The following is a 220399-nucleotide window of genomic DNA, read 5'->3' as shown; positions in this document are numbered from 1 at the left end:
TCGCGGGCCTCGCTCGAGGTCAATTGGTCAAGCGCCGGCAAGGGTCATCCCTTCGATCAGGAGCGTCGGCGCCGCGGTGCCGAAGTTGCGGTCGAGATCGTTCGCCGGAACCATGTTGAGGAACATGGCCTTCAGGTTCGAGGCGATCGTCACCTCGGCGACCGGATAGGCCAATGCGCCGTTCTCGATCCAGTAGCCGGAAGCGCCGCGGCTGTATTCGCCGGTCACCATGTCGACGCCCTGGCCGAATACCTCGGTGACATAGAAGCCGCTCTTCAACGACGCGATCAGATCTTCCGGCGAGCGCTCGCCGGGCTCGATGGCAAGGTTGGTCGAGGACGGCGAAACCGACGAGCCGCTGCGCGAGCCGCGCCCGTTGGTGACAAGGCCGAGCTCGCGCGCGGCCGAGGTGGACAGGAACCAGTGATTCAAGATGCCCTTCTCGACCATCAGCAGCTTCTCGCCCTCGATGCCCTCGCCATCGAAGGGGCGCGAGGCCTGGCCGCGCCGCCGCAAAGGCTCGTCGGTGACGGTGATCGCGGCCGACGCCACTTGCTTACCCATCATGTCGCGCAGGAAGCTGGTCTTGCGGGCGACCGCGGCGCCGTTGATGGCGCCGGCGAGATGGCCGGCAATGCCGCGCGCGACGCGCGGATCGAACACTACGTCGACCGGGCCGGTCTTCGCCTTGCGGGCGCCGAGGCGGCGAACGGTACGTTCGCCCGCCTTGCGGCCGATCTCTTCCGGCGTGTCGAGGTCGGCGAAATGCTGGCGCGACGAGAATTCGTAGTCGCGTTCCATCGCCGTTCCCTCACCCGCAATGACGCTGGTCGAGCGCGAGAAACGCGAGGCGACGTACTGGCCGACAAAGCCATGCGATGTGGCGAGAACCATACCGCCCAGGCCGGCGCCGGCGCTGCTGCCCGAGGAATTGGTGACGCCCTTGACGGCCAACGCGGCCGCTTCGGCGGCAAGTGCAGCTTCCTTCAGCTCGTCTGCCGATACCTCTGTCGGGTCAAAGAGGTCGAGATCGCGCAAATTGCGCGCGAGCAGCGCGGGATCGGCGAGGCCCTGGAACGGGTCTTCGGGCGAAACCCTGGCCATCGCCACGGCACGCTCGGCGAGCGCCTTCGGGTCGGATGCGGCGGCGGTGGCCGAGACGCTCGCCACACGCTGGCCGATGAAGACGCGCAGCGACACGTCCTCGCTCTCCGACGATTCGGTGCCTTCGACCTTGCCTAGCCGAACCGACACGCCGGCCGAACGGCCGCGCACCGCCACCGCGTCGGCCGCATCGGCGCCGGCGCGCCTGGCGGCCTCGACGAGCGCCGCGACGCGATCGGTCAATTTCGCTGCGTCGAGCTTATCGGTCATGCGGTTGTTCCTGTCTGTTCACGCAGTCTGTCAGGTCGGGATCACGCCCGCACCCATCCATTGATGCTCACGCACCGTCTGCGGATGCTCACGCACTATCTGCTGGATGCTCATGCACCATCTATTGTTCCATTGCCGCTTGTGCAATGGGCTCAGGACAATCAGGATACCGCGGCCAAACCGTCCAAAGCGACCGGAAGGGGTTCCGATCGCTGGAACAGTGTCTCGTTCTGACGAAATGGGCTTGGCCGCGCGCGCTTCAGCGCCGGGCTAATGGGGGAAGGATGGATTATTTTGTCGACGGAGAGTTTACCCATGACTGGACCTCCCATCACCTGAAGCTTTGGGAGGAGCTTCTCGGCGACAAGGCCGGCACGGCGACGGCTGTGCTCGAAATCGGCTCGTTCGAGGGGCGTTCCGCGCTTTTTTTCCTGCAATTCCTGCCAAAATCCCGCATTACCTGCGTGGATAGCTTCCAGGGCAGCGAAGAGCATCTCGAGCCTGGCTCGAAGCATGAATCTGATATGGCCGAGGTCGAACGACGCTTCGACCGCAACCTCAAGCGCTTCGCCGGCCGGGTCGAGAAACGCAAAGGCCATTCGTTGACGATCCTGCCAGGCCTTGCCGGCGAAGGACGGCTGTATGACGTGGTCTATGTCGATGGCGACCATTCCGCCACCTCCGTTTACAGCGATGCCCGACTGGCCTGGGACCTGCTCGACAATGACGGTGTCATGATCCTGGACGATTACCGGTGGAGGCCGGATCTGCCGATGGCCAGGCGTCCGCAGGCAGGGATAGAAGCCTTCCTGAGCCAGGTCGCCGGGGAATACGAGCGGTTGCACCGGGGCCAGCAGATCGTCATTCGCAAGAGCGAGATCGTCGCGGCCAAGTCATTCACGATCGCCGGCCGCGACATTGACGGGCTCGCCGGCGGCGCGCTGTCGCCGCCGCTGGTCAGCTTCGTCGTCATCAACTGGAATTACGGCGGCTATGTCGGCGCGACGATCGATTCCATACGCAGACAGGACTATCCGCATTTCGAGTGCATCGTCATCAACAACGGCTCGACCGACGACAGCGCGCAGGTGATTGCCCGGCATGTCGAAGGCGATCCGCGTTTCCGGGTGGAGACGCTGGCGCAGAACCACGGCCAGCTCGGCGCCGCGCTGTGGGCTCTGGACAAGGTGAACGGCGGATTCGTCACCTTCGTGGACGCGGACGACGTGCTGTTCGACAACTACGCTTCAACGCACATCCAGGTGCATATGGCATTGCAACGCAGCGTCGGCTTCACTTCGGCCAACGTCGCAGAGATGGACTCGACAGGCACAGCCCTGACGGCCTCGTACCAGCAACTCCGGCTGAACAGACCGGGCGCGCAGCGAGGCCTGCGAGGTGAGCGGACCGTGCTGCGACTGCCGACCGTCTCCCCGTCGCAATACCGGCTCCTCGACGCCAGCACGGCGACCATACCGCGTGCGCACGTCGGCTGGTTCTGGGCGCCGGGCAGCGCCAACATGTTCCGCACCTCGGTCCTGCATCTGCTGCGGTTGGACGATGGCAGCAAACCCTTGATGACGTCGGCCGACGGCTATTTCAATACAATATGCCATGCGGTTGCCGGCAGCGCGTTGATCGACATGCCCTTGTCCGGCTATCGCCTGCATTCAAGCAATTATTTCGCCACCGGCGAAAGCGTGGAGGGCATTCGCACCGGGACCAGGGAATACGCGGCCAAATTGCGGAAATTCACATATGAAAGCGTCAAGTATCTGATCGAAGGAAGCGAAAGGTTCGACTGGCTTTTAGGGGGCGAGTTCTGGCCGGTCGTGGACCGGGTCACACGAGAAAACCCCGACAGGTTGCGCGACTATTTCAGCGACGAGATCGCGGTCGAGATATTCAAGCGCAACGCGCTGCAATTGAGGTCTGTTTTCGGTGCCAGGAGGTTCAGCAGAGAGGTGCTGGCCCGGTTTTCTGGAGCCCAGGCAAGATCCATCCTCAGAGCCGGTTTCGGAGGCCGAATTCCAATGCGCGTCCTCTCGAAATCGCTGTTGCGCGATGTCCGCATCTTTCTGAGGATCGGACGGAAGCGATAATGACCGCGCCGACGATCAGCTTCGTCATCATCAACCACAATTACGGCCAGTATGTCGGCCAGGCGATATCGAGCGTTCTGTCGCAGGATTACGCCGAGCTCGAATGCGCTGTCCTCGACAACGCCTCGACCGACGACAGCCGCGATGTCATCGCGCGATTCGAGAATACCGACCCCAGGCTGGCGTTTGAATATCTGGATGACAACCTGCACCAGATGGGCGCGTTCCTTCACGTTCTGGATCGCCTGGCGGGCGAATTGGTCTGTATCGTTGACGCCGACGATTTCCTGTTCGCGAACTTCGCGGCCTTTCACGCCCAGCTTCATTGCGATTGCCCGATGATCGGCGCCACGTCGGGCGGCGTTCTTGAAACCGATCATGCCGGGCGGCCGCTGTCTTCTGGTTTCGCATGGTTGCTGCATCGCAGAGTGGGCAGCCCCCTTGATCCCGACCGTTCACACTCAGATCACATGATTCTGGGACGACGGGAGCGCGAGCTGCTCGGGCAACAGTCCACGGTGATAGAGCCTCACGAAGCCGGCTGGCACTGGTCGCCTGGTACGGCGAACGTGTACAAGCGGCATTATCTCGTCCGATGCAAGCCATCCCTGGCTGTGGTCGGCAATGCCGCGACCGACAATTATTTCATGCCGTTCGTGCATGCCTTGGCTGGCTCGGCCTGCATAGACCTTCCACTTTCGGCCTACCGAATTCACGGGAGCAACGTGCATGGCGCGCAGCCCTCCTTGCCGAACTTGAGGACATTCAGCAAAGCCGCCCATCAGCGTTCGCGCGTGCGGCGAAGTGCTATGGTGCGCGAACTGGCCTCACGTGCCCGGGATTTTGTGTCGAGCCACGGACGTGCTTTCTGGACCCTGATGGATGCACCCAGCGTGCCGGACGGGATTTCGTTGAAAGCATATTTCAACGACCCTGCAATTCAGGATATTTTGGCCGATCACTTCGACGAGATCCTGGCGGCGTGCGGGGAAGCCGAGACGCGCGAGGCTTTACGCGCTCGCATGGGGCGCAAAGGCTACAAGCAATTCCTGGCCTTGCAAGGTCAGAGAAAATCCCGACCTGACTCAAGGGCCGACGGCGGCTAAGATCACGCCACCGGCGCCCAGATCACATCGTCGACCCTTGCGGCTCCCGTCGCCAGCATCACCAGCCGATCGAAGCCGAGGGCCGAGCCGCTGGCTTGCGGCATGATGGCCAAAGCGGCGAGGAAATCCTCGTCCAGCGGATAGCGCTCGCCATAGACGCGCTCTTTCTCGTCCATCTCGGCGGCGAAGCGGCGGCGCTGCTCGGCTGCGTCGGTGAGCTCGCCGAAGGCGTTGGCAAGCTCGACGCCGCAGCAATAGAGCTCGAAGCGCTCGGCGACGCGCGGATCTTCAGCGCTCGGCCGGGCGAGCGCCGCTTCCGAAATCGGATAGCCGTATAAGATGGTGGCCCGCCCCTGCCCAAGCACCGGCTCGACTTTTTCGACCATCACCCGGCTGAACAGGTCGGCCCAGTTGTCGTCGGGCGCAGTGCGCAGGCCGGCGCGGACCAGTGCCTCGTGAAGGGCGTCGCGGTCGGTGCTGCCGTCGGCCGATACGGTCGCGAGCAGGTCGATGCCGGCATGGCGCAGGAAAGCCTCCGCCACGCTCAGCCGCTCCGGCTCGGCGAACGGATCGGCCTCGCGGCCGCGAAAACGGAAACTCTTGGCGCCGGCTTTTTCCGCGGCGAGCGCCAGGAATTCGGCGCAGTCGGCCATCAGACGCTCAACTGTATCGCCGACGCGGTACCATTCAAGCATGGTGAACTCGGGGTGATGCAGCGGCCCGCGCTCGCGGTTGCGCCAGACCGGGCCGAGGCTGAAGATGCGTTCCTCGCCGGCGGCGAGCAGCTTCTTGCAGGCGAATTCCGGCGAGGTGTGGAGATAGAGCTGCCGGCGCGATGCGTCGGGCCCGATCGCCTCGGTGGCGAAGGCGGCGAGATGCGCCTCGTTCCCCGGCGAAACCTGCAGGGCCGAGGTCGTCACCTCGACGAAATCGCGCTGCGCGAACCAGCCGCGCAGGGCGGCGGCGATGGCATTGCGCGCCATCAGCCGGGGCCGGCGGTCGGCATGAATATGCGGCGTCCACCAGGGCGAAGCGGCGGTCATGGGCAGGAAAATCGCCCGACAGGCTGGCGGTTCGGCGCAAGATGCGCTAGGGCGCACGCGATGGCCGCCGTCGCCGCTTCGCGGAAATCGACGCTTGCAGGCCGAAAAACTCGAACGGGATCGAATATCGTGGTCAAGGTCATCGCCAGTTCCTTACGCAAAGGCAACGTCGTCGATAAGGACGGCAAGCTGTATGTCATCCTCTTTGCCGAAAACATCCACCCTGGCAAGGGCACGCCGGTGACCCAGCTCGACATGCGCCGCATCGGCGACGGCGTGAAGGTCTCGGAGCGCTACCGTACGACCGAAATGGTCGAGCGCGCCTATGTCGAGGAGCGCGAGCACACCTTCCTCTATTCCGACGGCGAAGGTTTTCACTTCATGAACCCGGAAAGCTACGACCAGGTCGTGGCCTCGGAAGCCGTGGTCGGCGACATGGCGCCCTATCTGCAGGAAGGCATGGCCGTGCAGCTCGCGCAGTTCAACGGCGTGCCGATCTCACTGGTGCTGCCGCAGCGCGCCACCTTCGAGGTGGTCGACACCGAGCCGGTCACCAAGGGCCAGACGGCGTCTTCGTCCTATAAGCCGGCGATACTCTCCAACGGCGTGCGCACGGCCGTGCCGCCACATATCTCGGCCGGCACGCGCGTGGTGGTGATGACCGCCGACGGTTCTTACGTCGAGCGCGCCAAGGACTGAGATTTTAGGGCGATTGAAGTGGCTCGCCTGAGCACAGGCGGGCCTGCAATTACACATAGTTGGCTTTTTTGACCCGTATCCGCCAGTTTCGCCTGCGGACGATCGCTTACGCCTCACTTCAGTCCGCGCGAACCACGAATGCCGACACCCGAAAGCTGAAATAGTGTTGGCACCAAAGGCCCGCGCCACCGCATGTGCATCTGCTGATTGCCCAAATACCCAGCGCACGCTGCGTTTTATCAAAGGCAGTTACCCTCCGAACGTTTAGCGAAAGGCGAGGCACGCTTGTATCGCCGCATCATTCCTTTGATGGATTTCAGAGGCCAAAAAGCAAGATAGCGTGCGGCGCGCGGAACGGGCGCGGTCGCCGTCATGCAAATAACCAACAAACAGGCTCCTGCTCTGCAGGCAGTGATGAAAGAGGCCAAACGCGCCATAACGCCGCTCATCTGGTTCAGCGGCGGCATCAATATATTGATGCTCACCAGCTCGTTCTACATGCTTCAAGTCTACCACCGGGTGCTATCCAGCCACAGCGTGGAAACTTTAGCAGCGCTGTCGTTGATGGCCTGCGCGGCGATCCTGACAATGGCAGGGCTCGAAATGGTACGCGCCCGCCTGCTGTCAACCGTAGGCGCCTGGATGAACTCGAGGCTGGCCCCAGTCCTGTTGACCGCGTCAGTAGAGCAGTCGGCCGCCACGCCGGGTCAAGGCAGCACGCGGTCTCTGCGCGATCTCGACCAAGTGCGGAATTTCTTCACCAGCCCGAGCATCTACCCAATCCTCGACGCACCGTGGGCGCCAATCTTCTTCATCGCCATCTTCTTCATGCATCCGTGGCTCGGCTGGTTGGCGCTGGCCGGCGGGTGCGTGTTGTTTGCGCTGGCATTGCTCAACGAACTCACCACCCGCAAACCGCTGACAGAGGCCGGCAACGCGCAGGCACGGGCTTTCACCCAAGCCGAGTCGGCAGTCCGCAACGCCGAGGTCGTCCAGGCCATGGGCATGCTGCGGCCGTTGCTCGACAGTTGGCAAGATCAGCAGGATGAAGCGAGCGCCGGACAAGTCGCCGCCGGTAACCGCGCCAGCGCCATCGCGTCTGTCGCACGTTTCTGGCGGATGGCCTTGCAAATGGCGGTGCTCGGCCTCGGCTCTTACCTGGTGCTGCAAAACGAGGCCTCTCCCGGCATCATGATCTTATCCTCAATCTTGATGGGTCGCGCGCTGGCCCCCGTAGAGCAAGCGATCAGCACGTGGAAGGCGACGCTCGGGGCACGCGCCGCTTACAAGCGTCTTACCGCGTTTGTCGGCCAACGCCCTGAGGCCAAAGCAGTGTGGTCTTTGCCACGCCCACAAGGAAAGGTTGAGGCAGAGAGTATTGTCCTCGCCCGGCAGGGTGGCGGCGAGCCTGTCTTGAAAGGCGTGAGTTTCCAACTCAAGCCCGGTGAAGTGATGGCGCTCATCGGCCCGAGCGCATCCGGCAAGACAAGCCTGGCCCGCGTTCTCGCCGGCGCTTGGCGCCCATCAGCCGGTCGCGCTTTGCTCGACGGCATGGACGTCGCCGAGTGGCCCGCCGAGGACCGTGGTCGGCACGTCGGGTATTTGCCGCAGGACATCGAGTTGTTCGCCGGCACGATCACCGAGAACATCGCCCGCTTCGCGAAGCTCAGTCCCGCGGTCTTCAACAGCGTGATCAAGGCCGCGCAACTGGCGGGCGTTCACGAATTGATCAAGGGCTTGCCGAAAGGCTACGAAACTCAAGTAGGGGATTCAGGCGCATCGCTGTCAGGCGGACAGCGCCAACGAATCGGGCTGGCGCGGGCACTCTACGGCGATCCGACACTCATCATCCTGGACGAGCCGAATTCCAACCTCGATCGCGAGGGCGAAGACGCCCTGATGGCCGTGATCGGCGCGGTCAAGGCGACGGGCACTACGATGATCCTAATCGCGCACCGCCCAAGCATCATGGAGAAAGTCGACAAGGTGCTGGTGCTCAATCAGGGCAGACAAGAATTATTCGGGGCGCGTGACACGGTCTTCAACGAACTCGCCGCCCGCGCCAGGAGAGTGGCCCAGCTGCCCAACACCACTCACGTCACGGCGGTCACGTCATGACCCGCGCAAACCCAGCAGACAACGATATGAACATAGTCGCTCTCCCCCAGCCACTGCCACCCCCGCCGACGTTGCAACCGCTCCGTCTCAGAGCCGTCACGAACGCCGGTTTCTCAATCATGTTCCTGTTCTTCGGCGTGGCCGGCGGCTGGGCGGCCTTGGCACCGCTCGACAGCGCGGCGGTGACGACCGGAGTGGTCAAGGTCGACGGCGACCGCAAACTCATCCAGCATCTCGAGGGCGGTATTATCGCCGAACTGGACGCCGTCAACGGCGATGTCGTCAAGAAAGGCAAAGTCCTCGTCCGCCTCGACCGCACGCAAGCCAAGGCTCAACTGGACTCGATTCAAAACAAGATCGCCACACGCGAGGCGCTCGTCGCCCGTCTCCGGGCCGAACGCGACGGCAAGGACACGATCGAGTTCGACCAGGCATTGCTCGACAACCCGGACCCTGCCGTCAAGGACGCGGTGGCCACCCAACGTGACGTCTTCAACGCGAAGCACCGCAACCTGAAGGACGAGAAGGCAATCCTCGACGAACGCCGCCAGCAGACCGCCGAGCAAATTACCGGACTGCAACAGCTTATCGCGACCGAGGACAAGCGGATCGCGGCATTCGCGAATGAGAACAAAGACCTCGAGACTTTGCTCAGCAAGGGGCTCACCACCCGCGAACGCAACCTGACGCTCACCCAGCAACAACGCCAGACCGAGGGAGAACGCGCCACGAATGTCGCATCGATCGCCCGCGCCCGCAGCTCTATCGCCGAGATCGACATGCAAATCCTCAACCTTACAACTCAACAGTTGAACGAGTCAGTTGACGAATTGAGCAAGGTCGAAGCGGAGCTGTTCGACTTCCGGCAGCAAGCGCGCGCGGCCGAGGATGTCCTCAAGCGCACCGACATCACCGCGCCCGTCGACGGAATCGTAATGGACGTGAAAGTCCACACGGCGGGCGGAGTGGTGAAACCCGGCGACACGCTGATGACGGTCGTGCCGCTCGGCGAGAAGCTGGTTGTCGAGACAATGGTCAAGCCCGAGGACGTCGAGACGATCGCCCCTGGCCAGACAGCCTATGTCAGCTTCCCGGCCTTCGCCAAATACAACCTGCCGCAGCTCAGCGGAGTTGTGGAAACGGTGTCGGCCGATCGATTGGTGGATGAGCGCACGAACGCTCCTTACTTCGCCGCAACGGTGGTGATCGACAAGAGCGAATTGGCCAAGCTTGACGGTCGCAGGCTGCTGCCCGGCATGTCGAGCGAGGCCATGATCAAGACCGGCACCCGCACGGTGCTGGCTTATCTCGCCGAACCGCTCACACAAAACATCCGTCGCTCTTTGCGTGAGAAATAATGCAAACATCAGTGGCTCACGTGCGTATCCATGTCACAACAAGGGAGGGTCCAGATTAAAGACACAAGTCTACACCTCACTCGTTATGTCCATACCCACACTACAGAGTTATAAATCGCACAATTGTGTGTGCAGTAGGGAGGAAATACCGTGGCGAAAAATCAAGTAATTATAACAATCGGCCCCGATTTCTCACTGTCAGCGGCCAGCGTCGACCTGAGCTTGCATAACCACACAGTGCAGCTCGAAGAGAACCCCCCGAGTGCGACAGTCGTCAACGAGTCCGCTTACTTCGCCGGCAGTAACGGCATCGCCTACACCACCGACTTCACCAACCCCACCGGGGATTATCTCCGTGTTTACACCGGCTCGGAATTCTCAGACCGAATGATCGGCGACGATCTCCTCAACCATCTTCTCGGCGGCGGCGGCAACGATTTCATGTACGGCGGCGGCGGTGACGATTGGATTGAAGGCGGTGACGGTAGCGATTCTATTGCCGGTGACGCCGGCGACGATTCCCTCTACGGCAACGCCGGCGACGACACCATCAAAGGTGGTGACGGTAACGACTTTATCAGAGCCGGTGACGGTAACGATATTATCAACGGCGGGGCCGGTGATGACGCCATCTATACCAGTGACGACAGCCAAGCCCACTACTCCCCCGGTGTCGACATAGTCAATGGCGGTGGCGGCAACGATTTTATCAGGGCCGGCCGTGACGGCGGCATATTCAATGGCGACGCTGGCAACGACACCATCACCGGCAGCGAGGGCCAGGACACTATCAACGGCGGGGCCGGCAACGACACCCTCTACGGCGACAACGGCGCTATGAATCACAACAGCACCGACACCATCCACGGCGGTGCCGGTGATGATTATATCGAAGGTGACGTCATGTTTCTCCCGTCCGGCAGAGCTAACTTCCTGTACGGTGACGGGGGCAACGACACCATCGTCGGGTTTATCGGTGACGACACCATCAACGGTGGGGCCGGCAACGACACTATCGAAGGGGGTAGGGCAAATTTCTCGATCAATTCCGGCAGCGACACCCTGACGGGCGGCGGGGGTAACGACACCTTCGTCTTCCACAGCCACACCTTCGTCGCCGGCCAACATGATGTCATCACCGACTTCAAACACGGTGACGATAAGTTCGACCTGAGGGACACTCACGACACCGCGTTCCTGCAAGGCCCCAACTTTGACTCGGCACAGTCGGCTATCGATTATCTCCACGCGCACAATCTCTCTGTCGAGAGTACAGTAGTAAAGGTCATCGACGGTTCTGCCGTCGACCTCGTCAGTTTTAGCGACGACGCCGGCACTCTCGACCTCAACGTGTCGGTAAGCGCGTCGGCGGCGGCGCATATCACACAGGCGGACTTCCTCTTCGGCGCTCTGGTGTAACCTACAGTGAGGGGCGGCGCACAAGTCGCCCCCCAACACCTGATAGTGAGACACACGTATGCGGACAGAGGTAGGGAGTGCGCGGTTTAGAGGGTGCCCGAAGCGGTATCAGAGCCGACCTGGCCGCCTCCATACACCTCGGCCTCGGGCGGCGATAATACAGACGGCTTCCAAATCTCCGACGGGCTCGGCGGCGTGGACAAAGTCTGCTGCCGGGTATGTCGAGCGAGGCCATGATCAAGACCGGCACCCGCACCGTGCTGGCATATCTTGCCGAACCGCTCACGCAAAACACCCGCCGCTCATTGCGCGAGAAATGAAATCTTCGACAGCTCCATACGCATCCGTCTCACAACAAAAGAGAACCCAGACCAAGGACTCATGGTTGTATCCGCAGTGTAGCATCACAACGCGCACAATTTTGTGCGCAACAGGGAGATGAATACCATGACTAAAAAGCCAGTCTTAGTATCAGTCGGCCCGGATTTCTCGCAGTCGACGGCGAGTGTCGATCTGAACCTGCACACCCACACAGTCCAACTCGAAGAGAACATCCCGCCGAGCGCGACAGTCACCAACGAGGCCGCTTATTTCGCCGGCGGGACCGCATACACCACCGACTTCACATACACCGGCACCTGGTTCGGTTCGGCTTTCTCCGACCGAATGATCGGTGACGATCTCACCAACCTATTTTCCGGTGGCCCCGGCAACGATTTCCTCCACGGCGGCGCCAGTGCCGACGCTCTCAACGGCGATGACGGCAACGACTTTATCACCGGCGGGGCCGGGGATGATCTTCTCGACGGCGGTGCCGGCAACGACACGATCAATGGCGGCGCTGACAACGACACACTCCGAGGCGGGATCGACAGCGACGTGATTTACGGCGGCACCGGGGACGACACTATCTACGGCGGCAGCGGGATTCGCCCGAGCGACGGTCAGGATCACACTCCCGGCGACACGAACGACACACTCTACGGCGGTGCCGGCAACGACACGATCTTCGGCAACGCCGGGGACGACTATATCGAGGGCGGTGCCGGCAACGATACCCTCTACGGCGACGACACCGCCACCTCCCCCACCAGCGGTAACGACACCATCCACGGCGGTGCCGGCGATGACGTGGTAGAAGATAGTCGCGGTACCAACACCCTGTACGGCGATGCCGGGAATGACTTGATATTGGGTGGAGACCAGAACGACACCATCTATGGCGGCAGGGGCGCCGACATCATCCTCGGCGGCGCAGGCGCGGACTGGATGTCGGCGAATAACGGCATCACCACCGGGGACGGCGCCCGGGACACCTTCGTCTTCTTCTCGGGCGAATCATCGGCGACCGTTCAGGACACCATCCAGGGATTCAAGCATGGCGAGGATAAAATCGATCTTCATGAATCGCGGCACGTCGCTTTGATCCTTAACGACGCTCCCGGTACTAGCGGAACTTTCGCCTCGTCTCAGGCAGCTCTCGACTATCTTCACGCACACAACATATCCGCCGAAGGAGCAGTGGTGAAAGTCGACACCGGAAGCAGCGGGCTCATTGTCGGTTTCAGCGACGACGCCGGTACAATCGACCTAAACGTGGCGGTGGGCGAGACGGCGGCAGCTCACATCACCGAATCAGACTTCCTCTTCGCGTAGAAAAGTTGCGCCTGTAAAACTTGCAGTGGAGTACGAGCGCCAATTCTCGGTTACTGAGGTCAGCCCTTTTGGAGCGCGGCGCTCCGGCGGGGCGGCTGCGTAATGCCGATAACAGAGAGCCTCCCGACGCCAATCGAGAAGGCGGCTGGTTGCGTGATTGTCCCGCCCTTGAACCGAACCCAAAGGCGGGCATCGGCAGCGCCGGCGCCATGAGCAGAGTTGCGCCATACCAAATTGATGACGCACTTTCCCGGAAAGTTCGCCCTTGGATTTGCGCGGCGCCGGAACTGTTCTGAAATTTCCGAAACGTCTACTATGCCTGCATGCACGGGACTCGCATCGCTTTTGGTCCGTTCGTACTCGACCCCGACATCGGGACGCTCCTTAGAGAGGAGATCCCGGTCGCTGTTGGGCATCGTGGACTGACGCTGCTTGCTGCGCTTGCGGCACGGCCCGGCGAGATCCTGACCAAGGCCGAACTGCTGGACGCTGCCTGGCCGGGAACCGCCGTCGAGGAAGGCAACCTTACCGTTCAAATCGCGACACTAAGAAAGGCTCTCGGTCCGGGTGATAATGGCGGTGAGTGGATCGCCACGGTGCCTCGCGTCGGCTACCGCTTCACCGGGACTGTCAAGCCGGTAGCGAGCGCATCCAGCAAACCGATACCGCCGTCCGGCAAGCCTTCGATCGCGGTGCTGCCTTTTGCCAATCTGGGCGGCGATCAGGACCAGCAGTATCTCAGCGACGGCATAACCGAGGACATAATCACGGAGCTGGCCAGGTTTCGCTCCCTCCTCGTCATCGCGCGCAATTCGTCTTTTCAATTTCGCCATCCGGCAATGGACATTGCCGAAGTACATCGCAAACTCGGAGTTCGCTATCTCGTCGAAGGCAGCATAAGAAAACTCGGTGATCGCATTCGGATCACCACACAGCTGATCGACGCCGCCACCGGCACCCATCTATGGGCCCAACGCTACGATCGGGCCCTTAACGACATCTTCGCGTTGCAAGACGAGGTTGCAGCGCTTATCGCCTCGATGGTCGAAGGGCAAGCGGAGGCGGAATCGGCGACCCGTACCAGACGCAAGCCACCCGCCGATTGGGATGCATACGACTACTACCTGCAGGGGCGCGCGCACTTTTACCGATATGAACTGGAAAAGTCCGAGCCCCTCTTCGTTCGGTCCGTGGATCTCGATTCGTCGTTCGCTCAAGCCCACGCCTTCCTCGCGCAGGCCCTCGTCGGCAGATTTTGGTACGACAATGATCCGCGGACGCTAAAGAAGGCCTGGGACTCGGCACGGACGGCGCTCTCTCTCGACAGAAGCGATGGCGTCTGTCACCAGAGCATGGGGCTGGTGCTTACACACATGCGCCAGCATAGCGATGCAGGAGTGCATTTTGAGCTCGCGCGCTCGTTGAACCCGCTAGACGTGAATATAGCGGGGGATTACGCAAGCTGGCTCAACTACGGCGGACGGGCCGAGACGGCACTCAACGTGCTCGAAACCGCGCTCCTGCGCGAGCCGTTACCTCCGGTGTGGTTCTGGGAGGTGAAGGGCAGCTCTCTGTTCCTGCTTGGAAGGTACTCGGAAGCTGTCGCTTCGTATCGGAAGGCCGGTGACCAATTCTTCATCCATGCCTTCCTCGCAGCGTCATACGCACATTTGGGCGAGATGGAGAAGGCGCGCGCTGAGGTTGAGGAAGCACTGACAAGGAAACACGAGCTGACCATCCGGCTGATTTCAGGTCTCCCGTTCACCGATCAAGTCGCCCTTGAGCTTTTCACGTCAGGCTTCAGAAAGGCCGGTTTTCCCGTGTGAACGTATCTACGATCCCAGCCTATCTCGATTTTTGGTAAATACGCGGACGATCCTGATGCCCCGCAGGACAGCAGGTCCGCCTGCAACCAAGCGAGCCACGGTCAGCACGGTTGCCCGCCGTCTGGATGTTAGGCTCTCACCCGAAGCGATAAGGAGATCCTGCCCGCGATGACAGATACAAAGTGGGTGACCTTGGCTCCAAAGCCCGGCTTGGCTAGACTTCGAAAGATGCTGGACGCCATTCACCACGTCGCGCTTATCTGCACCGACTACGATCGATCGCGACGGTTCTATGTCGAGCTTCTCGGCCTGGACCTGATCCGCGAGGTCTATCGGGAGGAGCGGCAGTCCTGGAAGGCCGACCTGCGGATCGGGTCCGCCCAGCTGGAATTGTTTTCCTTCCCTGCCCCAGCGCCGCGGCCGTCTTATCCAGAGGCGACAGGGCTGCGGCACTTGGCATTTGCTGTGGGGAACCTCGACCTCGTAGTTGCGCGCCTGGAGGCCGCCGGCGTTGCCGTAGAGCCAATCCGGATCGACCCATATACGGATCGGCGCTTCACCTTCTTTAGCGACCCGGATGGATTGCCTTTGGAACTCTACGAAGCGCAATAAAGTGCCGTTTATACGACAATCTGGGTATCGCACGACGGAACCATTCGGCACTTCGGGGGCGGAGCTGGGTTTCGAGTCAGCCGATCCAGGCAAAGACCCGACAACCGAGCCGGACCTGATGATGCTGTGGAACGTCCTGGACTTGACGCCGGAAGGTTGCGGGACCGACTGGTACCCGAAGGTCACCTACTAAGCGGTCGAGATGGTTGGCCAGGAGTCTGGCGTTGCGGAAAAGGGTGGAGACCTGCCAATCCGCTCACGGCTCCGCTTAAGGCATCGCGATGCTGCCATCAAGGGTCTGCAACTGGCGCTCAGTGGCACGTCGGCGGGCCATCATCAGGCCGCCCCTTCCACCGGCAGGCCGGCCGCCTTCCATTCCGGCATGCCGTCCTCCAGCCGGCGCGCCGCATGCCCGACCGAACGCAGCGCGGCCACCGCTTCGAAGGACATCACGCACCACGGGCCGCGGCAATAGGCGACGATTTCGCGGCCGATAGCGGCGTCGGCTGACCAGGCCCTGACTTTCCCCAGCGGGACATTGATGGCGCCCGGCACATGGCCGAGCGCGAACTCGTCCGCCGGACGGACGTCGATCAGTGTCACCAGACCGTCGCGCATCAGCCTCTGAAGCTCGTCGCGTGTGACCGGCTGCATGTCGTCACGCGCATCGAAATAGCCGCGCACGATGCGGTCGACCTCGGCGAGCTGCCGCTCGGCGACGCCGCGCACAGCGGCGAAGGCGGAAAGCACGCTGTCATCGGCCAGCGAATAATGCACGAACTTGCCGTCGCGCTCGGCCGAGACGATGCCGGCGCGGCGCAGCGCCTGCAGATGCTGCGAGATGTTGGCGACGGGCCGGCCGAGCTTCGCCGCGAGCGCCTCGACGCTGCGCGCGCCTTGCGCCAGATGCTCGATCATTTCCAGGCGCAGTGGATGCCCGAGCGCCTTGGCGACGATCGCGAACTGCTCGTACAGCGCCTGTTTCGGATTGCGGATTGACATCGACCTTTCTGCCGTCATTCAATGGAATAATTGAATGACGGTTTCGACCATTGCTGTCAAGCAGAGCGGCTCCCCGGGGCGCAGCCGCTCGTTCGGAGGAAAAAGCGATGATTCTCAGGCAGTTCCTGCACAACGATCCGGTTGCCGCCTCCTATCTGTTCGGCTGCGGCGGCAAGGCTTCCGCGGCCGTGGTCGACCCGGTCGGCGACATCGCGCCGTATGTCGATGCGGCGCGCGCGACCGGCATGCGCATCCTCTATGTCGTCGACACGCATATCCATGCCGACCACATCTCGGCCGGACGCTCGCTGGCCGAGGCGACGGGCGCGGAATACGTGCTGTTCGAAGGGGCCGAAGCAGGATTCCCGTTCCGGCGTGTCAAGGATGGCGAGGTGCTCGAGCTCGGCAATGTCACGGTGACGGTCTTGCATACACCGGGCCATACGCCGGAGCATCTGAGCCTGTTGGTCACCGACCGGACGCGGTCGGCCGAGCCTTGGTTCGTGCTCACCGGGCACACGCTGATGGTCGGCGATCTCGGCCGCACCGAGCTTGCTTCAAGCGTCGAGGACGGGGCGCGTGCGCTTTATGCCAGCGTGCGCCGCCTGAAGGAGTTGCCCGATCATATCGAGGTGCTGCCCGGCGCCTATTCGGGCTCGGTCTGCGGCCGCTCGCTGAGCGGTAAGCCTACGTCGACCATCGGCTTCGAGCGGCGCTTCAACAAGGCGTTCCGCATCGAGGACGAGGGTGAGTTCGTCGCAGCCATGACCGCCGACATCCCTCCCCCGCCGCCGCAGGCCGCCCGGACCCGGGCCGTCAACGCCGGAGCGAAATCTTGAACATAGCGGCATCCGCCGTCGCGCTCGGTCTCAAGGCCAACTGGAAGCAGTTTTCGCTCCTGGTGCTGATCAATGCCTTTGTCGGCGGCATGGTCGGCATCGAGCGGACCGTGGTGCCGCTGATCGGCGCGGAGGAGTTTGGCGTGGCGTCGACCACGCTGGTCGTCTCCTTCATTGTCAGCTTCGGCGTGGTCAAGGCTTGCGCCAACCTTGTCTCCGGCCAGCTTGCCGACAGATGGGGCCGCAAGCGCGTCCTGATCCTCGGCTGGCTGTTCGGGCTGCCGGTGCCCTTCATCATCATCTGGGCGCCGAGCTGGGGCTGGATCGTCGCCGCCAACGCGCTGCTCGGCATCAACCAGGGCTTCGCCTGGTCGATGACCGTGATCATGAAGGTCGACCTGGTCGGACCGAAGTCGCGCGGGCTCGCCGTAGGCCTCAACGAGTTCGCCGGCTACCTCGCCGTCGGCGTCACCGCTTTCCTGACCGGCTATCTGGCGAGCCGCTACGGCTTTCGTCCCGTGCCGATCTATCTCGGCGTCGGCTACGCGATCCTGGGTGCGGCGCTGTCGATCCTGCTCGTGCGCGACACGCGCGAGCATCTGCGGCTGGAACTGGCCAACCATCCAAGACAAGCTTCCCCGCTCAGCTTCCGCGAGATCTTCATGCTGACCACGTTCGGGGATCGCAATCTGTTCGCCGCATCGCAGGCCGGCCTGGTGAACAATCTGAACGACGGCATGAGCTGGGGGCTGTTTCCGCTCTTCTTCGTTGCCAATGGGCTCGGCATCGAGCGCATCGGCATTCTCAAGGCGGTCTATCCGGCGGTGTGGGGCATCCTCCAGGTCGCGACCGGGCCGTTGAGCGACCGCTGGGGCCGCAAGGGGCTGATCGTCGCCGGCATGTGGGTGCAGGCGGCGGGGCTTCTCACCACCGCCATGACGCGCGAATTCGGCTGGTGGCTGCTGGCCAGCCTTTTGCTCGGCCTCGGCACGGCAATGGTCTATCCGTGCCTGATCGCGGCGGTGTCGGACGCATCGCACCCTTCCTGGCGGGCGCGCTCGCTCAGCGTCTATCGCTTCTGGCGCGACCTCGGCTATGCGATCGGGGCGCTGTCCGCCGGCCTGATCGCCGACTTCTTCGGCTTCGTTGCGGCGATCGCGGCCATTGCCGCATTGACCTTCCTGTCGGGCGCGATCGTCGCGGTGACGATGCGCGAGCCGCGTTCTGCCACCGTGGTTCCGACATCGGGCGATCGTTGAGACCGCCTCGGAAACGAAGGCCGTGTTTACGTTAATGGAAGCTTGATGCTGCGCGGGATGTGCCTGTCCGCTACAATCTGAACAGGTACATTTCCTCGAGATCGATCATGAGCAACCCGAACCGCATGCCGTGGGTGGATACGGCAAAAGGTCTTTCCATCATCCTGGTGGTGATGATGTATGCCGCCTACAACACCGGTGAATACACCGGCGGCGTCGGCTTCCTGCATTATGTCATCAGCTTCGCGACACCGTTCCGCATGCCGGAATTCTTCCTGATCTCGGGCCTGTTCCTGTCGCAGGTGATCGACCGGCCATGGCGGCGCTATATCGACCGCCGCGTCGTCCACTACCTCTATTTCTACGTGCTTTGGGCGATCATCTCGATCGGGCTGAAGATCGGCATCTTCAGCCGCGACCCCGCCGCCATGCTGCATGATCTCGCAATGGCCGCCGTCCAGCCATACGGCGTGTTGTGGTTCATCTACATGCTGGCGGTGTTCGGGATCGTCATCCGCGTGCTGCGCGAGCTTCGCGTGCCGCACTGGGTCGTCATCTTGGCTGCCGCTGCGCTGCAGATGTGGGCGCCGAAGCCGGACAGCTACGCGCTTGAGCAGTTCGCGGCCTATTTCGTGTTCTTCTACCTCGGCTTCGTGCTCGCGCCGCTGATATTCCGGCTGGTGGAGTGGACGCAGGCACGGCCGGCGATCGCCGTTCTCGGCCTGCTCGCCTGGGCGATCGTCAACGGCCTGCTCGTCTATTCGCCGGGCTATGCGATGCAGCCGGTCGGCATGCAGATGGGACTGGCGGCATGGCCGCCGCTGCATCTGTCGCTTGCCGTCGCCGGCGCCGTGGCGCTCTGCGTTGCCGGCGGTTTCCTGTCGAAATTCGCTTCCATGGAATGGCTGCGCTGGCTCGGCGAGCATTCGCTGGTCGTCTATGTCGCCTTCACCATCCCGATGTCGATCTTCCGGGGCGTCATGCTGGCGAGCGGCCTCCTCACCGATACCGGCATGCTCAGCCTGACGGTGCTGCTGGTCTCGGTCATAAGCCCGGTGGTGCTCTACTTCATCGTCCAGCGCGTCGGCTTCGGCACCTTCCTGTTCGAGCGGCCGGCCTGGGCGCATTTCGACAGGCCGACAGCCGCCAAGGCCTCCAGCAAGCCCATGACCCGGCCGGCACGCGAGGCGGCCTGACCGGGCCGCCCGTTCCGGCCATCCGTTATTTGCTAGCGTCGTATCCCGGCCGGCGCACGGCCGTGATCTTGCCGCTGCTGCCGCCGCCGCAGAAGAAGCAGCCGTCGCCATCGGATTCCAGTCCCGACACACCTGAGGGCATCGCTACTTCCTGCAGCACGTCACCCGTCTCGGGATCGATGCGCAGCAGATCGCCCTCCTCACCTTCCCAAGTGGCATGCCAGAGTTCGCCGTCGATCCAGGTGACGCCGGTGACGACGCGTTTCGACTCGATGCTACGGATCACCTCACCCGTTTCAGGATTGATCTGGTGGATCTTATGGGCCCTGTATTCGCCGACCCAGAGCGAACCTTCGGCCCAGGCCATACCTGAATCGCCGCCATTGCCCGGTGCGGGAATGGTGGCGACGACCTCGCCGGTCTTGGGGTCGACCTTGTGAATGCGGTCCTCGGCGATCTGGTAGAGGTGCTCGCCGTCGAAAGCGGTTCCGGCATGCGAGGCGACGTCGATCGATTGCACGATGGTGCCACTCTCCGGGTCGAGGGCCTTCAACTTGTCGCCGGTGGCAAACCAGACATTCTTGCCATCGTAGGTGACGCCATTGACGCGCTCGGCGTCCGGAAAGGGTCCATATTCGCGCAGGATCTCGGCAGCGGCTCTTTTCATCTTCCAATCCTCATCGGTCTCTTGTGTCAGCTTCGACTTTAGCCGCTCTGCTGCAAACCTGGGAGCAACAACACAGTCGGGAATTTATGAACCGCCTCAAAGCTCGATGCAGACCTTGCCGAAATGCTTCTGGCTCTCATACGCCCGGAAAGCCGAGGCAATATCGCGCAGCGGAAAGCTGCGGCCGATAACAGGCCTCAGGCCGTTAGCCGTTATCGCCCGGATCATATCTTCCTGGTCAGCTCTGCTGCCGATGGAAATTCCATTGATGCGGATCTGATTGGAAAACAGCGCCGGGATCGACACTTCTGCGGCAAAGCCGGTCAACACGCCGATCAGCGCGATGTGGCCGCCCATCCTGCAGGCCGTTATCGACTGCGCCAGCGTGCCGGGGCCGCCGACCTCGACCACGTGATCGACACCGCGTCCATCGGTCAGGTCCCTGGCCTTCCGGCCCCAGTCCGGCACGGCCTTGTAATTGATAAGATGATCGGCGCCGAGCCGCCTGAGCTTTTCGAGCTTTTCATCGGAGGAAGATGTCGCGATGACACGGGCGCCCGCCATCTTGGCGAACTGCAGCGCGAACAACGACACGCTGCCCGCGCCGAGGACCAGCACCGTATCGCCAGCCCTCACCTGACCGCACACCACCAGTGCCCTCCAGGCGGTTACCCCGGCGCAACTGAGTGTAGCCGCCTCCACATGGGTGTAACCCGCCGGCGCCTTCGTGAAAGCATGCCACGGCATTGAGGCATATTCCCTTGCATAGCCATCGACATCATCGCCCAGTTCGCCCTGCTTGGTGGCGGGCGTAGCCTCGCCACCCAGCCAATTGGGCCAATAGCAGCTGACAACGGCATCGCCGGTCTCAAATGCGTCCACGCCCTCTCCGACGGCAATCACCTCGCCAGCACCATCGGACAGCGGAATGCCGTCAGCACAGGGCTTCTTGCCCGTTGCAACCATGCTGTCGTGGAAGTTCAGCGAGCATGCCCGGATTCGGACCAGCAACTCGCCCGGTCCGGGCTCGGGCCGATCCTCCTCGACCAACGAGAGTTGTTCCAGGCCGCCGGGCGCTCTTAATCTGATCAGTTTCATGACGTCTCTCCCTCGATGCCGAGTACCGGCAAACTAGTCGCTCGGCAGCGGACCGGGGAGTAACAAGACAGTCGGGAATCCGGTGACCGGCGGCATCATCCAGCGGCGCGCCCGGCCGCGGCCCACCGCCTGCACCTTGTGCTCGGCCGACAACTGCTCCAGCGCCCGCTGCACGGTGCGCGCGCTGGCGCCAAGCGCGATCGCCAGCGCCGAGCTCGACCAGGCCTCGCCATCGGTCAGGAAGGCAAGCACCGCGCCATGCTCATCCTCGACAGGCGGCGCCAGCACGACGATCTCGGCGGCGTTCAGCGGCGTCAACGCAAAGCCGCCGGCGGTCGCATTGATCTCGGCCAAGCCGGCGAGCTCGGCGCGCAGCCGTCCCAACTCGACCCTCAGCCGTGCGCGATGCGATTCATCGGCATGCCTCGCCCGGAAGGCGCGCCTCAGCAATGTCTCACGCGAGGCATCCGCCGGCCAGGTTTCGGCGAGCGTGCGCGCCAGCGCAAACAGTACCGGCCGGGTCGCCAGCGAGACCACGGCGCCGCCTTCGCGCACGACGTTGCGGCAAGCATCGATGACCAGCGCGCCGGACCCCAACAGCGCCTCGACCTCGTCGAGCAGCAACTCTTTCTCCGCGCCGCGCGCGATCAGCCGGCCCACCGGCGTGTTCAGCACCAGGGACGCCGCTTCGATTTCGGCCTTCAATGCCGGGATGTTGGCTTGATAGGCGGCAAGCGATGCGCGGCCGAATGCCGAGCGCGCCGCCTTTGTCCTCAGGCGCCGGACGGCGATGCCGGCCGCGGCCAGTTCATGCGCGACGCGCGCCACCGGCGGCAGCGGCGTCGGATCGAAGTCCGCAAGCAGGCGCTCGGCCTCGTCGAGGCGGCCGACCAGGATGAGGCGGCGCGCCTCGAGGCTGCCGGCATAGGCGGCGTTCAGCCGGTCGCCATGCGCGGCGAGCGTCGCGCGGGCGGACCGCAGCGCCTTCTCTGGCCAGCCGAGGTCGCGCGAGACCAGCGCGATCTCGGCCTCGGCGACGACGCAGCGGGCGCGCGCCACCGCTTCCCTCGGACTGAAGGCGCGGGCGGCGTCCTTCAGCAGCGCCTTGGCCTTGGCGAAATCGCCGAGCTGCGCCATCGCGATGCCGCGCAGGGCCAGCGCCGGCGCGTCGTCGCGCAGCGCGACGCGCTTCAAGGCGCCGAGCGGATCGCCCGCGGCGAGCGCGCGGCCGGCGGCATTGATCAGCGAATCCATGCCACCGTCTCAGCGCCCGCCGCAGCAAATCGCGTCACACTTGTAACTCTCACCATCGCAGTGCGCTGTCCTATGTCTGTCCTCGTCACCCCAACCAAACCCAAGAACGGGACAAGAGCAATGACCCAACATATGAAGACACCGCCGGTCGTTTCGCAGGAAGCGTGGGAAGGCGCCTATGAAGAGATGCTCGTGAAGGAAAAGGCGCTCACCCGCGCCCGCGACGCTTTGGCCGCCGAACGCCGCCGCATGCCGTGGATGGAAGTCAAGAAGGACTATGTGTTCGAAGGTCCGAACGGCAAGATGAGCCTGCTCGACCTCTTCGAAGGCCGCCGCCAGCTCGTCGTCTACCGCGCCTTCTTCGAGCCCGGCGTCTATGGCTGGCCAGAACATGCGTGCCGCGGCTGCTCGCTCGGTGCCGACCAGGTCGGCAACCTCGCCCATCTCAACGCCCGCGACACCACGCTTGTCTATGCCTCGCGCGCGCCGCAGGCCGACATCCAGCGGCTGAAGCAGCGGATGGACTGGAAGATGCCCTGGTACACCATCACCGACAGCTGGGATAAGGATTTCGGCGTCGACGAATGGCACGGCCACAACGTCTTCATCCATGACGGCAAGCGCATCTTCCGCACTTATTTCGTCAACAACCGCGGCGACGAAGCCTTTGGCACCGTCTGGAGCTATCTCGACGTCACCCCGCTCGGCCGCCAGGAGGTATGGGAGGATTCGCCCGAGGGCTATCCGCAGACCCAGACCTACAAATGGTGGAACTGGCACGACAATTACGGGGAAGGCGCCGCCCCCGACCAGAGATGGGTCGAGGTCTCGGATGCCGGCGAAGCGGCGTTCCGCAACAAGAACGCCTGAGCGTGAAGCGGTTCCGGCGACGCAAACCGCGCCGCCGGAGCCGATCGCCTCGCGCTTGTTCCAACGGGCTCGAACCCTGCCCGCATCAGAAGGTGGATATCATGAGCATCGACAATCCTGCCCCTCGCCCAAACGGCCTGATCGGCTTGGGCCTCGCCGACTGGCTTTGCCTCGCCGCGACGCCGACCTTCGCCACGATGGCGCTGCTCACGGCGGCCCATGGCGGCGAGGACATGATGTGCATGTCGGGCGCCTCGGCGCTCGGCGGCATGGTGCCGATGTATCTGTTGATGGCAGCGTTCCATCTGGCGCCGTGGCTGCGGCTGGCGGCGCGGCGGGGGTGATGGCCGCTCAGCAATCTAAGGTCCGACCCTGCCCCTCCAGGTCTTGACGAAAATAGGCGCGCCTGAGACACGGGAGCAGACATTTGCTCCATGGGAGACGGGCAGGCGGTGGGCAAGCTGTGAAGCGCGTTTTTCGATTGCTTGCCGCGGCGATCCTGGCGTCCGGCGTGACTGGATGCACCAGCATTTCCTACTATGCGCAGTCGTTGGAGGGCCATGTCGAGATCATGGCCGCGCGCAAGAACGTTGGAAGACTTATCCGCGATCCGTCGACGCCACAGGCGTTGCGCGCCAAATTGACCTCCGCCAGCGCCATACGCCGCTTTGCCACGGAAGAGCTGGCGCTGCCCGATAACAACAGCTACCGCAGTTATGTCGACGTCGGTCGAAACAATGTGACCTTGGCCGTGTTTGCTGCGCCGCAATTCTCGCTTGCGCCGATAACTTGGTGCTTTCCAGTCTTCGGCTGCGTTCCCTACAAGGGATATTTTTCGCGCAAAGACGCGCTCGAAAGTGCCGCTGAACTGCAGCGGCAGGGGCTGGACGTCTATGTGTCGGGCGTCACCGCATATTCCACGCTGGGCTGGTTCAGCGATCCGCTGCTCAGCACCATGCTGCGTCAGGAGGACACCTACCTCGCAAGCCTTATTTTCCATGAGCTGGCGCATCAGAAAGTCTATGTGAACGGCGACTCCGCATTCAACGAGGCTTTCGCGGTTTCCGTCGAAACCACCGGTACGAGGAAATGGCTCCGCGCCACCGGCAATCGCGCCGGATTGCGCAGCTACGAAATCGATCGCAAGCGCAAGGCCGGTTTTCTCGGACTGATATCGAAAACCCGGGATGAGCTGAGGCAGGTCTATGGAAGTCCCCGCAGCCCGCAGCAGATGGCGGCCGCCAAAGCAGCCGCCATCGACAGGCTGCGGATGCGCTACCGGCAAATGCGCGACAGGCGATGGGCTGGATACCGGGGATATGATGCCTGGTTTGATAGCCCTATCAACAACGCAAAGCTCGCCGCGACCGCTGTCTACGGCGAACAGGTCCCGGCGTTTCTTCGCTTGTTTGACTTGTGCTCCGGCGACTACCCGAGGTTCTACGCTTCTGTTCGACGGATCGGAAAGTTGCCCGCACCTTCCCGAGCCGAAGCGCTTAGAACCGTGGCTGCGTGCAATTGACCTTGTAAGGAATTCGGCACCCGGAGGCCGCGCGGACAATGTTGGACAATTATGAGGTGGACAGGTTCGGCGTGATCCACCAGATCGACTTCACACCGATCAAATACGACAAGAAATACATCTCCTATTATGAAGACCTGAGCGACCGGACCATCAAGCTCGGTTATCAGCGGCTTGGCTGGGTGCTTGGTATCACCGGCGAGATTCCTCGTTCCGTGCTGGAAATCGGATATGGCACGGGCACGTTCATCGAAGCCGCGAAGATAACCGGCGTCGCCGATTGCGCCGGCTGCGATATCGCCGAATTCCCACTGCCCAAGGGTGTCCGCTTCGTCGATTGGGATGAGGCGCTCGCCGGCGCCTGGGACCTCGTCGCCATGTTCGACGTGCTGGAGCACATCCCCGATCTCGGCTTCCTTTCCCGGCTTCAGGCCCGCCACCTGGCTGTCGCCGTCCCCTATTGCCGCTGGCGCGAGCTCGGCGCCGAGGGCGACGCGTGGTTCGCCAAATGGCGCATGCGTCTGCCCAACGAGCACCTGCATCATTTCGACCGCGGCTCGCTGGTGGCGCTCCTCGCGGCCAACGGTTTCGAGTGTGTGACGCTGAACTGCTTCGAGGACGGGATCAGGCTGCGGCCAGGAGAAGCAGGTCCGAACATTCTGTCGGGTTTTTTCAGGAAGCTTTAGGCGGGCGGCCTCGCCGATCGGCTCTAGCTCGTCGCGACACTGTTTCCGATCCATAACCCGCTGAGCGGCAATAGCGGACTATTCTTCCGGGGCGAGCTCGCCCAGATGGCGACGGACCCAGCTCATCTCCTCAGAAGCCGTGCGTCCAAAATGCCGCTTGAAGTCGCGGCTGAACTGAGCCGCGCTCGCATATCCGACCGAAGCCGCGACCTGAGCGATCGTTCCCTTGCGTGCGATCATCAGTCTTGCCTCGTGCAGCCGCATGGCTTTCACGTACTGCATCGGGCTGCTTCCGGTCATTTCCTTGAAATGAACGTGGTAAGAAGGCACGCTCATGCCTGCTTGTCCCGCGAGATCGGCGACCGAGATTTCGGCGCTGTAGTTTTCCCGCAGCCATGCGAGGCTCCGCACGATCCTTCCCGACCTGCCTCTTTGCCGCAAGGCAGCGATCATCGCGCCGCCCTGCGGGCCAATCAGGACCCGGTAATGGAGCTCGCGCAGAAGGCTCGATCCAAGAATGGCGGTCTCGGCGGGATTGCGAAGCGCCGTCAGCAGGCGCAGCAGGACATCCTCTATGTCGGACCCCATCCTGCTCGATACGAGACTTCGCGGCCGGTCGCTTCCTACAGCCGAATGCATCTCCAGCTGCGCGGCAATCTCGGCCGCAATCCGCATGTCGAACTCGACATAGACCGCAAGCAGCGGGCGATCGGGGCTGGCCGTGGACTCCATTCGAAACGGAACAGGAACCGACACCGCCAGATAATGGTCTTCATCGTACAGGTAGACCTCCCGTTCGAGGACGCCTCGCTTGCTTCCCTGCAGGACGAACACCGCGCCCGGTTCATAAAGTACCGGAACGTCGTGAAGCACCGCCTCGGTACAGAGCACGCGCACACCCTCGAGCGCGGTCGCATTATATCCAACGCGCTCGGCGATAGCTCCGGCCAACTCGACCAGCTTTCGTCTTAGCCCAACGTCCTCTCTGATAGGATTTGGCAATGTATTCATAGAAACCGCAATCGTGGACGCTATCGCACCATACTATTTGTCAAGCTGCACTCCATCAATGAAGGATCGCAGGCCATGGCAACAAAGACATTCTTCATCACCGGCGCCAATTCGGGCTTCGGCCTCGCCATCGCTTCCGCCGCTGTCCAGATGGGCCATACGGTCATTGGCACCATCCGCTCCGAGACGTCTCGCGCGGCGCTTGCCGGATCCCTCCCAGCGATCCGCACCGTCATCTGCGATGTCACGGAGTTCGACCGCGTGCCGGACGTCGTCGCGCAGGCGGAGGAAGAGCACGGGCCCGTCGACGTCCTGATCAACAATGCCGGCTATGGCCATGAGGGCGTGCTTGAAGAGTCGTCACTGGAAGAGATGCGGCGTCAATTCGATGTGAACGTCTTCGGCGCCGTGGCGGTCGCCAAGGCATTTCTTCCCAAGTTCCGCGAGCGACGCCGCGGCTTCATTGTCAACGTGACGTCGATGGGCGGCATGATAACAATGCCGGGCATCGCTTACTATTGCGGCAGCAAGTTCGCGCTCCAGGGCATATCGGAAGTGATGCGTTCGGAAATGGCCCCGTTCGGCGTACGCGTTACGGCGATATGCCCCGGCTCCTTCCGGACGGACTGGGCCGGGCGCTCCATGGTTCGAACCGAAAGGTCCATCGCGGATTACGATGCGCTGTTCGATCCGATCCGGGAGGCCCGACAGGCGAAAAGTGGCAAGCAACTTGGCGATCCGGACAAGCTTGCGACGGCCGTATTGGCCCTGGTCGAAACCGAAGCCCCGCCGCCGCAGCTTCTGCTTGGCAGCGACGCCCTCAAGCTCGTCTCCGAGCGAATCCAGCGGCTGCAGCAAGAGATCGATGCCTGGAAGGCCGTAACCGTCTCGACCGATGGCTGACCGCGTGGCGGCAAGGGCAAACGCGGGCACACCTGGCAAGCCTGACCTTGCCGGGTGTGCGGCCGGCGGCGACCATCGACGCCGCGCGGCTTTAGACCAGCCTAACCTCCCGCATTGCCTTCCGCGCCGGCTCGCACAATAGTCGGGCCGATGTTCGAGGCGATTGCGAGTCACTGGTCGACGCTTATCCTGATCCTGTCGCTGGCGATGGCGGCGGTGGGCATCGTGCATGCCATCATGACGAAGGAAGACGTGCGCGCGGCCACCGGCTGGGTGGGCGTGATGCTTCTGTCGCCTTTCCTCGGCGCGATCATCTACGCCATTGCCGGCATCAACCGGATCCGCCGCGCGACGATCAGCGCCATGCGGCCGGTCTCGCCCGAGGCCGCCGCCGCCAGGCATGACCGGGACGTCGCGCTGGAAGGCTTGATCAACGCCGAATTCGGCCAGCGTTTCACCGGGCTGAAGACGCTTGGCGACAGAGTGGCGCGGCGTCCGCTCACCTCGGGAAACACTATCGCCGTGCTCAAGACAGGCGACGAAGCCTATACGGCGATGTGCCGGGCGATCGATGCGGCGCAACGAAGCGTGCTTCTGGAAACCTATATTTTCGACAATGACGCGGTCGGGGCGCTTTTCGTCCAGTCGCTCGGCAACGCCGTCAAGCGCGGCGTCACCGTGCGCGTGCTGATCGACGCCGTCGGCGTACGCTACTCGGTGCCCAGCATCCTGAAGCAGCTCAGGGAGGCCGATGTCACCGTCGATCTCTTCAACGGCAACATCGTCATGGGCCTGAGACTTCCCTATGCCAATCTCAGGACCCACAGGAAGATACTGATTATCGACGGCACGGTGGCGTTCACGGGAGGCATGAACATCCGCAAGGGATTCTCGGCCGAGCTCGCCGGTTCCGGCAGTTCGCGGGACACGCATTTCGAGGTCACCGGGCCGGTGGTGGCGGATCTGTTCTCGGTGGCCGCCGAGGACTGGCGCTTCGCCGGCAACGAAGCCCTGAAGGACGGACCCTGGCAGGTCGAGCGTGTCGTGCCGCCGCCGGGGCAGCCGATGCTGGTGCGCGCGGTCGCGACCGGGCCGGACGCGTCCAACGAAACCAATCTCAAGTTGCTGATGGGTGCGTTTTCCGTCGCCCGCAAATCGATCCGCATCATGTCGCCCTATTTCCTGCCGGACCGGGAGTTCATCAGCGCGCTGACCACGGCCGGCCGGCGCGGCGTCGAAATCGACATCGTCGTGCCGGCGGTGAACAACCTCTTTCTCGTTGACCATGCGATGACGGCGCAGTTCGACCAGGTTTTGAAGCATTACTGCCGCGTCTGGCGCCATGAAGGTGCGTTCGACCATTCGAAGCTGATGGCGATCGACGGCGTGTGGGCCTATGTCGGCTCTTCCAATCTGGACGCCCGCTCGCTGCGGCTGAATTTCGAGATCGACTTGGAAGTGCTGGATAAAAACTTCGCCGCCGAGATCGACGCCCGCATCGCGGCCGCCATCTCCACCGCCCAGCCGGTGACGCTGCAGACGCTGAGGGCAAGGCCGTTTGCAATCCGCGTCTTCGACCGTTTGCTGTGGCTGGGATCGCCCTATCTTTAGAGCAGGAAATCGAGCATCGGGATCATGGAGATAGACGACATCAAAGGACGCAGCCTGCCTGAGACCGTGCTGCTCTCGATCCGCAGCAGAAGCGCGCGCAAGGCGAAGGCGACGCCGCGCAAGCGCGTCAACGACACGGAAATCGTCGTTGCCTCCTACAACGTCCACAAATGCATCGGCACCGACCGCAGATTCGACCCCGAACGGACGGCGCGCGTCATCCGCGAAATGAGCCCCGACGTGATCGCGCTGCAGGAGGCCGACAACCGCTTCGGCGACAGGGCCGGGCTGCTCGACCTGGCCCGCCTGGAGCTGGAAACGGGGCTGGTGCCAGTGCCGGTCAGCGGCAACGGCAAGGGGCATGGCTGGCGCGGCAATGTGCTGTTGTTCAAGCGCGGCACCGTGCGCGACGTCCACCAGCTCAAGCTGCCCGGACTGGAGCCGCGCGGCGCGCTGGTCGCCGAGATCGATCTCGACGAGAAACGATCGCTGCGCGTCATTGCCGCCCATCTCGGCCTGCTGCGCCGCTCGCGTTCGGAACAGGCCCGCGTCGTGCTCGACATCATGAGCAGCGCCGACGAGAGGCCGACGCTGCTTCTGGGCGACCTCAACGAATGGCGGCTCGGCAACCGCTCGGCACTGAACACGCTGCACACGACCTTCGGCCCGACGCCGGCGGTGCCGACTTTCCCATCCGGCCTGCCGGTGCTGGCACTCGACCGCATCATGGGCAACCGGCACGACCTGGTTTCAGGCGTCGAGGCGCATGACACGCCGCTGTCGCGCGTCGCCTCCGACCACCTGCCGCTGACGGCCTTCGTGCATCTTTGAGATAGGCCGCCTTCACCCTTCCCTCAGCCAGACCAGCATCTCGCCGGGATCGCGATTGTCCCAGGCAAAATACGGGACCGCCTTGAGCTTCGTTTCCTGCGTCACCGGCGGTTCGGAGCGGTAGAGATCGGCACCCCAGTTCTCGGTCTCGGCCCGGCAGCCGATGGCCGAGAGGGTGACGACGCCGCCGAGCAGGTTCGGTTCTTTGTGCGCCTCGAGCCTTGCCTCGCGCGGCAAGGCGATGCGATGCAGCCCGCCGCCATTGTCGGTTTCCTCGACGCAGTAGATCAGCGGGCCGCGGGTGAGCGCCACGCGGCCGATGTCCTGGTGCACCTGCGGATTGGCGAAGAGGCGCGCCATCGACATTTCGAGATCGAGCTCGACCTTGTCGCCCTTTTGCCATTCGCGGCGGAGCGCTGCATAGCCGTCGACCGTCGCGGCCTCCAGATCGACGAGCTTGCCGTTGACGCGCAACGCCGCCTTGCGGCACCAGGCGGGTATGCGCAGGTGAAGCGTGAACTCTACGGGCGCCTCCGGCCCGATCTCGATCGCAATCGCGCCGTCCCAGGGATAGCTGCTGGTCTGGACGAGCGTCACCTGCCGGCCGGTGATCTCGAAGCGGGCGCTCGAATCGCCATAGAGATGCACCGCCAGCGCATCGTCGGCTAGGCCGTAGAAATAGCTGCCGATGGAGGCCACCATGCGGCCGATATTGGGCGGGCAGCACGGGCAGCGGTGCCATTTCCAGCGGTGATGGCCGCCACGGCTCTCCAGCGGATTCTCGTAGAAGAATAGCGAGCCGTCGAGCGACAGGCCCGATATCGAGCCGTTGTAGAGGGCGCGTTCCATCATGTCGGCGTAGCGGGCGTTCGGACCCATGCCGAGCATGCGGCTTGCCCAGAACACCAGGCCGACCGAAGCGCAGGTCTCGGCATAGGCGGTCTCGTTGGGCAGGTCGTAGTCGTTGGTGAAGCCCTCATTGTCGGCCGACGGGCCGAGGCCGCCGGTGACGTAGAGGCTTTTGGTGGTGAGATCGTCCCAGAGCCGCTCGAGTGCCACCTTGAGCGTATCGTCGCCATATTCGGTGGCGATATCGGCCATGCCGGAATAGAGATACATCGCCCTCACCGCATGGCCGACGACCTTGTCCTGCTCGCGCACCGGCTTGTGTGACTGGTTGTATTCATAGGTCTTGAAGTGGAAATCCTTGGGGTCGGCGCCGCGCGCCAGCGCCTCCTCGTCGAAATAATGCGGCTGCTGACCGCGCTGGTCGATGAAATATTTCGCCAGCTTCATATATTTGTCGTTGCCTGTCGCGCGCGCGAGCTTGACCAGCGCCAGCTCGATCTCCTCATGGCCGCAATAGCCCTTCCGCTTGCCGGGCTCCGGGCCAAAAGTGTCGGCGATGTGGTCGGCATAGCGGCTCATGATGTCGAGCAGCTTGCGTTTGCCGGTCGCCTGAAAGTAAGCGACGGCGCCCTCGATCAGATGCCCGGCGCAGTAGAGCTCGTGGCAGTCGCGCAGGTTGGTCCAGCGCAGCCCGGGCTGGATGCGCTGGTACCAGCTCGAGAGATAGCCGTCCTCCTGCTGCAGCTTGCCGAACATGTCGATGACGGCGTCGATCTTCTTCTCGAGCTCGGGGTTGCGGCGCCGGTAGAGCGAATAGGCCGCGGTCTCGATGGTCTTGCCCCAATCAGAATCCCAGAACATCTGAGTCGTCACGGTGCGCGCGGTAAAACCGTCGCTGACATGGAAGGGGATGACGACGCCTGGCGACGGCACGTCCGGATCGATCTGCTCCAGCATGCGCGCCTCGACGCAGCGGTCGTAGAGGATCTCGGCGGTGCGCGTCGCGACCGCTTCGACACGGTCGCCCCAGAAGCCGCGGACATCGACCTGCGGCACTGGCAACGGCCGGAAGGCGAGCTGCGGCCTGGCGGAGGGCTGCGCGGCGGGCTGGGATGCGGTCATGATTTCACTCCATTCGAATTACTTGACGGCCCCGGCCATCAGGCCGCGGATGTAGAAGCGCTGCAGCGCCAGGAACAGGATCAGGCAAGGCACCATCATCACCGTGACGCCGGCCTGCACGGCGCCCCAGTCGATGGCGCCGAAGCGGCCGGACTGAAGCGCGGTCATCATCACCGGCAGAGTGAATTTGGACTGGTCGGTCATCAGCACCAGGGCCGCCAGGAACTCGTTCCAGGCGCCGAGGAAGGCGAACAGCGCGATGGTGACGACGCCCGGCCAGACCAGCGGCAGCATGACTTTGATCAGCATGGTGACGTTGTTGGCGCCATCCATGCGCGCGGCCTCCTCGATCTCGCGCGGCACGGCATCGAAGGCGTTGCGCATCATGAAGATCGAGAACGGCAGCTGCAGTGTGACATAGACGCAGACCAGGCCCGTCAGCGTGTTGTGCAGGCCGAGCTTCGTCAGCACCAGGAAGATCGGCGTCAGGATCGACTGGAACGGGATCATGATGGTCGACAGGATGAGGATGAAGAAGAAATCCCGGAACGGAAAGCGGAAGCGCGAGAAGCCGTAGCCGGCGAGCACGCTGACCAGCACCGAGAGCAGCACCGTCATCACCGAGACATAGATGCTGTTTTGGGCCGAGACCCAGAGCCCGTCGCCGAACGAGTTCAGCGTCTCGTAGTTCTCGATGGAGAAGCCGGTGGTCGGCCAGGGCGGCAGCGGCGGCTGGCGCGCTTCCTGCGCCGGCTTGAAGGTCGACAGCACCGTCCAGACGATCGGCGCCAGGAACAACACCGAGGCGATGATGCCGGTGGAATGCCTGGCGAGGCTGAAGCCGACTCTCCGCTTTTGCGACATCGCCTCGGCCATTAATCGAGCCCCTCGGGCTTGCGCAACAGCCAGAGCTGGATAAGGCTGAGCGCCACCAGGATAACCAGCAGCACCATCGAGAGCGCGGCGCCGTAACCGAGCTTGAACGAGACGAAGGACTGGTTGAAGATCCAGTAGACCGCCGTCAGCGTCTGGTTGCGCGGGCCGCCGCGCAGGATGATGTAGAACTGGTCGAAGGCGAGGATCGAACCCGCGACCGAGAGGATCAGCGCCAGCGCCAGCGTGCGGCGCATCAAGGGCAAGGTGATCGCCCGGAACCTCGCGAACGGCCCTGCCCCGTCGATGACCGCCGCCTCCTGCAGGTCCTGCGGGATCGATTGCAGGCCGGTCATTAGGATGATCATGGTGAAGCCGGCGACCTTCCACACCACCATGGCGATGATCGACCAGAAGGCCGGCTGGAAGGTGGCGAGCAGATTGACCTTCTTTTCGGTCAGGCCGAGGTCGTAAGCGGCCGGGCTGAACAGGCCGGAATCGACGTTGAGCAGCCAGGACCAGAGCAGGCTCGCCGAGGCGAAGCCGACCACCGCCGGCATGAAGAAGGCGGTGCGGTAGAGGTTGGTCAGCGGACGCGGTTTTTCGATGAAGATCGCCAGCGGGAAGGCGACGGCGAAGATCGCGATGGTGACGATCACCGTGTAGTAGAAGGTGAATTTCAGCGCATTCCAGAAGCGCGTGTCGCGCAGGATCGCGAAATAATTGTCGAGGCCGATGAAGGCATGCTCACCCATCAGCGGCCAATTGTGCAGCGACATCCAGGCGGTCATGCCGAGCGGGATGACGAAAAAGACGGTGACCAGGGCGACGGCCGGCAGGACATAGAGCAGGCCCACCCATTGCCGGCGGCTGACGCCGATGCGTGAGCGGGCGGGAGCGGAGGTTGCGGTGATGGCGGTCATGGCCGGGCTCCCCCTTCTCCCCTTGTGGGAGAAGGTGGATCGGCGCGTAGCGCCGAGACGGATGAGGGGTGTTCCAGGGAACGCCAACGCCTCACTCCGCTGGAACACCCCTCATCCGTCGCCTTCGGCGACACCTTCTCCCACAAGGGGAGAAGGGGGAGCGAACCTCGCGGCGCCTCAGATTGGATGCTGGTGAAAGTGAGCTTTCTCAACGCGTCAGTCCCAGTCTATTCAGCGATACAGTCCCCGGCCGCCCGGCCAGGGAGACGGGACGGGCGGCCGGTCAGAGCCTTGGCGGCGAAGCGTTGCGCTATCCTCGCCGCCGGGTGGCCCTGGTGTCTACTTGTTCGGCGCTTGGTCGATAATCGACTGCATCGTCTCCTGCGCGTTCTTGATGGCGCCATCGACATCGTCGCCGAAGAACACCTCGTTGATCATCTGCGTCCACGGCCCGTTGGCGGAGTTGATCAGGTCGTTGAACACCACCGAATAGGGCGTCCTGCCCTTGGCCATCGCTTCGGCCGCCACCTGGTAGCGCGGGTCGAGATCCTTCAGCGCGTCCTTGGCGATGTCGTTTCGCACCGGCAGGCTGCCATATTTGGCGAGGATGGTCTGGCCCTCCAGCGAATAGGCGAAGTCCAGGAACTCCTTCACCACGGCGATCTTCTTGGTGCCCTTGGTGACGACGAAATTGTCGCCGCCGGCAAAGGACGACCAGCCGCCATCCTTACCCGGCAGGAAGGTGATGCCGTAGTCGACGTCCGGGTATTGCGTGTTGAGCGCGCCGATGGCGAAAGCGCCGGACGGCGAGATGCCGATCTTGCCGCCGGCGAAGGCGGCGAAGAAATTGGCGCCGGTGTCGGTCTGCGCGCCCTCGGGCACCAGCCCCTTCTTGACCATCGAGCGATAGAGGTCGATCGCGCCGCGCAGTTGCGGGCTGTCGAGCGTCGCCTTCGAGCCGTCCTCGGACAGGATGTCGCCGCCCGAGGCCCAGATCAGCGGCGTGAAGGTGAAGATGTTGCAGCCGCCGCAATTGCCGGAGAAGTAGAAGCCCTTGATGTCGCCGCCGAGCGCGTTGACCTTCTCGGCGTCCGCCTCGATCTCGGCCCAGTTGGTCGGGCCCTTCTCAGGATCGAGCCCAGCCTGCTTGAACAGCTTCTTGTTCCAGATCAGCACCGAGGCGTCGGCCGAGAACGGCAGGCCGTAGATGCGGTCCTTATAGGTGCCGGTCTTCACATGCGCCGGCGACAGGCTGGCGAAATAGGGCAAGGATTTCGCCCAGTCGGTGATGTCTTCCAATTGGCCGGCGGCGGCGAAGGACGGCGTGTAGATCAGGTCGAGCGAGAGCGCGTCCGGCGCGGTGCCGCCGGCGGCGGCGGCGCCATATTTCGGGATGATCTCGGCATTGGGAATGATGTCGAGCTTGATCTGGTCCTTATGCGCCTTGTTGAAGGCATCGACGATGCGCGGCATGAAGTTCGAGCCGTCGGCGCGCACCCAGACGTTGGCGGTCTCGGCGGACGCCGCCTGCAGGCCGCCGCCGATGACGGCCGCGGCTAAAGCCAGCTTGGCAAACATGGTCTTCATTTTACTCCTCCTCATGGTTCTCCTCCCTGTTTTGGCCACGCCGCCCGGTCTAACCGGGCGCGTAGCCTTGTTGCTTCATTGCGGCGGACTGCCGCATGACTGACGCACCACCAGCCGGCACGGCAGTTTCCTGATGCCCGGCGCGGCCGGGTGGCCGTCGACGAGCGAAAGCAGGGCAAGCCCGGCCTCGCGGCCGAGGCTCGCCAGGTTCATGTCGATGGAAGTCAGCGGCGGGCGCGTCGCCTCGGCCACGATCTCCCAATTGTCGAAGCCGATGACGCCGACATCCTCGGGCACGCGGATACCGCGCTCACGCAGCGCATCGATGACGCCGCGGGCAATCTGGTCGTTGCCGCAGAAGACGGCGTCCGGCCATCCTTCCCTGCCCGCCTTGCCGAACAGTCTTGCCACCGCATCGCGGCCCCAGGCCTCCGACCAGGCGCCGAGCAGCGGCTCGGCTGTGGGCAAGCCGTTCTCCCTCAGGACGTCGCGATAAGCCTCGGCCCGCGCGTGCACCACGGCGAAGCTCGCCGGGCCGCTGACATGGGCGATGCGGCGGCGGCCGAGCCGCAAGAACTGCTCGACCGCCAGCCGCGCGCCGCCGGCATCGGCGGAGACGAGGCCGACCGCGCCGGGATCCGGCTGGGTGAAGGCGTAGACTACCGGGATGCGCAGGTTGGAGAGATCGACCGGCAGATGGCGGTCGATGCGTTTTCCGGTGGCGACGATGCCGTCGACGCGCTTGTCGAGCATGGCCTCGACATGCAGCTGGCCGAGCCGCTGGTCATCCTCGACATTGCACAGGAACACCGACACGCCCTTGTCGACCAGCGCATCCGAAACGCCGGCCATGAGCGGCAGCGAGAAGCGGCCATAGGTATCGTTGGTGAGCAGGCCGACGGTGAAGGAGCGCTTTCGCAACAGGCTCTGCGCCAGACTGTTCGGCCGGAAGCCGAGCAGCCGCGCCGTCTCGCGGATGCGCTCGCGCGTCTCCGCCGTCATCCGCCCCTGCCCGTTCAGCGCCTTCGACGCCGTCGCGACGCTGACGCCGGCCGCGGCGGCGACCTCGCGCAGCGTGACCGGCGGCTTGGCGGAAACTGGCGCTGGCTCGGCGTCGGCGGACATGGTTGCGGCGGATTCCCTTAGCTGGGAAAAGGTTTTCTCTTGCCGCCCAGCGCGGTGATGACGGATGAGGTCGACGAGCGCGGGGTGAGTTGGGAAAAGGTTTTCTCAGAGGAGATTAGAACGAGAAGGCTGATCGATGCAAGGACAAACTACCTTGACACCTACAAGCTAAAGACGACCCCGTCTGCGCTAGGCCGTCGTCGCAGAGCTAACGAGGCAACGCGTCAGTGATCCATTGCCTTTCCATCGGTGAAAGCAATTTGCTTTCATTGTTCGCGGCCGTCCGCAATCTTAGCCCGAGCGTAGTCACGCTGTCCCCAGTCCGAAGGAAACGTTCAGAGATTTGGATTGGCACACCCTGCTCCTCAAGGATCTTGAGAGGCTCAGCACGGAACCAGCGAGGAAGCTCAGCCAAAAGCAGCGCATAGCTGGCATCCTGATCAGGCGCCCGAGCTTTGACAAAGAGCTCCACTACAGCAAAGTACTCAGGCAAACTGTATTCTGCCGCCCTGAGAAATTTAAATACGTTGTCGATCTTCTGGGGTTCTCCACGGTAGGAGCTAGAATGCCAGTGATAAAACGCTCGCATTGTCGTATATTGCCGCAACTTGCTAATATACAATGTAAGCTGGCTGGCTGAACTGCACCCAAACGTTTGCGGCTTCTCGACGCTGCAAACCAAAGAGCAAAGCGCCTTTAGCTGATTATACGAAGGGCGACCGCTCCAAATCAAATCGGCTCGCGCCCGCATTGCTGCGGCAGTAGCTGCTCGCAGCCCGACTAATGTCTCAATTCCCAGACCCGAAAATCTCCGTATGTCAGATGGGTCTAGACCAACTCGTTGGGCCATATCCTGGACTCGATCCGATACGGAGGAAGAAACATCACCCTCTTCCATGTGAACGACGAACTCATCGGGTGCCTCATCAGGATCTCCGAACAATGGCGCAGTGACCTCGACATCCTCTCTATCGGGCGGTTCGTGGAAAAGGAAAACTTGGCCCACGTGGTGCTGGCCGAGTCTGCCCGCGCGGCCTCTAATATTGGAAAATGTGAAAAAATCGTACGGCCTATTAGCTATCGTCTTGTCATATATGAGAACCGATTTGGCAGCAGTATTCACTCCTTCAATAAGAGTCGACGTGCATATTAGAATTGGCAATTTCTTCTCGTTGAATAAGAAAACAAATCTCGATGCAAGTGACCGTGGAATGCGTCCGTGATGAACTCCCACACCGGCGGCAATAGCTTCGCTAAGCTCCCATTTGCCTCCATAGTTATCAACCATCCATCGAGACAGCGCCTGCCCGCTGCCCAGCTTCACCTTTCGCTCTACCAACCCGCTTGCAAGGCCGTTTGCTTTATCCGGCGAAGATACGAATACTAGTGCTGGCCAATTTGCGGCATTCTGTATTTCATAATAAAGCCGCGCATCTTTATCCGGCACTGACTTAAGATCTATTGTGTCGACCGCGACTGTTGAGAATCTTGTTCTCAAAAACTCGAATCCCCACCGACTCCCTTCCGCCGTGAGTACGTTTTCGATGTTTGGACCTAGAAAGAAAAACTGTTTCGCTCTTCCAAGTATTCTATATACCGCTGCATTGAGAGTTACAGCTCTTTCATCTTTTCTTTTTGGATCAAGTTTGTAGAATTCATCGACGACAGCAAGATCCAATGTCCCTAGATCATCACGATTGATGAGGCGCTCCTGGGTTCCAAGAAATATAACCCGCTCTCGTTCTGCCTTTTCGGAATGATGCATCAATACGTCAAAACGATCGCCAAACCGAGTCAACAACCGCCGCCGAAACTCATCCAGCAACGCAATGGTCGGCAGCACGATCGCCACACGTCTAAATTTTTCATGAAGGAGCAGCACGTCGATAAGTATGCTCTTGCCGAAACTTGTCGGAGCACTAAGGATCAAATTCTTGCCGGCAAGAAGGGTATGAAGAGCGGAAAGTTGTTCACGATGCAGGGTAATACCTAACGCCGGTACAGTCGCTCGTTCTGCCGCTAACTCGTCACGGGCCGCGGCTCGCCTTCGATCTACATAATTCCAAAGGCCGAGCGAGCGAGCGAGCGCACTAAACACCTCTCCGAAATTTTGAAGCTCCGGCTTGTTTGTCATCAATTCCGCCAGCCGCGGAACAACGGCCAAAAGTTCAGGGTCATCCAACTGCCCGGTTTGGATGCGGAATGACGCATCCTGAAGAATTGAAAAGACCTCGCCCTTCAGCTCACCCCCGTTCAATCCGTTCAGGCTACGCCAGTCCGTGTTACCGAGGCTCATTGCAAACCTTTGAGGCGCTTGTCGAAAGCCTCGACAAAGGCTTTCTTGCTTCCAAGTGGTATGTAGATTAACACGAACTTCAGATTCGCAGGCAGGCCACCAGCCGCCAGCTTGGCCTCCAGGGCCTCCAATTCAGCCATCGCCGCCTTTACATAGACTTCGTCATGCTTCTTCGCCAAGGAGACAGCTTTGCTGTCACATAATATGCCGACAGCGAACACTGCATTCTTAATTAACGTATCCAAGCTCTCTTGTTTGTTGAAAATCTTTATTATATCGTCGTACCTATAGGTATTTTTCGGTATTTGCGGCCCTAATATTATCTTTTGATTTGAAAGGAACCCTTCCCCTATGTGCTGTTTTATTGAAGCGATGGCATCAGCAATCGCTTGAGCACCAGACTTGTATAACTTGGACTCACCAAGCCAAATCTGAATAGACCCATCCTTAGGGAATTTAACGTGAACCATATCAAACGCTTTTATGACGTCGTTCGATGTGGATTTATAGAATACCCGGGGTGAAATAGGAATCGTTCCAAAGAAATCGCGGCAGACTGCATGCAGTGCGATTTCACCAGCCTCTCCGCGAGATGCATACTTTCCGCTGGTGTATACCCGCACGGCTGCTTGATTGAGTTTCACGAGTACGTTGCCATGATCCATCCGCAACTCCTCTTCCGGCAGAGCATAGTCGGGAAGCCACTCGGCCAAATGGAATGCAAATTGCTGACAGCGCCAGACCTCCAGCTCAAACCCAGCACAATAAAGCCGTGGATTTGTACCGCCGTTCTTAGCGTGAATTCGCGTCAAAAAGCGCTTAGGCTTCTGATCGTAGGTACCCAAGTATTCCCCCTGCCTACGAAAAGAAGGCACAATCTCGCAACATTTGCTAGGGGGATTTTACGCTAGTCGTTCAGTTACCCGGTTCGGCTCGACGCCGACCTGCCTCTCCACAAGTACGTTCCCTTTATGTTCTCGTTTGTACACTGTCCAGGCGCGAGTCGCTAGTTCTTATTTGGTCGCTACAAAACGCAACGCGGCCTTCTTGAGGAATGATATAGCTCTACCCACCATTCCACCCCACACACCTTTCTGCTTAAATACTGCCTCCACCACGCCGGAGCGCCGCCCATCCCGACCGACCCCTTCGCCCCTCTTCGCCAACGCTTCCTCACCCGCTGCGCCGATCAGCTCGCCGAGCTGAAGGCCATTGCGCATCAGGCCACTCCCCTGCCCGGCAACGACCCGCTGATCCGTCTCGCTCACTCCCTCGCCGGCGCCGCCGGCACGTTCGGCTTTGCGGAGATCAGCGCGCGGGCTTCCACGCTGGAGACGCTGCTTATCGAGCAGGCGGATGGCGCGAGCATGCGCGCGGCGCTCGATGCGCTTATCGCTGAGATCGAGCGAACGCTGGCCTGAGCTCCCGACCGGGGCTCACCTCCTTGCAGCGCTGTCGCCGCCCGCCACGCCTATTTCTTCGCGCCGCCGAGGCCGGTCCTGGTCATCTCGCCCCAGCCCTGATTGCCGCGCAAAAATTGCCAACAGCCTTTCACGCGCCAGAAATTGTTGAGCTGGCGGTAGCCGAAATTCTCGATCACGGCGGCGGCCGTCAGCACGGCGAGGTCCCTGGCGCGGGGGAAGCGCTGCAGCTCGGCCTCTTCGAGGATCAGCGAGCAGACGCTGACGCAGACGCCATAGGTGAAGATGAGGGCGGTGAAGGCCAGAAGATATTCGGCCGAAAGGATGCCGAGCAGCCAGAAGGCCGGGATCAGGACATAGCCCAGCACCTCGGCAACCGGTCCCAGCACGTCGACGATCAATATGTGGCCGAAGCCGAGGAAGCCGACTCGGCCATAGCGCGGGTTGAACAGCATCGAGCGGTAGCGGAAGAAGCATTCGAGCGCGCCGCGCTGCCAGCGCGAGCGCTGGCGGGCGAGCACGCTCAGCGTTTCCGGCGCCTCGGTCCAGCACACCGGCTCGGGAATGAACTGGATGCGGTATTTGCGCTTCCTGTCGCGCATATAGCGGTGCAGCTTGATGACGAGGTCGAGGTCCTCGCCCATCGAGCCCTTGGTGAAGCCGCCCACCGCCACCACTTCGGCGCGGCGGAACATGCCGAAGGCGCCGGACACCAGCATTAGCGTGTTGATGCTGCTCCAGGCCAGCCGCGCCATGAGGAAGGCGCGCAGATATTCGACCACCTGGAACAAAGGCAGTAGGCGGCGCGGAAGGTGGATCTCGCGCACCCTGCCCGCCTCGATCCTCGAGCCGTTGGCGATGCGGATCGTGCCGCCCACGGCGATGGTGCGCTCGGGGTCGTCGATGAAGGGCTGGGCGGCGCGCATCAGTGCGTCGGGCTCGAGGATGGAATCGCCATCGATGACGCAGAAGAGCGGCGCGCGGCAGACATTGATGCCGGCGTTCTGGGCATCGGCCTTGCCGCCATTTTCCTTGTCGACGACGAACAGCCGCTCGGTCATCGGCGAGGAATAGAGGCCGCGGATCGGCTGGTGCGCCAGCGCCTCCTCATAAGGGCGGTGGAACTTCACCAGCTTGAAAGCCTCGATCAGTCGCTGCAGCGTGTCGTCCTTCGAGCCGTCATTGATGACGACCACCTCGAAATTCGGATATTCGAGCGCCAGCATCGAATGGACGCTCTCGACCACGTTCAACGCCTCGTTATAGGCGGGCACCAAGAGCGCGATCGGCGGCGCGACGTCGCCATAGCGCTGCCACAGCAGCGCCGAGCGCGCCACCGGCGGGCGCTGGGACAGTGCGTAGCCGGCGACGACGAGCTGCAAAAGATAGATCGTCGTCTGCGCCAGCCCCGCCCCGATGATGAACCAGGACAGGATGGTGGCGGCAAGAACGACCTCGTGGCTCCAGTCGGCGATCATAGGGCCGGCCCCTCGGCAAGAATGAGCGAGGCGGTGCGCTGGCTGCGCGACACCTCGGCGGAAGCGATCTCGCGCAGCAGCCGCTCTCCCGGCTGCCCGAAGGAGCGCAGCGCGTTGGCGGCGGCATAGCGCACGGTCCAGACCTCGTCGTCCAACAGCGTGGACAGCGGCGCGGCAAGCTCGGGCAGGCCGAGACGGCCCGCGGATTCGGCGGCGGCGGCGCGCACGTCCCAGTCGTCGTTGGCCATGCCGCGCTTGAGGATGGCCGAGGCCTCGGCGTGCCCCGTCAGGCCCAGCGCCCGCAGCGCGGCGGCGGCAACCTCGGGCGCGCCATCGCCGGTCAGCCCGGCGAAGAAATCGGCGAAGCCGAAACCGCCGGCCCGCGCCAGCGCGTCGATCGCGGCCGCCCGGATGAAGGGCGAGGCGTCGACCCGCGACGCGTGTACCGCAAGCTCGTTGAAGCGCGAGCGCGGAAAGCGCCGGAACAGCTCGATCAGCCGCCGCGAGCGCTGCCCCGCCACGCCGATGAAGTCCAGCGCGGTGCCGAGCAGAGGCAGGCTGCCGAGATCGCAAAGCGCGATGGCGGCCGCGATCCTGACTTCGCGCGCGCGATCCTGGGCGAGTGCTGAAAGCAGGTTTGCCGACGCATCGTCCGAACCCAGCGCCGCCAGCATCTCGGCGGCGTGGATGCGTTCGGCGACGTTGCCTTTCCGCAGCTGCCTTGCGACACGGGCCGGCAGGCCGCATTCGTTGAAGGCGACAAGCACATCGTCCCTTTCCTCGCCGCGCAGCAGTGAAATGAACTCGAAGCCGGCGTCGATCGCCACGCCGGCCGGCACGCCAAGCACCGTCGCCTTCAACGCCTCGCGATCGCGGTTTTCAGTGAACGCGATCAGCGCGGTCAGAATCTGGCGCCGCTGCTCGGCCGCCGCCCTGCCCCGGCGCTCCTGCAGCACGCGGCGCGCGATCAGCAGCAGCATGATCACCAGGGACATCGCGCTGAGCAGTATCGACAGGTCCCAGATGTACCACATGGTCAGAACCGCGCCGTCACGCCGAGGCCGAATATGTTGCGGTCGAATGTCGGGCGTTCTTCATGCGCGATACTGGCGCGCAGCGTCAGCGGATCGCTGACGTCGAAGGAAAGACCGCCGAACACGGTGCGCGTCGGGATCAATGCGCCGTGGTCGATCTCCGGGGCGTCGGCATAGCCGGCGAAGACGTTGAAACGCTCCGTCACCGCAAGGTCGGCGCGAAGCACATAGCCGTCGGCGCGCGTGCCGGTATCGTCCTCGGCATGCACCCAGCGGGCCGAGAGCCCCAGGCGGCCGTCGAAGACATAGCCTTGGATCCAGGGCTGGATGCTGGTGACGCCGGTATCGGCGAAATCGTCGTAGCGGGCGTCGATGTTGAGCGAGAGTGGACCGAACGCCTTTGCCGGCGCCACCACCTTCCAGGACGCGCCGGCGCCGACGGAATAGCGCGCCAGAAAATCGGCATCCGGGGTCGCCGCGGCGAGCACATAAGCGGAGAAGGCCGGCGTGAAGGCCTGGTCGATGCGGCCCTCGAGCTGGACGTCGCTGCGGCCGAAACGAGTCGCCAGCCGGGTGTGGCCGGAAATGGTCGTGCGCGGGGAAAGCCGATAGGCAAGACCGGCCGAACTGTCGGTCCAGTCGCCGAGACCATTGGTGAGATCGCTCACCTCGCTGCCGATATCGAGCCGCCATTCGCGCGGCGGCGGCACGGAGAGCCTCTGCTCGATGTCGGCGGAGCCCGGCTCGATGGCGAGCGCCTGGGTGTACGCCTGGCGCGCGGCCTCGTCGTCGCCCTCGGCGCGGCGCACATCGCCGATCCCCACCAGCGCCTCGGCATTGCGCGGTTCAAGCGCCAGTACGCGCTGGAACGACTGTTCGGCCCGCCTATAGTCGCCTTCGAGCAGGGCGATCCTGCCATCGAGGTCGAGCGCCTCGGCATTGTCCGGCGCGCTGGCCAGCGCCTCGTCGACCAGCGCACGGGCGCGCGGCGTGTCGCCCTGCCAGATCGCCAGGCCCACCTTGCCGAGACGCGCATCGAGAAGACCGGGCTTGATGGCCAGCGCCCGGTCGAAGAACTGCCCGGCTTCGTCGAAGCGCTGGCTGGAGCCGACGACAAGGCCAAGCGCGACCAGGATGTCGGTGTTCTTCGGCGCCAGCTTCAGGGCGCGGCGATAGGCCTTCTCCGCCTCGGGCAGCTTGCCTGCCTGGCGTAGGCGCCTGCCCTCTTCCATCAAGCCGGGGACGGGATCGGGCCGGTGATGCGGTGGTTTCTTCACCGCCGCCGGGGCTGCGCGAACCGGCTTCGGTTTGCTGATCACCCCCTGTTTCGCCTTGCGGATGTTTTCGACCAGCTTTGCTGCATCGGCATTGCTGGGGTCGGCCTGCGCGACCTGCTCGGCAAGCGGTAGTGCCGCGTCCAGATTGCCGGACCTGAACTCGACCTCGGCCATGCCGAAAGAGGCATCGCGATAGGTCGGAGCAATGGAAAGGGCTTTGGAGAAGGCGTCGCGCGCCGCCTGAAGGTCGTTGCGGCCAAGCTCGGCGAAGCCAAGCTGGACCAGCGCGTCGGCATTGTCGGGCTTGAGCGCCAGCGCGCGCTTGAGCAGGTCGGCAGCCTCGTCGAAATGCTGGGCCCGCCTCGCCTTCACGGCAGACGCGTAGAGTTCGTCGGCCGTCTGCGCCAGCGCTGCGTACGGAGCGGTCGCGACAGCCAGGATCAGGCAGGCGGCGAGGCTCAAGCGCCGGCCGCGCCGCATCAGCGCTTCCCGCTCTTGCGAGCGATCAGCCGCGCGAGCCTGGCCAGAAGTTCCTCGGGGATGAACGGCTTCACCAGATAGTCGTCGGCGCCCTTTTCCAAGGCCGAGACGATGTCCTTTTCGCCCTTGCGGGCAGTCAGCATGACAACTGGCGTTCCAGACAGAGCCGGGTCGCCCTTGATGCGCGCCAGCACTTCTAGGCCGTCGACCTTCGGCATCATCGCGTCGAGCACGATGATGTCGGGTTCGTCCTGCTGCGCCTTGGCCAGCGCTTCGGCGCCGTCAGCGGCCTTGATGACCTCGTATCCCTTCGCCTTCAACCTGAATTCCATCAGCTCGAGCAACAAGGGATCATCGTCGCAGATCAGAACTTTTGCCTTCTCTCCATTCACCAGTCCCGCTCCGGTTCCGTCGCCCCCCGGAGTGATCGCCCATGAACCCACATCCGCCAATGCGGTTCATGCCAAGGTCCACAAGGGCAATCCCAAGCAGGACCATTCCGCGCAAATCATAGATAAGCCGATTCGCGACGATCGCATTTCGATGCAATCAGTAGATGAATATCGGCGTATGGTATAGGAGGCGTAAACGGCAAACAGAGCTTGCCGACAACCTTCTGCCACCGACCTGTGTCGGCGCGTCAGGCCAGGCCGCCGGCCGACGAAAGCAGCTTCCTGACTTCACCGGCAAGCGCCAGCGGGTCGAAGGGCTTCGCGATGACGCCGACCGCGCCCATGTTCAGATAGCGGTCGACCTCGTGCGTCTGGGTGCGCGCCGTGATGAACACCACGGGTATCGACGCCGTCGGCTGCGATGCAGCCAGACGCCTCAGCGTCTCCGGCCCGTCCATGTCCGGCATCATCACGTCGAGCAGGATGAGGTCGGGCCGCCATTCCGCCGCATCAGCCAGCGCCTGGACGCCCGAAGCGCAGGACCGCACCTCGAATTCCGGCTCGAGCTCGAGCGACATCTGGGCGATTTCGCGGATGTCGTCCTCGTCGTCCACATAAAGGATTCTTGCCGGCATAACCGTCACTCCTTGGCTTGCGCGGAGGCTCCCGCGCCGTCGCGGGCCGAAGTCAACATGTTTCTGACCAGCCTTGCGACATCGATCTCCGACGACTTGGTCTTGGTCATGATTGCCTGGATCCGATCGCCCAGCTTGTCGTCCAGCTCCGCCGCGGAAAACACGATGACTGCTGTTTCGAGCGGCAGATCGGCAAGCAGGTCCAATCCCGATCCGTCTGGGAGCGCGATGTCCAGGATGACAAGATCGAAACCATGGTTCGCGACCGCGGCCTGGGCGTCCTTGAGCGTTTTCGCCGAGGTGATCGAGACGCCCGACCCTAGGCCCTCCGACATCACGGCGAGCACGCCCTCGTCGTCCTCGACATGCAGAATCCGCGGCTTCGGCTCGACCTTGCGACCGACGATCTTGGCGAGAGCGGCGTGAAGACGTTTCGAATCCACCGGTTTCTCCAGCCAGTCGACGATGCCGACCGCGGTGCCGTTCAGGGAGCGCCTGGCCTCGTCGGCGACCGCGGAGATGACGATCACCGAAATGTCGGAATTCACCGGCGAGGCCCTGATATCGTGAAAGAGCTTGATGCCGGATTCCCCCGCCAGCTTGATGTCGAGCGTCAGCGCCACGTAATCGCGGGAGGCCAGCAGAGCCTTGGCGGTGCCGATGTCAGGGGCGACGTCGCTGGAAAAGCCTTCGGCGTCGAGAAGTGCGGCGATCACCGCGGCGACGTCGGGCTCGTCCTCGCAAATCAGGACACGCAGGCGGCCATCGCGCTTGCGCGACCGGCGCTCGACAAAGACCGGTTTTTCCTCCTGCCTGTGCGCTTCGGCCAGGTCGACGTGAAACGACGTTCCCTTGCCTTCCTCTGTTTCGAAGGAAACGGCCCCGCCCAGCTTTTCGACAATGGTCTTGACGATGTTCAAGCCGAGGCCCGTGCCTCCCTTCCTGCGTGTGCTTGACGCGTCGGCCTGCTCGAACTTGCCGAATATGCGGCTGCGGAACGCTTCGGGAATGCCGGCGCCCTCGTCGATCACGGAGATGCGCAGCACGTCGCTGTCACGGCGCTGCAACTTCACCATCACGGTGCCGCCGTGGTCGGAGAACTTGATCGCGTTCGACAGGAGGTTCGCCATCACCTGGTGCAGGCGGTCGGGGTCGATATTGGCCTCGGCGCGCGGCGCATCATCGACCAGGACGATGCGGATCCTGCTCTCGGCCATGTAATTGGAACTGGCGGCGATGGCCTGCTCCAGGACCGGGCGCAGGGGCATCTGCTTGATCTTGAAGCTGATCATGCCCGATTCGATCTTCTCTATGTCGAGGATGTCGTTGATGAGAAGAACCAGCCTCTCGCTGTTGTTGTGGGCAATGTTGACGAGATTAGCCGCCTTGGGAGGCAATTCGCCCGCGACGCCCGCCGCGATCAGGCCGAGCGAACCGCGGATCGACGTCAGCGGTGTGCGCAGCTCGTGGCTGACCGTCGAGATGAAGTCGTTCTTGAGCTGGGCGTTTTTCTTCTGCTCGGTGATGTCGCGATTATAGGTAATGACGCCGACGATCTTGCCGGTCTCGTCGCGAAGGGGAGCCTTCAAGGTGTAAAGCCAGCCCTGGCTGCCATCTGGGAAAAGCGCGGGCTGGTCGATGCGCGATGTCAGCCCGGTCTCCAGCGCGCCCATTTCATCCTGCCTGAAACGCTCGGCCACGTCCTTCGGATAGAAATCGAAATCCGTCTTGCCGATAAGGTTCTCGGCCGAGGCGGCGCGCATCATTTCGGCGGTGGCCGGGTTTGCAACCACAAAGCGGCCGTCGGCATCCTTCACGTTGAGGCAATCCGGCAGCTCGCGGACCATGGCGCGGTAGATCATGTTGGACATGGCGAGATCGCGACGCCGTTGCTGCCGGTCGAGCAGCACGCCGATGATGAAGGTGCCGAGGAATCGGAATACCAAGGACGGCAGCGTGCTCTGCTGAACGAAGGTGGCGAGGACCTGCTGGGGAATGGCCACAAGCGTGATCAACCCGGCGAGCGCGACCGTCACGCCCAGACCGAGTATATCGAGCATAGTGCGCGAGCGGACCGCGACGACGTGGTGCCACGCCAGCCCGACGATGGCCGTGATCAGGATGCTCATGATGCCGACACTCGCGCCCTGCCCGCCAAGATAGGCGCGATAGGCAATGGAGCCTGCGGTTGCGACGAACATCGCCGGCCATCCGCCGAAGAAGGCGGCCGCGCCGATAAAGGCGGCACGCAGGTCGACCGCAAAACCGGAGACGTTCAGGGCCGTCGCCATGGAAATGATCGAACCCGCGCACATGACCGCGCCCAGAATCAGCGACTGCATCAACCGCGGCAGGCGCCCGGTGAAATCCGCCACGAGGTCCCAGGCGACGACTAGGATCGAGACGAGGGCAAGATTGCCCAGGAGTGAGCGCCAGATCTCGGTCATGACTTTCCAACTCCTTTTTGCCGATAGATACCGGCAAAACCTATCCGAGGTCTAAAGAGCCCTGCGCATCGCCCGCGCTGGAGTGATTACCGCCTCGGGCTGGCCATTTTGGGAACATCGCCTGCTTGCACCTGTCGTAACGGCAGTTTGCCCATGGGTGTGGTATTTTTGCTACCACAAATTCCCGCAACCCCTGCTAGAACCTCGTCGGGTTTTAACTTGGGGTTATGGGCTATGCTTCTTCGTATTTCTGCGAAATCCGTTTTGCTGGGCGCCGTTTCGGCCGTCGCTTTGATGTCGGCCGCGCAGGCCGCCGACGTGGTCCAAGAGCAGGCGGCTCCGGGCTTCAACTGGAGCGGCGTCTATGTCGGCTTCGGCCTCGGCGCCGGCGCCAATGTGCACAAGCTCAGCAGCGATTTTGTGCCTGTTTCGCTGAACGGCATCGGCGGCGAAGGCGTCTATGGCCAGGTGACTGCCGGCTATGATTACATGGTCTCGCAGCGCTTCCTGCTCGGCGGCCTGATCGACGCCCATGTCGGCACGATCAAGACTTCGCTCGATGCCGGCGGCTTCAATGCCGACATCAAGGAGACCTACGGTTTCGACGTCGGCGTGCGCGCTGGTTATCTGCTGACGCCGAGCACGCTGGGCTACGTTCTGGGCGGTTACGCCTGGCAGAAGTACAAGCTCGACAGCAATGCCGGTATTGGATTCGATTGGGATCAGGGCGGCTACTTTGTCGGCGCCGGTGTCGAAACGGCGATCAACAGCAACTGGACGCTGAAGGGCGAGTATCGCTACACCCGCTTCAGCACCAACGACAGCCTGCTCTCGGATGCAGGCCTGCCGGTGCCGGACGGCACGCTCAACCTCGACACCTCGCGCCATACATTCGAGGTCGCCGCCAGCTATCGCTTCAACGCCAATGACGGCGGCGGCGCCAGCTTCGAGACGCCTTCCTACAACTGGACCGGCTTTTATGTCGGCGGTGGGCTCGGCGCCGGCGCGGTCGTGCACCAGATCGAGATTCCGCCGCTCGCCGGCGCCAAGTTCAATGGCCTCGGCGGCGAAGGCGTGTTCGGCGAAGCCAGCATCGGCTACGATCAGGACATGGGCAGCTGGGTGGTCGGCGGCCTCGTCGACGCGCGTCTCTCCGGCATCAAGTCGAAGCTTGAGCTGGGCGGGTTCCTGGGTGTCGACTCGATCAGCCTCAATACCGATTATGGTTTCGACGTGCTCGGCCGCATCGGCATGAAGGTCAACGAGGCGACGCTGGCCTACGCGCTCGCTGGCTATAGCTGGCAGCACTTCAAGCTCGATGCTCCGGCACCGCTCGACGTCGATTGGGGCTCCAATGGCTTCTCGGTCGGCGCGGGCCTGGAAACTGCCCTGTCGGACAAGATGACCGTCGGCATCGAATACCGTTACTCGCAGTTAGAGAAGGAAGACTTCTCGGATGCATTGCCGATCCCGAGCGGTCTCGCGATGGCGACGCCGTCTTTCCACACCGTGCGGATCGACGCCAAGTACAAGTTCAACTAAGCCAAGGCCTCCAGCCAAAGCGAAAGCCCGCCGGTCATTCCGGCGGGCTTTTTTATTTTGTCGGGAACGCGCCGGCGTGGCCGTCCTATGGTGCGAGACCTAACCAATAGAGGATGCCATGAGAAAGCTCATCGTCACCGAATTCATCAGCATCGACGGCGTCGCCGAGCACGAGAGGCTGCCGAACGTCGCCTGGAACGACGAGATGCAGGCCTTCAAGGAGGATGAGCTTGCCGACAGCGGTGCCATGCTTCTCGGACGCGTGACCTACGAAATCTTTGCCGGCCACTGGCCTGCCGAAAAAGGCGACTTCGCCGACCGCTTCAACGCATTGCCAAAATATGTCGCCTCGACGACCTTGAAAGCGGTCGATTGGCATCCGGCCGAATTGCTCGAAGGCCCCCTTACCGATGCGATCACCCGGCTGAAGCAACGAAGCGGCGGCAACATCTATGTGCATGGCAGCGTGAATCTCGCCCGGCAACTGCTCGGCGTTGGCCTTGTCGATACCCTCAGACTGCTCGTTTATCCGGCAGCCGCAGGCCAGGGCGAACGGCTTTTTCCTTCGAACAAACCGACAGCACTCGAGCTTGTCTCGGCCGTGCCGTTCAGCAATGGCGTGGTGGCGATGGAATACAGGGCGGTCGCGAAAGCTTAGACTAGATCAGGATGACGTTTCGTTGAATCCCCATCCTGATCTAACTCTTTGTTGGAGCATGATCTTCTCCGAAATCCGGTTCCCACTTTTCGGGATCATGCTCTAGAGGAGCGGTTTTCCGTCCGGAATTGCGTCAAAACAAAGAGATAGAGCATGATGTCGTCCGAAAACCGCTCCACACTTTTCGGCATCATGCTCTAGTGGCCTACTGTCTAAATGCCCGGCTGATCTGATCCTGCAGCGGCTTGACCAGATAAGACATCACCGAGCGATCCTCGGTCCTGATGAAGGATTCTACCGGCATGCCGGGAACCAGCTTGACCTCGCCGAGCCGCGCGACCTCCGCGGCCGTCGTGGTAATGCGCACCGTGTAATAGCTGACGCCCGTGCGCTGGTCGGTGGTGATGTCGGGCGAGGTCCGCTCGACGACGCCGTTGATCTGCGGCGTGGTGCGCTGGTTGAAGGCCGAAAAGCGCAGCGAAGCGGGCTGGCCGACCCACAGCTGGTCGATGTCGCTCGGCGCGATCTTGGCTTCCACCGCAAGGCTGTCATTGTCGGGCACGATCTGCATGATCGTCTCGCCCGGCTTCACCACGCCGCCGATCGTATAGGCGATCGACTGCTGCACGACGCCGTCCTGCGGCGCGCGGATGTCGACCCGCTTCAACTGGTCCTCGGCGGCGACCTTGCGCTCCAGAAGCTCGCCCATCTGGCCGTCGACATCGCGCAGGTCCTTGTTCACTTCGGTGCTGAGGTCGAGATCGATCTGGATGATCTGCAGCTTGATCTCGGCGATCCGCCCCTGCGCCTGAGCCTGGGCCGCAATCAGCTGGCCGCGCTCGCCGTCGAGGCGCGTGGCCTCTCGCTCGGTCTGGGTCAGCCGGTCGATGGAGATGAGCTTCTTGGCCCAGAGCGTACGCACCGAGGCAAGCTCCTTCTGCACCAGCTCTATCTCCTTGCTCTTGGCCTCAGCCTGCGCCGTGTCGCCAGCGATCTCCTTCTCGAGCTGGGCGATGCGTTCCCCAAGCTGGCTCTTCTGGCCCGCGCGGGACGTGCGCCGCGTCTCGAAATGCTGCTTTTCGCCTGCCACCGCCTCGGCGACGTCAGGATCGGCAATGCGGTCCAAAAGCTCGTTCGGAAAGATGATGGCGTCGCTGCCGCGGCGCTCCGAATCGAGGCGCGCCTTGCGCGCGGCGAGCTGGTCGAGCGCCTTGCTCACCACGCCAAGGTTGGCTGCCGGCACAGTGCGGTCGAGACGGACCAGAAGATCTCCCGCTTTCACGTGGTCGCCGTCCCGGGCATCGATCTCCGCAACGATGCCGCCGGTGGAATGCTGCACGTCCTTGACGTGGGAATCGACGACGAGGGCGCCGGGGGCGATGACCGCGCCGGCGATCTCGGTGACCGATGCCCAGCCACCGACGCCGCCCGCAAGCAGGAGCACCACGCCGACGCCAAGCCGCGTGTAGAAGCGGATGGATAAATGCGAGGCGCCTGATATAGCCATGTCAGCGCCCTGCCTCGGTTCCGTCGGCAACGGCCAGATGGGGACCGTCGGAAGCCACTCTCAGTTGCGGGGCGCCGGTCGGCACCGGCCGCAGCGTCGGGAACATCTTGGCGAACACCTCGTCTTTCGGGCCGAAGGCATGGACGCGTCCCTGATTCATCGCCAGCACGAAATCGACGGCCGCCAGCACGTTCGGCCGGTGCGCGACGAGCACGACAACCCCGCCCCGTTCGCGGACGCCCAACATGGCCTTGATCAGGGCCTGCTCGCCGTCCATATCGAGGTTGGAATTCGGCTCGTCCAAGACCACGAGGAAAGGATCGCGATAGAGCGCGCGCGCCAGCGCGATGCGCTGGCGCTGACCGGCCGAGACCGCCTCGCCGTGCTCGCCAATCTCTGTTTCGTAGCCTTCGCGAAAACCGACGATGAGCTCGTGCGCGCCCGCTGCCTTCGCCGCGGCGATGATGGCGCCGGCGTCCGCGTCCGGCTCGAAGCGCGCGATGTTCTCGGCCACGGTGCCGGCGAAGAGCTCGACATCTTGCGGCAGGTATCCGATATGGCGGCCGCGCTCCGCCTGCGACCATTGATCGAGGTCGGCGCCATCCAGCTTAATGCGGCCGGCGACCGGTTGCCAGGCGCCGACAAGCGCGCGCACCAGCGTGGACTTTCCCGACCCGCTCGGTCCGATGATGCCGACGCCGTGGCCCGCCTCCAGAGCGAAGCTTGCGTCGTGGACCAGCAGTCTCTGCGTGCCCGGGGCGCCGACTGAGACGTTCTGCATGCCGACATTCGCGCTCGGCGGCGGCAGCAACATCGGCTCGGTTTCAGCCGGCAGCGCCGCCAGCACCCTGTTCAGCCGCTGCCAGCCCTGGCGCGCGGTGACGAAGCCCTTCCAGTTGGCGATCGCAAGATCGACCGGAGCCAGCGCGCGGCCGCTGAGGATCGAGGCGGTGATGATAATACCCGCCGTTGCCTGCCCCTCGATGACCAGCCAGGCGCCGAGGCCGAGCATCGACGACTGCAGCAGCATGCGCAGGACCTTCGATATCGCGCCGAAGCCGCCGGCCACGTCGCTCACCTTGCGCTGCTCGGCGATGTAATCGAGGTTGGCATCTTCCCACCGCGCGGTAAGACCGCCTGCCATGCCCATGGCGGCAACGACCTCGGCGTTGCGGCTCCCAGCCGAGATCAGACCGTTGCGCCGAATACCGGTCAAAGTCCCGGACGACACAGGCTTTCGCGTCAATCGCTCGGCAAGCACGGTCAGAGCCACCAGCACGATCGCCCCAAGCAGCGCTGTCACGCCTAGCAACCAATGGAACATGAAGATGATGACAAGGTAGAGCGGCAGCCAGGGCAAATCGAAGAGCGCCGTCGGCCCCATGCCGGACAGGAAAGCACGCACGCTGTCGAGGTCGCGCATCGGCTGCAGGCTATCGCCCGCGCGCCCGTTTTTCAGCGGCAACTGCAGCATCGACGCATAGACACGGCGGCCCAGCGCCTCATCCAAGGCTCCGCCAATGCGCACAAGCACGCGACCGCGCACGAAATCGAGAATGCCCTGGCCGCAATAGAGGATGACCAACAACACGGTGATGCCGATGAGTGTCGGCAGGCTGCGGCTCGGCAACACGCGATCATAGACCTCGAGCATGTAGAGCGAGCCCGCAAGCATCAACACGTTGAGCACGCCGCTGAACAACCCGACCGCGAGGAAAGCCGACCGGCAGGAGCGAAGCGCCTCGGCGAGTTCGGAGCGCGCGGATTGCGCTCGCCGGCCTGTCGGTTTTGCCGGCCGCTTGCCGCCTATAGGCGCATTGGTTTGCCTGGCGATATCGCCGATGCTGCTGTCCGGCGTGGGCCGGCGCGCGCGAAACAAAGCCAAGCCGCCGAAGCCCACCATTGCCGCACCAAAAAGCGTCTCCCCCATCGACCCGGGCCGTCCTGGCGAAAGCCAGCCGTTGCCGCCGAGAAGGAGCAGCACAGCGCAAGCAACTAGGACGAGGCCGACGAGCCTTACCTTTGCCTGCGCTGAACCAGATGCTGCCTTGGCTACCATTGTCGAAGCGACACTGAACAAAACACTCCGGTCATCCAACCTGCCTGTCGCACGTCATGGCTCGACAGGCCGACCGCTGCCTCAGCCGCCGTCATTGGCGTAGACATGCAGTATCGCCCCTTCGAAGGTCATGCCGGTATTGTTGTAGAAATCGAGCTCCTGGTGGATGAGGTTTCCGGCAAGCTCGGACCCGGCAGTGACGGATTCGGCATCCAGTCCCACGTTCCAGGCTGTGCTGCTTGCCTTCACTGCACTCCCACCGCCCCAGTCCTCGAAGTGAGAAGAAGAATTCCCGCCATTCGTCACCTGCAGCCAGTCGATCGCCTGGTCGAGATATTTGTGCGGGCTGTTGGGATCGGAGGCATCGCCGATCGGATTCCCGGCGAGGTAGTTGAGCCAAGTCGCGACCGCGTCGCGGGCAAGGACGAAGCGTGTATCCTGCTGATCCTTGACGGACGCATCGATCACCTTGAGCGCATCGGCGTAGGAAATGAAGAACGTATCCTCACCGGCGTCGGTCAAGCCGTTCTTGTTGTAGTCGCCGATCAAGAGGCCTGGCTTGCCCGGATCCAGCGTTCCGTTGTGATCGGCATCGACAACATAGCGCAATTCACCGGAGGCGAAGTTCGGGCCGGATTTGTCGGCGCCTGCGACGCCATCCCAGAATGATTTGCCGAGATTGGTCCAGAAGCCCGGCGTGCGCACGCCGGGACCTGCGAATGATTGGACCGTCGCGGTATCATTGGCGGAAACGTCATTGGTGGTATCGTCGTCATGGGCATGCACCACGACCGTGTTGGTTCGCGAGTCGGCATTGGGAAGCAAGTTGAACGAGCTGTTGGCCGTGAAGACCCAAGTCTCGTTGCTGTCGACCTGATAGTCGTTGTCGAGATCGCCGGACACATAGTGAGTGCCATGCGAACTGTTGGCCACGAAGCCGCTGAGCAGGTTGATGTCGTCACCGGTATTTCCCGGTGTGCCGTTGTCGTCGACGAGTGAGGTCAGCGTGAGCGGGTCGAACGCACCGGCTGCGCTCGTGTTGGTTATCTCATAGTGATAGGTGACGTTCTGTGCACCCGACTGGACCGTTTCGGACGAGTGGAAAATACCGTCATGATCGGCATCGACGGTCTTCTCAATGGCCACTGACGGCGCGACATCCTTCACCGTCACGGTCGCGTCGTCGGTAGCATACACGTCGCTGGTGCTGTCGTCGTCATGGGCGTGCACGACCACCGTGTTGGTAATGCTGCCCGCATTGTGAGCATCGACGCCGACGGTGGCGCTGAACACCCACTTCTCGTCGCTGTCGACAAGGTAGTCGCCATCGGTGTCGCCCGACACATAGTGCGTGCCATGGTCGGAGCCGGCGACAAAGCCGGTCAGCAGGTCGATGTCATCGCTGGCGTCGCCGGGTGTCGCATCGTCGTCGATCAGCGAAGTCAGCGTCAGCGGATCGAAGGCGCCGGCCGCGCTCGTGTTGGTCACCTCATAGGTGTAGGTGACATCAGCGGCCGAGCCCTCGTTGATCGAAGTCGGGTTGGCGGTCTTCTCAATGGCAATCGACGGCGCGACGTCCTTCACCGTCACGGTCGCGTCGTCAGTGGCATGCACGTCGCTGGTGCTGTCGTCGTCATGGGCGTGCACCACCACAGTGTTGGTAATGGTGCCGGCATTTTGAGCACCGACGCCGACGGTGGCGCTGAACACCCACTTCTCGTCGCTGTCGACGAGATAGTCGCCATCGGTGTCGCCTGTCACATAGTGCGTGCCATGGTCGGAGCCAGCGACAAAGCCGGTCAGCAGGTCGATGTCATCGCTGGTGTCGCCGGGTGTCGCATTGTCGTCGATCAACGAAGTCAGCATCAGCGGATCGAAGGCGCCGGCCGCGCTCGTGTTGGTCACCTCGTAGGTGTAGGTGACGTCAGCGGCCGAGCCCTCGTTGATCGAAATCGGGTCGGCGGTCTTCTCAATGGCGATCGATGGCGCGACGTCGTTGACCGTCACGGTCGCAGTGTCGTTGGCGGACACGTCATTGGTGCTGTCGTCGTCGTGAGCATGTACCACCACCGTGTTGGTGATGGTGCTGCCGGTGGCATGAGCGTCAATGTTGACGTCAGCGCTGAATATCCAGGTCTCGTTGCTGTCGACAAGGTAATCGTTGTCTGTATCGCCCGACACGTAGTGGGTGCCATGCGAGCTGTTGGCGACGAAACCGCTCAACAGGTTGATATCGTCGCTGGTGTCTCCCGGCGTCGCATTGTCGTCTACCAGCGAGGTCAGCGTCAGAGGATCACCGGCGCCATCAGCGCTCGTATTGGTCACCTTGTAGGTGTAGGTGACCGTCGTCGACTCGCCTTCATCTATTGAGGTCGGATCGACCGTCTTCTCGACCGCGACCGCGGGAGCGTGATCCACGCTGGCTTTTGCGATGACGCCCCATTCCTCAAACCCGCCATCCGAGTCACTTGGGTTCCCGAAAGCCGAATAGAGATAGACGTAGTTACCGGTTGCCCCGGCGAAGAAACTGGTCGGAATGTAGACAAACAGATCGCCCACCCCGCTGCCTGCGGGCGCGTCCTTTCCAGCGTCCAACTGAACCGTCACGTCACCGTCGGTGGCATTTCCATCAACATTATAGAGTAGTTGCTGCGCCTGAAGCGTCGCAAGGGTGGTGATATTTGGATCCGTCGCCGAATATATCTGTAATGAGTTGAGCGACAGCAGCGATCCCTTGTCGCTGTTCGGCTCATTGGCGTCGAGCTTGAAGACGTAGTAATCGTGGCCGTTCACGGACACTACCTGCATATCGCTCAGGAGAAGCGCATTGGTGTGCTCCTGCTGCTTATCATCCAGCGGCAGCGGAGAACCATCGGTGTTGAAGCCGCTCTCGGTGCCGTTCGCGCCAAGCACGAGAAAGCTATTGTAGTTGCCCGTGCCAGCACCGCTTTGCTGTTCAGCCGAAAATACGGTGCCGTCGGTCAAAGTCTGCGACGTTGTCCCGTTGGTCAGATCAACCACTGTGGCCATGTTCAACTCCCTTAGCGCCTAGGCGCGCCACTTGTTGGCCGCCTAAGGCGGCTGATTTACCCCATGCCAATAGCACCGAGATCGGCGCCCAATTCCGTGCGGGAGGAGGATCGACGTGGCATTCAGCAAGCAGCGACCACCGGCCGGCAGCAAGCGCCACATACAAGATGGCTGCTCACGACTGCTGGTGGCTCGATGTGATGGCTGTAGCGGCACAGATGCCGCGCTGCGTTCCCCTACCCCAGTAGCGCAGTATCTCGTTGTTGCCGATCTCGAGATTGTTCACGCTACTATATTAGGATATTATTAACTCTACCGCAGCGTGCGTCAACGGGCAATTCGATGAAGAGTTAATGACAGAACTCAAATCCGGGTGCGAATTCGACCATTCGGCATAAAGAATACTGTGCTCTATTCTTAGGTCTTATTTTATAAGGGACCTTTGCGCCGACCATTCAGGCTTCGGTTGTCGGACCTTCGTCGACGTCATATGCACCTGAACCGAGGCGGCTGGAGGAGGCTCTCAAACCGCCTTCTTGTTGTCCTGCCTGCCGCCATGCGCTTCCACGGCCTTCTCCACGGCGCGCTTCAGCTCATCCTTGATCTCCGCCGTCTCGGCCATCAGCGCCTCGATCTTGAGAAAATCGAGCACGCGGTACTTCGAGACTTTTGGGCGGATCAGGATGTCGGGGCTGGACTGCTGCAGCTTGTTGGCGATGATCGACTGCATCATCAGCTGCGAGGCGCCATACATCAGGTCGACCGTAGTCGGATGCTTGCGCTCGGCGTCGCTCGGCGCACCGACCACGTCGATTGCGATGATGATATCGGCATCCTTTTCGAGGAGATCGAAGGGGACGGGATTGTAGATGCCGCCGTCGATCAGCAGGCAATCATTGCGCACCACAGGGCGGAACACCGCCGGAATGGCGGCCGAGGCCGCAAGCGCCGAATGCAATTCACCCTCGGCGAACACGGCGAGCTTGTGGCCGAAATAGTCGGTCGCCGTCACCTTGAGCGGAATCTTCAGCTCTTCGAAGGTGGCGGGGATATCCTGAGGCAGGAACGCCTTCAGGATGCGCTCTATATTGAACTGGCCGACGCGGATGCCGCCCTGCATGGCTTCGGCGATCGTGCCCGGCCGCGACCGCCACATGCGCGCCGCTACTTCGGCCCGGCTGCCGAGGATCGACCGGGCATAATCGTGAATCTCGGCGCCCTTCATGCCCGACGCCATGCCGGCGCCCATGATGGCGCCGATCGACGAGCCGGCAATCGCCGCCGGCTTGATGCCAAGCTCGTCGAGAGCCTCGATGATATGGATATGCGCAAGACCGCGCGCGCCGCCGCCGCCGAAGGCCACCCCGAAGGTCGGGCTCATCCCTTGCGGCCTCCCGCCACCTGAACCAGCGGCGGCCCGATGACCATCACCGCCGGATCGGACGACAGGAGCTTCTTTGCCGCCGCCTTGACGTCGGCCAGCGTCACCGCGTTGATGAGAGCCGCGCGCCGCTTGATATAATCGATGCCGAGATGATCGATCTGCAGCTCCACCAGCGTCGCGGCAATGGAGCTGGACGAATCCAGATTGCTGATGGCGTAGGCGCCGACCATGTATTTCTTGGTCGCCGCGAGCTCCTCCTCCGAGGGGCCGTTCTCGGCCATGTCCTTCACCACCTGGCGCACGATCGCAAGCGTTTCGGCCGCGCGGTCGGAACGCGTCGCCGTCGTCACCAGCAGCGCGTTGGAATGCTCGTGATCGACGAGATCGGAGCTGACGCTATAGGCAAGGCCGCGCTTCTCGCGCACCTCTTCGTAGAGACGCGACGTGAATGTCGAGCCGCCGAGTATCTCGTTCATCAGCGCGGCGGCGTAGAAGTCGGGATCGCTTCGCTTCACGCCCGGCCAGGCAAGCTGCAGGGAGGTCTGCGGCAAGTCGTAATTCACTTCGAGCTGCTGGCCGAGCTTGGGCGTGACGTCGACAATCGGCGCCAGCGCCTGCTTGTCCGGCAGGTCGCCGAACACCTCGTCGAGCCTGCTGCTCAACGTGGCGGCGTCGATATCGCCCACCACCGCCACATGCAGGCCGCCGCGGGCGAAATTTGCTTTGTGGAAGGCCCTGAGGTCGTCCGCAGTGATGGTGGCGAGGCTGTCTTTGTTGCCCTCGTCCGGCCGCGCATAGGGATGCTGGCCATAGATCGCGCGCAGCCAGCGCTGCTGGCCGATCGTGTTGGGATCCCGTTCGTTGGCGAGGATCCCGGACAGTATCTGGGCGCGGATGCGGTCGATCGGCGCCTGGTCGAAGCGCGGACTGTTCACCGCCAGCTTCAGCAGGCCGAAAGCCTCGTCCTTCTGCTCGGACAACATGCGCATCGAACCATAGGTGCCATCGCGGGCGGCCTGAAAACTCATCTCGGCGCCGGCATCGTCGAGCTTCACCTGGAAGGCCTCGCTGTCGAGGTCGCCGGCGCCCTCGTCGAACAGCCCGGTCATCAGGTTGACCAGGCCTTCCTTGCCGGCCGGATCCTGCGCCGTGCCGCCGTCGAAGACGAAACGGATCGCAACCAGCGGGATCGAATGGTCTTCCACCAGCCAGGCGGTGACGCCCTTCTTGGACTTCACCTCCTGGATGTTCATTTCGGCGCGCGCGGCAAGCGCCGGCAAAAGCAGGAAGAACAGGGCGAAGCAAAGGATGGCGACGGCGCGATAGACGCGCCCACCTTCTCCCGTTGTGGGAGAAGGAAAGATGCTCGTGCGGCCAAGAACCATGCTCATCATCAATTCCCCGCCTGCTGCTGCGGCAAGAGATAGCCACTGGTTGAGCGATCGAGCACCAGATAGCGGGCAGCGACCGCCTTGACCTCATCGGCGGTTACCTTGCGGATGCGGTCGGGCCATTCCTGGACGTCCTTGACATTGCCGCCCGTCGCAAGCGTCGAGCCGTACATGTTGGCCATGTCGTCCTGCTTGTCGCGCGCAAAGATCATGGAGCGCACATAACGGGTCTTGGCCCGCTCCAGCTCATCGTCGCTCACGCCGTCCTTGACGATGCGGGCGATCTCGGCATCGGCCGCCGCCTCGATATCGACAAGCTTGGCGTCGCCGCGCGGGGCGCCATAGACGGTGAAGTTGGTGGCGTCGAGCATGGTGCCCTGGAAGTAGGCGCCGGCCTCGGAAGCGATACCCTGCTTGACGACGAGCTGCTGGTACAACCTGCTGCGGTTGTCGCCGCCGAGGATCTCGGCAAGCAGGTCGAGCGCCTCGGCTTCGCCGGGCTTGGCCGTATGATAGGATGGCACCACCCATTGCGTCGAAAAGCTCGGCACCGAGACGCGAGCGTCGGTGAGCGTCACCGTGCGCTTCGTGTTCTGCTCGGGCTCGACCGGACGGATGCGCGGCCGCAGGTCCGGGCCGCGGGCGACCTTGCCGTAAGTCCTTTCGGCCATCGCCTTCACCGCGTTGGGATCGACGTCGCCCACCACCACCAGCACGGCGTTGTTCGGCCGATAATAGGCGTCGTAGAAGGCTTTCGCGTCCGGACGGTTCAACTGCTCCATCTCCTGCATCCAGCCGATCACCGGAATGCGGTAAGGCTGGTTCTGCCAGAGCGTCGCGTCGACCTCCTCGTCGAGCACCGCCTGCGGGTTGCCGTCGATGCGCGAGCGGCGCTCCTCCAGGATCACGTCGCGCTCGGTCTTGATGACATCGTCGGTCAGGATGAGGTTACGCATGCGATCGGCCTCGAAGCCCATCATCTGCTCGAGCGCCGAAGGCGGCACCGTCTCGTGGAAGGCGGTGTAGTCGTAAGAGGTGAAGGCGTTGTTGGAGCCACCGATCTCGGACACGGCGCGGTCGAACTCGCCGGCGGCGTGATTTTTCGTGGCCTTGAACATCAGGTGCTCGAAGAAATGCGCGATGCCGGATTTGCCGGGCGGCTCGTCGGCGCTGCCGATCTTGTACCAGACCATGTGGGTGACGATCGGGGCGCGATGGTCCGGGATGATGACCACTTCCATGCCGTTGTCGAGCAGGAAATCCTTGACCTCGCCGTCATCGGCCGCGCGGGCCGGAGCAGCCGCGGCAAGCGCCAGCGCGCCCGCCAGAAGCGCTGCGCGCAGCCCAATCCCTGTTTGTCTCATCAAGTTCTCCGGTCGCGGTTGCGCGACGATAGGCAAGGTTCGCTGGTGAGGCAAAGTGATTTGTTCGGCATTTTCGAGGCGAGGCTAGTTGGCCTCGACGAAGCGGATGACCGTTTCGCCGTAATTGCGCTCGTCCATCACGGAAAAACCGGCGCCCGGTTCGAACGCCGCCGAGGCAGCCTCCTCGACGACGCAGAGCGCGCCAGGCAGCAGCCAGCCGCCGGCCTTGGCCGAGCGCAGCGCGCGTTCGCCGAGCCCTTTGCCATAGGGCGGATCGGCGAAGACCAGGCCGAAGGGCGAGATCGTGCCGGCTTCGCCCAAATGAGCGGCGTCGCGACGAAAAATCTTGGTGCGGCCGGTGAGGCCATAGGCCTCGACATTCTCGCGGATCAGGCCTCGCCCTTCGGTCGATTCTTCGATGAAGACGCAGTAGGAAGCGCCGCGCGACAGCGCCTCAAGTCCGAGCGCGCCGGTGCCGGCGAAAAGGTCGAGCACGCGGCCGCCCTCGAGCTTTTCCGCGTAGCGATGCGCCAGGACGTTGAACACCGCCTCGCGGGTGCGGTCGGTGGTCGGGCGGATTGCGTTGCTTTTCGGCGTCGCCAGCGGACGCCCGCGGAATTCACCGCCGACGATCCGCATCGCCGCCCCTCTTCGGACCGCGCGGCCTGTCGCCGCCATCACCTTCAGGACGCTCGCCGCGAGGCTTGCCGAACGGCTTCGCGCCTGGCTTGCCCTTGCCGCCCGGCTTGTAGGATGCCTTGCGCGCCTTCGCCTCGGCGGCCTTGGCGGCATCGGCCTCCGCCCTGCCCTTGCCGATCGGGCGGGCGCCCGGCGCCATCCAGACATTGGCCTTGCGCTGGCCCGGCGGCTCGATCGGCCGCTGCTCGCGCTCGGATTTCTTGCCCCCAAACCGCGGCTTGTCGCCGAAACCGCCGCGGTCGGATTTCGGGCCGCGCTCGCCGAACGTCCGGTCCGGCCCAAATGCCCTGTCCGGCTTTGTCGAGAGCTTGCTCAGCGCCTCGTCGCGGCTGCCTTCGCGGCGCTTGCGCGCCTTGATCAGCCCGCCCTCGCCGATCGGCCGGTGGTCGCCGTCGCGCGTGAATTTCGGCCGGTCGGCCTCTTCCCGGCGAGGCCCGCCGCCGCGCACCGGCTTGTTGGAGAACGGCTTTTGGATCTCGGCATCGAAATTGGCGCCGGACTCCTCGATCAGCCGCTCGCCAAGCTGCTCGCGCAACACGCGGCCCTTGATCTCGAGCACATGGCCCTCCGGCAGATCCTCGAGCTGGAACGGCCCGTAGGAGATGCGGATCAGCCGCGTCACGTCGAGGCCAAGCGCGCCGAGGATGTTCTTCACCTCGCGGTTCTTGCCTTCGCGCAAGCCGAGCGTCAGCCACGCATTGGTGCCCTGCTCGCGATCGAGCGAAGCTTCGATCGAGCCGTAGAAGACGCCGTCGACGGCGATGCCTTCGCGCAGGCCGGCGAGCGCGCTCTCCTCGACCTTGCCGTGGACGCGCGCACGATAGCGCCGCAGCCAGCCGGTCGCCGGCAATTCGAGCACGCGCGACAGCCCGCCGTCATTGGTCAAGAGCAGCAGGCCCTCGGTGTTGATGTCGAGCCGGCCGATCGTCATCAGCCGCGGCAGATCCGGCGGCAGCACGTCGAAGACGGTCTTGCGGCCTTCCGGATCGCGGTTGGTGGTGACGACGCCCGCCGGCTTGTGGAACAGGAAGAGGCGCGTGCGCTCGATCGGGGGAATCTCGGTGCCGTCGAGATGAATGACATCGTTGGCGCCGACATTGAAGGCCGGCGAGTCCAGCACCTTGCCGTTCACCTTGACGCGGCCGGCGGCGATCAGCTCCTCGGCGTCGCGGCGCGAAGCGATGCCGGCGCGCGCCAGCCGCTTGGCGATGCGCTCGCCGCTTTCCGGCGCGGCTTCCGGGGGACGCGGCCGCGGCTTGAAGCCGCCTTCCGGCTTTCTTGCGGTGGCGTCGCGCGGCGGGCGATCGCTGAAGTCGCGCTTCGGCCGGTCGGCGAAGTCGCGTACCGGGCGATCACCGAATTCGCGCTTGGGACGGTCGAAACGTCTTTCTTCCCACTCACCGTCGGCGGCCACCGGCCGGTCGCCACGCGGTGTGTAAGGCTTGCGTGTCTTCTCGAAGGGCTTGCCGTCGCGTGGCGGACCTTTGCGGAAAGGCCTTTCGCCGCGCTCAGCGCCCTCGCCCGCTTCGCGTGGCTTGTAGCTGCGCTGGAAATCCCGGGCTGGGCGCTCGCCGTCGGCAGCCGTCGGCCGGGCGCCGCGCGGTGCGTAGGGCTTGCGGCCCTCGCGCTTCTCAAACGGCTTGCCTTCCGGACGCGGGCCTTTGCGGAAAGGCCTTTCGCCGCGCTCAGCGCCCTCGCCCGCTTCGCGTGGCTTGTAGCTGCGCTTGAAGTCGCGGCGTCCGCCGTCGACATCGCGGCGCTCGCCTTCGGCGGCCATAGGCCGCTCGCGCTTCACGAACGGTTTCTTGGGACCGAAGCTCGGCTTGCCGCCGCGGCCTCGCTGGTCCGCCGGTTTCGAGCCGCCTTTGCGAGGCCCGCGTGGAGATTTCTTGTCGTCGTTCATTACTTTGCTCGTCTTTGCCTGCTACGACGCCGCGCGCCCTTGCGGACGCCCAACGCAGGCAGTGTCATTCTTGATTTTGCGCATATGCCAGCGCGGCAAAAACCGATTCCGGTTTTCAAGGTCTCGCGCTAGATAACAGGATCGCTGTCGGGTGGCGAGGAGTAATCGGAATGGAGACCGCTTGAAACGACCGGATTTCATGGCCCTGGCGCTTGAAGAGGCCGAAGCGGCCGCCGGCCGCGGCGAAGTGCCGGTCGGAGCCGTGATCGCGAATGGCGGCACGGTGGTCGCGAAAGCCGGCAACCGCACGCGCGAATTCTCGGACCCGACCGCGCATGCCGAGATGCTGGCGATCCGCGAGGCCTGCCGGAAGCTCGCAAGCGAGCGTCTCACCGGCCACGATCTCTATGTGACGCTGGAGCCCTGCGCGATGTGCGCCGGCGCGATCTCCTTCGCCCGGCTGCGGCGGCTCTATTTCGGCGCCGCCGACGAGAAAGGCGGCTCGGTGATCAACGGCGTGCGCTTCTTCGCTTCGCCCACCTGCCACCACACCCCGGACATCTATCCGGGAATGGGCGAGAGCGACGCCGCCCTCATACTCAAGGACTTTTTTCGCGAGAGACGGGATGGTGGGTGAAGTGGAGTGAGTAGTGAGTAGTGAGTAGTGAGTAGTGAGTAGGTGACTACTGACTATTCAGAGCCCCAGCCAGTCGAACCAGCCGCCCTTCTTGCCTTCGGCCTGCGCCTTGAGACGGCGCTCCTTCTTGTACTCGTCCTCGCCGAGCTCGTTCTGCGGCGCGGTGGCGGCCGCCTGGCGATAGGCAAGCGGCGGCTCGCTCAGATATTTGCGAGTGGTCGGATCGCCCTGCTTCTGTTCGGCCAGCCGGCGCTGAACCTCGGCGCGGCGCGTGGCGCTGGAATCATCCGGCGACCAGCGCGGCGGGTGGCTGGAACCCGAATCCGCCATCGCCTTCTTCACCGCTTCGGGATCGGTCTGGACATCCTCGGCCGCTTCAGGCTGGTAGTTCGGATCGTTCTGGTGCGCGGTGGCGTCGGCGCGGATGCGGGCGCGGCGCGCCTCCGGCGATTCGGGCCAGTCGGCGCTCGCCGTCTGGATGCTCTGCTGCGGCGCGGGCAAGCTTTCCTTCTGCCCAGGAGCTGGCTTCACCAGTTCAGGACGCGGCTTGTAGTCGATCGGATCGCGACGCTTCGGCGTGATCGCGGCAGCGCCGGAAACATCATCGAAGAGCTGCGCGGCAGCGGTCTTGCCGGTCCCGTAGGTGGGCGAGCTCACGCAGCCGGACATTGCGATGGCCGATACCACAAGCGGCACCATCAGCGCGGCGCGCGCAAACGTTCTGTCGGTCATGCCAAAAAGTCCCACTCTAACAGCCTTTCGGTCGCCACCGGCCAAGGGCACGGTCCCCTGCTTCCCCGCATTTGCGATGGAAATCCGGCGACAATTTGTCTGCCGGAGTGTCGCGTGTTTACCTCAACCGCTCGTCAAGGGCAACGCACGGGCGGGTTTCCGGCCACCCGGCGCGCTGCTTTTGCACCGGCTTATAGACGGCCAAGCGCCTTCAGCTCGTGCAGCACGGCCGCATCGCGGGCCGAAACGTCCGGGAATTCCGGGTCCTGGCCGACATCGGCGGTGTAGCGCCAGGAGCGCGCGCATTTGATCAGACCGCGATCCTCGGCTTTCTCCACCACCACCGCCACGCCCTTGACGTCGTCGAGCGTGAAGGCGCCTTCCGGGGCTTTGCCATGCTTGACGACGAGATCGCTGGTGATCGCCATCTCGGCCATGTCGACATCGGCGATCGCCGCCTCCAGCGCGGCGTCGTCGAGCGTCACCACCGGCACCGCTTCGAGCGACGAACCGATCAGCTTCTCGGCGCGCGCGATCTCCAGCGCGCCGGTGACGACACGGCGCACTTGCCTTACCTTGCGCCATTTCTCGGCTAGCGCCTCGTTGCGCCAGTTCTGCGGGATCGCCGGGAACTGATCGAGATGCACCGATACGGCTTGCGGATGGCGGTCGAGCCAGGCTTCCTCGGTGGTGAAGGGCAGCATCGGCGCCAGCCATTTCACCAGGCATTCGAAGAGGTGGCGCACCACCTGCACGGCCGCCTTGCGACGCAGGCTCGACGGCGCGTCGCAATAGAGCGCGTCCTTGCGGATGTCGAAATAGAAGGCCGAAAGCTCCACCACCATGAAGTCGAGCAGCGTGCGGGTGATGCGCTTGAACTCGAACGCGTCGTAGCCCTGGCGCACCACCTCGTCCAGCTCGGACAGCCGATGCAGCATCAGCCGTTCCAGTTCCGGCATCGCCTCGACCGGCACATCCTGGCCGTCGTCATGGGCGAGCGTGCCCAGCATCCAGCGGATGGTGTTCCTGAGCTTGCGGTAGGCGTCGATATTGGTCTGCAGCACGTTCTTGCCGAGGCGCTGGTCTTCCCAATAATCGGTCGTCACCACCCAGAGCCTCAGGATATCGGCGCCGGACTGTTTGATGACGTCCTGCGGCACGACAGTGTTGCCGAGCGACTTCGACATCTTGCGGCCTTCCTCGTCCATGGTGAAGCCATGGGTGATGACCGTGTCGTAAGGCGCCCTGCCCCTGGTGCCGCAGCTTTCGAGCAGCGAGGAATGGAACCAGCCGCGATGCTGATCCGAGCCCTCAAGATAGACGTCGGCCGGCCATTTGAGATCCGGACGGTCTTCCAGCGTGAAGACATGCGTCGAGCCGGAATCGAACCAGACGTCGAGGATGTCCATCACCTGGTGCCATTTCGAGGCATCGTGATTGCCGAGGAAGCGCGCCTTGGCGCCCTCGGCGAACCAGGCGTCGGCGCCTTCCTTCTCGAAAGCGTCCATGATGCGCCGGTTGACGGCCTCGTCCTTCAGCACATTGCCGTCCTCGTCGGCGAAGACGGCGATCGGCACGCCCCAGGCGCGCTGGCGCGACAGCACCCAATCCGGGCGCTCCTCGATCATGGCGCGGATGCGGTTCTGGCCCGCCGCCGGCACGAAGCGGGTGCCGTCGATCGCCTTCAGCGCGCGACCGCGCAGCGTCGTGCCGTCGCCAAGGTCCTTGTCCATATAGACGAACCATTGCGGCGTGTTGCGGAAGATGACCGGCTTCTTGGAGCGCCAGGAGTGCGGATAGCTGTGCTTCAGCCGGCCGCGCGCGAAGAGCGCGTTGCGCTTGATCAGCTCGTCGATGACCGCCTGATTGGCGTTGCCCTTCTTGCCGTTGTCATCGATGACGCGCGCCGCACCGCCCTCGCGCCCGGGGCCGAAGCCCGGCGCGTCCTTGGTGAAGAAGCCGGCATCGTCGACCGTGAAGGGGATCGCGGTATCGACGCCGCGCGCCCTCAGTTCGCTCGCGGCTTCCATCCAGGCGTCGAAATCCTCGCGGCCATGGCCGGGCGCGGTGTGCACGAAGCCGGTGCCGGCATCGGCGGTGACATGCTCGCCGGCAACCATCGGCACCGGGAATTCATAGCCGCCGCCGAGCCCTTTGAAAGGATGCGAAAGCGTAAGCTTCCCAAGCTGTTCGGCCGAGACGCTATGAAGCCTGTTGAACGTGACCTTGGCCTTGGCCGCACAGTCCTCGGCCAGCGCGTCGGCAAAAATCAGCTTCTCGCCGGGCTGCGGACCGAAGGCGTTCTCGGCCGCCGTCACCTCATAGAGGCCATAGGCGATGCGCGGCGAATAGCTCACGGCGCGGTTGCCGGGAATGGTCCAGGGCGTGGTCGTCCAGATGACGACATGCGCCTCGACCAGATCGAGCGCGGCCTCGTCCAGCGCCGGCGCGGCGCCGGCGACCGGCTGGGCAAGACTCGCGACGGGGAACTTCACCCAGATCGTGTCGCTCTCATAGTCCTGATACTCGACCTCGGCCTCGGCGAGCGCGGTACGCTCGACCACGCTCCACATCACCGGCTTCGAGCCACGGTAGAGCTGGCCGGACATGGCGAATTTCAGCAGTTCGCCGGCAATACGCGACTCGGCATGGTAAGCCATGGTCGTATAGGGATTGCCGAAATCGCCGATGACGCCGAGGCGCTGGAACTCGTCGCCCTGCACCTTGATCCAATGAGCGGCGAAGTCGCGGCATTCCTTGCGGAACTCGTTGACCGGCACCTCGTCCTTGTTCTTGCCCTTGGCGCGATACTGCTCCTCGATCTTCCATTCGATCGGCAGGCCGTGGCAGTCCCAACCCGGCACGTAGTTGGCGTCATAGCCGCGCATCTGGAAGGAGCGGTTGATGACGTCCTTGAGGATCTTGTTCAGCGCATGGCCGATATGGATGTTGCCGTTGGCGTAGGGCGGGCCGTCATGCAGCACGAATTTCTCGCGGCCGGCGGCCTCCTCGCGCAGCTTTCTGTAAAGGTCCATGTCCTGCCAGCGCTTGACCAGGCCAGGCTCCTTCTCGGGCAGGCCGGCGCGCATGGGGAAATCCGTCTGCGGCAAATAAAGCGTTTTGGAATAGTCGATCGTCTCAACAGTGTCGGTCATTGATCTGCCATCTCAGGGTACCCGACGACAAAAGCCGGGCGTTCAGGTCTTGCCTTGACGCATATCGTTTTCCCAAAAACGAAGCCACCTTTGGGCGATATGCGTTGATGTTCATGAAAAAACGCGAGGGGCGCGCGCGAAAACTCCCGGCGGCTCCAGCGGCGCTCAGGCCGCCCGGAACACCGGGCCCGTAATTCGTATCGCGATCGCGAAATGGCGCGAAAAGCTCGTCATGGCGTGGCTTTTAGCGGATGGCGCGGCAGGAATAAAGCGCGGATTTCAAGGCATGAGGCCGCTTTCGCGACCTACATCGTGAAATTGAAGCGGTAAGTGGTCGAGACACCGAACGTCCACTGGTTGCGGTCGCCCCGTTCTTTGACCAGGCTGGAATCGGCAGCCGGCCCCATCAGGCGCGAATATTCGGTGAAGACGCTCGCCGTCATCGGCTCGGTCACCTTCCAGGTGATCGCGCCGCCGAGGCCTGTCGACTTCACACCGCCGCCCGGATGGTACTCGCTCAAGCCCGAAGCCGCCGCCTCCTTGGCATTGACGCCGTAATAGGCGTCGAAATAGTCCGACGAGGCGAAGGAAACGCGCGGACCGCCGGAGATGCGAACGGTCGGCGTGATGTCGTAGAAGGCGTCGGCCGCGATATCGGCGACGAAGCCGTTGTGGGAGCGTATGCCATGCCGCAACTCGGCCCGCGCGCGCAGCCAGTCCAGCGGATAAAATTCGAAGAAGCCGCCCGCCTCGCCGCCGAAGCGCACCGGATCGAGCCCCTTGAGCTCATCCTTGCTCTCGCGCGAGAATATGAATTTGCCGGTCAAGCCGGCGCGAACGGAACCGTCATCGATCAGCGCCAGCGAGATGTTGTCGTTGCGCGAGGTGAAACGCGCCTCCGGACCGACCTTGCCGAGCGAAATGATCGGCTGGGCGCTGAGCATGTATTTCTTGCCGCCCTCGAAATTCGGCGCGACCAGCGCTGTGGCGCCGAGTGTCAGATACCAGTCGCCGGATATCCAGCTGCCCTCGCCAGCCTGGGCGGACGGCGCGGTGGACAGGCCCATGGCGACGGCCAGCGGAATCGTCCCGACAATACGCATCGTCACCCCTTACGCGAAACGCGCCGGCAGCACCACCTGCCAGCGCTCAAGCCATGCCGTGCGTTCGGTAAAATTTGACTTAAAGTCATGACGTCGGAACCAGCGGAATCGACGGACGAACTAGGCGACACGCCGGGTGCGGCGAGACGTCTCTATCAGATCGCAGGCCGCTTCCAGTCCGCCGGTAAGCGGATTTGATGCCCCGTAGGCAAGAGCCGCCTTGTGCCATTGCGCGGGGACCGCCGGGTTGCCGGCCTTCAGGATTGCCTGCCGCCAGATTTCAGGATCGTCGCGGTTGGCCACAACCAGCCCCGCTCCGCTGGCTTCGACATATTTTGCATATCCGCAGGCGTCCGATGCGATGACGGGCAAGCCGTTTGCGAGTGCCTCGAGGATCACCGTGCCTGTATTTTCAAGGCGAGCCGGATGCAGCATGAAATCGCTTGCAACCACAATCGCCGGAATGTCTTCCTGGATGCCCAGCAGGGTAACCCGTTCCGACATGCCGGATTTGGCAATCAGGGCGCGAAGTCGCGTTTCTTCCTCGCTGCCTTTTCGAAGACCGGCGATCAGCCAATGGATATCCGGGAACGGCTGCAGGCCCTTTACCGCCCGATCGAGACCCTTCACCTTCAATCTGTTGGCGATGGTCAAGGCAATGACGGATTTGCGGGGAAGCCCAAAACGATCGCGGATCTCATTGCGGTCGACAGTGAGCAGTTCCGGTCTGCGGCGTTTCGGATCGAGCGTCGGGCCGACGACGTGAATGCGCGATTCCTCGGTTCGCCAGAAGTCTCGGTAAAGCGCTGCCTGGTTTTCGCTGAGCGCAATGATCTGCACGGTGTTGCCAGGGGCAAAGATCATCGATTCGAGATTCTGCTGGCGCATGAAGCGGGGCGAAAACGGCCGCCACCATCCGAGCTTCGACACAAAATAGGGCGGATCGCCGGCATAGTAGATGTCCAGACCCGCCATCTTGTTGAAACCGACCACGCAGTCGAAGTCGCGCCTGGCCGTCAGCACCGACCTTCCCAGCGCATATTCGGTGCCCGGATTGGAGAGAACCCTTGCCGGCTGGATTTTTATCGTAGCCGAACTCTCGACATGACCGACCTGGCGCGTCGTCAGGATCGTCACGCTGTGGCCGCGCCCGACCAATCGGTCGCTGATATTGAGACAATCCCTCTGCAGACCCCCATTCATGAAGAGGGTAGAGATTGCGCAGCAGATTCTCATCGCGTTTTCCGGAGCGCCACCCCACCCCCAAGTCAGATCGGAGAGAGACCCCGGGTGCGCCCCAGACTTCCCCATTCAAACAAACACGCCGGGCGCTCAAATGTTGGTCGTGTTGAAAAGACGCATATGCTGTATATAGCCCGTTATCAAGAGACCTGGATGCTGTTGCATTCGAGCTTTTTCAAAAAACTCAATTGGAGCGCGCATGAAAATTCCACGGGGCGATCGTGGCTGCCAAGCCGGGTCCGACTGAAAGCCGCGGCGGCCGTGCCAAAGGCCCTGCGCGAATATGACTTGCGGCAATGGCTGAGGCTGCAGCCGCTGCTGCATGCCGTCAAGAGTGCCCGTTACCGGAAAATCGACCGAAGGTTTCTGCGTCAGCCGCTCAAGAATGGCGACATCCAAGGGATCCGTGCCGCCGCCCGCGATCGCCATGTCCTGATTACCGTCGCTTTCGGCGATGCTCAGTGCCTGGAATTGCAGTTGCGGCTGACGAGACGATTCGTTCGCCATGATCTCCACATCGTTGCCGACAACAGCATCAGCGAAGCTTCCGCACGCGACAACAGGCAGGTATGCGCAACCCACGGCGCCGCGCATGTCAGGCTGCCGACCAATCCGTGGACCGCAAGAAGCCCGAGCCGGTCCCATGGCGCGGCGCTCAACTGGATGTGGCACAATATTCTGAAGCCTGCCGCGCCGGCCGCGTTCGGATTCCTGGACCAGGATCTTTTCCCGACGCAGCCATGCGACCCTTTCGAGCCTCTTGAAGTTGCGCCGTTTCACGGCGACCTCCGCAGGGCAGGCTCGCGATGGTATTTGTGGGCTGGCTATTGCTTCTTCCGATTCGACGCCGTCGGCCGCAAGCCTCTCGATTTTGGGCTCGACTGGTTCGCCGGCCTCGACACCGGCGGAGCCAACTGGGAGGCGCTCTATCGGTATGTGGATCCGAGCACAGTTCCGCAACGGCCGATAACCGCATTCGTGGCCTTGCCTGGGGTTGAGCTCAGACGGGCCTATTGCGAATGGCGGGGAAGCTGGCTTCATGAAGTCGGCCTCGATGGCGACCTCTCGTTGAAGGCGAAAAAGCGTGAGGCGGTGCTGCGGCTGCTCGCGCCCGCACTTGAGGTTCCGCTCGGATCGGCGCGACAAGGAAATTGACGGTCGACAGACCGAGGAAACTTTGGAATTGGAATTTTGAAGCCAGGCTGCCGACATCCGAGAATTCAACGGCCATTCGGTCGCGACCAATCATCGCAAGGAAAGTTCCATTGCCGACAGTAAGCGTCATCATTCCGGTGCGAGACGGCGCGCAATATGTCGGCGAGGCCCTGCAAAGCATCCTGGACCAGGATCTGGCGGATATCGAAATCATCGTTGTCGACGACGGATCTTGCGACGACAGCGCCGCGATCGCGACATCGATCGGCAACCGTGATGGCCGCGTCAAAGTTGTCGCCAACCACGGGAAGGGGATCGTCGATGCGCTGAACATGGGGATTTCGCTCGCGCGGGCCCCTCTTGCCGCGCGCATGGATTGCGACGATATCTCGCTATCCGACAGGTTGCGCCTGCAGGTGGCGTGTTTCCAGGCCGACGCCGATTTGCAGTTGCTCGGCACGGCGGGATTGCAGATCGACCGGGACGGAAACCCGTTGGGGCCGATAGACGTTCCGGCCGGCAACGACCAGTTGCGGGACGCGCTTGCCAGGTACAATCCGATGCTTCATCCGACGGTGATGTTCCGGACCGAGGCCGTCCGGCGCGCGGGAGGGTACCGTCGGGCGTTCACCTATGCCGAGGACTACGATCTTTGGCTGCGGCTTTCCGAGACCGGAAAACTGGCCAACATGGATGCGCGGCTCGTGAAGCTGAGATCGCATCCGGGACAGGTATCGCGCATGAAGCAGGACCAGCAGAAGGCGGCAGCGGCCTTGGCCAGGCAGTCGGCGCTGCTGCGTCGCAATCGCGCCGAGCCGTTCGACGCCAACGGCCAACCCGCCCAGGCCATCGCGAGCTTTCTGGCATCGCGCGCCGCCACAGGAGCCGGCATCTCCAGCCTGGAAAGACGCGACATCGAGTTGCTGTTGCGAACCGCGGGCATACCCATGGCCGTCACTTGCAAGCTGCTGTTCCTGGCGGCTGTCGGCGCCCCTTCCTTCAGGACGCTTGCGCTGGGACCTCGACTGGCCTGGCGCAGGATGATCGCGCGCCCTGCAAGAATTCGGCCCAGCTGATGCGGCTTGTCGTCGATCTCTCCAGCATGATGCGCTGGCTCGGCCCCCCGGTCGGCCTGGTCCGCGTGCAACGCCACTACGCAGCCGCGGCGGCCGCATTCAAGGCCTCCGAGGTGGCATTCACGGTGTTCGACCCGATCGAGCGGGTGCTTAGACAGGTTTCGCCGACCATGGCGGCGGAGATCATCGCCGGCAACATTTCGTGCGACATGAGCTTTTACCCAGACCCTGCCCGCTTCAAGATACGTTTTTACGATCGCTGGCCGAACTGGGCCCGGCGGTCGCTGATGGCGATCATCAGACCGCGCCGGATCCTGATAATGGAAATCGGCGCGTTCGGCCGACGCAATCCCGGCAGCCCTTTGCTTCGTTTCCTCGAGCGGATCGAAAACCGGCTGATGAAGGAAACCGAGCGGCGGCAAGTCGCTGGCGTGGGCGGTTCACGCGCCCGGATCGTCCCGCTCAGGACCGTGGCCGGCAACAAATACGACCTTTCGCCCGGCGACCATCTGCTCTTGATGAACAACGACTGGGCGCACACCGATATCGAGGTCATTTCGCGTGAGGCGCGCTTGGCCGGCGCAAAGCTGATCGTGCTGTTGAACGACATCATTCCGATCCAGTTTCCCGAATGGTACAAGCCGCACGACGTCAAGAGATTCACGGATTATGTGGATCTGGCGATGAGGCTGGCAGACCGTTTCATCCTGACTTCGAGGCGCGTCACCACCGATGTCGTGGAATACGCCGCCAAGCGCGGCATCCACCTGCCGCAGCTGGAGCATGTCCCTCTCGGCTGCGACAGTGCCCGCAAATCGAAGGCGGACGGCCGCCTGCCGGATGGGCTCGAGACGGATCGCTACGTCGTCTTCGTTTCCACCATCGAACCGCGCAAGAACCATTCGCTGCTCATGGATGTCTGGACGCGCCTCGTCCTGGACGGAACAGTCGCGCGTAGCGGCATGAAGCTGGTTTTCGTCGGCCGCAGCGGCTGGATGGTCGATGGCATCCTGGCCAAGCTTCACGGCCACCCTGCCTACGGCAAGAGCCTCGTTCATCTCGACAACGTCGATGACGGTACGCTGTCCCTTCTTTACCGCAACAGCGCGTTCTGCGTGTACCCGTCGCTCTATGAGGGATATGGGCTGCCGCCCGTCGAGGCGCTGGCCTACGGCAAGGCGCTGATCGCCTCGACGGGCGGAGCCATTGCCGAAGTGGTCGGTTCGTCGGGACTCTGCCTTGATCCGCTCGACGTCGAAGCATGGGAAAACGCGATGCGGGAGTGGATCACTTCGCCCGCGGCCCGTGCTCCGTACGAAGCGAAGGCCATAGATTTCGTGGCGCGAAGCTGGGGGCAGGCCGGCCGGGAGACGCTGGAGGCGACGCTGGCGCCCTTCCCGGACGAAATCCAGCCGCCGCCAGGTTGACGATCTCTGCACGCCCGCCGATCGCGGTCATCCGGCCGACGCCGGCCAAGTCGGTTCGTCGGCAAATGGCGGCCTGACGAAGGCGGCGCTTCGCACGCGCCGCGCTGCTCGCTGGACGCTCAAGTTCATCGGGACTACCTTCCTTTCACCCGCAAGCGGCGCGGCGACATCGGAGGGAAAAGATCATGACCTTGCAAGGCGATGCTCTGAAAGACGCGATCGGCCAGACGCGGGACAAATGGGGATGGTTTGTGGCGCTCGGCGTGTTGCTGCTGATCTTCGGCGGCATCGCTTTCGGCAATCTGTTCATCGCCACCGTCGCTTCCGTCTATGTCGTCGGCTGGCTGATGCTGATGGCAGGTGTCATCGAGATCATCCACGCCTTCGGGGTCAAGACCTGGGGACGTTTCTTCTACTGGCTGCTGAGCGGCCTGCTCTACGCCGTTGCCGGCTTCTTCGCCTTCGACAACCCGTTGCTTGCCTCGGCGGTGCTGACGCTGCTATTGGCCATCGCGCTCGTCGCTTCGGGGCTTTTGCGGTCCTGGGTGGCCTTCCATCATCGGCCGCAGCAAGGCTGGGGATGGCTGCTGGCCGCTGGCATCATCACCATTCTGCTCGGCCTGATGATCGCCATGGGCTGGCCGGTGAACAGTCTTTGGGTGCTTGGCATCTTCCTGGCGATCGACCTGGTGTTCCAGGGATGGAGCTTCATCGCCATCGGGCTGGCGCTGAAGCGGTAGGCCGCAAGCGGCGATCCAGGGTGTGTTGAGATTCAGGTCAGGCCGAGCCGAGAACGGCGGTTTCCGAGAACCGGAGCGGAGCGTACTTCTCGTACGTGAGCACCGGAAGCATAGGAAACCGTCGTTCGGAGGCCGGCATCACCTGAATATCAACGCAGCCTAGAACGCGATTTCGGCGTCCAGTTGCGAAAGCGGGCGCACGCCCTTGAGCAGCGCTCTCGCCTCGGCCTCGTCTTGTTTCATCTGCGCCACCAGCGCGTCGAGACCATCGAATTTGAGCTCCGGGCGCAGGAAGCCGAAGAACGACACCCGGCAGGTCTCGCCATAGAGATCGCCGGAAAAATCGAAGACGTAGGTTTCGAGCAGCGGCGCGCCATTGTCGTCGACAGTGGGACGCCGGCCGAAGCTGGCGACCCCGTCATGAAGCGCGCCGTCGGCGCGACGGAAGCGGACGGCATAAATCCCTTCCTTCATGGCCGCTTCCGGCGAAAGCCGCATATTGGCGGTCGGGAAGCCAAGGGTGCGGCCAAGCCGCTGGCCGCCGATCACCTCGGTCTCGACGGTGAAACGGTAGCCGAGCAGGCCGGCGGCCTCCTCCACCTTGCCTTCGGCGAGCAGGTCCCGGATGCGGCTCGACGAAACCACCTCCGCGCCTTCATCGCGGAAGGCGTCGACCAGCGTCACGCCGAAGCCGTGCCGTTCGCCGGCCGCCATCAGAAAGGCCGGCCCGCCCTGGCGGTCCTTACCGAAATGGAAGTCGAAACCGGTGACGGCGTGGCGGATGCCGAGGTTCTTCTCCAGCACATCGGTCACGAAAGCCTCGGGCGAGAGCGAGGCAAAATCGCGCGTGAAGGGCTGCTCGACCAAAGCGGCAAAGCCAAGCCCGGCGAGCAGCCGCGCCTTCATCGGCGGCGGCGTCAACACGAAGAGCGGCACCTGTGGCCGGAACACCTTGCGCGGGTGCGGCTCGAAGGTGAGCACCAAAGCGGGCACGCCATTGCGGGTTGCTTCGCTCAGCGCGCGCTCCAGGACGGACTGATGGCCGCGATGGACACCGTCGAAATTACCGATCGCCACGACGCCGCCGCGCAGATGCGCGGGCAGCGGCGCAACCGCCGAAAGACGTTGGAAGGCTTGATTCATGTCGAGGCGCCCGTCATGGCCAGACCACCAACCTATTGCAGACGCGCAATGACGGCGACCGGCCGGTAGCCGTGCTTTTCAAGGAAGCCGGCCAGCCTTTCAGGATCGGGGCGGAGCGGATCGCCATAGTCGCGAGCGTGGATGCCGCCCGAGACATAGAGCACGTCAAAGCCGTTGTCGGCCGCGCCCTTGACGTCGGTCATCATCCCGTCGCCGATGGCGAGAACCTCGCTGCGCTCGACGGCGCGGCCAAGAAGGCCGGCGACCTCCTTCATGGCGACATCATAGATCGGCGCGAAGGGCTTGCCGGCAATCAACGTACGGCCACCCAGCTGCGCGTAATCTCGCGCGAGCGCGCCGGCGCACCAGATGGTGCGCTCGCCGCGCTCCACCAGGATATCCGGATTGGCGCAAATGAACGGCAGATTGCGGGCACGCAGCCGCTGTAGCATTTCCGCATAGTCGGCGGGCTTCTCGACCTCGTCGTCATAGAGGCCGGTGCAGACGATGCCGGAGGCCTCGAATTCCTCGACGAGATCGACGTCGAGCCCATCATAAAGGGTGAAATCGCGCTCGGGACCGATGTGAAAGATCTTCCTCGGTCCTTCAGCGATCAGGTCGCGGGTCACGTCGCCCGAAGTGACGACGTGGTCAAAGGCGTCGGCAGGCACGCCGATCACCTTCATCTGGGCGACGACGTCGGCGCTGCGACGCGGCGAATTGGTGATGAGCACGACAGGCACATTGGCCGCGCGCGCCCTTGCAAGCGCCGCGGCAGCGGCCGGAAAGTGCCATTCGCCATTGTGCACGACGCCCCATACGTCGCACAGTATGGCGGCGTAGCGCCCCGCAAGATCGTCGAGCGAAGCGATGATGTCAGGCGAATCCGCCATGCCGTGTCCCTGATTTCGATCCTGACAAGACCGCGACAGCCATTCTTCAGTTCAGAGGACGCCACGGCCGATCCCGCATAACCGAAGCGCTTCATCCTGTCACCAGCTTTCCGGCATCGGCCTCCGACGGCGCGTCGGTGCACAGGGTTAATGCCCTGTCAAATGACCGTGCGGTCTTGACGCTTCCGAGGGAGCTAAAATTTAACGATTCATGGATCATGCTAAACGAGAAACTATAGGATCCTGGCGGGGGCTAAGGGCATTGATCCGCAAATTCCTACGCGACAGACGAGGCAACTATGCCTTGATGACGGCCGTCACCATGATACCGCTGATGGGCGGAGTGGCGCTTGCGGTCGACTATACCGAGCTCATAAGGGAGCGGCAGGAGACGCTGAACGCGCTGGACGCCGCCGGCATCGCGACGGCACAGCAGATCGTCGCCGGCGCCACCGACGCCGAGGCCAAAGCCTATGCCAAGACATTTTTCGAGGCCAATCTGAGGCACGTCCTTCCGGCGAACACCACGCTGACGGTCACCTTGCCCAACAACAATGCGGGCGGCGGCACGCTGGTGCTCGAGGCGGCCTTGAAGTACCAGCCCTACTTCCTGCCGGCCGCGGTCGCATTGCTTGGCGGAACGCCGGGTGAGACGAACGTCAACTTCTCGGCCAGATCTGAAATCCGCCTCAAGAACACGCTGGAAGTGTCGCTGGTGCTCGATAATTCCGGTTCGATGACGGAGCTAGGCAAAAACACAAACAAGGTGAGATTCGACCTGCTGAAAGCGGCTTCCAAACAACTGGTCGACCAACTCGCCGGCCAGGCGCAGATGATGAGGCAGATCGCCAATCCAGTGCAGTTTAGCCTCGTGCCGTTCGCCGCTTCGGTTAATGTCGGCCCCGCCTACCAGGGCGCGGCATGGCTTGATCCGTCTGGTATTTCACCCATCCAGCATGAGAATTTCAACTGGGCTACAATGACCAAGGCACTCAATGCCAACAGGTGGGCGGAGCAGGTTGGCGGCGTTTGGTATGCGCGCGGTTCGCAATGGGGGACACAGCAAGACCTGCCGCTAACGCGCTTTTCAGTGTTCGATCAGATGACGCGCGTTACCGCATGCAGTCCAAAGGATTTGAGCGGCAACTGCATGGCTAACGCGACAATGACCTATGGCAAAGTCGCGAGTTGGGGAGGGTGTGTCGAGGCGCGACCTTATCCCTACAACATCAACGATGCCCCCGCCACGTCGGCAACACCGGCCACGATGTTCGTGCCGATGTTCGCACCGGATGAGCCTGGCAACCAGTGGACGCTTTCAAACGGTTACGTCAAAACCTTCGGCATGATCAACAGCTGGTGGGATGACAAGGATGCGACCACCTCCACCGGCCAGGCCGCACAATTGGCCAGGCAGAAGAACATGACGAAGTACTTCGCCCCGGCCCCGCTTAACAAAGCTCCCTTGCCTGCGCCAATCGACGGCGGACCGAACTATAGCTGCACCACAACGGCGATCACCCCGCTCACGGACGTCTCGAACGCAACCGGCTTGACCACTGTCAAAAACGCCATCGACGCCATGGTCGCAGTCGGCGCTACCAATGTAACCGAAGGCATGGCCTGGGGCTGGAGAACCCTGTCCAGCACAGCTCCCTTTACCGGGGGCCGACCCGAAACGGAAAAGGGCAACGATAAGGTCGTGATCGTCCTCACCGACGGAGCCAACACCTATTACACACCGGGTTTTTTCCGCGCCAACGACTATCCCCTGAACAGGTCGAGCTATTCCGCGTATGGCTACACGGGCGTCGGCTACAACGGCACCAGCACCACCCGCATGTACATGAACACCGATGCAAACTTTGATAGGACGACATACACGGAAGCGAACTACACCAAGGCGATGAGCGAGCATCTGGCAACGCTGTGCGACAACGCCAAGGCGGCCAACATCACCGTCATGACCATCGCGCTCGACCTCGATTCCGCCAACACGGCCGAGGCGGCGCAGATGGCAGCGCTGAAGACCTGCTCGTCGGATTCGCGCTATGCCAAGGATCCAGACGACCCGACCGGCAAGACGCCGAAGAAACTGTTCTGGAATTCGACCGGCGACTCGCTCTCGAAAGACTTCCGGGAAATCGGCAACGAATTGTCGAATCTGCGCATCGTCAGCTAATCGGCACGACAATCGATCGACGACGCCCGCCCTCCAGGCGGGCGTTTCCATCGTGCGGCGCACCATCGGAAATGATTTGGTTAGCGGCTGGTGAAGCCGCCGTTAAGCAATCGAGCGGTTTGCCAAACCGGTCCTTCAGCGTTTTGTGGAAATGTGGCCCGACAGAGAATCCGCCGGCGGGGGGCCGCTCGAGAAAAATGCGCAAATTCTGGCATCAATTCTGCCGTGACCGCCGCGGCAACTATGCGCTCATGACCGCAATCGCCATGGTACCGCTGATGGGAGCAGTGGCGATGGCCGTCGATTTCAGCGAGCTCAACCGCCAGAAGCAGATGGTGCTCAACGCGCTCGATGCCGCCAATTTCGCCGCGGCGCGGCGGCTTGCCGAAGGCGCCACGGACGACCAGATCAGAGCCTATGCGGTCGACTTCTTCAACGCCAATCTGAACAACATCGACCCCGCCGACATCTCGCTCAACATCACGCTGCCCACCAGCCAGGCCGGCGGCGGTCTGCTCACGATGAGCGCGACGCTGAACTACCACCCTTACTTCTACCCGTCCTCCTCGCTGCTCGTCGGCGCATCCACTGTCGATGCGAACAAGTCGATCAACCTCGCCATGGACTCCCAGGTGCGGCTGAAGAACACGCTGGAAGTGGCGATGGTGCTCGACAATTCGGGCTCCATGACAACACCGGGCACAGGCACGGGACAAAAGCGCATCGACCTGCTCAAGCAGGCGGCCAAGCAGCTCGTCGACACGCTGGGGCAGCAGGCGGCGCAGATCAAGCAGATCGACAAGCCGGTCCAGTTCAGCCTCGTGCCGTTCGCGGCGTCGGTCAATGTCGGGCCGAACAACGACAACGCCTCCTGGATGGACACCTACGGGCTGTCGCCGATCGCCAACGAGAATTTCGATTGGTCGACGCTGAACGCTCCCGCCAAATACGCTCAGAAAATCAACGGCATTTGGTATAAAAAAGGTACCGGTTGGGGCTCGGAGGAAGGGCAGATACTGACCCGTTTCGAGCTCTATCGGGATATGAAGGTCGTCACCAGCCACGAACGCATCGCCGGCAGCAAGCGCGTCGTCTGCGACGAATATCGCGACAACCATACCTGCGAGCGCAGCCACAACGAATATGATTACAACGACACCTATGGCCCGTTCGCCAGTTGGCAGGGTTGCGTGGAAGTGCGGCCCTATCCCTACAATGTCAACGACACGCCGGCCTCCGGCGGGCCCAACAACACGGGCATCGGCGTCGGCGATCCGGCGACCATGTTCGTGCCGATGTTCGCGCCCGACGAGCCCGGCAACCATTGGTATGTCACACAGGATCCTGACGAACCGAGGCCGGTGACCTATGGCGCCGCCAACAGCTGGTGGAACGACGATCCGTCGAGCACCACCGGCAAGACCAGGCAGTCCAATATGGCCAAATACTTCATGCCACGGCCGATCAATGCTCCGGTATTGAGCTCGGGCGCCGGGCCGAATTACAGCTGCACCACCACACCGATCACGCCGCTCACCGATGTCACCCAAACAGATGGGCTTGCCGCCATCAAGGCGGCGATCGACCTGATGCAGCCCAACGGCAACACCAATGTGCCCGAAGGCATGGCCTGGGGCTGGCGCACGGTTTCGAGCGCCGAACCCTTCACCGAAGGCCGTCCGGAATCCGAGCGCGGCAACGACAAGGTCGTCATCGTGCTCACCGACGGCGAGAACACCTATTCGACGGTCAGTTCCGATCCGGCCGGCAACAAGTCGACCTATGCCGCCTACGGCTACACCGGCGTCGGCTATAACGGCACATCGGTCACCCGCCTGTTCGGCGGCACGTCGAGCGCCATCGGCCAGTTCAACTATTCGTCGAGCAACTACACCGCGGCGATGAACGAGCAGATGGCGAAGCTGTGCGACAATGCCAAGGCGGCCAACATCATGGTGATGACGGTGGCGCTCGACATGTCGTCTATCAGTTCAAGCGACCAGAAGGCGATGGCCGCGCTGAAGGCCTGCTCTTCCGATTCCCGCTTCCGCAAGGATCCGACCGATCCCAGCAAACCGGCCAAGCTGTTCTGGAACGCCACCGGCGCAACGCTCTCCGACAACTTCAAGGAGATTGCCAACGAGTTGTCGAATTTGCGCGTGGTTGGGTAAGGGGGGCCGGCGCTGAAGCTGCCAATCTCCCCCTTTGCGGGGGAGATGCCTGGCAAGGCAGAGGGGGGTGCTGTCCCGCCGGCCTCTCCAGCCAGCCTATACATCGTCTATGCCTTGGCCCAGTTGGCAAGGGGTAGGCGTTCCTTCGCACCCCCTCTGTCCTGCCGGACATCTCCCCCGCAAGGGGGGAGATCAGCAGCTGCGGCGCTTTCGCCGATTTTCGAGCACTGGCGCAAAAGCCCGGGCGATCATGCTCTTGCCGTTGGCGGACGTCAGTGGTCAGTGTCTTCGCTCTTGGAGACTCCGATGCCCGACGCCGCCAATCATCTCACTTTCGCGCTGATCTGCCTCGGCATGGTGCTCACGCCTGGGCCAAACATGATCTACCTGATCTCGCGCTCGCTGTCGCAAGGGCCGAAAGCCGGGCTGATCTCGCTCGGCGGCGTGGCGCTGGGCTTCCTGTTTTATGTGGTCTCGGCAGCCTTCGGCATCACGGCGCTCATCTTCGCCGTGCCATACGCTTACGACGCGCTTCGCTTCGCCGGCGCGCTCTATCTATTGTGGCTCGCCTGGCAGGCGCTGAAGCCCGGCGGGCGCTCGCCCTTCCAGGTCCGCGAGTTGCCGAGGGACAGGCCGCGCAAGCTCTTCGTCATGGGGCTGATGACCAACCTGCTCAATCCGAAAGTGGCCGTGCTCTACCTGTCGCTGCTGCCGCAGTTCATCAATCCGGCCAACGGTCATGTTCTATCGCAGCTTCTGGTGCTCGGCGTGACGCAGATCTCGATCAGCCTCACCGTCAACGCCATCATTGCGGTGACGGCCGGCTCGATCGCGAATTTCCTCGCCGGACGGCCGTTCTGGCTGGTCGTGCAGCGCTGGATAATGGGCACGGTGCTGACCGTCCTGGCCTTGAAGATGGCGACCGAGGCGCAGCGCTAGGGCACATTGATATTCAGGTGAGACCGGCCTGCGAATGACGGCTGTCTGCGCTTCCGGTGCTCGCGTACGCCAGTACGCTCCGCTCCGGTTCTCGACAGCCATCATTCTCGACTCGGCCTGACCTGAATCTCAACGCACCCTAAGGGCGAGCCATCAGATCTACATCGGCCGGCGTACAGGCCGGATCTGCTCCGGCTCGACCACCTTGCGGTAGAGATGCCAGGTCGCGTGGCCGAGGATCGGCATGACGACGGCAAGCCCGGCAAACAGCGGGATCGAGCCGACCACCAGCAACACGGCGACCGTAAGCCCCCAAAGCGCCATCGTCAGCGGATTGGCCATGACGGCACGGGCCGAGGTTTCAATTGCCGAGACGGCGCCGACATCGCGGTCAAGCAGCAGCGGAAAGGCAATGACGGTGGTGGCCAAAACGACGGCGGCGAAAACGAAACCGACGGCGTTGCCGACGAGGATCAACGTCCAGCCCCTGCCGGTCGTCAGCACATCGCGCAAAAAGGCGCCGACCGAAGCGGGCGGCTCGGCGCCGAACAGGCTGGTGTAGAGCGACTGCGCGGCGAACAGCCACAACAGGAACAGCGCGAAGAGCAGGACGCCGATGACCGCGATCGACGGCAGCGCCGGCGAATGGCGCACGTCGAGCGCATGATGCCAGCGGCTGCTCATGCCGAGCTCGCGCCGGCGGCTGATCTCATATAGGCCAATGGCCGCGAAGGGCCCGATCAGCGCGAAGCCCGACATCAGCGGATAGACGAGTTGGATGGCGTTGGAGCCGGAGCTCCACCGCGTCAGGATCAGGCCGACGATCGGATAGATCAGGCACAGGAACACATAATGCGACGGCTTGGCCCAGAAATCCTCGGCGCCGAGCCTCAACGCATCCCAGAGATCCGACGTGGTGATGTGGCGCACCGTGGGCTGCACATGCATCCCGCGCGCGTCCGCCATGACATGAAAACCAGCCATAACCGTCCTCCGTTTTATACCGGGGGCGGTCACCGCCTGGGTGGCCGCCCGTGGCTGCCACTTTCAAGAACGCCGGGATGATAACCGATCTTCCGGGGAATGTCGCGCTTCATGCGATTTTCATCGCCCTGCCCGGCAAAAGCCACGATCGCCGGTATCAGAGGCCGCATGACCAACTCGATCACCACCTCCCCCGATTTCAACCGCCGCACGTTGCTCGCGGCCGCCGGCCTAGTGGCGCTTGCCGGCATAGCCGCCTGCAGCACCGTCTCCGTGCCGACCGGCGAAGGCGCCGGCGTCTCTTCGTCCGCGACAGCGACGTTGGCCAGTATCCGCAGCTCCGCCGGTCTGCCGACGCTGACGCCGGACGCGCAGCTCGAACAGGCGGCGCTGCAGCAGGCCGGCTATATGGCCTCGCGCGAGCGCATGAGCCACACCACTGGCTGGGGCAAGGATTTCGCCTCGCGCATGAAGGACAATGGCGTGCGGGGTGCTGCGGCCGAAAACATCGCCGAGGGCCGCTTCGACCTTGAGAAGCTGTTCGACATCTGGATGCATTCGGCCGGCCACCGCCGCAACATGCTCGATCAGGATTTCAGCCGCTTCGGGCTGGCTTACGTGCGCGACGGCCGCGATCCGGCTTTGCGCTATTGGGCGCTGGTGCTGGGCCGCTGAAAAGGCGGCCGGCTGAGAGCAGCGACTTTATCAATCCATATGCGCGGCCGGCGCCCCGCCCGCCGGTGCCGCTTTTGGCTTGCGCAGCAGAATGACGAAAGGAATGGCGGCCAGCGTCATCACCATCAGGATCTTGAAGTCGTTGATATAGGAAATCATCATCGCCTGGGCATTCACCGCGCGGTCGACCTGCGAAAGTGCTACGGGATCGCCGGCGGCGGCCGCCGGAGAAGCGGCCCACAGATTCGGGTTGTACGGATTGATGAAGGCCGACAGCTCGGTGTGGTTGACCTGGGTGTTGCGCACCATCAGCGCCGCGACCACCGATACGCCGATGGAGGAGCCCAGATTGCGCACCAGGCTGAACAGCGAGGTGGCGTCGGTGCGGTAGCGCGCGTCGAGCGTGGCGAAGGCGACCGTCGACAGCGGCACGAACACCATGCCCATGCCGAGACCCTGGATGACGCCCGAGGAGATGATCAGCCAATTGTCCATCTGCGGCGTGAAGCTCGCCATCGTGTAGAGCGACTGCGCGGTGAGCAGGAAGCCGATGGCGACGAGGATCCTGGCATCGATCCTGTGCATGATGCGGCCGACGACCAGCATCGAAATCATCGTGCCGATGCCGCGCGGACCCAGCACGACGCCGATGGTCACGGTCGGATAGCCGAAGATGTTGGCCAGCATCGGCGGCAACAGCGACATCGAGGCCAGTATCAGTACGCCCATGACGAAGATGAAGCCCAGCCCGGTCACGAAATTGCGGTCGAGGAATATCTTCGGATCGATGAAGGGATGCTCGGCCGTCACCGTGTGGATGATGAACACCCAGAAGCCGGTGAGCGACAGCGCGAGCTCGATCCAGATTTCGGCCGAGTTGAACCAGTCGACCTCGCCGCCGCGGTCGAGCAGAAGCTGCAGCGCGCCGACACCGAGCGACAGCATGGCGAAGCCGAAGAAGTCGAAGCCGCGCACGCGCTTGGCGATGACCGGCAGGTAGGCGGCCATGCCGAGGAAGGCGAGAATGCCGACCGGCAGGTTGATGAAGAACACCCAGCGCCAGTTGAAGTTTTCCGTCAGCCAGCCGCCGAGCGTCGGCCCCAGGATCGGCCCGAGCATGATGCCGGCGCCCCAGATCGCCATTGCCTGGCCATGGCGCTCCTTCGGGTTGATGTCGAGCAGGAAGGTCTGCGACAGCGGCACGATGGCCGCGCCGAACACGCCCTGCAGCAGGCGGAAGAGCACTATGGTCTCGAGGCTCCAGGCAAGACCGCAGAGCATGGAGAAGATGGTGAAGCCGACGACGGCGGTGAGGAACAGCTCCTTGCGGCCGAGCCTGTCGGCGAGCCAGCCGGTAACCGGCGTCATGATCGCCGCCGCCACGATATAGGAGGTCAGCACCCAGTTGATGTTGTCGGGCGAGGCGCCGAGGTCGCCGGTCATGGTCGGCAGCGCGACGTTGGCGATCGTGGTATCGAGCGCCTGCATGATCGTCGCCAGCATCAGCGCGACTGTGATCAGTCCGCGGTGCGGCACTTCCTTGAAAGGTTCGGGCGTGCTCATGATGCTGAACTTCCAGCAGGTAACAAAAACATATACGTTAGAGCATGATGCCGAAGTATCCTGCTCTATCTCCTTGATTTAGAGGCGGGTTCAGATTTCAGGTCGAACAGGCCCGAAATCATCCGGCTCTAGGTTTCCGGGCGGCAAGCCTTCGTTGAGAGACCTTCATCGCGGTGGGACGCGACTATCGATGTGGGGGTTACATCGACTGAAAGTCTCTGTTGGAGCGGATGCCTGCCGCCCGGAAACCTGAGGACCAACGGGTCCGTGGCCGGGCCTCAGCTTTCGAACGAGCCGCCATGCGGCTTGCCTAGCTGATCCTTGCCACGTCTCCACCGGACCAATCCCCTCAATGCCCGACGGATCGCGACGGGCTCGCTGTCTTACCGCGCCTGCTCCCCTGCCGTGGCGTGACCGAAGATCGACGGCAGGCCGCGCGCCACACCGGTGTCGACGGTGACGGTGGCGCTCATGCCGGTGCGCAACGCCATCTTGGCGTCGGGGTCGGTCAATTCCAGGCGCACGGGAATGCGCTGCGTGACCTTGACCCAGTTGCCGGTGGCGTTTTGCGCGGGCAGCAGCGAAAACTCCGCGCCCGTCCCGGCGCCGATGGCTTTCACGGTCGCCTCGAAGGTGCGGCCCGGATAGGTGTCGACGACGATCTCGGCCTTCTGGCCCGGCTTCATGTTGGTGAGCTGGGTCTCCTTGAAATTGGCGTCGATCCAGGTGTCGCCCGTCTCGACCAAGGCGAACAGCGGCGTGCCGACGCCGACATACTGGCCGACCTTGAACGACGCGGCCTGGTAGACGATGCCGTCCGCCGGCGCCTTGACCGTCGTCTGCGCCAGATCGTAGGCGGCCTTGTCGCGCGCAGCGAGCGCCGCCATCACGGTCGGATGCTTGTCGGTCTCGATATCCGGATTGCCACCGAGCGCTGCCTTGGCGCTGACGATGCCCTGCTGTGCGACGGCGAGCTGCTGCTTGGCCTTGTCGAGGTCGTTGCGGGCCTCGTCCAGCGACGACTTGGCGTTGATGCCTTTCTGCGCGAGATCGGCGGCGCGGCCATATTGCGACTGCGCATAGTCGACCTCGCTGGAGGCGGACTTTTCCTGCGCCATCGCCTGGCTGTAAGCGGCGCGCAGCTGCTCGACATTGAGGCGCGCGGCGGCGACCGCCGCATCGGCCTGGGCGAGCGCAATCTTGTAAGGCTCGGGGTCGATGACGAAGAGAAGGTCGCCCTGCTTGACCAGCTGGTTGTCGGCTATGCCGACCTGCACGATACGGCCGGCCGTGTCGGAGGCGACCGAAATCCTGGCCTGCTGCAGGTTGGCGTTCTCGGTTTCCTGATAGCGGCCGCCCGTGATCCAGACATACGCGCCGCCGGCAAGCAGGGCCAGCGGCAGGGCGACCATCAACAGGAAGCGCCCGGGGCGGCGCTTCTTCTTCGGCGCCGGAGCGAGCCGCGGCTCGGCAGCCGCCGCAACCGGAGCGGCCGCCGGCTGGGCCGGCGCTTCCGCGACCGGCTGGGCCGGCGCAAGCTTGGTGACGTTGTCGTCTTCTATCTTGGCTGCCGCGTTCATGCTGCTGCCCCTTCCGTATTCTTCATCTTTTCCAGGGACGTCTCGGCGTCCGTCAAATTCTGCACGATGGCGTCCAGCACTCGGATCAGGACGCGGCGTTCTTCCGCCGACACGCCGGTCAGCGATTCCTCATAGACCTCGCCGGCAAGGCTCTTGACGTCGGCATAGGCCGCGTTCGCCTTCTCGGTCGGAAAGATCATGCGCACGCGCCGGTCGGTCGCGTCCTGGCGGCGCTCGATCCAGCCGCCCTCCTCCATGCGGTCGACCAGGCGCGAAACGCTGATCGGCTCGATTTCGAGGAGCTCGGCAAGCCGCGCCTGCGCGACGCCCGCCTCCTTGGCAACGCGCACGAGCAGGCGCCATTGCGCCGAGGAAAGACCCAACCCACTGGCGCGCGCCTCGAAACGCTTGCGTATCAGGCGCTGCACGTCGTGGATCAAAAATCCTAATCTGTCGATGCCGTCGGAAACCATGAGCGACATATATAATAAGCGTGCTTACTATTCAAGGGGCCGCTTTGTTCCAGAAGCCAGCAAATCGACGTTGCAGCAAGGCAAGCTCCCTTACGGTTAGCGATCGATGAACGTGCAGGGGTCGGTGCCGGTAGGCCCATCCCAAGGCCAAGAGATCATGGCCGGTTGCGCATCAGCATGGTGACGACGAAGAAGGCGCCGAGCGCGCTCGTGATGATGCCGATCGAAGGGCGCCATACATTTGGAGCGCCGACGTCAATCCTTTCGAGCCTGTCTCTCGGACAAACATCGGAAAATTTTCAGAAACCGTTCGGGATTTCCCGGGCCGGAAACCGCAAGAAGATCGGGCTGGCGAAAGACAGGCCACAACGCCCGATCCCTTCTCCAGCCGACATATATTTCCCGGTCGCCGCATCCTCCCTGCGCGACCGCAACATTGGGCATGGAGACAACATGATTGCCGCACTCTTCCGCAACAAGCCGCTGAGGCGCCGCCTCATCGCGACCTCGATCGCCGTTCTTGCCTGCGGCGCCGCAATGGTCTGGCATGGCGCCAAAGGCGAGGCCTCGAGCGTCAAGCCCGCGACGCCTGAGACGAAGCTCGTCAAGGCGATAGCGGTCGCCCCGATGCTCGGCGCGGACACCCGCACCGCCGTCGGCGAGATCCGTCCGAGGCTCGAAAGCGACCTCGGCTTTCGTTTATCCGGCAAGCTCATCGAACGCATCGCCGAGATCGGCGCGATGGTGAAGAAGGGCGACGTGCTCGCCCGCATCGACGATCAGGACTGTCGCAACCGGCTCGCCAGCGCCGAGGCCGATGTCGCGGCGGCGCGGGCCGTACTTGTCGAGGCAAATGCCGCCGAGGCGCGCATCGGCGCGCTGCTCGCCAAGGGTTTTACGACGCGGGCCAATTATGACGCGACGCTGAAGAACCTGCGCTCGGCGCAAGCCAAGCTCAAATCGGCGACCATTGCCTCCGATATGGCCAAGGACCAGCTCGGCTATACCGAGCTGCATGCGGAATTCGACGGCATCGTCACCGCCGCCGGCGCCGAAGCCGGCCAGTCAGTCAATGTCGGACAGATGGTGGTGCGCGTCGCCGATCCGGACAGCCGCGACGCCGTGTTCTCGATCGCGGAAGCCGCCTTCGCCAACGCTCCCGACACCAAGCGGCCGCCGCAGGTGACCGTTTCTCTACTCAGCAATCCGGCGATCACGGCCGTCGGCACCATCCGCGAGATCGCGCCGATGGCCGATGCCGCGACCCGCACTTTCCAGGTGAAGGTCTCGATCGACAATGCACCCGACGAGATGCGTTTCGGCGCAAGCGTCGCCGGCCGCGCCGAGATGGGTGGTGGCGCGCCGGTCATGGTGCTGCCGGGCAGCGCGCTCTTCGACAAGGACGGCAAGCCGGCAGTCTGGGTTGTCACCTCTTCGTCCGCTGTCGAACTCAAGCCCATCACGGTCGCCCGCTATGAGACCGACCGCGTGGTGGTCAGCAACGGGCTCGCCAAGGGCGATATGGTCGTCACCGCCGGCGTGAACCGGCTGCGGGAGCACGAAAAAGTTCGTATCATCGAGGGAGAAGGAAAATGACCATGTCCAAGGCAAAGGTCCTCATCGCCGGTGCCGGCCCGACAGGGTTGACGCTCGCGCTGTGGCTGACCAGGCTCGGCGTGCCAGTGCGCATCTTCGACAAGGCCGCCGCTCCCGGCGAAACCTCGCGGGCGCTGGCCGTCCAGGCGCGCACGCTGGAGTTCCACCGCCAGATCGGCATCGTCGACGACGTGCTGGCGGCAGGCGTGAAGCTCGAGCGGCTTACCGTGCACACGCCGGCCGGCGTCGCCGCCAGGCTGCCGCTGTCGGATTTCGGCCGCGGCATCAGCCCTTACTCCTTCGCCTTCGCGCTGCCGCAGGACATCCACGAGCGCGTGCTGATCACGCATCTGGAGCGCGCCGGCGTCGAGATCGAGCGCAATACGGAGCTCGTCGCTTTCCAGGACAAGGGCGAGGCGGTCATCGCCACGCTGAGCAGGAATGGCCGGATCGAGACCGTCAGCACCGCCTATCTCGCAGGCTGCGACGGCGCCCGCAGCGCGGTGCGCCACGGGCTGGACATCGGCTTCCCCGGTGGCACCTACGAGCAGTCCTTCTACGTCGCAGACGTGAAAGGTAGCGGCGATATCACCCGCAACGGCATGGACACGACGATCAGCACCTACGGCTTCGCAATCGTCATGCCGGTGCGCCAGTCCGGTTCGGTCCGGCTGATTGGCATCGTGCCGAAGGCGCATGAAGCCGACGAGACGATCAGCTTCGAGGCGATCCGCGCCGATGTCGAGCGCGACACCGGCGTCAAGGTCGACGAAGTCAACTGGTTCTCGACCTACCGCGTCCATCACCGGGTCGCCGAGCGCTTCCGCGTCGGCCGCGTCTTCCTCGCCGGCGATGCCGGCCACATCCACAGCCCGGCCGGCGGCCAGGGCATGAACACCGGCATGGGCGATGCGGTGAATCTCGCCTGGAAGCTCGCGGCGGTCGTACAGGGCCGGGCCGATGCGCGCCTGCTCAACAGTTACGAACCGGAACGCATTGCCTTCGCGCACAAGCTGATCGAGAGCACCGACACCGCTTTCCGTTTCATTACCAGCCGCTCGCGGCTCGTCGGCCTGTTCCGGCGCTACCTGATGCCGAAGATCCTGAACATCGCCCTGCACACCTCGATCGGCTCGCGCGCCTTCTTCGGCGTGATCTCGCAGGCGGCGATCCAGTATCGCGCCGGGCCGATCAGCTCGGGGGTGGCGGGCAAGGTCAGCGGCGGCGATCGCCTGCCTTATGTCGCTTGCAACATCATGGGCGCGGGCGGCGACAATTTCGAGCCGCTGCGGTCGCTCGACTGGCAGATCCATGTTTATGGCGAGGTCAATTGCGATTTCCGGGCGATGCTCGCACCGACAGGAATTGCAGTGCATGCCTTCGCTTGGACCGACGCAGCCGGGAAAGCCGGGCTACAGCGCGACGCAGCCTATCTGGTGAGGCCGGACGGCCATGTCGCGCTCGCCTCGCCGGTTCAGGAAGCCGCCGTTTTCCAGCGCTATCTCGCCGGCCTCGCCATCCGACCGAGGGCCGCCGAACGCGCGCCCTACCGTGTGCCGGGCACCATGCACAGCCTGGCCTGAATTGCGACGGCGCCCGCCGAGCGGCGGGCGCTGACTGAACCCAAACCGTCATTTGTTTTGGCCAGCCGGCAAGCGCCGGCGGAGCGCGCTTGCGCGCGCCCTGAAAAGGAACCGCATCATGACCAGCTTCAATCTTTCCGAATGGGCGCTGCGCCACCGCAGCTTCATCGTCTATCTGATGATCGCGGCCGCACTTGCCGGCCTCTACGCCTATGGCGGCCTCGGCCGCGAGGAGGACCCGCCCTTCACCATCAAAACCATGGTGGTGAAGACGATGTGGCCGGGCGCCGGCACCAGCGACACAGTGGAGCAGATCACCGACCGCATCGAGAAGAAGCTCGAGGAACTGCCGGACCTCGACTACGTCAAGAGCTACACGAAACCCGGCGAATCCGTCGTCTTCGTCAATCTCAAGGACACGGTGGCCGCCGACCAGGTGCAGCCGCTCTGGTATCAGGTGCGCAAGAAGCTCGACGACATCAAGCCGACGCTGCCGTCAGGCGTGCAGGGCCCGTTCTTTAACGACGAGTTCGGCGACACGTATTCGCTGATCTATGCGCTCACCTCCGACAGCCTCAGCCATCGCGAGTTGAAGGATCTCGCCACCAGCCTGCGGGCCGGGCTGCTGACGGTGAAAGATGTCGCCAAGGTCGACCTCATCGGCCAGCAGGACGAGAAGATCTATCTCGAATTCTCGACGCAGAAGGTGGCGGCGCTCGGCCTCGATGTCGGCACGCTGTCGCAGGCGCTGCAGGCGCAGAACGCGCTGACCCCGAGCGGCACGGTCGATGCCGGCCCCGAGCGCATCGCCATCCGCGTCTCGGGCAGCTTCACCTCCGAGGAAAGCCTCAAGGCGATCAACTTCTATGCCAACGGCCATTACTTCCGGCTGGGCGACGTCGCCGAGGTCAAGCACGCCTATGCCGACCCGCCGCAGCCGATGTTCCGCTTCAACGGCAAGCCGGCGGTCGGCATCGCCATCTCGATGACTTCGGGCGGCGACGCGCTGGCGCTGGGCGAGACGGTCAAGGAGAAGATGCATGAAATGGAGGGCGAGCTGCCGCTCGGCGCCGAACTCGGCCTGGTCGCCGACCAGTCGCATGTGGTGGAAGAATCCGTCGGCGAGTTCACCAAAAGCCTCGGCGAGGCGATCGCCATCGTGCTCGCCGTCTCGCTGCTGGCGCTCGGCTGGCGTCCCGGCGTCGTCGTGGCGGTCGCCATCCCACTGGTTCTGGCGATCACCTTCGTCACCATGGAGTATTTCGGCATCTCGCTGCAGCGCATCTCGCTCGGCGCGCTGATCATCGCGCTCGGCCTGCTGGTCGACGATGCGATGATCGCGGTCGAGATGATGATCGCGCGTATGGAGGAAGGCTACGACAAGATCTCGGCCGCCACCTATGCCTACACCTCGACCGCCTTCCCGATGCTCACCGGCACGCTGGTGACGATCGCCGGCTTCGTGCCGGTCGGCTTCGCCAAGAGCGGCGCCGGCGAATACTGCTTCTCGCTGTTCGCTGTCGTAGCGATCGCGCTCGTTGTATCCTGGGTGGTTGCGGTGCTGTTCACACCGCTGACCGGAGTCTTCCTGCTGCCCGATCGCATAAAGGGTCATGGTGGCAGCAATCATCCCTCTCGCATCGCCCGCGGTTTCCAGGCGCTGCTCGAAATGGCGATGCGGGCGAAGTGGCTGGTGCTGTCGGCGACGGCCGGACTGTTCGCGCTCTCCGTCGTGGCGATGGGCTTCGTCGGCCAGGAGTTCTTCCCGAAGTCCGACCGGCCCGAGGTCATGCTCGACCTCACCTTGCCGCGCACTGCTTCGATCAAGTCGACGGATGCCGTGGTCGAGCGCGTCGAGAAGCTGCTCGCCGCCGATCCAGATATCGACCACTGGAGCTTCTATGTCGGCCAGGGCGCGGTGCGCTTTTACCTGCCGCTTGACGCGCAGCTCGCCAACGACTTCTTCGCCCAGGCCGTGGTCGTCACCAGGGGCCACGCCGTACGCCAGGCGGTCATCGACCGGCTGGAGAAAAAGCTGTCGACCGGCTTCGACGACGTTATGGCCCGCGTCACGCCGCTGGAGCTCGGCCCGCCGGTCGGCTGGCCGCTGAAGTTCCGCGTCAGCGGTCCGGACCCGGACAAGACGCGCAGCCTCGCGCAGCAGTTCGCGCAGGTGCTGGGCAGCGATGCCGCCGTGCGCAACATCAACTACGACTGGAACGAGCCGGCCAAGGTGATCAAGGTGGATGTCGACCAGGATCGTGCGCGCGCGCTGGGCATCTCCTCGCAGCAGCTGTCGGAGACGATCAACGCAGTGCTGTCCGGCTCCAAGATCACGCAGATGCGCGACGACACCTATCTCGTCGACATTGTCGCACGTGCCGTGGACAGTGAACGCGCCAGCATTGACACGCTGCGCGGTCTGACGATCGGCGCTTCGGGCGGACGGCGGGTGCCGCTCGAACAGGTCGCGAAGCTCAGCTACCAGACCGAGCCGCCGCTGATCTGGCGCCGCGGTCGCCTGCCGACGGTGACCGTGCAGGCAGAAGTCGCGCCGGGCGAGAACGCCAACTCGGTGACGCGGCGGCTGGAGAGCGCGATCGCCGCCTTCAAGGCGGAGCTGCCGGCGCGCTACAGCGTCGAGCAGGGCGGCGTGATCGAAGACAGCGCCAAGGCGCAGGCCAGCATCTTCGTGGTCTTCCCGCTGATGCTGTTCATCATGGCCACCGTGCTGATGATCCAGTTGATGAGCTTCCAGCGCCTGGTGCTGGTGCTGCTCACCGCTCCGCTGGCTCTCATCGGCGTCGCCGGCGCGCTGCTTCTGTCGGGAGCACCGATGGGCTTCGTCGCGATCCTCGGTGTGATGTCGCTGATCGGCATGGTGATCCGCAACTCGGTGATCCTGATCGCGCAGATCGACCAGCATATCGCCGCCGGCGAGGAACCCTGGGCGGCGGTGATCAGCGCCACCACGCATCGCTTGCGGCCGATCTTGCTCACGGCGGCGGCCGCCATTCTCGGCATGATCCCGATCGCGCCAACCGTGTTCTGGGGGCCGATGGCCTATGCCGTGATGGGCGGCCTTTTGGTCGCGACCGTGCTGACGCTGGTCTTTCTGCCGACGCTCTACGTCACCTGGTTCGGCATCAAGGCGCCGGTCGAGGGCGCTGCCGCGGCCGAGCCGACCATGGCCGCCGCCGAGCCCCAACCGCTGGCGGCCTGACCGGCACTTCCTCCAACAGCCACGGCGGATGCCGCCGTGGCGACCCTTCATCCAACACGAAAAGGAACGATCATGACACCCTTCTTTGGCAATCTTCTGGTTCGCTTCAACGCCGGCTTCCTGATCCTCGCATCGGTCGGCGGGCTCGCCACCGACATCGCCGGCTCCTTCTTCGGCCGCGGCGCCGAGGCCGTGCTGCTCAACAACGCGCCCGGCACCGGCATCGGCTTCATCGAGGCGCATGGGCTCGCCCTGATCATCGGCGTGACGCTCTGGCGCACCGCCTATTCCCGCAATTGGCACGCCGTGCTGGCTGCCGTGCATGTGCTGCTCGGAACGGCAAACCTTCTGTTCTGGCAGTTCTTCATCGCCGCCGACGTGCTCGTCGTCGGCTATCTCACAACCGCGGCGCACTGGCTGTTCGTGGTTGCTCACCTGGCGGCATTGGCGGGTTCGGCCCGGCTTGCCGCTGCATCCTCCCACTAGACCTCACCAACATCTGGAGAAACCAACATGCCTATGAAATCCCTCAGGAAATGCCGTTCGGCGGCAGCGTTGCTCGCCCTCGCGATCACCGCCGTCGAGATCGTCGGCAGCGCCGTTCCGGCCCTGTCGCTGGTCAGTACTGCCGAGGCACGAATCGGCGCGCCCTGGACGCCGCACAGCGCAGCCGGCGTTGCCCGCCGCACCACCACCTGGCGCGTGCTGCGGCATACGACAGCCTGGGTCGCGACGCTCCCCGCCGGCTGCGTCCGTACCAAGGTCAACGGTTTTGACGTCTGGCGCTGCGGCGGTACCTACTACCGCGCCTATCAGGGCCGCTACATCGTGGTCGTGACCGATTGATTGGTCCCGAGCACGACCTAAAGCGCGTTGCGCTGAAACGGAGTCACGCGACGCGCTTTAGGTCTTTGTTCTGGTGCACGTTGTCTCGGAACCGCTGCACGTCTGAGCGACATGCATTTAGCCGAGGGCAAGCCTAACGCCTTCGGCGAGATGCTCAGCATCCGCCTGGCTTTCGAACGGAACGCCGCGCAACGCATAGTCGAGCGGCGAGAACGGAGCGCCCTCGTCGACGAGGGCGATCTGCCGACGCGCCTTCTCCATATCCCCCATCTGGGCATAGCAGGCCGCCAGCCGCGTGCGGATCCAGGGCGCCGGGCGCGTTGCCAATTCCAGCGCCTCTGCCGCTTGCCGGTACTCCCCCATCATATAAAGCGCCAGCGCGCGGTCGAACTGGTACCAGTGCGGATGCAAGGGATCGATGCGAATGCCGCGGGCCAGCCAGGTCAGCGCTTCTAGCGGCCGGCCGCGCATGGTGAGCAGCATTCCCATCTGCTCGATGCTGTCGGCGTCGTAGGGGTTGAGCTCAAGCGCGATGCGCATGTGATGCTCGGCCGCCTCGTGATCGCGCATATAGAGGCGGATCAGGGACTGCACGCGATGGCCGGTCGGCTGATCGGGCGACAAGGCCAGGCCCTTGTCGGCAAGGTCGCGCGCGTTCTCCAGCACGGCATCGTTGGCGCGCCCGAACTCCCCGTCCAGCGAGCGCGCCAAAGCGAGATAGGAGTAGGCAAGCCCGTAATTCGGGTCCTTGGCGATCGCCGCCTCGAACAAGGCCTCGGCGCCGCGCTGGTCGGTCTGAGCCGGATCGCGCAGCAGCGCAAAACCGCGCAGCAGAAGCTCGTAGGCGGCGAGGCTGGTCACCGGCTTGCGTGAAGCTCGCTCCAGCCCGGCATTGGTGACCCGCGTCACCAGGCGGCTGACGATCTGCTCGACGATCTCGCGTTCGATGGCAAACAGCCCGGCGCCTTGAGACTGGTAGCGGTCGCCCCAGAGCTGTCTGGCGCTGGCGATGTCGACAAGGCTGACGGCCACCACGACATGCTCGCCCTGCCGACGCAGCGACCCCTCGACCAGATAATCGGCGCCGATGCGGGCGCGGATCTGCGGCCACTCGGCGCGGCCGAAGGAGGTGAAAGAGAAGCTCGAATTGCGCGCCAGGACCGTGACCTTGCCAAACCGCGCTACGCCGTTGATCAGGTCCTCGGCAAAGCCGTCGACCATCGCCTCGTCGGCCGGATCGCCGCTATCGTTACGAAAGCGCACGACGGCCACGATCGGCTGCGAACTGATCTCGGGCGCGGCTTCGGCCTCGGCGGCAAGCATGTAGCCGCGCTTGGAGATGGTGCGCACCATATCCTCGCCCAGCACCTTGCGAATTTCGCGTACCGATTGCGTCAGCGAATCCTCGGTGACGTAGACGCCCGGCCAGACGACATCCATCAGTTCCGATTTCGGCACGACGCGGCCCATGTTGCGGGCAAGATGCGACAGCAGCGCATAGGCTTTCGGGCGCAGGAACAGAGGCTCGTTGACGCCGCGCAGCGTACCCATGGCAAGGTCGAGCGTGAACCCGCCAAACCGGAACACCTGATCGGCCGTCGCCGTCGTCATCGGGAACACCCCTTCCCGCCTATCGTGCACAATGTCAGCCCTTCCCGCTCGACCCGGCTCGCACATCACCATTATTGCCCAGAGCGCAATTTCGATCAAACTGGCCGGCGGCGTAGGGCTAGTATCGTCCCGCCAAATGCGAGGAGCCATGAACCCGACCGAGAAGGCGCTATGGTTTGTCGAAAGCCACTTGCCCGACGCCATCAGCCTCGACGAGATAGCGGCAAGCAGCGGCGTGTCGCGCTTCCATGTGACGCGCGCCTTCGGCGCGGCCACGGGACGATCGGTGATGGGTTATATGCGAGCGCGGCGGCTCAGCGAAGCGGCGCGCAAGCTGGCCGGCGGCGCGCGCGACATCCTCTCGGTCGCGCTCGATACCGGCTACGGCTCGCATGAGGCGTTCACGCGGGCTTTTCGCGAGCAATTCGGCACCACGCCGGAGCTGGTGCGCGCGCAAGGCTCGACCGAAAACCTGGACCTCGTGGAGCCCATTCTGATGGACAGTTCGCTTCTCACCACACTCGAGCCGCCGCGCTTCGAGACCAGCCGCCCCTTCCTCGTCGCCGGGCTCGGCGAGCGCTACAGCTGCGAGACCAGCGCCGGCATCCCGATGCAGTGGCAGCGCTTCGGCCCTTATATCGGCAACATTCCGGGTGAGATCGGCGATGTCGCCTACGGCGTCTGCGTCAACGGCGACGACGCCGGCAATTTCGACTACATCGCCGGCGTCGAGGTGACGGACTTCGCCGACCTGCCGAAAAATTTCCAACGCGTGCGGGTGCCGGCGCAGAAACATGCGGTGTTCTCGCATCGCGAGCACATCTCGACCATCCGCCGCACCGTCAACACGATCTGGAACAGCTGGCTGCCGGCCTCCGGCCACGAGATCGCCGACGCGCCCGAGTTCGAGCGCTACGGGCCCGAATTCGATGCGCGCACCGGCAATGGCGGGCTGGAGATCTGGGTGCCGGTCAAGGGGTGATAGTCTTCCCTTCTCCTCCTGTGGGAGGTGGATCGGCGCGCAGCGCCGAGACGGATGAGGGGGTGTTCCAGCGGAATGAGACGTTGGCTTTCCCTGGAGCACCCCGCGCCTTCGGCGACACCTTCTTCCACAAGGAGAGAGGGAAAAGCGCTAAAGCTCGAGATTCCACGTTTGCCCGACAAGATCCTTGCCAAAGGAATGATGGCGTTCTTCCTCGACCAGCTTGAAGCCCGCGGCCTGGTAGATGCGGCGGGCCGAGCCAAGGATGTCGTTGGTCCAGAGCGTCAGCGTCTTGTAGCCCTTGGCTCGAGCAAAGGTGATGCATTCGTCGACCAGCCGCCGACCGATGCCGAGGCCGCGCGCCGACGGTTCGACGTAGAGCAGCCTGAGCTTCGCGACCTTGGGTGACTTGCGTATGACGAAGACCGAGCCGACCACCTCGCCTTTGCGCTCGGCGATCCAGCTGCGCTCCCATTGCGGGACGAAGTTCTTGACGAACTCACCGAGGATCTCTGCGACCAGCGCCTCGTAAGTTTCGTCCCAGCCATAGTCCTGCGCGTAGATGAGGCCTTGACGGTGCGTGATCCAGCCGATGTCGCCGACCTGCAGCGGCCGCAGGATATAGGGAACCTTGGCTTCAGGTCTGTCGCCGAGCAGGTCCTGGACGGTGCGCATGGCGTTGACCAGCCGCTCCTGTTCGGCCGGCGCCAGGCGATCGAGCAGCGCGCGCACCTGGTCATGCGAATCCTGGTTGAGAGGCGCAAAGGCTTCCCTGCCGGCTGGCGTCAGCGCGATCGAGGCGCGGCGCGCGTCGGTCTCACTAGCTTCGCGTCCGACCAGGCCGCGCTCCTCGAATTTCTTCAACAGCCGGCTGACATAGCCGGGGTCGAGGCCGAGGTCGCGCACCAGGTCGCTTGCGACCAGCCCATCGCGATGGGCGAGCTCGTAAAGCACCCGCGCCTCGGTCAGCGAGAACGGACTTTTCAGCAGGCCCTCGTCGAGCAGGCCGAGCTGGCGGGTATAGAAGCGGTTGAAGGCGCGCACCGCATCGATACGGTCCTTGCCGGGGTGATTGTGGATGGTCATGGGAAATCCTCCTGCCATAGACAGGATCAACCATTTAGTTGACTTAGTCAATTAATATGGCGAGGGGACACTACACAATTTCGTCATTCCAGGGCGGAGCAAGGAGCGAAGCGACGCGCAGTTGCGGAGGCCAATGCCAATCGTGACTGCAGCGGCCCTACCCCATTGGCAGCACTGGCCAAAACTCCACAATACTCCCGGCCGAGAACACAGCGATCGCCCCAAAATGCTGCAGCACCGCCTCGCTCTGCGTCGGCCGCAGGAAGGCATAGTCGCCGGGCTTCACATCTGCGCCCGCCGGCAGGCCCATGAATTGCTGGTTGGACGACAGGCCCATCAATCCGTTCGGTTTCATGCCTTCGGGAAACACCGGCTCGGCCATCCATTTGCCGCCATAGAGATAGCAGCCCTTGCGCGGGAAGAGGCCAAGCCCTTGCAGCGCCCTGGAAACCGCCGGCGGGCCGGGCAGCATCGGCTCGAGCGCCTTGAGGATCGGCGTGGCGATAAAGGCCGCCGGCTGGAAGCCCTCCAAGCCAGGCGTGTCGAAATCCTTTGGCAGCACGAAGGCCGAGCCAATCGATACTTCGTTGGCGACGCCGCCGCCATGCAGCAGCGCGGTCTTGGAGCCCCCGATGTTGAGGATGCGGCGCTGGTTCGGATCGAGGGCGGCGGCAAAATCGGCGACTTTGGCAGAGGCCTGCTTCAGCGCCTTGGCCGCGCCCCCGAACAGACCCGGTATCTCCGGCGCATGCGCCTCATAGGCCATGATGCCGTCGCAGAGCAGACCTTTTGGAAGCGTGAGCGCGTTAATTTCGGCGGGATCACGAAAACCGCCGCGATGCAGGCCGACATCCACCTCGAAAGCGAAGCGCAATTCTGTGTCGAGCGCGGCAGCGAGCGCGCCATATTCCGCCAGCCGTTCCGGCGTGTCGATCAGCCAGCAGACGCGCGACCACCAGCCGGCGCCACCCCTGGTCAGCGCGGCCTTCGCGGCACCCACCGGCATCGGCTTGCCGTAGAGAAGATCGCCCTCGGGAAACGCGTCAACCACGGCCTGCGTCACCGGCGGATGGAAGGTCATAAAGCGGTTGGTGCCAAGCGCCTTGGCGATATGCGAAAGCAACGGCACGCAAGGCAGCGACTTGTCGACCAGCCGCACGTCAAGGCCCGGCGCCAGCCTTTGCTTCACCAGCGCGACGTTGCCGTCCAGCCGGTCGCGATCGAGGACAAGGCAGGGCCGGAAAATCTCGGCGGCCATCAATGCATCGGCCAGGGCGGCGAAATAGGCGCTCATTGTTGGATGCCGAACAGGCCGGCCATGTAGGGCGAGACGAAACGGTTTTGCGGATCGATGTCGCGCCGCACCGCCATCGCGTCGTCCCAGCGCGGATAAAGCTTCTTGAAGTCCGCCGCCTTCAGGCTGTGCATCTTGCCCCAATGCGGCCTGCCGCCACACTTGCGGAAGATCGGCTCGGCGGCGCGCATGAAAGGCAGCGGGTCGTTCGCCGCATCGTGGTGGATTGCGATCGAGCAGGTCAGCCTCCCGTAGAATGGCGAAAGCCAGAATTCGTCGGCCGCCACCGAGCGCACCTCGATCGGGAAATAGACTTCCGGGAAGTGCTTTTCCGTAAGCGCAATGATCTCGGCCAACGCCTTGGGACCTTCCTCGTAAGGCAGGTGATACTCCATCTCGTTGAATTTGGTGCGACGCTCGCTGGCGTAGACGTTGAGCCAGTCCTGCACATAGTCTTCCGCCGGCACCTTCTTCACCGCCCCTCTGATCAGCGCGCGGCGCAACCGCGGCAGCCAACGCAATGAGGTCCGAAGCTTGCGCAAAGTCGCCAGCCCTTCCTCGTCGTCTTCGGTCGGCCGCGTCGTCGGCGCCGCGTCGCTAAGATCGCTGGCGATGAACTGGGCGTAGCCGGAGAACGGGATGTAGTAGAACTCGGCCGAGCGATGCGCGGCCATCATCGTCTCGAAATTTTTGAGCATGTCGCCGATTGGCAGCACCCATTTGCGGCGGCGCAGCCGGTAGGTGGCGATGTTGTTCATCGCCACTTCGGTCAGGACGCCGAAGGCGCCTAGCGCGACGCCCGTGGCGTGGATCATGTCCAGGTCGTCTGCCCGGCTGAACTCGCGCAGCTCGCCTTGCCCATCGACGAGTTGCAGCGCCTCCAATTGCGTGTGATAGGCGCCGAGAGTCGGCCCGGAGCCATGCGTTGCCGTGCCCAGCGCGCCGCCGATCGCCTGGCGGTCGATGTCGCCCATGTTGGGCAGGCCTTGGCCGATGTCCTGCAGGATGTGCATCAAGGCGCCGAGCCGCGTGCCTGCCCTCACCCGCGCCCGGTTGTTCGCGGCATCATGCGAGACCAGCCCCTCGATCTTCTCTAGCGAGACGATGGTGCCTTCGGACTGCACCAGCGGCGTGAAGGAATGGCCGGCGCCGGCGACGCGCAGCGGACCGGGCGCCGAGCGCACCAGTTCGGCCAGCTCGCCGGCATCGGCGGGCGCCGCGATCAATTTCGGGGAAGCCGTGACGAAACCAGACCAGTTGCTCCAGGCGGTTGCCATCTTGACCCCTTTGCTCAGACCCGGCCGCGCCGCCGCGCGACGAGCACGAAAATGCCGAGCAAAAGCACGCTCGCCAAAGCGGCGGCGGCGGCGAATTCGGGCACGGGCCGGAAGTCCGCGCCGTCGATCAGCAGCGAAGCGGCGACCGGGCCGATGGCGAGGCCGAAGAGCTGGGCGGCCGGCACCAGTAGCACCGCGGTGCGCGTCTCGTCGGCGGTGATCGCCAGCCGGATCTGGTAAGGCACGATGAAGAGCAGGATGAAGCCCATCACCAGTGCCACGGCCCAGAACACCGAAAGACCCGGGCCGGACGCAAGCAGCAGCGAGCTGATCGCCGCGACGATCCCGATGACGGTGATGGCAAAACGATAGTCGATGCGCGCCTCGAAGCTTGTCGCGGTCATCGCGCCGAGCACCTGCGCGGCAAGGCTCGCCGAAACCATCAAGCCGACGGTGCGGCCATCGATGCCGAACTGTGCACCGATGGGCTCGAGAAAAGCCCAGACGGCGCCGAAGAACATGAAATAGCAGAAGATCGACAGCAGCGCGGCGATCGCCGGCACGGTCGCCACGTTGGCGAACTGTTCTTGCTTGGGCAGGTCGGCATAGTCGTCGGGCACGGTCCATGCCACGACGAGCGAAAGCAGACAGACGATGCCGAGCGCGATGAAGCCGCCGGCCGAGCCCGCTCTCGGCACGGCAAAGAGCGCGAGGATCAGCGCCAGCGCGCATTGCGCCAAGGTCTGCAGCGTAACGAAATAACCGCCGATGCGCTCGGCCCGGCGCGAGCGGGCGATCAGCTCGGTCGCGACGGCGACAAGCCCGCCCTCCGCGAGGCCGGCCAGCGTGCGCGCGCCGATCAGCGCATTGGGGCTGCCGGCATAAGCGGTCCAGGCATTGGCGAGTGCCAGCAGCATGAGCAGCGCCGCGCTTTTCCAGCGCATGTTGCGCGCCGGCAAGAGCATCGCCACCACGCCCGAGCCGATCGCTATCGCGATCATCTCGGCGGTGGCGACCAGCGCCAGCTCGTCGCCGGTGACATGGCCTTCGCTGTAGAGCGCACCGAGCAGCACCGGCTGCAGTCCGAGGATGAGGAGACCGACCGAACCGATCCACAGCGCCGAAGCCAGCTGCAGGCCCGTCGGATTGCCGACAAACCAATCGCCATTTTCCGCTTGCACGGCTTGCGATGCAGTCACGAGGCGCTCTCCCTTGCAGCTCGCTCGAAAAACTGACAAGTTGTCAGCATTTGGCGAAACTGATACTTGATCATGTTTCTTGTCAACCGCGAATTCGCGGCTTTCACGAGATTTGGCGCATGACGCAGACAAGGCGAACAGCGACGGAACCGCGGCGAAGGCCGAAGCAGGAGCGCAGCCGCGAGCGCATCGACGCGATCCTCGCCACGACCATGCGACTGATCGGCGAGAAGGGCATCGACGCGGTGACGATGAAGGAAGTCGGCGCGCTGGCCGGCGGGCCGATCGCTACCGTCTATCATTACTTCCCCAGCAAGTCGGCGATCCTGGCGATGCTCTATGAGCGGTTCTCCGAGGAAAGCCGCGCACGCTTCGGCGCAATCATCGCCGGGATAGGCCGGCTGGATGACGTGACCGCCGCGGCCGACCGCCTGCTCGACGATTATCATGCCCGTGTCGCCGCAGACCCGGCAATCCAGGACCTGCAGAACGCCATCCAGGCCGACAAGGCGCTGCAGCATCTCGACATCGCCGAGACGAGGCAACAGGCGAAGATGTTCTGCGATAAGGTCGGGCCGATGCTCCAAGCGGAGCAGCGCGAGGCGTTCGGACGTGTCGTGTTCCTGATCTTCCAGCTCGCCGGCGGCGTCGTGCGGCTGGCGCTGACGCAGGACGAGGCGGAGGGCCGGAGGACGATCGAGGATTATCGGTCGATCATCCATACGCAGTTGAAGCTGTTTTTGTAGCCGACGCCATACTCGGGGCCGCGCCTGGCTGCCTCAGCCCGCTTCCAGCTTCGGCCCCAGAATCTCCACCAGCCAATCCACAAACACTCTCACCCTTGGCGAAAGCTGGCGGCTCGGCGGATAAAGCACCGAGATCGGCGTCGGCGTCGGCGGATTGTCCGGCAGCACCTCGACCAGCCGGCCCGCTTCGATGTCGGCGGCGAAGCGGCGGCGCGGCGCCTGGTAGAGGCCGAAACCCTGGCGCACGAGCGTGGCGGCGGTGTCGGAATTGGAGACGGTGACGCGCGACGGCAGCACGATCTCGCGGATCTTTCCATCGACGGTGAACTCCTGCGGCATCACCTGGCCGGTGCGGGACGAGACGAAGCCGATCATGACGTGCCCGGCAAGCTCGTCCAGAGTGCGCGGCAGGCCGTAGCGCTCGACATAGGCGACGCTGGCAACCGTCGCCTCGCGCGCCATGCCGATGCGGCGCGCGATCATGTCGCTGTCGGGCAGCGTGCCGGCGCGGACCACGCAATCGACGCCTTCGCGCATCAGGTCGACGAAGCGGTCGCCCTCGCCGATATGCACGCTGAGCCCGGGATAGCGGGCGAGCAGCGCCGGCAGTTCCGGAATGACGAAGGTGCGGGCCATGTTGCCGTTGATGTCGATGCTCAGACGTCCGCGCACCTCATGCCCGCCGAAGCTGCCCTCGGCATCCTCGATGTCGGCGAGGATGCCGATGCAGCGCTGGTAATAGGCCTCGCCGTCCAGCGTCGTGGTGACGTGGCGCGTTGTGCGCCTCAGCAATTGTACGCCGAGCCGCTCCTCGAGCTGCTTGATCGCGGCGGTGGCGCTGGAGCGCGGCAGGCCGAGATCGGCGGCGGCCGCGGTGAAGCTGCGCCGTTCCACAACGCGAGTGAAGAGCCGCATGCTGTCGAACCGGTCCATCGCCGATTGTTCGCACAGACTGAATAGTGTTGGCAATCCATGGCCGATTATATCGATCAGGCAGGCGAGTATATGCATCTCCATCCAAAAGAAGGAGATTCGCCATGACCACTCGTCCCATTGCTCTCATCACCGGCGGCAGCCGCGGCCTCGGCCGCAACACCGCGATCCACCTTGCCCGGAGGGGCGTCGACGTCATCGTCACCTATCGCTCGCGCGCCGACGAGGCGAAGAGCGCAATCGCCGAGATCGAGGCTGCTGGCGGTCGAGCAGCGGCGCTTGAGCTCGACGCCGGCGCCGTCGCCAGCTTCCCGGCTTTCGTTGCGGCGTTGAAGAAGACCCTCAAGGACACCTGGCAGCGCGACCGCTTCGACTATCTCGTCAACAATGCCGGCACCGGCCTGCGCAAGATGATCGCCGAAACGACGCAAGAGGAGTTCGACACGCTGATGAACGTCCATCTCAAGGGCGTGTTCTTCCTCACCCAGGCGCTGCTGCCGCTGATCAATGATGGCGGACGCATCATCAACATCTCGAGCGGGCTCGCCCGCTTTGCTGCTCCCGGATCGTCGGCCTATGCGATGATGAAGGGCGGCATCGAGGTGTTCACGCGCTACCTCGCCAAGGAGCTCGGCCAGCGCGGCATCACCGCCAACACCGTGGCGCCCGGCGCGATCGCCACGGACTTCAATGGCGGCCATGTGCGCGACAATGCCGAGATCAACCGCATGGTGGCCGGCGTCACCGCGCTCGGCCGCGTCGGCGTCCCCGACGATATCGGGCCGATGATCGCCTCGCTGCTCTCCGACGACAATCGCTGGGTCAATGCCCAGCGCATCGAGGTGTCTGGGGGCATGAATATCTAGACGATCGGTCACTTGACCTGGCGGATCAGTCCTTCGAAGCCGTCGGCAAGATTGGCATTGCCGGCGGCGATGAAGCTCGACAGGTTCCTGGCACGCCCAGGGGTCTTGTTGGCATCGAGCAGCACCGCCCTGCCCTCATGCATGACGAAGTCGAACTTGCCGTAATCGAAGCCGAGCTGGCGCCGCAGCGCGCGCAGCTCGTCCGGCACGGGCACCGCCTCGCGGCGGATGGTGTCGTCGCCCTTGACCAGGCTCTGCGGCGAGACATGACGGGTGCAGCGCTCGCGCTCGCCGCAGAACAGCCAGAAGCGGGCGCCAAAACCGTCCGGCTCCGGCTCAGGAATGAATTTCTCGACGACCAGATCCCGGCGTTCGAAGACCGCGGCCGGAACATCGGCGAGCGAGGCATGGATCTCGTATTTTTCGAAGGCTTGGACGCCGGGGAACGGCTCCGGTCTGCCGGCTCGCCGCGCGCGCCGGTTCAGCTGCTGTTCCGGCGTTCCCCGATGGTTGAGGCTGCTCTTGACGATGACCTGTCCCTGCCAGTCGTCGACTTGGTCAATCACCGCGCCGCTGATGCGGCGTTTCGAGATGTCGGCGGCCCCAAGATTGAGGCAGAAGGGAAAGCGGCGCGCATAGTCGACATAATCGGGCGGCGTCACGGTCGCGTCGAGATGCAGCACCGCGATGTCGGCGGCCGGCTTCGCCGAGGTGCCGCGCAGGACCCGCACCGAATGGCCGCGGCGCTTCAGCTCCTCAAGCAGGTCGAAGAGCATATACGGGCTGTCACGGCGCAGCAGCAGCCCGCGCCGGGTCTGGAAGCGGTCTTGCTCATGCGTGATGACGGCGATGCGTGCCATGCGCCCCACTTGGCTTATCATGCGTCTTCGATTATGCGACCGAACACAATGCCTAACCGATACAGGGTTTGCATGACCGAGCACTGGAATGCAATTCGCAAGCACTGGCAGTTGCTCGGCTCGCCGCTGCGGCCGCCGGCTCAGGTGGTCGAGGCCTACGAACGTGAGCTCGAGCTTTCGCAATCGCACGTCGTCATGCTCGGCGTGACGCCCGAGCTCGCCGGGCTCGGCGTCACAATGACGGCGGTCGACGAGTCCGCCGACATGATTGCCGGCATCTGGCCGGGCGACACCGATATGCGCAAGGCGGTGCAGGGCGACTGGTTCGACTTGCCGTTTCCCGGCGCGAGCATCGAAGCGCTGATCGGCGATGGCTGTCTCTCGGTCATCGGCGCCGCCGACCTCAGACGCTCACTGTTCGTGTCGATCGCGCGTGCGCTCAAATCCGACGGGCGTGCCGCCATCAGGCTTTATGCTTCCCCCGGAACTCCAGACGACCCGAAGGATGTCCGCGCCTTGGCGCTGAGCGGCGACGTCTCGACCTTCCATGAACTCAAATGGCGCGTGGCCATGACCGCCATCGGCGGAGCGCCTGATTACACGATACCGGTGAGGGGCATCCTCGAACAATTCGACAGGATGTTTCCCGACCGCGAGGAGCTGTCGGCTCGAACCGGGTGGGAGCTGCCGACCATCGGGACCATCGACGTCTACCGGAACTCGTCCGTCGTCTACAGCTTCGCCCCCGCAGCAGCGCTGATCAAGGAAGCCCAGACCTTCTTCGATGACGTCCGGCTGGCCTCGACCGGCACATACGGGCTCGCAGAACGCTGCCCGTTGCTGGTGCTGCGTTCGCCGAGGCGCCTGGACTAACGGGCGGGTTGCTCGTCGGCGCCTCGCGATGGCCGGTGCATTTCGGCCTTGCGTCTCGCACGAAAAAAATTTCGCGCCGCTGCCCCGTTGCGCGCGCCTTGACTCCGGCAACCCAGCGGCCTATCTCAGCGCCACGTTAGCACTCGCCTTTGGTGAGTGCTAACTTATATCCGGCGGCCTCGCCGGATGGAGGAACAGTTCTCACCGTTCTCATTCGAGGAAGAAAACATGGCAAAGTCCAAGTTCCGCCCGCTTCATGACCGCGTGGTCGTTCGCCGGGTCGAATCCGAATCCAAGACCGCCGGCGGGATCATCATCCCGGATACGGCGAAGGAGAAGCCGCAGGAAGGCGAGATCATCGCCGTCGGCTCCGGTGCCCGCGACGAAAGCGGCAAGCTCGTGCCGCTGGACGTCAAGGCCGGCGACCGCATCCTGTTCGGCAAGTGGTCGGGCACTGAAGTCAAGCTCAATGGCGAAGACCTTCTGATCATGAAGGAATCCGACATCATGGGCATCATCGGCTGATCATCGGCCTCACCTGAATCTTCATCTTCGGGCTCTTCCCGAGCCCCTGCCAGGAGCTAAAACATGGCTGCCAAAGACGTAAAATTCTCCCGCGATGCCCGTGAGCGCATGCTGCGCGGTGTCAACATCCTCGCCGACGCGGTGAAGGTCACCCTCGGCCCCAAGGGCCGCAACGTCGTCATCGACAAGTCGTTCGGCGCCCCGCGCATCACCAAGGACGGCGTCACCGTCGCCAAGGAAATCGAGCTTGAGGACAAGTTCGAGAACATGGGCGCCCAGATGGTCCGCGAAGTCGCTTCGAAGACCAACGACATCGCCGGCGACGGCACCACGACCGCAACGGTCCTGGCGCAGTCGATCGTCCAGGAAGGCCACAAGGCGGTCGCCGCCGGCATGAACCCGATGGACCTGAAGCGCGGCATCGACCTCGCCGTCACCGAAGTCGTCACGGCGCTCGGCAAGGCCGCCAAGAAGATCAAGACTTCCGAGGAAGTTGCCCAGGTCGGCACCATCTCGGCCAATGGCGACGAGTCGGTCGGCAAGATGATCGCGGAAGCGATGCAGAAGGTCGGCAACGAAGGCGTCATCACCGTCGAGGAAGCCAAGACCGCCGAGACCGAGCTGGAAGTCGTCGAAGGCATGCAGTTCGACCGCGGCTACCTGTCGCCCTACTTCGTCACCAACGCCGACAAGATGGTCGCCGATCTCGAGGACGCCTACATCCTGCTGCACGAGAAGAAGCTGTCCAACCTGCAGGCCATGCTGCCGGTCCTGGAAGCCGTCGTCCAGACCTCGAAGCCGCTGCTCATCATCTCGGAAGACGTCGAAGGCGAGGCCCTGGCCACGCTGGTCGTCAACAAGCTGCGCGGTGGCCTGAAGATCGCCGCCGTCAAGGCGCCGGGCTTCGGTGACCGCCGCAAGGCCATGCTGGAAGACATCGCCATTCTCACCGGTGGCCAGGTCATCTCGGAAGACCTCGGCATCAAGCTCGAGAATGTCGGCCTCAACATGCTCGGCCGCGCCAAGAAGGTGTCGATCTCCAAGGAGAACACCACCATCGTCGACGGCGCCGGCAAGAAGGCCGAGATCCAGGGCCGCGTCGCCCAGATCAAGCAGCAGATCGAGGAGACCACCTCGGACTACGACAAGGAGAAGCTGCAGGAACGTCTGGCGAAGCTCGCCGGCGGCGTTGCCGTGATCCGCGTCGGCGGTGCGACCGAAGTGGAAGTCAAGGAAAAGAAGGACCGCGTCGATGACGCCCTGAACGCGACCCGCGCGGCCGTGGAAGAAGGCATCGTCGCCGGCGGCGGCGTTGCGCTCCTGCGCGCTTCGGGCAACCTCAAGGCCACCGGCGCCAACTCCGATCAGGCCGCCGGCATCAACATCGTTCGTCGCGCGCTGCAGGCTCCGGCCCGCCAGATCGCGGCCAACGCCGGTGCCGAAGCCTCGATCGTCGCTGGCAAGATCCTCGACAACAAGGGCGCGACCTTCGGCTACAACGCCCAGACCGGCGAGTATGGCGACATGATCGCCATGGGCATCGTCGACCCGGTCAAGGTCGTGCGCACGGCTCTCCAGGACGCGGCCTCGGTCGCCGGCCTGCTCGTCACCACCGAAGCCATGATCGCCGAAGCTCCGAAGAAGGAAGCTGCCGGCGGTATGCCGGGCGGCATGCCCGGCGGCGGCATGGGTGGCATGGGCGGCATGGACTTCTAAATCCAGGCTACCAAGCCAATGCATACGAAAGGGCGCCGAAAGGCGCCCTTTTTGTTTTGCATTTGGAGATCAAATCCGATTCCTCAGGCGGCACTCTCCGCCTGCCGTGCTGCCTTTCCGGCAAGCACCGCCTGCTCGACCAGCGCAGCGACCTCGTCGGCAACCGCCTGGACCGGGGTACGGTCGCGGGTGGCACGGGCGATCACCATCAGGCCTTCGAGCGAGGATTCGACCAGCAACGCCAGAGCCTGCGCGCGCCGCTCCGGCACCCCTGCCCGCATGAAAGCCTGGCGCAGCAGCCCGATCCACTGCTCGAAGGCTGAGCGGCAGATTTCAACCAGGTCCGGAACGTCGTTCGGCGCGTCGAGCACCACCGGCGCCACCGGGCAGCCGAGCGAGAATTCGTTCTCCTCCAGCATGCGGGCGACCGACTGGTAGATGTGGTGGACTGCAACGGCGGGATCGCTTTCCTCCAACAGCGCCGCGCCCAGCCGCTCTGTCACATCGGCGACGCTGGCGCGCGTCACCTCGATGACCAGCTGGTCCTTGCCGCCAGGGAAATGAAAATAGAGCGAGCCGCGGGGTGCCGCGCTGGCGCTCAGAATGTCGTTCAGCGACGTGCCGTGATAGCCGCGCTGCCGGATGAGCAGCGCCGTCGCCTCGATCATGCGGGTGCGTGTGTCAGTCGCCACGTCGACCTCTCAAAATGTCAACCTTTGTCAGGAGCGCGCATTATAGGACTTGCCCTGAATATGACAATCGGTCTACATAATATGTAAATCGGTCTACATATACTGGAGGCAAAAATGCGGACATACCGGCTTGAGGAATTCGGCGACATCGAGAGGCTGGTCATGCGCAAGGAAGCGCTGCCCAAGCCGGGTGCAAACCAGATCCTGGTACGAGTGCGCGCCGCCTCGCTCAACCGCCGCGACACGATGATCCTCAACGGCACCTATCCTCTGGCACCCCGCGCGGGCATCGTGCCGCTGAGCGACGGTGCCGGCGAAGTCGCGGCCGCCGGCGACGGCGTCACTCGCTTTGTCGTCGGCGACCGCGTCACCGGCAGCTATTTCGCGCGCTGGATCGACGGCCGCATCCATCCGGGCATGATCGACCAGCTCGGCTGCACGCTGGACGGCATGCTGAGCGAATATGCGCTGCTTGACGAGCAATGGGCGGTGCGACTGCCGGACCATCTTTCCTGGCAGGAGGCTGCGACCTTCACCTGCGCCGGGCTGACCGCCTGGAGCGCGCTGACGCACGCCGAGATTCCGAAGCCGGGTCAATGGGTTCTCACCATTGGCTCAGGTGGTGTTGCGCTGTTTGCCTTGCAGTTCGCCAAGCTCATGGGCTGCCGTGTGGCCGCTGTCACCTCGCGGGCGGAGAAGACCGACAGGCTGCGGGCGCTCGGCGCCGACCTCGTCGTCGCGGCAGCCGAGACACCGGAATGGGGCATGAAGCTGCGCGAGGCGACCGGCGGCATCGACCTGGTCGTCGAAACCGGCGGCCCGGCGACTTTTGCGCAATCGCTGATCGCCAGCACGCTTCACGGGCGCATCGTGCTGCTCACCGTGCAGGACCGCAACGGCAAGTCGATCGAAATTCCGGGCGCCGTCTATCAGCGCAGCCTGGTTACCATCGCCCGTCTCTTTGTCGGCAGCCGCAACGGGCTCGAGACGATGCTTGCCGCGGTCGCCACGCACCGGCTGAGACCGATCATCGACAAGGTCTTCCCCTTCGCCGAGGCGCGCGAGGCTTACCGCCATTTCCAGCTGGGCGACGTCTTCGGCAAGGTCGTCATCGACGGCGCGTGACCATCATGCTTTCCCGCAAACAGAAAGGAGATCAGCCATGACAATCCGCGAAGCCTCGGCCCAATGGCAAGGAACGCTCAAGGAAGGATCCGGCCGGCTGCGGCTGGGCAGCGGCGTTTTCGAAGGCGCCTATTCCTTCCCGTCGCGCTTCGAGAACGGCCCGGGCACCAATCCAGAGGAATTGATCGCGGCCGCCCATGCCGGCTGCTTCTCGATGGCGCTCACCACCATGCTCGGCGCCGAAGGCCATACGGCCGAGAGCATCGGCACCATCGCCAAGGTGCATCTCGGCGCGACCACGGCCGGGCCGACGATCACCCGCATCGAGCTCGAAACTCAGGCGCGCATCGCCGGCATATCGGCCGAGGATTTCGAGCGGCTGGCGCAAAAGGCCAAGGCGGCCTGTCTCGTCTCGCGCGCGCTGGCGGGCGTCGCCACCATCACGCTCAAGGCGAGCCTCGTAGTTCAATGAAACGACAGGAGAAGATCAAATGACCCATGAACACATCATCGACATCGCCGCGGCCAAACGCTCCGCCGAGACGGCGGAAATCATGCGGCGCTACAACGACGTCTTCCAGCGCCACGACCCTTCGGCACTGGACGAACTGGTGGCGCAGGACTGCGTGATCGAGAACACCACGCCGGCGCCCGACGGCGCCCGCCGCACCGGCAAGGCGGCCTGCGTCGAATTGTGGTCGGCGATCGCGACCGGACCCGGTACCCGCTTCGACATCGAAGAGACGTTCGTCGCCGGCGACCGCGCCACGATCCGCTGGCGCTTCTGGATGGCCGACGGCAGGTCGCTGCGCGGCGTCAACCTGATGCGTGTCGCCGATGGGCAAATCGTCGAGGCGATGGGCTATGTGAAAGGCTAGGCGTCGACCACCGCAACCGCATCGACCTCGATCAGATATCCAGGCGACAGGCTGGCCACTCCCAACACGACGTTGGCCGGCTTGTGGTCCCCGAACAGAGCCACGCGGGCGGCATCGATGATCGGGTAATGGTCATCGAGCCGGTAGTCGACGACGTAGATCATGATCTTCGCCACGTCGTTGGGACGGGCGCCTGCGGCGGCAATAGCCCGACCGAGATTGGCGAACACCTGGCGCGTTTGAGCCGTGAAATCACCTTCGCCGACAAGCTTGCCGTTTAAGTCTTCAGGTTCCTGGCCGGCGATAAATATCAGCCTGGTGCCCTTCGCCACGACGACTTGGCTGTATGTGTCAGGCTTGGGCAGATCGTGGGGATTGATGCATTCAAGTGTCACTGCGACCGCCTTTCTTACTCGGATTTCCGGCCTTACTCGGATTTCTGGATCTCTCGAGCCTCATCAGCCCAAAGCTCCCCCGAGGCGGCATGGGCTACGTAGAGGGCTGGCGCCAAAGGCTACCGATCGGCAAGCGCCAGCTTCGCGCCGAGCATGACGAACGCGGCGGCAAAGCTGCGGCGCATCCATGTCAGCACCTTCGGCCGCGACACGATGTGGCTGCGCACCGATGCCGCGAAGACGCCGTAGATGGCGAAGACGATGAACGTCATCAGCATGAAGACGCCGGAGAGCTCCAGCATCTTGGACAGCGCGTGCGGCTCGGTGGTGCTGACGAATTGCGGCAGGAAGGCAAAGAAGAAGATCGACAGTTTCGGGTTCAGGATGTTGATCAGGATGCCCGAGGTGATCGTTCTGGCGGTCGAGCGCGGCGCGGCGTCCTCGTCGATGCTGAGGCCGCCTTTTTCCTTCAATGTGTTCCAGGCCATGTAGAGCAGATAGGCGACACCGAGATATTTCAGCGTCTCGAAGGCGATGGCGCTTGTGTGCAGCACTGCAGCGAGGCCGGTGATGGCGGCCGCCATATGTGGGATGATGCCAAGCGTGCAGGCGAAGGCCGCGATAATGGAGGCGCGCGCGCCGCGCGAGAGGCCGGCGCCAAGCGTGTAAATGACGCCGGTGCCGGGCGAAGCCACGATGATCAACGACGTCAACAGGAATTCAATGCTCATGGATTTCCTCCGCTGCCCTGCCCGGCCGGAAGGTACCGGGAGGCGTGTAACAGGGCAAGCGGGGCGCTTTTCCTCGCCCCCGCGATGCGGGGGCAAGGAAACTAGCTGACCGCCAGCCCATGCGCCGCCCTCGCCATCAGGCAGTCGCCGCCGCCGGGCATGCAGGCCCGGCAGACGTCGGGGCGCAGCTCGTAGATGCCGCAGGCCGTGTGCTTGCCCACCTCGCCGGTGAGCGCCGAGCATCGGCCGCCCTCGCAACGCATGCCGGACTGGTCGGCCGCTACCAGCTCGGCCGGGATACGGTCGAGCTGTTCATCTTCCTCGGTCGAAAAACGCGGCCAGTCTGCCGAGTAGGAGCAGCAGGCGCCGCAGCTCTGACAGTCGAAGACGGCGACCGCGCCGCCATCCTCGTCGACAGACACAGAGGACTGACCGAGCAGGCCGAGCGGCCCGGCTGTGCGACCGCCGTCCTGCGGCAAGGGCGCTACTTCTTCCTGGTCTTGCGCGCCGGCGCTTCGGCCGGCGACTTGAACAGATCAGTCGCAACCTCTGCGGGCGCATCCGGCTTTGCCGCCGGCTTGGCTGGCTTGGCCGCGGCGGGCGGAGCTGCCGGCTGGTCCTTGGCGGAGAATTTTATGGCCATGTCAGTCCTCGTCAGAAAAGCGCGATGATGGCGCATTCGGATTGCGCAAGCGGCCGATCAGCGCCGAGACCGCCGTGATGTTCATTTCCTCGGGCGACCAGTTCCTGGCGTCCTCGATGTGGTGCGGCGCCAGCTCACGATGCGTGCTGCCGCTGTAGGCGGCATCCTGATAGCTGGTGCGTTGATGGGTCCTGGCGTCTTCCCGCACATACTCAATCAGATAGTTCGGGGCTTCGGCGCGGCCGCGCACGCCAACGCGCACCTGGGCATCGCCATGCGCGCGCTTGCAGCGTTCGAGCCTTTCCAGCACTCGGCGAACATATTCGATCGGCTTGTCAAGGGTGTCGATCATATCGGCGATGGTCGCATCGGCGGCGATCGGCGTTGATGGCACGCGTTTGGCGGCCATCAGCGTGTGCCTGCCGGTTTCGGCAAAGCCTGCCCACATGATTCATTCGAGCTGGCGGTCAAAATCTTCTCCTGCCCGCAGGTTGATGCCGAAATGGCAGAGCGTCTTTCGGCCATGACCACGCACAAAGCAACATTGGCGTCGGATTAAATTGCGGACGTCCGCATCCCTAGCCTTGCAGCATCCTTATCACATCGTGGCGGACGTTGGGGCTATCCGCAAAAAGGGCAAAAAATTCGTCGGCTGCGGAACCAATGTCGTGGCGGGCCGTTTTCACTCAAGCCGTCAGCAATTCACGAGCAATCGAGAACGGTTGACGGCAAAAGCGCCTCCCGCGCCGTAACAAGCGCGAGAGGCGTTTTCTGTTGTTCACCGCTCCTGATCGGTCGGACGGATAAGTATCTCGTTGACATTGACCCTTGGCGGCTGGCTGACAGCATAGAAAATCGCGTTCGCAATGTCTTCAGCGGTCAGCGCTTCCATTGTGGCGAGACGGTGTTCGAGTCCGGCCTTGGATTGCACGTTGGTGATATGATCGCCGAGTTCGGTACGCACAAGGCCCGGCTCGACGACGGTGACGCGCACCTTGTCGGCATAGACCTCGCGGCGCAGCGATTCCGAAAAAGCCACCACCCCGAACTTTGTCGCCGCATAGCCGCTGGCGCCGGGATTTGCGACCCGGCCGGCGACCGAGGAGACGTTGACGATGTGACCCTTTGAAGCCTTCAGGTGCGGCAGCGCCACCTTGGTGGTCGCCATCAGGCCGATAAGGTTGAGCTCGATCATCTGGCGCCAGTCGTCTAGATCGGCTTCGGCCGCAGGAGCAAGCAGCATGACGCCGGCATTGTTGACGAGGATATCGAGCCGCCCCCATTCGGATACGACCTTGCCGACCATCGCGGTGATGTCGCCGGGCTTGGCGATGTCGGCTTCAATTGCGAGCGCGACGCCATCGGCCTGTTCGATGCGCGCAACCAATGCTTCGAGGCGATCGGCACGACGGGCGGCGACCACGACTTTCGCGCCGGCCGCGGCAAGGACCACGGCGGTGGCCTCGCCGATGCCGGACGAAGCGCCGGTGACGAGCGCGACCTTGCCCGTGAGTGGTGAATTTGCGGTTGTCATGAGAAATCTCCAGGAGCCCGGCCCGCCCCTTCACATAGGCCGCGCCGCCGGGGCTTGAAGACCCCATCAGAGCAGTCGACGCAATTTGCCGAGCCGATCCCGGGCTCAATCCTGTTCGTGCGGGCCGGGCTCCGGCCAGGGCTCCCTGGCGGCTTCCGCATACCAGTGCCGCATCGCGGGCGTCGCCAAGACCGCGTCGACATAGGCGCGGGTGACGGGCGCCAGTTCGCCGCCATAGGTGTCGAAGCGCGTCACCACCGGCGCATACATGGCATCGGCCGCGGTGAAATGGCCGAACAGGAACGGCCCGCCCTCGCCATATTGCTCGCGGCACTGGCGCCAGATCGCTTCGATCCTCGCCCGCTGCGCCTCCCCCTCGGCATCGAGCGGCTTATGGGATTTCGGCCGGCGCAGGTTCATCGGCCAGCCGTAGCGGACCTCGCGGAAGCCCGAATGCATTTCCGTCGCCACCGAGCGCGCCAGTTGACGGGCGCCGAGATCGGTGGGCCAGAGCCTTTTTTCCGGATAGAGATCGGCCAGATATTCAAGGATGGCAAGCGTTTCCCAGACAATCCTTCCATTGTGATTCAAGACCGGCACGAGGCCGGTCGGCGACACCTTGGCGAGGTTTGCCGCCGTCTCGGGCGTGCGCAGCCGCACGAAGCCTTCCTCAAAAGGGATATCCAGGTGCTTCATCGCCACCCATGGCCGCAGCGACCATGAGGAAAAGCACTTGTTGCCGATATAGAGGGTGAACTCCGCCAAGACCGTCTCCTGATGATGTCAATTCGCTGCGGCCGTCATGATCGCCGCCGGCCTGACGCCGGCGCGGGCCTGGATCGCAGCGACCGCTGCCTTTATGTCGGGGTTGACCTCGATCGCCTTGCGGCCGGCCTCGATCGCGAGATCTACCTGGTCGATCGGCAGCCGCAGCCTGGTCGGGATCTCGTTGAGCTTCGTCTGCACCGCCGGATCGACATCGGCGACGGGAATGTAGGTGGGCGACGGGTGGCCGACTTCTGTGCTCAGCACGTTGATCGGCCCGACATCGTCGGCGACGGCCACCAGAACTGCGACAAAGGCCACACGAAGACGCAAACTCGTTTCCCCCAGGACTGCCCTCTCCGCAGCCGCGGCAGACCCTAACCGGATTGCGTTATCCGATGCAACCGCACCGAGAGAGAGATCGCCGCGGCCTGGAACCCAAACGGATCCGGCACGTTGTCAGACCCGGATGCGGTTCTCGTGTCCAGTTTCCCTTCCAGACCCAGGAGATGCGCGCATGGTGAACAGGGATCAGGTCGCCGGTATCGCCAAGCGACAAAATCGCCGGCAAGGTGCAGAAGGCTTATGGCGACGACGGAGGTTCGCGAAGCATTCTGAGGCCGTCTTGTCTTGATGGCGAGATAGGCAAGAGGCCGTCGCGAGGCGGCCTTTTCATGTCTGGAATTGTTTGGCGAAAGCGTTGGTGAAGACGATCTCGCCATGGTCACCGGCCGCCTCGCCCAACACCACATCCATGTTGCCGGCAGTGACCCTGGCCAGCGCGAAGCCGCCCATATAGGCCGCCTTCGGCTTGATGATCTCGAGCCCGTCACGCTGGTAGATCATCGGCACTTCGTGCTGGTGGCCGTGGAAGACGGCAATTACATTGTAGCCCTTGATCGCGGTCACCAGGGCCTGGCGGTCGGCCTCGCCCCACCAATGCGGGCGGCCGGAGCCATCGTCATCATAGGTGCGTTTCACCGGATCCCAGCGCTCCGTAGAGAAAGTGTCCCAGCCATAATGCTGGAACAGGACGACCGGCCGGCCGTCGCCGGCATAAGTGGCGAGGTCCTGCTTCAGCCAAGGCAGGCTGCTTGGCGCGCCATGGCCGGTATCGCCGGCGAAGCGGTGCATCTGGACGAGATGCAGGCCGCCCCAGTCCCAGGAATAGCAGTCGGTATCGACGTCGTATTCGGTAGCGGGGACCGGCGGCTTGAAGAACACGCCGGGCCGATGGTTGACCTCGACATAATCGCGCAATTCGCGGCGATACCAATCGACGTGCGGCGGCGAGCCGTTCTGGTCGAGATCGTGATTGCCGAGCCCGACATAGACCGGGATGTGGATCCGGTCCGGCCCGACACCTTCCTGATAGCGCTTGGAGAACTGCAGAAGCTGCGTGCCTTCGCTAGGCTCGGTGACCTGGCCGCCGCCATCGTCGGTGATATCGCCGCCGGTGACGAGGCCGAGCGGCGTGCCGATGCGGGTGCCGGCCGAATGCAGGCCAGTGGCAACGCCGTCGATCTCGGTCGGCCACTTTTTGTCGGCAATCGCGTTCAAGGCCGCGACGTTGCGCAGAAGTGCTGCATCGGTCTTGCCTTCCTGCAGGCAGTTGGGACTGAGCCCGTTCGCCATGCGGCAGGCATGAATATCGGCGATGAAGAGGAAAGTGGCGTCGATCGGCTGGATGCGCCTGCCGGTCTGGCCGAAGGCGACGCGAGGCAGCGCGCCGGCAGCAGCGAGACCTCCGGCGATGAAGACGCGGCGCGAAACGGTTGCTGGCGAAGAGCGATTCATCGTCACCCGATTAAACAACCTCGGACCGCCTCCCTCTGTCCTGACGCATTTATCGCAACAGCACCCTGCGGCGTCGTCTCGTTGCCAATCCGCCCGAAGACGGATGCACGCTTTCCAGCCCCCTCAAACACTCGCGCAACACCCCGGCATCCTGCGATGTCTTGGCCATCGACATGGCGCCGGAATAAGCAGCCACCGCAAGCGCGGCGAAGCGGTCGGGATCGGTCCCACCCTCCCCGCCGTCCTGCTGGTCGGCTCGGATCTTGTCGGCGATCGCCCTCCGCCAGCCGGCGAAAATCTTGGCAAGCGCAAGGCGAAACTCGTCGTCGGCCAGCGACAGTTCATGCGCCAGATTGTTGAGCGGGCAGCCGCGGACATAGCCCTGTCGCTCTAGCTCCGCAGCCACCGCCTCGAACACGGCCCGCACGCCTTCGCGGGCCGATGACGCCGCCAGCATCGGGTCGATCCAGGTCTCCTGGACCGCCGCCGCCACTCGTTCCTCGATTACTGCGAGCGCCAGCGCCTTCTTGGTCGGGAAATGGTGGTGCAGCGCGCCGCCGGTGACGCCGGCCACCGCGATCAGATCGCCAAGGCTCGAGGCGTGATAGCCGCGCGCCTGGAAGGCGCCTTCCGCCACGTCGAGGACGCGCCGGCGCATGCCTTCCGGATCGTTGGTGCGCTTTTTGCCTATCGCCATCTCCGCCTTCTCCCCTTGTGGGAGAAGGTGTCGCCGAAGGCGACGGATGAGGGGTGCTCCAGCTTGGCAATGACGGCGATCCGTCACCCACCCCTCATCCGTCTCGGCGCTGCGCGCCGATCCACCCTCTCCCACAAGGGGAGAAGGGAAGAAGATAGCAGATTGACAAAACAGGACAACCGGTCTGTTTATAAACAGGACGATCACCCTGTTTTGAGATTCTGGCCATGAACCGACCTTCCCGCCTTGTTTCGCCCGTCGTCGAGCTTCGGCAATACACGCTGAAGCCCGGACAGCGCGAAACGCTGATCGCGCTGTTCGAGCGGGAGCTCGTCGAAACGCAGGAAGTGACGGGCATGACCGTCATCGGCCAGTTCCGCGATCTCGATCGCCCCGACATGTTCGTCTGGCTGCGCGGTTTTGAGAACATGGAAACGAGAAAGGACGCGCTGAGCGCCTTCTATGGCGGCCCGGTCTGGGCAGCGCATCGCGATGTCGCCAATGCGACGATGATCGATTCCGACGACGTGTTGCTGCTCAAACCGGCTTGGCGGGGCGCCGGGTTCGACCTGTCAGGGTTGCTGCGGCCGACAGCCACCGAGGCTGAAACCATGAGCAATGGGAGCCGGTTGGCCGGCTTTGTTGAGATTTCGATTCACCATTTGCGGCCAGGTGCCGAGGCCGGCTTTGCCGAACGCTTTCAGGCTGAGGCGGTTCCGCTGCTTGCGGCAAACGGCGCCCGGCTGCGTGGCGCCTTCGTCAGCGAGCGTTCCGAAAACACATTTCCTCGGCTACCCGTGCGGGCCGGCGAAAATGTCTTCATCGCCATTACCGGTTTCGACGATGGCGATGCCCACGCGGGCCATCAGGCCGCTCTCGCCGCTTCGCCGGAATGGCAAGTTGTTCGCGAAACCCTGCAAGCTGTTTCGACGAAGCCGACCGAGACGTTGCGCCTGACGCCCACGGCCCGGTCGCTGTTGCGATAGTCACGCTGCCGACAACATGCCGGCTATTGCCTCGGCGACAAAGGCCGGATCTTCCCAATGCGGGTTGTGGCCGCAATCCTGTGCCCACACCAGGCGCGATCCGGCCAGCGCCCCTGCCATCGCCCGCTGATGCGCTTCGCCAAAAAGCGGATCGCGCCCGCCTGCGATGATCAGCGTCGGGGCCTGCACGGCGCGCGCCGCGGCGGTCAGATCGGTGCCACGGACTTCTTCGAGAACGGCGCGCCAGCGCGCCGCGGGGATCGCGGACGCATCTTGCGCGAGACCGGCGAGAAAAGCCCGCGGCACGCCCGGCCGGCAGGCATGCCACCAATCATAGAAGGGATCGACCGGCGAGATCGGGTCGCGCAAGGCCGCCACGCCGTCGATCAGCTGGTGATCCGATCCGAAATCGGGCTTCAGCGTGCTGGCCAGGATCACCATCCCACCGATCAGTTCCGGATATTGCGCGGCCAGCGCGATCGACACCATGCCGCCCAGCGAATGTCCGACGACGACCGGCCGGTCGAGCCGCAAGCGCCGGATCAGCCCGGCAATGTCCTCAGCGAAATCGACGACACTGCACCCCTCGCCCGCATTCGAGGCGCCGTGGCCACGCAGATCGGGCATGATCAGCCGGCGCCCGGAAAGATGCGGCGTCAGTAGAGAAAAACTGCGGCTGGTGTCGGTGAAGCCGTGAATCAGCAGCAGCGGCGGCTCCGCACCGGCGATCTCGACATAGGCCAGGTCGAGGCCGCCGACATCGACAACCCGCTTGCCGCCGGACCATGCGGCCTGCTCGATGCCCTGCTCCCCAGGCTCCGACAACGCCGGCCTCACAGTCCGAGCTTTTCCTTGACCGCGGCAAGGCCGGGCTTGCCGTCAAAGGTGGTGACGCCGGCGAGCCACGCATCGAGCCGATCCTTGTGCAGGGTGATCGACTTCAGCGCCCCATCCTCCGGCTTCATGCCGTCGTTGATGAGATAGCCCATACCGACATTTTCCATGTCGATGTCGAAGGCAAGGTTCTTCAGGAACTGCGCGACGTTGGGACATTCCTGCAGGAAACCCTTGCGCACCTGGGTGGTCACGGTGGCGGCGCCGAAATTCGGGCCGAAGAACTTGTCGCCGCCGGTCAGGTACTTGAAGTCGTACATCGTGTTCATCGGGTGCGGCGCCCAACCCTGGAAGACGATGAACTGCTTCTCCTTGATCTCGTAGCCGACCTCCGAAAGCATGCCGGCTTCGCTCGACTCCACCACCTGCCAGCCATCCAGACCATATTGCGGATCGGCAATGGCATCCATCATGAGCTGATTGGATCCGGGCTCGATGCCGTACATCTTCTTGCCGAACTTGTCGGCGAATTTGTGCAGGTCCGACAGGTCCTTGACGCCGGCGTCCCAGACATAAGTCGGCACGGCGAAGGTGTATTTGGCGCCGACCAGGTTGACGCGCACATTCTCGATCGAACCGTCCTTCTTGTAGGGCTCGTAGTAGGTGACCATCGCAGGATCCCAGTAGCCGAGGAACAGGTCGAGGTCTTTGTTCTTCATGCCCTCATAGATGACGTTGATGCCAAGCACCTCGCTTTGCGGCTCGTAGCCGAGCGCCTGGAGCAGCACCTTGGCCACACCCGTGGTGAAGGCGAGATCGTTCCAGCCGGGTTCGGCCATGCGAACCGCTTTGCAGCCTTCGGCTTCGGCGGCGCCGGCCGCCTGGGAAGCCGCCATTAGCGCCGCGACACAGACGCCTCTCGCAAGCATGCGCAACATTCCGGTTCTCCTCTTTCAATCCTTTTTTGACCTTGCGGTCATTTTATTGTCCCATTGGTCAATCATTGATCTGAGCGGACGAAAATGTCAACGTGGATTCGTCATGCATGGATCGGTCCGGTGAAACTCACGCGTCTCAGCGACATACGCCGCAAGGAACTGCGGCAGGCGGCCTTCGCAGTGCTGGAGTGCGAAGGCATCGCCGGCGCGACGCTGGAAAAGGTCGCGGCCCAGGCCGGCGCCTCGAAGGGCATCGTGCTGCATTATTTCCGCAACAAGCAGGAGCTTTTCGAGCACGCCATGCGCGAGGCGAACGCCGTGCTCTGTCACGCCGTCGTCGCCCGGCTTCAGCGGGCGCGAACGCCGATGGAACGGCTGGACGCCGTGATCGAAGGCAATTTCGAGGAGCATTTGTTCCTGCCGCCGCTTTGCCACGCATGGCTGTCGCTCTGCGCCGAGGTGCCGCGCGACGAGAAGCTGGCGCGCATCCAGAAAGTCATCCACGCGCGCATGCGCTCGAACCTCTTGTCCGGCCTGCGCGGCCTCGCTTCGCCGGAACTGGCCGACGAGATCGTGCTTGGCGTCACCGCTTTGATCGACGGGCTGTGGCTCAGGCTCGGCCTGCAGCCGGGCAGCGTCACGCGCGAACAGGCCGTGCGCCAGGTCAAGGATTTCGTCGCGGGCCGGCTGGGCCTGCGCCAGCCCGCCCCGGTCGGGTTAGCCTCAGCCGGATAAGGTTCATACCGGCGATCGCTCCCGCGCTTGACCGTCCGCGTTGCTCAGCGCTGCACTCCCGCTCCAACGGCAGCTATACCCCCGGGAGAGCACTTGCGGTGCCGTCCCGGTCCTTGAAGCCGAGCGTTCCCACCTCATCGAGTATCTGCTCGCGGATCCAGCGATGCGGTGGCTCATCATCGCGGCGGGCGTGCCAGTACATTCTCACCGCCGGCGACGGTATCGGGATCGGCGCCCGATAGATGCCGATCGGCAAGGATTTTGCCGCCGCTACAGCGAACTGCGCTGGAACCGCGGCCAGATAAGGCCCGTTCGCCACGGCCAGCGCGACGGCCTGGAAGTGCGGCAAAGCAAGCATGACGCGTCGCGCCCGGCCCATCCTGCCCAGGGCATCGTCGGTGAAGCCCGACATTGATCCATCGATGGAGCGCAGCGCATGCGGCAGCGCGCAGAACAGGTCGAGTGGCACCTCTTCGCCCTCGGCGATGCCGGCCTGGCCGAGCGCCGCATTGTCCTTCGCCGCGACAATGGCGAAGGGCGAGCCGAACAGCGCCACGCTTGAGACCCACTCCGCGACCTCCAGCGGGCGCTCCAGCGCAAGGTCGATCCGATCGTCCTGCAACAGCTTCGAGACGTCGCCGATGGCGCTGTCGAGGAAACGGAACGATACGCCGGGCGCCACGGCCGCAATGCGCGCGGCGAAGGGCGGCATAAGAAGCATGGAGAAGAAATCCGCGCCCATGAAGGTGAAGGTCCGTTCCAGCCTTGCCGGATGGAAATCGGTCGCCGGCTGAAAGGCGCGCTCGATCTCGCGCAGCGCCGCACGCACCGGCTCCGCCAGGCTTTCGGCGCGAGGCGTCGGCACCATGTCGTTGCCGCGGCGCACGAAGAGCTGGTCGTTGAGCGCATGGCGCAGGCGGTTGAGCGCGGCGCTCACAGCCGGCTGGCTGAGGCCGATCTGCTCGCCGGCGCGCGTCACGCTCTTCTCGCGCAGCAGCGCGTCGAGCACCCTCACCAGATTGAGGTCGAGCGCGTTCAAACTCATCGCATCAATCCGCCCCATACGATCATTCGATTTCCATCACCGGCTCGTCCTTGCTTAGGTCGCCGTCGAAGCCGCTTTGTCGGCACTCAACAAGGGAGAGCAATGATGACAATGATCAACACGACGATCGCAGGCAAGGAACTCCTCTGGTTCAACAACACGCTCGTTGCCATCCAGCTTTCGTCGGCCGACGGCGAGGACGGCATCTGCATCATCGAGCACCGCCAGCGGCGATTCCGCGCCGCTGCACGTGCACCGCAATGAGGACGAGGTGTTTCATATCCTCGAAGGCCGGATACGTTTTGTCGTCGACGGCCGCGAGCGGCTTGCCGGCGCCGGCGAAACGGTGCTCGCTCCGAAAGGCCTGCCGCACACTTACAAGGTCGAGTCTCTCGAAGGCGCCCATACGCTCACCGTCACGCGCGGTTCGGATTTCGAGACGATGGTGCGCAAGGCTAGTCGCCCTGCGGAGCGAGCCGAACTGCCGCCGGCGGCAGCGCCGACGCCGGAGATGATTGAGGCGCTGACGAGACTGTGCGCCGAGAACGGCATCGACATTGTCGGGCCGCCGATGGGGTGAGCTTCCCTTCAACCGATTTGCATCTTTCCCGCCCGCAATCTCCGCTTGAAGCGGTTTGTGCAACGCGATACGCCGTTGCCCAAATCGACAGACGGAGACTTGCCGTGAGCGCTGAAAAGACCAGAACCGAAACCGATACGTTCGGCCCCATAGAGGTCGCGGCCGACCGCTATTGGGGCGCGCAGGCGCAGCGTTCTCTGGGCAATTTCAAGATCGGCTGGGAGAAGCAACCGGCTTCGATCGTGCGCGCGCTCGGCATCGTCAAGCGCGCCGCCGCCGAAGTGAACATGGAGATGAAACGGCTCGATCCGGCCATCGGCAAGGCGATCGTGGAAGCAGCTCAGGAAGTGATCGACGGCAAGCTTAACGATCATTTCCCGCTGGTGGTTTGGCAGACGGGCTCGGGCACGCAGTCCAACATGAATGCCAACGAGGTGATCTCCAACCGGGCGATCGAGATGCTCGGCGGCGTCATGGGCTCGAAGAAGCCGGTGCATCCGAACGACCACGTCAATATGAGCCAGTCGTCCAACGACACCTATCCGACGGCCATGCATATCGCCTGCGCCGAGCGGGTCGCGCATCACCTGATCCCTGCCCTGCACCATTTGCACAAGGCGCTCGACGCCAAGGCCCGCGCCTTCAACCACATCATCAAGATCGGCCGCACGCACACGCAGGACGCCACGCCGCTGACGCTCGGCCAGGAATTTTCCGGCTATGCCGCGCAGGTCGCCTCGTCGATCAAGCGCATCGAGCTGACGCTGCCCGGCCTGCAGGAACTGGCCCAAGGCGGCACCGCCGTCGGCACGGGCCTCAACGCGCCGGTCGGCTTCGCGGAAAAGGTGGCGGACCGCATCGCCGCCATCACCGGCATCGCCTTCGTCACCGCGCCGAACAAGTTCGAGGCGCTGGCGGCGCACGATTCCATGGTGTTCTCGCATGGTGCGATCAACGCGGCGGCCGCGGCGCTGTTCAAAATCGCCAACGACATCCGCCTGCTCGGCTCTGGCCCGCGGTCGGGTCTCGGCGAGCTCTCGCTGCCGGAAAACGAGCCGGGCTCCTCGATCATGCCGGGCAAGGTCAACCCGACCCAGTGCGAGGCGCTGACGCAGGTCTGCGTGCAGGTGTTCGGCAACAATGCTGCACTTGCCTTCGCCGGCAGCCAGGGCCATTTCGAGCTCAACGTCTACAACCCGCTGATGGCTTACAACTTCCTGCAGTCGGTGCAGCTGCTGGCCGATGCTTCCGTCTCCTTCACCGACAATTGCGTGGTCGGCATCGAGGCGCGCGAGGACAACATCAAGGCCGCGCTCGAACGCTCGCTGATGCTGGTGACGGCGCTGGCCCCCACCATCGGCTACGACAACGCCGCCAAGATCGCCAAGACCGCGCACAAGAACGGCACGACCTTGCGCGAGGAGGCCTTGGCCACCGGGCTGGTCAGCGAAGCCGATTACGATCGGCTGGTGCGGCCAGAGGACATGACGCATCCGGGCTGACGATTGCATCTCTTCTTAGGAAGAAGCGGACGAGCCATTTTGCAGTGGGAGAATTTGCTCTCACTGCCGATTCTCGCGACATGAATTTCGCGCCCGCCGGGTAATCTAAGAATGAAGATTCTGTGAACAATGTGTCGCCACATAGGCGGCTTCTGGTGAACAGTCTCTATCGTTTATCTGACGGGCCATTCAACCGTTCGGAGAACCGCCATGTCCATCAACTCTTCCGTCGCCGGCAACGGCGCAACATCCACCAGCTCCACGACAATCCTGTTGGGTCGCGTCCTGCTTGCCGTCATCTTCCTGCTTTCCGGCTTCGGCAAGCTCACAGCGATTTCCGGCACCGCCGGCTATTTCGGCGCTCTCGGCCTGCCGGTGCCGACCGTAACGGCCGTCGTTGTTGGGCTGATCGAGCTGCTTGGCGGCCTTGCCATTCTCGTCGGCTTCCAGACCCGGATCGCTGCCTGGGTGCTCGCCATCTTCACGATCGCCACTGGGCTAGTCGCTCACACCGGCTGGGCCGACCAGATGCAGATGATCCAGTTCCTCAAGAACCTCGCCATCACCGGCGGCTTCATCCTGCTCGCCTCCTCCGGCGCTGGCGCCTATTCGATCGACGCCAAGCGCGGCTGATCTTTTTCCTCCCATACTGAAGCAATCCTCCCAAACTGAAACGAAAGCGGTGCGGAATTTTCCGCATCGCTTTTTCGTTTTCCGGTTGTAGGCGTAGACTGCGCCGGCAGCCGGCCTGATGCCGGCAAGGGAGATGACCAATGCCCCGCAACGCATTGCTTCTCGTCTCGCGGCTCCTGCTCGCCGCGTTGTTCGTGCCCTCCGGTTTCCAGGCGCTCACCAACATCGCCGGCACGACCAGCTATTTCGCAGGCCTCGGCCTGCCGCTTCCGACTCTTGCAGCCTGGGGCACCGGCCTGTTCGAGCTGATCGCCGGATTGCTGATCCTGGTCGGCTTCCAGACGCGGATCGTGGCGCTGCTGCTTGCCGCCTTCTCGATCGCCGCCGGCTTCATCGGTCACTACGGCCAGGGCGCCGACGATGCGACCCTCGCCTTCCTGCACCAGCAGATGCTGATGAAGGACATCGCCGTTGCCGGCGGCTTCCTGGCGCTCGCCATGGCTGGCGCCGGCGCATGGTCGGCTGACGGGCGCGGTTTCGGCCTCGGTGCCGAAGTGACCTGAGCCGGCCCTATTTCACTGACATGCCTATTTCACCGACACACTTGGTCCGCCCTCGACCGCCAGCACCAGGCGCCGGTTGGTGATGCGCGCGAGCTGTGCCAGCCGGCCGGCAGGACGCTCGCCATAGAGGTCGGCGAGCGAGGACGGCAGTACCAGCGCCAGCGCACCGTTGCCGCGGCTCTCCCATTTCAGCCTCGGCATGACGCCCGGCATTGCCGCTGTGAGGAGATAGACCACACGCATCATCGCCGCCAGCACGCGGGCGCGTTCCAGAAGGCGCGGCGGCGCCAACGCCTTGATCTCCGGCGCGATGCCGTCGTTGAAGATGCCGTCATGGCGATAGGCGTTGGCCAGGGCCAGATAGGCGCGGCCGGGATGATCGACGCCGATGAAGGAGGCATGCGCGATGATATTGAGCGACTGCCTGCCGCGATATTCCGGATGCGCGCGCCAGCCGATATCGGCGAGCAGGCAGGCGGCATGGCGGTAGCGTGCCTCGTCTTCCGTCTCGTCAATGCCGAAGGCCTTGAACGCCTTGCCGGTCCATTCGACCAGGTCGTGCGCGTGATGCACCGAGCGCGAGCGCAATAGCGCCAGTTCCTCGGCGGCCGAGATCAGCGGGTCGGCCTTCTGCTCGGCGGCGTCGAGCAGCGAGTAGAGGAAACCCTCGCGCACGCCCTGCGCCGAGACGACGATCTTCGACGGCTGCATGGCCGACATGATCTCCTGCAGCACGACGGCGCCGTAGGGTAAGAGCGAGCGGCGGTTCTTGGAAACGCCCTCGATGCCCCTCACCTTCTCGACCTCGCTGCGGGCGACCTGCTTGAGGAAAGTCTGCGCGCTGTCGGCCGATATCTCGTAGTGATGCATGACGCCGAGCGGGTAGTTGTTCATCTCCATGTGCAGCCGGGCAAGGTTTCGCCAAGTGCCGCCGACTGCGTAGAAAACCCTGCCCTGCCCGCCCTTGAGCAGCTTCGCCCGCGCCAGTTCCTGGCGCGCGATCTTTTGGGCCTGCACGAGCGAGTTCCTGGCCATGTCCTGCAGGCGCAGGCCGCCGAGCGGCAACGTGATGCCGTCGCCCATCGCTTCGCCATTGATGTCGATCAGCTCAAGGCTGCCGCCGCCAAGATCGCCGGCGATGCCGTTGGCCGGATGGAAACCGGATATGACGCCGAGCGCCGAATAATAGGCCTCCTGACGGCCGGTGAGCACGCGGATCTCGGTCTTCAGCACGTCCTCGGCTCGGTGGATGAAATCGGGGCCGTTGCCCGCCTCGCGCGCGGCGGCTGTCGCCAGCACATAGATGTGCTCGGCACCCGCCTGGTCCGAGAGCGCGCGGAACCGGCGGAATTCCTCCATCGAGCGCGTCACCGCCTCGGGATCGAGCTTGCCCGTCGAAACGATGCCGCGGCCGAGGCCGGCCAGCATCTTCTCGTTGAACAGAAGCGTGGGCGAGCGCGCCAGCCCCTCATAGACGACAAGGCGAATCGAGTTCGATCCGATGTCGATGATCGACAGCGGCCGCCGGTCCTGAAGCCGGCCCTGGGAAACTGCAGTCACGCGGCGCTGTTCTTCTTGCGGCGCTTGAACTGGGCAATGCGCTTGGGCGCATGCGATTTCAGCGCGTCGCCCCGCCCGGAGAGGCTCGGATTGGTCATGAAATATTCCTGCGCGTTGAACGGCTCCTCGCCCTCCTCCAGCACAGCGCGCCGGGAGGTGCCGTCAGCCAATACGTCGAAACTTTGCTGGTTGTCCATGATGTTGCCCAGCATGATCTGGCCAAGCACCTGTTCATGCACAGTTGGATTGGTGATCGGCACCAGAGTCTCGACGCGACGGTCGAGATTGCGCGGCATCATGTCGGCCGACGAAATGTAGACGACCGCCTCGTCGGACGGCAGGCCGTGGCCGTTGCCGAAGCAGAAGATGCGGCTGTGCTCGAGAAAGCGGCCGACGATCGATTTCACCCTGATGTTCTCGGAAAGACCCGGCACCTGCGGCCGCAGACAACAGATGCCGCGCACGACGAGGTCGACCTCGACGCCGGCGCGGCTGGCGTCGTAAAGCGCGTCGATGACGGTCGGATCGACCAGCGCGTTCATCTTCATCCAGATGCGGGCCGGCCGGCCGTCGCGGGCATGAACGATCTCGTCCAAGATGTGTTTCAGGATGCGCTTGCGCAGCGTGAAGGGCGATACGGCAAGGCGCATCTCCTCGGCGGGCTCGGCATAGCCGGTGATGAAATTGAAGAGTTGCGCGACATCGCGCGCGATCGTCGGGTCGGTGGTGAAGAAGGACAGGTCGGTGTAGATACGGGCGGTAACCGGGTGGTAGTTGCCGGTGCCGAGATGCACGTAGTTGCGCAGCCGGCCATCCTCGCGGCGCACGATCAAAGACATCTTGGCGTGGGTCTTCAGCTCCAGGAAGCCGAACACGACCTGGACGCCTGCGCGCTCGAGGTCGCGCGCCCAGCGGATGTTGGCTTCCTCGTCGAAGCGCGCCTTGAGCTCGACAAGTGCCGTGACCGACTTGCCGGCCTCGGCGGCGTCGATCAGCGCGCGCACGATCGGGCTGTCGTTAGAGGTACGGTAGAGCGTCTGCTTGATCGCCACCACTTCCGGGTCGGCGGCGGCCTGGCGCAGGAACTGCACCACCACGTCGAAGGACTCGTAGGGGTGATGGACGACGATGTCCTTCTCGCGGATGGCGGCGAAGCAGTCGCCGCCATGCTCGCGGATGCGCTCGGGAAAGCGCGGATTGTAGGGGGTGAATTTGAGGTCGTCGCGCGGAATGGCGACAATCTCGGAGATCTGGTTGAGCGCCAGCGGGCCGGTGAGCACGCTGATTCGGCTCGACGACACGCCGAGCTCGCCGGCGACGAAGTCCCGCAACGCAGCCGGCATCAGCGTGTCGAATTCGATGCGGATCACCGAGCCGCGACGGCGCCGCTTCAGCGCCGTTTCGAACAGGCGCACCAGGTCTTCCGACTCTTCCTCGACCTCGATGTCGCTGTCGCGGATGATGCGGAACGTGCCGGAGCCTTTGACCTCGTAGCCGGGGAAAAGCTTGCCGATATAGATGCCGACCACTTCCTCCAGCGGAATGAAGCGGACATGGTTCTTGCGGTCGGGCAGGCGGATGAAACGCCTGAGCGCCACCGGCAGGCGCAGCAGCGCGCTCATCTCCTCGCCATTCTTGCGATGGCGCAATTGCAGGGCGATGGAAAAGCCGAGATTGGGGATGAACGGAAACGGATGCGCCGGGTCGATCGACAGCGGCGTCAGCACCGGGAAAACCTGTTCCTGGAAATGTTCCTCCAGCCAGGCCTTCTCATCCTTGGTCAGCGCGTCGCGGGTGATGCTCTCGATGCCTTCCTTGTTGAGCAGCGTCATCAGCGCCGAGAGGCTCTTCTGCTGGTCTTCCTGAAGGCGCTCGACCTCCCGCAGCAACTGCTCGAGCTGCTGTTCGGGCGTGCGGCCGTCCGGGCTCTTCAGCGCGATGCCCTCGCGGACCTGGCCGGCAAGGCCGGCGACGCGGACCATGAAGAACTCGTCGAGATTGGCGGCAGAAATCGACAGGAAGCGGACGCGTTCAAGCAGCGGATGATGCTCGTTCAGCGATTCCTCCAGCACGCGGCGGTTGAATTGCAGCCATGAGAATTCGCGGTTGACGAAACGATCGGGATTGCCGCCGTCGGGGCTTGCGGCCTCAACGGTGATGAACTCGCTCTGCACAGGCTTCAGTTCGTTCATGGTTTCCTGCTCTTGCCCGCAACCGTTCCCAGGAGGCGCCGCATACTGCCGTTAAACGACGCTCTAGCATGTCTTTATGACGCATGATCGTCACGGAATCGCTCCGGCACCGGCCCCATGCGCTTAACCGGCTCAACTTATCCTCTGCCAGCCTTTTGCGACAGTTTGATTTCATCGATCTTGCAAACTGGCCTGTTATGCTCCAGATGCAAACTGGTCACACCCACTGGCCGAACCCAATTGGAGACGACGATGGCAGGCGGCAGCATTCCCCATTTCCAGAACGACGCGGGCCATCCGGTCATCGAGATCGGCGTCAAGGAATTCATGTGCACCGGCGCCAACCCGCCCTTCGACCATCCGCATGTGTTCCTCGACATGGGCGACGACAATGAAAAGGTCTGCCCTTACTGCTCGACGCTCTACCGCTATTCACCGTCGCTGAAGGCGACGGAAACGCAGCCGGCCGGCTGCCTTTATGTCGACCAGGCCGCCTGACGCGGCAAATCATGAACGACTGCTAGATCATGACTGAAGCACGGTCCCGGCAAATCGTCATCGCCGGGGCTGGCATCGCCGGGCTGACGGCGGCGCTTGCCTTCGTCGAGCGCGGTTATCCGGTAAAACTGTTCGAGCAGGCAAAACAGCTGGAAGCGGCCGGTGCCGGCCTCCAGCTTTCCCCCAACGCGACCCGGATCCTGCGGCGGCTCAGCGTGCTCGATCGACTGCTGCCCAACGCGATCCGGCCGCGAGCGGTGGTGCTGAAGGACGCAAGGAGCCTGCGAGAGCTGGCGCGCGTGCCGCTTGGGGAAACCGCAGAAAAGCGCTGGGGGGCGCCCTATCTCGTGGCGCACCGCGCCGACCTGCAGGCGGCGCTGATGGCGGCGGTGGCGGAACGGCCCGGTATCGCGCTTGTCACCGGCGCTCGTGTTGCCGGCATCGCCGTCGACCCGCAAAGCGTGACCGCGACGGTCGAGGTCGACGGCAAGGCGACGAATATCGCGGGCGGTTTGCTGGTTGCAGCCGACGGCGTCTGGTCGTCGGTTCGCGCCAAGCTTGCCCGGACGGCCGGTTTTGCGGCAAGCCGCTTTTCGGGCGAACTCGCCTGGCGCGCGACGGTCCCGGCGGAAAGCGCCGCCGGCCAGGCTTTTATGCAAATCGGAGCCACCGACAGCGTCACCACTTTCCTGCATCCCGGCTTCCACATGGTCGCCTATCCGGTGAGCAAGGGCAGCGCCGTCAACCTTGCCGCCTTCACCAAGGGCGAGCGCATTGCCGAAGGCTGGTCCGGCCATGCCGACCCTGCCATTCTTTCGGCTGCCATGCGAGGCACGGCGGCAGCGCTGGCGGAGCTGGCGGCGCTTGCCGGGCCGTGGACAGCATTCCCCATCCACACGGTCGCGCAGCAGCGCTGGACCATGGCGGAGGGAGTAGCACTGATCGGTGACGCCGCGCACGCCATGACGCCGTTCGCGGCGCAAGGCGCGGCCATGGGGATCGAGGACGCCGCTATGCTCGCCAATCTCGTTGCCGACTTCCCCGGCGATCCAGCTCGAGGCCTTGCCATCTGGGAAAATCTCAGACGCCCGCGCGTCGAGAAGGTGTTGAAACGCGGCGCTCTCAATCGGCTGGCCTGGCACGCCTGGGGACCGGTGGCGATCACACGCAATCTGGTGCTGGTGGCGCGACCGGCGGAAAAGCTCGCGGCGGACCTGGACTGGCTCTATGGGTGGGAGGAGCGGGGGGTTGTGCGGCGGTAGCGTCTGCCACCAGATGGATAGGCCGGCGGGACAGCACCCCCTCTGCCCTGCCGGGCATCTCCCCGCAAGGGGGTAGATTGGCAGCTTGGGCGCTGGCTCCCGCCTTGCGACGTTGATGACTGGCGAAAGCAGCCACGACAGCTGATCTCCCCCCTTGCGGGGGAGATGGCCGGCAGGCCAGAGGGGGGTGTGACGGAACGCGGCGTTTGCAACTTCCCATCAACCCTTAATCATACAACCTCAGCGACCACCACAACGACACCGGTAGCGGATTCCACCATCCTGTTCGTAGGCCAGCCGTGCGCAGCCCCGCCGCAGTCCAGGTGTTGCAGCCGACCAGCGCGTTGAAATGACCGTCGGCTTCGTAGAACCGGTCGTAGGTGGAATAGCCGGCGTCCTCGATGACCACGGGCTCGCCCGTCCGCTGCCGGAAGCTTGCCGCGATATAGTCGAGCAGCGCCGAGAAATGTTCCTCATCGATGTCAAAACCGGCGACATCCGGATGCGGCTCAAGAATAGCCCCCGTAGCATCGACATGCATCACCGAGGCGTCGAGCGTAAGCGCCTTCAGCACCGGCATGATCTTCAATTGCGACCAGGTCGGCGTCTCCAGATAGAAGGCGCGGCCGCCCCAGCCGAAGACGATGTAGCGCGCCTCCTGAGCCTCGATCGGCAGGCCGGTATCGGCGAGAAAGGCAAAGCGCCGGCGCACGCCGTCATCGAGGGGCACGGCGATGTCGGTGTGGATCGGGTTCTTCAACACCAATATGTGCCGCGTCCCCTCGCCTTCGGCCCGTGCCGCCGGCCAGAACGGACGCGGCACCAGCGTGCCGAGCGCGGCGGCAAGCACCGCCGCTCCCAACAGCATCACCATATATCGCAGGCCTCGTCTCATCGGGTGCGGTCGTTCCGTCTCGTCTGCGTCAACCCCAGGATAACCTGGACGATCAGGCTAGACGATTTCGCAGCGTCAACCAAAAATGAGCCGATCCTTGTCCGAGCGCCCGAATGCAAAAAAAGCCCGGCTGTTTCCAGCCGGGCTTCCGAAAATTTAGCGTCGCGCCCGCTCAGTGCAGGATCTGCGACAGGAAAAGCTTTGTGCGTTCATGGCGCGGATGGTCGAAGAATTCGGCCGGCGTGTTCTGCTCGACGATCTGGCCCTGATCCATGAAGATCACGCGGTTGGCGACTTTGCGGGCAAAGCCCATCTCGTGGGTGACGCAAAGCATGGTCATGCCCTCTTCCGCCAGCCCCACCATCGTCTCCAGCACTTCCTTGATCATTTCCGGGTCGAGCGCCGAGGTCGGCTCGTCGAACAGCATGATGCGCGGGTTCATGCACAGCGAGCGTGCGATCGCCACGCGCTGCTGCTGACCGCCGGAGAGCTGGCCCGGATATTTGTTGGCCTGTTCCGGTATCTTGACGCGCGTAAGGAAATGCATGGCGATTTCCTCGGCCTGCTTCTTCGGCATCTTGCGCACCCAGATCGGCGCCAGCGTGCAGTTCTCCAGGATGGTCAGATGCGGGAACAGGTTGAAATGCTGGAACACCATGCCGACCTCGCGGCGCACCTCGTCGATCTTCTTCAGATCGTTGGTGAGTTCCTTGCCGTCGACGATGATCTTGCCCTTCTGGTGCTCTTCCAGCCGGTTGATGCAGCGGATCATGGTCGACTTGCCGGAGCCGGACGGACCGCAGATGACGATGCGCTCGCCACGCATCACCTTGAGGTTGATGTCCTTCAGCACATGGAACTCGCCATACCATTTGTGCATGCCGACGATGTCGATGGCGACATCGGTGGTGGAGATGTGCATCTTGGCGGCGTTGACCTTGATTTCTTCCGCGCTGACGGCGTTTTCGGTGGCCATAACCTGTTCCCTTTTTATCGTTTATAGCCGGTGTCGAGCCGGCGTTCGGTGTACATTGAATAGCGCGACATGCCGAAGCAGAACAGCCAGAAAACGAAGGCGGCAAAGATCAGCCCGGACCTCGCGGTCTGCGGGGTCGCCCAGTTTGCATCGGCGAAATTCTGCTTCACCACGCCGAGCAGGTCGAACATCGAGATGATCAGCACCAGGCTGGTGTCCTTGAACATTCCGATGAAGGTGTTGACGATGCCCGGAATGACCAGCTTCAGCGCCTGCGGCAGCACGATCAGGCTCATCTTCTGCCAGTAGCCGAGGCCGAGCGAATCGGCGCCCTCATACTGGCCCTTCGGGATCGCCTGCAAGCCGCCGCGAATCACTTCGGCCATATAGGCGGCGGCAAACAGCGACACACCGATTAACGCACGCAGATACTTGTCGAAAGTAACGCCCGCGGGCAGGAACAGCGGCAGCATGACGCTGGCGAAGAATAGCACCGTGATCAGCGGAATGCCGCGCACCGTCTCGATGAAGACGATACAAAGCCATTTGATGATCGGCATCTTCGAACGGCGCCCGAGCGCCAGCACGATGCCCAAAGGCAGCGACACCGCAATGCCGACGAAGGAGAGGCTGAGCGTCACGAGGAGCCCGCCCCAGCGCGAGGTCTCGACAACCGGCAGGCCGAACACGCCGCCAAGCAGCAGGAAGAAGGCGACGATCGGCAGCGCTACGAACAACAGCACCGCATTCAATCCCTTGCGCGGCACGCGCGGGATCAGCATCGGCACCAACAGCGCCACGAACAGGATGGCGACCAGGATCGGCCGCCAGCGCTCCTCGATCGGATAGGTGCCGAACATGAACTGGCCGAACTTGGCGTTGACGAAAGCCCAGCAGGCACCGGTCCAGCCGTCGGGCTGGATGCCGCCTTGCGTGACGGTGGTGCAGACGGTGCGATCCGGCCCGGTCCACTGGGCATTGAGGAAGGCCCAGCTGATGACCTGCGGCAGGATCCAAAGCACGATGGCGATGCCGAGGATTGTGAGGACGGTGTCGCCGACCGAACCGACCAGGTTCTTGCGCACCCAGGCATAGGCGCCGCGTTCGGTAGGCGGGGCCGGCTGGGCAAGCGCCATCTCGGTGCGCACCCAGGACATGTCATGTTCCTGCATGGCCCTACCTCTCCACCAGCGCCATTCTGGCATTGACGATATTCATGACAAAGGACGTCACCAAGCTCAGCACCAGATAGGCGATCATCATGATGAAAACGCCCTCCACCGCCTGCCCGGTCTGATTGAGCACCGTGCCGGCGGTGGCGGTAAGGTCCGGATAGCCGATAGCGATCGCCAGCGAGGAGTTCTTGGTCAGGTTGAGATACTGGCTGGTGAGCGGCGGGATGACTATGCGCATCGCCTGCGGGATGACCACCAGCCGCAGGATCGGACCGGAGCGGAGGCCGAGCGCCGCCGCCGCTTCGCTCTGCCCTTTGTTGACGCCCCTGATGCCGGCGCGCACGATCTCGGCGATGAAGGCCGCCGTGTAGAAGGAGAGCGCCAGCAAGAGCGACAGGAATTCCGGCTTGACCCAGAAGCCACCGGTCAGGTTGAAGGTCGACTGCTTCGGAAAATCGAAGGTGAGCGGCATGCCGCCGAGCAGGAAGGCCAGCACCGGCAGGCCGACGATAAGCGCGACCGATGTCCAGAAGACCGGAAATTGCTGGCCCGTCGCCTTCTGCCGCTGTCGCGCCCTGTGGGCGACGAACCAGACCATTGCAATGGCGAGCAGCAGTGCGACGCCGATCAGCCAGGAGCCATCGCCCCAAACGGCGCGCGGAAAATAGAAGCCGCGCTGGTTGAGGAACGAGCCGAAAGGCAGGTGGATGCTCTCGCGCGGCGGCGGCAGCACGGCCAGCACGCCGGAATACCAGAAGAAGATGACCAGCAGCGGCGGGATGTTGCGGAAGATCTCGACATAGACCGTGCAGATCTTGCGGATCAGCCAGTTCTGCGACAGGCGGCCGATGCCGATGGCGAAGCCCACGATGGTCGCAAGCACGATGCCGGCGGCGGCGACAATGATCGTGTTGAGCAAACCGACGACCAGCGCGCGGAAATAGGTCGAATCAGACGTATAGGCGATCGGCGTGTCGGAAATGTCGAAACCGGCCCTGCTCCTGAGGAAACCGAAGCCCGACGCGATGTGCAGACGCTGGAGGTTTTCGATGACGTTGTGGACGATCCACCAGATCGAACTGAACAGCAGGATCACAACCAGCGTCTGAAAGAACAGGCTGCGTATTCTCGGGTCATTGATGAAGGAGCCGCGACTCGGCTCCTCGCGAAGGATTTCCTGCGAAGCCATGGACCGTCCTCTGGAAAGAGAAACCGGGAGACAGACGACCTGCCTCCCGGATCACGTTTCAATCAGCGGATCGGCGGACCGTATTGCAGGCCGCCCTTGGTCCACAGCGCGTTGATGCCGCGCGCGATCTTGAGCGGGCTGCCCGAGCCGACATTGCGCTCAAACATTTCGCCGTAGTTGCCGACAGCCTTGACGATGTTGACGACAAAGTCGTTGGAGAGGCCGAGATCGGCGCCATACTTGCCGTCCGGTTCAGTGCCGAGAAGGCGCTGGATGTTCGGGTCGGTCGACGCCTTCATCTCATCGACATTGGCCTGCGTGATGCCTGCTTCCTCGGCGTTGAGCAGCGCGAAATACGTCCAGCGCGCGATATGCGCCCACTGGTCATCGCCCTGGCGCACGGCCGGGCCGAGCGGCTCCTTGGAGATGATCTCGGGCAGCACGACATGGTCGGCCGGCGAGGAGAGCGTCAGACGGATACCATAGAGGCCGGACTGGTCTGTGGTGTAAGCATCGCAGCGGCCGGCGTCATAGGCGGCGTTGACCTCTTCAAGCTTCTCGAACACGACGGGGTTGTACTCCATCTTGTTCTTCTTGAAGTAGTCGGCGAGATTGAGCTCGGTGGTGGTGCCGCTCTGCACGCACACGGCGGCGCCCGAAAGCTGCAGCGCGGAATTCACGCCGGGCAGCTTCTTGGCGTTGATCATGAAGCCCTGGCCGTCATAGTAGGTGATGCCGACAAAATCGAGGCCGAGCGCGCTGTCGCGGTTGCTGGTCCAGGTGGTGTTGCGCGACAGGATGTCGATCTCGCCCGACTGCAAGGCGGTGAAACGCTCCTTGGCGCTGAGCGGCGTGAACTTGACTTTGGAGCCGTCACCGAAGACAGCGGCCGCAACGGCGCGACAGAAGTCCGCGTCGATGCCCTTCCAGTCGCCCTTGTCGTCCGGCGCCGAGAAGCCGGCGAGGCCGGTCGAGACGCCGCACTGGATAAAGCCCTTCTGCTTCACGGTATCGAGCGTGCCGGCCGAGGCGGCAGACGCCATGAACCCGAGCGCGGCGACGCCAAGAATGCCGATTGCAATGTGTTTCATGACCCACAGACCCTTTTCTGTTACAGGCGCCCCTATTGCCAGGCGACGCTTGATCTTTTTTCGTTTGTGAATGCAGCTCCCACTCCAAGGCCCACTCCCGGGACCCGCATCGGTTGCCGATGCGCTGCCTCCCATTCACGAAACGCATCGAAGGCGATTATTCCTGTGAGGTCAAGGGAAATGACCGATTCCAGGGAGGTTTGGAAAGCAATTGGCGCAAATGCCTGAATTGCGGACAAGAGCACATGAAACCGGCAGGCCGTGCGAACAAATCAGCCAAGTCGCGCCGTCGCGAATCCGTGGTCCGGCGATAGAATCCGCTGCGGCACTAGCGGTGCTCTACTGGGCTTGTGCGCCTTTGGATTGGCCCAGCGGAAGACCGGCTTTTGGCGGGCCGGGCGCGGTTGCGCCGGCTTTGCCGCCGCTTTATGGCTGGTCCCCTGACATCATTCGATAGGCGACGAACCATGGCTAGAGACGGCATCGAGATGGGCATCAACACGCTGCTTGCCCATTCCGGCAACAACCCGCGCGACTATTTCGGCTTCGTCAACCCGCCGGTCGTGCATGCCTCGACAGTGCTTTATCCCGACGCCGCTTCGATGGCTGGGCGCAGCCAGAAATACACTTACGGCACCCGCGGCACCCCGACGATGGACGCGCTGACGCTCGCCGTCGATGCGCTGGAAGGCTCGGCCGGCACGATCGCGGTGCCTTCCGGACTGGCGGCGGTGACGGTGCCGCTGCTCACCTTCCTTGCCGCGGGCGATCACTTGTTGATCGTCGACAGCGTCTACCACCCGACGCGCCACTTCGCCGACACGATGCTGAAGCGGCTCGGCGTCGAGATCGAATATTACGAGCCGCGCATCGGCGCCGGCATCGCTTCGCTGATCAAGCCAAACACAAAGGTGGTGTTCACCGAATCGCCGGGATCGAACACTTATGAGGTGCAAGACATCCCGGCGATCTCCAAGGCGGCACATGCGGCGAACGCCATCGTCATGATGGACAACACCTGGGCGACACCGCTCTATTTCAAGCCGCTCGACCATGGCGTCGACATCTCGATCCACGCGGCGACGAAATATCCGGCCGGTCATTCCGACGTGCTGCTCGGCCTGGTTTCGGCCAACGAAGCCTGCTGGACAAAGCTTTATGATGGGTTTTGCGCGTTGGGCTGCTGTTCCGGTCCCGACGATATCTACCAAGTGCTGCGCGGCCTGCGCACGATGGGCGTGCGGCTCGAGCATCACCGCAAGAGCGCGCTCGACATCGCGCGCTGGCTGGAGGAGCAGCCTGGCATCGCGCAGGTGCTGCATCCGGCGCTGGAAAGCCATCCCGACCATGCGCTCTGGAAGCGCGATTTCTGCGGCTCGAGCGGAGTCTTCTCGATCGTGCTCAACAGCGGCGGCCAGAAGGCCCAGCACGCCTTTCTCGACGCGCTCAAGATCTTCGGCCTCGGTTATTCCTGGGGCGGCTATGAAAGCCTCGCCGTTCCGGTCTTCCTCGGCGACCGCATGCTTGCCAGAGGCTCGTATGCCGGCTCGCTGATCCGTCTGCAGGTCGGGCTCGAGGATGTCGAAGATCTCAAGACCGACATTCTGCGCGGACTCGCGGCGGCCGCCGCAGCCGGATGACAGGATGATCGGCACGGAATCCGCACCGGCGGCAGACAAGCCCCGGTCGAAGCGGTAGCATGGGGCCGTGCAGCCAGCTCGGGAACCTTTTGTCGGCAGGCGCATCCAACCGTGGATGCAACATCTGTCGGGAGATCGGGCGCGATGATAAAGCCCGCCATCGAAACCGCCGAGGTCGGTACGACCGAAGCCGGCGACATGGCATTGGTTCGCCGGGCGCTTGCGCGCGATCCGAATGCGTTCCGTGCCATCATCAAGACGTACAACCAGCGACTCTACCGCATCGCGCGCGGCGTGGTGCGAAACGACGCGGAGGCCGAGGACATCGTGCAGGAGGCCTATTTGCGCGCCTTCGCCAGTCTCAGCAGCTTTCGCGGCGAGGCTTCGCTCTCCACCTGGCTGTCGCGCATCGTCATCAACGAAGCGCTCGGCCGGCTGCGCAAGCGCAAGCGCGTCGCGGTCATGCATGAGAACCCGGAGGCGCAGATTATCCGGTTTCCCTTGAATCCAACCGACTTGAACCGAGGCGACGATCCGGAGCGGACGATGGCGCAGCGGCAGATTCTGAGGCTTGTCGAACGGGCGACCGACAGCCTCCCCGATGTCTATCGCACCGTCTTCGTCGCCCGCGTCATCGAGGGCCTGAGCATCGAGGAAACCGCCGATTTTCTCGGCGTGAGGCCCGAGACGGTGAAGACCAGGCTGCACCGGGCGCGAACGCTGGTGCGAAAGGCACTGGACGACGAGATCGGTCCGGTGCTGCTCGACGCCTTCCCCTTTGCAGGCCGGCGTTGCGAGCGGCTGACGCAGGCGGTGATGAAAAGGCTGGATTTCGAGCTCTAACTTCCCGGGAACGTTTCGACGCGTCCGGCATCCAATCTACCGTCAACCTCAAATGAAGCCCGAGGCAAGCGCCGTCGGGCAAAGGAGATGCCATGTTCATGCGATTAACCGCCGCCCTCGCCGCCCTTTCCTTCGTGAGCACGGCGCCGCTGGCGCTAGCCGCCGAAAAGCCCACCGATCCGCAGATCGCCCACATTGCCTATACGGCCGGCACGCTCGACATCGAAGCGGCCAAGCTGGCGATCAAGAAGTCCAAGAACAAGGAGGTCGTCGACTTCGCCAAAGACATGGAGCGCGACCACGAGGCGGTGAACAAGCAGGCGCTCGAGCTCGTGAAGAAGCTGAAGGTCACGCCCGAGGACAACGACACCAGCAAGGCCCTGACCAAGGCTGCGAAGGAAGAGGACGCCAAGCTGGCGAAGCTCAAGGGTGCCGCCTTCGACAAGGCCTATATTGAGAACGAAGTGGCCTATCACAAACAGGTCAACGGCGCGCTCGAAACCTTGCTCATCCCCTCGGCCAGCAATGCTGAGCTGAAGAGCCTGCTGGAGACCGGCCTCAAGGTTTTCCAGGGACATCAGCAGCATGCCGAACACGTCGCCGGCATGTTGAAATGAGGCCGCTTTTGCTTTGTTTTGAGGCAATTCCTGACGGAAGGCTACGGCGAAGTCGCTGCGCCCAATCGTTCCACACTTTTCCAGGAATTGCTCCGGTCACCCTAGCACTGGCGCTCATCGCATCGCCGGCGTTCGCGGCGTCGATCGAGATAACGATCGACAAGCTGGTCTTCTCGCCCGCAAACATTCAGGCCAAGGTCGGCGATACGATCGAGTGGACGAATAAGGATGTGATCGCCCACACCGCGACAGTGAAAGGCGGCTGGGACGTGATGATCCCCGCAAAGTCGAAGGGCAAGATTACGCTGAAGGCGGCGGGGACAGCGGACTATTTCTGCCGCTTCCATCCCAACATGAAGGGCCATGTCGAGGTGGCGCCCTAGCTATCCGAGAGCGAGGCGCGCGCAGCGCCTCGCTTGACCTTGCAGCAATCCCATGCCGAAAGCAGCCTCAGCGCCACGCGCCGCATTCGTACAATTTCATTCGGGCGAATTGTCGAACCGACTCTGCAAACCGTCGTAAAGGCTTGGCGCGATTGAGAAAGCCGAGGCCGCTGGCGGCGCGTCCGGCGCGGATCGCTGTGCAATAATATTCTCTTCAGCGGCGAATCTACGGATTGGTTTGGCTTTCAAATCCGCGGCTTCAGCGGCATTGCGGGCAACGCAATTCCACCTCTTCGATCAAGGGCCTGCCATGGCGTTTCGCCTTTTCGTTCCGATCCTTGCCGGTGCGACGCTTCGCGAACGGCTGCTTGCCTGCATCGGCGCTACCATCGGTATCGCGCTCACCGGCATGATTAGCGGGCTCGCCATGGGTAGCGGCCCGCTTGTGGCGATGCTGGTGGCGCCAATGGGCGCTTCGGCAGTGCTGCTCTTTGCCGTTCCCTCGAGCCCGCTGGCGCAGCCCTGGTCGATCATCGGCGGCAACACGATTTCGGCGCTGGTTGGCGTGACCGTGGCGCATTTTGTGCATGACACGGTGGTCGCCTCCGGCCTAGCGGTGGCGCTGGCGATCGCCGCCATGTCGTTCACGCGCTCGTTGCACCCGCCGGGCGGCGCAGCGGCGCTTACCGGCGTGCTCGGCGGGCCGGCCGTCGCCGCTGCGGGCTTCCTGTTTCCCTTCGTGCCGGTAGCACTCAACTCGACCATCCTGGTTGCGCTCGGCTTCCTTTTCCACAAGCTGTCGCGGCGCAACTATCCCCATGTGCACGTGCCCGCCGCCCGCGGCCACGGCACCGCCGACCGGCCGCCGGCCGAGCGCGTCGGCTTCCGGCCCGAGGATGTCGACGCCGCCCTCTCGGCGCTCGACGAGACCTTCGACATCGACCGTGACGACCTGGAGCGCCTGCTGCGCCAGGTCGAGTTGCAGGCCATGGTGCGCTCGCAGCGTACGCTGCTTTGCAAAGACATCATGTCGCGCGATGTGATCTCCGTGGCGGAAAAGGCGTCGGCCGACGACGCGCGCAAACAGCTGATCGACCACAACATCCGCACCTTGCCGGTGATCGACGCGGACGGACGGCTCTCCGGCGCGGTCGGTCTGCGCGAGCTGACAAGGGCGACCGACACGGTCAAAGGGGTGATGTCTAAGGCCGGCACAGCCTCACCCGACACCCCGGCGATGAGTCTGCTGCCGGTGCTGACCGACGGCCGCAGCCATGCCGTGGTGATCGTCGATGCCGAGCGGCGCATCCTCGGCCTGATCACCCAGACCGACCTGCTCGCGGCCGCCGCACGCCTGCAGCAGGCAGACAGGGCGCCGTTGAAGGCGGTGGCCTAAGCAAGGCTCACCCCCGCAAGCCGACTGCCAGGTCGAGACGCTGCCGCCGGTCATGTCGCCGCGGCGCCCTCGATCAGGCGGTCCGAAGGGACAGCGTCTTCAGGCCCAGGCTAGCCAGGCGGTGCCGGCAAGAAGCGTCACCAGCGTCAGCGGCAGGCCGACCTTAAAGAAAGCCGAGAAGGAAAGCTCCTTGCCGGCAGCTTTTGCCTGCTCGGCGACGATCAGATTGGCAACCGAGCCGAGCAGCGTGAAATTGCCGGCAAGCGTCGAGCTCATCGCCACGACCAGCCAGGCGCGCGCCGGGTTTTCCAGCCCAGGAACGAAGGGCCGGAGCGCCAGCACCGCCGGCACATTGCTCATGATGTTGGAAAGCACCGCGGTGAAGCCGGAGAGCCGCCAGACATCGTCGAGTCCGATGTTCTTGGCCCAGGCGATCATGTCGGGCGTGAGCAAGGTGCGCTCGGCACCCGCCACCACCACGAACAAGCCGGCGAACATGAAGAGCAGCGGTCCGTCGATCTCGCGGTAAATGCGCCGCGGCTTGATTGCCCGCGTGACCAGCAGGAAGGCGCCGGCAATGAGCGCCGCCTTCGCGACGGGAACGCCGGCGAAGAAGGCGAGCGCCAGCAACACGCACACGATGGTGGCCTTCAGGACCTGCCCGGGCAGCATGCGGCCGCGATAGACTTCCGGGCTGAGCTCGGCAGGGCGGGAGAATTCGGCCCGGTAGACGATGCGCACGATGACGATGACGCAGAGCAGACCGAACAGCGCCACCGGCGCGAGCGCCAGCGTGAAAGCCGGATAGGAAATGCCGGACAGCGCACCGATCACCATGTTCTGCGGGTTGCCTGTGATGGTGGCGACGCTGCCGCAGTTCGAGGCCGTGCAGGTAGCGATGAGGTAAGGCACCGGGTTGCGGTTGATGACTCGTGTGACGTGCACGACGATCGGCGCCATCACCAGGCAGATCGCGTCATTGACCAGGAAGGCCGAGAGCGCGCCGGTCAGCAGCGTCACCATTACCAAAAGCATGAAGGGCGCGTGGGCATGCTCGATGGCAAAGCCGCCGAGCGCCCGAAACGCGCCCGAGACCTTCAGATGCGCCACGACGATCATCATGCCGAGCAGCAAGGTTATGGTGTCGAAATTGATGGCTCTGTAGGCATCCTCGATGCCGATCGCGCCGATTGCGATCATGGCGGCGCCGCCCAGCAACGCGATGCCGGCGCGGTCGAGCCGCAGGCCCGGAATACGGCCGACGGCGACGCCGGCATAGGTGAGCACGAGGATGAAAAGCGCGCCCGCGCCGGTCCATGTCATTGCAAGAAGGTTCCCTTTGCGTGCCCTGATCCGTCGACGCATCGGGCGGCACCACATTTAACAACGCCAGCGCAAAGGGAAAGCGCACAAGCGCGTGAAAGCCTTATGTCGCTTTCTCGCCTTTCACATTCATAAACCCTAATGTAAAGAATAGTGAATTAACATATGTGACCGATAATCCAGGCGTTGGGGACTAAACGGATGAACACGGTCGTTGAGGCGGAACATGGCGTCCCGTCACGGGAGGAACTGATGCGTCCGCAGGAATGCTCCCGCTGTCACGGGGCCAAGAAGGTTTTCGTTTGCGCGCGCTGGCTGAGCTCGAACGGCCATTGCTGCCCAGAGGGCACGCACCGGCTGAATTGTCCGGGACACAGTATAGTGTGCCTCGAATGCAGTGGGCGCGAGGGCTAGCGGGATTCGCGGATCGGCCGCCGGTCGACCGCAACGCCGCCGAATCCTGTTCGGTGGCAGCAATGGTCATCTGACTGCGATGCGCCCTGCGACGGCAAATGCTTCCGCTCCTTGCCGTCGTCGCGCTGATCGCCGCCTAGCCCGCCAAAACTAGCCGAAACGCAGATCGGGAACCGCGACGCCAGCCGCGAGGCAATCGCCCGGCGGCGAAGCTGAGGGACGCGCTGGCGACACTCTGAGGCCTGGTCGCATCGTGGGCCGTCAGATGCGGCCGAGCAACACCAGGATGATCACGATGACCAGGACGAGTCCGAGGCCGCCGCCGCCATAATAGCCGGTGCCGTAGAAAGGCCCTCCGCCTAAGCCGCTGAAGCCGCCAAGCAGGGCAAGAATGAGAATGATGATGAGAATCGTGCCGAGGCCCATGGTTTCTTCCTCTCTGACAGTGCGATCCCGCGCATTGCTATCGAGGAAGTGAACTCGCAAGCCGCGCGCATGTTCCGCCGACGTCGAAGCCGGCTTCTGCTTTCGGACGACACGATCGGTGGCTCAATCCGCTTGGAACCATTTCGCAGCCGGCAACGTTGGAGCCTGCCCATCCGGGCAATCTTGATAAGAAGGCAGGCAAATGGGCGTATCGATCCTTATCGGCATATTGATCACTTTCCTGGTGGTGATCCTGGTGCTTTACCTCGTGCAACGCCTGCCGCTCGATGCCCGCGCGCGCCAGATCGCGCAGATCATCGTCATCATCATCGGAATCGTTTCGCTGCTCAAATATCTTGCGGTGTTCTAGCCGCGGTCGATATTCGACACCCGGAAACTTCAAAAACCTGGCGTCCCCATGAGAACCCTGTTGATCGCACTTGCCGCAGGCAAAACATTGTGCGCCGGCCCAATGTTGTGCACCATGAACGCCGCCTACGCCCGGCCGGACACACGCGCGATGACTTGCGAGCAGACGCAGATGCTGATCAAAAGTGATCGTGCCGTGGTCTTGAGCACAGGCGCGGACACTTATGACCGATTCGTTCGGCAATTCGGCAATGAGTGCGACTGGCCGGAAGTGCCTGTGTCGACGACTGTTCCCACCAAGGACGGCGAGTGCCGCGTCTATCGGTGCGAGGAGCCGATCAACCTCCCCGACTGACCGTGCTTCTTGCACGCAGGCGTGGAACCATCGCAACTTGTTGCGGGTTTTAGCAGCGGGCAGCGGGACCTGCCGGGGCGAGCGAAATTGGCTCTGTGCATAGCCGCAGGAGGAACAGCAATGCCTGAAATCGCGCGCAGCGGGAGTTGCCTGTGTGGCGGGGTGCAGTTCCGCGTCACTGGGGAGCCGCTCCGGGTCGGCCTCTGTCACTGCAAGGACTGCCGCAAGACAAGCGGATCGGCCTTCCATGCCTACGCCGTATGGCCGCTAAAAGCGTTCGAAACCACCGGCATCACCAGCAGCTATGGCGCTCGGAGCTTTTGCCCCACCTGCGGAAGCCGCGTTCCGTTCGTTGACGACGACGAGGCCGAAGTGACGATCGGTAGCCTGGACGTTGCGCCAACCGAAGGGCTGGTGCCGAGCTATGAACTCTGGATCGGACGCCGCGAGCCCTGGTTGCAGGCCCTGCCCACGGCGCGCCAGTTCGAGCATGACCGAATCGCCGATGATTCGGCCGCAAGCGCTGAAGCCGACCTGGAGCCGCGGCAAAGACTGGCTTAGGTTGATCTCTTGGCAGACTTTAGTCTGAACGACAGAGACCTTCAGTCTGGTGACGGCTTCGGACGTCCGGGAGGACGCCCAGCCGCGGATTGATATGCGCGGGCTTTTCTCGAAGTTTCGCGTTTTTCAACCACCGGTCGGTTTGCCGGTCAATCGGCTGACGCTAGCATTTAGATATGCTGCAAATATGAGGCGGCAAGCCGGCTTGGCTCCCTGCAGCAGCACGCAAAGAGTTTTATTCTTTTTACAAAATATAAGAATTTTCAACCATGCCTCTTGCGGAAATACAGCCTTGGGGTTGTTTCGCCTGCTTGTCCGCCGCGTTTTCGCGTAAAACGCCAAGCGGCAGTTGCAACATCAAAGTGAAAATTCTTTCGGCTCGAGAAATTTTTCTTCGCCGTCTTTCCGGTTATATCAGCATGACATCCCCGAATTGCCAGTGGCAGCAAGTCTTATGACTTCCGGCCTTGTACAAAAGGCCATGTTTGTTTCTTACCGTTTTTGCGACATAGTGCTGCCAAAGCTTGAAACCGGACGGGGCGGTTTTCATGACGTCGGCGCCTGAACACGGCCGCAACATGCACATGCGGTATCCACCGATCGACGGGTTCTGGACCTGGGACATCAAGCGCGACCGCGTTTATGGCGACGCCAATCTTTCAGATTATTTCGGTCTGACACTCGATGAGTTCTCTCATGGCGCTTCGCTTGAACGATGCATGCAAAGCATCGATCAGGACGATCGTTCACGGGTTCGGCTGGCGATCCGCAAGGCCGTGGAGCGCAGGTCCGCATTCAGGGAGGTCTATAGGGTCCATTCCGAAAAGATGGGGTTGCGCAAGATCCTGGCCGTCGGCCAATGCTATGTTGACGGGACGGGCGAGGCAGCGCTCTATCCCGGCTGGTTCGTCGATTTGACGGACGACGCCGCGTGCGAAGAGCAGGCGCTGCGCGAGATCCGCAACCATGTCGGGCAAGCCAAGGACCTAGCGCGGTCGATCGGACACGACCTGATGTCCTATCTCCTGGACAACATCGAGGAAGAGGTCGAGCAGCGGCTTAGCGCAAGGCTGGGGAGGCGAAGATCGTCTTGAAGCAGCTTTCGCCGATTGCTCGCGGGTCAATTTCGCTTGCCGCGCCGGCCGACTTCAGCCACGACCATGCGCGCAAAATGCGACTGGGGCGACCGGTGCTCTATGAGCTTGGCCCGCTCCAGGGCTGCATCGCCGTAAAATTCGATCAACACGCCGGCAGCCTTGGCGGCGTCGGCTTTCAATCGGCCGAAATCGGCTTGCCCGCTCTCGCTTGGGGGCTCGCTCCTGGCGATCACGTCAAGCATGGCTTGCAACTTGTCAGGAGTGCTGCCCTCGTCTTCGTGCATGGTCGCCATCCGATTGGGCGCGTAAAATATCGACATTTCCGCGCGATGTCCAACAGCTTCGTTTATCGGGCGTCCTCAGTGCAACCGAGTACAGCTTCACCGCGAGCGAGGCGATAATCTTCGTACAAGCATAGTGAGCCAAACTTACCGCACCGACATTTGGGGGCACCCATGGACCAGCCTAGCAAAATGGAAAACCTGCAATTTGCGCAGGGAATCCTGCGAGAACTTCGCCAGAAGGCGGAGGCCGATGGCGAGAAGCTTCTGACCTACCTGATCGACATGGCTTATCTCGAAGCCAGCGACCGCATCCGCGCCCACTGGATCGGCAACCACGAACACGAAGGCCGCCGAGCCAAGGGCTAAGGCCCGCCGGGCCGGGACAACCAGCCGAAACGCAAAAAAGCCCGCCATGCCTTCCGGCACGGTCGGCAGATCAAAGCGCGTGAAGACTATGTCAACACACCGCGGTCGCTGATTATGACGCGGCCGCCTGTTGACGAACCGGAAGCTTCCAGCCCGGCCGTGCGAAATGGCAGGTGTAGCCGTTGGGATAGCGCTCGAGATAGTCCTGATGCTCGGGCTCGGCTTCCCAGAAGGGCCCGACCGGAGCGAGCTCGGTGACGACCTTGCCAGGCCACAGGCCGGACGCGTCGACATCGGCTATCGTGTCCTCGGCGATCCGTTTCTGTTCATCGCTGGTATAGAAAATCGCCGAGCGATAGCTCGCGCCGATATCGTTGCCCTGGCGGTTTTTCGTCGTCGGATCGTGGATCTGGAAGAAGAATTCGAGCAGCGTGCGGAAGCTGGTCTTGGCCGGATCGAAGATGATCTCGATCGCCTCGGCGTGGGTGCCGTGGTTGCGGTAGGTGGCGTTGGGGACATCGCCGCCGCTGTAGCCCACTCGCGTCGAGATCACGCCGGGCAAGCGCCGGATCAGATCCTGCATGCCCCAGAAGCAGCCGCCGGCAAGGACCGCGCGCTCGGTGGAAGAAGCCATGTCGTACCTCCTTTGGATTGCTCCATAGATAGGCGTTGCGCCTGGATTCTTCCAGCGGCTCGAGCGGGCAAACCGCTGACACCGTGCTCTTGGTATCGTGTGGACGATCTCCCGGTCGATGTCTCGATGCCTGCACGGTGTCGGTCCGCCGCGATCAGGAATCCGGCATTTGTTTGAATCTTCGCACGACCACCTCGAAAACGATGTCCGAGATCCACATGGCCGAGACTCCGATGAGGAAGGCTGCGGCGAGCGTGGTGGTGTCGTCGGCGGCGGGAATTGGCAGGCCGCTTGCCCGGACCCAAGCGACGACAGGCAATGTCAGATAGGCGGCGGCCAAGGCGCCGCAGATGGGCGAGGCAATCATCTCGCGCAGCTTGTAGCGATGGCGCGACAGCGCCCGCAGCACGCCGCCGGCGAGCCCCGCTGCCACGACCTGGCCCTTGATGCCGAGAAGATCGAAGATGTCATGCATCACGGCCTCCAGCCGCAGAGTTTTTCGCCCTTGCGGTTGTGCGCAAGCAGCGCTCTCGCCTCCTGGTCGGACAAGGCATCGACCGCGCTGGCAGAGAGGCGCATCGGCGGCGCGACGGCGCAGAAGCTACCCTTGGCCGTCGTGCAGCCGGCGAGCGCGGCGACGATGGCGGCGACGATCAATCCCTTGCCCATGATTTCAGCTCCTTTCTGACCGCGTCAGCCGGCAAAGCACCGACATCGTTGTCGACCTGGTCGGCGACATCCCGGGCCGCGGCCTCGGCGTCGGCCTGCTTGCTGCGCTCAGCCCTTGCGCCTGCGAGGCGCTGGCGGAAGCCCCAGCCGAGCGCGCCGACAAGGCCGGCGCCGATCGCCAGGATTGACGGATTGGTGAGAAGCCACGCCAGCAGCGCGCTCATAGCAGCGCTCCGATGAGAAGCCCGGCGATAAAGCAGGCGGCGCCGATGACGACATACGGGCTGGCGGCTTCGATACAGGCGGTGAGCAGACCTTTCAGATTTTCCATGGTCAATGCTCCCAGCCGAAGCGGCGCGCGAGCAGATGCCACCACTCGGCCGCGGCGGCGATGGCAAGACCGAGGCCGGTCTCCAGCGCCATTTGAATGTCGGGATCGGCGGAGAACGCCGAGGCGTCGTCGGCGCCCAGAAGGCCGCGCGCGACAAGCACGCCGGCGCAATAGCGCAGGGCGACGCGGATGATGACGGCAGTCATTGGCAGAACACTCCGAAAAGATTGCAGGAAAGATGCGCGGTCCAGGCGATGAGCGAGCCGAGCGCCAGCGCGATGACGCCGGCTACCTTGGAGGGCGATGCGGATTTGTTTGGCAGAGTGGGTGCCTCGCCGGCGGCGGGCAATCCGGCGCCGGCAGGGGTTGCGGCTAATGGAACGTCATCGGGGGATGCAGGCCCCGGCGAAGCGGATCCCTCAGTCGCCGACGGCGCCGCCGACATCAGCAGCGCCTGCCGGCGCACGGAGGCGACTCGGGCGCTCCAGCCCCGGCCGAAGCTCGGCCACGTCGATAGTTTTTTCAGGAAGGCGAGCCGCGCGTCGCACAGCGCATCGATGACGACGCCGGCGGGTTTTGCCCTCACCGCCGCCAGCGTGGCCGGGCCAATGCGGCCATCCTGAACAACGCCGAGCACACCTTGAAGATACTTCGCCGCCCTGCTCGGCCCGCTGTTCACGGCGAAGTCGAAGAGCGCGTAGTCGATGCCGCCGGGGAGTTCGGCGCCGACCACCGCATCCCAGTAGAAGCGCCGGTAGACCGTGGCAACCTGATCGTCTGAGATCCTGCGCAGGTCGGCTTTGGTCGCATCCGCTTTCACGTAGCGGCGGAAATTGGCGAGCGTGACACCTTTCATGGTGGCGCCGCCCGGATCGGCGGGATTGTCCGACCAGCCGCCTTCGGAGGTGAGGACGAGCCAAAGGGCATGCGCAAAGTTGCGGTCCATGGGGGTTCCTTTCCGCTGGGAGGGGCGGGCATGTATGTTTGATGTCGTGGGTAAAAAGGTGCTAAGTTCGCGCAGTATCAGAAGCGGGGAAGCTTAGATGACGTGCGCCTTTATAGGCTCGATCTGCGGCATCGTTTGCGGCGTGATCGCATTCGGTGTATGCGAATATTTTTGGAGCGAAGATGAAGACGACCGCCCGAGCGACAGGCAGGGCTTCAACGATAACCCCCATTCGTTCCCTCCGCCCCTCAAGAGCGTCGAGCGATCCCTGGAATTCATTGACGAGGAAGCGGCCCCACATTGACTTCATGATGCGCCAGCCATCCTGATTGTCGGTCTGCCAAGCTAGCCAGATCTCGATGCGGCCCCTTCTGGTGGCGCCAGGCGAAACGGTGCCCGCCATGTGGATAAAGATGCTGACCCTCACCTCGTCCTCGCCGGCCCTAAGATCTGATACAGGGTCTCCTGGCGTTCGACACCAACATCGACGAAACCCAGCACATAGCCGGCGAAGCCGTAGCCGGGGTTCCGGCATAGCCACCACATCGCGCCATTCCACGCGGTAGCCAGCGATTGGCACCGGGACCCCGTTTGCGAGGAGTAGGCCGTGCCATAGATCGTGTCGTCATCGGTATGCACACAGCACATCACGCCCGGCAACCTGTCCAACTTGAAGGCGGCAGCGATGCCAGCCGATAGCCAGCAAGTGTGGTAGCAGAGCACATAAAGGCCAGTAGAACCGGGGCGGTTAGGCACCAGCGGAGGATCATCATGTCGGTTCACCTGCATCCGCCGTTGCATTGCCTTCCGCCTCTTCTGCCTCACGCCGAGCCTTGATGGCTGCGATGCGAGCCGCTACGTCTGGAAACGCACGGACGGCTGCCGCGGTGTCGCGGACCACCCCGATCTCTGCCGTGCTCACAGGCCCAAAGCCCATCTGAGCGAGGTGGGTGTTCACGAGACCGAACTGCTCGTCCACGTCACCCAATGGGTCTACAATGGTGCGGTGGAACTGCGCCTGTAGCACCTCCCCATCCAGCACCGTCTGCTTCTGCATACGGACTTCCACAGTGCCGTCCTCCTTAGGTGCGATGAGGTCGAGCACCGTCTTCCTTTCGAGCGTCATATGGTTTTCTCCTTATGGGTTAAGCTGTGCGGTAGACGCCACAAACACGAAGGCCCATCCCAAGGGTGGCGTGGCAAAGGCCGTTGGCGAGAGCAGCCGTATTATTTGATGTTGACGCTGCCGTGATGGCTTGTAGTGCGAGAGCACTTGCAGCCGCCACTAGGTTGGCCAACACGGTCACATAGCTGGTGGTTGAGTTGAACCATGCACAGACGAACCGCATACCGTTGGGCGCTGTGGGGCTTGAGGCGAAAGGCAGACCCGCGATGCTTATGGCATTTGCAGCCAGGGTGTTTCCCGATGTTGCGAGGTCAAGTTCCGCAGAGAACCAGCAGACGTTGCCTACCTTGGTGTAGAACCCATTTTGGTTGGTGTAGCTGAACGTACAGCCAGTGGCCGAGTAGGCCGGCGTAAAGGTGCCTTCCTCGTAGTCATCCTGTGTGTTCGGATCGGCGCTGGGGACCTGCGTTACAGGGAACTTGATGCCGCCTCCGGTCAGCACAGGCACGCCCGTAAAGGTCGGCGAGGCCAAGGGCGCAAACGATCCATCCACATAAGCCGTGGTGGCAAGTCGGGTGCTGTTGTTACCGGCCGCTTGCGTCGGTGCCGTAGGGTTGCCGGTAAAGGCGGGACTAGCCTTCGGCGCGAACGTTACGTCCACATACGCCGTGGTGGCGATCTGGGTTGAGTTGGTGCCTGCGGTCGCCGTCGGCGCCGTGGGTGTTCCCGTGAGTGCTGGGCTGGCTTTCGGCGCCAGGCTTGCCACCGCCACGCCGCTGTCCTTCACCAGCTTGCCCGTCGTGCCGTTGAATGTGGCGATGTTGTCGGCCGCGGCCGAGGCCGGCCCTGCCACAAGGCTTCCCACTGCCACGCCACTGTCCTTACCGGCCTTCCCCGTGGTGCCGGCGAAGGTGACGATGTTATCGGTCACCGAGGAGGCCGGGCCTGTGAAGTCACCCACGCCGGTGCCATCCGCGCCCTTGTCGCCAGCGCGGGTGAAGATCAGCCAGATGCCGTCGGTGCTGGTCGGCAAAGTGCCGGCGCCGCTGACATAGGCGAGCGTAAGCTTTCGATAGCGCGTGGCGGCCATCAAATCGTCACGCAGCTTCACCACCTGGCCGTTCTTTCGGTGGAACAGCCTGAATTCCTCAAACCATGCGTGAAGGGTGGAAAACACCTTGAAGCGGCCGGACTGCATGCGGTCGAGCATTTCCATCAGCCCGGCCTCGACCGAAACCGAACCGTCGGCGAAGCGGGCGTGGCTGGTCAGCATGTTCAGCCCGTGGGCGGCATATTGCTTTGCCAGCGCCACACCGGCGCCTTCCAGCGTTTCGCGGCGGCCATCGCGCGGCCAAGCGAAGGGCAGCCAGTCGCCCCAGCCCTTCAGCGCCAGCGCCTGCATCGCCGGCGTCTGCTGCGAAGCCCGGTGAGCTTTCGTCACATAGACGACATCGGCTTCGGTATCCCAGGCCAGCTCGACCGCGGCCGAAGGATGGTCCCAGCCGAAATCGAGCGCGCCGATGCGCGGCCACCAGCGCGGCAATTTGAAGGGCTCACAGGCGATCGTCTCCTCCGCCACCGGGAAGATGCGGCCGGAGCCCAGCACCGGAATGCCTTTCGCGCGCGCCTCGCGCTCGTGCTCGGGAAAGGCAGCGACGATCTCTGCGCGCTGCCCGGGCGAATAATGCCCGGCATCGTCGATGGTCATGAAGGTAACGTGGCGGGACATGGCAAACCTTTCCCTTCTCCCCTTCTGGGAGAAGGTGGATCGGCGCGCAGCGCCGAGACGGATGAGGGGTGTTCCAGCGGAGAGACGCGCTGGCGTTCCCTAGAGCACCCCTCATCCGGCCGCTTCGCGGCCACCTTCTCCCGCAAGGGGAGAAGGAAAGAACTTTACGTCGCGATGTCGTTGACCGGCGCCAGCGGCGCGGGAAGCGCGGCCTCGCCGAGCCCTCGCCGCAACTCGATCTCGATGTCGCGGCAGATTTGTGAGATCGGCACGTCGTTGGCGTTGCCTTCGAACGGATTGGCGCTGCTTTCGCCGACCAGGTCCAGCGACATGTAGACCCAGCCCAGCAGCGCGCTGAACGGGATGGTCAGCCAGATCGAGATCCAGCCGAGCACGCCGCCTAGCTTGGCCATGTCGGCAAAGACCGGAACAACGCCGAAGGGCAGCAAGGTGCAGAAGATGATCATGAACATCGAGCTCACGATCGCGTATTGCCGGGGATAGGGATTGTTCTTGATGCGATCGCAACGCGCCTGCTGGTCCTGGAAGTCGCGTATCAGCTTGATCAATTCGGAATAGACCTGTGTCGGAACGGCTGAGCTCTTCAACAAGCCGTTGACCTCGGCCAACTGCCTGTCGAGAAGTTCTATCGCCGGCTGCGGCGATTTCAGCACGTTTTCGGCTTCCTCGCCCAGCAGCCTGCGCAGTTCCTCGGCGAGCGACGTCTTGTCCTCCTCAATGTGATAGCGGCGGCGCCGGAACTCGATGTTGGCCGCTTTCGCCAGCGACTCCCAAGGCATCGGCCGCCGCAGCGAAAAACGCAGCGCCGTCAGCCAGGCGAGATGGCGGTAGATCAGCCGCCGGGCGTTGGCTGCATCCGTGAAATCCCGGCAGAAGCCGGACAGCATCCGGCTGCCGGCGGTGATCTGCGAAAAGGCCTGCAGAGCCTCGTTGGCGCGGGTGAAGACCTGAGAATTCTTGAAGCCGGCAACGAGCGACACCGTTGTGCCGAGCACCAGCACGACCGACCATGGCACCGAGAACCCCGCGGTCGCCGGAAGGCGGTAGGCGGCGATCGCCAACCCGCTCACCACGACCATGTAGATGACGCTGCGCCGCGACCAGAGTGCGAAGTCCAGCAACCTGTAAGAACGGCCTACATACATTCCTGAAATCCCTTACGGCATGCAAGTCGCGCGACCGCGCGTTCGCGCACCATAAGCGGTGGAAATCGTTTTGAAAGCTCCAGTTCCTCGCCCCCACGCAAGTGGGGAGAGGTAGCGGCGAAGCCGCGATGGAGAGGGGCGGCGCCAACTTGGATAAACGGACACGAGACCGCTCGGAGACGCTGTCGCCCCACGGAGACCCCTCTCCGGCCGCTGCGCGGCCACCTCTCCCCCCGCTTCGCGCGGGGCGAGGAAACCGGCTCAGCCCTTATATCCCTCGTTGACGCAGTCGTTCTTCCAGGCCCAGTCGAAATCGGCCTGCGACATGGACGAGCCGAGGCCCGGTTCGACACAGGGCCCGGCGCCGTCGATATAGACGATGAAGCGCGCTTCCTTGGTGAAGATCCCGACCTTGCTTGCGATGACGCCGCAGGTCTGGCCGCTCGCGCTGTCGCCGGTGAGGTCGACATGCGAGACGGTTGCCGCCGGATCGTTGATCAGGCTCCGCATCCTGGCTTCGGCCGAAGCGATCGCATCGCCGCGCCAATCGCCTGTGGAGCCGGAGCAGGCCGAGAGCAGCGCGCAGGCAAGAAGCAGGCTCGGTATCGGTCGCATGTCGGCTCCGTATCGCGGCAGGAAACTACTCGATCTTCGATTGCGGCCAAAGCGACATCGCAAATCGTGGTTTCGGCACGGTTTCCCGAAGCCCAGTTCCTCACCCCCACGCGAGTGGGGGAGAGGTGGCGCAGCGAAGCCGCGACGGAGAGGGGGCGGCGCCAACCTGGATGAACGGACACGAGATCACTCGGAAACGCTGCCGCCCTACGAAGCCCCCCTCTCCGGCCGCGGCGCGGCCACCTCTCCCTCGCCTTGCGGGGGCGAGGAACCCAAGTCCTGAACCGCCTCCGCGCTCAAAAACCGCAGCACCACGTCGCTCATGCCGAGCAGCGGCGTGAACGTGACGATCGTGATGCCGTCCGTGGCATTCGTACGGGTGAGGCCCTCGGAATAGATATCCAGCGGCGGCTCCTCGTCAAACCAGACGCCGTGCAGCGTCTCGCCCTGCCATTTCTCGCGGCCTTTTTCGTAGCTCTTGAAAGAAAGCACGCTCTCGCCGGTCTGCACGTCGCCGCCACCGCCCCAGCGCACGACGACGCTGTCCAGCGCTCCCGGCGCGCCGCGGCCCATTACCGTGTCGGCGATGGCATCGGCCGGGATCATGCCGGTGCCCCACTCGCTTTGCTGCTGCGGCGGGCCGACCAGCACCCGCTGCGGATTGTCGCGCGTGCCCTCGCCGGTGACGCCGGCGGCCCAGAGCCTGACGGGTTGGCCGAACACCTTGCCCTTCCACCAGCCCGGATAGCGACCGGTGAGGTGCATGGCCCATTCCGCGCCCCCTGCCCTGGTCTTGCCGAGCTGGTTGCCGGCCATGAACAGACGCTCGCGGTGGGTCGCGCCTGCCGAATGAAATTCGGCCTGCCGCTTGTATGGCGCGTAGGCTGCAAGAAGGTTACGGCGCCGCCTGCGGTCCATCTCCTCCAGAAGCGCCAGATAGGTTTGCATTGCTGTCCAGGAGCGGCCGGAGGCTCGCTTCGAGGCCGCGGATACGGCTGCGGATCTCCTCATCGCTCAACTGCCCGAGGCTGGTTTGCTTGGCATCGACACGTTCCGAGAAATCCTTGGCCGAGAAATCCTTGGGCAGCAGCGTCAGCACGACCTTCAGATACTGCTCGGGTTTTTCGGCGCGCACCGCGGCGATGACGCCGGCGCCATGGACGCGGAAATCGGCGCGAAGCGCGGCGGCGAAATCGTCGACGAGCGTCCTTCGCGAGCGCTTCGGGCGGGGCGACGGAGCGGCAGCGGCTTTGGTAGCTTTCGGCTTTCGCGCCGCCCGCTTCGCGCCTACGGCCTCGCGGCGTCTGTTTTCGTCAGCCATGGGTGACAGAATCCGATGGCGCTGCTTTCGCCGCCTTCGCCTTGCGGACCTTGCGGGCCGGCTTCCTGCGCGGCCTTGCCATGGCCGGCCTGGCGGGCCGGGCATCGGCGGACGGCGCGGCCATTGCCTTCAGCCCCGCCGTGGCTGTGCGGACCGCAGCCGGGCCGAGGCCCTGGCGCGGGAAACCGAAACCGGCGACGGCTTCATCAAGGCCACCGCGAACCATACCGATGCGCACGCCCGGCGCGACCTGCTCGAAACGGCCCGAGCGGTGCGGAAGGCTTGTGCCTTCGAATTCGCCGATAGCGCTGACGATCTCGGCGCCGTCATCGGCGGTGACGATGGTGGCATAGCGTGGCATCTGGGCCTCCAGCAGAATGTTGAAAGCGCCGCAGGACAGGGAAGGCGCCGCCAGCGCTTCGAAAGAATGGATGGCGCGAAAAACAAAAAACCCGCCGGCGGCGGGTCGTTGGCGCAAATCAGCACCATGGACAAAATAGTAGCATAGCTGCCTTCACCAGGCAATAGCCTCTAGGTACATTTTCCTAAATTTCTCAAAATACCGGCGGCAAAGCCCCCGTGCGCGCCACACCTATAGATTGAAACGCCGGGCCAGATCACAACAATTTTTGTCGGAACCAACCTTGGTCCGACGGATTCCACCCCTAGTCGCAACGCGACAGATGACCGTCTCGCAACAGAGGAGAAGAGATCATGCTTACAAGGATTCTTGCAGCTTCGGCCTTGACCATCGGCCTCGCGACGGCGGCGATGGCCCAGAACGCGGGTACCGCCGGAAATGACGGCACGGGCAGCGGCCAGACCGTTACCGTCGAGCCGAAGACGCCGGCCGCGCCGTCGCCTGACCAGGCCGCTCCGCCCGATACCGGCACGACCGGCAGCATCACAGGCGGCGACATGAATTCGAACGCCGACAAGAACTGCGCGAATCATCCGCAGGGCGCAATGGGCGATGCCAATAACAGCACCGCCACCACGGTGCAGCCGAACGTGAACGACAACAACTGCGGCAAGTAACTGCGGCAAGCAAGGGCATCGGGCTTGGACCAAGGGCCGTGGAGTTCGCTTCGCGGCCCTCGTCTTTTGGTCTGGCGGCGCGCCTGCGGAAACCGCGGGGGAACAATGGCACGGCTCGGCCGTTCGTTCCCAGGAGGCAAAAAGGAGAGACCGATGGCAGACAATGACACCAGCACCACCAATTCAGCCAACGGCAACGCGAAAACCGCCGCCGCGCGCGCCACGCGCACCCGTCCCGCGTCCCGCAGCAGCGCACGAGCCTCGCGGGCATCGGAAGACGCGATGAAGAAGCAGATCGCCGAATTGAAGCGTGAGGTGAACCGGCTGAACCGCACGCTTTCCGAACAGGCCGGGGAAGCCGCAGAGACCGCGCATGGTTGGTATCGGGGCGCGGCCGACCGGGCTTCGAACCTTTACAGCGGCGCCTCTGACCGCGCGTCGCGCGCGGCGAGCCAGTTGCGCAGCCAGGCGCAGAGCGTTTCGGAGACCGTGCAGCAGAACCCCGGCACCTTCTCGACCGCGATGTTGATCGGCGGGCTGGTCGGCTTGCTGGCCGGCATGGCGATCAGCCGAAGCTCCGCCCCCGAGCCGGACTGGCTGCATCGTTGGCACAGGTAGGCATTTCCGGCCCGGCTATAGAGCCGAGCCGGAAAACAATAGTGAGCGAGGGTTGCCTTGCGGCGACCGCGCGGAAAGGCTGGACCGTCGCGCCCGGCCTTTTTCTTTCCCGCCGGTTTTTTAGTTTCCGAGGTTCTGCTGGGCCTGCTCTGTTCCGGCGGCCGTCCCGGGCTGGTCATTAGCCGATGCTTATGGGATCATTCCCTGAGGGGAATCGCGGAGAGCAGGCATGGACAAACCTGCCATGGCATCCGTCTTTCGGATGCGGCATGTGCCAGCAAGCATTTCGGGCGTTCGCAGCCTGGGCCGGGGCCAGGCCGATCCGATCTTCCATTCGAGACCGCTCGGCGAAGCGATCCGCTTCATCGCCCAGGCCGAGGGCCAATATGACCTCAGCGCCGTCGCTGTCTTCTACGGTGACCGCCAGACGCCGCCGCTCGGCAACCGCGAGATCAGGCGGCTTTGGAGCGAATATGGAGAGCGGTGGATGGAGGCCTAAGCGAGGCTCGCGCATCTCCGGATCGTAACCGCGGCTCGCGCGTTTCACCCCGGTCAATGGGAGCAAAAGCCATGAATGTCGCCAATCTGCAGCTCGAGGGCCTACTGATGGCCGTCGCTTCGGTCAACCAGGTGCTGGTGCGCAAGGGCGTGCTGACGGTCGAGGAGATCGACATCGCGCTGCGCAAGGCGGAGGCCAGCGAAACCAGCGAGGAGCGCTCGGAAGGCATGTCGGCCTCGAGCCGCGACGCCGTCAACTTCCCGATCCGGTTGCTCGAACTCGCCAACCAGTGCCAGCCGGAAGCCGACATGCCGTCCTTCTCGAAGCTGGCGCGCATGGTCGGCCAGATGAAAGAGCCGTATAACGATCAGATGTGAGCATGTGGGAAGGCGCCTTGTCTTGAAATGTTGGCGCCGCCCCTCATCCGGCCTTCGGCCACCTTCTCCCGTAGAACGGGAGAAGGAAAGTTCATGCCCTGCCCGGCCAACCCAGCTTGACGGCCAGCACGCTGCCCGGGCCGTGGGCGGCGGCGTAGAGCAGGCCGGCGGCGAACGGGAAATGCGACATGAAGGCGCCAAACTCGGCCTGGTTTCCGGCCCAGTGCGACGGGCCGTGAAAGGCGAAGCCGAGGAAGGTGACGTAGACGGCGCCGATCAACGCCAACGGCGTCAGATAAGCGCCGGTGAGGAAGGCGATCACCAGCAACGCTTCGAGGATCGCCGCGCACCAGGCCAGGAACAGCGGGAACGGGAAGCCGGCGGCCGCGATGTAGCCTGCGGTGGCGCCGATATCCATCAGCTTGAAGGCGACGGCCATCGCGAACATGGCGGCGAAGATCAGGCGGGCGATGAGAATGGCGGCGGTCTGCCAGGTCGACTGCATTTCCACGGTGTCCTCCGGATTGTTGAAGCGGTTGATGCCCCCAAGGACGGGCGGAGAGAGATGGTTCCGACAGGCGCTGGAAAAATTGTTTGGCGAGAGGCGCCACAACTTTCTCCTTCTCCCCTTGTGGGAGAAGGTGGATCGGCGCTTCAGCGCCGAGACGGATGAGGGGTGTTCCAGCGGAGTGAAACGCTGGCTTTCCTTGGAACACCCCTCATCCGGCCGCTTCGCGGCCACCTTCTCCCACAAGGGGAGAAGGAGAAAGTTGCGGCGGATGGCTGATTGAATCCCGAACGGTGCCGTATTCGGCGCCCCAGCGGTCCGTCATGGCGCAGCGAATGTCCCAGAGCTCGGGGAAGAAGCGGTGGCGGGCGCCGCCTTCGAGGATCTCCACCGGCCTGCCTTTCAGCGACTTCGCGCCGAGCCCGATCGAGCGGTGGATCAGATAGAGGTGGTTGGCGCGGAATTTCTGGAACAGCTCGTCGAACTCGATCAGCGCCTCGGCCACGACATAGGAATCGCCGTGGTCGTAATGCTCGTCATAGATAGTCTCCACGGTCAGCCCGCGGCCGTCGAGATAGGCACGCCTGAAGGCCCGCCAAAGGTCCGGCGGCAGGCGCAGCAAAAGCTTGAAGCCCGGCGATTCCTGGCCGCTGCCATTGCCGAGCTGCAGGCGGATCTGCTGGTACTCCTTGGGCGACATGGTCTCCAGGAGGTCGAGCTGCGCCGTCATCATGCGCATCAGCCGGTGTACGCGGCCCATCAGCGTGACGATGCGATGCGTGTCCTGTTTCTCCAGATAGTCGAGGACGTCAACCAGCGTGTAGGCGATGAGCTTCATCCACAGTTCCTCGACCTGGTGCACGATCTGGAACTGCAGCTCGTCGGCGTTGACCATGTCGGAGAGCGGTTTTTGGCAGGCGAGCAGCTGATCGCATTTCAGATAGACGCCGTAGTCGCGCATCTCGGGGGCCTCGATGCGGGCGTGGTAATCGTTCTTGTCCATGGCTTCTCCTCCTCGCGGCAGGTTTTTCGACCGGGCGACAAGGATAGCGCTCTCGGCTTGAACATTGTTCCTTTCTGTTATTCAAATGACGTGGAATGAAGGACGATCGTCGACATCTCCTGTCATATTGGAGAACGAATGAAGCTGGATGCTCTCGACCGCAGAATAGTCGCCGCGCTTGAGCGCGACGCACGCATCTCGTTCGGCGAACTCGCCGAGGAGGTCGGCTTGAGCAAGACGCCTTGCTGGAAACGGGTGAAGGCGCTGGAAGAGGCCGGCGTTATCCGGGGATATTCGACCCGCATCGACCCGGCCAGGATCGGCTTCGGCATCGAGGCCTTCATTCAGGTGTCGATCGACTTCGAGGTGTCGGATGCCTTCGAGGCGGCAGTGAAGAAGCACCCGCTGATCCGCCGCTGCTACGCCACCACGGGCGAAGCCGACTATCTGCTCCAGATCGTCACCGTCGACATGATGGCGCTCGACCGGATGCTGCGCGAGGAACTCAGCCGCCTGCCCGGCGTGCGCCGCACGGTAACTTCGATGGCGATGCGCGAGATCAAGGGCGACATCTCGTTCGCCGAGGCGGCGGCGCGTGCGCTGAGGGGATAAGGCGAGCGCCAAATTGAGACGTCGGCTCGACGGTATCCCTGTCGGCAATCGAGCCGTGGACGCGGGCCGCGCAGGCCCGCGCCGCATGGTGTCTTTATGGCGACGCAAGGCGCGATCTACTGGTTGGAGGACGCGTGACGAGAATATGGGAGCCTGATCACGGCCGGCTCCCGCTCCACCTTTTCCTTCTCAGCGTCGGCCTTGCGTTTCGGGCATTCCTCGAAATCATGGTCGCGGCCGCCGCAGTAGGAGCAGCACTTGGCCGGGGTGTCGGGGTTAAGCATCGAGACCATTCCCAAGAATGCACCAAAACGTTTCCCGTTGCAGCAATCGCGTGAAGACGCTGCAATGGCCGTTCAGCCCGATGCCCAGACGCCGCAGTAGCAGGAGCTCGCCGCTTGCGCGGCGGGCTCCCGCTCAATCACCGCTCACGCATGAGCGTGGGGATGACGGAAGTCCCAGACAGCCCAGGCCGATGCCGCGACCACCAGCACGCCGAGAACGACATGCGTGGCCATGACATACGTGTCAGCCGCGAAGTGTAGCAACCAGGGCGACACGATCAGCCAGAGCCCGAGGACGACGTTTACCCATTCTTCCCATTCGGCGAACACCGAAAGCGTCGCGAGCGCCAGCGCGCCGAGAAGAACGCCGACAATCCAGGCGTTCCACGCGGGCACCGTCGCTGCGGTGAATCCGATGACCCATGGTGAGATGAACAGGCAAATCGCCAGGATCAGGGTGATCCAGTCCTGACTCTTTCTTGCTTCCATCAGTTTGCTTGGCATGACAACCTCCATAGACGAAGCTTGACCAAAGCAACTGTATCCGCGTGGACATTGCACGCTTAGCGATTGATGTAATTACGTTTCTATCAGGCTGCAAGTGGCGGGCGGGCAGGCCCGAAACGCGCGTCGCCGGCGTGGGACGGGAGAAATCCCGCCGCCTGCCGCTCAAACGCTGAAGTCGGTGTCGCCCTCTGCCCCGAGCTGCGGAACGACGATTGCCTCGAGCGGCGCGTCGAGCGTCCATTTCACGCTGCCGGGCGAGCGTTCGAGGCTTGAGGAACCGCTCAGGGACTGCGGCGCCACCCGCTGCAGCACCACGGTGCCAAAACCCTTGCGCTCACTCGTCTTCTGCTCAGCTCCAACGGCCGTCGCGCCGGATGTCTCGTGCCACAGAAGATGAAAGCGCCGCTGCGCTTGCGGGCCGGGCTCGACCTGCCAGGTGATTTCGATACGGCCGCCTTCGCCCGCCAGCGCGCCATATTTGGATGAGTTGGTGCCCAACTCGTGGAAGGCCATGCCGAGATTCTGCACGGCGTTGGACTGCAGCGTCAGGAGCGGCCCGGAAAGCGAGATGCGCTCCTCATGGCCGAAAGGCTTCAGATGCTCCTGGATCAGGTCGAACAGGCTGGCGCCGGCCCATTCGGAGGTGACCAGGAGATCGTGCGAGCGCGACAGCGCCATGATGCGCGAACGGATCAGTTCCTCGAACTCGCCCGGATCGGTGGAGCGCTTGCTGGTTTCCCTGATCATCGACAGGATCACGGCGAACTGGTTCTTCACGCGGTGATTGACCTCGCGCATCAAGAGCCGGATGCGGCGCTCGCTTTCCTTGGCAGCGCTGATATCGCGGGCGATCGTCGAGGCGCCGATGATCTCGCCCGCATTGTTCTTGATCGGCGAAATCGTCAGTGAAACGGTGATCAGCGAGCCGTCCTTGCGCCTGCGCACCGTCTCAAAGCTCGGAATGCGCTCCCCCTTGCGAATGCGGCCGATGATCTCGGTTTCCTCGTCTTGCATATGCTCTGGGATCAGCATCAGGATCGACCGGCCGATGGCCTCTTCGGCGGTATGGCCGAACATGCGTTCGGCCGCGTGGTTCCAGTCGGTGATCACGCTGTCCAGAGTCTTGCCGACGATGGCGTCGTAGGAAGAATCGACGATCGCGGCCAAGCGCGCATCGGCGTTCGGATCGTGTCGGAACGTCCCCCCGGGATTGGTCATAGACGGTAATTAGGGCCGGCCGAGGTCAAGGCAATCTGCCGCGAGCGAGCGTGCATCTGCTCAGGGTTTCGAGTCGCTGGAGCCATCTACGACCTTCCGATCCAGCGATATCACGCCGAAATCCTGCGACTTCGCGCCCAGGTCAGCGGTCAGAAACCCATCGGACGCCAGCCCACGGCGCAAAAGCTCGCGCACAGCGGCCGAGCGGCTTGGCATGCGTTTTTCGAAACGCCAGTTTTCCAGCGCCGCCAATTCCTCGTCGGTCAGCATGATCTGCAACCTTTGCGGCCGTTCAAGCTCAACCACTTCCGCCTCCATCCGAGCCGAACACTGTGAGTTAGTATGTGCCTAACTGTGAGTAGAAATAGGAAATGGCCATAAGGCGTCAAGAGGGGATGATTTGCCGATCGGTAATGAAGCCAACGATGCTAAGGATGCGGTGAAACCGCGTTTGATATACTTTGCTAACTGGCTGATTTATTTATTGTTTTTAAAATTTGTGTATTGCCAACCGCACTGCTCCAGCGCATGGTTGCAACAGAGGGATAGACCCCCGCGAAAGGAGGGTTTTCCAATGATGCGAGGATTTTCCAACCGGCTGCGCGACGACTCTCACTGCAAGGTCCAGCAGGCCCTGCGGATCGACGGGATCGTCAACATCATCCGGGTTGCGGAAGAAATCAGGCTCAAGAACCTCGCCGAGAACATCGCCCGCGAGGACATCGAAAGCCTGGTGATGCAAATCGCCCAACTTTACGGGGCGCCGATCGAGTTCGACGACCAGGCCTTAACGGCGCTCGACCTGCCGGCAGCCACGGGCCGCGACAACCGCAACGACCTCGAAAGGGCCCTGTGGGAGCACGCGCTGCCCGACGCGCGGCTCGATTTGCTGCAGCTAGACGAATAGCGGGGCGACGCCGGCAGCAGCCTAGTGCCCCCAACGCCGCTCAGTCCCTGGCGGCCAACTCGCCCAGAATCTCGAGCCCCGTCTCATACCGGTCCGGCGCAACGCCCGCCTGATGAGCTTGCCACAGATTGTCGCGCAGGTCGGCTATCTTAACCGGCAGGGCAAGCTCGTTTGAGGCGGCGCGGAAAATGAAACCCTCCTCGCTCTCGTCCATGCGCCTGGTCAGCGCATCGACCGCCGCCACCACCGGCAGGCCGAAGCCGGCGCCGTGCAGCCGCTCGAGACTCCAACCCTCGCCTTTTTCGACCACGTCATGCAGATAGGCAACCGTCTTTTCGTCCAGCGTTTCGACCGCATCGGCAACCCGTCTCAGATGTTCGATGTAGGGTCTGCCGGTCTTGTCTTTCTGACCCCGATGGGCCTGCTCGGCGATTTTGGCGGCTTGGTGAAGCATGGTCCTTCCGATCTCGTCACGATAAAGCCCGTCCCGGCGAGGGACGGCCGAGGCGGGCTTGCTCGGGTCGGAACCCGGTCCGGATGACGGGCCTTCGGGGAAACTGCGCGCCATCCATGCCGCAAGAACCTCGGCACCGGCCTAATGTTCCAACGCTGCCGGATTTTTGAGGATGCGCCATCCCCAATCCGCGCCACCCGTTCCAGGCGGGATGCCAGCAGGAGGCGCGTCGCTGAAATGAATTCAGACGACACGCTTTAAGTCTTTGTTTTGATGCCCGTCGTCCCAGAACCGCTGCGCATTCTGGGCGACATGCATTAAAAAGAAGCCCGGACCAGGAGCCGGGCAAGAGAGGTCTTGGGAACATGCTGACCGGGGGTCACGCTCAGCGTTTGCTAATTTGGCGGTTCATTATGACGGCCAGATGAAGGCACATTCGTCCGTGTCGTTGTGCTCAGTGCTTGCCTCGACGCAGAAAGAGCTTTCGACAGGAACTTCGCGGTCGTGTTGCCGTTAGCCCTCCGTGTCCAACAGGAGGTCCGGCCATGGACTGGAACCGCGTCGAAGGCAATTGGAAGCAGGTTAAAGGCAAGGTGAAGGAACAGTGGGGCAAGCTGACCGACGACGATCTCGATCGTATCGCCGGAAAGCGCGACCAGCTCGAAGGCGTAATCCAGGAACGCTACGGCCTGGAGAAGGATCGCGTGCGCCGCGACATCGACGACTGGTACAGGATGCAGGGCTGGTAACACCGGCTCCCCAAAACGAAGGGCGTTGCCTCGCGGCAGCGCCTTTGAGTAAGCCGGTCACCCGCGCGACGGCGGCGTGTCCGTTTCGACCTGCAGGTCGGGCGGCATGAATGGCTCTGATGGGCTACCATGGCCGAGTTCCGCCCGCGCCGAAGGCGCGCTGGATTATCCGGATCGGCTTGCCTTCGCGAGGCGCCTGGCGCGCCGCCTTGCGCCGGTTCCAGAAAGGCGCCGCATCGGGGATCAGCCACGGATCTCATGGTCCGCCGCCAGCGGGACGCCCCCGGATATCAAAATTGCAGAAACGCATGAAACATGCCGCCGCCTCGAAAGTTCCTACCGGAAGGAGTTGGCTCATGATCAACCGAGGCGACGGCGCCGAACCCGGCGATGGCAAAGCGGCTCAACCAGCACAGGGCGATGTGGAATTGCTTGCTCGCCGCCTGGCAAAGGATACCGACATCTCGGAGGACGAAGCTCGCGAACTGATCAAGCTTATCGGCCCTGACTGGACTTCACTGGTGAGAGAGGCGAGGTTCCTCAAGGGACGGCACTGATCAAAGGCTTGTCGGGATTTTTCCCGCAGCCGGGGCGACCATCTCAGGAAAGGGTGAACCCAGCCCGGCCGCCACGGCGCCGCTCACGCCGCGCCCCTATTTGGCGGCGGCCTTCTTCTTCACCTTCTTTGCCGGCTCCTCCACCGGCTCCTGCGCAAGCCTGGCCTTGCGAAGACGCGCCGTTTTGGCAACCCTGGCCGCCGCCTCGCTGTCGATGATGGCGCGCGCGGTTTTTGTAGTGGCCTCGTTCTTGGCGTCGCCTTTCGGCTTGAACACATTCGTATCAGCCATGTGCTACCTCGCTATGCAAACGAAAAAGGCCGGGCGAACCCGACCTTCCCTCAAAGCCCCAGCGCCAGTGCCGGTACATCCGTGGTCAAAGGCGCCGACGCATGGCTTAGGCTGCCTGGAGGTTCTCCGCGGCGCTCTTGCCGCTGCGAGCGTCCTTGACGACGTCAAAGCTTACCTTCTGGCCTTCGACGAGAGAACGCATCCCTGCGCGCTCCACGGCGGAGATGTGAACGAACACGTCCGGCTGGCCGCCGCCCTGTTCGATGAAGCCAAAGCCCTTGGTGGCGTTAAAAAACTTCACGGTTCCAGTAGTCATACGATTTCCTTTCAAATCGACGCAAATTACCGCCGCTTGGCCGAATGCCAAACGTCACGGTTTTCGAAATTGAGAGGGAAGATCGTCGGGCGCAAAGGCCCTGAAACAACGTTCGTTCAACAAGATCGATGTCACACATATAGCGTTTAAACTGACTCCCGGCAAGACAACCCCCGATATATTTATGCAGGACCCTTTTCGGCACCCGACCCGATCCGCTCTCTGATGCGAAAGTGACGATGACGGCGGAACCGACGTCATCGCCGCCAGTTACTCACCATCTTCGTTAGCTCTTGCTTATCTACGCAAAACACCTGTCCGAGCCTGTCGTGCAAGTCGCTCCGATTACCCCTGGCCTCGGCTGCCATTGCGCTAGCGCTCGGCCGGGCATGGAAGAACCAAGGATGGCCGAAGTCGGTTCGCACATCGAGAGAGAACGAAGCAACACGTCGGCGAAGGGACCTTTGCAACGGTTCTTGCGTACGATCGGCCCCGGTTTTATCACCGGCGCATCCGACGACGATCCCTCCGGTATCGGAACTTACAGCCAAGCCGGCGCGCAGCTCGGTTTCGATATCGGCTGGACCATGCTATTCACCTTCCCGCTGATGGCGGCGATCCAGGAGATCGCCGCCCGCATCGGCCGCACCACCGGCAGGGGGATTTCCGGCAACCTCAGCAGACACTATCCCTCCCCGCTGCTCTGCGTCGTGGTGGTGCTGCTTTCCGTCGCCAACGTCATCAATATCGGTGCCGACCTCAGCGCCATGGCGGACGCGTTGGAGCTGCTCATCGGCGGGCCGAGCCCGCTCTATGTCATCGCATTCGCGATCGTCTGTATCTGCGCGATCGTCTTCATCGACTACACCCGCTACGTGAAAGTGCTCAAATGGACAACTTTGAGCCTCTTCGCCTACGTCATTGCCATGTTCGCCGCGAATGTAGCCTGGGCCGATGCGGCCAAAGGCCTGCTTGTTCCGCACATTGAATGGAGTGGCGCTTTCTTCACCACGCTGCTCGCGATCCTCGGCACGACGATCTCGCCTTATCTGTTCTTCTGGCAGGCCTCGCAGGAAGTCGAGGAGGAGGAACTCAAGCCAAGCGCCAAGCCGCTGCGATGGGCGCCGTGGCAAGCTTCCAGGGCATTCCGGCGGATACGCGCCGATACGCTGGTCGGAATGGCGTTTTCGAATTTGATAGGTGTCGCGATCATCTTCACCACGGCCGCCACGCTTCACAAGGCGGGGGTGACCGATATCGCTTCGTCCACGGACGCGGCCAAGGCTCTGGAGCCGGCCGCCGGAAAGTTCGCCTTCATCATTTTCTCGATGGGAATTATCGGCACCGGGCTTTTGGCTGTGCCGGTGCTGGCGGGGTCAGCGGCTTTCGCCGTCGGCGAAGCCCTGCACTGGACGGTGGGGCTGCAGCGCAAGCCGAAGGAAGCGTTGGCGTTTTACGTCACACTCGCCGCCGCGACCGCTCTTGGCACCGGGATCATGTTTACCCCGATCGACCCGATCAAGGCGCTTTACTGGAGCGCCGTCATCAACGGCATATGCGCCGTTCCCGTGCTGATCGTCATGATGCGGATGGCCGGCCGCAAAGACATCATGGGTGAATTCCCGGTTCAGGGTTGGCTGCGCGCGCTGGGATGGCTAACGACAATGACAATGGCAGCCTCGTCAGTGGGCCTCATCGCGCAGTGGTTTGCGTGAATCCCGAGCAGGGGAAAGCGGCTTTTCAGATGCGACAGTCGGGCGATTCATGCGTCGGTCCGGCCAATTGCCTGGCCGCGGCGGTGCTTCGTCGTCGTCAATAACAATTGATGCTTTTAGCTGTGTCGCCGCATGTATTTCTTTCTGGAACAACTTTGGTCGGGCCGTGTTGGTGGTGATCCAACCCCACCAGGAGATTCAGAATGGCGACGACGAAAGCGGCCTCGAACAAGGGCCTCAACGAACTTTTCCATGACACGCTGAAGGATATCTATTTCGCCGAGAAGAAAATCCTGACGACGCTGCCCAAGATGGCGAAGGCGGCGCAGGACGACGCGCTGAAAATGGCCTTCGAGAAGCATCGCGACCAGACGGAGGAACATGTCGCCCGTCTCGAGGAAGTGTTCGAGGTGATCGATAAGAAACCGGCGGGCAAGACTTGTGCCGCCATCATAGGCATCACCGAGGAAGGTGCCGAGATCATGGACGAGTACAAGGGCTCGCCCTCGCTCGACGCCGGCCTGCTGGCTGCCGCCCAAGCCGTCGAGCATTACGAGATCTCTCGCTACGGCACGCTTAGGACCTGGGCGCAGGAACTCGGCCTGACGGAGGCCGTCACCTTGCTCGACAAGACGCTGAACGAAGAAAAGGAAACGGACGCCGCGCTCACCCAGCTTGCCGAATCCGCGGTCAACGTCGCGGCTGAAGCCGCATAGCGGACGATCCGCTGACGCCGCCGAGCCCCGGCAGCTTGCCAGGGGTCTCTGCCACATTGCAGGTCTAATCGAACGACGGCGGCCGCTGCCCGCGCCACCAACGATCTTAGCTGTTTGTTGGACCGATAATTCGTCGTGGATGGCAGAATTGGCGCGCCGGTTCTTGCAGCGACCCCGGGCCTCTTGACGGTCAAGATCTACAAACCCATATCGCCGCTGAGCTTGGGCCGCTGTCGGCACCAAGCCGTTGCCTGAACTCAATTGTTCGTTCGATTGGAGGACGTTATGAACGATCGCATGTTCGACAGCCCTGTTTTCGTGAAGAGCGGAGACAGCCTCATCCAGGAAATCGCGTGCCTGGAAGATGCCCTGGAATTTCTTTACGCGTGGCCCAAGAACAGGCGCGGAACCATCTTTGAAACGGCACTTCGTGCCTGCCAGCGGGCATTCGACAGCGGCTATCCGCTGACTGCCGCCAGAGATGCCTTTAGCGGTTTCGCAAGGTCGGTCAAAATTCTCGAGGACGTGAGTATGCCCTTGCCATGGATGACCGGCAAAGGCGGCCGCGGCGGCGGACTGACTGTTTGAAAGTTTCGCGATTATGGGAGTTCGCGATGCTTTCCAAACCTTTCGAGAAACCCCTTCGCGTTTGGGTCGGACTGGGCTTTCCCCGGCAACTGAACACCGTCGTCGATGCCTATCAGTTCGCGACCGACTGGTGCGGCAATAGCCCGGAGCAGAAAGCGGCTATCCGTGCCTGCAAGGCGGCTTTGGCCGGTGATGTCGACGCGGAAACCGCACGAGGCGTTTTCGCCGCATTCGCGCGCAAGAAGGATATCCTTGTCGAGGACGGACCAATCCCCCTCGCGATAGAAAAAGCTCGGCCGTCAGATTACCGATGAGGATCGGGGCGCGCCCCGCGACCGCTGTCGGGGCGCCTCACAGCGTGCCGCATGTCATCCGGTCCGCCCCTTGGCACTGGATCGTTGGCCTCGAATGAACGCCCACCAGTCGCGGGAATGATGGGCGTTCAAACAGTTGACGATGAAGGGACTCAAATATCCGTCAAACCGTCCCACAACCACCAACGGCGGGCCAAGGTTTCACTGCTTGGACCAAAGCGGCGCTGCGTGCGACTTCAGTCCCAAGTGAGTTGTATGTCGCGGCCGGGCCGGCCTGCCTTCCCGGTTTCCAGCAAGTGCCTCATACCGCCACCGTCTGGAGGAACATCGGCTAAATGGAACTTCGATCCTGATTGTCTGTTCATTGGAAGGCGGGCCAACATGACCAGATCGTCGCTTCATCTTCTCAAGGGTACAGGGTATCTGATTTCCACAGTGAGCGTGGCGCTGCTGGCGATCGTCAGCTGGGACAGTGCCTCGAAAAGTCCGTTGCTGATTGCTTGTCTGCTCGGCGGAGCCGCTACCTCGGTTATCGGCATGTTCTGCCGCTGGCTGTCCTACGAAATCGAGAAACGGCAGGAAGAACGGCGGTAAGGCACGAGCCCGGCGACGAGGTCGTATTAGCCTGAGCGGCGCAAGACCCCCGTGACAAGCAGAGTGATCAGGCTGCCGAGGACAATCCATAGGACGATCCCGCCGCCGGATGCCCGAGGCGCCGCCGCGCCGACACTTGCACCAGCGTCGGCCGGCATCGTCGTCCCCGGTTTGGCTACTTCTTCGGCATGGTGCGGCGCAGCCCGGTCGGTTGCATTCGCAACGACCGGCGCGAGGTCGCGCCGGCTGCCGCGCCGTACCGAATAGGCGCGGGTAATCTCGGCACCGAAAAGAAAAATCTGTGCCGAATAATAAACCCAGACCAGCACCACCATCAGCGCGCCCGCCGCTCCGTAAGACGTCGCTATGGCGCTGGTACCGATGTACCAGCCGATCAGCGATTTGCCGATGGTGAAGAGCAACGCCGTGACCGCAGCGCCGATGCCGACATCGCGCCATTTGAGCGTGCGGTCCGGCAGGACCTTGTAGATCGCGGCGAAGAGCAGCGCGATCAGCACAAAAGAGACGATCGTGTTGATGCCGCTGACGATCAGCGTTCCAAACGGCAGGCTGCGGTTAATGACTTCGCCAAGCGCGGCGATTGCAGTGCTGGCTGCAAGCGACACCAGCAGCAGGAAGCCGAGCGCCGCCACAAGTCCGAGGCTCACCGCCCTCGCCCGCACCAGGCGCGAAAACGACACGCTGGTGGGCTTGACCTTCCAGATCTCGTTCAATGTCTGCTGCATCTCGCCGAAGACGCCGGACGCGGTGATCAAAAGCGTGACCAGCCCGATCAAGGCGGCCAAAGTACCGGACCCGCGCTGCGAGGCGGTCTCGACCGTTGCCTTGAGAAGATCAGCGCTCTGCGGTCCCATGACGCCCGATATCTGTGCCGAGAGCGCCAATTGCGCAGCATCGTTGCCGATGACGAACCCGGCGATCGCGACCACGATCAGCAGGATCGGCGCCAGCGAGGTGGTGGCGTAGAAGGCCATCGCCGCGCCGTGGCTCAGCGCATTGTCGGCAATATAGCCGGAGACGCTTTCCTTGAGGATTGTCCAGCCTTCGTTGGCCCAGCGCGGCATCTTCTTCCTCTATTTTGGGCGTGGATCCTTGAGGTCGGCTCCGATGGTGGGGAATTCCCCTGCCCGGCGCCTCGCCACCGCTTCGGCCAGGGCTAGCGCGGCGTTGGCTACTTCAACCTGAACGTCCTTGTCAGCGTCGAGCTCGTCATGGCTGGTTGCATAGGGCTTCCAGTAGCCAATATAGCGGTCGAGTTCGGCAATCTCGCCGACGGGATCGAGCTTCATCGAACGCAGCCAGTCGGCAAGCGCATGCCGCACGTTCGCAGCGCCTTCCGTATCGCCATGAACGACAACCGAAAACAACCGGCCTTCGAGATGGCGGGGATAGCTCCAGCCAGCGAGTTCGGCTTGCTTGGCAAGCGCTGCATCCTTGCCCTGCGTCAAAGACGGATCGGGATTGCCACCGTCAGCGCAGACCAGCCGGTCCATCATCAACTTCACCGGCGAGGAGGTCTGGTACCAGTTGACGGGCGTGACGATCATCACGCCATGCGCCTCGACCCAAAGGGGGTAAATGTCGTTCATCCAGTCGTGCACCTGGCCGAGCGAATGGTTCGGATAGCACGAGCACGGCCAGTGGCAGAGCGCCGCCGCTGTCGAGAAGCAGGCCTTGCAAGGGTAGATCCTGCGGCCATATTCGGAAGCGAGCCGCGACAGATCGAGCACTTCAACGGAAAAGCCCGGCCTGCCAGCAATGGCGCGGCGCGCCAGTTCGACGAGACGAAAGCTTTTCGACATTTCGCCCGGGCAAGTATGCTCGCTGCGTGAGGAGCCGTTGATGATCAGGATGCGCGACGGTGCAGTTCTGTCCTCGTGGCGCCGTTGCGCGGCCTTGACCGCATCGTGAGCGGCGATCCATTCGACGGAGAGATCGTAGCTCGGGTCGTGAAAACCCTCCCCCGCTTTGCGGGTCACCGGACTTTTGCGTTCCTCGCTATAGGCCTGCCAAGCGATTTCGGCCAGCCTGCCTATGGCTTCGGCCTCCGGCTCGAAGGCCGGATCGTAGAACAGCTTCCTGTAGCGTTGCTTGAACTCGCTCTCGCCGAGACGCGGGCTGGGCATGCCCTTGCGCGGTTCGACGCCGCCACCGTTTAATTCCGTGTCCACTGCCATGTACTGCCCCAAGCTCGGAGCGGGCCGGGTGGGACAAGAGCTCGACTGCCTTTTCGTTGGCCAGGGCGGGAAGCCGGAGAAACCAGCCCTGTTCTCTTTGCCACCAGGTCCGGCTGACGCGGCCCGCAAGTCACAATCCTGTGCCGGTGCAATGGTTCCCAATGGCACAGGCAGCCCAGCAGGATCGCCAAAAGCAGCGGTGAATTTGCAATGAGAAACAACGGGCCTATATTTAGCTGACTAAGTGATTCATGGCGCGGTGAACCGATGGCCAAGAAGAAGCACAGACGGCCGGCTTCCACTGTTTCGGCGGCTTCCGAGGCCGAGATCCTCGAAGCGGCTTACTTTGCCCGCAAATGCGGCCTCACGCGTGAGGAGGCATTGCAGATGATACGCGAGGCCCACAACTTGCCGGCCGCCAAGGCGACCGAGGGCGAGAAGCGCAAGCATTGAACCCTTGTTGTTGAAGACGGCCTCATTGGCCGGTCTGCGGCGGAATTTCGCCCGGCTTGATCACCGGCATGTCGCTGCCTGTCGGGGGCGGCGGCGTCGCGTTCTTGTCGCCGGTCGGCGGCGGCTTCAGCACGCCGCCGCAATTGCCGAGTTTTTTCGACAGCTCATCCGTGTCGGCCTGCTGCTTTTGTTTCTGCTGCTGGTCGTTGGCGTCGGGCTTGGCCTGGCAGTTCTGCGCCTGCTGGTCGTTCGGCTGGGCGACATTCTGGGCCATCGCCGGCAGGGCCGGGATCAGGGTGACGACTGCAATGAGAAGCGCTTTCTTCATGAGATCCTCCTCATGGGTGTCAGTAACCCCCGATGATCGGCAGGATTTCGCCGGTGATGTAGCTTGAGCATTGCGGCGAGGCCAGGAACACGTAGGCCGGCGCGATCTCCTCCGGCTGGGCGGGCCGCTTCATCGGCGTCTTGGCGCCGAACTGCGAAACGTCTTCCGCTTGTTTTTCGGATGGGTTGAGCGGCGTCCAGACCGGACCCGGTGCCACCGCATTGACGCGGATGCCCTTCGAGATGAGGTTGCCGGAGAGAGCGCGGGTGAAGGCGTGAATGCCGCCCTTGGTCATCGAGTAGTCGACCAGTTCCTTCGAACCCTCGATGCCGGTGACCGAACCCGTGTTGATGATGGCAGAACCCGGCGCCATGTGCGGCACAGCTTCCTGAGCCATATGGAAATAGCCGTAGAGATTGGTCTTCAGCGTGGTGTCGAAATGCTCCTCGGTCAGATCGGCGAAATCGGTCGAGTGGATTTGAAAGGCGGCATTGTTGACCAGCACGTCGAGCTTGCCGAAGGCCTTGAGCGTTTCCGCCACCGCCTTGCGGCAGAAGGCGCGTTCGGCCACGTCGCCGCGCAAGGTGATGCAGCGCCTGCCCTCCGCCTCGATCGCATGCTTAGTCGCCTCGGCATCGCGGTCCTCGCTGAGATAGGCGATGGCGACATCGGCACCCTCGCGTGCGAACAGCACGGCCACAGCGCGGCCGATGCCGGAATCGCCGCCGGTGATCAGCGCGACCTTGTCCTTGAGCTTGCCCGATCCTTGCCAGAAGGGCGCATCATAAAGCGGCGCGGGCTCGATCGCCCATTCCTCGCCGGGCTTGGGATGATGCTGCCTGGGGAAAGGCGGCGTGGGATATCTGCGCGCGCCGGCCTGCATGGCGCCCGGCGCTTCCCGCTTCGGCTTGCTGCGGTCCGTGGCATCGACCTTGCGCTGCACGCCGCGCTGCCTGTTCGCGGCCTTCGCCGTGTCTGTCTTCTTGGCGGTCGCTGATTTTCTGGCTGTATCGGTTTTCGTTCGGCTGCTGGTCGGCATGGTGGTCTCCTTTCGGAGGACAACGCATGCCAACGGAAAAGGTTGGCCCTTGGATCGCCGCACCTCGCCAAGATGCCTGCGCGTACATCAAAGTTAAATGCGGCCGCCCGGCCGCGGTGCTAACGCTTGGTCGCTGGGGGACTCTTCAGGAGGAGTCCACATGGACGTTCGAACTCTCATCGGCAGTCTCTCGGCCGCAATGCTGCGCCGGCGCGCCGCAGCGCCACCAGTCCCCGTCAGGGTGATCCGCGCTTCGCTGGCCGAGGTGCCGCTCAGGCCGCGCCCACGTCCGCCGCACCGCCCGCCGCCGCCGGCCCGGCCCGCGAGCAATATGTAGCCTCGGATTTGCAGCCTCGGACCAGCCGGCCGGATGCAACCGACTGCCGAAGTCATCGTTTACTGCCATCCGCAATTTTTACGGTGAAACATGAAATCCATGCGTACGAACAGTCCGCTTTTTATTCTCGCCGCCACCATGATCACGGCCGCTCCCTTTGTCGGTCTTGCCTGGCGCACGCGCGAATGGCTCGGATGGTGAAGGACCGATGAGCCGTTTCCTGCCCCTCACCATACGCTTCGTCAGCGGCGGCACGATGGTGGTCACCACCGTCGCCGAGGCCAAGAAGGCGCTCGGAGGCGCATGGAAGAACAAGGAGGCGCCAGCCTATCTCGAAGCGGCCCGGCTGGTGGACGACGCGATCGCCGGCACCTGCCGTCCGGCCATCGCCTTTGCCGCCTTCAAGAAGGTCGCCGCGCAGCAGGGCCTGCTGAGGCCTGCCCAGCCGAGTGCCGCGCTTACCATGCTGGACGAGTTGTGGTCGCGCTCCAAGACCCCGCGCAGCTAGATGCCTATCTCGGCTCGCGGGTCATGCTGAGATAGGTTGGGTCGAATTCGGCGATCGCAATCAGCCGCTCCCAGTCAAGGATCGTGATCATATGGTTCGTCCAGCTGACCACGTTCATGCGGCGCAGCGTGCCGATGACCCGGTTCATATGGACGACGGAGAGGCCGAGCACGTCGGCGAGCTCGGCCTGCGACAGCGGCAGATGGAAGGTCATCTCGCGCGTCTTTTTCACCACCTGCAGCCTGACGAACAGCTCGCATATCAAATGCGCGAGATGAGAGGTCTTGGAGCGGCGGCCCATGGCCACGATCCATTCGCGGTGAATGGCGCCATCGACGAGCGTGTCCAGCCACAACAGCCGGGTAAGGTGCGGCGCCTGCTCGGTAATCGTCTTGAGCTTGCTATGCTCCGCTGCGGCGACATGGCAGGGAGATAGCGCGACGATGCCATGGTCCATCGTCTTCAGCAAAAAAGCATGAAGGTCGACGAAATCGCCCGCGACCTGCAGCGAGGTGAACTGGCGGCCGCCATGCTCCAACACCTTGTAGCGGGCGGCAAACCCGTCGATGATGAGCGTGCTGTAGATCGGCCGCGTGCCTTCCGTGACGATATCCTCGCCGGCGGCGACGTATCTTTCGAGCGGCATGGCGCCCGCGAGCAGCGCCTTCTCTTCTTCTGACAGCGCGTCATGCTGGCCCAGGTTGAGGTAAAGCGATTCCAGCATCCGCGGTTCTCCATGCGCAACAGCTAACGCCGCAGGGCCGGGCCGGTTGCAGGCGGCGGCGCAGCAAGGGCCGGCGCAGCGCGGATTCTCCTGGGGATCAACCGCTTGGAACCATGATCGGGGCCAGGGATTGAACTTGCCAAACGCCCGGAGTGCTTCATCGATGGAACGCTACTATTTCGACCTCCATAACGCCGAGCATGGCCAGATTGACGACCACGGGCAGCTTTTTGCCGACCGCGAGCGTGCCCGTCTTGAGGCGTTGCGCATCCTGCACGACATTGCCCGCGACGAGGCGCCCGGGACCGAACAGTTGAAGATCACCGTGAAGCTGCGCACCGAGAAGGAGCAGATATTCGAGGCTTCGCTGACGCTGGACTCGGCCTGGAAGTGAGGCCTTTGCCATCAGCATCGCATCCCGCCGGAGCCAAGCATGTTCGCCGATTTTGACACATTGGAAATAGACACCGGCGAGGCGCGTATCTTCGTCCGCCATGGCGGCAGCGGGCCTGGCCTGCTCCTGCTGCACGGCTTTCCCGAAACGCATGCGATGTGGCGCGACGTGGCGCCCAGCCTGGCGCGGGATTTCAGCGTCGTCTGTGCCGATCTGCGCGGTTATGGGCAAAGCTCCTGCCCGCCATCGGCCGCCGACCATGCGCCCTACGGCAAGCGCGCCATGGCGGCCGACATGGCGGCGCTCATGGGGGACCTCGGCTTCCAACGTTTCCTGGTCGCCGGCCATGATCGCGGCGGGCGCGTCGCCTACCGGCTGGCGCTCGATCATCCGGACCGTGTCGAGAAGCTCGCCGTGCTCGACATCGTCCCTACCGCCGAGGTCTGGGACCGGGCCGATGCCAGGATGGCGCTAGGCTTTGGCCATGGTCGCTGCTGGCGCAGCCCGAGCCGCTGCCGGAGACGATATTGGCGGCGACGGCCGAAGCAATCGTCGACAATGCGCTTTCCGGCTGGGGATCCACAGCCGACGCATTCCCGCCCGGCGTACGGCAGGCTTATGTCGATGCGCTGCGCGATCCGGCGCATATCCACGCCATCTGCGAAGAGTATCGCGCGGCGGCTTCGCTCGACCGGCTGCACGACCATGCGGACCGCGAGGCCGGCCGGCGTATATCCTGCCCCGTGCTGGCGCTGTGGAGCGAGCATGGCGCGCTGGCCGATTGGTATCGGGACGAAGACGGACCGCTGGGCATATGGCGGAACTGGGCCGACGATGCCAGCGGCGGGGCGATGCCCGGCGGCCATTTCTTTCCGGAGGAATCGCCGATCGAAACGGCGGCCACGCTCGACGCCTTCTTTTCCGGAAGATAGAGGCGATCCTTTCCGGCAGATGGCGCCGGCCGGCCAAGCGGCCGGTCGGCCTGGCTCACCTCAGCATCAGCCAGAGCAACGGCAGGGCCGCCAGGCCGATCGCCATTGCGATGAGCGCGGCATGGCCGAGACGCTCTGCGCGCCTGGCAATATCGGCGACCTCGTCCTCGTCATTGATGATGTCGAGGAACGAAAGATCGGCAAGGGTGGTACGCTGGTTGTCATTGGCAGGCAGGCTTTCGGCATCCTGCCGAGCGGGCTTTGCAGAGATATAGGTCAAAACGTCGTCTCGCTCCGAGGTCGGCTGCGCGGCCTTCTGTTTATGGATAACGGTGCCCGCCGGAATTGCGCGGGGCTGACCGGCGGGCACCATGATAGCCGGCGATGGAGGGGGCTTTCTCGTCGGCCGCTCACCAATTCGCAAAAGGAGGTTTGGTTGCACAAGCCAGCCCAATGCGCTGGCCGGATCGGACTTCAGTCTGACGAGTCACAAAATGTTTCGACCGGAACATCGGTTGCCGGTGCCTGTTGCCCTTACTCAGGGATGTTGGACGCGTCCTTGAATCACCCTCAAGAAAATCCGAACCAACGGAGAATTCGATATGCCCAATCAAGGCGGAACCCACGAACAGCACGTCAAAGCCGGCCAGCAGAGCCACAAGAACCGCGAAGACCAGCATCGCGGCAGCGGGCAGCAGCAGGCCGAGGACCGCAACATGGGTCAGCGGAACGCCGGCCAGCACCGAGGTGGCAGCGGCAACTTCGCCGAAGACCGCCAGCGCGCCTCCGAGGCCGGCCGTAAAGGCGGTCAGCGCTGAATTCAAATGGCGTCCGTGTCCTTCACGGACGCCATTTCATCTGCCCGCGGGATCGACCCGGCGATGGAACTTCTGCCCCGCCCTCCAGTTCCTCTTCAGTCGGTTGCCCAGGCTGCCGCCGCAGGATGTTTGAACGGAGGCATCAATGTCGCTGCAAACGCTTCATCCCGAACAGGTGGATGAGACCCGCATGCAAGCCTACTCGACCTTCGGCCCGTTGCTGATCCAAGCTCTGGCGCAGAAACTTGGGCACTGCCAGGGCATGCGCGAGTTGGACAAGCTCGAACAATCGCTTGTTCGCCTGGTCGAGGAGACCGACGTCGCCGCCCCGCACGGCGAGGAGATGAAGGAATTCGCCGTCGAACTCGTCGTGTCGACGCTGCGCAATGTGCGCGAGCATCCCGACGCCAAGCAAGATCTGGAAGAGATCGACGGACGTCGCGCTGAAGGCCGTTCGGAAGACCCGGATACGCTGGAGGAGCAGTTGCAGTCCGGCCTTGAGGACTCCTTTCCGGCAAGCGATCCGCCGGCCGTGGTCTCGACCGCAATCACCGGCGGCTCGAAGGACATCGTCGGCACCGACGAGGTGCTGCGCCGCAAGAAGGAAGCGCGCCGCAGGCACACCCAGACAGCGGACTGATACGGCGGAAATCGAAGGAGGCCTGCGATGACCCAGGCGAACGACAATATACCGAACCGGCCGGGCGCCGCCGATGCGACGGCGACCGGCAATTTGCCGACCAAGGGCGGCGACGATCCCGACGTGCGCTTCCTGGCGGAGAACACCGATCTGTCGCCGAAGCAGGCGCGCGAACTGATCCGCGAGCACGGGCACGACCGCGACAAACTCTTGAAGATCGCACGGACCATGAAAGCGGAAGGCTGACGGTTCTCCAAGGATGGAGGGCAAACGGCTTTCTCGAAAGCGAGGTTAAGATGAGCAATTCACCCAATACCGGACGTCCCGGAACCTCAGATCAATGGCCGCGCTGGGAAGGCCCAAAGGCCAACAAGCCGCGCGGCTATCTGCCGGCCAAGGATGATCCCGACGAGGATCGCGACGCGGCCGACGAGAACAACAAGGATCCGGAACGGGCCGACCTCGGCGACGTCGCCAAGAAAAAGGGTTCCTGAGACTCCCAATCACTCAGTGCAACAAGGAGCAGGACAATGCCACGCGGAGATAAATCGAAATACACCGACAAGCAGGAACGCAAGGCCGACCATATCGCCGAAGGTTACGAGAAGCGCGGCGTGTCCGAGAAGGAAGCCGAGCGCCGCGCCTGGGCGACGGTCAACAAGGATGACGCCGGCGGCAAGAAGGCAGGCGGCTCCGGCCGCGGCAAGCACACCGGCCATCCGGCGGCGCATAAGGGCGGGAAGGCTGGCGGCAAGGCGTCGGGCGAGCGATCCGCGGCTGCGCGCTCCGCTTCCGCGAAGAAGGCAGCGGCCACGCGCAAGCGCAACGCGGAGCACCACGCCCATCATTGAGGACTTTGCCTTCTCCCCTTGTTGTGGAGAAGGCAAGAGCCTCACAGCGGCATCTCCGAGGTCTGCTTGATCGTCTGGCTTGGCACATCCGTCTTGACGTTTTGCACGCCCTTGATGCGGCTCAGATGCTCCGACTGGAAGCGGCGGTAGTCGTCGATGCCGGCCGCCGCGACCCGCACCATAGCGTCGCAGTCGCCCAGCATCAGATAGCACTCCATCACTTCGGGGAATTTCGCCACCTCGGCGGCGAAATGCTCAATCGTGTCCTCATCCTGCTGCTTCAGCCAGATGCGGGTGAAAAAGCTCTGGCCCCGGCCGATCTTGGCCGGGTTGAGCACCGCGACGTAGCGGTCGATGACGCCAGCCTCCTCCAGCAGCTTGACGCGCCGCAGGCAAGGCGACGGCGAGAGGCCGACTTCCTTGGCCAGATCGTTGTTGGCCATGCGCCCGTCGCGCTGCAAGGCGCGCAGAATGCGCCTGTCGATCTCATCCAGCCTCATCGTGCCAAATTCCAATCTTTTTCTTGAACACGCCATTCAATGCTAAATTTTGGCAGGAACGACGCATCTTCGCAACCCGATTGCGAGGCAATTCGGCTATAGTGCCCCACCGATAGCAACCCACAACCGAGCGGGAGAACGGCGGCCGCGAGGCCAGCCGAAAGCAAAGCCATGAGCGTTTCCGAGATCGCCCTCGCCGAGGGTCAAAGCACCGATGGACGCGGCGGCGAGTTCCGGCGCGGGCTCGCCGCTTCGACTCCGGTGCTGCTCGGCATCATCCCCTACGCGCTGGTGCTCGGCGCGCAGGCCGCGCAGAAGGGCCTGAGCATGGCCGAGGTGCCGCTGATGACCGGCCTCAACTTCGCCGGCGGCTCAGAATTCGCCGCGATCCAGCTCTGGACTTCGCCGCCGCATATCCTGTTGATCGCCGCCATCACCTTTCTGGTCAACAGCCGGCATTTCCTGATGGGCGCCGCACTAGCGCCGTTCATCAACCATCTGCCGAAGCGGCAGGTTTTTCCGGCGCTGTTCCTGATGTGCGACGAAAGCTGGGCCGTAGGCCTTGCGGATGCGCGGCGCCGCGCCGACGCCGACATGCGGCCGGCCTTCAGCCTGGCCTTTTATCTGGGCGCCGCCCTGCCCTTCTACCTCGCCTGGGTGGCATTCACGACCTGCGGCGCGGCAATCGGGCCGGTGCTCGGCGACATCGAGACATACGGTTTTGCCTTGGCTTTCCCGGCTGTCTTCCTGGTGTTGCTTCGGGGCATGTGGACGGGCTTTGCCGCGGCGCGGCCCTGGCTGGTCAGCCTGGCGGTGGCGGCGCTCACCTATCTCGTCGTGCCCGGCGCCTGGTATGTGGCGGCCGGTGCGCTGTCCGGCCTGGTGGCCGCGTGGTTCCTGGCAGGTGAGAGATGATCGATCCGATGACCGTGCTCGCCATCCTGGCGATGGCCGGCGTGACGTATCTCACCCGCATCGGCGGCTATGTGGTGCTGAGGAACCGCGCGCTCGGCCCGCGCGCCACGGCGGTGATGGAAGCCGCGCCCGGCTGCGTGCTGATCTCGGTGATCGCTCCGGATTTCGTCTCGAAGAATCCGGCCGATCTGGCGGCGCTTGCAATCACGGTGCTGGCGGCGACACGGCTGTCGATGCTGCCGACGGTGGTGATCGGGGTGGCTTCGGCGGGCATGCTGAGATGGCTGATAGGCTAGCTGCCTCAGCCGCCGTAAAGCCCGAGCTCGTCCAGCTGGATCGATGCGGCGTCGCCTTCGCCAGGTCCGTCCGCATGCTGCTTCAACGCGGCATCCAGCCTTTTGCTATCGCTGCCTCGCGGATCGGCTATCGCGTCGACGAGCCTATCGAGAGAAACGCCAAGCTGGTCCAGGCCAAGCTGTCTCTCGATCTCGGCGATCGCCGACGGCGATTGCCGTTTCAACGCTTCGACGGCGTTCTTGATCGCCGTACCGTAGGACGACACTGACTCATATTCGGCCTGATCGATGCGGAACTCATTGCCCGCACGTTCCATCAGTCGGACCTTCGTCGCCGTGATATTGAGGTTGTCGAGGCTGAACTTGGATGCTGGGGCCGTGGGCTCCGCCTGCATGAGCGGCGAAGCCGCGGTGCCGACGGCGCTGTGGCTACTGGCAGCCGGCCTGGCCGTCGGCAACAGGCGCTGCGGCTGCAGGGTCACAATGGCGATGTTGACGGTCGAGGACATTACGGGTCTCGCAGGCGGCCCTCCGTCATGGTTCGGACGCCGGACAGTCGAGCCAAGACGTCATGTCCCGAGCAAAGCGTTTCACAGGCAATTAGCCCAGTTGTCCTAAGAGTTCGATAGAAGGATGGCTCACCTTTTAACGATGGGCGCGTTATCACCCCAAGAGTCATTCGTCCCCGCCACCGTCGTGGCCGCCGCTGTCTGCGCCGCCGTCATGGCTGGCACCGTCCCCGCCTTCGTGATCGCCATCATGATCGTCGCCGTCATGATCGTCGCCCTGATGATCGCCGTCCTGGTCGCCTTCATGCGAGCCGGTAGCGGCGCCGTCGCCCTTGTGCCCGGCCTCATCATTGTCGGCGGCTTCATTGTCGTCGCTGACGCTGGATGTATTGACCTGATCGTCGTCAGGGTCGGCTGCGGACGCCGCCGTCAACCCGCCGCCATTGTCGGAGCCCGCATAGGACGACTGCGTGGCGAAGATGCCGAGCAGGCCGATTGCAGTTGCCGCAAACAAGGGAAGGGTTTTCATCCACGCGCTCCGGTCCGTTTTGTGAGATCGGATCATCGTCGCGCCGGATTACGACCCCCTTAAATGAGTGATTGCAATTTTAGGAACGTCTTATTTTTGTGCCGACCTAGCATGCGGCCGCGACGGTGACGCAGTGCCGCTTGCGGCTCTTGCCACGATCGCTTCCAGCGGCTCGGGCCGGTGCAGGAAATAGCCCTGGCCATAGGCAACGCCCATGCCCATGAGGATCTCCAGCGCGTTCTTTTCCTCGACCTTCTCTGCCACCACGGCAGCGCCCATCGATCGGGCGATACCGGTGATCGCCGAAACGATCTCGCGGTCGAACCGGCTTTCGGCGATGTGCTCGATGAAGGAGCCGTCGATCTTGATAGCATCGACGGGGAAGCGCCTGAGATATTCGAACGAACTCATCCCGGCACCGAAATCGTCGAGACTGACGCGGCAGCGGCGTTGCCTGGCCTTGCGCACGAACTCGGCCGCGGCATCGAAATTGGTGACGGCGGCGGTTTCGGTGATCTCGAAGCCGATGGCCGGCGCCGGCGCGCCACTGTCGGCGATCGCCTCGTCGACGAAATCCCAGAGCTGCGGATCGGAAAGCGTCTGCGCCGACAAATTGAAGTCCAGCGAGATGGCGCCCGCGCGCATCGCCTCGCCGTGGCGCGTCAGCGCGGTGCGGATGATCCAGCGGTCGAGCCGGGCGGCAAGGCCGAAGCGTTCGGCGACCGGCATGAAATCGCCGGGCGGGATCATCTTGCCGTTGCGGGCCTCGAGCCTGGCCAGCACCTCGACGTGGCGGCTATCTTCCCATGGCTGGCCGAGCCGATGGATTTGCTGACCGAACAGCTTCAACCGGCCGTCCTCCATCGCATCGACAAGGTCCGCGGCCAACCGTGCGGCATTGAGGCCGGCGCCCGACGTCGTTTCCGGCGAGAACACCGCGAAGCGGTCCCGGCCGCCGGCCTTGGCGGCGTAGCAGGCATCGTCGGCGCAGGCGAGCGCGTCGGCCACGCTCATGTTGGGGTCGCGCACGAAGGCGATGCCGATGCTGGCGGCAAGCCTGCGCGAGGTGACGGCAGTGCCGATATCGGCGTCGCGCACCGCGGCAAGCACCGCGCGGGCAAGGTGCTCGGCACAGGCGTCATTGCAGTTCGGCACCAAAAGCGCGAATTCGTCGCCGCCGAGGCGCGCCGCCTGCGCCGACGCGGGCAGGCTGGCGAGGATGCCCGCCGCGACGCTCTTCAGCGCGAGGTCTCCGGCGGCATGGCCGGCATAGTCGTTGAGCGCCTTGAAGTAGTCGAGATCGACATAGAACACGGCAAGCGGCAGCCGCCCGGCCATGGCGATGTTCTCGGCAAGCAGCCGGTCGAAGGCCGAACGGTTCAACAACCCGGTCAGCGCGTCGTGACGCGCGGCGAAGGCAAGCTCCTCGGCGCGCGTCTTCTCCTCGGTGATGTCGCGTACCGTGCCCAAAATCTGGCCGGCCGAGCCGACGCCGGCAATGAAACGCACCAGCGACTCGAGATGGCGGACCTGGCCGTCACGCAGGACGATCCGGTATTGCGAGGCGACGACGCTGTTCGAGCCGGGGGCGATCAGATGCGCTCGCTCGGTAGCTTCCTTGTCGTCGGGATGAAGGTAGGTGTGCCAGAGGTCGGCCGTCACCTCATCGGTATCGGCAATCAGGCCGAAGATCTCGCGCGTGCGCGCGTCCCAATAGCTCTTCTTCGTACCGATATCGTGGTGCCAGATGCCCGTGCCGCTGGCGGCAATCGCGAGGCGGAAGCGGATGTTGACCTGCTCGAGCGCCGCCTCGGCCTCTTTCTGCCGGGTGATGTCGGTCTGCACGCCCATCATCCGAAGCGGCTTGCCGTCGGCGTCGCGCTCGACAATGCCGCCGCGGTCGAGCACCCAGACCCAGTGGCCGTCCTTGTGGCGCAGGCGCAGCTCCGTCTCGATGGAATCGACGAGGCCCGCAATATGCCGGTCGCCGCTTTCCTGCGCGCGCTGGCGATCGTCGGGATGGGTCAGCTTCAGCCAGAGATCGGGCGTGTTGGCGAGCTCGTTCGCCTCATAGCCCAACATCTTCGACCAGGTCGGCGAGTAGTAGCAATCGCCGGTCGACAAATTCCAGTCCCATAGGCCGAGATGAGCGCGATCAAGCGCCAGCGACCAGAACTTACCGTTGCGTTTATCGTCGTCCGCCATTCTTTGTTCTTGCCATCCCGTCCCGGCAATATTGCATGAAAGCAGAGAAAAAAGGGTTACCGGGAGTGGTTCAGTTAATCTCCCCCCAAGAGGGGGAGATGGCCGGCAGGCCAGAGGGGGGCGTGAAGGATCGCGGCGTTGATTTTGTTGGGGTAGAGCTGGTCGCTACCGGCTTGGCTGTGACTGCAAAAAACTGAAACGCCGGTGGGACAGCGCCCCCTCTGGCCTGCCGGGCATCTCCCCTCTTGGAGGGAATTTAGCGCTCGACCGCCGTCGCCGACCGCCTAGCCACTACGAACCTTCTTCGCACCACCGTCGCAACTTTTCCCGGAATTGCTCTCAGGCAGTCTGCAGGAACACCTCTGCCGGCGCCATCCCGACCAGCTCGGCAAAGCGGCCATGGTCGGTGGCGCCCTCCGAGTTGACGACGAGCACGCGGGAGCCGGCATCGAGGCCTAACGCCGCGCGCATCTGCCCGTCGCCCGCAGCGCGGACCAGTCCGGCGAGCCCGACGCCGCCGCTCTCGCCGGAGACGATGGCCGGATCGTTGCCCAAGGGCCGCGCCAGCCGCTTCATCACGGCGACCGCGTCCTCTTCTTCGACCGTCATGAAGGCATCGCCGACGCGCGCCAGCACGCGCCAGGCGACCAAGGACGGCTCGGCGCATTCGAGCATCGTCATCACGGTCGGCTGCTGCTGGGCGATCGTCACCGGACGTCCGGCCTCAGCCGAGGCGTAGACGCAAGCCGAGCGCCGCGGCTCGACCACCACGGCTTTCGGCCGCCTGGAGCCAAGCATGACCGCCACATGGCCGGCGATCGCCGCCGCGAAGCCACCGACGCCAGCCTGCAGGAAGACATGCGTCGGTGGCTCGGCCAAGCGCCGCAGCGTCTCGCGCACGATCACCGTGTAGCCCTGCATGACCAGTCCGGGGACGCGCTCATAACCCAGCCAGGACGTGTTGGAGACGATCTTCCAGCCGCGCTCGGCACCGACGCGGGCGACTTCGCGCACCGCATGGTCATAGCCGCCCTCGACCTCGACAATCTCGGCGCCGAAGCGAGCGATGGCCGCAACACGCTCGCGGCTTACGCCAGCATGGACGTAAATCACCGAACGCGCGCCGACGAGGCCGGCCCCCTGCGCCACCGAACGACCATGGTTGCCATCCGTTGCGCAGCAGAATGTCATCTGAGCAGCGATGGCGCGCAGCTTGGGATCGTTGATCTCGCCGATATCGACATCGCGCCCGAAGCGCTTGCCGGCCTCCTCCAGCACCAGCCGCATGACGGCATAGGCGCCGCCCAGCGCCTTGAAGCTGCCAAGGCCGAGACGCTGGCCTTCGTCCTTGACATAAAGTGCCGCGACGCCGAGGCGATCGGCCAGCGCCGGCAAGGCGTGCAGCGGCGTTTCGGCATGATCGTCGCGCGCCTCGAGGTAACGCTCGGCCCGCTCGCCTCCCACGATGCCGAGCGACTCGGCATCGGCGGCTACCAACGGCTGGTTGTGTTCTGGACGTTGGTTGAGAAGCAGCATGCTAGTCTTCCTGCGAGGCACTGAACTCTGTCGGCGGGCGCGATTCGGGCGCGATTTTGGATGCTTTAATTGGCTAAGTGATTGAAGTTTGTTTCGATTGGATGTCGCCGGATATTCGCTTCGGAACGACCAGATACAGCCAGCATGACTATTTTTGGTGGTATTTTCACCCCCAGCGGCACGCCTATCTGATTCCTCCGCGATCAGTCGGCCGCCAGCCGGGCGGCGACGCCAAGCAGGATGTTGGCGCCGGCAACCAGCTCGTCGGGACCGGTGAACTCGGCAGGATTGTGGCTGATGCCGCCCCGGCTCGGCACGAAGATCATCGCGGACGGCGCGGTGCGGGCGATCATCTGCGCGTCGTGGCCGGCGCCCGAGGTCATGCGCCGGCACGAAAGGCCGGCGGCCCTGGCGCCGTCCTCGATCAGCGAGACGATGCGGGCATCGAAGGTCACCGGCTCGAAACGCGCCAGGCTTTCGGCATGGACGGTGACGCCGGCGCTTGCGGCCAGCTTGTCGAGGAAGGCGGCAAGCGCCGCCTCCTGTTCGCGAAGATGCGTTTCGTCGGGATCGCGCAGGTCGATGGTGAAGATCGCCCGCGACGGGATGACGTTGATGGCGTTCGGCTCGAACGCGATGGTGCCGACGGTGGCAACGGTGCGCGTCGATGAGGCGCTGGCCCGGTCCGCCAAGAAGCCGATCACGCGAGCGGCGGCGACGCCTGCGTCCTTTCGCATCGACATCGGCGTGGTGCCGGCATGGTTGGCCTCGCCGTCGATGGTAACGCGCTGCCAGGAAATGCCCTGCAGGTTCTCGACCGCGCCGATGGCGATGCCCTCGCGCTCGAGCACCGGCCCCTGCTCGACATGCAGCTCGACATAGGCATGCGGCTTGAGGAAGCCGGGCTGATGCCGACCGGCATAGCCGATGCGCTCCAGCTCCTTGCCCAGCACCGTGCCGTCGGTGCCGACCGAGGCCAGCGCTTCCTCGAGGTTCCGACCGCCGGCAAAGACCAGCGAGCCCATCATGTCGGGTGAGAAGCGCACGCCCTCCTCATTGGTGAAGGCGGCAACCACGATCGGGCGCGCCGGCGCGAAGCCGGCCTCCCTCAGGCTCTCGATCGCTTCGAGGCCGGCAAGCACGCCATAGCAGCCGTCATAGATGCCGGCGTCGATCACCGTGTCGATATGCGAGCCGAGCATGACCGGCGGCTGGCCGCCATTGGCATCGTCCCGCCAGATGCCGAAAATGTTGCCGATGCGGTCGACGGCGACCTCGAGCCCTGCCTCTTCCAGCCAGCCGACGAAGCGGTCGCGGCCGAGCCGGTCCATCTCGGACGCGGCGACGCGGACCAGCCGCCCCTGCGCATCGCGGCCAATACTGCCGAGCTCCTGGATACGGCCGAGAAGCCGGTCGGCGTTGATCATCAGATTGCTCATGCCGGCAGCCTCGCCTGCGCGACTTCTTCCGGCACCATTCCGACCAGCTCGGCATAGCGGCCGGGATCGGTCGCGCCTTCGGAGTTGATGATCAGCACGCGTGAATTCCCATCGAGACCAAGCGCCGCGCGCATCTTGTTGTCAGCGGCCGCGCGGATCAGCCCGGCAAGCCCTGCCCCGCCGCTCTCGCCCGAGACGATCGCCGGATCGTTGCCGACAGGCCGCGCCAGACGGTTCATCACCGCGACGGCATCTTCCTCGTCCACGGTCATGAAGACATCGCAGATCCGCGACAGCACGCGCCAGGCGACCAGAGACGGCTCGTAGCATTCGAGCATCGCCATGACCGTGGGCTTGCTGTGCGCGATCGTGACCGGGCGTCCGGCCTTGGCCGTCTCATAGACGCAGGCCGCCCGCGTGGGCTCGACCACGATTGCCTTCGGGCGATCCTCGCCAAGCATGATGGCGAGATGGCCACCCACCGCCGCGGCGAAGCCGCCGACGCCGGCCTGCAGAAAGACGTGGGTGGGCGGCTGCGGCAAGCGCCTCAGCGCCTCGCGCACGATCACTGTGTAGCCCTGCATCACAAGCCCGGGTATGCTCTCATAGCCCGGCCAGGACGTGTCGGAGACAACGGTCCAGCCGCGCTCGGCGGCGACGCGGGCAGCTTCCCTGACCGACTGGTCGTAATCGCCGGCGACGCGCACCATCTCGGCGCCTAAGCGGGCGATGGCCGCCACGCGTTCGTTGCTGACGCCCGAATGAACGAAGATGACCGAGCGCGCGCCGACAAGGCCGGCGCCCTGCGCCACCGAGCGTCCATGGTTGCCGTCGGTGGCGCAGGCGAAGGTCATCTGCGCGGCGATCGCCTTCACCTCAGGCTTGTGCAGCTCCGCGACCGCGACGGCGCGGCCGAGCTGCCTGCCTGCCTCCTCCAGCACCAGATGCATGACGGCATAGGCGCCGCCCAACGCCTTGAAGCTGCCGAGGCCGAGGCGCTTGCCCTCGTCCTTGACGTGCAGCGCGCCGATGCCGAGCTCGGCCGCCAGCGCCGGCAGGGCGTGCAGCGGCGTCTCGGCATGGTTGTCGCGCGCGGCAAGGAAGCGCTCGGCCTCGTCGGCCCCGGCGAGCCCAAGCGTCGCGGCGTCCTCCTCGGTCAGCGGATGGCGATGGTCCGGGTGGCGGTTGAGCAGGAACATGGTTGGCTTTCTCCTCTTGACGACTGAAATTTATTGCAGGCCAGGCGAGAAAGGCGCTCTGTTTTGGCGCTTGAATTGCAAGTTTGTTTCGTTGGGAAACGCTGCCATGTCCATTTCGCCCGAACTCGACGCCTTCGACCGCGCCATCCTCACCATCCTGCAGAAGGACAACGCCACGCCGCAGCGCACGATCGGCGAGAGGGTCAACCTGTCGGCGCCCGCCGTTCAGCGGCGCATCAAGCGCATGGAGGAGACCGGCGTCATCCGCGCCAATGTAGCGCTGGTCGATCCGGCCAAGGTCGGCCACCCGATCACGATCTTCGTCGAGGTGGAGGTGGAGAGCGAACGCGCCGAGCTGATCGACGCCGCTAAGCGCGGCTTTGCCCAAGTGCCCGAAGTACAGCAATGCTACTATGTCACCGGCGAGGCCGATTTCATCCTCGTCGTCACGGTGGCGACGATGGCCGATTATGAGGCGCTGACCAGGCGGCTGTTCTTCGAGAACAACAACGTCAAAAGGTTTCGCACGTTCGTGGCGATGGACCGGGTGAAGGTGGGACTGGAAGTGCCGGTGGGGTGAGTCGTCGAAGCTGCCGACCTCCCCAACAAGTGGGGAGATCGGCTGCCGTCCTGGTTTTCGCTAATCTCCAACCTCTACTGGGTCGGCGACGCCGCGTGTTCGCACGACACCTTCGGGTTCATGTCGGCGAAGGTGCAAGCGCCGTGGCTGTTTGTGCTTGATGATCCCGGGTTCGATGCGGCGGCCGCCGATCATCCCTTCGGCAGGTATGAAATCGTTCCGGCTAGGTCGGTGTTGTCGAACAGCTGAAAGCGGCTGTCGCTGCCGCCCTGGCGGGCCGACACGAAGGGGGCGTAGGCCGGATCATTGGTGAAGGCGTGCGCCGCCGCTTCCGATGGGAAGGCCATCAGCGCGATCAGCGTCGTGTCGAGCGGCTTGCCCTCGAGCGTCTTCACATTGCCGCTGCGCGCAAGATATCTGCCGCCGTGCTTGTGAACGAGGTCGTGCACGGTAGCGGCGTAGTCCGGTATCCATTTCGGATCTTTCACCTTGATGTCCGCGATAAGGTAAGCAGTCATGGTCATTCTCCTGGTTGCTGCGCACAGGGATATCCGTGCGTCGGCCAAACGGCTCGCACGGCAGAGCTCGCGCCAACCAGTCCTGGATCTGTACCGGCCCGGTACAGTTTCTGTACTCGCCGCTTCATTCATGAAGGTCTAATGTCCGGCCAACTTTTGAGGAGGCGCCGATCATGGCCCAGCACGGTTACAAGCAGTTCTGCCCGCTATCGATGGCCGCCGAGGTGCTGTGCACCCGCTGGACGATGGTGTTGATGCGCGAGCTGGTGGCGGGCTCAACCCGCTTCAACGACCTGCGCCGCGGCGTGCCGAAAATGTCGCCGACCCTTCTGTCGCAACGGCTGAAGGAGCTGGAGTTGGCAGGGATCGTGGAGCGCCGGGAAGTCCCCGGCGAGAAGGGTATCTTCGACTACCGGCTGACCGAGGCGGGATGCGACTTGCGCCCTGTTGTCGAGGCGATGGGTTTTTGGGGACAGAAATGGGTCGAGTCCCGGCTGTCGTTGAAGAACCTCGATCCGTCGCTGCTGATGTGGGATATGCGGCGTAATCTGAACCCCTCGCCACTGCCAGACGGGAGAACCGTGATACAATTTCTGTATCAGGACCTCCCAGCCTCGAAACGCTCGTGGTGGCTGATCGTCGAGAAGCATGGTGAGGTCGATTTGTGCTGGTACGATCCGGGCTTTGAGGTCGACCTCTACGTCTCGACCGATCTCCACACGATGACCGCAATCTGGATGGGCGTGCTGACTGTCGAGAAGGCCGGCGTGAAGGTCGTCCTGACCGGCGACAAGGCCATTGGCAGGAAGATGCAAAGCTGGCTCGGGCTCAGCCCGTTCGCGGTCGAACCCAAGCGGGCGGCCTAGCTCCAGGTGTTCGCCAGTTGATCGCTCAGGGCATCAAGGCTTGTCGCTGCCGGCATCGACGCGCCCCAGCCATCTTGCATAGATCTCTCCGACAATCCCACGCCGGAATACCAGCACGCAGACCATGAAAATCAGCCCCGTGGCGATGGTCACCGGAAAGCCGGATGTCGCGAGCGTATTCTCCAGTCCGACGACAAGGCCGGCGCCGACCGCCGGGCCGGCCATGGTGCCGATGCCGCCGAGCAGCGTCATCAGGATCACTTCGCCCGACATCTGCCAGGTGACGTCGGTGAGCGTGGCGAACTGGAAGACGATCGCCTTGGTCGCGCCGGCAAAGCCGGCGCGCGCCGCCGACATGACGAAGGCGGCGAGCTTGTAGCGGCCGACGGAGTAGCCGAGCGAAATGGCGCGGTTCTCGTTCTCGCGGATGGAGCGCAGGACCATGCCGAAAGGCGAGTTGACGATGCGCCAGACGGCGAAGACGCCGATCAGGAAGACGGCGAGCACGAAGAAATACATGTTCATCGTGACGTTGAGGTCTACGACGCCGAACAGGTGGCCGCGAGGCACGCCCTGGATGCCGTCCTCGCCCTCGGTGAAGGGCGCCTGGACGCAGAAGAAATAGAACATCTGCGCCAGCGCCAGTGTGATCATAGAGAAATAGATGCCCTGCCGGCGGATGGCGAGGAAGCCCATGACGAGGCCCATGCCCGCGGCACCTGCGGTGCCGAGCAGGATGCCGGCCTCTGGCGGCCAACCCCAGGCCTTCACCGCATAGGCGCAAAAATAGGCCGCGCCGCCGAAGAAGGCGGCATGGCCGAAGGAAAGCAGGCCGGTGTAGCCCAAGAGCAGGTTGAAGGCGCAGGCGAACAGCGCGAAGCACAGCATCTTCATGACGAAGATCGGGTAGATGACGAAGGGCGCGGCGATCAGCGCCACGATGCCCAGCACCACCAGCGCCCGTTCGAGCCTCAAGGAGGCGGCGGCGCGTTCTGCGTGAAGGGTCGCTTGGCTCATCTCAGGCGTCCCTTCCGAACAGGCCGGCGGGCCTGAGCAAAAGCACGATCGCCATGATGACGAAGACGACGAGGTTCGAGGCCTCGGGATAGAAGACCTTGGTCAGGCCCTCGGCGAGGCCGAGCAAGTAGCCGGTGACGATGGCGCCGAGAATCGAGCCCATGCCGCCGACCACGACGACGGCGAAGACGACGATGATCAGGTCCGAGCCCATCAGCGGGCTGACCTGGTAGACCGGAGCGGCGAGAATGCCGGCGAGCCCAGCAAGCGCCGCGCCCAGCCCGTAGGTGAGCGTGAGCAGAAGCGGCACGTTGACGCCGAAGGCCTGAACCAGTTCCGGGTTCTCGGTCGCGGCGCGCAGGTAGGAGCCTAGCCTGGTCTTCTCGATCAGCAGCCAGGTGCCGATGCAGACGATGAGCGAAGCCGCCACCACCCAGCCGCGATAATTGGGCAGGAACATGAAGCCGAGATTGGTGCCGCCGGCGAGCAGCGTCGGCACGGCATAGGGATTGCCGGAGACGCCGTAATAATAACGGAACACGCCTTCGATGACCAAGGCGAGGCCGAAGGTGAAGAGCAGGCCATAGAGCGGGTCGAGGCGGTAGAGATGCGACAAAGCAAGGCGCTCGACCGCCATGCCGAACAGGCCGACGACAAGCGGCACCAGGACCAGCGCCGGCCAGTAGCCGATGCCCAAATGCACCAGCAGCAGATAGCCGATGAAGGCGCCCAGCATATAGAGCGCGCCATGGGCGAAATTGATTATGCGCAGCAGGCCGAAGATGACGGCGAGCCCGAGGCTGAGCATGGCGTAGAAAGAGCCGTTGATCAGGCCAACGAAGAGTTGGCCGAGGAGCGCTTGGATGGGGATGCCGAAGATCATGGTCATGGCACCATCATACCCCCAGCACCTCGTGCAGCTTGTCGGTATGCGCGGTCAGCTGGCCGACGGCAAAACCCTCCACCACCTTGCCGTGGTCCATCAGGTAGAAGCGGTCGGCGATGCGGGCGGCGAAGCGGAAGTTCTGCTCGACCAGCAGGATGGTCATGCCGCGCTTCTTCAATGTCGCCAGCAACTCGCCGATTCGCTGGACGATGACGGGCGCCAGGCCCTCCGTCGGCTCGTCGAGCAAAAGCATCTCGACGCCGGTCCGCAGGATGCGGGCGATGGCCAGCATCTGCTGCTCGCCGCCGGACAGCTTCGTGCCCTGGCTGTTGCGGCGTTCCTTGAGGTTCGGGAAAAGTTCGAATATCTCCTCAACGCTCATGCCGCCCTTGGCCACGACCGGCGGCAGGATCAGGTTCTCGTCGACGGTAAGAGTGGCGAAGATGCCGCGCTCCTCCGGCACGAAGCCGATGCCCTGATGCGCGACGCGGTGCAACGGCAGGCGGATCAGGTCCTTGCCGTTGAAGGTGACGGAGCCGGTGCGCTTGCGGATCAGGCCCATGATGGCGCGCAGCGTCGTCGTCTTGCCGACGCCGTTGCGGCCAAGCAGCGTCACGGTCTCGCCGCGCATGACGTCGAGGTCGACGCCATGCAGCGCATGGCCCTCGCCGTACCAGGCGTGGAGATCGCGCACGGCAAGCAGCGGCTCACTCATGCTCGGTCCCCATGTAGGCGACGCGCACACGCTCGTCCTTGCTGACGGCGGCGTAGTCACCGGCCGCCAGCACCTGGCCGCGCTGCATGACGGTAATCCAGTCGCAGAGATCGGCAACGACGGTCAGATTATGCTCGACCATCAGCACGGCGCGGTCTTTTGCCAGCGCGCGGATGATGCCGGAGATGGTGCCGACATCCTCATGCCCCATGCCGGCCATCGGCTCATCGAGCAGAAGCACCTTCGGGTCGAGCGCCAAGGTGGTCGCGATCTCCAGCACGCGCTTACGGCCATAGGAGAGATCGCCGGCGAGACGATGCGCGGCGTCATCGAGGCCGACGATGGCGAGCAGCTCGCGCGCCCTCGGCGTAAGCCGATCCAACGCCGAGACCGGGCGCCAGAACTGGTAGCCCAGCCCGCTTGGACGCTGCAGCGCCACGCGAACATTGTCGAGCACGGAGAGGTGCGGAAAGATCGCCGATATCTGGAAGGAGCGGACGAGCCCCATGCGCGCCACTTTCGCCGGCGGCGTGCGGGTGATGTCGGTGCCGAGCAATTCGATCCTGCCGCTGGTCGGCTGCAGGAATTTGGTCAACAGGTTGAAGATGGTCGTCTTGCCGGCGCCGTTCGGGCCGATCAGCGCATGGATCTTGGCGTGATGGACGTCGAGGTCGACATCCTTCACCGCGACGAAGCCGGCGAAGTCGCGCCGCAGGCCGCGGGCGGAAAGCACCACCCGCGGCATCTGGTCCGTGCTGTCCGGGCGGACAGCGGTGGCGGTGTCGAGCGTCACTTGGCGACGAGCGGACAGCCGCTGTCCTCGGCCTTCATGAAGGCCTTGTCGCCCGGAATGGTCGCCAGATAGGTGTAATAGTCCCAGTCCTTCTTCGACTCTTCCGGCTTCTTGACCTGGTAGAGATACATGTCGTGCACCATCGAGCCGTCGGCCTGCACCTTGCCGTTGGCGGTGAAGACGTCGTTGACCGGCATCTCATGCAGCTCCTTGGCAACCGCCTCGGTCCCGTCGGTGCCGGCCTTGTCGATGGCCTTCAGATACTGCGTCACGGCCGAATAGGTGCCGGCCTGGATCATGTTCGGCATGCGGTTGGTGCGCTTGAAGAAGCGCTGGGCGAATTCACGGCTCTTGTCGTCGCGATCCCAGTAGAAGCCTTCGGTCAGCACCACGCCCTGGGCTGCCTGCAGGCCCAGCCCATGCACTTCGGCGAGCGTGAAGAGGAGCGCGGCCAACCGCTGGCCGCCGGCGACGATGCCGAATTCGGCTGCCTGCTTGATCGAGTTCGAGGTGTCGAGGCCGGCATTGGCGAGCCCGACAATCTTGGCGCCGGAGGACTGCGCCTGCAGCAGGAAGGAGGAATAATCGGTGGAACCGAGCGGATAGCGCACCTCGCCCAGCACTTTGCCGCCGCTCGCCTCGACGAGCTTGGCGGTCTGGTCCTTCAGCGAATAGCCGAAGGCATAGTCGACGGTGATGAAATACCAGCTGTCGCCGCCCTGCTTGACCAGTTGGCCGCCGGTGCCGACCGCTTGGGAGTGCGTGTCGTAGGCCCAGTGGAAGCCATAGGGCGAGCACTGCTTGCCGGTGAGGTCGGTGGAAGCCGCCCCGGTGACGATGTCGATCTTCTTCTTTTCCTTAGAAAGCCCCTGCACGGCCAGCGCCACGGACGAGGTGGTGAGCTCCATGATCGCGTCGACCTGCTCGGTGTCGTACCACTGGCGCGCGATGTTGGAGGCAATGTCAGGCTTGTTCTGATGGTCGGCGCTGACGATCTCGATCGGCGCGCCCTGCACCTTGCCGCCGAAATCATCGACCGCCATCTTGGCGGCCTCGACCGACCACTTGCCGCCGAAATCGGCATAGACGCCCGACTGGTCGTTGAGGATGCCGATCTTGACCTTGCCGTCGGAGATTTCGCCAGCCGCGGCCGGCATTGCGGATGCCGCAAGGAGCGCGGCCGAGACGAGATAGGATGCTTTCACTGGTGGTTCCTCCCATGTGGCAACCACGGGAAACGCGGCTGCCTCGCGATGGTTCAACAGTTCCTTCGGATTTTGGATTGGAGCCTCGATCCCGCTCTGCCGCTCCTCCTCTGGCGGGCCCTCCTGTTGCGAGCTGGGCCGCAGCGTGCCCTGGGTGCACGGGCGCGAGCCTAGCACCACATGTCGCGGGCCGAGAATGCTATTTTCGTAGCATGGCTATCGGCAGACCAGCGCTTACCAAACAGACAGGCGACATGCAGGCTAAGTGCTTGCAGTGTCTGGCTTTTCCACTCTCACGCTCACTTTTCGACGCCCTAGTGGAAAATTTATACTTTTCAATGGCTTGTCTTAAGCTTCTATTTTCTGCTCACCACGCCAGCCGCTTGCCGTCGCGAAAAAAGCCGCCGGTCGGACCGTCGTCCGGCAGAGTAGCGGCCCAGACGATGCCGGCCGCCCCTTGCGCGACCGGACGGCCGCCTGGGCCGCCCATGTCGGTCGCGACCCAGCCAGGGCAGATCGCATTGACCAGGACGCCTGCACCGCGCAGCTCAGCCGCCAGGATGCGGGTCAGCGCGTTGAGCGTCGCCTTGCTGGTCGAATAGGCCGGCGCGCCGGCGCCCATCGAAGCGAGCGAACCGCCCTCGGACGAAACGTTGACCAGCCGGCCGTGGCCGGAAGCGCCAAGCAACGGCGCCAAGGCGGCAGCGACGCGCCAGGCGCCGAAGACATTGGTCTCGAATGCCTCGCGGATCACCGTCCAGTCGGGCCTGAGCGCCTGCGCCGAAGGGTCGTAATGGATGGCGGCGTTGTTGACCAAAACGTCCAGCCGGCCGAACCGGCTCTCGACCTCGACCGCGGCGCGGTCTGCGGCCTCGGACGCGGCGACATCCAGCTCGATGGCTTCGACGGCGCCGCCAAGTGTCCTTGCCGCCGTCTCGCCCTTGGCGAGGTCGCGCACACCGATGAGCACGGTGAAGCCGAGTTCCGCAAGCTGGCGCGCCGTCTCCAGACCGATGCCGCGATTGCCGCCGGTGACGAGCGCCACCTTGCCCGAATGATTTGCCTTACTGGTCATCGCTGCTGATCCTCGGTTATTCGTGCCGTCAGCAAGATCGCATCGATCACGGCGATTGATTAGCGGGAAGAATTTGCAATCATTATGCAATACAGCTCATGAGCCGGGGACCCAACCGGATTCGCGCTCGGCAGAGATGTAACCGCGGAAGCGCCGCTCCCTTGCCGTCGGCATGTGGGCACTTGCGCATTCCAAGAGCGAAGGCCTCCCCAGACACAATCTAGAAACAAGATTCAACAGTTCGGAAAAACTCGCGAAAAAAGCGGGTGTCATAAGCGGTACCGCAGCAGCCGAACTTACGGCGCGCGACAAAAGTCCAACTCAAGGAACGCCGATTATGAAAAAGACCCTTCTTTCCGCACTCGGCCTGGCCATCGCCCTCGCTTTCGCGGTGCCGGCGCTCGGCACCACCGAAGCCAACGCCGCAGCAACCACACCCGCTGCGACCACGACGACTGCCACGACCACTGCTCCGGCCTCGGCCACCGAGACGGCGAAGCCTGCCGCCAATGGCCCCCACAAGAAGCTCAGGAAGCACCACCGTCATCATGCTCGCAAGCATCATCACGTGAAGAAGCACCACGTGCGCAAGCACCATGTGATGAAGAAGCATGTTGCGAAGAAGGCCGCATAAGGCCTGACGCGTTGCGGCCTTCATGACCGGATGATCCGAGACCGCTTGCCAAGGGTTCAGGATCATCGCTTCCCGAAAACGCCGCCCTCCCTCCCGGGCGGCGTTTTTGTTTGCGGACTTAGTGGGCAACCCTGCAACCATTTCGGGATCATGCCTTATTTCTTCTGCGGGTGGATCGTCTCGCCGCGCTTCAACATCGCCACCAGATCAGCAATCTTCTTCTTGCGGCCGGCCTCGGTCTTCATATTGTGGACGCGGAAGGCGAGCGCGAAGCGGTTCTGTGCCGAAAGCTTCTCCAGCACCGCTTTCGCCTTCGGTTCGGCATCGATCGCGGCCTGCAGGTCGGGCGGGATGGTCATCTCCTTCGATCCGCCATAGGCGCGGTCCCAGCGACCGTCGGCCTTGGCGGCCTCGACCTGCTTGAGGCCATGCTCGGTCATGCGGCCCGCCTCGATCAGGCGCGCGACATTGTCGATGTTGATCTTGCTCCAGATGCTCTTCCTGCCGCGCGGCGTGTAGCGCTGCAGGAAACTCCTCTCGTCGAGCGACTTGCGCACCGCGTCGATCCAGCCGAAGCAAAGCACGACGTCGATCGCCTCCTTTGGCGTGATCGAGGCGAGACCAGAACCGACCTTGTGGATCTTGATCCAGACCTCGCTTTCGCTGGCGTGGTTGTCGGCAAGCCAGGCATAGAAGCTTTCGGCATCCGCGAATTCGCGCACCTTGTTCGGATCGACCTTGATCGGCGCCATCGTCACCTCGTCTTTCGTCGCAACAGTGTGGATGATTCCGATGCTTTGTAGCGCTGCCCTGGTGCCAGTTTCTGTCAGCAGGCGGTACATGATGCCATCGGAGGCTCCGATACCACCATCGATTTCTTCCGTTTCCGCTTCGCGCGGCGACCTGCCAAGCCATGTCCATGCAAAGGAAAGGCATGGACATGGAGAAGCAAAAAATCCTGATCGCCGGCGGCAGCTCGGGCATGGGGCTGTCGCTCGCCAGGCGATGCCTTGAGGAAGGCGCGCGCGTCATCATCGCCGGGCGCGGCGAAGCGAAGCTGGACGCGGCGCGGGAAGGACTGGGCCAGCCGGACACGCTCGAAACAGCCGTGGTCGATATCAGCCGCGAGGATGAGGTCGCCGCACTGTTTCAGCGCATCGGCAGGCTTGACCACATCGTCAGCACGGCGGCCGATATCGAGGGCGCCTACCGGCTGTTGCCCGAGATCGAGCTTTCAGCCGCGCAAAAGGTGGTGGAGAGCAAGTTCTACGGGCCGCTTTTGCTCGCCAAGCACGGCGCGCCGAAGCTGCCGTCAGCCGGCTCGCTCACCTTCGTCTCGGGCATTGCCGCCAACCGGCCGGCGGCGCGCGGCGCGGTCGTCGCCGCCGTCAACGCCGCATTGGACGGGCTGGTGCGGGCTTTGGCCGTCGAACTGGCGCCGATCCGGGTCAACGCCGTCTCGCCCGGCTGGGTCGACACGCCGATCTGGGAGTTCGTCGCCGGCGACAGAAAGGACGACACGCTTGCGGCGATGGCGAAACGACTGCCGGTGGGTCGGGTCGGAAAGCCGGAGGACATCGCCGACGCAATCCGCTTCCTGATCGGCAATGGCTTTACGACGGGAGAGACGCTGCATGTCGAGGGCGGGCACCGCCTGGCGTGACCAAGGTGAAGCCCTGCCCTAAAGCGGTGAGCAGTGCCTTCAGCGCCGGCGGCTGGACGCGCCGGCGGCGCCAGATCATCACCACGTCCGCCGAGCGGACCGCCCCAGGCCAGGCAAGCTCGGCCACCTCGCCGCGCTCGATCGCGGCGGCGACCGCGATCCGCGGAACGAGACCAAAGCCAGCGCCGGCCGCCACCAGCCCGGCAATTGCGTCGATGCTGCCGGCTTCGGCGGCGAGGTTGGGATTGCCGAGGCCTGCCTCGGCGAATGCCTTGTCGACCATGGCGCGGTAGACGCAGCCTGTCTCGGTGGCGACGAAATGCTTCTCGGCCAGCGTCGCCAGATCGACATCCGCGCGATTGTCGCCGGGCGGCGCTATCAGCGCCAGCGGCTCGACCGCCACGACGCGCCTGGCAAGGCGGCGGTCCGTCTCACCAACATCGATCTCTGGGGGCCGCTCGAAGCAGAAAGCGACGTCGATCTCGCCGTCGCCCAGCCTGCGCAGCAACTCGCCGCTTCCGGCTATCTTCAGCTTGATGTCGATGTCCGGATGACCGGCGCGGAAGCCGGCAAGCCAGCCGGCAAGCCTTGCCGAGGCGATGGTCTCCAGCGCGCCGATCGACACTGTGCCGGCCGTCCCGGCCCTCGTGGCATCGATGGCGGCCCGCGCGTCGCCGGCGAGCGCCAGCAGTTCCTCGGCATAAGGTTTCAGCGCCTCGCCGGCCGGCGTCAGGGTGAGCCCCTGCCGCGAGCGGGTGAAGAGACTGGCGCCAAGCTCGGTCTCCAGCGCCTGGATCTGGTCGCTGACGCTCGACTGGGCGAGATAGATCTCCTGCGCCGCGCGCGTGACGTTGCGGGTACGCGCGACCGCGAGAAAGGTTTTCAGCAACCTGGGATGCACCGGCGCTCCGAGCCTACTGCAGCTGCGGCTTCTTCAGGAAGGAATTGCGGTCCGCGGATTTGACGCGCAGCCATGTCTCGCGGCCGTCGCGCACGACGCGCAGCGGAATTTCCGCACCGGCCGGGTTCTGCCAGAGTTTTCTGTAGAAATCGGCCAGACCATCGACTTCGCCGTCGCGCACATCGGAGATGATGTCGCCCTGGCGCAAGCCCGCCTGTGCGGCCGGGCCGCCTTCGGCGACGCTCATCACCACCACCATGCCGTTCGACTCGGCCGAGAAGGCGCCGAGCCACGGACGCGGCGCCTTCGCCGCCTGGCCGCGCTTGATCAGATCGTCGAGGATCGGCGTCAGAAGATCGATAGGCACGACCATGTTGATGTCGGCCACCTCGCCGGCGCGGCTCATCTGCAGGCGCAGCGAGCCGACGCCGAGCAGCTTGCCGGCGCGGTCGAACAGCGCGGCGCCACCCCAGGACGGATGCGCGGGCGCCGTGAAGATCGCCTCGTCGATCAGATACTCCCAATAGCCGGCGAATTCCTGCTTGGTCACGATGTGGGCATCGACCTGCTGGCCGATTCCGTCGGCGAGCGTCACGGCATCGCCGATCTTGGCTTTCCTGGCATTGCCGAGCTGGACAGCCGGCAGGCCGAGCGGCGACAGCGCCTGCACGAGGCCGAAGCCGGTCTCCTGGTCGTAAGCCAGCGCATGCGCGGCCACCACACGGCCATCCTGGTCGGTCAGCCACACTTCCTCGGCCTCGGTGATGAGGTAGCCGATGGTGAGCACCAGCCCATTGTCGCGGATCACCACGCCGCTGCCCTCGCGGCGCGTGCCCAGCGCATTGGCGGTGAAGGCGTCGTCCGGAACCGTGGCGCGCACGGCAACAACGGAGCGCGAAATTTTCTCGATGGTCATCGATCCATCCTGCGTTGCGGGTCTCTGCCTATAAGTATGGCCGAAGGAGCGCCGTGCAAGGGCGGATTTCCCCTCGCCCAAGCTGGCATAAGCGCTAGTTCAACGAAGATTGAACTTTTTTCTTTGACGCGCGCGGAACCGCACCTAAGTCTATCGGCATCCGTGGCAGATGCCCGCAGTTCACGAAACACAAGGCCTTCAACATGAACCAATACGTCCCGCCGAAAGTCTGGACCTGGAACAAGCCGAATGGCGGTGAGTTCGCCTCGATAAACCGGCCGATCGCGGGCCCGACGCATGACAAGAAACTGCCGGTCGGCAAGCATCCGCTGCAGCTCTACTCGCTGGCCACGCCCAATGGCCAGAAAGTGACGATCATGCTGGAGGAGCTTCTGGCGCTCGGGCACAAGGGTGCGGAATACGATGCCTGGCTGATCAAGATCGGCGACGGCGACCAGTTCGGCTCGGGCTTCGTCGAGGTCAATCCGAATTCGAAGATCCCGGCGCTGATGGACCACAGCGAGCCGAAGCCGGTGCGCGTGTTCGAATCCGGCTCGATCCTGACCTATCTTGCCGAAAAGTTCGGCGCGTTCCTGCCGACCGAACGCGCGGCGCGCGCGGAAACCTTCTCATGGCTGTTCTGGCAGATGGGCTCGGCGCCTTATCTCGGCGGCGGCTTCGGCCATTTCTATGCCTATGCGCCCGAAAAGATCGAATACGCCATAGACCGCTTCGCCATGGAGACCAAGCGGCAGATGGATGTGCTCGACCGCCGGCTGGCGGAGAGCGAATATCTCGCGGGTCCCGACTACACGATCGCCGATATTGCGGTCTGGCCCTGGTATGGCGGGCTTGCCAAGGGCCGCAGCTACACCAACTCCGCCGAGTTCCTCTCGGTGCACGAATACAAGAACGTGCAGCGCTGGGCCGACGCGATCGACGCGCGGCCTGCGGTGAAGCGCGGCCGCATGGTCAACCGCATGTCCGGCGATCCGGCCTTCCAGCTGCGCGAGCGCCACGACGCCAGCGACTTCGAGACCAAGACGCAGGATAAGCTGCAAGCGGCGGAGTAATGTAATCTCGCCCTCGTGCGGGAGATTGGCCGCCCGTTACCTCCCATATGTGTATGTCACGGTCGCCTGGCCGAGCGCAGAGCTCTTGGCGGCGACCGAGATCATCTCCGGCAAGGGGTTGGCCGGTATGCGCAATGTCTTTTCACTCAGCGCATAGAGCGTGAAGACATAGTGATGGTCGCCGCTGCCGGGCGGCGGGCACGGACCGAAATAGCCGGCGCGACTGCCGCCGCCTTTGCCCTGCACGGAGCCCTTGGGCATGCGCTTGCCGCCCTGCGCGCCGGCGCCTTCGCGCAGACCCTTGGCGCTCGCCGGAATGTTCCAGGCCAACCAGTGCCAGAAGCCCTTGCCGCCATTGGCATCGGTGTCGAACATGGTGAGCGCGTAGCTTTTCGTTCCGGCCGGCGGATCCTTCCAGGCAAGCGCTATCGAGACGTTCTGTCCGCCGCAGCCGGGCTTGTCGCCGAGATATTTCGCATCCCATTTGCCGTTCGACACGGAGGGGCTGGAGATCTCGAAGGCGGACGCCTGGGTGGCGAAGGCGACAAGGGCAAGCATGGTGAAGCCGAGGCGCAAGGTCATCTGATCCTCCCTGAATGACGCAGCGTAGCCGAAAAGCGGCCCGAAAAAGGGCAAGCTAGCGCAGCCGGCTGCCTGAGCAACAAAAAAGCCCCGCCGGTGAAGGCCGTCGGGGCTCTTTCGTTCGGACCATGGAGGTGGGACCCCACGATCGGGTCGATCCAGGGGGTGTTGGATCGGCCGCGACACTAGCCGAGGAATCGGCCGTGCGGACAATCACGCCTGCGCACTACCAATCACGCCTGCGCGAGTGGACGGTGATAGCGGCTGCTGATCTCCCCTCTTGAGGGGGAGATTAACCCCGCAGCAGCTTTGCCAGTCTCGGCACGCCTTCGTTCACCGCGCGATCGTCGGCAAGCGTGAACGACATGCGCAGCGTGTTGCGGCCGGTGCCGTCGGCGTAGAAGGCGTTGCCCGGCACGAAGGCGACGCGCGCCTCCTTGACCGAACGCGCGAGGAGCTCGGTGGCGTCCGTGCCTTCCGGCAGCGTCAGCCAGACGAACATGCCGCCGTCCGGACGGCTCCAGGAAATGCCGTCGGGCATATTGGCTTCGAGCGCGGAAAGCAGCGCATCGCGGCGCTTGCGGTAGGCACCGATCAGCTTGTCCACCTGGGCGTCGAAGATGGTTTCGGCGACGCGGTGCATGACCATCTGGTTGATCGACGGGCTGTGCAGGTCGGAGGCCTGCTTCATCAGGACCAGCTTTTCCACCACATGGCGCGGCGCGCAGACCCAGCCGACGCGCATGCCGGGCGACAGTATCTTCGAGAAGGAGCCGCAATAGAGCGTGCGCGCATGATCGATGCCGCCGGTGCGGGCGCAGTCGAGCGCCAGGATCGGCGGCTCGCCCTCCCCGTCGTAACGCAGCGCGCGATAGGCGGCATCCTCGATGACGGCGATGTCGAGCTCGCCGGCGAGGTCGAGCACCGTCTCGCGCTGCTTGGTATCCAGCGTATTGCCGGTCGGATTGGCGAAATCCGGCACCAGATAGGCGAACTTCACCTTGCCGCCATTTGCCGCCGCTGCCGCGCGATAGGCTTCCGGCGTCATGTTGCCGCCGGCGGGGTTCAGCCGGTCGTAGCGCGGCTCATAGGCGTTGAAGGCCTGCAGCGCACCGAGATAGGTCGGCCATGTCACCAGCGCAGTGTCGCCGGGGGACAAAAAGAGCTTGCCGAGATAGTCGAGCGCCTGCTGCGAGCCGGAGGTGATGAAGATGTTGCCCTCGTCGCACTGAACGCCAAGCTTGCCCATATAGGCGGCCAGCCATTTGCGCAGCGGCAGGAAACCCTCGCTGACCTGGTACTGCAGCGCGGCGCCCGCCTCCTTGCCGCCCAGCACGGCCTGGTAGGCATCGCCGATGGCTTCGGCCGGAAACAGCGACGGGTCGGGAATGCCGCCGGCGAAGGAGATGATGTCGGGCTGGTCGAGCAGCTTCAACAGCTCGCGGATTTCCGAAGCCTTCATGCGCGAGGAACGCGAGGCCAGAAGGTTCAACAGGGTCAAGACGCACCTCCCGCAGCGTGCTTCTATTTAGGTCAGCTTAGTTGACCTATTATCAGGCCTGGCCTTTCGCGTGAATACACAAAACGGTCATGGCTCATCGTCCAGGCAACATTTGGCCCACAGATTTTCGCAAATGCTAATGAAAAGCCATTGCACGCTCGGCAAGGCCAGCGCACGATTATGACCAGAAACTGGAAGTTGATAGAAAATCAATCCGGAACAAATGGGGGAACGCGTATGACGCTCGAGGTCATCGGGGCCGGCTTTGGCCGCACCGGCACGTGGTCGACTTTCGCCGCGCTGAACAGGCTCGGCTTTCCGAGCTACCACATGCAGGAAGTCATCATCAACAAGGCCAACAAGGGCCATCTCGACTTCTGGCGCAAGGTGGCGAACAGCCCGCCCGGCGCGCAGCATGACTGGAACCGGGTCTTCGCCAATTATCGGGCGACCGTCGACAATCCGGGCTGCTGCGTGTGGCGCGAGCTGATGGCCGCCTATCCGGAAGCCAAGGTGCTTCTGACCCTGCATCCGCGCGGAGCCGAGGCCTGGTACGACAGCACCATCGACACGATCTACTTCACCGAGAATGTCTGGCAGTTCAGGGTGCTGGAATGGCTGACGCCGTTCGGCCGCAAGTTCGGCGACATGTCGCGCAAGCTGGTCTGGGGCCGGACGCTGAAGGGCGTGATGAACGACCGCGACAAAGCGGTGGCGCGTTATAACGCCTATGTCGACGAGGTGAAGGCGGCGGTGCCGCCTGAGAAGCTGCTTGTCTTCAAGGTCAGCGACGGCTGGGCGCCGCTCTGCAATTTCCTTGGCGTCGCGATGCCCAACGAACCCTTCCCCAACCTCAATGACCGCGCCAGCATCAAGAAGATCATCAACGAGATGATCGTGGGATCTTATCTGATGCTTGCCGGCGTGGCGGTTCTGATCGCGCTGGCCATCGGCGCCCTGTGGTGGTGGCTGGCGTAGCGGCCACCCGGATCGGCCTGCCAGGGCCGCGGCGCTCCGGCTCCGGCGGCCGCGTGATTAGAACGGCAAACGGATCTCGTCAGGCTCGGTCCTGTCAGGCCAGCCGATGTCCTTCTGAATCTCCGTCGGCAGCTCGTTAAGCTCGCGCGCCGTGCGGCGGCGCTTGCTGGCCTGCGCGAAGGCGGCGCGGATTCGGTTGAGACTTTTGAACATGAAAAACCTCCTAAATCAGCGGCGGAAAACTGGTGCCGCCTCTTCCCGGCGTCGCTTTTGCGATGCGTCTGTAACCGGTGGATTGCGCGCGAACGGTGAAATGCTTCACGAAGCCGGAACGGCTTGAAACATATGCATGCAAATTAGTTTGCAGGATCAGCCACGCGGTCTGCATGAAAACCAGGAGCTTGCATGACCTGCATGTTAGACGCTTGGGCTGGTCGCCTTGATGGGTTGATTCACGTCTCCGAGAGGGAGGCGATAGCGCGAGTTGTAGCTCGGCAACAAATTAACGGCTTCTAATTCACCTGGTTTTCGGCCCCACTTTCCCGCCTCGCGCCACTTCCCTGCCCGCGCGATAGACGGTGCGATCCTTTGGCACCGCCACCACCGCTTCCGGGACATGCTCGGCCTTCAGCGCAACGAAATCCGCCTTGGCGCCGACAGCGATGCCGTAGCCTTCGAGTCCCAGCGCCTTGGCGCCGGCGTGGCTGACCACGTCGTAGGCGGCCTCCAGCTCCCAATCTTCGTAGAAGCCGGAGCGGTAGCCGATCATGTTGGCGCGGTTCAGCATGTCGCCATCGCCATAGGGCCACCATGAATCGCGGATGTTGTCGGAACCGGCGAAGACGGTGACGCCCGCCTTGCGCAGCGCCGCCACCGGCGGGAATGGATGATCGCCGGGCGCGTTGGTCATGATGGCGACGCCGGCGCCGGCGATCCGCTCGCCAGCCTTGGCCAATGCATCGGCGGAGATGTCGCCCAGCCCGTAGGCGTGGCTGACGACAACCTTTCCCTGCATGCCCATTGTCGCGGTCCGGGCGGCGATCTCCTCGATCTCGAACAGGCCGAGTGTGCCGCGGTCATGCAGGTGGATGTCGATACCGGCGCCGCGTTTTTCGGCAAGGCCGAACACCACATCGAGATGGCCCTTCACGTCGCGATCGAAGCTTGCCGGGTCGAGCCCGCCGATCAGGTCACAGCCGAGCTTGAGCGCCTCGTCGAGCAACTCCGCGGTGCCTGGCGAGGACAGAATGCCGCTCTGCGGGAAGGCGACGAGCTGGATGTCGACGAGGTGGCGGTATTTCTCCCGCACCGCAAGGATCGCCTCCACGTGCTTCAACCCGACCGCGGCGTCGACCATGACATGGCTGCGCATGGCGAGGCTGCCATTGCCGACGCAGAGCTCGAGCTGGTTTCTCGCCCGCTCCGCCATGGGTGCTGCCTGCTCGAGGTTGCGCATCTGGAAGGCAACCCGCTCGCGCACGTCGAAGCCGTTGGTGCAGGGAATGTGCGGGCGCCAGACATCGTCGTAGAAGGAGGTGTCGAGATGGATGTGGCCCTCGACGAAAGCCGGCAGGACGAGCTGGCCGGCGAGGTCGATAGCGCCGGACGGCGGCATCGTCGCATTGGCTGCAAGCGCGATGGCGCTGAAGCGGCCACCGGCAACGGTGAGGTCACGGAGCGAGCCATCGGCAAGCCTGGCGTTGAGAAAATGAGTCTGATCCACGATGCAATCCGCTGACAAGGAAGGCGTCAGTCGTCGCCGGTCGAACAGACGAGGTCAATGCGGCAAGGGATAGAAAGTGTTTCGCCTTGCCTTCTCTCCTTATGGAAGAAGGCAAGTTCAACGGCTGCCATATACCGTTTTCGCGGAAGTTTCAGCGGGCGGCAAATGTGCCATGGTGAAGCCTGCGGTATGAGGCCGCCGTGGTCGACGCGGACGCCCAAGCACATCCCCAACAATGCGCCCCCAACGGCCGCGTCGACCATGACCGGAAACGCCAACGGCGACCGCGCCTTGGGTCGCCTTTTCGACCGGCCGCTTTTACTCAGCCTTGGGTGCCGGCGTATTCGGCGACCAGCGGCTCATATTCCTCGAAGGCAGGCAACGTCGCGTAGCTGTGCACGGCCGATGTCGCCGCCCAGGGCAATTTCTCACTTATCCAGGTTTCGATGAAGGGCGCGAACCAGGCATGGTCGTCGAGCATGGTCGGGCGCAGGTTGACGAACCAGTCGATCCCCTCCGGCCGCGTGAACATCCAGGTCATGCAGTAGCCGCAGAAATAATGTTTCGAGGCGCCATGCAGGCCGCCGACCACCGGCTCGCCCTTCATCACCTCGAAACCTTCCGAGGGGATCGCCGCGCTCAGCGAATAGGCGCTGGACGACATCGACTGGCAACCCGTGCAATGGCAGGCCATGGTGAGCAGCGGCTTTGCCGAGATTTTCAGGCGCACGCGGCCGCAGCGGCAGCCTCCTTCGGCGGGAAGAGAAAGACTTGGCAAGATGAGCTCCTGAGGTTGGGGATCTCCCTTATCCCCCTGTGGGAGAAGGTGGATCGGCGCGTAGCGACAAGACGGATGAGGGGTGTTCCAGCGGAGTGAGACGCTGGCATTCCCTGGAACACCCCTCATCCGGCCGCTTCGCGGCCACCTTCTCCCACAAGGGAAGAAGGGGAAGGCGCGCTCAGCCTTCGATCAACTCCGCCGTCGTCGCCATCCGCACGCCCTGCCCCGCGAAAGCCTTGTTGTGGCGGGCAATGATGTCGGGCGCGTTCTCCTCCAGTGAATCCAGCGTCGAATGCGCGTCGGAGACCAGGGTGACGCCCAGGCCTTCGGCGAAGGCTCCCTTCACAGTGGCGGCGACGCAGAAGTCGGTCTGGGCGCCGATGAGCACAACGTCCCTCGCACCCTGCCCCGCTACCCATGCTGCTAGGTCAGGGTTGGAGAAGGCGTTGCCGACATTCTTGCCGAAGGTCGGCTCGTCGTCGGCCTGACCGAGCAGCGGCCATACCGGCCAACCAGAAGCGCCCGGCGCCAGCGGATCGCCTTCCGGTCCGTCATGGCGGATGAACGCCACTTTGCGGCCGGAACGCCGTGCCCAGTCGATCAGCCGACGGGCACGCACGGCGATCGTGTCGGCGTCATGGATCGGCGGATCGAACCGACCGTCGAACATGCCGGTCTGCAGGTCGATGACGATCAGCGGCGCGGCGGCGGAGGGGGCTGTGTCTGGCATGGCGCGAAGATAGCGTGGGTGGGGGGCGGGTCAAGGACGAGGCAGGAGCCAACAAGCAGCAACTCGCGCAAACCATCTACAATTTCGAGTTGCATTCAGGATTAATCACAACTAAGATGATCGAGAGATCGGGGGATGACAATGGATGAACAATACACCGTATTCCTGATCGGAGGAGGCACGGGAGGTGACGAGCAGGCGGTGTTCACGCCGCACGATGCGGGGACCCGATGCAGGCTCACCTGCAGCTATCGCAATAAAGTCATCGCTGCTGAAGAAGACGACTATTTCGAAGCCCTATGCCAAATCCGCAATCAGCTCGAAGTGGAAGGACTACTACCCTTTTGTTATGGCGCGAGCGCCAATGTTTTCCCTGAAGGCACCGTGACAGAGATGAGTCGAGGATTGGTGGTCTGCAAAGTGAAAACGGGCGAGCGTCCCAAGAAGAGCGACTTAGTCAATATATTTGACGATGGCTATGACGTGATGCCCGTGTTCGTCTCGATGCAGCAGAAGTTTTGGGATTCGTGGCTCGCCTCCCTGCCCCGATCACAAGACCCGGAGATAGCGAACTCGACGGACGGTGCAACCCACTCCCTCTGGCAGTCTCTAACACTTCGCTTTGCCAAGATGTTGAAATCGCTTTTTCCACTGTCAGGGGGAAGATAAGGCACCTGGCTTCTACGACATCAGCGGCATTGGGCCCTTCAGCGCCTCGACCAGCGCGTCGCGGAACACCGCGATCGGGCGCGCCAGCCTGCCGGCCGGCGGGCGGTGGAGCAACCAACAGCGCACTTGCGGCTTGAAGCCGGGGCAGTCGACCACCTCGACCGCGTCGCGCCATTGGCTGCCCGACAGCGCGCCGGGCGTGACGACGCCGATGCCGTGGCCGCGCGCCACCAACGACATCCTCAGATCCGCGCCCTGCGCCTCCACGCCGACATGGAAGGGCAGCCGCGCCGCCTCGAAGCGATGGCGGATGAAGGCGCGGAAGCCGCAGCCGGTTTCGTTGAGCACCCAGGGGTAGCGCGCAAGATCGTTGAGCTCGGCCGGCTTCGGCACGCCGAGGCTTGGCGCGGCCACCAGCAGCACCGCCTGCACGCCGAGGTCGTCGCCGACGAGCTCCGGCGGCGGCGCGACGCCCTCGGCTAGACAGACGGCGACCGCGTCGATCTCGCTGTGCAGCACCTGCTCCACCAGGCGCGGCGACAGGCTGGAGGTGATCTTCAATGTCAGTTGCGGGAACGCCGCGCGAAGACCGTCGAGCGGCTCCGACAGCGCGCTGGTCGAGAGGTAAGGCATGATGCCGAGACGGAACTCGCCCCTCACCTCGCCGGCCGGCGAGACGCCCGCCTTCAGATCCTCCAGCGAGCGCAGCACCCGACGGCCATGCTCATAGGCCTCGCGACCCGATGCGGTGGGTTTGAGCGGCTTCGACTGGCGGTCGAGCAAAGGCGTCGCCAGCCGCTCCTCGAGATTCTGCACCCGGCGCGTCACGCCGGGCTGGGTGAGACTGAGCCTGGCAGAGGCGCCGACGATGGAGCCGGTTTCGACGACGGCGACGAAGGCCTCAAGGTCATGGATGTTCATGCGTATCTCGCATAATCATTATCAAATCATTTCAATTGTAGCATATGATCAGCGCGAATAAAGTCCTCGCGAGATATGCAAACAGCGAGGCTACGCATGAACGGAACCGACAACGCCCGGATCGCGACGGCCAAGTTCGCCGATCCGTCGCCGCATGCCGGCGGCGGCACGATCACCCGATCCCAGACGCTGCTGTTCGCCGCTTCGGTCGGCATCATCGTCACCAATCTGTTCGCGCCGCAGACGCTGGTCGGGCTGATCGGACCGTCGCTGGGCGCGGCGGCATCGGAAAGCGGCCTGGTGTCGATGGCCACCCTGCTCGGCTATGCGGCCGGACTGTTCTTCCTGGTTCCGCTGTCTGACCTGGTCGAGAACCGTGTGCTGGCGCTGCGCATGCTGTGCGCGGCTGCGCTGGCGGCGGCGGTCGCTTCATTCGCGCCGTCGGCCGCCTCGCTGCTTGCCGTGCTGTTCGTGCTTGGGGCGGCCTGTTCCTGCATTCAGGTGCTGGTGCCGGTCGCGGCCTCGATGGCGCCGCCGGGACAGGACGGGCGCGTTATCGGTGACGTGATGAGCGGGTTGATGATCGGCATCCTGCTCTCGCGTCCGATCGCCAGCCTCGTCGCCGACGCCTTCGGCTGGCGCGCCTTCTACGGCATCAGCGCCGCGGCACTGGCGCTGCTCGCCATCCTGCTCGGCCTCGCTTTGCCAAGGCGCAAGCCACTGGCGCGTACGAGCTATGCGGGGCTCATAGCCTCGCTGGTCGGGCTTCTAGCCCAAGAGCCGGTGCTGCGGCGTCGTGCCTTCACCGCGAGCCTGGTCATGGCGACTTTCAGCGTGTTCTGGACGGCGGTGGCGCTACGCCTGTCCGCCCCGCCTTTCGACCTTGGCCAGAAAGGCATTGCGCTGTTCGCATTTGTCGGCGCCGGCGGCGCGGCTGTGACGCCGATCTTCGGCCGCGCCGGCGACCGCGGCCTTACGCGCACCGCGACGATCCTCTGCCATCTCGTGCTGATTGCGGCGCTCGGCCTCGCCGCATGGGCCGGGGCGGCCAAAGCCGGGGCATGGCTGCCGCTCATCCTGATGGGTGTCAGCGCCGTGCTGCTCGATTTCGGCGTCACCGGCGACCAGACGCTGGGCCGCCGTGCGGTTAATCTCCTGCAGCCCAAGGCGCGGGGCCGCATCAACGGGCTGTTCGTCGGCATCTTCTTCATCGGCGGCGCGATCGGCTCGCTGCTTGCCGGCATCGCCTGGACCTGGGGCGGCTGGAACGCGGTGTGCGCGGTTGGAGCGCTGTTCGGGGTGGTGGCGCTGGTGGTGGATTGGACCGAGTAGCTCGATCTTCTCCTCTCCGCTTGTGAAGGAGGAAGCTATCCAATCCCACCCGTCACCCTATAGGCCCCGCTGACGCGCCCATCCTGCGACCTCACAATGGCCGTGACGATGGAGCCATAGGCGCCGCGCCAGACGCTGTGGAAGCCTTGATGGGTCGTGGCCGGTACGATCACGCGACCGGTGAATCGGTTAGCGCTGCCTTGCATTGAAACCGGCTCGCCGTTGACGTGGACTTTCACCACCGCCGCGTCGCCGGTCTCCAGCGCGATCGCGATCTCATCGGTGTCGCCGGCGCGGGTCGTCTCAGCCGTGAGCACCAGCGTGAGCAGGGGATCGCCAACACGACTCGACGCGCCCCTGCCCTCGAACACGTCATCGGCCAGCGCCGGGGTGCGCGGCGGAACGGTGCGGCGCCTTGTGGAGCGCTCGTAATCACCGGCGATCGTCAGCAATGCCACGTCGTCATAAGCCTTGCCAGCGAAGGTGAGGCCGACGGGCATGCCGATATCGGCCATGGTGCCCATCGGCACCGTCACCGTCGGGATGCCGAGATGCCGCCAGACCAGATTGCCGTTGGCGACCCAGGTGCCGTTTCGCCAGGCAAGCCGGGCGGAAGCCTCGTTGATGTCGGCATCGGCCGGACCGACATCGGCGACCGCCGGCAGCACCACGGCGTCGAGCCGGTTGGCATCGAGCCAGTCTTCGAAGTCGGCGCGGCGCGTTACTTCCAGGCCTTTCAGGCCCGCCTCGATGGTGGGAATGTCCGCAAGCGACGCCACCCCGCGCTTCGCTCGCTCGACATACTGCGCCAGCTCGAAATCGGCCTCGCCGTAACGGTCGCGCAACGTGCCCGGCGGCTGCGGGAAGATCTTTGCGCCGTCGACCGAAGCGAGATCGGGGATCACCGGATCGGCATTGGCGCGCAGGAAATCGTCCCAGGACCAGATGGACAGGTCCCAGATCTCGCGTTCGGCGAATTCCGGCGGCACAAGGCCGCGGTCGACCATCGACAGCGCGCCCGGACGATCGCGCTCGTAGTTGGAGACGACAGGGAAATCGACCTCAACCACTTCGGCGCCGAGTGATTCAAGGTCGCGCGCCGCCTGCCGCCAGAGCTCAAGTACTGAGGCGCGGGTCTCGATCGGGCGGTCGGCGCCGTCATCCTTGCCGATATACATTTTCGGCACGCCGAGCCGCTTGCCCTTGAGCGCACCCTGCACGGCAAGCGTGGTGTAGCTCGCCGGCCGCAGCGCCGAGGCTTTCGGGATTTGCACCCAGGGCTGCACGCGCCAGAAATCGCCGCGCGTCTCGGCATCGTCGGCGACGATGACGTCGAGCAGCTCCAGCATGTCGGGAATGGTGCGCGTATGCGGCACGACCACATCCATGGTCGGCACCAAAGGCCAGTTGCCGCGCACCGAGATCACGCCGCGCGAAGGCGTGTAGGCGACCAGCGCGTTGTTGGAGGCAGGCGCGCGCCCGGACGACCACGTTTCTTCGCCGAGCCCGAAGGCGGCGAAACTGGCTGCGGTCGCGGTGCCCGAGCCGTTGGACGAGCCGGAGGCGAAGGCGGCGGTGAGGAAATCCTTGTTATACGGACTTTCGGCGCGGCCATAGACGCCGCGCTGCATGCCGCCATTGGCCATCGGCGGCATGTTGGTGAGGCCGATCAGCACCGCGCCGGCGGCGCGCAGCCTGGCGATGGTGAAGGCGTCCTCGTTCGCCGTGAGATGCTCGAAGGCCGGCGAGCCGGCTGCAACTGTCAGGCCCTTCGCCTTGTAGCTGTTCTTGGCGGTGTAGGGGATGCCGTCGAGCGATCCGAGCGTCTTGCCCTCGCGCCGGCGCCGGTCGGATGCTTCCGCCTCTTCGAACATCTTCGGGTTGAGGACGGGCACGGCGTTGAGCGCGATGCCGTGGCGGTCGTAATGGGCGATGCGCCGCAGATACGCAGCGACAAGCTCGACGCTGGTGATTGTGCCATCTTCCAGCGCGCGGCGCAGATCGGCGATCGAGGCTTCGACGAGGTGGAGCATGATGGGGATCGAATTTCCTTACAGAAGCTGCGTTCCGTCACACCCCCTCTGCCCTGCCGGGCATCTCCCCCGCAAGGGGGGAGATTGGATGTCGCGACGGCTTTCGCCAATCGGCGACGCTGCAGAGAGGGTGCCGTCGCAGGAACTGCCAATCTTCCTCCTTGCGGGGGAGATGCCCGGCAGGCCAGGGGGCTGTCCAGCCGGCCTGTCAGGTAATCCAAGGGCGCTATTCATTTTTCCGGACGAATGCCCGCCTCTCGCCCTCGTGCTCCACGCTCAATCCACCAATCATTCTGCCAATCCTCATAGCCGAGAAGCGAGCCCTCCATCCGTTCGAGGGCTTCGTTCCAGCCGGTCTTGGCGGAGACTTTCGATGCCAGCAGATGTGCGTCTATTCGCCATTCTTCGCCGGGGAGTACGAAGAAGGCGCGCCGCCATCTTTCGAACTTTGGGAAGCGGGCGCGCTCGGCCTCGGTGAAGGGCGTGTCGATTATGCGGCGCACTAACCGACCCGAACGGACGAACGGGTCGAAGCGGGCCAGCATTTCCGTCAACCACTCCACCGGATAGGCGTCTTGGAACACCGCCAGAGGCTTGCGACCTTCAAGCATCAGCGGCAGCTCGAAATTCGTGTGAACGAGATACGGTGTCTCGCGGATCGGATGCCAGGGCTCGATGCGATTGAGCCTCGGATCAAGCTCGCGAGGTGGGATGCATATCGCGCCCAGCCTTTGAATATCTCCCGGGTCCAATTCCCATGAGCCTGATAGTTGTGTGTTGCCGCAACCCAGAACCGCCTCAGCGATAGCCGAACCGGTCGCAGGATCGATCTGCTGCAGGACAAAATAAGTGGATTCGGCAGTGTTGCTCATGCGGCGACGATGGCTGCTCGGAGAGTCCTTGTACAGGTCTCCTTCTGACAGGCGCCGTTCGTGGCGCCCCATCTGCTCTGCCGGGCATTTTTCCCCACTTGGGCGAGATCGGCTGTCGAGGCCGCTTTTCGCCCACCTCCAACGTCACACTCACTCCGGCGCCCCGGCAAACAGCACCGTGCCATCCCCGCCCGCCGCCGGCCAGTCGCGGATGGCGCGGTCGATGCCGCCGGTCAATAGCGTGCCGTCGGCGGCGAAGGCGACCGAGTACATAGGACCAGTGCCGGGATCGAATTCGGCGATCTCGGCGCCGGTGTCCATGTTCCATATCCTGGCGGTGCCATCCAGCGAGACGGAGCCGAGGCGCTTGCCGTCGGCCGACAACGCCAGCGCATAGACTGTGCCGGAATGCCCCTCGAAGCGGCGGACCTCCTTGAAGGTGTCGAGATCCCAAAGCTTTATCGTGTAATCGCCGCTGCCGGTCACCGCGTGGTGGCCATCGGCCAGGAAGACCGCGCCATAGGCGCCTCGCTCGTGGCCGAGCCAGCTGCGCAACTGCTTGCCCGCAACGATATCCCAGAGCTTCAGCTCACCGTCGATGCTGCCCGTGAGCGCCCTGGTGCCGTCGGGCGAGATGGCGACGGAACTCACCGACCAGTCGTGGCCCGACAGCACATGCAAGACCGCTCTCTTCCCCAGGTCCCAAACGACGACGGAACCGGTGTCGTGACCGCTAACGGCGAGCTTGCCGTCCCGGCTGATCTTCAGTTGCCTGACGCCGCCGTTTGCCCCTGAGGAGAAGACGTGCAGCACCGTGCCGTCGGATAGCTGGCGCAGCACGATCTCGCCGTCGTCGCCGGCGGTGAGCACGGTCTTGCCGTCGGGCATGAAAAGCGCGCTGCGCGCCATGTCCTTGTGCTCACCAAGGTCGCGGATCAGCCGCTTGCCGTCGATATCCCAGAGCTTGATCATGCGGTCGGTGCTGGCGCTCATGATCTGGTGGCCGTCGGCCGACACCGCCAGCCAGACGACGGCGTCGCGGTGGCCTTCCAGCGCGGTTGGCTGGGCCGGCGGCACCGGTGGAGGCGGCGCCACCGTCTGCGGCGGCGGCGTTGCGGGAGCGAGCGCCGTCTGCTGGGTTGGCTGGACCGGCTCTGCCGGCTGGGCAGGCCGCGGCGGCGCGGACTCGGCCGGTGGAGCGGCTGTCTGCGCCGGCTGAGCGGGAGCCGCAACCGGCTCGGGCAACGGGGGCTTTGCAGCCTCTTGCTGTGCGGGTACGGGCAAGGCTGGCTCGATGCTCGACTCGGGCGTGGTAGGTTTTGCGCTCGCCTCCGGCTCGGGCGGCCGAGGCGCCGAGTCTGCCGGCGCGGTGGCGACTTCCTTCGCCGGTTCGGCGCCCGGCGCCCGCCAACCGAACTGGTCGGCGACGATGACGATCAGGGCCAACAGCGGCAAAGCGAGCGCTGCGCGGCGCAGCCGCGGATGGCCGGCCGGCGCGATCCCGGCGTCGCGGCCGAACAAAGGAGCGGGCGGATCATGCTCGGCGGCCGGCAGCAGCCCGGCGAGGAAAAGCAGCCCGGCAAGGACCGACAACACGCCGGCCGCGCCGAAGACCTCCAGGCGCGCCGTCGCCGTCGGCCTGCCGCCCAGCGCCGCATAGAGCTTGGCGAAACAGGCAATGCCGACGCTCAACATCGCCAGCGCCAGCAGCCTTTCGGTCGATCTCTTCATCGGTCTCCCCCATCGCCCCGCCGCGTTGCAACCGGCGGCAGCGGGCCGGCCTCGGCATCCTAGCCGAGCTTGCTGCCAAGGCTAAGTGCAAGACGTCACACAGCTTCGCCGGACGATATCCTTCGCATCCGGTTCCGGCCGGCGCGGTCGCCCACTATTGGGCGGCGGCTCTATCAGTAGAACGCTATCCCCAGGAGCAGAACAGCCCGCTGGAGCCGGTGATTGACAGAAATTGCCTATGTGAGATTATCCGCCGGGGATTTCTAGGAGAGCAATCTTATGAAGAAGACTTACGAGAAGCCGGTTTTGATCCGCAAGGGCAAGCTTTCAGCGGTTGTGGCGGGTTCGCTGCCTTCGCCGGTTTGATGAAATCATCGGTGCTTTTGCCGGCACTGACTAACGGGGGGAATTTGGGATGAAGAAGATTTACGAGAAGCCGATTCTTGTCCGCAAGGGCAAGCTTTCGGCGGTGGTGGCGGGTTCGCCGGTGGTCAACGGCGGCAGCGCTGGTGTTTGAACCTGACGATTTAATTTCCGCACAGTAGCAGGAATGCGCAACGGGGAAGGACTTGCCCGGGAGTTTACTTGACGGCGAACGTGTGTTTGAGATCGAGCGGCGCAATCTTTGGGAGAGCGTAGATGAAGAAGACCTATGTGAGGCCGACATTGGTCAAGAAGGACAGGCTTTCGGCAATCACCGCTAACGGCGCAGCTTCCGTCGTATTCTGAGCCAAAGACGCGTTGCAGACCTTGGGGCGGCGCGGGTTAGCCTTGCTTGAGATATCGCAAGAATTTCGGCACTTTTGGTCAGCATAAGTCAAAGCGCCAGAACCAGATCGTCCAGTACCATCTGCCAGTAATGCTTTGTCGACAGGCGCACACGCGTCACCGCCTGCAACATGGGCGCGTATTGAACCGGTGCTAGTGCCGACAGCGCGATCTCATCGCTGGCGATCAGTTCCTCCCCTAACCAGCTTTCGACAAGCGCGGTCTCGCCTTCCGAGGCCAGCCAGGCCGCGGTCAGCATCACCGAGTGGAAGCCGAAGGGCGCATCGCGGCCGAACTCGGCCGGATGGCCGCTGCTGGTATAGGCGATGTAAGCACCCGAGACATTGCCGTTGACATAGCCCTCACTGTTGGCGGTGTGGTCGCGCGCCATGGCGTTGAGATTGCGCCAGTCGAGCCCGGCGTGGCCGGACGGCACTTTGCACAGGCCGCGCGGGGTTATGTCGTCGAAGCCGATGGCCCTGAGCGCCGCGCCGGGCGAGAGCGCGCCGCGCGCCAACAGGCCGAGATCGACCGGGTAAGCCGACAGCTTGAGCCTTCGGTCGAGCCCCGAACCGGCAATGACGATTTCATCGGCCTCGACGCCGAGCGGGAAGCGGAAGGCCGCGTCGGCGGGCAGCGCCCGGCTCTCAAGCAACTGACCCTTGGCCATGACCGACAGCGTAACGCCCGTCGCGGCCAGCGTCCTGCCGTTCAATGTCCGCCCCGGCGCGAGCCCGACCGGCTTCGGCAAGGCCTCGCCGGCGAGGCCAACCATGGATCCGGGCGCATCCGCGATACGCACCGGCTGGTCCTGGTTGGCGCTGCTGGCGCGCCAGCCGGGCGGCACCGAGACGGAAAAGCGGTAGCTGTCGGGCCGCTGGATCGCCGCACTGCGGCGCTTCGACGACATCGGGAAATTGGCGAAACCGGCGGCGTTGCTGCGCGCCGAAGCCAGGAAAATGCCGCGCTCGTCATAGAGCCGCACCACGATGCCCGCCATCGGCCGGTCGGCTTGACCATAGGCGCCGTCGCCGTCGACATCCATGTAGACGAAGGACGAGAAGTTGAGCTTGCCGGATGTCGGCGCCCAGTGGGCGCGCGGCACGTAGTCGCCCGCCGGATCGGGATTGCCGCGCGCCCTGCGGCGCTTGCGGCGCCGGCGCAGCGCGATCGCAATGAGAGCGATGGCGCCGGCAAGGACGAGGGCTGAGATAAGCGCGACGAGGGCGGTGTCAGCCATGGCGGAGAGGCGATGGCTGGAGATCGCCGTTCAAGACCGCGTGCATGAAATTGTCCCCCCATCCAAGTTTGCAGCAGATTAGCGTCATTGCGATGGACGAGTCAGGATTGAGATGCTGGCGGGACAGCGCCAGCTTTCCCTTCTCACCTTGCGGGAGAAGGTCAGGTTGCCAACTCCACCCAGACCGGCGCGTGGTCGCTTGGATTGTCCCCTCCCCGCACTTCGCGGTCGATGCCCGCCCCTTTCAGTTTTCGAGCGAGCTTCTTCGACAACAGAATGTGGTCGAGCCTCAGGCCGGCGTCGCGCGGCCAGCGGTTCCGGCGATAGTCCCAGAAAGTGTAGAGCCTCTCCTCCTTGGGAAAAACCTTTCGCAACGCGTCTGTCCAGCCCTGCGCGATCAACGCGGCGAAGGCGGCGCGGCTTTCGGGTTGCACCAGCGCGTTCTCGTCATAGGAGCGGGTCTCATAGATGTCGCGCGGCTCGGGCACGATGTTGAAGTCGCCGGCGAGCGCCACCGGCAGGCCGGTGTCGAGGAGCTCACCCGCATGCGCGGCGAAGCGGTCGTGCCAAGCGAGCTTATAGTCGAATTTCGGGCCCGGTCGAGGATTGCCGTTCGGCGCGTAGAGGCAGGCGATGACAACGCCGTCGACCGCCGCCTCGATGTAGCGCGCCTGGCGGTCGGCATCGTCGCCGGGCAGCGCATCGCGTGTCAGCACCGGCTCGGCGCCGCGCGCGAGGATCGCGACGCCATTCCAGGTCGGCTCGCCCTTCCACACAGCGCCATAGCCGGCGTTGGCGAGCCGGGTCAGCGGAAACTGCGTGTCGCGCGCCTTCAGTTCCTGCAGGCAGACGACGTCGGGCTTTGCCTTGGCGAGCCAAGCGAGCAGGTTGTCCAGCCGGGTGTTGATGTTGTTGATGTTGAAGGTGGCGAGTTTCATCAAGTCTGTCGATATTCAGGTGATGCCGGCCTGCAAATGGCGGCTTCCTGCGCTTCCGGTGCTCACGTACTTTAAGTACGCTCCGCTCCGGTTCTCGGAAACCACCATTTTCGACTCGGCCTGACCTGAATCTCGCCAGACTTGGCGGCGTAGTCAGTCCGCCATCCGGATTTTGATCGTCTCCGCTACCGTCTTCAGATGATCGCCCGTCGAAAAGCCCGAGATCGCCTTGCGTGGTTTCAAATCATGGTCGCCGTCCTCTAGCCAGATCATCTCGATGGCAGGAGAAAGGCCGTAGGTCGCGACTTCCTCCTTGGTGCCAAACTCGTCGCGCGTGCCCTGGAAGATCAGCGTCGGCGTCTTCAAGTTGATCAGATGCTTTGTCCGCAACTGCTCCGGCTTGCCCGGTGGATGGAACGGATAGCCGAGGCAGACGAGCCCGGCGATCTCGCCCTTGGCGAACATATCGTCGGCGACCATGGAGGCGACGCGCCCGCCCATCGACTTGCCGCCGATGATGAGCTTGCCGGTCACGCCCTTGGCGCGCAGATCGGCGATCGCCTTCACATATTCCGGGTTCACCGTTTCGGCGCGCGGCGGCGGCTTGCGATGGCCGTAGCGGCGCGCGGCCATATAGTGGAACTCGAAGCGTGCGACCTGAAAGCCGGCGGCGGCGAGCGCCTTGGCGGTGGCGGCCATCGACGCGGAATCCATCGGCGCGCCGGCGCCGTGGGCGAGCAGGATGGTGACGGGGGCGGTGTCGAAGCCGTCGAAGAGGAAGTGGGTCATGGGAGCGCCAATCTCTCCTTCTCCCCTTGTGGGAGAAGGTGGCCGAGCGAAGCTCGGACGGATGAGGGGTGCTCCAGCTTGGCGGATACGCCCTTCAATACTCCTACTTGCGACAAGGTCACCAACGTCTCATTCCTTCCAGCACCCCTCATCCGTCTCGGCGCTGGCGCGCCGATCCACCTTCTCCCACAAGGGGAGAAGGAAAAGGCGCTCACCCCGCCGTCCGCGCCATATGCAGATCCACGAACTGGATCCCCTTCTGCGCAGTGCGCGCCCATTCGGACACCGCATCCAGCTCCAGATATCGCACCCACAGCCGGCGAGCCTCGGCCAGATTGCCCGCATCGAACTCCAGGCGCGCGAGGTTGAACACCGGATCGGCATAGCTCTTGTCGAGCGCAACAGCCTTCTGGAGGTGCCTTCGCGCCGATGCCACCCTGCCCTCGTCGCTCATCAGACCGGCGAGGTTGAACCAGGCCTCAACGAAACCGGGGTCGAGCTTTATCGCGCGGGCATAATCATGCGCGGCTTCGGTAACCCGGCCGGCGCCGCGCAGGCAATTGGCGCGGTTGAAGGCGGCAATCGCATCCTTGGGATCGATCGCCAGGCAACGCTGGTAGAGCGCGGCCGCATCGTCGTGGCGCCCCTCCTCTTCTGCCACCTCGGCCTCGGCGAATAATTCCTCCAGCGTGTCATCCTCGGGTGAACCGAGGTCGAACAAAAGCTGGCCGTCGAGCTCGCTCCTGCCTTCGTCGAGATAGATCGCATCCGGGCGGCCATGCTGCGAGCCGAGATTGAGCGACTTGGCGGTGAGCGAGGCGACCGGGCCGGAGCGATGCACTGAGCGCGCGATCGCGCCCCAGGTGGCGCCGCTGGCGATCAGCCCGGCATATTTGCGGGCCAGGATCAGGTCTCGGAAGGAGTAAGGTTCGCCATCATGCTCGAAGGCGTCGAACAGTGACAGCATGTCGAGATCGTCGCCGCCAAGCCGCGACTGGTCGACGAGCGATTGCCTGGAGAGCGACGAGGCATCGGGCGCCTTCATCAGTCCAAGCAGGCGCAGGAAGCCGTTCTCGCTGATGAGTTGGCGGCCTGCTTCGCGCTCCGCTTTCACGCGGCGCTCGATCTCGGCATCGCCGGATTTCGCCGCCTTGGCGAGAAGCGCGCGGCCGAACACGACGTGCGTGGTGCGGCGCGTGACGCCGCGCCTCAGCTCCGCATGGCGGCGCCCGACCTCGCGCGCGGCGAGCCGCAATGGAAAGGCAGCCAGCGCGCCGACGACGCCGAAGACGGCGCCGGGAACGATCACTGGCCCAGCATTTCCCGTCACTTCTTGCTCTTGCCGACAGCCTTCAACAGGTTCGCCTTCAGCGGGTTCTCAAGCGCGCCTCCCGCGGCCGCCTTCTTGGACGGCTTCGCCGGCGCTTCCTCGGCCTTGCTCTTCGACTTGGCCGGGGGTTTCGCCTGCTGCGACAGGCTCGCCTTCAGCGCATCCATCAGGTTGATAACATTGCCGCGCTCGGGCGCAGCCGCGATGATCGGCTTGTGGCCCTTCAGCTTCTCGCGGATCATCGCCATCAGCGCCACCTCGTAGCGATCCTCGTAGTTCTTCGGATCGAAGTGGGTTTCCTTCTGCTTTATCAACGCCTGGGCCAGCTCGAGCATTTCCGGATCCGGCTTGCCGGCCGGGATGTTGCCGAAATATTCAGCCGTGCCGCGCACTTCGTTGGGGTTTCTCAAGGTGCAGACGAACATGCCGTTCTCGCGCGGTCCGATCGTCACCACGCGCTCGCGGCTGGAGAGCACCAGGCGGGCGATCGCCAGCTTGCCGGACTTGCGCATCGCTTCCCTCAGCACCGCGAAGGTTTCCTCCGCCATGGCGCCGTCGGGCGCGAGATAATAGGGCGCGTCCTGGTAGATGACGTCGACCTCGTCCTCGTCGACGAAGGCCTCGATGTTCATCGTGTGGTTGGATTCGATCCGGACCGCATCGAGGTCGGCATCATCGATGATGATGTACTGCTTGTCCTCGTACTCGTAACCGCGCACGAGGTCCGAACGCTCGACAAGGCCAAGCTCGGGATCGACCGGTTTCATGTTGATGCGGTTGTGCGTCTTCTTGTGCAGCTGATTGAACGAAATGCGCTCGCTCGCGCTGGTGGCCGGGTAAAGCCGGACCGGACAGCTGACGAGGCTGAGCTTGAGGTAACCTTTCCAACTTGCCCTGGGCGCCATGATGAACTCCTACGCGGCCATGCACTGACACTATGTTGGAGCATGGTCTTGTCCAAAACCGGGTCCGGCCCTTTTTAGCACCATGCTCTTTGCAGCGCTTCGTCCGTAGGACGATCAGCGCCGCGGAAATCCTACACCGACCCCGGATGATAGTGCCGAATTCCTAGCGAAACGTTCTGGGGACGGTTGGCGCGGAGAATAATTCAAATTGTAGAAAGCGTCGATGCCCTGACGCCGTTCCTCGCCCCCGCGGAGGCGGGGGAGAGGTGGCTCGGCGAAGCCGAGACGGAGAGGGGAATGACGCGGAGCTGAATATCTTTTGGCGCCTCGATCACATACGTTGGCGCTGCCCCCTCTCCGGCCGCTACGCGGC

General features: G+C 63.6%; 230 protein-coding genes and 2 pseudogenes (1 of these 232 cut by a window edge). 100 read left to right on the top strand and 132 right to left on the bottom strand.

Features of this window, described 5'->3' with window-relative positions; translation table 11 throughout:
• Positions 1-41: the 5' end (the start) of a 3'(2'),5'-bisphosphate nucleotidase CysQ gene (locus tag LB525_RS11865; RefSeq protein WP_224544758.1), read on the bottom strand. The gene continues 769 nt to the left of window position 1, outside the view; only the first 41 of its 810 coding nucleotides appear in the window; it begins with the start codon at positions 39-41; its stop codon lies off the left edge, out of view.
• Complete coding sequence (locus LB525_RS11860; RefSeq protein ID WP_224544757.1) at positions 28-1374, bottom strand: TldD/PmbA family protein; 1347 nt, start codon at positions 1372-1374, stop codon at positions 28-30. Before LB525_RS11860 ends, LB525_RS11865 begins: the two co-directional genes overlap by 14 nt.
• A 146-nt stretch (positions 1375-1520) precedes the next feature.
• On the opposite strand from LB525_RS11860, the gene LB525_RS11855 reads away from it, so the two are divergent.
• Positions 1521-3476 (top strand): glycosyltransferase, encoded by a 1956-nt coding sequence (locus LB525_RS11855; RefSeq protein ID WP_224544756.1) that lies wholly within the window; start codon positions 1521-1523, stop codon positions 3474-3476.
• Positions 3476-4582, top strand: coding sequence for a glycosyltransferase family 2 protein (locus LB525_RS11850; RefSeq protein ID WP_224544755.1), 1107 nt, complete (start codon positions 3476-3478; stop codon positions 4580-4582). Before LB525_RS11855 ends, LB525_RS11850 begins: the two co-directional genes overlap by 1 nt.
• A 2-nt stretch (positions 4583-4584) precedes the next feature.
• Here LB525_RS11850 and epmA read toward each other — a convergent pair whose 3' ends face one another.
• Positions 4585-5625 carry an EF-P lysine aminoacylase EpmA gene (gene epmA, locus LB525_RS11845; protein ID WP_224544754.1) on the bottom strand — a complete coding sequence of 347 codons (1041 nt, stop codon included), beginning with the start codon at positions 5623-5625 and terminating at the stop codon, positions 4585-4587.
• Positions 5626-5754: 129 nt separating this feature from the next.
• On the opposite strand from epmA, the gene efp reads away from it, so the two are divergent.
• The 7 genes from efp to LB525_RS11810 all read left to right on the top strand — a co-directional run bounded on the left by efp (position 5755) and on the right by LB525_RS11810 (position 15313).
• Positions 5755-6324 carry an elongation factor P gene (efp, locus tag LB525_RS11840; protein ID WP_095767917.1) on the top strand — a complete coding sequence of 190 codons (570 nt, stop codon included), beginning with the start codon at positions 5755-5757 and terminating at the stop codon, positions 6322-6324.
• A gap of 372 nt (positions 6325-6696) precedes the next feature.
• On the top strand, positions 6697-8442 hold the full coding sequence (locus tag LB525_RS11835; RefSeq protein WP_224544753.1) for a type I secretion system permease/ATPase: 1746 nt from the start codon (positions 6697-6699) through the stop codon (positions 8440-8442).
• Between the two features lie 26 nt (positions 8443-8468).
• Positions 8469-9800 carry an HlyD family type I secretion periplasmic adaptor subunit gene (locus LB525_RS11830; RefSeq protein WP_224544752.1) on the top strand — a complete coding sequence of 444 codons (1332 nt, stop codon included), beginning with the start codon at positions 8469-8471 and terminating at the stop codon, positions 9798-9800.
• A 150-nt stretch (positions 9801-9950) separates the two neighbouring features.
• On the top strand, positions 9951-11219 hold the full coding sequence (locus LB525_RS11825) for a calcium-binding protein (protein ID WP_224544751.1): 1269 nt from the start codon (positions 9951-9953) through the stop codon (positions 11217-11219).
• 447 nt (positions 11220-11666) lie between these two features.
• Positions 11667-12875 carry a calcium-binding protein gene (locus LB525_RS11820; RefSeq protein WP_224529172.1) on the top strand — a complete coding sequence of 403 codons (1209 nt, stop codon included), beginning with the start codon at positions 11667-11669 and terminating at the stop codon, positions 12873-12875.
• Between the two features lie 323 nt (positions 12876-13198).
• Positions 13199-14701, top strand: a complete 1503-nt coding sequence (locus tag LB525_RS11815) for a winged helix-turn-helix domain-containing tetratricopeptide repeat protein (RefSeq protein WP_224544750.1) — start codon at positions 13199-13201, stop codon at positions 14699-14701.
• Positions 14702-14929: 228 nt separating this feature from the next.
• The gene (locus LB525_RS11810; RefSeq protein WP_224529348.1) at positions 14930-15313 is read left to right on the top strand and encodes a VOC family protein; all 384 of its coding nucleotides are present in this window, start codon (positions 14930-14932) and stop codon (positions 15311-15313) included.
• A 336-nt stretch (positions 15314-15649) separates the two neighbouring features.
• Here LB525_RS11810 and LB525_RS11800 read toward each other — a convergent pair whose 3' ends face one another.
• Positions 15650-16315 (bottom strand): ArsR/SmtB family transcription factor, encoded by a 666-nt coding sequence (locus LB525_RS11800; protein ID WP_224529178.1) that lies wholly within the window; start codon positions 16313-16315, stop codon positions 15650-15652.
• Between the two features lie 107 nt (positions 16316-16422).
• On the opposite strand from LB525_RS11800, the gene LB525_RS11795 reads away from it, so the two are divergent.
• The 3 genes from LB525_RS11795 to LB525_RS11785 all read left to right on the top strand — a co-directional run bounded on the left by LB525_RS11795 (position 16423) and on the right by LB525_RS11785 (position 19609).
• The gene (locus tag LB525_RS11795) at positions 16423-17154 is read left to right on the top strand and encodes an MBL fold metallo-hydrolase (protein ID WP_224529180.1); all 732 of its coding nucleotides are present in this window, start codon (positions 16423-16425) and stop codon (positions 17152-17154) included.
• Positions 17151-18413, top strand: a complete 1263-nt coding sequence (locus LB525_RS11790; RefSeq protein WP_224544749.1) for an MFS transporter — start codon at positions 17151-17153, stop codon at positions 18411-18413. The genes LB525_RS11795 and LB525_RS11790 overlap by 4 nt, the downstream gene beginning before the upstream one ends.
• A 107-nt stretch (positions 18414-18520) precedes the next feature.
• Positions 18521-19609, top strand: a complete 1089-nt coding sequence (locus LB525_RS11785) for an acyltransferase family protein (RefSeq protein WP_224544748.1) — start codon at positions 18521-18523, stop codon at positions 19607-19609.
• Positions 19610-19634: 25 nt separating this feature from the next.
• Here the strand turns inward: LB525_RS11785 and LB525_RS11780 are convergent, their stop codons facing one another.
• From LB525_RS11780 to LB525_RS11770, 3 genes are all read right to left on the bottom strand, one after another.
• Positions 19635-20276: a DUF5074 domain-containing protein gene (locus LB525_RS11780; protein WP_224544747.1), complete on the bottom strand. Its 642-nt coding sequence runs from the start codon at positions 20274-20276 to the stop codon at positions 19635-19637.
• 96 nt (positions 20277-20372) lie between these two features.
• Positions 20373-21374, bottom strand: a complete 1002-nt coding sequence (locus LB525_RS11775; protein ID WP_224544746.1) for a zinc-dependent alcohol dehydrogenase family protein — start codon at positions 21372-21374, stop codon at positions 20373-20375.
• A gap of 33 nt (positions 21375-21407) precedes the next feature.
• Positions 21408-22628, bottom strand: coding sequence for a helix-turn-helix domain-containing protein (locus tag LB525_RS11770; protein WP_224544745.1), 1221 nt, complete (start codon positions 22626-22628; stop codon positions 21408-21410).
• Between the two features lie 120 nt (positions 22629-22748).
• On the opposite strand from LB525_RS11770, the gene LB525_RS11765 reads away from it, so the two are divergent.
• From LB525_RS11765 to LB525_RS11750, 4 genes are all read left to right on the top strand, one after another.
• Entirely contained in the window at positions 22749-23498 is a 750-nt protein-coding gene (locus LB525_RS11765) for a DUF899 domain-containing protein (RefSeq protein ID WP_224544744.1), read from the top strand.
• A gap of 101 nt (positions 23499-23599) precedes the next feature.
• Complete coding sequence (locus LB525_RS11760; RefSeq protein ID WP_411971019.1) at positions 23600-23842, top strand: hypothetical protein; 243 nt, start codon at positions 23600-23602, stop codon at positions 23840-23842.
• Between the two features lie 119 nt (positions 23843-23961).
• Positions 23962-25020 carry an aminopeptidase gene (locus tag LB525_RS11755; RefSeq protein ID WP_224544743.1) on the top strand — a complete coding sequence of 353 codons (1059 nt, stop codon included), beginning with the start codon at positions 23962-23964 and terminating at the stop codon, positions 25018-25020.
• 38 nt (positions 25021-25058) lie between these two features.
• Positions 25059-25706 (top strand): class I SAM-dependent methyltransferase, encoded by a 648-nt coding sequence (locus LB525_RS11750; RefSeq protein ID WP_224544742.1) that lies wholly within the window; start codon positions 25059-25061, stop codon positions 25704-25706.
• 78 nt (positions 25707-25784) lie between these two features.
• Here the strand turns inward: LB525_RS11750 and LB525_RS11745 are convergent, their stop codons facing one another.
• On the bottom strand, positions 25785-26717 hold the full coding sequence (locus LB525_RS11745) for an AraC family transcriptional regulator (RefSeq protein ID WP_224544741.1): 933 nt from the start codon (positions 26715-26717) through the stop codon (positions 25785-25787).
• Between the two features lie 75 nt (positions 26718-26792).
• Here LB525_RS11745 and LB525_RS11740 point away from each other — a divergent pair, with 75 nt between their 5' ends.
• The 3 genes from LB525_RS11740 to LB525_RS11730 all read left to right on the top strand — a co-directional run bounded on the left by LB525_RS11740 (position 26793) and on the right by LB525_RS11730 (position 30062).
• Positions 26793-27620: an oxidoreductase gene (locus LB525_RS11740; protein ID WP_224544740.1), complete on the top strand. Its 828-nt coding sequence runs from the start codon at positions 26793-26795 to the stop codon at positions 27618-27620.
• Positions 27621-27770: 150 nt separating this feature from the next.
• A complete protein-coding gene (locus LB525_RS11735) occupies positions 27771-29231 on the top strand; it encodes a phospholipase D-like domain-containing protein (RefSeq protein WP_224544739.1) in 1461 nt (486 codons plus the stop codon).
• Positions 29232-29255: 24 nt separating this feature from the next.
• Entirely contained in the window at positions 29256-30062 is an 807-nt protein-coding gene (locus tag LB525_RS11730) for an endonuclease/exonuclease/phosphatase family protein (RefSeq protein ID WP_181170758.1), read from the top strand.
• Positions 30063-30074: 12 nt separating this feature from the next.
• Here the strand turns inward: LB525_RS11730 and LB525_RS11725 are convergent, their stop codons facing one another.
• From LB525_RS11725 to LB525_RS11690, 8 genes are all read right to left on the bottom strand, one after another.
• A complete protein-coding gene (locus LB525_RS11725) occupies positions 30075-32033 on the bottom strand; it encodes a glycoside hydrolase family 127 protein (RefSeq protein WP_224544738.1) in 1959 nt (652 codons plus the stop codon).
• Between the two features lie 18 nt (positions 32034-32051).
• Positions 32052-32909 carry a carbohydrate ABC transporter permease gene (locus tag LB525_RS11720; RefSeq protein ID WP_224544737.1) on the bottom strand — a complete coding sequence of 286 codons (858 nt, stop codon included), beginning with the start codon at positions 32907-32909 and terminating at the stop codon, positions 32052-32054.
• Entirely contained in the window at positions 32909-33829 is a 921-nt protein-coding gene (locus LB525_RS11715) for a carbohydrate ABC transporter permease (RefSeq protein ID WP_224544736.1), read from the bottom strand. The genes LB525_RS11720 and LB525_RS11715 overlap by 1 nt, the downstream gene beginning before the upstream one ends.
• A 339-nt stretch (positions 33830-34168) precedes the next feature.
• A complete protein-coding gene (locus LB525_RS11710; protein ID WP_224544735.1) occupies positions 34169-35416 on the bottom strand; it encodes an ABC transporter substrate-binding protein in 1248 nt (415 codons plus the stop codon).
• Positions 35417-35491: 75 nt separating this feature from the next.
• A complete protein-coding gene (locus tag LB525_RS11705) occupies positions 35492-36541 on the bottom strand; it encodes a LacI family DNA-binding transcriptional regulator (protein ID WP_224544734.1) in 1050 nt (349 codons plus the stop codon).
• 208 nt (positions 36542-36749) lie between these two features.
• On the bottom strand, positions 36750-38837 hold the full coding sequence (locus LB525_RS11700; protein ID WP_224544733.1) for a DEAD/DEAH box helicase: 2088 nt from the start codon (positions 38835-38837) through the stop codon (positions 36750-36752).
• On the bottom strand, positions 38834-39682 hold the full coding sequence (locus LB525_RS11695; RefSeq protein ID WP_224544732.1) for a DUF1837 domain-containing protein: 849 nt from the start codon (positions 39680-39682) through the stop codon (positions 38834-38836). The genes LB525_RS11700 and LB525_RS11695 overlap by 4 nt, the downstream gene beginning before the upstream one ends.
• A gap of 168 nt (positions 39683-39850) precedes the next feature.
• Complete coding sequence (locus LB525_RS11690; RefSeq protein ID WP_224544731.1) at positions 39851-40057, bottom strand: hypothetical protein; 207 nt, start codon at positions 40055-40057, stop codon at positions 39851-39853.
• Between LB525_RS11690 and LB525_RS11685 the strand changes: the two genes are divergently transcribed.
• Positions 39971-40258, top strand: a complete 288-nt coding sequence (locus tag LB525_RS11685; protein WP_224544801.1) for an Hpt domain-containing protein — start codon at positions 39971-39973, stop codon at positions 40256-40258. The two genes, LB525_RS11690 and LB525_RS11685, sit on opposite strands and share 87 nt — an antisense overlap.
• 50 nt (positions 40259-40308) lie before the next feature.
• Here the strand turns inward: LB525_RS11685 and LB525_RS11680 are convergent, their stop codons facing one another.
• From LB525_RS11680 to LB525_RS11655, 6 genes are all read right to left on the bottom strand, one after another.
• Entirely contained in the window at positions 40309-41736 is a 1428-nt protein-coding gene (locus tag LB525_RS11680; protein WP_224544730.1) for a glycosyltransferase family 2 protein, read from the bottom strand.
• Positions 41733-42770 carry a HEAT repeat domain-containing protein gene (locus tag LB525_RS11675; RefSeq protein WP_224544729.1) on the bottom strand — a complete coding sequence of 346 codons (1038 nt, stop codon included), beginning with the start codon at positions 42768-42770 and terminating at the stop codon, positions 41733-41735. Before LB525_RS11675 ends, LB525_RS11680 begins: the two co-directional genes overlap by 4 nt.
• A gap of 2 nt (positions 42771-42772) precedes the next feature.
• Positions 42773-44527 carry a YaiO family outer membrane beta-barrel protein gene (locus LB525_RS11670; protein ID WP_224544728.1) on the bottom strand — a complete coding sequence of 585 codons (1755 nt, stop codon included), beginning with the start codon at positions 44525-44527 and terminating at the stop codon, positions 42773-42775.
• Positions 44527-44919, bottom strand: a complete 393-nt coding sequence (locus LB525_RS11665) for a response regulator transcription factor (protein ID WP_224544727.1) — start codon at positions 44917-44919, stop codon at positions 44527-44529. The genes LB525_RS11670 and LB525_RS11665 overlap by 1 nt, the downstream gene beginning before the upstream one ends.
• Before the next feature lie 248 nt (positions 44920-45167).
• On the bottom strand, positions 45168-45554 hold the full coding sequence (locus LB525_RS11660; RefSeq protein ID WP_224544726.1) for a response regulator: 387 nt from the start codon (positions 45552-45554) through the stop codon (positions 45168-45170).
• Positions 45555-45559: 5 nt separating this feature from the next.
• Positions 45560-48001, bottom strand: coding sequence for an ATP-binding protein (locus tag LB525_RS11655; RefSeq protein ID WP_224544725.1), 2442 nt, complete (start codon positions 47999-48001; stop codon positions 45560-45562).
• A 234-nt stretch (positions 48002-48235) separates the two neighbouring features.
• On the opposite strand from LB525_RS11655, the gene LB525_RS11650 reads away from it, so the two are divergent.
• Both LB525_RS11650 and LB525_RS11645 read left to right on the top strand, forming a co-directional pair.
• Positions 48236-49543, top strand: coding sequence for an outer membrane protein (locus tag LB525_RS11650; RefSeq protein ID WP_224544724.1), 1308 nt, complete (start codon positions 48236-48238; stop codon positions 49541-49543).
• A gap of 118 nt (positions 49544-49661) precedes the next feature.
• Positions 49662-50201 carry a dihydrofolate reductase family protein gene (locus tag LB525_RS11645; RefSeq protein WP_224544723.1) on the top strand — a complete coding sequence of 180 codons (540 nt, stop codon included), beginning with the start codon at positions 49662-49664 and terminating at the stop codon, positions 50199-50201.
• A 205-nt stretch (positions 50202-50406) separates the two neighbouring features.
• Here the strand turns inward: LB525_RS11645 and LB525_RS11640 are convergent, their stop codons facing one another.
• The 8 genes from LB525_RS11640 to LB525_RS11605 all read right to left on the bottom strand — a co-directional run bounded on the left by LB525_RS11640 (position 50407) and on the right by LB525_RS11605 (position 63538).
• Positions 50407-51708, bottom strand: coding sequence for an HlyD family type I secretion periplasmic adaptor subunit (locus LB525_RS11640; protein WP_224544722.1), 1302 nt, complete (start codon positions 51706-51708; stop codon positions 50407-50409).
• Between the two features lies 1 nt (position 51709).
• The gene (locus LB525_RS11635) at positions 51710-53638 is read right to left on the bottom strand and encodes a type I secretion system permease/ATPase (RefSeq protein WP_224544721.1); all 1929 of its coding nucleotides are present in this window, start codon (positions 53636-53638) and stop codon (positions 51710-51712) included.
• 210 nt (positions 53639-53848) lie between these two features.
• A complete protein-coding gene (locus tag LB525_RS11630; RefSeq protein WP_224544720.1) occupies positions 53849-56797 on the bottom strand; it encodes a hypothetical protein in 2949 nt (982 codons plus the stop codon).
• Between the two features lie 523 nt (positions 56798-57320).
• Positions 57321-58178: a patatin-like phospholipase family protein gene (locus LB525_RS11625; RefSeq protein ID WP_140840862.1), complete on the bottom strand. Its 858-nt coding sequence runs from the start codon at positions 58176-58178 to the stop codon at positions 57321-57323.
• The gene (locus tag LB525_RS11620) at positions 58175-59575 is read right to left on the bottom strand and encodes a M16 family metallopeptidase (RefSeq protein ID WP_224544719.1); all 1401 of its coding nucleotides are present in this window, start codon (positions 59573-59575) and stop codon (positions 58175-58177) included. Before LB525_RS11620 ends, LB525_RS11625 begins: the two co-directional genes overlap by 4 nt.
• Positions 59575-60936 (bottom strand): M16 family metallopeptidase, encoded by a 1362-nt coding sequence (locus LB525_RS11615; protein WP_224544718.1) that lies wholly within the window; start codon positions 60934-60936, stop codon positions 59575-59577. The genes LB525_RS11620 and LB525_RS11615 overlap by 1 nt, the downstream gene beginning before the upstream one ends.
• Positions 60937-61020: 84 nt before the next feature.
• A complete protein-coding gene (gene rsmD, locus LB525_RS11610) occupies positions 61021-61575 on the bottom strand; it encodes a 16S rRNA (guanine(966)-N(2))-methyltransferase RsmD (RefSeq protein WP_224544717.1) in 555 nt (184 codons plus the stop codon).
• Positions 61556-63538, bottom strand: a complete 1983-nt coding sequence (locus LB525_RS11605; protein ID WP_224544716.1) for a pseudouridine synthase — start codon at positions 63536-63538, stop codon at positions 61556-61558. Before LB525_RS11605 ends, rsmD begins: the two co-directional genes overlap by 20 nt.
• Positions 63539-63719: 181 nt before the next feature.
• Between LB525_RS11605 and LB525_RS11600 the strand changes: the two genes are divergently transcribed.
• Positions 63720-64175, top strand: coding sequence for a nucleoside deaminase (locus LB525_RS11600; protein WP_224544715.1), 456 nt, complete (start codon positions 63720-63722; stop codon positions 64173-64175).
• 57 nt (positions 64176-64232) lie between these two features.
• Here the strand turns inward: LB525_RS11600 and LB525_RS11595 are convergent, their stop codons facing one another.
• The 4 genes from LB525_RS11595 to LB525_RS11580 form a co-directional block, all read right to left on the bottom strand.
• Positions 64233-64874 carry a hypothetical protein gene (locus LB525_RS11595; protein WP_411971021.1) on the bottom strand — a complete coding sequence of 214 codons (642 nt, stop codon included), beginning with the start codon at positions 64872-64874 and terminating at the stop codon, positions 64233-64235.
• 224 nt (positions 64875-65098) lie between these two features.
• Positions 65099-68062 carry an isoleucine--tRNA ligase gene (ileS, locus tag LB525_RS11590; protein ID WP_224544713.1) on the bottom strand — a complete coding sequence of 988 codons (2964 nt, stop codon included), beginning with the start codon at positions 68060-68062 and terminating at the stop codon, positions 65099-65101.
• A 305-nt stretch (positions 68063-68367) separates the two neighbouring features.
• Positions 68368-69165, bottom strand: a complete 798-nt coding sequence (locus tag LB525_RS11585) for a MipA/OmpV family protein (protein WP_224544712.1) — start codon at positions 69163-69165, stop codon at positions 68368-68370.
• A 120-nt stretch (positions 69166-69285) separates the two neighbouring features.
• Positions 69286-70368, bottom strand: a complete 1083-nt coding sequence (locus LB525_RS11580; RefSeq protein ID WP_411909048.1) for a glycosyltransferase family 4 protein — start codon at positions 70366-70368, stop codon at positions 69286-69288.
• Positions 70369-70560: 192 nt separating this feature from the next.
• On the opposite strand from LB525_RS11580, the gene LB525_RS11575 reads away from it, so the two are divergent.
• From LB525_RS11575 to LB525_RS11560, 4 genes are all read left to right on the top strand, one after another.
• Positions 70561-71562: a hypothetical protein gene (locus LB525_RS11575; RefSeq protein WP_224544711.1), complete on the top strand. Its 1002-nt coding sequence runs from the start codon at positions 70561-70563 to the stop codon at positions 71560-71562.
• A 110-nt stretch (positions 71563-71672) separates the two neighbouring features.
• A complete protein-coding gene (locus LB525_RS11570; RefSeq protein ID WP_224544710.1) occupies positions 71673-72638 on the top strand; it encodes a glycosyltransferase in 966 nt (321 codons plus the stop codon).
• A complete protein-coding gene (locus tag LB525_RS11565; RefSeq protein ID WP_224544709.1) occupies positions 72638-74065 on the top strand; it encodes a glycosyltransferase family 4 protein in 1428 nt (475 codons plus the stop codon). The genes LB525_RS11570 and LB525_RS11565 overlap by 1 nt, the downstream gene beginning before the upstream one ends.
• A 185-nt stretch (positions 74066-74250) precedes the next feature.
• Positions 74251-74805, top strand: a complete 555-nt coding sequence (locus LB525_RS11560) for an HdeD family acid-resistance protein (RefSeq protein ID WP_224544708.1) — start codon at positions 74251-74253, stop codon at positions 74803-74805.
• 159 nt (positions 74806-74964) lie between these two features.
• On the opposite strand, the gene LB525_RS11555 is transcribed toward LB525_RS11560, so the two are convergent.
• Together LB525_RS11555 and LB525_RS11550 are read right to left on the bottom strand one after the other, a co-directional pair.
• Positions 74965-75948 (bottom strand): bifunctional riboflavin kinase/FAD synthetase, encoded by a 984-nt coding sequence (locus tag LB525_RS11555; RefSeq protein ID WP_224544707.1) that lies wholly within the window; start codon positions 75946-75948, stop codon positions 74965-74967.
• A gap of 32 nt (positions 75949-75980) precedes the next feature.
• Complete coding sequence (locus LB525_RS11550) at positions 75981-76841, bottom strand: TIGR01459 family HAD-type hydrolase (protein WP_224544706.1); 861 nt, start codon at positions 76839-76841, stop codon at positions 75981-75983.
• A 211-nt stretch (positions 76842-77052) separates the two neighbouring features.
• On the opposite strand from LB525_RS11550, the gene LB525_RS11545 reads away from it, so the two are divergent.
• The 3 genes from LB525_RS11545 (at position 77053) to LB525_RS11535 (ending at position 82133) form a co-directional block, all read left to right on the top strand.
• Positions 77053-79023, top strand: a complete 1971-nt coding sequence (locus tag LB525_RS11545; protein WP_224544705.1) for a pilus assembly protein TadG-related protein — start codon at positions 77053-77055, stop codon at positions 79021-79023.
• Between the two features lie 197 nt (positions 79024-79220).
• Positions 79221-81194, top strand: coding sequence for a TadE/TadG family type IV pilus assembly protein (locus LB525_RS11540; RefSeq protein ID WP_224544704.1), 1974 nt, complete (start codon positions 79221-79223; stop codon positions 81192-81194).
• Between the two features lie 306 nt (positions 81195-81500).
• Entirely contained in the window at positions 81501-82133 is a 633-nt protein-coding gene (locus LB525_RS11535) for a LysE family translocator (RefSeq protein ID WP_224544703.1), read from the top strand.
• 159 nt (positions 82134-82292) lie between these two features.
• Here LB525_RS11535 and LB525_RS11530 read toward each other — a convergent pair whose 3' ends face one another.
• Positions 82293-83117 (bottom strand): DUF2189 domain-containing protein, encoded by an 825-nt coding sequence (locus LB525_RS11530; RefSeq protein ID WP_095767874.1) that lies wholly within the window; start codon positions 83115-83117, stop codon positions 82293-82295.
• Between the two features lie 168 nt (positions 83118-83285).
• Between LB525_RS11530 and LB525_RS11525 the strand changes: the two genes are divergently transcribed.
• Positions 83286-83792: a CAP domain-containing protein gene (locus tag LB525_RS11525; protein WP_224544702.1), complete on the top strand. Its 507-nt coding sequence runs from the start codon at positions 83286-83288 to the stop codon at positions 83790-83792.
• Between the two features lie 30 nt (positions 83793-83822).
• Here the strand turns inward: LB525_RS11525 and LB525_RS11520 are convergent, their stop codons facing one another.
• The 3 genes from LB525_RS11520 to LB525_RS11510 form a co-directional block, all read right to left on the bottom strand.
• Positions 83823-85355, bottom strand: a complete 1533-nt coding sequence (locus tag LB525_RS11520; RefSeq protein WP_224544701.1) for a DHA2 family efflux MFS transporter permease subunit — start codon at positions 85353-85355, stop codon at positions 83823-83825.
• A 383-nt stretch (positions 85356-85738) separates the two neighbouring features.
• On the bottom strand, positions 85739-86935 hold the full coding sequence (locus LB525_RS11515) for an HlyD family secretion protein (protein ID WP_095767876.1): 1197 nt from the start codon (positions 86933-86935) through the stop codon (positions 85739-85741).
• A complete protein-coding gene (locus LB525_RS11510; protein ID WP_224544800.1) occupies positions 86932-87408 on the bottom strand; it encodes a MarR family winged helix-turn-helix transcriptional regulator in 477 nt (158 codons plus the stop codon). Before LB525_RS11510 ends, LB525_RS11515 begins: the two co-directional genes overlap by 4 nt.
• Before the next feature lie 453 nt (positions 87409-87861).
• On the opposite strand from LB525_RS11510, the gene LB525_RS11505 reads away from it, so the two are divergent.
• The 5 genes from LB525_RS11505 (at position 87862) to LB525_RS11485 (ending at position 94656) form a co-directional block, all read left to right on the top strand.
• Complete coding sequence (locus LB525_RS11505) at positions 87862-89004, top strand: efflux RND transporter periplasmic adaptor subunit (RefSeq protein WP_224544700.1); 1143 nt, start codon at positions 87862-87864, stop codon at positions 89002-89004.
• Positions 89001-90587: an FAD-dependent monooxygenase gene (locus LB525_RS11500; RefSeq protein ID WP_224544699.1), complete on the top strand. Its 1587-nt coding sequence runs from the start codon at positions 89001-89003 to the stop codon at positions 90585-90587. Before LB525_RS11505 ends, LB525_RS11500 begins: the two co-directional genes overlap by 4 nt.
• Positions 90588-90705: 118 nt before the next feature.
• Positions 90706-93810 carry an efflux RND transporter permease subunit gene (locus tag LB525_RS11495; RefSeq protein ID WP_263492754.1) on the top strand — a complete coding sequence of 1035 codons (3105 nt, stop codon included), beginning with the start codon at positions 90706-90708 and terminating at the stop codon, positions 93808-93810.
• Positions 93811-93882: 72 nt separating this feature from the next.
• The gene (locus LB525_RS11490) at positions 93883-94296 is read left to right on the top strand and encodes a hypothetical protein (protein ID WP_224544698.1); all 414 of its coding nucleotides are present in this window, start codon (positions 93883-93885) and stop codon (positions 94294-94296) included.
• Between the two features lie 27 nt (positions 94297-94323).
• Positions 94324-94656 carry a hypothetical protein gene (locus tag LB525_RS11485; protein WP_224529338.1) on the top strand — a complete coding sequence of 111 codons (333 nt, stop codon included), beginning with the start codon at positions 94324-94326 and terminating at the stop codon, positions 94654-94656.
• A 117-nt stretch (positions 94657-94773) separates the two neighbouring features.
• On the opposite strand, the gene LB525_RS11480 is transcribed toward LB525_RS11485, so the two are convergent.
• Positions 94774-96267 carry a winged helix-turn-helix domain-containing tetratricopeptide repeat protein gene (locus LB525_RS11480; protein WP_224544697.1) on the bottom strand — a complete coding sequence of 498 codons (1494 nt, stop codon included), beginning with the start codon at positions 96265-96267 and terminating at the stop codon, positions 94774-94776.
• Between the two features lie 148 nt (positions 96268-96415).
• Here LB525_RS11480 and LB525_RS11475 point away from each other — a divergent pair, with 148 nt between their 5' ends.
• Positions 96416-97249, top strand: coding sequence for an AraC family transcriptional regulator (locus LB525_RS11475; RefSeq protein ID WP_224544696.1), 834 nt, complete (start codon positions 96416-96418; stop codon positions 97247-97249).
• A 150-nt stretch (positions 97250-97399) separates the two neighbouring features.
• Here the strand turns inward: LB525_RS11475 and LB525_RS11470 are convergent, their stop codons facing one another.
• From LB525_RS11470 to LB525_RS11455, 4 genes are all read right to left on the bottom strand, one after another.
• Complete coding sequence (locus LB525_RS11470; protein ID WP_224544695.1) at positions 97400-98335, bottom strand: helix-turn-helix domain-containing GNAT family N-acetyltransferase; 936 nt, start codon at positions 98333-98335, stop codon at positions 97400-97402.
• Positions 98336-98492: 157 nt separating this feature from the next.
• Positions 98493-99629 carry an alanine racemase gene (locus LB525_RS11465; protein ID WP_224544694.1) on the bottom strand — a complete coding sequence of 379 codons (1137 nt, stop codon included), beginning with the start codon at positions 99627-99629 and terminating at the stop codon, positions 98493-98495.
• Complete coding sequence (locus tag LB525_RS11460) at positions 99626-100906, bottom strand: D-arabinono-1,4-lactone oxidase (RefSeq protein ID WP_224544693.1); 1281 nt, start codon at positions 100904-100906, stop codon at positions 99626-99628. The genes LB525_RS11465 and LB525_RS11460 overlap by 4 nt, the downstream gene beginning before the upstream one ends.
• Positions 100907-100920: 14 nt before the next feature.
• Positions 100921-102105, bottom strand: coding sequence for an MFS transporter (locus LB525_RS11455; RefSeq protein ID WP_224544692.1), 1185 nt, complete (start codon positions 102103-102105; stop codon positions 100921-100923).
• Between the two features lie 119 nt (positions 102106-102224).
• On the opposite strand from LB525_RS11455, the gene LB525_RS11450 reads away from it, so the two are divergent.
• The gene (locus LB525_RS11450; protein ID WP_224544691.1) at positions 102225-102851 is read left to right on the top strand and encodes a TetR/AcrR family transcriptional regulator; all 627 of its coding nucleotides are present in this window, start codon (positions 102225-102227) and stop codon (positions 102849-102851) included.
• Between the two features lie 33 nt (positions 102852-102884).
• Here the strand turns inward: LB525_RS11450 and LB525_RS11445 are convergent, their stop codons facing one another.
• Complete coding sequence (locus LB525_RS11445; protein ID WP_224544690.1) at positions 102885-103784, bottom strand: LysR family transcriptional regulator; 900 nt, start codon at positions 103782-103784, stop codon at positions 102885-102887.
• Between the two features lie 104 nt (positions 103785-103888).
• Between LB525_RS11445 and LB525_RS11440 the strand changes: the two genes are divergently transcribed.
• The gene (locus tag LB525_RS11440) at positions 103889-104650 is read left to right on the top strand and encodes an SDR family NAD(P)-dependent oxidoreductase (protein WP_224544689.1); all 762 of its coding nucleotides are present in this window, start codon (positions 103889-103891) and stop codon (positions 104648-104650) included.
• Between the two features lie 8 nt (positions 104651-104658).
• Here LB525_RS11440 and LB525_RS11435 read toward each other — a convergent pair whose 3' ends face one another.
• On the bottom strand, positions 104659-105510 hold the full coding sequence (locus LB525_RS11435; RefSeq protein WP_224544688.1) for a hypothetical protein: 852 nt from the start codon (positions 105508-105510) through the stop codon (positions 104659-104661).
• Between the two features lie 72 nt (positions 105511-105582).
• On the opposite strand from LB525_RS11435, the gene LB525_RS11430 reads away from it, so the two are divergent.
• The 3 genes from LB525_RS11430 (at position 105583) to groL (ending at position 108624) form a co-directional block, all read left to right on the top strand.
• Positions 105583-106383: a class I SAM-dependent methyltransferase gene (locus LB525_RS11430; protein ID WP_224544687.1), complete on the top strand. Its 801-nt coding sequence runs from the start codon at positions 105583-105585 to the stop codon at positions 106381-106383.
• 228 nt (positions 106384-106611) lie between these two features.
• Entirely contained in the window at positions 106612-106908 is a 297-nt protein-coding gene (gene groES, locus LB525_RS11425; protein ID WP_010915433.1) for a co-chaperone GroES, read from the top strand.
• A 63-nt stretch (positions 106909-106971) separates the two neighbouring features.
• The gene (gene groL, locus LB525_RS11420; protein WP_224544686.1) at positions 106972-108624 is read left to right on the top strand and encodes a chaperonin GroEL; all 1653 of its coding nucleotides are present in this window, start codon (positions 106972-106974) and stop codon (positions 108622-108624) included.
• Positions 108625-108707: 83 nt separating this feature from the next.
• Here the strand turns inward: groL and LB525_RS11415 are convergent, their stop codons facing one another.
• A complete protein-coding gene (locus LB525_RS11415; RefSeq protein WP_224544685.1) occupies positions 108708-109316 on the bottom strand; it encodes a TetR/AcrR family transcriptional regulator in 609 nt (202 codons plus the stop codon).
• Positions 109317-109430: 114 nt separating this feature from the next.
• Between LB525_RS11415 and LB525_RS11410 the strand changes: the two genes are divergently transcribed.
• Genes LB525_RS11410 through LB525_RS11400 form a run of 3 tightly spaced genes read left to right on the top strand, consistent with a single transcriptional unit; the run spans position 109431 to position 111319 of the window.
• A complete protein-coding gene (locus LB525_RS11410) occupies positions 109431-110441 on the top strand; it encodes a zinc-dependent alcohol dehydrogenase family protein (protein ID WP_224544684.1) in 1011 nt (336 codons plus the stop codon).
• Between the two features lie 37 nt (positions 110442-110478).
• The gene (locus LB525_RS11405) at positions 110479-110913 is read left to right on the top strand and encodes an OsmC family protein (RefSeq protein WP_224544683.1); all 435 of its coding nucleotides are present in this window, start codon (positions 110479-110481) and stop codon (positions 110911-110913) included.
• Between the two features lie 19 nt (positions 110914-110932).
• Positions 110933-111319 (top strand): nuclear transport factor 2 family protein, encoded by a 387-nt coding sequence (locus LB525_RS11400; protein WP_224544682.1) that lies wholly within the window; start codon positions 110933-110935, stop codon positions 111317-111319.
• Here LB525_RS11400 and LB525_RS11395 read toward each other — a convergent pair.
• From LB525_RS11395 to LB525_RS11350, 10 genes are all read right to left on the bottom strand, one after another.
• Positions 111316-111714: a RidA family protein gene (locus LB525_RS11395; protein WP_224544681.1), complete on the bottom strand. Its 399-nt coding sequence runs from the start codon at positions 111712-111714 to the stop codon at positions 111316-111318. The two genes, LB525_RS11400 and LB525_RS11395, sit on opposite strands and share 4 nt — an antisense overlap.
• A 119-nt stretch (positions 111715-111833) precedes the next feature.
• Positions 111834-112445, bottom strand: a complete 612-nt coding sequence (locus LB525_RS11390) for a LysE family translocator (RefSeq protein ID WP_224544680.1) — start codon at positions 112443-112445, stop codon at positions 111834-111836.
• Between the two features lie 101 nt (positions 112446-112546).
• Positions 112547-112885: a YkgJ family cysteine cluster protein gene (locus LB525_RS11385; RefSeq protein WP_095768507.1), complete on the bottom strand. Its 339-nt coding sequence runs from the start codon at positions 112883-112885 to the stop codon at positions 112547-112549.
• A 44-nt stretch (positions 112886-112929) separates the two neighbouring features.
• Entirely contained in the window at positions 112930-113088 is a 159-nt protein-coding gene (locus LB525_RS11380) for a hypothetical protein (RefSeq protein ID WP_095768447.1), read from the bottom strand.
• Position 113089: 1 nt separating this feature from the next.
• On the bottom strand, positions 113090-113497 hold the full coding sequence (locus LB525_RS11375) for a hypothetical protein (protein WP_318012064.1): 408 nt from the start codon (positions 113495-113497) through the stop codon (positions 113090-113092).
• Between the two features lie 369 nt (positions 113498-113866).
• Positions 113867-114622, bottom strand: coding sequence for an SDR family NAD(P)-dependent oxidoreductase (locus tag LB525_RS11370; RefSeq protein ID WP_224544678.1), 756 nt, complete (start codon positions 114620-114622; stop codon positions 113867-113869).
• Positions 114623-114727: 105 nt separating this feature from the next.
• Positions 114728-115387: a glutathione S-transferase family protein gene (locus LB525_RS11365; RefSeq protein WP_224544677.1), complete on the bottom strand. Its 660-nt coding sequence runs from the start codon at positions 115385-115387 to the stop codon at positions 114728-114730.
• An 18-nt stretch (positions 115388-115405) separates the two neighbouring features.
• A complete protein-coding gene (locus tag LB525_RS11360) occupies positions 115406-115720 on the bottom strand; it encodes a hypothetical protein (RefSeq protein WP_224531035.1) in 315 nt (104 codons plus the stop codon).
• A gap of 339 nt (positions 115721-116059) precedes the next feature.
• On the bottom strand, positions 116060-117184 hold the full coding sequence (locus tag LB525_RS11355) for a metallophosphoesterase (protein WP_224544676.1): 1125 nt from the start codon (positions 117182-117184) through the stop codon (positions 116060-116062).
• Positions 117185-117233: 49 nt separating this feature from the next.
• Positions 117234-117881 carry a TetR/AcrR family transcriptional regulator gene (locus LB525_RS11350; RefSeq protein WP_224544675.1) on the bottom strand — a complete coding sequence of 216 codons (648 nt, stop codon included), beginning with the start codon at positions 117879-117881 and terminating at the stop codon, positions 117234-117236.
• A 227-nt stretch (positions 117882-118108) separates the two neighbouring features.
• Between LB525_RS11350 and LB525_RS11345 the strand changes: the two genes are divergently transcribed.
• Entirely contained in the window at positions 118109-118867 is a 759-nt protein-coding gene (locus LB525_RS11345) for an NIPSNAP family protein (RefSeq protein WP_224544674.1), read from the top strand.
• Here the strand turns inward: LB525_RS11345 and LB525_RS11340 are convergent, their stop codons facing one another.
• Together LB525_RS11340 and choX are read right to left on the bottom strand one after the other, a co-directional pair.
• Entirely contained in the window at positions 118868-119692 is an 825-nt protein-coding gene (locus LB525_RS11340) for an alpha/beta fold hydrolase (protein ID WP_224544673.1), read from the bottom strand. It lies immediately after the preceding gene.
• Positions 119693-119700: 8 nt separating this feature from the next.
• Positions 119701-120639 (bottom strand): choline ABC transporter substrate-binding protein, encoded by a 939-nt coding sequence (gene choX, locus LB525_RS11335; RefSeq protein ID WP_224544672.1) that lies wholly within the window; start codon positions 120637-120639, stop codon positions 119701-119703.
• Positions 120640-120723: 84 nt separating this feature from the next.
• Here choX and betI point away from each other — a divergent pair, with 84 nt between their 5' ends.
• A complete protein-coding gene (betI, locus tag LB525_RS11330; protein WP_224544671.1) occupies positions 120724-121374 on the top strand; it encodes a choline-responsive transcriptional repressor BetI in 651 nt (216 codons plus the stop codon).
• Positions 121375-121447: 73 nt separating this feature from the next.
• On the opposite strand, the gene LB525_RS11325 is transcribed toward betI, so the two are convergent.
• Positions 121448-122419 (bottom strand): LysR family transcriptional regulator, encoded by a 972-nt coding sequence (locus LB525_RS11325; protein WP_224544670.1) that lies wholly within the window; start codon positions 122417-122419, stop codon positions 121448-121450.
• A gap of 102 nt (positions 122420-122521) precedes the next feature.
• On the opposite strand from LB525_RS11325, the gene LB525_RS11320 reads away from it, so the two are divergent.
• The 5 genes from LB525_RS11320 (at position 122522) to LB525_RS11300 (ending at position 125697) form a co-directional block, all read left to right on the top strand.
• Positions 122522-122683 (top strand): hypothetical protein, encoded by a 162-nt coding sequence (locus LB525_RS11320; RefSeq protein ID WP_224544805.1) that lies wholly within the window; start codon positions 122522-122524, stop codon positions 122681-122683.
• 7 nt (positions 122684-122690) lie between these two features.
• Positions 122691-122999, top strand: a complete 309-nt coding sequence (locus LB525_RS11315) for a cupin domain-containing protein (protein ID WP_318012399.1) — start codon at positions 122691-122693, stop codon at positions 122997-122999.
• Positions 123000-123103: 104 nt separating this feature from the next.
• On the top strand, positions 123104-124501 hold the full coding sequence (gene fumC, locus LB525_RS11310; RefSeq protein WP_224544669.1) for a class II fumarate hydratase: 1398 nt from the start codon (positions 123104-123106) through the stop codon (positions 124499-124501).
• A gap of 210 nt (positions 124502-124711) precedes the next feature.
• Positions 124712-125134 carry a DoxX family protein gene (locus tag LB525_RS11305; RefSeq protein WP_140840770.1) on the top strand — a complete coding sequence of 141 codons (423 nt, stop codon included), beginning with the start codon at positions 124712-124714 and terminating at the stop codon, positions 125132-125134.
• 140 nt (positions 125135-125274) lie between these two features.
• On the top strand, positions 125275-125697 hold the full coding sequence (locus tag LB525_RS11300; protein WP_224544668.1) for a DoxX family protein: 423 nt from the start codon (positions 125275-125277) through the stop codon (positions 125695-125697).
• A 24-nt stretch (positions 125698-125721) separates the two neighbouring features.
• On the opposite strand, the gene ppx is transcribed toward LB525_RS11300, so the two are convergent.
• Positions 125722-127257, bottom strand: coding sequence for an exopolyphosphatase (ppx, locus tag LB525_RS11295; protein WP_224544667.1), 1536 nt, complete (start codon positions 127255-127257; stop codon positions 125722-125724).
• Positions 127254-129449, bottom strand: coding sequence for an RNA degradosome polyphosphate kinase (locus LB525_RS11290; RefSeq protein ID WP_095768434.1), 2196 nt, complete (start codon positions 129447-129449; stop codon positions 127254-127256). The genes ppx and LB525_RS11290 overlap by 4 nt, the downstream gene beginning before the upstream one ends.
• Positions 129450-129701: 252 nt before the next feature.
• Here LB525_RS11290 and LB525_RS11285 point away from each other — a divergent pair, with 252 nt between their 5' ends.
• Together LB525_RS11285 and LB525_RS11280 are read left to right on the top strand one after the other, a co-directional pair.
• Positions 129702-129947: a zinc-finger domain-containing protein gene (locus LB525_RS11285; RefSeq protein WP_027169907.1), complete on the top strand. Its 246-nt coding sequence runs from the start codon at positions 129702-129704 to the stop codon at positions 129945-129947.
• A 29-nt stretch (positions 129948-129976) separates the two neighbouring features.
• A complete protein-coding gene (locus LB525_RS11280; protein ID WP_224544666.1) occupies positions 129977-131209 on the top strand; it encodes an FAD-dependent monooxygenase in 1233 nt (410 codons plus the stop codon).
• Positions 131210-131435: 226 nt separating this feature from the next.
• Here the strand turns inward: LB525_RS11280 and LB525_RS11275 are convergent, their stop codons facing one another.
• From LB525_RS11275 to LB525_RS11255, 5 genes are all read right to left on the bottom strand, one after another.
• The gene (locus LB525_RS11275; RefSeq protein ID WP_224544665.1) at positions 131436-132104 is read right to left on the bottom strand and encodes a TIGR02117 family protein; all 669 of its coding nucleotides are present in this window, start codon (positions 132102-132104) and stop codon (positions 131436-131438) included.
• Between the two features lie 172 nt (positions 132105-132276).
• The gene (locus LB525_RS11270; RefSeq protein WP_036259985.1) at positions 132277-133026 is read right to left on the bottom strand and encodes an amino acid ABC transporter ATP-binding protein; all 750 of its coding nucleotides are present in this window, start codon (positions 133024-133026) and stop codon (positions 132277-132279) included.
• Positions 133027-133094: 68 nt separating this feature from the next.
• Positions 133095-134252 carry an amino acid ABC transporter permease gene (locus tag LB525_RS11265; RefSeq protein WP_224544664.1) on the bottom strand — a complete coding sequence of 386 codons (1158 nt, stop codon included), beginning with the start codon at positions 134250-134252 and terminating at the stop codon, positions 133095-133097.
• Positions 134253-134256: 4 nt separating this feature from the next.
• Positions 134257-135444 carry an amino acid ABC transporter permease gene (locus LB525_RS11260; RefSeq protein WP_224544663.1) on the bottom strand — a complete coding sequence of 396 codons (1188 nt, stop codon included), beginning with the start codon at positions 135442-135444 and terminating at the stop codon, positions 134257-134259.
• A gap of 62 nt (positions 135445-135506) precedes the next feature.
• Positions 135507-136535: an amino acid ABC transporter substrate-binding protein gene (locus LB525_RS11255; RefSeq protein ID WP_095768427.1), complete on the bottom strand. Its 1029-nt coding sequence runs from the start codon at positions 136533-136535 to the stop codon at positions 135507-135509.
• A gap of 467 nt (positions 136536-137002) precedes the next feature.
• Between LB525_RS11255 and LB525_RS11250 the strand changes: the two genes are divergently transcribed.
• The 5 genes from LB525_RS11250 (at position 137003) to LB525_RS11230 (ending at position 141414) form a co-directional block, all read left to right on the top strand.
• Positions 137003-138175: a cystathionine beta-lyase gene (locus tag LB525_RS11250; RefSeq protein ID WP_224544662.1), complete on the top strand. Its 1173-nt coding sequence runs from the start codon at positions 137003-137005 to the stop codon at positions 138173-138175.
• Between the two features lie 144 nt (positions 138176-138319).
• Positions 138320-139018 (top strand): RNA polymerase sigma factor, encoded by a 699-nt coding sequence (locus LB525_RS11245; RefSeq protein ID WP_224544661.1) that lies wholly within the window; start codon positions 138320-138322, stop codon positions 139016-139018.
• A gap of 92 nt (positions 139019-139110) precedes the next feature.
• Positions 139111-139635: a DUF4142 domain-containing protein gene (locus tag LB525_RS11240; RefSeq protein ID WP_224544660.1), complete on the top strand. Its 525-nt coding sequence runs from the start codon at positions 139111-139113 to the stop codon at positions 139633-139635.
• Entirely contained in the window at positions 139632-140018 is a 387-nt protein-coding gene (locus tag LB525_RS11235; protein ID WP_224544659.1) for a cupredoxin family copper-binding protein, read from the top strand. The genes LB525_RS11240 and LB525_RS11235 overlap by 4 nt, the downstream gene beginning before the upstream one ends.
• A gap of 310 nt (positions 140019-140328) precedes the next feature.
• Positions 140329-141414 carry an HPP family protein gene (locus LB525_RS11230; RefSeq protein WP_224544658.1) on the top strand — a complete coding sequence of 362 codons (1086 nt, stop codon included), beginning with the start codon at positions 140329-140331 and terminating at the stop codon, positions 141412-141414.
• A gap of 99 nt (positions 141415-141513) precedes the next feature.
• Here the strand turns inward: LB525_RS11230 and LB525_RS11225 are convergent, their stop codons facing one another.
• Together LB525_RS11225 and LB525_RS11220 are read right to left on the bottom strand one after the other, a co-directional pair.
• Entirely contained in the window at positions 141514-142737 is a 1224-nt protein-coding gene (locus LB525_RS11225) for an anion transporter (RefSeq protein ID WP_140840747.1), read from the bottom strand.
• A 675-nt stretch (positions 142738-143412) separates the two neighbouring features.
• Positions 143413-143577 (bottom strand): DUF3309 family protein, encoded by a 165-nt coding sequence (locus LB525_RS11220; protein ID WP_095768421.1) that lies wholly within the window; start codon positions 143575-143577, stop codon positions 143413-143415.
• Positions 143578-143779: 202 nt separating this feature from the next.
• Between LB525_RS11220 and LB525_RS11215 the strand changes: the two genes are divergently transcribed.
• From LB525_RS11215 to LB525_RS11200, 4 genes are all read left to right on the top strand, one after another.
• Positions 143780-143947, top strand: coding sequence for a Thivi_2564 family membrane protein (locus LB525_RS11215; RefSeq protein WP_095768420.1), 168 nt, complete (start codon positions 143780-143782; stop codon positions 143945-143947).
• 60 nt (positions 143948-144007) lie between these two features.
• Positions 144008-144301: a hypothetical protein gene (locus LB525_RS11210; RefSeq protein WP_411962415.1), complete on the top strand. Its 294-nt coding sequence runs from the start codon at positions 144008-144010 to the stop codon at positions 144299-144301.
• Positions 144302-144421: 120 nt separating this feature from the next.
• On the top strand, positions 144422-144862 hold the full coding sequence (locus LB525_RS11205) for a GFA family protein (protein WP_224544657.1): 441 nt from the start codon (positions 144422-144424) through the stop codon (positions 144860-144862).
• A gap of 548 nt (positions 144863-145410) precedes the next feature.
• Positions 145411-145956, top strand: coding sequence for a hypothetical protein (locus LB525_RS11200; protein WP_095768417.1), 546 nt, complete (start codon positions 145411-145413; stop codon positions 145954-145956).
• Between the two features lie 26 nt (positions 145957-145982).
• Here LB525_RS11200 and LB525_RS11195 read toward each other — a convergent pair whose 3' ends face one another.
• On the bottom strand, positions 145983-146243 hold the full coding sequence (locus LB525_RS11195) for a hypothetical protein (RefSeq protein WP_224544656.1): 261 nt from the start codon (positions 146241-146243) through the stop codon (positions 145983-145985).
• Between the two features lie 171 nt (positions 146244-146414).
• On the opposite strand from LB525_RS11195, the gene LB525_RS11190 reads away from it, so the two are divergent.
• Positions 146415-146609, top strand: a complete 195-nt coding sequence (locus tag LB525_RS11190; protein ID WP_140840737.1) for a hypothetical protein — start codon at positions 146415-146417, stop codon at positions 146607-146609.
• 112 nt (positions 146610-146721) lie between these two features.
• On the opposite strand, the gene msrA is transcribed toward LB525_RS11190, so the two are convergent.
• The 14 genes from msrA to LB525_RS11120 all read right to left on the bottom strand — a co-directional run bounded on the left by msrA (position 146722) and on the right by LB525_RS11120 (position 155507).
• Positions 146722-147243, bottom strand: coding sequence for a peptide-methionine (S)-S-oxide reductase MsrA (msrA, locus tag LB525_RS11185; RefSeq protein ID WP_095768415.1), 522 nt, complete (start codon positions 147241-147243; stop codon positions 146722-146724).
• A gap of 154 nt (positions 147244-147397) precedes the next feature.
• Positions 147398-147718: a hypothetical protein gene (locus LB525_RS11180; protein ID WP_140840735.1), complete on the bottom strand. Its 321-nt coding sequence runs from the start codon at positions 147716-147718 to the stop codon at positions 147398-147400.
• A complete protein-coding gene (locus LB525_RS11175; protein WP_224544655.1) occupies positions 147718-147912 on the bottom strand; it encodes a hypothetical protein in 195 nt (64 codons plus the stop codon). Before LB525_RS11175 ends, LB525_RS11180 begins: the two co-directional genes overlap by 1 nt.
• Positions 147897-148136, bottom strand: coding sequence for an ABC transporter permease (locus tag LB525_RS11170; RefSeq protein ID WP_224544654.1), 240 nt, complete (start codon positions 148134-148136; stop codon positions 147897-147899). Before LB525_RS11170 ends, LB525_RS11175 begins: the two co-directional genes overlap by 16 nt.
• Positions 148137-148245: 109 nt before the next feature.
• Positions 148246-148449, bottom strand: coding sequence for a hypothetical protein (locus LB525_RS11165; RefSeq protein WP_140840730.1), 204 nt, complete (start codon positions 148447-148449; stop codon positions 148246-148248).
• Positions 148446-149189 (bottom strand): glycoside hydrolase family 108 protein, encoded by a 744-nt coding sequence (locus LB525_RS11160; protein WP_224544653.1) that lies wholly within the window; start codon positions 149187-149189, stop codon positions 148446-148448. Before LB525_RS11160 ends, LB525_RS11165 begins: the two co-directional genes overlap by 4 nt.
• A gap of 61 nt (positions 149190-149250) precedes the next feature.
• Positions 149251-149616 (bottom strand): hypothetical protein, encoded by a 366-nt coding sequence (locus tag LB525_RS11155; RefSeq protein ID WP_224544652.1) that lies wholly within the window; start codon positions 149614-149616, stop codon positions 149251-149253.
• Positions 149617-149958: 342 nt separating this feature from the next.
• Positions 149959-150315 carry a hypothetical protein gene (locus LB525_RS11150; protein WP_224544651.1) on the bottom strand — a complete coding sequence of 119 codons (357 nt, stop codon included), beginning with the start codon at positions 150313-150315 and terminating at the stop codon, positions 149959-149961.
• 19 nt (positions 150316-150334) lie between these two features.
• On the bottom strand, positions 150335-152044 hold the full coding sequence (locus LB525_RS11145) for a terminase family protein (RefSeq protein WP_224544650.1): 1710 nt from the start codon (positions 152042-152044) through the stop codon (positions 150335-150337).
• A gap of 164 nt (positions 152045-152208) precedes the next feature.
• The gene (locus LB525_RS11140) at positions 152209-153210 is read right to left on the bottom strand and encodes a bestrophin family protein (RefSeq protein WP_224544649.1); all 1002 of its coding nucleotides are present in this window, start codon (positions 153208-153210) and stop codon (positions 152209-152211) included.
• A 261-nt stretch (positions 153211-153471) separates the two neighbouring features.
• Positions 153472-153825 (bottom strand): hypothetical protein, encoded by a 354-nt coding sequence (locus LB525_RS11135; RefSeq protein ID WP_224544648.1) that lies wholly within the window; start codon positions 153823-153825, stop codon positions 153472-153474.
• Between the two features lie 207 nt (positions 153826-154032).
• Positions 154033-154773, bottom strand: coding sequence for a terminase large subunit domain-containing protein (locus LB525_RS11130; RefSeq protein WP_224544647.1), 741 nt, complete (start codon positions 154771-154773; stop codon positions 154033-154035).
• Positions 154721-155146 (bottom strand): hypothetical protein, encoded by a 426-nt coding sequence (locus LB525_RS11125; RefSeq protein WP_224544646.1) that lies wholly within the window; start codon positions 155144-155146, stop codon positions 154721-154723. The genes LB525_RS11130 and LB525_RS11125 overlap by 53 nt, the downstream gene beginning before the upstream one ends.
• Complete coding sequence (locus tag LB525_RS11120; protein WP_224544645.1) at positions 155139-155507, bottom strand: hypothetical protein; 369 nt, start codon at positions 155505-155507, stop codon at positions 155139-155141. The genes LB525_RS11125 and LB525_RS11120 overlap by 8 nt, the downstream gene beginning before the upstream one ends.
• 383 nt (positions 155508-155890) lie before the next feature.
• Between LB525_RS11120 and LB525_RS11115 the strand changes: the two genes are divergently transcribed.
• From LB525_RS11115 to LB525_RS11100, 4 genes are all read left to right on the top strand, one after another.
• Complete coding sequence (locus tag LB525_RS11115) at positions 155891-156184, top strand: hypothetical protein (protein ID WP_318011945.1); 294 nt, start codon at positions 155891-155893, stop codon at positions 156182-156184.
• Between the two features lie 153 nt (positions 156185-156337).
• Entirely contained in the window at positions 156338-156802 is a 465-nt protein-coding gene (locus LB525_RS11110; RefSeq protein ID WP_095768411.1) for a hypothetical protein, read from the top strand.
• 229 nt (positions 156803-157031) lie between these two features.
• Complete coding sequence (locus LB525_RS11105; protein ID WP_095768410.1) at positions 157032-157301, top strand: hypothetical protein; 270 nt, start codon at positions 157032-157034, stop codon at positions 157299-157301.
• 71 nt (positions 157302-157372) lie between these two features.
• Positions 157373-157678, top strand: coding sequence for a hypothetical protein (locus LB525_RS11100; RefSeq protein ID WP_095768409.1), 306 nt, complete (start codon positions 157373-157375; stop codon positions 157676-157678).
• Between the two features lie 91 nt (positions 157679-157769).
• On the opposite strand, the gene LB525_RS11095 is transcribed toward LB525_RS11100, so the two are convergent.
• Together LB525_RS11095 and LB525_RS11090 are read right to left on the bottom strand one after the other, a co-directional pair.
• A complete protein-coding gene (locus LB525_RS11095; protein ID WP_095768408.1) occupies positions 157770-158183 on the bottom strand; it encodes a DoxX family protein in 414 nt (137 codons plus the stop codon).
• Between the two features lie 214 nt (positions 158184-158397).
• Complete coding sequence (locus LB525_RS11090) at positions 158398-159189, bottom strand: tryptophan 2,3-dioxygenase family protein (protein WP_224544644.1); 792 nt, start codon at positions 159187-159189, stop codon at positions 158398-158400.
• Between the two features lie 138 nt (positions 159190-159327).
• On the opposite strand from LB525_RS11090, the gene LB525_RS11085 reads away from it, so the two are divergent.
• Positions 159328-159801 (top strand): Lrp/AsnC family transcriptional regulator, encoded by a 474-nt coding sequence (locus tag LB525_RS11085; RefSeq protein ID WP_224544643.1) that lies wholly within the window; start codon positions 159328-159330, stop codon positions 159799-159801.
• A 116-nt stretch (positions 159802-159917) separates the two neighbouring features.
• Here the strand turns inward: LB525_RS11085 and LB525_RS11080 are convergent, their stop codons facing one another.
• The 4 genes from LB525_RS11080 to LB525_RS11065 all read right to left on the bottom strand — a co-directional run bounded on the left by LB525_RS11080 (position 159918) and on the right by LB525_RS11065 (position 162116).
• Positions 159918-160085 (bottom strand): hypothetical protein, encoded by a 168-nt coding sequence (locus tag LB525_RS11080; protein WP_176477082.1) that lies wholly within the window; start codon positions 160083-160085, stop codon positions 159918-159920.
• A gap of 144 nt (positions 160086-160229) precedes the next feature.
• Positions 160230-160589 (bottom strand): SPW repeat protein, encoded by a 360-nt coding sequence (locus LB525_RS11075; RefSeq protein ID WP_095768502.1) that lies wholly within the window; start codon positions 160587-160589, stop codon positions 160230-160232.
• A gap of 165 nt (positions 160590-160754) precedes the next feature.
• On the bottom strand, positions 160755-161810 hold the full coding sequence (locus tag LB525_RS11070) for a PAS domain S-box protein (RefSeq protein WP_224544642.1): 1056 nt from the start codon (positions 161808-161810) through the stop codon (positions 160755-160757).
• 60 nt (positions 161811-161870) lie between these two features.
• Positions 161871-162116: a hypothetical protein gene (locus LB525_RS11065; RefSeq protein WP_224544797.1), complete on the bottom strand. Its 246-nt coding sequence runs from the start codon at positions 162114-162116 to the stop codon at positions 161871-161873.
• Between the two features lie 268 nt (positions 162117-162384).
• Here LB525_RS11065 and LB525_RS11060 point away from each other — a divergent pair, with 268 nt between their 5' ends.
• On the top strand, positions 162385-162717 hold the full coding sequence (locus tag LB525_RS11060; protein WP_224544641.1) for a hypothetical protein: 333 nt from the start codon (positions 162385-162387) through the stop codon (positions 162715-162717).
• A 40-nt stretch (positions 162718-162757) separates the two neighbouring features.
• On the opposite strand, the gene LB525_RS11055 is transcribed toward LB525_RS11060, so the two are convergent.
• Complete coding sequence (locus LB525_RS11055) at positions 162758-163171, bottom strand: HD domain-containing protein (RefSeq protein WP_224544640.1); 414 nt, start codon at positions 163169-163171, stop codon at positions 162758-162760.
• Positions 163172-163716: 545 nt separating this feature from the next.
• On the opposite strand from LB525_RS11055, the gene LB525_RS11050 reads away from it, so the two are divergent.
• Together LB525_RS11050 and LB525_RS11045 are read left to right on the top strand one after the other, a co-directional pair.
• Positions 163717-163920: a CsbD family protein gene (locus tag LB525_RS11050; RefSeq protein WP_095768401.1), complete on the top strand. Its 204-nt coding sequence runs from the start codon at positions 163717-163719 to the stop codon at positions 163918-163920.
• Positions 163921-164276: 356 nt separating this feature from the next.
• A complete protein-coding gene (locus tag LB525_RS11045) occupies positions 164277-164477 on the top strand; it encodes a hypothetical protein (RefSeq protein WP_095768501.1) in 201 nt (66 codons plus the stop codon).
• A 96-nt stretch (positions 164478-164573) separates the two neighbouring features.
• Here LB525_RS11045 and LB525_RS11040 read toward each other — a convergent pair whose 3' ends face one another.
• Together LB525_RS11040 and LB525_RS11035 are read right to left on the bottom strand one after the other, a co-directional pair.
• Complete coding sequence (locus LB525_RS11040) at positions 164574-164768, bottom strand: hypothetical protein (RefSeq protein ID WP_224544639.1); 195 nt, start codon at positions 164766-164768, stop codon at positions 164574-164576.
• A 106-nt stretch (positions 164769-164874) separates the two neighbouring features.
• A complete protein-coding gene (locus LB525_RS11035) occupies positions 164875-165084 on the bottom strand; it encodes a cold-shock protein (RefSeq protein ID WP_095768399.1) in 210 nt (69 codons plus the stop codon).
• 404 nt (positions 165085-165488) lie between these two features.
• On the opposite strand from LB525_RS11035, the gene LB525_RS11030 reads away from it, so the two are divergent.
• The 5 genes from LB525_RS11030 to LB525_RS11010 all read left to right on the top strand — a co-directional run bounded on the left by LB525_RS11030 (position 165489) and on the right by LB525_RS11010 (position 169011).
• Positions 165489-166799, top strand: coding sequence for an Nramp family divalent metal transporter (locus LB525_RS11030; protein WP_224544638.1), 1311 nt, complete (start codon positions 165489-165491; stop codon positions 166797-166799).
• A 203-nt stretch (positions 166800-167002) separates the two neighbouring features.
• Entirely contained in the window at positions 167003-167515 is a 513-nt protein-coding gene (locus LB525_RS11025; RefSeq protein WP_224530884.1) for a ferritin-like domain-containing protein, read from the top strand.
• Between the two features lie 285 nt (positions 167516-167800).
• Positions 167801-168103: a DUF982 domain-containing protein gene (locus tag LB525_RS11020; RefSeq protein ID WP_140840699.1), complete on the top strand. Its 303-nt coding sequence runs from the start codon at positions 167801-167803 to the stop codon at positions 168101-168103.
• A 26-nt stretch (positions 168104-168129) separates the two neighbouring features.
• Positions 168130-168417: a DUF982 domain-containing protein gene (locus tag LB525_RS11015; protein ID WP_224530880.1), complete on the top strand. Its 288-nt coding sequence runs from the start codon at positions 168130-168132 to the stop codon at positions 168415-168417.
• Positions 168418-168798: 381 nt separating this feature from the next.
• A complete protein-coding gene (locus LB525_RS11010) occupies positions 168799-169011 on the top strand; it encodes a hypothetical protein (protein WP_140681722.1) in 213 nt (70 codons plus the stop codon).
• A 26-nt stretch (positions 169012-169037) separates the two neighbouring features.
• Here LB525_RS11010 and LB525_RS11005 read toward each other — a convergent pair whose 3' ends face one another.
• Together LB525_RS11005 and LB525_RS11000 are read right to left on the bottom strand one after the other, a co-directional pair.
• Complete coding sequence (locus LB525_RS11005) at positions 169038-170096, bottom strand: YihY/virulence factor BrkB family protein (protein WP_224544637.1); 1059 nt, start codon at positions 170094-170096, stop codon at positions 169038-169040.
• 9 nt (positions 170097-170105) lie between these two features.
• A complete protein-coding gene (locus tag LB525_RS11000; protein ID WP_224544636.1) occupies positions 170106-171209 on the bottom strand; it encodes a flavodoxin family protein in 1104 nt (367 codons plus the stop codon).
• Positions 171210-171476: 267 nt separating this feature from the next.
• Here LB525_RS11000 and LB525_RS10995 point away from each other — a divergent pair, with 267 nt between their 5' ends.
• Positions 171477-171662: a hypothetical protein gene (locus tag LB525_RS10995; protein ID WP_095768392.1), complete on the top strand. Its 186-nt coding sequence runs from the start codon at positions 171477-171479 to the stop codon at positions 171660-171662.
• A gap of 22 nt (positions 171663-171684) precedes the next feature.
• Here LB525_RS10995 and LB525_RS10990 read toward each other — a convergent pair whose 3' ends face one another.
• Together LB525_RS10990 and LB525_RS10985 are read right to left on the bottom strand one after the other, a co-directional pair.
• Positions 171685-171990 carry a hypothetical protein gene (locus LB525_RS10990; protein WP_224544635.1) on the bottom strand — a complete coding sequence of 102 codons (306 nt, stop codon included), beginning with the start codon at positions 171988-171990 and terminating at the stop codon, positions 171685-171687.
• A 19-nt stretch (positions 171991-172009) separates the two neighbouring features.
• Positions 172010-173029, bottom strand: a complete 1020-nt coding sequence (locus tag LB525_RS10985) for an SDR family oxidoreductase (protein WP_224544634.1) — start codon at positions 173027-173029, stop codon at positions 172010-172012.
• Positions 173030-173574: 545 nt separating this feature from the next.
• On the opposite strand from LB525_RS10985, the gene LB525_RS10980 reads away from it, so the two are divergent.
• On the top strand, positions 173575-173874 hold the full coding sequence (locus LB525_RS10980) for a DUF982 domain-containing protein (RefSeq protein WP_095768390.1): 300 nt from the start codon (positions 173575-173577) through the stop codon (positions 173872-173874).
• Positions 173875-173878: 4 nt separating this feature from the next.
• Here LB525_RS10980 and LB525_RS10975 read toward each other — a convergent pair whose 3' ends face one another.
• Complete coding sequence (locus LB525_RS10975; protein WP_224544633.1) at positions 173879-174598, bottom strand: Crp/Fnr family transcriptional regulator; 720 nt, start codon at positions 174596-174598, stop codon at positions 173879-173881.
• A 163-nt stretch (positions 174599-174761) separates the two neighbouring features.
• Between LB525_RS10975 and LB525_RS28535 the strand changes: the two genes are divergently transcribed.
• The 3 genes and pseudogenes from LB525_RS28535 (at position 174762) to LB525_RS28715 (ending at position 175924) form a co-directional block, all read left to right on the top strand.
• Positions 174762-174992 carry a DUF6894 family protein gene (locus tag LB525_RS28535; RefSeq protein ID WP_095768388.1) on the top strand — a complete coding sequence of 77 codons (231 nt, stop codon included), beginning with the start codon at positions 174762-174764 and terminating at the stop codon, positions 174990-174992.
• Positions 174993-175031: 39 nt separating this feature from the next.
• Positions 175032-175514: pseudogene (locus LB525_RS28720) on the top strand (alpha/beta fold hydrolase); the annotation flags it as partial.
• Positions 175515-175519: 5 nt separating this feature from the next.
• On the top strand, positions 175520-175924 hold the full coding sequence (locus LB525_RS28715; RefSeq protein WP_224544632.1) for an alpha/beta fold hydrolase: 405 nt from the start codon (positions 175520-175522) through the stop codon (positions 175922-175924).
• A gap of 55 nt (positions 175925-175979) precedes the next feature.
• Here LB525_RS28715 and LB525_RS10960 read toward each other — a convergent pair whose 3' ends face one another.
• Entirely contained in the window at positions 175980-176204 is a 225-nt protein-coding gene (locus LB525_RS10960) for a hypothetical protein (protein ID WP_224544631.1), read from the bottom strand.
• 436 nt (positions 176205-176640) lie between these two features.
• On the opposite strand from LB525_RS10960, the pseudogene LB525_RS10955 reads away from it, so the two are divergent.
• The 5 genes and pseudogenes from LB525_RS10955 to LB525_RS10935 all read left to right on the top strand — a co-directional run.
• Positions 176641-176736 (top strand): annotated as a pseudogene (locus tag LB525_RS10955) (KGG domain-containing protein); the annotation flags it as partial.
• A gap of 151 nt (positions 176737-176887) precedes the next feature.
• Positions 176888-177382 (top strand): hypothetical protein, encoded by a 495-nt coding sequence (locus tag LB525_RS10950; protein WP_224544804.1) that lies wholly within the window; start codon positions 176888-176890, stop codon positions 177380-177382.
• Positions 177383-177409: 27 nt separating this feature from the next.
• On the top strand, positions 177410-177628 hold the full coding sequence (locus LB525_RS10945) for a hypothetical protein (RefSeq protein ID WP_140840683.1): 219 nt from the start codon (positions 177410-177412) through the stop codon (positions 177626-177628).
• A 50-nt stretch (positions 177629-177678) separates the two neighbouring features.
• A complete protein-coding gene (locus LB525_RS10940) occupies positions 177679-177876 on the top strand; it encodes a hypothetical protein (RefSeq protein ID WP_140543043.1) in 198 nt (65 codons plus the stop codon).
• A 36-nt stretch (positions 177877-177912) separates the two neighbouring features.
• A complete protein-coding gene (locus tag LB525_RS10935) occupies positions 177913-178233 on the top strand; it encodes a plasmid stabilization protein (protein ID WP_095768382.1) in 321 nt (106 codons plus the stop codon).
• Between the two features lie 41 nt (positions 178234-178274).
• On the opposite strand, the gene LB525_RS10930 is transcribed toward LB525_RS10935, so the two are convergent.
• Positions 178275-178733, bottom strand: coding sequence for an Lrp/AsnC family transcriptional regulator (locus LB525_RS10930; protein WP_224544630.1), 459 nt, complete (start codon positions 178731-178733; stop codon positions 178275-178277).
• A 171-nt stretch (positions 178734-178904) separates the two neighbouring features.
• Here LB525_RS10930 and LB525_RS10925 point away from each other — a divergent pair, with 171 nt between their 5' ends.
• Both LB525_RS10925 and LB525_RS10920 read left to right on the top strand, forming a co-directional pair.
• On the top strand, positions 178905-179648 hold the full coding sequence (locus LB525_RS10925) for an AzlC family ABC transporter permease (protein ID WP_224544629.1): 744 nt from the start codon (positions 178905-178907) through the stop codon (positions 179646-179648).
• Complete coding sequence (locus LB525_RS10920) at positions 179645-179944, top strand: AzlD family protein (protein WP_140840677.1); 300 nt, start codon at positions 179645-179647, stop codon at positions 179942-179944. The genes LB525_RS10925 and LB525_RS10920 overlap by 4 nt, the downstream gene beginning before the upstream one ends.
• A 5-nt stretch (positions 179945-179949) precedes the next feature.
• On the opposite strand, the gene LB525_RS10915 is transcribed toward LB525_RS10920, so the two are convergent.
• From LB525_RS10915 to LB525_RS10905, 3 genes are all read right to left on the bottom strand, one after another.
• The gene (locus LB525_RS10915) at positions 179950-180453 is read right to left on the bottom strand and encodes a hypothetical protein (RefSeq protein WP_224544628.1); all 504 of its coding nucleotides are present in this window, start codon (positions 180451-180453) and stop codon (positions 179950-179952) included.
• Positions 180454-180619: 166 nt separating this feature from the next.
• The gene (locus LB525_RS10910; RefSeq protein WP_224544627.1) at positions 180620-180982 is read right to left on the bottom strand and encodes a hypothetical protein; all 363 of its coding nucleotides are present in this window, start codon (positions 180980-180982) and stop codon (positions 180620-180622) included.
• A gap of 90 nt (positions 180983-181072) precedes the next feature.
• A complete protein-coding gene (locus LB525_RS10905; RefSeq protein WP_224544626.1) occupies positions 181073-183187 on the bottom strand; it encodes an EAL domain-containing protein in 2115 nt (704 codons plus the stop codon).
• Positions 183188-183222: 35 nt separating this feature from the next.
• Here LB525_RS10905 and LB525_RS10900 point away from each other — a divergent pair, with 35 nt between their 5' ends.
• The gene (locus LB525_RS10900; protein WP_224544625.1) at positions 183223-183384 is read left to right on the top strand and encodes a hypothetical protein; all 162 of its coding nucleotides are present in this window, start codon (positions 183223-183225) and stop codon (positions 183382-183384) included.
• Positions 183385-183526: 142 nt separating this feature from the next.
• Here LB525_RS10900 and LB525_RS10895 read toward each other — a convergent pair whose 3' ends face one another.
• From LB525_RS10895 to LB525_RS10885, 3 genes are all read right to left on the bottom strand, one after another.
• Complete coding sequence (locus LB525_RS10895; protein WP_224544624.1) at positions 183527-184723, bottom strand: diaminopropionate ammonia-lyase; 1197 nt, start codon at positions 184721-184723, stop codon at positions 183527-183529.
• Positions 184724-184926: 203 nt separating this feature from the next.
• Entirely contained in the window at positions 184927-186162 is a 1236-nt protein-coding gene (locus LB525_RS10890; RefSeq protein WP_224544623.1) for a Zn-dependent hydrolase, read from the bottom strand.
• On the bottom strand, positions 186159-187361 hold the full coding sequence (locus tag LB525_RS10885; protein ID WP_224544622.1) for a diaminopropionate ammonia-lyase: 1203 nt from the start codon (positions 187359-187361) through the stop codon (positions 186159-186161). The genes LB525_RS10890 and LB525_RS10885 overlap by 4 nt, the downstream gene beginning before the upstream one ends.
• 106 nt (positions 187362-187467) lie before the next feature.
• Between LB525_RS10885 and LB525_RS10880 the strand changes: the two genes are divergently transcribed.
• Positions 187468-187941, top strand: coding sequence for an Lrp/AsnC family transcriptional regulator (locus LB525_RS10880; protein WP_224544621.1), 474 nt, complete (start codon positions 187468-187470; stop codon positions 187939-187941).
• Between the two features lie 191 nt (positions 187942-188132).
• On the opposite strand, the gene LB525_RS10875 is transcribed toward LB525_RS10880, so the two are convergent.
• Positions 188133-188459, bottom strand: a complete 327-nt coding sequence (locus LB525_RS10875; protein ID WP_140840663.1) for a DUF1330 domain-containing protein — start codon at positions 188457-188459, stop codon at positions 188133-188135.
• A gap of 173 nt (positions 188460-188632) precedes the next feature.
• Here LB525_RS10875 and LB525_RS10870 point away from each other — a divergent pair, with 173 nt between their 5' ends.
• A complete protein-coding gene (locus LB525_RS10870; protein WP_224544620.1) occupies positions 188633-189325 on the top strand; it encodes a winged helix-turn-helix transcriptional regulator in 693 nt (230 codons plus the stop codon).
• Between the two features lie 33 nt (positions 189326-189358).
• On the opposite strand, the gene LB525_RS10865 is transcribed toward LB525_RS10870, so the two are convergent.
• The 6 genes from LB525_RS10865 to LB525_RS10840 all read right to left on the bottom strand — a co-directional run bounded on the left by LB525_RS10865 (position 189359) and on the right by LB525_RS10840 (position 195016).
• The gene (locus LB525_RS10865; RefSeq protein WP_224544619.1) at positions 189359-190342 is read right to left on the bottom strand and encodes a branched-chain amino acid ABC transporter permease; all 984 of its coding nucleotides are present in this window, start codon (positions 190340-190342) and stop codon (positions 189359-189361) included.
• Between the two features lies 1 nt (position 190343).
• Positions 190344-191231, bottom strand: a complete 888-nt coding sequence (locus tag LB525_RS10860; RefSeq protein WP_224544618.1) for a branched-chain amino acid ABC transporter permease — start codon at positions 191229-191231, stop codon at positions 190344-190346.
• Positions 191232-191238: 7 nt separating this feature from the next.
• Positions 191239-191943 (bottom strand): ABC transporter ATP-binding protein, encoded by a 705-nt coding sequence (locus tag LB525_RS10855; RefSeq protein WP_224544617.1) that lies wholly within the window; start codon positions 191941-191943, stop codon positions 191239-191241.
• Complete coding sequence (locus LB525_RS10850; protein ID WP_224544796.1) at positions 191936-192688, bottom strand: ABC transporter ATP-binding protein; 753 nt, start codon at positions 192686-192688, stop codon at positions 191936-191938. Before LB525_RS10850 ends, LB525_RS10855 begins: the two co-directional genes overlap by 8 nt.
• Positions 192689-192732: 44 nt before the next feature.
• Positions 192733-193941 (bottom strand): ABC transporter substrate-binding protein, encoded by a 1209-nt coding sequence (locus LB525_RS10845; protein WP_140840649.1) that lies wholly within the window; start codon positions 193939-193941, stop codon positions 192733-192735.
• Between the two features lie 367 nt (positions 193942-194308).
• Positions 194309-195016 carry an SDR family NAD(P)-dependent oxidoreductase gene (locus LB525_RS10840; RefSeq protein ID WP_224544616.1) on the bottom strand — a complete coding sequence of 236 codons (708 nt, stop codon included), beginning with the start codon at positions 195014-195016 and terminating at the stop codon, positions 194309-194311.
• Between the two features lie 337 nt (positions 195017-195353).
• Here LB525_RS10840 and LB525_RS10835 point away from each other — a divergent pair, with 337 nt between their 5' ends.
• On the top strand, positions 195354-195650 hold the full coding sequence (locus tag LB525_RS10835) for a hypothetical protein (protein WP_224544615.1): 297 nt from the start codon (positions 195354-195356) through the stop codon (positions 195648-195650).
• Between the two features lie 155 nt (positions 195651-195805).
• Here LB525_RS10835 and LB525_RS10830 read toward each other — a convergent pair whose 3' ends face one another.
• Entirely contained in the window at positions 195806-196402 is a 597-nt protein-coding gene (locus LB525_RS10830) for a YdeI/OmpD-associated family protein (protein ID WP_224544614.1), read from the bottom strand.
• Positions 196403-196584: 182 nt separating this feature from the next.
• Here LB525_RS10830 and LB525_RS10825 point away from each other — a divergent pair, with 182 nt between their 5' ends.
• Complete coding sequence (locus LB525_RS10825; RefSeq protein ID WP_224544613.1) at positions 196585-197313, top strand: SDR family oxidoreductase; 729 nt, start codon at positions 196585-196587, stop codon at positions 197311-197313.
• Here the strand turns inward: LB525_RS10825 and LB525_RS10820 are convergent.
• Both LB525_RS10820 and LB525_RS10815 read right to left on the bottom strand, forming a co-directional pair.
• Entirely contained in the window at positions 197264-198214 is a 951-nt protein-coding gene (locus LB525_RS10820) for a LysR family transcriptional regulator (protein WP_224544612.1), read from the bottom strand. The genes LB525_RS10825 and LB525_RS10820 overlap by 50 nt on opposite strands.
• A gap of 13 nt (positions 198215-198227) precedes the next feature.
• Positions 198228-199130, bottom strand: coding sequence for a S1C family serine protease (locus LB525_RS10815; RefSeq protein WP_095768364.1), 903 nt, complete (start codon positions 199128-199130; stop codon positions 198228-198230).
• Positions 199131-199333: 203 nt separating this feature from the next.
• Between LB525_RS10815 and yghU the strand changes: the two genes are divergently transcribed.
• The gene (gene yghU / locus LB525_RS10810; protein ID WP_224544611.1) at positions 199334-200203 is read left to right on the top strand and encodes a glutathione-dependent disulfide-bond oxidoreductase; all 870 of its coding nucleotides are present in this window, start codon (positions 199334-199336) and stop codon (positions 200201-200203) included.
• A gap of 36 nt (positions 200204-200239) precedes the next feature.
• Here yghU and LB525_RS10805 read toward each other — a convergent pair whose 3' ends face one another.
• A complete protein-coding gene (locus LB525_RS10805; protein ID WP_224544610.1) occupies positions 200240-200785 on the bottom strand; it encodes a YbhB/YbcL family Raf kinase inhibitor-like protein in 546 nt (181 codons plus the stop codon).
• Positions 200786-201077: 292 nt separating this feature from the next.
• The gene (locus LB525_RS10800) at positions 201078-202247 is read right to left on the bottom strand and encodes a PLP-dependent aminotransferase family protein (protein ID WP_224544795.1); all 1170 of its coding nucleotides are present in this window, start codon (positions 202245-202247) and stop codon (positions 201078-201080) included.
• Positions 202248-202523: 276 nt separating this feature from the next.
• Between LB525_RS10800 and LB525_RS10795 the strand changes: the two genes are divergently transcribed.
• On the top strand, positions 202524-203264 hold the full coding sequence (locus tag LB525_RS10795; protein WP_224544609.1) for a sulfotransferase family protein: 741 nt from the start codon (positions 202524-202526) through the stop codon (positions 203262-203264).
• Between the two features lie 57 nt (positions 203265-203321).
• Here the strand turns inward: LB525_RS10795 and LB525_RS10790 are convergent, their stop codons facing one another.
• The 4 genes from LB525_RS10790 to LB525_RS10775 form a co-directional block, all read right to left on the bottom strand.
• Positions 203322-203477: a DUF1127 domain-containing protein gene (locus LB525_RS10790; protein WP_095768360.1), complete on the bottom strand. Its 156-nt coding sequence runs from the start codon at positions 203475-203477 to the stop codon at positions 203322-203324.
• Between the two features lie 304 nt (positions 203478-203781).
• Positions 203782-204987, bottom strand: coding sequence for an amidohydrolase family protein (locus tag LB525_RS10785; protein ID WP_224544608.1), 1206 nt, complete (start codon positions 204985-204987; stop codon positions 203782-203784).
• A gap of 322 nt (positions 204988-205309) precedes the next feature.
• The gene (locus LB525_RS10780) at positions 205310-205765 is read right to left on the bottom strand and encodes a GFA family protein (RefSeq protein ID WP_224544607.1); all 456 of its coding nucleotides are present in this window, start codon (positions 205763-205765) and stop codon (positions 205310-205312) included.
• Positions 205766-205946: 181 nt separating this feature from the next.
• A complete protein-coding gene (locus LB525_RS10775) occupies positions 205947-206498 on the bottom strand; it encodes an isochorismatase family protein (RefSeq protein ID WP_224544606.1) in 552 nt (183 codons plus the stop codon).
• 141 nt (positions 206499-206639) lie between these two features.
• Between LB525_RS10775 and LB525_RS10770 the strand changes: the two genes are divergently transcribed.
• Entirely contained in the window at positions 206640-207167 is a 528-nt protein-coding gene (locus LB525_RS10770; protein ID WP_224544605.1) for a hypothetical protein, read from the top strand.
• A 12-nt stretch (positions 207168-207179) separates the two neighbouring features.
• Here LB525_RS10770 and LB525_RS10765 read toward each other — a convergent pair whose 3' ends face one another.
• Positions 207180-208088, bottom strand: coding sequence for a LysR family transcriptional regulator (locus tag LB525_RS10765; RefSeq protein ID WP_224544604.1), 909 nt, complete (start codon positions 208086-208088; stop codon positions 207180-207182).
• A 96-nt stretch (positions 208089-208184) separates the two neighbouring features.
• Between LB525_RS10765 and LB525_RS10760 the strand changes: the two genes are divergently transcribed.
• The gene (locus LB525_RS10760) at positions 208185-209420 is read left to right on the top strand and encodes an MFS transporter (RefSeq protein WP_224544603.1); all 1236 of its coding nucleotides are present in this window, start codon (positions 208185-208187) and stop codon (positions 209418-209420) included.
• A gap of 35 nt (positions 209421-209455) precedes the next feature.
• Here the strand turns inward: LB525_RS10760 and LB525_RS10755 are convergent, their stop codons facing one another.
• The 3 genes from LB525_RS10755 to LB525_RS10745 all read right to left on the bottom strand — a co-directional run bounded on the left by LB525_RS10755 (position 209456) and on the right by LB525_RS10745 (position 214056).
• Positions 209456-211453, bottom strand: a complete 1998-nt coding sequence (locus tag LB525_RS10755; protein ID WP_224544602.1) for an amidase — start codon at positions 211451-211453, stop codon at positions 209456-209458.
• 230 nt (positions 211454-211683) lie between these two features.
• A complete protein-coding gene (locus LB525_RS10750) occupies positions 211684-212325 on the bottom strand; it encodes a hypothetical protein (protein WP_224544601.1) in 642 nt (213 codons plus the stop codon).
• Positions 212326-212475: 150 nt separating this feature from the next.
• On the bottom strand, positions 212476-214056 hold the full coding sequence (locus LB525_RS10745) for a WD40 repeat domain-containing protein (RefSeq protein WP_224544600.1): 1581 nt from the start codon (positions 214054-214056) through the stop codon (positions 212476-212478).
• Positions 214057-214471: 415 nt separating this feature from the next.
• On the opposite strand from LB525_RS10745, the gene LB525_RS10740 reads away from it, so the two are divergent.
• Together LB525_RS10740 and LB525_RS10735 are read left to right on the top strand one after the other, a co-directional pair.
• Complete coding sequence (locus tag LB525_RS10740; protein WP_224544599.1) at positions 214472-214573, top strand: putative RiPP precursor; 102 nt, start codon at positions 214472-214474, stop codon at positions 214571-214573.
• 122 nt (positions 214574-214695) lie between these two features.
• Positions 214696-214785 (top strand): putative RiPP precursor, encoded by a 90-nt coding sequence (locus LB525_RS10735; RefSeq protein WP_140840613.1) that lies wholly within the window; start codon positions 214696-214698, stop codon positions 214783-214785.
• An 88-nt stretch (positions 214786-214873) separates the two neighbouring features.
• On the opposite strand, the gene LB525_RS10730 is transcribed toward LB525_RS10735, so the two are convergent.
• The 5 genes from LB525_RS10730 to LB525_RS10710 all read right to left on the bottom strand — a co-directional run bounded on the left by LB525_RS10730 (position 214874) and on the right by LB525_RS10710 (position 220026).
• Positions 214874-216064: a hypothetical protein gene (locus tag LB525_RS10730; protein WP_224544598.1), complete on the bottom strand. Its 1191-nt coding sequence runs from the start codon at positions 216062-216064 to the stop codon at positions 214874-214876.
• A gap of 161 nt (positions 216065-216225) precedes the next feature.
• Entirely contained in the window at positions 216226-217002 is a 777-nt protein-coding gene (locus tag LB525_RS10725; RefSeq protein ID WP_224544597.1) for an exodeoxyribonuclease III, read from the bottom strand.
• Positions 217003-217155: 153 nt separating this feature from the next.
• Positions 217156-217791: an alpha/beta fold hydrolase gene (locus tag LB525_RS10720; RefSeq protein ID WP_224544596.1), complete on the bottom strand. Its 636-nt coding sequence runs from the start codon at positions 217789-217791 to the stop codon at positions 217156-217158.
• A gap of 211 nt (positions 217792-218002) precedes the next feature.
• Positions 218003-219100: a tetratricopeptide repeat protein gene (locus tag LB525_RS10715; RefSeq protein ID WP_411971020.1), complete on the bottom strand. Its 1098-nt coding sequence runs from the start codon at positions 219098-219100 to the stop codon at positions 218003-218005.
• Positions 219101-219117: 17 nt separating this feature from the next.
• On the bottom strand, positions 219118-220026 hold the full coding sequence (locus LB525_RS10710; protein ID WP_224544594.1) for a Ku protein: 909 nt from the start codon (positions 220024-220026) through the stop codon (positions 219118-219120).
• Positions 220027-220399 lie beyond the last annotated feature (373 nt).

It is taken from the genome of Mesorhizobium sp. CA16 (genome assembly GCF_020165175.1).
In the GTDB taxonomy this organism is placed as follows: domain Bacteria; phylum Pseudomonadota; class Alphaproteobacteria; order Rhizobiales; family Rhizobiaceae; genus Mesorhizobium.
The sequence above is the reverse complement of the archived record's forward strand: the minus strand, read 5'-3'. Positions and strand labels throughout refer to the sequence as shown.

Excerpts from the sequence above, each read along its gene's own strand:
- LB525_RS11860 (WP_224544757.1), bottom strand. The coding sequence starts at position 1,374 with ATGACCGATAAGCTCGACGCAGCGAAATTGACCGATCGCGTCGCGGCG.
- LB525_RS11855 (WP_224544756.1), top strand. The coding sequence starts at position 1,521 with ATGGGCTCAGGACAATCAGGATACCGCGGCCAAACCGTCCAAAGCGAC.
- LB525_RS11850 (WP_224544755.1), top strand. The coding sequence starts at position 3,476 with ATGACCGCGCCGACGATCAGCTTCGTCATCATCAACCACAATTACGGC.
- epmA (WP_224544754.1), bottom strand. The coding sequence starts at position 5,625 with ATGACCGCCGCTTCGCCCTGGTGGACGCCGCATATTCATGCCGACCGC.
- LB525_RS11835 (WP_224544753.1), top strand. The coding sequence starts at position 6,697 with ATGCAAATAACCAACAAACAGGCTCCTGCTCTGCAGGCAGTGATGAAA.
- LB525_RS11830 (WP_224544752.1), top strand. The coding sequence starts at position 8,469 with ATGAACATAGTCGCTCTCCCCCAGCCACTGCCACCCCCGCCGACGTTG.
- LB525_RS11820 (WP_224529172.1), top strand. The coding sequence starts at position 11,667 with ATGACTAAAAAGCCAGTCTTAGTATCAGTCGGCCCGGATTTCTCGCAG.
- LB525_RS11815 (WP_224544750.1), top strand. The coding sequence starts at position 13,199 with ATGCACGGGACTCGCATCGCTTTTGGTCCGTTCGTACTCGACCCCGAC.
- LB525_RS11810 (WP_224529348.1), top strand. The coding sequence starts at position 14,930 with ATGCTGGACGCCATTCACCACGTCGCGCTTATCTGCACCGACTACGAT.
- LB525_RS11800 (WP_224529178.1), bottom strand. The coding sequence starts at position 16,315 with ATGTCAATCCGCAATCCGAAACAGGCGCTGTACGAGCAGTTCGCGATC.
- LB525_RS11795 (WP_224529180.1), top strand. The coding sequence starts at position 16,423 with ATGATTCTCAGGCAGTTCCTGCACAACGATCCGGTTGCCGCCTCCTAT.
- LB525_RS11785 (WP_224544748.1), top strand. The coding sequence starts at position 18,521 with ATGAGCAACCCGAACCGCATGCCGTGGGTGGATACGGCAAAAGGTCTT.
- LB525_RS11780 (WP_224544747.1), bottom strand. The coding sequence starts at position 20,276 with ATGAAAAGAGCCGCTGCCGAGATCCTGCGCGAATATGGACCCTTTCCG.
- LB525_RS11775 (WP_224544746.1), bottom strand. The coding sequence starts at position 21,374 with ATGAAACTGATCAGATTAAGAGCGCCCGGCGGCCTGGAACAACTCTCG.
- LB525_RS11770 (WP_224544745.1), bottom strand. The coding sequence starts at position 22,628 with ATGGATTCGCTGATCAATGCCGCCGGCCGCGCGCTCGCCGCGGGCGAT.
- LB525_RS11765 (WP_224544744.1), top strand. The coding sequence starts at position 22,749 with ATGACCCAACATATGAAGACACCGCCGGTCGTTTCGCAGGAAGCGTGG.
- LB525_RS11760 (WP_411971019.1), top strand. The coding sequence starts at position 23,600 with ATGAGCATCGACAATCCTGCCCCTCGCCCAAACGGCCTGATCGGCTTG.
- LB525_RS11750 (WP_224544742.1), top strand. The coding sequence starts at position 25,059 with ATGTTGGACAATTATGAGGTGGACAGGTTCGGCGTGATCCACCAGATC.
- LB525_RS11745 (WP_224544741.1), bottom strand. The coding sequence starts at position 26,717 with ATGAATACATTGCCAAATCCTATCAGAGAGGACGTTGGGCTAAGACGA.
- LB525_RS11740 (WP_224544740.1), top strand. The coding sequence starts at position 26,793 with ATGGCAACAAAGACATTCTTCATCACCGGCGCCAATTCGGGCTTCGGC.
- LB525_RS11735 (WP_224544739.1), top strand. The coding sequence starts at position 27,771 with ATGTTCGAGGCGATTGCGAGTCACTGGTCGACGCTTATCCTGATCCTG.
- LB525_RS11730 (WP_181170758.1), top strand. The coding sequence starts at position 29,256 with ATGGAGATAGACGACATCAAAGGACGCAGCCTGCCTGAGACCGTGCTG.
- LB525_RS11725 (WP_224544738.1), bottom strand. The coding sequence starts at position 32,033 with ATGACCGCATCCCAGCCCGCCGCGCAGCCCTCCGCCAGGCCGCAGCTC.
- LB525_RS11720 (WP_224544737.1), bottom strand. The coding sequence starts at position 32,909 with ATGGCCGAGGCGATGTCGCAAAAGCGGAGAGTCGGCTTCAGCCTCGCC.
- LB525_RS11715 (WP_224544736.1), bottom strand. The coding sequence starts at position 33,829 with ATGACCGCCATCACCGCAACCTCCGCTCCCGCCCGCTCACGCATCGGC.
- LB525_RS11710 (WP_224544735.1), bottom strand. The coding sequence starts at position 35,416 with ATGAAGACCATGTTTGCCAAGCTGGCTTTAGCCGCGGCCGTCATCGGC.
- LB525_RS11705 (WP_224544734.1), bottom strand. The coding sequence starts at position 36,541 with ATGTCCGCCGACGCCGAGCCAGCGCCAGTTTCCGCCAAGCCGCCGGTC.
- LB525_RS11700 (WP_224544733.1), bottom strand. The coding sequence starts at position 38,837 with ATGAGCCTCGGTAACACGGACTGGCGTAGCCTGAACGGATTGAACGGG.
- LB525_RS11690 (WP_224544731.1), bottom strand. The coding sequence starts at position 40,057 with ATGCGCAATGGCCTTCAGCTCGGCGAGCTGATCGGCGCAGCGGGTGAG.
- LB525_RS11680 (WP_224544730.1), bottom strand. The coding sequence starts at position 41,736 with ATGATCGCCGACTGGAGCCACGAGGTCGTTCTTGCCGCCACCATCCTG.
- LB525_RS11675 (WP_224544729.1), bottom strand. The coding sequence starts at position 42,770 with ATGTGGTACATCTGGGACCTGTCGATACTGCTCAGCGCGATGTCCCTG.
- LB525_RS11670 (WP_224544728.1), bottom strand. The coding sequence starts at position 44,527 with ATGCGGCGCGGCCGGCGCTTGAGCCTCGCCGCCTGCCTGATCCTGGCT.
- LB525_RS11660 (WP_224544726.1), bottom strand. The coding sequence starts at position 45,554 with ATGCCGGCAAGAATCCTTTATGTGGACGACGAGGACGACATCCGCGAA.
- LB525_RS11655 (WP_224544725.1), bottom strand. The coding sequence starts at position 48,001 with ATGACCGAGATCTGGCGCTCACTCCTGGGCAATCTTGCCCTCGTCTCG.
- LB525_RS11650 (WP_224544724.1), top strand. The coding sequence starts at position 48,236 with ATGCTTCTTCGTATTTCTGCGAAATCCGTTTTGCTGGGCGCCGTTTCG.
- LB525_RS11645 (WP_224544723.1), top strand. The coding sequence starts at position 49,662 with ATGAGAAAGCTCATCGTCACCGAATTCATCAGCATCGACGGCGTCGCC.
- LB525_RS11640 (WP_224544722.1), bottom strand. The coding sequence starts at position 51,708 with ATGGCTATATCAGGCGCCTCGCATTTATCCATCCGCTTCTACACGCGG.
- LB525_RS11635 (WP_224544721.1), bottom strand. The coding sequence starts at position 53,638 with ATGGGGGAGACGCTTTTTGGTGCGGCAATGGTGGGCTTCGGCGGCTTG.
- LB525_RS11630 (WP_224544720.1), bottom strand. The coding sequence starts at position 56,797 with ATGGCCACAGTGGTTGATCTGACCAACGGGACAACGTCGCAGACTTTG.
- LB525_RS11625 (WP_140840862.1), bottom strand. The coding sequence starts at position 58,178 with ATGAGCCCGACCTTCGGGGTGGCCTTCGGCGGCGGCGGCGCGCGCGGT.
- LB525_RS11620 (WP_224544719.1), bottom strand. The coding sequence starts at position 59,575 with ATGATGAGCATGGTTCTTGGCCGCACGAGCATCTTTCCTTCTCCCACA.
- LB525_RS11615 (WP_224544718.1), bottom strand. The coding sequence starts at position 60,936 with ATGAGACAAACAGGGATTGGGCTGCGCGCAGCGCTTCTGGCGGGCGCG.
- rsmD (WP_224544717.1), bottom strand. The coding sequence starts at position 61,575 with ATGCGGATCGTCGGCGGTGAATTCCGCGGGCGTCCGCTGGCGACGCCG.
- LB525_RS11605 (WP_224544716.1), bottom strand. The coding sequence starts at position 63,538 with ATGAACGACGACAAGAAATCTCCACGCGGGCCTCGCAAAGGCGGCTCG.
- LB525_RS11595 (WP_411971021.1), bottom strand. The coding sequence starts at position 64,874 with ATGGTGCCGCTTGTGGTATCGGCCATCGCAATGTCCGGCTGCGTGAGC.
- ileS (WP_224544713.1), bottom strand. The coding sequence starts at position 68,062 with ATGACCGACACTGTTGAGACGATCGACTATTCCAAAACGCTTTATTTG.
- LB525_RS11585 (WP_224544712.1), bottom strand. The coding sequence starts at position 69,165 with ATGCGTATTGTCGGGACGATTCCGCTGGCCGTCGCCATGGGCCTGTCC.
- LB525_RS11580 (WP_411909048.1), bottom strand. The coding sequence starts at position 70,368 with ATGAATGGGGGTCTGCAGAGGGATTGTCTCAATATCAGCGACCGATTG.
- LB525_RS11575 (WP_224544711.1), top strand. The coding sequence starts at position 70,561 with ATGCTGTTGCATTCGAGCTTTTTCAAAAAACTCAATTGGAGCGCGCAT.
- LB525_RS11565 (WP_224544709.1), top strand. The coding sequence starts at position 72,638 with ATGCGGCTTGTCGTCGATCTCTCCAGCATGATGCGCTGGCTCGGCCCC.
- LB525_RS11560 (WP_224544708.1), top strand. The coding sequence starts at position 74,251 with ATGACCTTGCAAGGCGATGCTCTGAAAGACGCGATCGGCCAGACGCGG.
- LB525_RS11555 (WP_224544707.1), bottom strand. The coding sequence starts at position 75,948 with ATGAATCAAGCCTTCCAACGTCTTTCGGCGGTTGCGCCGCTGCCCGCG.
- LB525_RS11550 (WP_224544706.1), bottom strand. The coding sequence starts at position 76,841 with ATGGCGGATTCGCCTGACATCATCGCTTCGCTCGACGATCTTGCGGGG.
- LB525_RS11545 (WP_224544705.1), top strand. The coding sequence starts at position 77,053 with ATGGATCATGCTAAACGAGAAACTATAGGATCCTGGCGGGGGCTAAGG.
- LB525_RS11540 (WP_224544704.1), top strand. The coding sequence starts at position 79,221 with ATGCGCAAATTCTGGCATCAATTCTGCCGTGACCGCCGCGGCAACTAT.
- LB525_RS11535 (WP_224544703.1), top strand. The coding sequence starts at position 81,501 with ATGCCCGACGCCGCCAATCATCTCACTTTCGCGCTGATCTGCCTCGGC.
- LB525_RS11530 (WP_095767874.1), bottom strand. The coding sequence starts at position 83,117 with ATGGCTGGTTTTCATGTCATGGCGGACGCGCGCGGGATGCATGTGCAG.
- LB525_RS11525 (WP_224544702.1), top strand. The coding sequence starts at position 83,286 with ATGACCAACTCGATCACCACCTCCCCCGATTTCAACCGCCGCACGTTG.
- LB525_RS11520 (WP_224544701.1), bottom strand. The coding sequence starts at position 85,355 with ATGAGCACGCCCGAACCTTTCAAGGAAGTGCCGCACCGCGGACTGATC.
- LB525_RS11515 (WP_095767876.1), bottom strand. The coding sequence starts at position 86,935 with ATGAACGCGGCAGCCAAGATAGAAGACGACAACGTCACCAAGCTTGCG.
- LB525_RS11510 (WP_224544800.1), bottom strand. The coding sequence starts at position 87,408 with ATGGTTTCCGACGGCATCGACAGATTAGGATTTTTGATCCACGACGTG.
- LB525_RS11505 (WP_224544700.1), top strand. The coding sequence starts at position 87,862 with ATGATTGCCGCACTCTTCCGCAACAAGCCGCTGAGGCGCCGCCTCATC.
- LB525_RS11500 (WP_224544699.1), top strand. The coding sequence starts at position 89,001 with ATGACCATGTCCAAGGCAAAGGTCCTCATCGCCGGTGCCGGCCCGACA.
- LB525_RS11495 (WP_263492754.1), top strand. The coding sequence starts at position 90,706 with ATGACCAGCTTCAATCTTTCCGAATGGGCGCTGCGCCACCGCAGCTTC.
- LB525_RS11490 (WP_224544698.1), top strand. The coding sequence starts at position 93,883 with ATGACACCCTTCTTTGGCAATCTTCTGGTTCGCTTCAACGCCGGCTTC.
- LB525_RS11485 (WP_224529338.1), top strand. The coding sequence starts at position 94,324 with ATGCCTATGAAATCCCTCAGGAAATGCCGTTCGGCGGCAGCGTTGCTC.
- LB525_RS11480 (WP_224544697.1), bottom strand. The coding sequence starts at position 96,267 with ATGACGACGGCGACGGCCGATCAGGTGTTCCGGTTTGGCGGGTTCACG.
- LB525_RS11475 (WP_224544696.1), top strand. The coding sequence starts at position 96,416 with ATGAACCCGACCGAGAAGGCGCTATGGTTTGTCGAAAGCCACTTGCCC.
- LB525_RS11470 (WP_224544695.1), bottom strand. The coding sequence starts at position 98,335 with ATGACCATCCACAATCACCCCGGCAAGGACCGTATCGATGCGGTGCGC.
- LB525_RS11465 (WP_224544694.1), bottom strand. The coding sequence starts at position 99,629 with ATGAGCGCCTATTTCGCCGCCCTGGCCGATGCATTGATGGCCGCCGAG.
- LB525_RS11460 (WP_224544693.1), bottom strand. The coding sequence starts at position 100,906 with ATGGCAACCGCCTGGAGCAACTGGTCTGGTTTCGTCACGGCTTCCCCG.
- LB525_RS11450 (WP_224544691.1), top strand. The coding sequence starts at position 102,225 with ATGACGCAGACAAGGCGAACAGCGACGGAACCGCGGCGAAGGCCGAAG.
- LB525_RS11445 (WP_224544690.1), bottom strand. The coding sequence starts at position 103,784 with ATGGACCGGTTCGACAGCATGCGGCTCTTCACTCGCGTTGTGGAACGG.
- LB525_RS11440 (WP_224544689.1), top strand. The coding sequence starts at position 103,889 with ATGACCACTCGTCCCATTGCTCTCATCACCGGCGGCAGCCGCGGCCTC.
- LB525_RS11435 (WP_224544688.1), bottom strand. The coding sequence starts at position 105,510 with ATGGCACGCATCGCCGTCATCACGCATGAGCAAGACCGCTTCCAGACC.
- LB525_RS11430 (WP_224544687.1), top strand. The coding sequence starts at position 105,583 with ATGACCGAGCACTGGAATGCAATTCGCAAGCACTGGCAGTTGCTCGGC.
- groES (WP_010915433.1), top strand. The coding sequence starts at position 106,612 with ATGGCAAAGTCCAAGTTCCGCCCGCTTCATGACCGCGTGGTCGTTCGC.
- groL (WP_224544686.1), top strand. The coding sequence starts at position 106,972 with ATGGCTGCCAAAGACGTAAAATTCTCCCGCGATGCCCGTGAGCGCATG.
- LB525_RS11410 (WP_224544684.1), top strand. The coding sequence starts at position 109,431 with ATGCGGACATACCGGCTTGAGGAATTCGGCGACATCGAGAGGCTGGTC.
- LB525_RS11405 (WP_224544683.1), top strand. The coding sequence starts at position 110,479 with ATGACAATCCGCGAAGCCTCGGCCCAATGGCAAGGAACGCTCAAGGAA.
- LB525_RS11400 (WP_224544682.1), top strand. The coding sequence starts at position 110,933 with ATGACCCATGAACACATCATCGACATCGCCGCGGCCAAACGCTCCGCC.
- LB525_RS11390 (WP_224544680.1), bottom strand. The coding sequence starts at position 112,445 with ATGAGCATTGAATTCCTGTTGACGTCGTTGATCATCGTGGCTTCGCCC.
- LB525_RS11380 (WP_095768447.1), bottom strand. The coding sequence starts at position 113,088 with ATGGCCATAAAATTCTCCGCCAAGGACCAGCCGGCAGCTCCGCCCGCC.
- LB525_RS11375 (WP_318012064.1), bottom strand. The coding sequence starts at position 113,497 with ATGGCCGCCAAACGCGTGCCATCAACGCCGATCGCCGCCGATGCGACC.
- LB525_RS11370 (WP_224544678.1), bottom strand. The coding sequence starts at position 114,622 with ATGACAACCGCAAATTCACCACTCACGGGCAAGGTCGCGCTCGTCACC.
- LB525_RS11355 (WP_224544676.1), bottom strand. The coding sequence starts at position 117,184 with ATGAATCGCTCTTCGCCAGCAACCGTTTCGCGCCGCGTCTTCATCGCC.
- LB525_RS11350 (WP_224544675.1), bottom strand. The coding sequence starts at position 117,881 with ATGGCGATAGGCAAAAAGCGCACCAACGATCCGGAAGGCATGCGCCGG.
- LB525_RS11345 (WP_224544674.1), top strand. The coding sequence starts at position 118,109 with ATGAACCGACCTTCCCGCCTTGTTTCGCCCGTCGTCGAGCTTCGGCAA.
- choX (WP_224544672.1), bottom strand. The coding sequence starts at position 120,639 with ATGTTGCGCATGCTTGCGAGAGGCGTCTGTGTCGCGGCGCTAATGGCG.
- betI (WP_224544671.1), top strand. The coding sequence starts at position 120,724 with ATGTCAACGTGGATTCGTCATGCATGGATCGGTCCGGTGAAACTCACG.
- LB525_RS11325 (WP_224544670.1), bottom strand. The coding sequence starts at position 122,419 with ATGAGTTTGAACGCGCTCGACCTCAATCTGGTGAGGGTGCTCGACGCG.
- LB525_RS11320 (WP_224544805.1), top strand. The coding sequence starts at position 122,522 with ATGATGACAATGATCAACACGACGATCGCAGGCAAGGAACTCCTCTGG.
- LB525_RS11305 (WP_140840770.1), top strand. The coding sequence starts at position 124,712 with ATGTCCATCAACTCTTCCGTCGCCGGCAACGGCGCAACATCCACCAGC.
- LB525_RS11300 (WP_224544668.1), top strand. The coding sequence starts at position 125,275 with ATGCCCCGCAACGCATTGCTTCTCGTCTCGCGGCTCCTGCTCGCCGCG.
- LB525_RS11290 (WP_095768434.1), bottom strand. The coding sequence starts at position 129,449 with ATGAACGAACTGAAGCCTGTGCAGAGCGAGTTCATCACCGTTGAGGCC.
- LB525_RS11285 (WP_027169907.1), top strand. The coding sequence starts at position 129,702 with ATGGCAGGCGGCAGCATTCCCCATTTCCAGAACGACGCGGGCCATCCG.
- LB525_RS11280 (WP_224544666.1), top strand. The coding sequence starts at position 129,977 with ATGACTGAAGCACGGTCCCGGCAAATCGTCATCGCCGGGGCTGGCATC.
- LB525_RS11275 (WP_224544665.1), bottom strand. The coding sequence starts at position 132,104 with ATGAGACGAGGCCTGCGATATATGGTGATGCTGTTGGGAGCGGCGGTG.
- LB525_RS11270 (WP_036259985.1), bottom strand. The coding sequence starts at position 133,026 with ATGCACATCTCCACCACCGATGTCGCCATCGACATCGTCGGCATGCAC.
- LB525_RS11265 (WP_224544664.1), bottom strand. The coding sequence starts at position 134,252 with ATGCAGGAACATGACATGTCCTGGGTGCGCACCGAGATGGCGCTTGCC.
- LB525_RS11260 (WP_224544663.1), bottom strand. The coding sequence starts at position 135,444 with ATGGCTTCGCAGGAAATCCTTCGCGAGGAGCCGAGTCGCGGCTCCTTC.
- LB525_RS11255 (WP_095768427.1), bottom strand. The coding sequence starts at position 136,535 with ATGAAACACATTGCAATCGGCATTCTTGGCGTCGCCGCGCTCGGGTTC.
- LB525_RS11250 (WP_224544662.1), top strand. The coding sequence starts at position 137,003 with ATGGCTAGAGACGGCATCGAGATGGGCATCAACACGCTGCTTGCCCAT.
- LB525_RS11245 (WP_224544661.1), top strand. The coding sequence starts at position 138,320 with ATGATAAAGCCCGCCATCGAAACCGCCGAGGTCGGTACGACCGAAGCC.
- LB525_RS11240 (WP_224544660.1), top strand. The coding sequence starts at position 139,111 with ATGTTCATGCGATTAACCGCCGCCCTCGCCGCCCTTTCCTTCGTGAGC.
- LB525_RS11235 (WP_224544659.1), top strand. The coding sequence starts at position 139,632 with ATGAGGCCGCTTTTGCTTTGTTTTGAGGCAATTCCTGACGGAAGGCTA.
- LB525_RS11230 (WP_224544658.1), top strand. The coding sequence starts at position 140,329 with ATGGCGTTTCGCCTTTTCGTTCCGATCCTTGCCGGTGCGACGCTTCGC.
- LB525_RS11225 (WP_140840747.1), bottom strand. The coding sequence starts at position 142,737 with ATGACATGGACCGGCGCGGGCGCGCTTTTCATCCTCGTGCTCACCTAT.
- LB525_RS11220 (WP_095768421.1), bottom strand. The coding sequence starts at position 143,577 with ATGGGCCTCGGCACGATTCTCATCATCATTCTCATTCTTGCCCTGCTT.
- LB525_RS11215 (WP_095768420.1), top strand. The coding sequence starts at position 143,780 with ATGGGCGTATCGATCCTTATCGGCATATTGATCACTTTCCTGGTGGTG.
- LB525_RS11205 (WP_224544657.1), top strand. The coding sequence starts at position 144,422 with ATGCCTGAAATCGCGCGCAGCGGGAGTTGCCTGTGTGGCGGGGTGCAG.
- LB525_RS11200 (WP_095768417.1), top strand. The coding sequence starts at position 145,411 with ATGACGTCGGCGCCTGAACACGGCCGCAACATGCACATGCGGTATCCA.
- LB525_RS11195 (WP_224544656.1), bottom strand. The coding sequence starts at position 146,243 with ATGCACGAAGACGAGGGCAGCACTCCTGACAAGTTGCAAGCCATGCTT.
- LB525_RS11190 (WP_140840737.1), top strand. The coding sequence starts at position 146,415 with ATGGACCAGCCTAGCAAAATGGAAAACCTGCAATTTGCGCAGGGAATC.
- msrA (WP_095768415.1), bottom strand. The coding sequence starts at position 147,243 with ATGGCTTCTTCCACCGAGCGCGCGGTCCTTGCCGGCGGCTGCTTCTGG.
- LB525_RS11180 (WP_140840735.1), bottom strand. The coding sequence starts at position 147,718 with ATGCATGACATCTTCGATCTTCTCGGCATCAAGGGCCAGGTCGTGGCA.
- LB525_RS11175 (WP_224544655.1), bottom strand. The coding sequence starts at position 147,912 with ATGGGCAAGGGATTGATCGTCGCCGCCATCGTCGCCGCGCTCGCCGGC.
- LB525_RS11170 (WP_224544654.1), bottom strand. The coding sequence starts at position 148,136 with ATGAGCGCGCTGCTGGCGTGGCTTCTCACCAATCCGTCAATCCTGGCG.
- LB525_RS11165 (WP_140840730.1), bottom strand. The coding sequence starts at position 148,449 with ATGACTGCCGTCATCATCCGCGTCGCCCTGCGCTATTGCGCCGGCGTG.
- LB525_RS11160 (WP_224544653.1), bottom strand. The coding sequence starts at position 149,189 with ATGGACCGCAACTTTGCGCATGCCCTTTGGCTCGTCCTCACCTCCGAA.
- LB525_RS11150 (WP_224544651.1), bottom strand. The coding sequence starts at position 150,315 with ATGACGCTCGAAAGGAAGACGGTGCTCGACCTCATCGCACCTAAGGAG.
- LB525_RS11145 (WP_224544650.1), bottom strand. The coding sequence starts at position 152,044 with ATGTCCCGCCACGTTACCTTCATGACCATCGACGATGCCGGGCATTAT.
- LB525_RS11140 (WP_224544649.1), bottom strand. The coding sequence starts at position 153,210 with ATGTATGTAGGCCGTTCTTACAGGTTGCTGGACTTCGCACTCTGGTCG.
- LB525_RS11135 (WP_224544648.1), bottom strand. The coding sequence starts at position 153,825 with ATGCGACCGATACCGAGCCTGCTTCTTGCCTGCGCGCTGCTCTCGGCC.
- LB525_RS11130 (WP_224544647.1), bottom strand. The coding sequence starts at position 154,773 with ATGCAAACCTATCTGGCGCTTCTGGAGGAGATGGACCGCAGGCGGCGC.
- LB525_RS11125 (WP_224544646.1), bottom strand. The coding sequence starts at position 155,146 with ATGGCTGACGAAAACAGACGCCGCGAGGCCGTAGGCGCGAAGCGGGCG.
- LB525_RS11120 (WP_224544645.1), bottom strand. The coding sequence starts at position 155,507 with ATGCCACGCTATGCCACCATCGTCACCGCCGATGACGGCGCCGAGATC.
- LB525_RS11110 (WP_095768411.1), top strand. The coding sequence starts at position 156,338 with ATGGCAGACAATGACACCAGCACCACCAATTCAGCCAACGGCAACGCG.
- LB525_RS11105 (WP_095768410.1), top strand. The coding sequence starts at position 157,032 with ATGGACAAACCTGCCATGGCATCCGTCTTTCGGATGCGGCATGTGCCA.
- LB525_RS11100 (WP_095768409.1), top strand. The coding sequence starts at position 157,373 with ATGAATGTCGCCAATCTGCAGCTCGAGGGCCTACTGATGGCCGTCGCT.
- LB525_RS11095 (WP_095768408.1), bottom strand. The coding sequence starts at position 158,183 with ATGCAGTCGACCTGGCAGACCGCCGCCATTCTCATCGCCCGCCTGATC.
- LB525_RS11090 (WP_224544644.1), bottom strand. The coding sequence starts at position 159,189 with ATGGACAAGAACGATTACCACGCCCGCATCGAGGCCCCCGAGATGCGC.
- LB525_RS11085 (WP_224544643.1), top strand. The coding sequence starts at position 159,328 with ATGAAGCTGGATGCTCTCGACCGCAGAATAGTCGCCGCGCTTGAGCGC.
- LB525_RS11080 (WP_176477082.1), bottom strand. The coding sequence starts at position 160,085 with ATGCTTAACCCCGACACCCCGGCCAAGTGCTGCTCCTACTGCGGCGGC.
- LB525_RS11075 (WP_095768502.1), bottom strand. The coding sequence starts at position 160,589 with ATGCCAAGCAAACTGATGGAAGCAAGAAAGAGTCAGGACTGGATCACC.
- LB525_RS11070 (WP_224544642.1), bottom strand. The coding sequence starts at position 161,810 with ATGACCAATCCCGGGGGGACGTTCCGACACGATCCGAACGCCGATGCG.
- LB525_RS11060 (WP_224544641.1), top strand. The coding sequence starts at position 162,385 with ATGATGCGAGGATTTTCCAACCGGCTGCGCGACGACTCTCACTGCAAG.
- LB525_RS11055 (WP_224544640.1), bottom strand. The coding sequence starts at position 163,171 with ATGCTTCACCAAGCCGCCAAAATCGCCGAGCAGGCCCATCGGGGTCAG.
- LB525_RS11050 (WP_095768401.1), top strand. The coding sequence starts at position 163,717 with ATGGACTGGAACCGCGTCGAAGGCAATTGGAAGCAGGTTAAAGGCAAG.
- LB525_RS11045 (WP_095768501.1), top strand. The coding sequence starts at position 164,277 with ATGATCAACCGAGGCGACGGCGCCGAACCCGGCGATGGCAAAGCGGCT.
- LB525_RS11040 (WP_224544639.1), bottom strand. The coding sequence starts at position 164,768 with ATGGCTGATACGAATGTGTTCAAGCCGAAAGGCGACGCCAAGAACGAG.
- LB525_RS11035 (WP_095768399.1), bottom strand. The coding sequence starts at position 165,084 with ATGACTACTGGAACCGTGAAGTTTTTTAACGCCACCAAGGGCTTTGGC.
- LB525_RS11030 (WP_224544638.1), top strand. The coding sequence starts at position 165,489 with ATGGCCGAAGTCGGTTCGCACATCGAGAGAGAACGAAGCAACACGTCG.
- LB525_RS11025 (WP_224530884.1), top strand. The coding sequence starts at position 167,003 with ATGGCGACGACGAAAGCGGCCTCGAACAAGGGCCTCAACGAACTTTTC.
- LB525_RS11020 (WP_140840699.1), top strand. The coding sequence starts at position 167,801 with ATGAACGATCGCATGTTCGACAGCCCTGTTTTCGTGAAGAGCGGAGAC.
- LB525_RS11015 (WP_224530880.1), top strand. The coding sequence starts at position 168,130 with ATGCTTTCCAAACCTTTCGAGAAACCCCTTCGCGTTTGGGTCGGACTG.
- LB525_RS11010 (WP_140681722.1), top strand. The coding sequence starts at position 168,799 with ATGACCAGATCGTCGCTTCATCTTCTCAAGGGTACAGGGTATCTGATT.
- LB525_RS11005 (WP_224544637.1), bottom strand. The coding sequence starts at position 170,096 with ATGCCGCGCTGGGCCAACGAAGGCTGGACAATCCTCAAGGAAAGCGTC.
- LB525_RS11000 (WP_224544636.1), bottom strand. The coding sequence starts at position 171,209 with ATGGCAGTGGACACGGAATTAAACGGTGGCGGCGTCGAACCGCGCAAG.
- LB525_RS10995 (WP_095768392.1), top strand. The coding sequence starts at position 171,477 with ATGGCCAAGAAGAAGCACAGACGGCCGGCTTCCACTGTTTCGGCGGCT.
- LB525_RS10990 (WP_224544635.1), bottom strand. The coding sequence starts at position 171,990 with ATGAAGAAAGCGCTTCTCATTGCAGTCGTCACCCTGATCCCGGCCCTG.
- LB525_RS10985 (WP_224544634.1), bottom strand. The coding sequence starts at position 173,029 with ATGCCGACCAGCAGCCGAACGAAAACCGATACAGCCAGAAAATCAGCG.
- LB525_RS10980 (WP_095768390.1), top strand. The coding sequence starts at position 173,575 with ATGAGCCGTTTCCTGCCCCTCACCATACGCTTCGTCAGCGGCGGCACG.
- LB525_RS10975 (WP_224544633.1), bottom strand. The coding sequence starts at position 174,598 with ATGCTGGAATCGCTTTACCTCAACCTGGGCCAGCATGACGCGCTGTCA.
- LB525_RS28535 (WP_095768388.1), top strand. The coding sequence starts at position 174,762 with ATGGAACGCTACTATTTCGACCTCCATAACGCCGAGCATGGCCAGATT.
- LB525_RS10950 (WP_224544804.1), top strand. The coding sequence starts at position 176,888 with ATGTCGCTGCAAACGCTTCATCCCGAACAGGTGGATGAGACCCGCATG.
- LB525_RS10945 (WP_140840683.1), top strand. The coding sequence starts at position 177,410 with ATGACCCAGGCGAACGACAATATACCGAACCGGCCGGGCGCCGCCGAT.
- LB525_RS10940 (WP_140543043.1), top strand. The coding sequence starts at position 177,679 with ATGAGCAATTCACCCAATACCGGACGTCCCGGAACCTCAGATCAATGG.
- LB525_RS10935 (WP_095768382.1), top strand. The coding sequence starts at position 177,913 with ATGCCACGCGGAGATAAATCGAAATACACCGACAAGCAGGAACGCAAG.
- LB525_RS10930 (WP_224544630.1), bottom strand. The coding sequence starts at position 178,733 with ATGAGGCTGGATGAGATCGACAGGCGCATTCTGCGCGCCTTGCAGCGC.
- LB525_RS10925 (WP_224544629.1), top strand. The coding sequence starts at position 178,905 with ATGAGCGTTTCCGAGATCGCCCTCGCCGAGGGTCAAAGCACCGATGGA.
- LB525_RS10920 (WP_140840677.1), top strand. The coding sequence starts at position 179,645 with ATGATCGATCCGATGACCGTGCTCGCCATCCTGGCGATGGCCGGCGTG.
- LB525_RS10915 (WP_224544628.1), bottom strand. The coding sequence starts at position 180,453 with ATGTCCTCGACCGTCAACATCGCCATTGTGACCCTGCAGCCGCAGCGC.
- LB525_RS10910 (WP_224544627.1), bottom strand. The coding sequence starts at position 180,982 with ATGAAAACCCTTCCCTTGTTTGCGGCAACTGCAATCGGCCTGCTCGGC.
- LB525_RS10905 (WP_224544626.1), bottom strand. The coding sequence starts at position 183,187 with ATGGCGGACGACGATAAACGCAACGGTAAGTTCTGGTCGCTGGCGCTT.
- LB525_RS10900 (WP_224544625.1), top strand. The coding sequence starts at position 183,223 with ATGAAAGCAGAGAAAAAAGGGTTACCGGGAGTGGTTCAGTTAATCTCC.
- LB525_RS10895 (WP_224544624.1), bottom strand. The coding sequence starts at position 184,723 with ATGCTGCTTCTCAACCAACGTCCAGAACACAACCAGCCGTTGGTAGCC.
- LB525_RS10890 (WP_224544623.1), bottom strand. The coding sequence starts at position 186,162 with ATGAGCAATCTGATGATCAACGCCGACCGGCTTCTCGGCCGTATCCAG.
- LB525_RS10885 (WP_224544622.1), bottom strand. The coding sequence starts at position 187,361 with ATGTTCCTGCTCAACCGCCACCCGGACCATCGCCATCCGCTGACCGAG.
- LB525_RS10880 (WP_224544621.1), top strand. The coding sequence starts at position 187,468 with ATGTCCATTTCGCCCGAACTCGACGCCTTCGACCGCGCCATCCTCACC.
- LB525_RS10875 (WP_140840663.1), bottom strand. The coding sequence starts at position 188,459 with ATGACTGCTTACCTTATCGCGGACATCAAGGTGAAAGATCCGAAATGG.
- LB525_RS10870 (WP_224544620.1), top strand. The coding sequence starts at position 188,633 with ATGGCCCAGCACGGTTACAAGCAGTTCTGCCCGCTATCGATGGCCGCC.
- LB525_RS10865 (WP_224544619.1), bottom strand. The coding sequence starts at position 190,342 with ATGAGCCAAGCGACCCTTCACGCAGAACGCGCCGCCGCCTCCTTGAGG.
- LB525_RS10860 (WP_224544618.1), bottom strand. The coding sequence starts at position 191,231 with ATGACCATGATCTTCGGCATCCCCATCCAAGCGCTCCTCGGCCAACTC.
- LB525_RS10855 (WP_224544617.1), bottom strand. The coding sequence starts at position 191,943 with ATGAGTGAGCCGCTGCTTGCCGTGCGCGATCTCCACGCCTGGTACGGC.
- LB525_RS10850 (WP_224544796.1), bottom strand. The coding sequence starts at position 192,688 with ATGCCGCGGGTGGTGCTTTCCGCCCGCGGCCTGCGGCGCGACTTCGCC.
- LB525_RS10840 (WP_224544616.1), bottom strand. The coding sequence starts at position 195,016 with ATGACCAGTAAGGCAAATCATTCGGGCAAGGTGGCGCTCGTCACCGGC.
- LB525_RS10835 (WP_224544615.1), top strand. The coding sequence starts at position 195,354 with ATGAAAAAGACCCTTCTTTCCGCACTCGGCCTGGCCATCGCCCTCGCT.
- LB525_RS10830 (WP_224544614.1), bottom strand. The coding sequence starts at position 196,402 with ATGGCGCCGATCAAGGTCGATCCGAACAAGGTGCGCGAATTCGCGGAT.
- LB525_RS10825 (WP_224544613.1), top strand. The coding sequence starts at position 196,585 with ATGGACATGGAGAAGCAAAAAATCCTGATCGCCGGCGGCAGCTCGGGC.
- LB525_RS10815 (WP_095768364.1), bottom strand. The coding sequence starts at position 199,130 with ATGACCATCGAGAAAATTTCGCGCTCCGTTGTTGCCGTGCGCGCCACG.
- yghU (WP_224544611.1), top strand. The coding sequence starts at position 199,334 with ATGAACCAATACGTCCCGCCGAAAGTCTGGACCTGGAACAAGCCGAAT.
- LB525_RS10805 (WP_224544610.1), bottom strand. The coding sequence starts at position 200,785 with ATGACCTTGCGCCTCGGCTTCACCATGCTTGCCCTTGTCGCCTTCGCC.
- LB525_RS10800 (WP_224544795.1), bottom strand. The coding sequence starts at position 202,247 with ATGAAGGCTTCGGAAATCCGCGAGCTGTTGAAGCTGCTCGACCAGCCC.
- LB525_RS10795 (WP_224544609.1), top strand. The coding sequence starts at position 202,524 with ATGACGCTCGAGGTCATCGGGGCCGGCTTTGGCCGCACCGGCACGTGG.
- LB525_RS10790 (WP_095768360.1), bottom strand. The coding sequence starts at position 203,477 with ATGTTCAAAAGTCTCAACCGAATCCGCGCCGCCTTCGCGCAGGCCAGC.
- LB525_RS10775 (WP_224544606.1), bottom strand. The coding sequence starts at position 206,498 with ATGCCAGACACAGCCCCCTCCGCCGCCGCGCCGCTGATCGTCATCGAC.
- LB525_RS10770 (WP_224544605.1), top strand. The coding sequence starts at position 206,640 with ATGGATGAACAATACACCGTATTCCTGATCGGAGGAGGCACGGGAGGT.
- LB525_RS10765 (WP_224544604.1), bottom strand. The coding sequence starts at position 208,088 with ATGAACATCCATGACCTTGAGGCCTTCGTCGCCGTCGTCGAAACCGGC.
- LB525_RS10760 (WP_224544603.1), top strand. The coding sequence starts at position 208,185 with ATGAACGGAACCGACAACGCCCGGATCGCGACGGCCAAGTTCGCCGAT.
- LB525_RS10755 (WP_224544602.1), bottom strand. The coding sequence starts at position 211,453 with ATGCTCCACCTCGTCGAAGCCTCGATCGCCGATCTGCGCCGCGCGCTG.
- LB525_RS10750 (WP_224544601.1), bottom strand. The coding sequence starts at position 212,325 with ATGAGCAACACTGCCGAATCCACTTATTTTGTCCTGCAGCAGATCGAT.
- LB525_RS10745 (WP_224544600.1), bottom strand. The coding sequence starts at position 214,056 with ATGAAGAGATCGACCGAAAGGCTGCTGGCGCTGGCGATGTTGAGCGTC.
- LB525_RS10740 (WP_224544599.1), top strand. The coding sequence starts at position 214,472 with ATGAAGAAGATTTACGAGAAGCCGATTCTTGTCCGCAAGGGCAAGCTT.
- LB525_RS10735 (WP_140840613.1), top strand. The coding sequence starts at position 214,696 with ATGAAGAAGACCTATGTGAGGCCGACATTGGTCAAGAAGGACAGGCTT.
- LB525_RS10730 (WP_224544598.1), bottom strand. The coding sequence starts at position 216,064 with ATGGCTGACACCGCCCTCGTCGCGCTTATCTCAGCCCTCGTCCTTGCC.
- LB525_RS10725 (WP_224544597.1), bottom strand. The coding sequence starts at position 217,002 with ATGAAACTCGCCACCTTCAACATCAACAACATCAACACCCGGCTGGAC.
- LB525_RS10720 (WP_224544596.1), bottom strand. The coding sequence starts at position 217,791 with ATGACCCACTTCCTCTTCGACGGCTTCGACACCGCCCCCGTCACCATC.
- LB525_RS10710 (WP_224544594.1), bottom strand. The coding sequence starts at position 220,026 with ATGGCGCCCAGGGCAAGTTGGAAAGGTTACCTCAAGCTCAGCCTCGTC.